The organism is Aeromonas sp. 603607 (assembly GCF_049171595.1).
Classification (GTDB): domain Bacteria; phylum Pseudomonadota; class Gammaproteobacteria; order Enterobacterales; family Aeromonadaceae; genus Aeromonas; species Aeromonas veronii.
This window is the reverse complement of the sequence record NZ_JAAKOV010000001.1, coordinates 115,344-346,029: the sequence shown is the minus strand read 5'-3', so window position 1 is coordinate 346,029 and position 230,686 is coordinate 115,344. Positions and strand designations below refer to the sequence as shown.

At 58.5% G+C, this 230,686-nt stretch carries 197 protein-coding genes, 1 tRNA gene and 6 pseudogenes (2 of these 204 only partly in view); 84 read left to right on the top strand and 120 right to left on the bottom strand.

The features are described 5' to 3' along the window. The 5 genes in view from G5315_RS01530 to G5315_RS01510 are tightly spaced (each overlapping or abutting the next) and all read left to right on the top strand, a layout consistent with a single transcriptional unit that may run on beyond the window. Positions 1-806: the 3' portion of an ABC transporter substrate-binding protein gene (locus G5315_RS01530; RefSeq protein ID WP_421332189.1), read on the top strand. Its footprint begins 805 nt before the window's first position; only the last 806 of its 1,611 coding nucleotides appear in the window; its start codon lies beyond the left edge, outside the window; its stop codon occupies positions 804-806. Beyond that, positions 791-1,795 carry an ABC transporter permease gene (locus G5315_RS01525; RefSeq protein ID WP_421332188.1) on the top strand — a complete coding sequence of 335 codons (1,005 nt, stop codon included), beginning with the start codon at positions 791-793 and terminating at the stop codon, positions 1,793-1,795. Before G5315_RS01530 ends, G5315_RS01525 begins: the two co-directional genes overlap by 16 nt. Next, the gene (locus G5315_RS01520; protein WP_421332187.1) at positions 1,785-2,600 is read left to right on the top strand and encodes an ABC transporter permease; all 816 of its coding nucleotides are present in this window, start codon (positions 1,785-1,787) and stop codon (positions 2,598-2,600) included. The genes G5315_RS01525 and G5315_RS01520 overlap by 11 nt, the downstream gene beginning before the upstream one ends. Next, the gene (locus tag G5315_RS01515) at positions 2,594-3,382 is read left to right on the top strand and encodes an ATP-binding cassette domain-containing protein (RefSeq protein WP_421230785.1); all 789 of its coding nucleotides are present in this window, start codon (positions 2,594-2,596) and stop codon (positions 3,380-3,382) included. Before G5315_RS01520 ends, G5315_RS01515 begins: the two co-directional genes overlap by 7 nt. Further along, positions 3,382-4,023, top strand: coding sequence for an ATP-binding cassette domain-containing protein (locus tag G5315_RS01510; RefSeq protein ID WP_421230786.1), 642 nt, complete (start codon positions 3,382-3,384; stop codon positions 4,021-4,023). Before G5315_RS01515 ends, G5315_RS01510 begins: the two co-directional genes overlap by 1 nt. A gap of 361 nt (positions 4,024-4,384) precedes the next feature. Here the strand turns inward: G5315_RS01510 and hypB are convergent, their stop codons facing one another. Further along, positions 4,385-5,257 (bottom strand): hydrogenase nickel incorporation protein HypB, encoded by an 873-nt coding sequence (hypB, locus tag G5315_RS01505; protein WP_421332378.1) that lies wholly within the window; start codon positions 5,255-5,257, stop codon positions 4,385-4,387. Here hypB and G5315_RS01500 point away from each other — a divergent pair. After that, positions 5,144-5,500 (top strand): hypothetical protein, encoded by a 357-nt coding sequence (locus G5315_RS01500; protein ID WP_421249252.1) that lies wholly within the window; start codon positions 5,144-5,146, stop codon positions 5,498-5,500. The two genes, hypB and G5315_RS01500, sit on opposite strands and share 114 nt — an antisense overlap. Here the strand turns inward: G5315_RS01500 and hypA are convergent. The 19 genes and pseudogenes from hypA to G5315_RS01405 form a co-directional block, all read right to left on the bottom strand. Beyond that, positions 5,478-5,819 (bottom strand): hydrogenase maturation nickel metallochaperone HypA, encoded by a 342-nt coding sequence (gene hypA, locus G5315_RS01495; protein ID WP_005301911.1) that lies wholly within the window; start codon positions 5,817-5,819, stop codon positions 5,478-5,480. The genes G5315_RS01500 and hypA overlap by 23 nt on opposite strands. 69 nt (positions 5,820-5,888) lie before the next feature. After that, complete coding sequence (gene hypE / locus G5315_RS01490; protein WP_421249253.1) at positions 5,889-6,893, bottom strand: hydrogenase expression/formation protein HypE; 1,005 nt, start codon at positions 6,891-6,893, stop codon at positions 5,889-5,891. Next, a complete protein-coding gene (gene hypD, locus G5315_RS01485) occupies positions 6,890-8,002 on the bottom strand; it encodes a hydrogenase formation protein HypD (RefSeq protein ID WP_421249254.1) in 1,113 nt (370 codons plus the stop codon). The genes hypE and hypD overlap by 4 nt, the downstream gene beginning before the upstream one ends. Next, positions 7,996-8,247, bottom strand: a complete 252-nt coding sequence (locus tag G5315_RS01480) for a HypC/HybG/HupF family hydrogenase formation chaperone (protein WP_021230224.1) — start codon at positions 8,245-8,247, stop codon at positions 7,996-7,998. Before G5315_RS01480 ends, hypD begins: the two co-directional genes overlap by 7 nt. Positions 8,248-8,252: 5 nt before the next feature. Further along, positions 8,253-10,709, bottom strand: a complete 2,457-nt coding sequence (hypF, locus tag G5315_RS01475) for a carbamoyltransferase HypF (protein ID WP_421332184.1) — start codon at positions 10,707-10,709, stop codon at positions 8,253-8,255. Further along, the gene (gene selB, locus G5315_RS01470) at positions 10,706-12,589 is read right to left on the bottom strand and encodes a selenocysteine-specific translation elongation factor (RefSeq protein WP_421332182.1); all 1,884 of its coding nucleotides are present in this window, start codon (positions 12,587-12,589) and stop codon (positions 10,706-10,708) included. The genes hypF and selB overlap by 4 nt, the downstream gene beginning before the upstream one ends. 4 nt (positions 12,590-12,593) lie before the next feature. Beyond that, positions 12,594-14,060, bottom strand: a complete 1,467-nt coding sequence (gene selA, locus G5315_RS01465) for an L-seryl-tRNA(Sec) selenium transferase (protein WP_421332181.1) — start codon at positions 14,058-14,060, stop codon at positions 12,594-12,596. Between the two features lie 313 nt (positions 14,061-14,373). Then, positions 14,374-14,465 (bottom strand) — tRNA-Sec (locus G5315_RS01460). A gap of 213 nt (positions 14,466-14,678) precedes the next feature. Continuing rightward, on the bottom strand, positions 14,679-15,170 hold the full coding sequence (hycI, locus tag G5315_RS01455; RefSeq protein ID WP_421332179.1) for a hydrogenase maturation peptidase HycI: 492 nt from the start codon (positions 15,168-15,170) through the stop codon (positions 14,679-14,681). Beyond that, positions 15,170-15,583: a formate hydrogenlyase maturation HycH family protein gene (locus G5315_RS01450; RefSeq protein ID WP_040065718.1), complete on the bottom strand. Its 414-nt coding sequence runs from the start codon at positions 15,581-15,583 to the stop codon at positions 15,170-15,172. The genes hycI and G5315_RS01450 overlap by 1 nt, the downstream gene beginning before the upstream one ends. Beyond that, positions 15,576-16,391: an NADH-quinone oxidoreductase subunit B family protein gene (locus G5315_RS01445; RefSeq protein WP_005301886.1), complete on the bottom strand. Its 816-nt coding sequence runs from the start codon at positions 16,389-16,391 to the stop codon at positions 15,576-15,578. The genes G5315_RS01450 and G5315_RS01445 overlap by 8 nt, the downstream gene beginning before the upstream one ends. Further along, positions 16,391-16,948, bottom strand: coding sequence for a formate hydrogenlyase complex iron-sulfur subunit (locus G5315_RS01440; RefSeq protein ID WP_005345227.1), 558 nt, complete (start codon positions 16,946-16,948; stop codon positions 16,391-16,393). Before G5315_RS01440 ends, G5315_RS01445 begins: the two co-directional genes overlap by 1 nt. 9 nt (positions 16,949-16,957) lie before the next feature. Beyond that, positions 16,958-18,676 (bottom strand): NADH-quinone oxidoreductase subunit C, encoded by a 1,719-nt coding sequence (locus tag G5315_RS01435; protein ID WP_040065714.1) that lies wholly within the window; start codon positions 18,674-18,676, stop codon positions 16,958-16,960. 80 nt (positions 18,677-18,756) lie between these two features. After that, positions 18,757-19,710 carry a respiratory chain complex I subunit 1 family protein gene (locus G5315_RS01430; RefSeq protein ID WP_421332177.1) on the bottom strand — a complete coding sequence of 318 codons (954 nt, stop codon included), beginning with the start codon at positions 19,708-19,710 and terminating at the stop codon, positions 18,757-18,759. A gap of 1 nt (position 19,711) precedes the next feature. After that, positions 19,712-21,583, bottom strand: coding sequence for a hydrogenase 4 subunit B (hyfB, locus tag G5315_RS01425; protein ID WP_421332175.1), 1,872 nt, complete (start codon positions 21,581-21,583; stop codon positions 19,712-19,714). Further along, positions 21,583-22,248: a 4Fe-4S dicluster domain-containing protein gene (locus tag G5315_RS01420; protein ID WP_005333313.1), complete on the bottom strand. Its 666-nt coding sequence runs from the start codon at positions 22,246-22,248 to the stop codon at positions 21,583-21,585. Before G5315_RS01420 ends, hyfB begins: the two co-directional genes overlap by 1 nt. A gap of 441 nt (positions 22,249-22,689) precedes the next feature. Further along, positions 22,690-24,558 carry a low affinity potassium transporter Kup gene (kup, locus tag G5315_RS01415; RefSeq protein ID WP_024944982.1) on the bottom strand — a complete coding sequence of 623 codons (1,869 nt, stop codon included), beginning with the start codon at positions 24,556-24,558 and terminating at the stop codon, positions 22,690-22,692. An 816-nt stretch (positions 24,559-25,374) separates the two neighbouring features. Continuing rightward, on the bottom strand, positions 25,375-25,893 hold the full coding sequence (locus G5315_RS01410) for a hypothetical protein (RefSeq protein WP_421332384.1): 519 nt from the start codon (positions 25,891-25,893) through the stop codon (positions 25,375-25,377). 261 nt (positions 25,894-26,154) lie between these two features. Further along, positions 26,155-26,415, bottom strand: a pseudogene (locus G5315_RS01405) (DUF4062 domain-containing protein); the annotation flags it as partial. A gap of 522 nt (positions 26,416-26,937) precedes the next feature. Here G5315_RS01405 and G5315_RS01400 point away from each other — a divergent pair. The 5 genes from G5315_RS01400 to fdhD all read left to right on the top strand — a co-directional run bounded on the left by G5315_RS01400 (position 26,938) and on the right by fdhD (position 33,684). Continuing rightward, positions 26,938-27,537 carry a 4Fe-4S dicluster domain-containing protein gene (locus G5315_RS01400; RefSeq protein ID WP_058057623.1) on the top strand — a complete coding sequence of 200 codons (600 nt, stop codon included), beginning with the start codon at positions 26,938-26,940 and terminating at the stop codon, positions 27,535-27,537. Between the two features lie 46 nt (positions 27,538-27,583). Beyond that, positions 27,584-29,728 (top strand): formate dehydrogenase subunit alpha, encoded by a 2,145-nt coding sequence (gene fdhF, locus G5315_RS01395; protein WP_247822863.1) that lies wholly within the window; start codon positions 27,584-27,586, stop codon positions 29,726-29,728. Between the two features lie 253 nt (positions 29,729-29,981). Beyond that, the gene (locus G5315_RS01390; RefSeq protein ID WP_236272572.1) at positions 29,982-30,224 is read left to right on the top strand and encodes a hypothetical protein; all 243 of its coding nucleotides are present in this window, start codon (positions 29,982-29,984) and stop codon (positions 30,222-30,224) included. 428 nt (positions 30,225-30,652) lie between these two features. Then, a complete protein-coding gene (locus G5315_RS01385) occupies positions 30,653-32,785 on the top strand; it encodes a sigma 54-interacting transcriptional regulator (protein ID WP_421332174.1) in 2,133 nt (710 codons plus the stop codon). After that, entirely contained in the window at positions 32,782-33,684 is a 903-nt protein-coding gene (gene fdhD, locus G5315_RS01380) for a formate dehydrogenase accessory sulfurtransferase FdhD (protein ID WP_421332172.1), read from the top strand. Before G5315_RS01385 ends, fdhD begins: the two co-directional genes overlap by 4 nt. Positions 33,685-33,789: 105 nt before the next feature. Here fdhD and asd read toward each other — a convergent pair whose 3' ends face one another. The 4 genes from asd to G5315_RS01360 all read right to left on the bottom strand — a co-directional run bounded on the left by asd (position 33,790) and on the right by G5315_RS01360 (position 38,399). Continuing rightward, positions 33,790-34,902, bottom strand: a complete 1,113-nt coding sequence (gene asd, locus G5315_RS01375; protein WP_005345266.1) for an aspartate-semialdehyde dehydrogenase — start codon at positions 34,900-34,902, stop codon at positions 33,790-33,792. A 362-nt stretch (positions 34,903-35,264) separates the two neighbouring features. After that, positions 35,265-36,530, bottom strand: a complete 1,266-nt coding sequence (locus G5315_RS01370) for a D-amino acid dehydrogenase (protein WP_421332171.1) — start codon at positions 36,528-36,530, stop codon at positions 35,265-35,267. Between the two features lie 184 nt (positions 36,531-36,714). Continuing rightward, positions 36,715-38,235, bottom strand: coding sequence for a cryptochrome/photolyase family protein (locus G5315_RS01365; protein ID WP_421332170.1), 1,521 nt, complete (start codon positions 38,233-38,235; stop codon positions 36,715-36,717). Further along, positions 38,235-38,399 carry a DUF2256 domain-containing protein gene (locus tag G5315_RS01360; protein WP_421332168.1) on the bottom strand — a complete coding sequence of 55 codons (165 nt, stop codon included), beginning with the start codon at positions 38,397-38,399 and terminating at the stop codon, positions 38,235-38,237. Before G5315_RS01360 ends, G5315_RS01365 begins: the two co-directional genes overlap by 1 nt. Positions 38,400-38,858: 459 nt before the next feature. On the opposite strand from G5315_RS01360, the gene G5315_RS01355 reads away from it, so the two are divergent. Beyond that, a complete protein-coding gene (locus G5315_RS01355; protein WP_421332166.1) occupies positions 38,859-40,244 on the top strand; it encodes a tryptophanase in 1,386 nt (461 codons plus the stop codon). A 134-nt stretch (positions 40,245-40,378) separates the two neighbouring features. Here the strand turns inward: G5315_RS01355 and cdd are convergent, their stop codons facing one another. From cdd to G5315_RS01340, 3 genes are all read right to left on the bottom strand, one after another. Beyond that, a complete protein-coding gene (gene cdd / locus G5315_RS01350; protein ID WP_075114739.1) occupies positions 40,379-41,263 on the bottom strand; it encodes a cytidine deaminase in 885 nt (294 codons plus the stop codon). A gap of 197 nt (positions 41,264-41,460) precedes the next feature. Further along, on the bottom strand, positions 41,461-42,147 hold the full coding sequence (locus tag G5315_RS01345) for an LrgB family protein (RefSeq protein WP_005333281.1): 687 nt from the start codon (positions 42,145-42,147) through the stop codon (positions 41,461-41,463). Next, positions 42,144-42,500: a CidA/LrgA family protein gene (locus G5315_RS01340; RefSeq protein ID WP_005333279.1), complete on the bottom strand. Its 357-nt coding sequence runs from the start codon at positions 42,498-42,500 to the stop codon at positions 42,144-42,146. The genes G5315_RS01345 and G5315_RS01340 overlap by 4 nt, the downstream gene beginning before the upstream one ends. A 164-nt stretch (positions 42,501-42,664) precedes the next feature. Here G5315_RS01340 and G5315_RS01335 point away from each other — a divergent pair, with 164 nt between their 5' ends. Continuing rightward, positions 42,665-44,374 carry a glycoside hydrolase family 36 protein gene (locus G5315_RS01335; RefSeq protein ID WP_421332164.1) on the top strand — a complete coding sequence of 570 codons (1,710 nt, stop codon included), beginning with the start codon at positions 42,665-42,667 and terminating at the stop codon, positions 44,372-44,374. 66 nt (positions 44,375-44,440) lie between these two features. On the opposite strand, the gene G5315_RS01330 is transcribed toward G5315_RS01335, so the two are convergent. Then, the gene (locus G5315_RS01330) at positions 44,441-44,941 is read right to left on the bottom strand and encodes a hypothetical protein (protein WP_005360277.1); all 501 of its coding nucleotides are present in this window, start codon (positions 44,939-44,941) and stop codon (positions 44,441-44,443) included. A 155-nt stretch (positions 44,942-45,096) separates the two neighbouring features. Continuing rightward, positions 45,097-46,524 (bottom strand): exodeoxyribonuclease I, encoded by a 1,428-nt coding sequence (gene sbcB, locus G5315_RS01325; protein ID WP_421204862.1) that lies wholly within the window; start codon positions 46,522-46,524, stop codon positions 45,097-45,099. A gap of 295 nt (positions 46,525-46,819) precedes the next feature. Between sbcB and G5315_RS01320 the strand changes: the two are divergent. Together G5315_RS01320 and G5315_RS01315 are read left to right on the top strand one after the other, a co-directional pair. Further along, positions 46,820-47,239, top strand: a pseudogene (locus tag G5315_RS01320) (hypothetical protein); the annotation flags it as partial. Then, complete coding sequence (locus tag G5315_RS01315; protein ID WP_421332163.1) at positions 47,236-47,898, top strand: site-specific integrase; 663 nt, start codon at positions 47,236-47,238, stop codon at positions 47,896-47,898. The pseudogene G5315_RS01320 and the gene G5315_RS01315, both read left to right, overlap by 4 nt. A gap of 115 nt (positions 47,899-48,013) precedes the next feature. Here the strand turns inward: G5315_RS01315 and G5315_RS01310 are convergent. Next, a pseudogene (locus G5315_RS01310) lies at positions 48,014-49,053 on the bottom strand (IS481 family transposase). Positions 49,054-49,188: 135 nt separating this feature from the next. After that, positions 49,189-49,333, bottom strand: a pseudogene (locus G5315_RS01305) (IS5/IS1182 family transposase); the annotation flags it as partial. Between the two features lie 220 nt (positions 49,334-49,553). On the opposite strand from G5315_RS01305, the gene G5315_RS01300 reads away from it, so the two are divergent. The 5 genes from G5315_RS01300 to rplY all read left to right on the top strand — a co-directional run bounded on the left by G5315_RS01300 (position 49,554) and on the right by rplY (position 56,821). Further along, positions 49,554-50,831 carry an HD domain-containing phosphohydrolase gene (locus G5315_RS01300; RefSeq protein WP_421332161.1) on the top strand — a complete coding sequence of 426 codons (1,278 nt, stop codon included), beginning with the start codon at positions 49,554-49,556 and terminating at the stop codon, positions 50,829-50,831. Between the two features lie 121 nt (positions 50,832-50,952). After that, the gene (locus tag G5315_RS01295) at positions 50,953-51,372 is read left to right on the top strand and encodes a CBS domain-containing protein (RefSeq protein ID WP_227342797.1); all 420 of its coding nucleotides are present in this window, start codon (positions 50,953-50,955) and stop codon (positions 51,370-51,372) included. A gap of 217 nt (positions 51,373-51,589) precedes the next feature. Further along, a complete protein-coding gene (hrpA, locus tag G5315_RS01290; protein WP_421332159.1) occupies positions 51,590-55,489 on the top strand; it encodes an ATP-dependent RNA helicase HrpA in 3,900 nt (1,299 codons plus the stop codon). A 95-nt stretch (positions 55,490-55,584) separates the two neighbouring features. Further along, on the top strand, positions 55,585-56,418 hold the full coding sequence (locus G5315_RS01285; protein WP_227342801.1) for a hypothetical protein: 834 nt from the start codon (positions 55,585-55,587) through the stop codon (positions 56,416-56,418). Between the two features lie 115 nt (positions 56,419-56,533). Continuing rightward, on the top strand, positions 56,534-56,821 hold the full coding sequence (rplY, locus tag G5315_RS01280; protein ID WP_005345280.1) for a 50S ribosomal protein L25: 288 nt from the start codon (positions 56,534-56,536) through the stop codon (positions 56,819-56,821). 89 nt (positions 56,822-56,910) lie between these two features. On the opposite strand, the gene G5315_RS01275 is transcribed toward rplY, so the two are convergent. Continuing rightward, positions 56,911-57,309: a MerR family transcriptional regulator gene (locus tag G5315_RS01275; RefSeq protein ID WP_216953528.1), complete on the bottom strand. Its 399-nt coding sequence runs from the start codon at positions 57,307-57,309 to the stop codon at positions 56,911-56,913. Between the two features lie 122 nt (positions 57,310-57,431). Between G5315_RS01275 and G5315_RS01270 the strand changes: the two genes are divergently transcribed. Next, on the top strand, positions 57,432-58,595 hold the full coding sequence (locus G5315_RS01270; RefSeq protein WP_421332158.1) for an acetyl-CoA C-acyltransferase: 1,164 nt from the start codon (positions 57,432-57,434) through the stop codon (positions 58,593-58,595). Here the strand turns inward: G5315_RS01270 and G5315_RS01265 are convergent. The 11 genes from G5315_RS01265 to G5315_RS01215 all read right to left on the bottom strand — a co-directional run bounded on the left by G5315_RS01265 (position 58,592) and on the right by G5315_RS01215 (position 70,842). Next, positions 58,592-59,815 carry an EAL and HDOD domain-containing protein gene (locus G5315_RS01265; protein ID WP_216953530.1) on the bottom strand — a complete coding sequence of 408 codons (1,224 nt, stop codon included), beginning with the start codon at positions 59,813-59,815 and terminating at the stop codon, positions 58,592-58,594. The genes G5315_RS01270 and G5315_RS01265 overlap by 4 nt on opposite strands. 116 nt (positions 59,816-59,931) lie before the next feature. Beyond that, positions 59,932-61,188: an OmpP1/FadL family transporter gene (locus G5315_RS01260; RefSeq protein ID WP_421332157.1), complete on the bottom strand. Its 1,257-nt coding sequence runs from the start codon at positions 61,186-61,188 to the stop codon at positions 59,932-59,934. A 252-nt stretch (positions 61,189-61,440) separates the two neighbouring features. Next, positions 61,441-62,724 (bottom strand): outer membrane protein transport protein, encoded by a 1,284-nt coding sequence (locus G5315_RS01255; RefSeq protein WP_227342806.1) that lies wholly within the window; start codon positions 62,722-62,724, stop codon positions 61,441-61,443. 402 nt (positions 62,725-63,126) lie between these two features. After that, positions 63,127-63,906 (bottom strand): DUF3379 domain-containing protein, encoded by a 780-nt coding sequence (locus G5315_RS01250; protein WP_227342808.1) that lies wholly within the window; start codon positions 63,904-63,906, stop codon positions 63,127-63,129. After that, on the bottom strand, positions 63,899-64,498 hold the full coding sequence (locus tag G5315_RS01245) for a sigma-70 family RNA polymerase sigma factor (RefSeq protein ID WP_204479196.1): 600 nt from the start codon (positions 64,496-64,498) through the stop codon (positions 63,899-63,901). Before G5315_RS01245 ends, G5315_RS01250 begins: the two co-directional genes overlap by 8 nt. A 13-nt stretch (positions 64,499-64,511) precedes the next feature. Continuing rightward, entirely contained in the window at positions 64,512-66,023 is a 1,512-nt protein-coding gene (locus tag G5315_RS01240) for a BatD family protein (protein WP_204385366.1), read from the bottom strand. 20 nt (positions 66,024-66,043) lie between these two features. Next, entirely contained in the window at positions 66,044-67,495 is a 1,452-nt protein-coding gene (locus G5315_RS01235) for a VWA domain-containing protein (protein WP_338454794.1), read from the bottom strand. After that, positions 67,486-68,478 carry a VWA domain-containing protein gene (locus tag G5315_RS01230; protein ID WP_421332155.1) on the bottom strand — a complete coding sequence of 331 codons (993 nt, stop codon included), beginning with the start codon at positions 68,476-68,478 and terminating at the stop codon, positions 67,486-67,488. The genes G5315_RS01235 and G5315_RS01230 overlap by 10 nt, the downstream gene beginning before the upstream one ends. Continuing rightward, a complete protein-coding gene (locus G5315_RS01225; protein ID WP_421332154.1) occupies positions 68,475-69,014 on the bottom strand; it encodes a DUF4381 domain-containing protein in 540 nt (179 codons plus the stop codon). Before G5315_RS01225 ends, G5315_RS01230 begins: the two co-directional genes overlap by 4 nt. Beyond that, positions 68,999-69,901 (bottom strand): DUF58 domain-containing protein, encoded by a 903-nt coding sequence (locus tag G5315_RS01220; protein WP_421332153.1) that lies wholly within the window; start codon positions 69,899-69,901, stop codon positions 68,999-69,001. Before G5315_RS01220 ends, G5315_RS01225 begins: the two co-directional genes overlap by 16 nt. Further along, entirely contained in the window at positions 69,892-70,842 is a 951-nt protein-coding gene (locus G5315_RS01215) for an AAA family ATPase (protein WP_421332151.1), read from the bottom strand. Before G5315_RS01215 ends, G5315_RS01220 begins: the two co-directional genes overlap by 10 nt. A gap of 182 nt (positions 70,843-71,024) precedes the next feature. On the opposite strand from G5315_RS01215, the gene fadI reads away from it, so the two are divergent. Then, positions 71,025-72,335, top strand: a complete 1,311-nt coding sequence (gene fadI, locus G5315_RS01210) for an acetyl-CoA C-acyltransferase FadI (RefSeq protein WP_128816624.1) — start codon at positions 71,025-71,027, stop codon at positions 72,333-72,335. Then, positions 72,335-74,482 carry a fatty acid oxidation complex subunit alpha FadJ gene (fadJ, locus tag G5315_RS01205; protein WP_421332377.1) on the top strand — a complete coding sequence of 716 codons (2,148 nt, stop codon included), beginning with the start codon at positions 72,335-72,337 and terminating at the stop codon, positions 74,480-74,482. The genes fadI and fadJ overlap by 1 nt, the downstream gene beginning before the upstream one ends. Positions 74,483-74,650: 168 nt before the next feature. Here fadJ and G5315_RS01200 read toward each other — a convergent pair whose 3' ends face one another. The 4 genes from G5315_RS01200 to G5315_RS01185 form a co-directional block, all read right to left on the bottom strand. Then, positions 74,651-76,171, bottom strand: coding sequence for a SpoVR family protein (locus G5315_RS01200; protein WP_421332149.1), 1,521 nt, complete (start codon positions 76,169-76,171; stop codon positions 74,651-74,653). 9 nt (positions 76,172-76,180) lie between these two features. Further along, positions 76,181-77,452, bottom strand: coding sequence for a YeaH/YhbH family protein (locus tag G5315_RS01195; RefSeq protein ID WP_064337906.1), 1,272 nt, complete (start codon positions 77,450-77,452; stop codon positions 76,181-76,183). 23 nt (positions 77,453-77,475) lie between these two features. Continuing rightward, positions 77,476-79,398: a PrkA family serine protein kinase gene (locus tag G5315_RS01190; RefSeq protein WP_033113275.1), complete on the bottom strand. Its 1,923-nt coding sequence runs from the start codon at positions 79,396-79,398 to the stop codon at positions 77,476-77,478. Positions 79,399-79,989: 591 nt separating this feature from the next. Continuing rightward, complete coding sequence (locus G5315_RS01185) at positions 79,990-81,906, bottom strand: RecQ family ATP-dependent DNA helicase (RefSeq protein WP_421332147.1); 1,917 nt, start codon at positions 81,904-81,906, stop codon at positions 79,990-79,992. Between the two features lie 355 nt (positions 81,907-82,261). On the opposite strand from G5315_RS01185, the gene sstT reads away from it, so the two are divergent. Next, positions 82,262-83,512: a serine/threonine transporter SstT gene (gene sstT / locus G5315_RS01180; protein ID WP_139473892.1), complete on the top strand. Its 1,251-nt coding sequence runs from the start codon at positions 82,262-82,264 to the stop codon at positions 83,510-83,512. A 619-nt stretch (positions 83,513-84,131) separates the two neighbouring features. Here the strand turns inward: sstT and G5315_RS01175 are convergent. The 3 genes from G5315_RS01175 to pabB all read right to left on the bottom strand — a co-directional run bounded on the left by G5315_RS01175 (position 84,132) and on the right by pabB (position 87,539). Further along, positions 84,132-85,430, bottom strand: coding sequence for a serine/threonine transporter (locus G5315_RS01175; RefSeq protein WP_421332146.1), 1,299 nt, complete (start codon positions 85,428-85,430; stop codon positions 84,132-84,134). Between the two features lie 216 nt (positions 85,431-85,646). Further along, positions 85,647-86,213 (bottom strand): CoA pyrophosphatase, encoded by a 567-nt coding sequence (locus tag G5315_RS01170; RefSeq protein ID WP_160881563.1) that lies wholly within the window; start codon positions 86,211-86,213, stop codon positions 85,647-85,649. A gap of 42 nt (positions 86,214-86,255) precedes the next feature. Then, complete coding sequence (gene pabB, locus G5315_RS01165) at positions 86,256-87,539, bottom strand: aminodeoxychorismate synthase component I (RefSeq protein WP_421332145.1); 1,284 nt, start codon at positions 87,537-87,539, stop codon at positions 86,256-86,258. A 294-nt stretch (positions 87,540-87,833) separates the two neighbouring features. Between pabB and G5315_RS01160 the strand changes: the two genes are divergently transcribed. Continuing rightward, positions 87,834-89,360, top strand: a complete 1,527-nt coding sequence (locus G5315_RS01160) for a fumarate hydratase (protein WP_005351759.1) — start codon at positions 87,834-87,836, stop codon at positions 89,358-89,360. Between the two features lie 204 nt (positions 89,361-89,564). Here G5315_RS01160 and G5315_RS01155 read toward each other — a convergent pair whose 3' ends face one another. After that, entirely contained in the window at positions 89,565-90,143 is a 579-nt protein-coding gene (locus tag G5315_RS01155) for a PhnA domain-containing protein (RefSeq protein WP_005333203.1), read from the bottom strand. A gap of 183 nt (positions 90,144-90,326) precedes the next feature. Between G5315_RS01155 and G5315_RS01150 the strand changes: the two genes are divergently transcribed. Then, positions 90,327-91,547, top strand: coding sequence for a methyltransferase (locus G5315_RS01150; protein WP_201988045.1), 1,221 nt, complete (start codon positions 90,327-90,329; stop codon positions 91,545-91,547). A gap of 307 nt (positions 91,548-91,854) precedes the next feature. Next, the gene (locus tag G5315_RS01145) at positions 91,855-93,318 is read left to right on the top strand and encodes a chitinase (protein WP_227342829.1); all 1,464 of its coding nucleotides are present in this window, start codon (positions 91,855-91,857) and stop codon (positions 93,316-93,318) included. 125 nt (positions 93,319-93,443) lie between these two features. On the opposite strand, the gene G5315_RS01140 is transcribed toward G5315_RS01145, so the two are convergent. Next, positions 93,444-93,998 (bottom strand): porin family protein, encoded by a 555-nt coding sequence (locus G5315_RS01140; RefSeq protein WP_337072204.1) that lies wholly within the window; start codon positions 93,996-93,998, stop codon positions 93,444-93,446. A gap of 392 nt (positions 93,999-94,390) precedes the next feature. On the opposite strand from G5315_RS01140, the gene G5315_RS01135 reads away from it, so the two are divergent. Both G5315_RS01135 and G5315_RS01130 read left to right on the top strand, forming a co-directional pair. Continuing rightward, positions 94,391-94,726, top strand: coding sequence for a GFA family protein (locus G5315_RS01135; protein ID WP_421211118.1), 336 nt, complete (start codon positions 94,391-94,393; stop codon positions 94,724-94,726). A 35-nt stretch (positions 94,727-94,761) separates the two neighbouring features. After that, a pseudogene (locus G5315_RS01130) lies at positions 94,762-95,364 on the top strand (histidine phosphatase family protein). Positions 95,365-95,381: 17 nt separating this feature from the next. On the opposite strand, the gene smrB reads toward G5315_RS01130, so the two are convergent. Then, positions 95,382-95,906 carry an endonuclease SmrB gene (smrB, locus tag G5315_RS01125; RefSeq protein WP_005333198.1) on the bottom strand — a complete coding sequence of 175 codons (525 nt, stop codon included), beginning with the start codon at positions 95,904-95,906 and terminating at the stop codon, positions 95,382-95,384. An 82-nt stretch (positions 95,907-95,988) separates the two neighbouring features. Here smrB and prmB point away from each other — a divergent pair, with 82 nt between their 5' ends. Then, on the top strand, positions 95,989-96,924 hold the full coding sequence (prmB, locus tag G5315_RS01120; protein WP_139462539.1) for a 50S ribosomal protein L3 N(5)-glutamine methyltransferase: 936 nt from the start codon (positions 95,989-95,991) through the stop codon (positions 96,922-96,924). A 12-nt stretch (positions 96,925-96,936) separates the two neighbouring features. Beyond that, positions 96,937-98,025: a chorismate synthase gene (gene aroC / locus G5315_RS01115; protein ID WP_421332144.1), complete on the top strand. Its 1,089-nt coding sequence runs from the start codon at positions 96,937-96,939 to the stop codon at positions 98,023-98,025. A 125-nt stretch (positions 98,026-98,150) separates the two neighbouring features. On the opposite strand, the gene G5315_RS01110 is transcribed toward aroC, so the two are convergent. Further along, a complete protein-coding gene (locus G5315_RS01110) occupies positions 98,151-98,960 on the bottom strand; it encodes a substrate-binding periplasmic protein (RefSeq protein ID WP_106843347.1) in 810 nt (269 codons plus the stop codon). A 358-nt stretch (positions 98,961-99,318) separates the two neighbouring features. Here G5315_RS01110 and G5315_RS01105 point away from each other — a divergent pair, with 358 nt between their 5' ends. Next, a complete protein-coding gene (locus tag G5315_RS01105) occupies positions 99,319-100,719 on the top strand; it encodes a DEAD/DEAH box helicase (protein ID WP_421332142.1) in 1,401 nt (466 codons plus the stop codon). Between the two features lie 112 nt (positions 100,720-100,831). Here G5315_RS01105 and G5315_RS01100 read toward each other — a convergent pair whose 3' ends face one another. From G5315_RS01100 to cra, 5 genes are all read right to left on the bottom strand, one after another. After that, positions 100,832-101,218: an MAPEG family protein gene (locus G5315_RS01100; protein ID WP_421332140.1), complete on the bottom strand. Its 387-nt coding sequence runs from the start codon at positions 101,216-101,218 to the stop codon at positions 100,832-100,834. A gap of 192 nt (positions 101,219-101,410) precedes the next feature. Next, positions 101,411-101,968 (bottom strand): hypothetical protein, encoded by a 558-nt coding sequence (locus G5315_RS01095; protein ID WP_421249831.1) that lies wholly within the window; start codon positions 101,966-101,968, stop codon positions 101,411-101,413. Positions 101,969-102,112: 144 nt separating this feature from the next. Beyond that, positions 102,113-102,778 (bottom strand): hypothetical protein, encoded by a 666-nt coding sequence (locus G5315_RS01090; protein ID WP_216953544.1) that lies wholly within the window; start codon positions 102,776-102,778, stop codon positions 102,113-102,115. Between the two features lie 154 nt (positions 102,779-102,932). Then, a complete protein-coding gene (locus G5315_RS01085; RefSeq protein WP_421204884.1) occupies positions 102,933-104,126 on the bottom strand; it encodes an aromatic amino acid transport family protein in 1,194 nt (397 codons plus the stop codon). Positions 104,127-104,684: 558 nt separating this feature from the next. Continuing rightward, on the bottom strand, positions 104,685-105,671 hold the full coding sequence (gene cra / locus G5315_RS01080; RefSeq protein ID WP_421249832.1) for a catabolite repressor/activator: 987 nt from the start codon (positions 105,669-105,671) through the stop codon (positions 104,685-104,687). Between the two features lie 296 nt (positions 105,672-105,967). Between cra and fruB the strand changes: the two genes are divergently transcribed. The 3 genes from fruB to fruA are packed head-to-tail and all read left to right on the top strand — an operon-like array spanning position 105,968 to position 109,778. Further along, entirely contained in the window at positions 105,968-107,068 is a 1,101-nt protein-coding gene (gene fruB, locus G5315_RS01075; protein WP_421332139.1) for a fused PTS fructose transporter subunit IIA/HPr protein, read from the top strand. Then, positions 107,068-108,057 carry a 1-phosphofructokinase gene (gene pfkB / locus G5315_RS01070; protein ID WP_421332138.1) on the top strand — a complete coding sequence of 330 codons (990 nt, stop codon included), beginning with the start codon at positions 107,068-107,070 and terminating at the stop codon, positions 108,055-108,057. The genes fruB and pfkB overlap by 1 nt, the downstream gene beginning before the upstream one ends. After that, positions 108,054-109,778: a PTS fructose transporter subunit IIBC gene (gene fruA / locus G5315_RS01065; RefSeq protein WP_421332137.1), complete on the top strand. Its 1,725-nt coding sequence runs from the start codon at positions 108,054-108,056 to the stop codon at positions 109,776-109,778. The genes pfkB and fruA overlap by 4 nt, the downstream gene beginning before the upstream one ends. 107 nt (positions 109,779-109,885) lie before the next feature. Here fruA and G5315_RS01060 read toward each other — a convergent pair whose 3' ends face one another. Beyond that, the gene (locus G5315_RS01060; RefSeq protein WP_421332135.1) at positions 109,886-110,137 is read right to left on the bottom strand and encodes a DUF1289 domain-containing protein; all 252 of its coding nucleotides are present in this window, start codon (positions 110,135-110,137) and stop codon (positions 109,886-109,888) included. Positions 110,138-110,286: 149 nt separating this feature from the next. On the opposite strand from G5315_RS01060, the gene mltA reads away from it, so the two are divergent. Then, positions 110,287-111,438 (top strand): murein transglycosylase A, encoded by a 1,152-nt coding sequence (gene mltA / locus G5315_RS01055; RefSeq protein ID WP_033112478.1) that lies wholly within the window; start codon positions 110,287-110,289, stop codon positions 111,436-111,438. A 131-nt stretch (positions 111,439-111,569) separates the two neighbouring features. Here the strand turns inward: mltA and yfaE are convergent, their stop codons facing one another. The 5 genes from yfaE to ubiG all read right to left on the bottom strand — a co-directional run bounded on the left by yfaE (position 111,570) and on the right by ubiG (position 117,404). Further along, positions 111,570-111,890: a class I ribonucleotide reductase maintenance protein YfaE gene (gene yfaE / locus G5315_RS01050; RefSeq protein WP_421332133.1), complete on the bottom strand. Its 321-nt coding sequence runs from the start codon at positions 111,888-111,890 to the stop codon at positions 111,570-111,572. Then, positions 111,887-113,020, bottom strand: a complete 1,134-nt coding sequence (gene nrdB, locus G5315_RS01045) for a class Ia ribonucleoside-diphosphate reductase subunit beta (protein WP_019445145.1) — start codon at positions 113,018-113,020, stop codon at positions 111,887-111,889. Before nrdB ends, yfaE begins: the two co-directional genes overlap by 4 nt. 80 nt (positions 113,021-113,100) lie before the next feature. Then, the gene (gene nrdA, locus G5315_RS01040) at positions 113,101-115,368 is read right to left on the bottom strand and encodes a class 1a ribonucleoside-diphosphate reductase subunit alpha (protein WP_041207840.1); all 2,268 of its coding nucleotides are present in this window, start codon (positions 115,366-115,368) and stop codon (positions 113,101-113,103) included. A gap of 624 nt (positions 115,369-115,992) precedes the next feature. Then, complete coding sequence (locus G5315_RS01035; protein ID WP_421332131.1) at positions 115,993-116,688, bottom strand: HAD family hydrolase; 696 nt, start codon at positions 116,686-116,688, stop codon at positions 115,993-115,995. Beyond that, positions 116,688-117,404, bottom strand: a complete 717-nt coding sequence (ubiG, locus tag G5315_RS01030) for a bifunctional 2-polyprenyl-6-hydroxyphenol methylase/3-demethylubiquinol 3-O-methyltransferase UbiG (protein ID WP_040065603.1) — start codon at positions 117,402-117,404, stop codon at positions 116,688-116,690. The genes G5315_RS01035 and ubiG overlap by 1 nt, the downstream gene beginning before the upstream one ends. 198 nt (positions 117,405-117,602) lie before the next feature. Between ubiG and gyrA the strand changes: the two genes are divergently transcribed. Continuing rightward, positions 117,603-120,350 (top strand): DNA topoisomerase (ATP-hydrolyzing) subunit A, encoded by a 2,748-nt coding sequence (gyrA, locus tag G5315_RS01025; RefSeq protein WP_005352118.1) that lies wholly within the window; start codon positions 117,603-117,605, stop codon positions 120,348-120,350. A 107-nt stretch (positions 120,351-120,457) separates the two neighbouring features. On the opposite strand, the gene G5315_RS01020 is transcribed toward gyrA, so the two are convergent. Further along, positions 120,458-121,855 (bottom strand): alpha-amylase family protein, encoded by a 1,398-nt coding sequence (locus G5315_RS01020; protein WP_421332129.1) that lies wholly within the window; start codon positions 121,853-121,855, stop codon positions 120,458-120,460. A gap of 317 nt (positions 121,856-122,172) precedes the next feature. Between G5315_RS01020 and G5315_RS01015 the strand changes: the two genes are divergently transcribed. After that, complete coding sequence (locus G5315_RS01015) at positions 122,173-122,328, top strand: hypothetical protein (protein ID WP_005336695.1); 156 nt, start codon at positions 122,173-122,175, stop codon at positions 122,326-122,328. Positions 122,329-122,486: 158 nt separating this feature from the next. Here G5315_RS01015 and G5315_RS01010 read toward each other — a convergent pair whose 3' ends face one another. Then, positions 122,487-123,542: a PA0069 family radical SAM protein gene (locus G5315_RS01010; RefSeq protein WP_337072215.1), complete on the bottom strand. Its 1,056-nt coding sequence runs from the start codon at positions 123,540-123,542 to the stop codon at positions 122,487-122,489. A 173-nt stretch (positions 123,543-123,715) separates the two neighbouring features. Between G5315_RS01010 and G5315_RS01005 the strand changes: the two genes are divergently transcribed. From G5315_RS01005 to G5315_RS00935, 15 genes are all read left to right on the top strand, one after another. Next, the gene (locus G5315_RS01005) at positions 123,716-124,303 is read left to right on the top strand and encodes a tetratricopeptide repeat protein (RefSeq protein ID WP_421250160.1); all 588 of its coding nucleotides are present in this window, start codon (positions 123,716-123,718) and stop codon (positions 124,301-124,303) included. A gap of 233 nt (positions 124,304-124,536) precedes the next feature. Continuing rightward, entirely contained in the window at positions 124,537-126,465 is a 1,929-nt protein-coding gene (gene thrS / locus G5315_RS01000) for a threonine--tRNA ligase (protein ID WP_005336690.1), read from the top strand. Positions 126,466-126,486: 21 nt separating this feature from the next. After that, complete coding sequence (gene infC, locus G5315_RS00995) at positions 126,487-127,017, top strand: translation initiation factor IF-3 (RefSeq protein WP_234923365.1); 531 nt, start codon at positions 126,487-126,489, stop codon at positions 127,015-127,017. Positions 127,018-127,103: 86 nt separating this feature from the next. Further along, a complete protein-coding gene (gene rpmI / locus G5315_RS00990; RefSeq protein ID WP_005300673.1) occupies positions 127,104-127,301 on the top strand; it encodes a 50S ribosomal protein L35 in 198 nt (65 codons plus the stop codon). Between the two features lie 15 nt (positions 127,302-127,316). Continuing rightward, on the top strand, positions 127,317-127,673 hold the full coding sequence (rplT, locus tag G5315_RS00985) for a 50S ribosomal protein L20 (protein ID WP_005300683.1): 357 nt from the start codon (positions 127,317-127,319) through the stop codon (positions 127,671-127,673). 108 nt (positions 127,674-127,781) lie between these two features. Then, positions 127,782-129,001 (top strand): IS3 family transposase gene (locus tag G5315_RS00980; RefSeq protein ID WP_421332127.1). Its coding sequence is split into 2 segments (ribosomal slippage): positions 127,782-128,130 and positions 128,130-129,001, totalling 1,221 coding nucleotides; the frame shifts between segments, so codons are not numbered across the junction. A gap of 376 nt (positions 129,002-129,377) precedes the next feature. After that, positions 129,378-130,361: a phenylalanine--tRNA ligase subunit alpha gene (gene pheS / locus G5315_RS00975; protein ID WP_042053694.1), complete on the top strand. Its 984-nt coding sequence runs from the start codon at positions 129,378-129,380 to the stop codon at positions 130,359-130,361. A 12-nt stretch (positions 130,362-130,373) separates the two neighbouring features. Further along, on the top strand, positions 130,374-132,761 hold the full coding sequence (gene pheT / locus G5315_RS00970) for a phenylalanine--tRNA ligase subunit beta (RefSeq protein WP_421255116.1): 2,388 nt from the start codon (positions 130,374-130,376) through the stop codon (positions 132,759-132,761). Positions 132,762-132,764: 3 nt separating this feature from the next. Then, complete coding sequence (gene ihfA, locus G5315_RS00965) at positions 132,765-133,061, top strand: integration host factor subunit alpha (protein ID WP_005300715.1); 297 nt, start codon at positions 132,765-132,767, stop codon at positions 133,059-133,061. Positions 133,062-133,076: 15 nt separating this feature from the next. Further along, positions 133,077-137,066: an ATP-binding protein gene (locus G5315_RS00960; RefSeq protein WP_421332125.1), complete on the top strand. Its 3,990-nt coding sequence runs from the start codon at positions 133,077-133,079 to the stop codon at positions 137,064-137,066. After that, complete coding sequence (locus tag G5315_RS00955; protein WP_266134623.1) at positions 137,053-138,297, top strand: response regulator; 1,245 nt, start codon at positions 137,053-137,055, stop codon at positions 138,295-138,297. Before G5315_RS00960 ends, G5315_RS00955 begins: the two co-directional genes overlap by 14 nt. A 3-nt stretch (positions 138,298-138,300) precedes the next feature. Then, entirely contained in the window at positions 138,301-138,942 is a 642-nt protein-coding gene (locus tag G5315_RS00950) for a GNAT family N-acetyltransferase (protein ID WP_216978765.1), read from the top strand. A 59-nt stretch (positions 138,943-139,001) separates the two neighbouring features. Further along, positions 139,002-139,775 carry a Sir2 family NAD+-dependent deacetylase gene (cobB, locus tag G5315_RS00945; RefSeq protein ID WP_216978766.1) on the top strand — a complete coding sequence of 258 codons (774 nt, stop codon included), beginning with the start codon at positions 139,002-139,004 and terminating at the stop codon, positions 139,773-139,775. 91 nt (positions 139,776-139,866) lie between these two features. Then, the gene (locus G5315_RS00940; protein ID WP_158112580.1) at positions 139,867-140,343 is read left to right on the top strand and encodes a hypothetical protein; all 477 of its coding nucleotides are present in this window, start codon (positions 139,867-139,869) and stop codon (positions 140,341-140,343) included. Continuing rightward, positions 140,343-141,992 carry a diguanylate cyclase domain-containing protein gene (locus tag G5315_RS00935; protein ID WP_421332123.1) on the top strand — a complete coding sequence of 550 codons (1,650 nt, stop codon included), beginning with the start codon at positions 140,343-140,345 and terminating at the stop codon, positions 141,990-141,992. Before G5315_RS00940 ends, G5315_RS00935 begins: the two co-directional genes overlap by 1 nt. Positions 141,993-142,079: 87 nt before the next feature. Here the strand turns inward: G5315_RS00935 and G5315_RS00930 are convergent, their stop codons facing one another. From G5315_RS00930 to G5315_RS00900, 7 genes are all read right to left on the bottom strand, one after another. Next, positions 142,080-143,084, bottom strand: a complete 1,005-nt coding sequence (locus tag G5315_RS00930) for a substrate-binding domain-containing protein (protein ID WP_100645833.1) — start codon at positions 143,082-143,084, stop codon at positions 142,080-142,082. Beyond that, entirely contained in the window at positions 143,084-144,016 is a 933-nt protein-coding gene (gene rbsK, locus G5315_RS00925; RefSeq protein ID WP_100645834.1) for a ribokinase, read from the bottom strand. Before rbsK ends, G5315_RS00930 begins: the two co-directional genes overlap by 1 nt. 108 nt (positions 144,017-144,124) lie before the next feature. Further along, positions 144,125-145,000 (bottom strand): ribose ABC transporter substrate-binding protein RbsB, encoded by an 876-nt coding sequence (rbsB, locus tag G5315_RS00920; RefSeq protein WP_005360585.1) that lies wholly within the window; start codon positions 144,998-145,000, stop codon positions 144,125-144,127. Positions 145,001-145,030: 30 nt separating this feature from the next. Beyond that, complete coding sequence (gene rbsC / locus G5315_RS00915) at positions 145,031-145,999, bottom strand: ribose ABC transporter permease (protein ID WP_005351946.1); 969 nt, start codon at positions 145,997-145,999, stop codon at positions 145,031-145,033. Continuing rightward, positions 145,996-147,525 (bottom strand): ribose ABC transporter ATP-binding protein RbsA, encoded by a 1,530-nt coding sequence (gene rbsA, locus G5315_RS00910; protein WP_421332121.1) that lies wholly within the window; start codon positions 147,523-147,525, stop codon positions 145,996-145,998. The genes rbsC and rbsA overlap by 4 nt, the downstream gene beginning before the upstream one ends. A 34-nt stretch (positions 147,526-147,559) precedes the next feature. Next, on the bottom strand, positions 147,560-147,979 hold the full coding sequence (gene rbsD / locus G5315_RS00905) for a D-ribose pyranase (protein WP_421332119.1): 420 nt from the start codon (positions 147,977-147,979) through the stop codon (positions 147,560-147,562). 233 nt (positions 147,980-148,212) lie between these two features. After that, positions 148,213-148,830 carry a glutathione S-transferase family protein gene (locus G5315_RS00900; protein ID WP_421332117.1) on the bottom strand — a complete coding sequence of 206 codons (618 nt, stop codon included), beginning with the start codon at positions 148,828-148,830 and terminating at the stop codon, positions 148,213-148,215. A 654-nt stretch (positions 148,831-149,484) separates the two neighbouring features. Here G5315_RS00900 and G5315_RS00895 point away from each other — a divergent pair. Then, positions 149,485-150,276 (top strand): hypothetical protein, encoded by a 792-nt coding sequence (locus G5315_RS00895; RefSeq protein ID WP_216953561.1) that lies wholly within the window; start codon positions 149,485-149,487, stop codon positions 150,274-150,276. A 395-nt stretch (positions 150,277-150,671) separates the two neighbouring features. Here G5315_RS00895 and G5315_RS00890 read toward each other — a convergent pair whose 3' ends face one another. The 4 genes from G5315_RS00890 to potA all read right to left on the bottom strand — a co-directional run bounded on the left by G5315_RS00890 (position 150,672) and on the right by potA (position 154,565). Further along, positions 150,672-151,739, bottom strand: coding sequence for an extracellular solute-binding protein (locus tag G5315_RS00890; RefSeq protein WP_081250356.1), 1,068 nt, complete (start codon positions 151,737-151,739; stop codon positions 150,672-150,674). Between the two features lie 81 nt (positions 151,740-151,820). Continuing rightward, entirely contained in the window at positions 151,821-152,591 is a 771-nt protein-coding gene (potC, locus tag G5315_RS00885) for a spermidine/putrescine ABC transporter permease PotC (protein ID WP_216953562.1), read from the bottom strand. Beyond that, positions 152,588-153,475, bottom strand: coding sequence for a spermidine/putrescine ABC transporter permease PotB (gene potB, locus G5315_RS00880; protein ID WP_216953563.1), 888 nt, complete (start codon positions 153,473-153,475; stop codon positions 152,588-152,590). The genes potC and potB overlap by 4 nt, the downstream gene beginning before the upstream one ends. Next, the gene (potA, locus tag G5315_RS00875) at positions 153,462-154,565 is read right to left on the bottom strand and encodes a spermidine/putrescine ABC transporter ATP-binding protein PotA (RefSeq protein WP_421332115.1); all 1,104 of its coding nucleotides are present in this window, start codon (positions 154,563-154,565) and stop codon (positions 153,462-153,464) included. The genes potB and potA overlap by 14 nt, the downstream gene beginning before the upstream one ends. Positions 154,566-154,766: 201 nt before the next feature. Here potA and G5315_RS00870 point away from each other — a divergent pair, with 201 nt between their 5' ends. Both G5315_RS00870 and G5315_RS00865 read left to right on the top strand, forming a co-directional pair. After that, positions 154,767-155,504 carry a hypothetical protein gene (locus tag G5315_RS00870; protein ID WP_005351939.1) on the top strand — a complete coding sequence of 246 codons (738 nt, stop codon included), beginning with the start codon at positions 154,767-154,769 and terminating at the stop codon, positions 155,502-155,504. Between the two features lie 16 nt (positions 155,505-155,520). After that, a complete protein-coding gene (locus G5315_RS00865; RefSeq protein WP_421332114.1) occupies positions 155,521-156,207 on the top strand; it encodes a DUF2987 domain-containing protein in 687 nt (228 codons plus the stop codon). A 94-nt stretch (positions 156,208-156,301) separates the two neighbouring features. On the opposite strand, the gene ttcA is transcribed toward G5315_RS00865, so the two are convergent. The 11 genes from ttcA to ccoN form a co-directional block, all read right to left on the bottom strand. Then, entirely contained in the window at positions 156,302-157,210 is a 909-nt protein-coding gene (ttcA, locus tag G5315_RS00860; RefSeq protein WP_005336634.1) for a tRNA 2-thiocytidine(32) synthetase TtcA, read from the bottom strand. A gap of 74 nt (positions 157,211-157,284) precedes the next feature. Then, complete coding sequence (gene uspE, locus G5315_RS00855; protein ID WP_421332112.1) at positions 157,285-158,232, bottom strand: universal stress protein UspE; 948 nt, start codon at positions 158,230-158,232, stop codon at positions 157,285-157,287. Positions 158,233-158,385: 153 nt separating this feature from the next. Then, positions 158,386-159,141 (bottom strand): FNR family transcription factor, encoded by a 756-nt coding sequence (locus G5315_RS00850; RefSeq protein ID WP_005336632.1) that lies wholly within the window; start codon positions 159,139-159,141, stop codon positions 158,386-158,388. Between the two features lie 68 nt (positions 159,142-159,209). Beyond that, positions 159,210-159,896, bottom strand: a complete 687-nt coding sequence (locus G5315_RS00845; protein ID WP_019446375.1) for a sulfite exporter TauE/SafE family protein — start codon at positions 159,894-159,896, stop codon at positions 159,210-159,212. Beyond that, positions 159,880-160,068: a cbb3-type cytochrome oxidase assembly protein CcoS gene (ccoS, locus tag G5315_RS00840; protein ID WP_005336630.1), complete on the bottom strand. Its 189-nt coding sequence runs from the start codon at positions 160,066-160,068 to the stop codon at positions 159,880-159,882. The genes G5315_RS00845 and ccoS overlap by 17 nt, the downstream gene beginning before the upstream one ends. Positions 160,069-160,206: 138 nt before the next feature. Continuing rightward, positions 160,207-162,591 (bottom strand): heavy metal translocating P-type ATPase, encoded by a 2,385-nt coding sequence (locus tag G5315_RS00835; protein ID WP_421332111.1) that lies wholly within the window; start codon positions 162,589-162,591, stop codon positions 160,207-160,209. A gap of 86 nt (positions 162,592-162,677) precedes the next feature. After that, the gene (locus tag G5315_RS00830; protein WP_236317562.1) at positions 162,678-163,178 is read right to left on the bottom strand and encodes a FixH family protein; all 501 of its coding nucleotides are present in this window, start codon (positions 163,176-163,178) and stop codon (positions 162,678-162,680) included. Positions 163,179-163,318: 140 nt separating this feature from the next. Beyond that, positions 163,319-164,302 carry a cytochrome-c oxidase, cbb3-type subunit III gene (gene ccoP / locus G5315_RS00825; protein WP_021230094.1) on the bottom strand — a complete coding sequence of 328 codons (984 nt, stop codon included), beginning with the start codon at positions 164,300-164,302 and terminating at the stop codon, positions 163,319-163,321. Next, a complete protein-coding gene (locus tag G5315_RS00820) occupies positions 164,302-164,481 on the bottom strand; it encodes a CcoQ/FixQ family Cbb3-type cytochrome c oxidase assembly chaperone (protein ID WP_005336620.1) in 180 nt (59 codons plus the stop codon). The genes ccoP and G5315_RS00820 overlap by 1 nt, the downstream gene beginning before the upstream one ends. 10 nt (positions 164,482-164,491) lie before the next feature. Beyond that, on the bottom strand, positions 164,492-165,106 hold the full coding sequence (ccoO, locus tag G5315_RS00815; RefSeq protein ID WP_005336618.1) for a cytochrome-c oxidase, cbb3-type subunit II: 615 nt from the start codon (positions 165,104-165,106) through the stop codon (positions 164,492-164,494). A gap of 16 nt (positions 165,107-165,122) precedes the next feature. Further along, the gene (gene ccoN / locus G5315_RS00810) at positions 165,123-166,547 is read right to left on the bottom strand and encodes a cytochrome-c oxidase, cbb3-type subunit I (RefSeq protein ID WP_005336616.1); all 1,425 of its coding nucleotides are present in this window, start codon (positions 166,545-166,547) and stop codon (positions 165,123-165,125) included. 281 nt (positions 166,548-166,828) lie between these two features. Here ccoN and G5315_RS00805 point away from each other — a divergent pair, with 281 nt between their 5' ends. From G5315_RS00805 to G5315_RS00765, 9 genes are all read left to right on the top strand, one after another. After that, the gene (locus G5315_RS00805; RefSeq protein WP_267529354.1) at positions 166,829-167,290 is read left to right on the top strand and encodes a hypothetical protein; all 462 of its coding nucleotides are present in this window, start codon (positions 166,829-166,831) and stop codon (positions 167,288-167,290) included. Between the two features lie 93 nt (positions 167,291-167,383). Beyond that, positions 167,384-167,842 (top strand): GAF domain-containing protein, encoded by a 459-nt coding sequence (locus tag G5315_RS00800; RefSeq protein ID WP_421332109.1) that lies wholly within the window; start codon positions 167,384-167,386, stop codon positions 167,840-167,842. Between the two features lie 102 nt (positions 167,843-167,944). Further along, complete coding sequence (proQ, locus tag G5315_RS00795; RefSeq protein ID WP_005351923.1) at positions 167,945-168,583, top strand: RNA chaperone ProQ; 639 nt, start codon at positions 167,945-167,947, stop codon at positions 168,581-168,583. Positions 168,584-168,591: 8 nt separating this feature from the next. After that, positions 168,592-170,607 carry a carboxy terminal-processing peptidase gene (prc, locus tag G5315_RS00790; protein ID WP_227342895.1) on the top strand — a complete coding sequence of 672 codons (2,016 nt, stop codon included), beginning with the start codon at positions 168,592-168,594 and terminating at the stop codon, positions 170,605-170,607. A gap of 143 nt (positions 170,608-170,750) precedes the next feature. Continuing rightward, a complete protein-coding gene (gene pepN / locus G5315_RS00785) occupies positions 170,751-173,375 on the top strand; it encodes an aminopeptidase N (protein ID WP_421262627.1) in 2,625 nt (874 codons plus the stop codon). A 70-nt stretch (positions 173,376-173,445) separates the two neighbouring features. Next, positions 173,446-173,667 carry a DUF2835 domain-containing protein gene (locus G5315_RS00780; RefSeq protein WP_033136823.1) on the top strand — a complete coding sequence of 74 codons (222 nt, stop codon included), beginning with the start codon at positions 173,446-173,448 and terminating at the stop codon, positions 173,665-173,667. A gap of 278 nt (positions 173,668-173,945) precedes the next feature. Next, complete coding sequence (locus G5315_RS00775) at positions 173,946-178,784, top strand: NAD-glutamate dehydrogenase (RefSeq protein WP_421332107.1); 4,839 nt, start codon at positions 173,946-173,948, stop codon at positions 178,782-178,784. Positions 178,785-178,861: 77 nt separating this feature from the next. Further along, positions 178,862-179,872 (top strand): quinone-dependent dihydroorotate dehydrogenase, encoded by a 1,011-nt coding sequence (gene pyrD / locus G5315_RS00770; protein ID WP_421258825.1) that lies wholly within the window; start codon positions 178,862-178,864, stop codon positions 179,870-179,872. Positions 179,873-179,962: 90 nt separating this feature from the next. Then, positions 179,963-180,499, top strand: a complete 537-nt coding sequence (locus G5315_RS00765) for a cell division protein ZapC (RefSeq protein WP_216950796.1) — start codon at positions 179,963-179,965, stop codon at positions 180,497-180,499. On the opposite strand, the gene G5315_RS00760 is transcribed toward G5315_RS00765, so the two are convergent. Then, the gene (locus G5315_RS00760) at positions 180,487-180,630 is read right to left on the bottom strand and encodes a hypothetical protein (RefSeq protein WP_254127550.1); all 144 of its coding nucleotides are present in this window, start codon (positions 180,628-180,630) and stop codon (positions 180,487-180,489) included. The genes G5315_RS00765 and G5315_RS00760 overlap by 13 nt on opposite strands. Before the next feature lie 248 nt (positions 180,631-180,878). Between G5315_RS00760 and G5315_RS00755 the strand changes: the two genes are divergently transcribed. From G5315_RS00755 to rmf, 6 genes are all read left to right on the top strand, one after another. After that, positions 180,879-181,142, top strand: coding sequence for a type B 50S ribosomal protein L31 (locus G5315_RS00755; RefSeq protein ID WP_005336598.1), 264 nt, complete (start codon positions 180,879-180,881; stop codon positions 181,140-181,142). Then, on the top strand, positions 181,143-181,268 hold the full coding sequence (gene ykgO / locus G5315_RS00750; protein WP_005336596.1) for a type B 50S ribosomal protein L36: 126 nt from the start codon (positions 181,143-181,145) through the stop codon (positions 181,266-181,268). It begins immediately after the preceding gene. Positions 181,269-181,407: 139 nt separating this feature from the next. Further along, positions 181,408-183,597 (top strand): bifunctional 23S rRNA (guanine(2069)-N(7))-methyltransferase RlmK/23S rRNA (guanine(2445)-N(2))-methyltransferase RlmL, encoded by a 2,190-nt coding sequence (gene rlmKL, locus G5315_RS00745; protein WP_421262625.1) that lies wholly within the window; start codon positions 181,408-181,410, stop codon positions 183,595-183,597. Continuing rightward, entirely contained in the window at positions 183,597-183,827 is a 231-nt protein-coding gene (locus G5315_RS00740; RefSeq protein ID WP_201951089.1) for a glutaredoxin family protein, read from the top strand. Before rlmKL ends, G5315_RS00740 begins: the two co-directional genes overlap by 1 nt. A gap of 73 nt (positions 183,828-183,900) precedes the next feature. Beyond that, positions 183,901-185,811 carry an ABC transporter ATP-binding protein gene (locus tag G5315_RS00735; protein WP_421332106.1) on the top strand — a complete coding sequence of 637 codons (1,911 nt, stop codon included), beginning with the start codon at positions 183,901-183,903 and terminating at the stop codon, positions 185,809-185,811. Positions 185,812-185,969: 158 nt separating this feature from the next. Further along, positions 185,970-186,149, top strand: coding sequence for a ribosome modulation factor (gene rmf, locus G5315_RS00730; RefSeq protein ID WP_005315693.1), 180 nt, complete (start codon positions 185,970-185,972; stop codon positions 186,147-186,149). A gap of 84 nt (positions 186,150-186,233) precedes the next feature. Here the strand turns inward: rmf and fabA are convergent, their stop codons facing one another. Continuing rightward, positions 186,234-186,773, bottom strand: a complete 540-nt coding sequence (gene fabA, locus G5315_RS00725; protein WP_216954370.1) for a 3-hydroxyacyl-[acyl-carrier-protein] dehydratase FabA — start codon at positions 186,771-186,773, stop codon at positions 186,234-186,236. Between the two features lie 97 nt (positions 186,774-186,870). After that, positions 186,871-188,847 (bottom strand): Lon protease family protein, encoded by a 1,977-nt coding sequence (locus G5315_RS00720; RefSeq protein WP_421204908.1) that lies wholly within the window; start codon positions 188,845-188,847, stop codon positions 186,871-186,873. A 140-nt stretch (positions 188,848-188,987) separates the two neighbouring features. Between G5315_RS00720 and G5315_RS00715 the strand changes: the two genes are divergently transcribed. Next, the gene (locus G5315_RS00715) at positions 188,988-189,419 is read left to right on the top strand and encodes a hypothetical protein (protein WP_216953578.1); all 432 of its coding nucleotides are present in this window, start codon (positions 188,988-188,990) and stop codon (positions 189,417-189,419) included. Between the two features lie 24 nt (positions 189,420-189,443). Here the strand turns inward: G5315_RS00715 and G5315_RS00710 are convergent, their stop codons facing one another. From G5315_RS00710 to G5315_RS00695, 4 genes are all read right to left on the bottom strand, one after another. Then, complete coding sequence (locus G5315_RS00710; RefSeq protein WP_216953579.1) at positions 189,444-189,593, bottom strand: hypothetical protein; 150 nt, start codon at positions 189,591-189,593, stop codon at positions 189,444-189,446. Positions 189,594-190,318: 725 nt separating this feature from the next. Next, the gene (locus G5315_RS00705; RefSeq protein ID WP_421332105.1) at positions 190,319-190,783 is read right to left on the bottom strand and encodes a hypothetical protein; all 465 of its coding nucleotides are present in this window, start codon (positions 190,781-190,783) and stop codon (positions 190,319-190,321) included. Between the two features lie 71 nt (positions 190,784-190,854). Further along, the gene (locus G5315_RS00700) at positions 190,855-192,135 is read right to left on the bottom strand and encodes a tyrosine-type recombinase/integrase (RefSeq protein ID WP_421332376.1); all 1,281 of its coding nucleotides are present in this window, start codon (positions 192,133-192,135) and stop codon (positions 190,855-190,857) included. Between the two features lie 380 nt (positions 192,136-192,515). Next, positions 192,516-192,818, bottom strand: a complete 303-nt coding sequence (locus G5315_RS00695) for a YebG family protein (protein ID WP_216953581.1) — start codon at positions 192,816-192,818, stop codon at positions 192,516-192,518. Between the two features lie 170 nt (positions 192,819-192,988). Between G5315_RS00695 and G5315_RS00690 the strand changes: the two genes are divergently transcribed. Then, on the top strand, positions 192,989-193,864 hold the full coding sequence (locus G5315_RS00690) for an esterase/lipase family protein (RefSeq protein ID WP_376901029.1): 876 nt from the start codon (positions 192,989-192,991) through the stop codon (positions 193,862-193,864). Positions 193,865-193,954: 90 nt separating this feature from the next. On the opposite strand, the gene G5315_RS00685 is transcribed toward G5315_RS00690, so the two are convergent. Next, a complete protein-coding gene (locus tag G5315_RS00685; RefSeq protein ID WP_421332104.1) occupies positions 193,955-195,928 on the bottom strand; it encodes an SDR family oxidoreductase in 1,974 nt (657 codons plus the stop codon). Between the two features lie 248 nt (positions 195,929-196,176). Between G5315_RS00685 and G5315_RS00680 the strand changes: the two genes are divergently transcribed. The 4 genes from G5315_RS00680 (at position 196,177) to G5315_RS00665 (ending at position 199,488) form a co-directional block, all read left to right on the top strand. Further along, complete coding sequence (locus G5315_RS00680) at positions 196,177-196,749, top strand: phasin family protein (protein WP_005333118.1); 573 nt, start codon at positions 196,177-196,179, stop codon at positions 196,747-196,749. Between the two features lie 94 nt (positions 196,750-196,843). After that, on the top strand, positions 196,844-198,031 hold the full coding sequence (locus G5315_RS00675; protein WP_421332102.1) for a patatin-like phospholipase family protein: 1,188 nt from the start codon (positions 196,844-196,846) through the stop codon (positions 198,029-198,031). 1 nt (position 198,032) lies between these two features. After that, positions 198,033-198,674 (top strand): TetR/AcrR family transcriptional regulator, encoded by a 642-nt coding sequence (locus G5315_RS00670; protein WP_421332101.1) that lies wholly within the window; start codon positions 198,033-198,035, stop codon positions 198,672-198,674. 25 nt (positions 198,675-198,699) lie between these two features. Beyond that, entirely contained in the window at positions 198,700-199,488 is a 789-nt protein-coding gene (locus G5315_RS00665) for a hypothetical protein (RefSeq protein WP_421332100.1), read from the top strand. A gap of 115 nt (positions 199,489-199,603) precedes the next feature. Here the strand turns inward: G5315_RS00665 and G5315_RS00660 are convergent, their stop codons facing one another. Together G5315_RS00660 and G5315_RS00655 are read right to left on the bottom strand one after the other, a co-directional pair. After that, positions 199,604-201,034: a wax ester/triacylglycerol synthase family O-acyltransferase gene (locus G5315_RS00660; RefSeq protein ID WP_421332098.1), complete on the bottom strand. Its 1,431-nt coding sequence runs from the start codon at positions 201,032-201,034 to the stop codon at positions 199,604-199,606. Positions 201,035-201,289: 255 nt separating this feature from the next. Beyond that, the gene (locus tag G5315_RS00655; RefSeq protein WP_139441359.1) at positions 201,290-201,622 is read right to left on the bottom strand and encodes a polyhydroxyalkanoic acid system family protein; all 333 of its coding nucleotides are present in this window, start codon (positions 201,620-201,622) and stop codon (positions 201,290-201,292) included. Between the two features lie 259 nt (positions 201,623-201,881). On the opposite strand from G5315_RS00655, the gene G5315_RS00650 reads away from it, so the two are divergent. Next, the gene (locus G5315_RS00650) at positions 201,882-202,610 is read left to right on the top strand and encodes an FFLEELY motif protein (protein WP_421332097.1); all 729 of its coding nucleotides are present in this window, start codon (positions 201,882-201,884) and stop codon (positions 202,608-202,610) included. Between the two features lie 86 nt (positions 202,611-202,696). Here the strand turns inward: G5315_RS00650 and G5315_RS00645 are convergent, their stop codons facing one another. From G5315_RS00645 to prpB, 3 genes are read right to left on the bottom strand one after another with little or no spacing between them, the layout of a single operon-like run. Continuing rightward, a complete protein-coding gene (locus G5315_RS00645; RefSeq protein ID WP_019446404.1) occupies positions 202,697-204,142 on the bottom strand; it encodes a bifunctional 2-methylcitrate dehydratase/aconitate hydratase in 1,446 nt (481 codons plus the stop codon). A 10-nt stretch (positions 204,143-204,152) separates the two neighbouring features. Then, positions 204,153-205,280: a bifunctional 2-methylcitrate synthase/citrate synthase gene (prpC, locus tag G5315_RS00640; protein ID WP_019446405.1), complete on the bottom strand. Its 1,128-nt coding sequence runs from the start codon at positions 205,278-205,280 to the stop codon at positions 204,153-204,155. A gap of 10 nt (positions 205,281-205,290) precedes the next feature. Then, positions 205,291-206,178: a methylisocitrate lyase gene (gene prpB, locus G5315_RS00635; protein WP_421251790.1), complete on the bottom strand. Its 888-nt coding sequence runs from the start codon at positions 206,176-206,178 to the stop codon at positions 205,291-205,293. Between the two features lie 147 nt (positions 206,179-206,325). Between prpB and G5315_RS00630 the strand changes: the two genes are divergently transcribed. From G5315_RS00630 to rsmF, 4 genes are all read left to right on the top strand, one after another. Further along, positions 206,326-206,952: a paraquat-inducible protein A gene (locus G5315_RS00630; protein ID WP_005345516.1), complete on the top strand. Its 627-nt coding sequence runs from the start codon at positions 206,326-206,328 to the stop codon at positions 206,950-206,952. After that, entirely contained in the window at positions 206,936-207,538 is a 603-nt protein-coding gene (locus G5315_RS00625; RefSeq protein WP_304520951.1) for a paraquat-inducible protein A, read from the top strand. The genes G5315_RS00630 and G5315_RS00625 overlap by 17 nt, the downstream gene beginning before the upstream one ends. Positions 207,539-207,593: 55 nt before the next feature. Then, complete coding sequence (locus G5315_RS00620) at positions 207,594-210,146, top strand: MlaD family protein (protein WP_421332095.1); 2,553 nt, start codon at positions 207,594-207,596, stop codon at positions 210,144-210,146. 146 nt (positions 210,147-210,292) lie between these two features. Beyond that, positions 210,293-211,723, top strand: a complete 1,431-nt coding sequence (gene rsmF, locus G5315_RS00615) for a 16S rRNA (cytosine(1407)-C(5))-methyltransferase RsmF (protein ID WP_421332093.1) — start codon at positions 210,293-210,295, stop codon at positions 211,721-211,723. A 212-nt stretch (positions 211,724-211,935) separates the two neighbouring features. On the opposite strand, the gene G5315_RS00610 is transcribed toward rsmF, so the two are convergent. The 15 genes from G5315_RS00610 to yceD all read right to left on the bottom strand — a co-directional run bounded on the left by G5315_RS00610 (position 211,936) and on the right by yceD (position 224,115). Further along, positions 211,936-212,208: a RepB family protein gene (locus tag G5315_RS00610; protein WP_421257766.1), complete on the bottom strand. Its 273-nt coding sequence runs from the start codon at positions 212,206-212,208 to the stop codon at positions 211,936-211,938. Positions 212,209-212,380: 172 nt separating this feature from the next. Next, complete coding sequence (locus G5315_RS00605) at positions 212,381-213,322, bottom strand: tyrosine-type recombinase/integrase (RefSeq protein ID WP_421332375.1); 942 nt, start codon at positions 213,320-213,322, stop codon at positions 212,381-212,383. 370 nt (positions 213,323-213,692) lie between these two features. Then, positions 213,693-214,472, bottom strand: coding sequence for a TatD family hydrolase (locus G5315_RS00600; protein ID WP_421332092.1), 780 nt, complete (start codon positions 214,470-214,472; stop codon positions 213,693-213,695). 25 nt (positions 214,473-214,497) lie between these two features. Further along, on the bottom strand, positions 214,498-215,445 hold the full coding sequence (gene holB / locus G5315_RS00595) for a DNA polymerase III subunit delta' (RefSeq protein ID WP_236767506.1): 948 nt from the start codon (positions 215,443-215,445) through the stop codon (positions 214,498-214,500). Continuing rightward, complete coding sequence (gene tmk, locus G5315_RS00590) at positions 215,430-216,071, bottom strand: dTMP kinase (protein WP_421332091.1); 642 nt, start codon at positions 216,069-216,071, stop codon at positions 215,430-215,432. Before tmk ends, holB begins: the two co-directional genes overlap by 16 nt. Continuing rightward, the gene (gene mltG, locus G5315_RS00585; RefSeq protein WP_005333156.1) at positions 216,071-217,072 is read right to left on the bottom strand and encodes an endolytic transglycosylase MltG; all 1,002 of its coding nucleotides are present in this window, start codon (positions 217,070-217,072) and stop codon (positions 216,071-216,073) included. Before mltG ends, tmk begins: the two co-directional genes overlap by 1 nt. Further along, positions 217,062-217,868, bottom strand: a complete 807-nt coding sequence (gene pabC / locus G5315_RS00580) for an aminodeoxychorismate lyase (RefSeq protein WP_421332090.1) — start codon at positions 217,866-217,868, stop codon at positions 217,062-217,064. The genes mltG and pabC overlap by 11 nt, the downstream gene beginning before the upstream one ends. A 68-nt stretch (positions 217,869-217,936) precedes the next feature. Beyond that, positions 217,937-219,178: a beta-ketoacyl-ACP synthase II gene (gene fabF / locus G5315_RS00575; RefSeq protein WP_421332088.1), complete on the bottom strand. Its 1,242-nt coding sequence runs from the start codon at positions 219,176-219,178 to the stop codon at positions 217,937-217,939. A gap of 82 nt (positions 219,179-219,260) precedes the next feature. Beyond that, complete coding sequence (gene acpP, locus G5315_RS00570) at positions 219,261-219,497, bottom strand: acyl carrier protein (RefSeq protein ID WP_005300909.1); 237 nt, start codon at positions 219,495-219,497, stop codon at positions 219,261-219,263. Positions 219,498-219,655: 158 nt separating this feature from the next. Next, the gene (fabG, locus tag G5315_RS00565; RefSeq protein WP_421332086.1) at positions 219,656-220,390 is read right to left on the bottom strand and encodes a 3-oxoacyl-ACP reductase FabG; all 735 of its coding nucleotides are present in this window, start codon (positions 220,388-220,390) and stop codon (positions 219,656-219,658) included. A gap of 13 nt (positions 220,391-220,403) precedes the next feature. After that, positions 220,404-221,339 carry an ACP S-malonyltransferase gene (fabD, locus tag G5315_RS00560; RefSeq protein ID WP_421231043.1) on the bottom strand — a complete coding sequence of 312 codons (936 nt, stop codon included), beginning with the start codon at positions 221,337-221,339 and terminating at the stop codon, positions 220,404-220,406. 71 nt (positions 221,340-221,410) lie between these two features. Continuing rightward, entirely contained in the window at positions 221,411-222,370 is a 960-nt protein-coding gene (locus tag G5315_RS00555) for a beta-ketoacyl-ACP synthase III (RefSeq protein ID WP_040065495.1), read from the bottom strand. Positions 222,371-222,377: 7 nt separating this feature from the next. Continuing rightward, entirely contained in the window at positions 222,378-223,397 is a 1,020-nt protein-coding gene (gene plsX / locus G5315_RS00550) for a phosphate acyltransferase PlsX (protein ID WP_100653778.1), read from the bottom strand. Between the two features lie 9 nt (positions 223,398-223,406). Then, positions 223,407-223,574: a 50S ribosomal protein L32 gene (rpmF, locus tag G5315_RS00545; RefSeq protein WP_005300935.1), complete on the bottom strand. Its 168-nt coding sequence runs from the start codon at positions 223,572-223,574 to the stop codon at positions 223,407-223,409. Between the two features lie 19 nt (positions 223,575-223,593). Next, positions 223,594-224,115 carry a 23S rRNA accumulation protein YceD gene (gene yceD, locus G5315_RS00540; RefSeq protein ID WP_005345553.1) on the bottom strand — a complete coding sequence of 174 codons (522 nt, stop codon included), beginning with the start codon at positions 224,113-224,115 and terminating at the stop codon, positions 223,594-223,596. A 119-nt stretch (positions 224,116-224,234) separates the two neighbouring features. Here yceD and G5315_RS00535 point away from each other — a divergent pair, with 119 nt between their 5' ends. Then, on the top strand, positions 224,235-224,816 hold the full coding sequence (locus G5315_RS00535) for a Maf family protein (protein ID WP_421332084.1): 582 nt from the start codon (positions 224,235-224,237) through the stop codon (positions 224,814-224,816). A 100-nt stretch (positions 224,817-224,916) separates the two neighbouring features. Here G5315_RS00535 and G5315_RS00530 read toward each other — a convergent pair whose 3' ends face one another. Both G5315_RS00530 and rluC read right to left on the bottom strand, forming a co-directional pair. Next, positions 224,917-225,579, bottom strand: a complete 663-nt coding sequence (locus G5315_RS00530; RefSeq protein WP_227343055.1) for an HAD-IA family hydrolase — start codon at positions 225,577-225,579, stop codon at positions 224,917-224,919. Continuing rightward, positions 225,579-226,523 (bottom strand): 23S rRNA pseudouridine(955/2504/2580) synthase RluC, encoded by a 945-nt coding sequence (rluC, locus tag G5315_RS00525; RefSeq protein ID WP_227342952.1) that lies wholly within the window; start codon positions 226,521-226,523, stop codon positions 225,579-225,581. Before rluC ends, G5315_RS00530 begins: the two co-directional genes overlap by 1 nt. A 413-nt stretch (positions 226,524-226,936) precedes the next feature. Here rluC and rne point away from each other — a divergent pair, with 413 nt between their 5' ends. After that, positions 226,937-230,029: a ribonuclease E gene (gene rne / locus G5315_RS00520; protein ID WP_421231006.1), complete on the top strand. Its 3,093-nt coding sequence runs from the start codon at positions 226,937-226,939 to the stop codon at positions 230,027-230,029. A 446-nt stretch (positions 230,030-230,475) separates the two neighbouring features. Here rne and G5315_RS00515 read toward each other — a convergent pair. Next, a pseudogene (locus G5315_RS00515) lies at positions 230,476-230,686 on the bottom strand (IS3 family transposase); its annotated part runs 412 nt beyond the window's last position; the annotation flags it as partial.

Sequence of the window (230,686 nt, the reverse complement as noted above, 5' to 3'; positions counted from 1 at the left end):
TCTTCCCCATTCCTGCTGCTGGTAAAAAAGATGCCAAGGGTTATCCCATCGGCAACGACGTGACCTCGGACGTGGCGGTGCGCCGTGCCATCAACTACGCCATTGACCGCAAGCTGCTGGCCGACCAGCTGCTGGAGGGGCACGCCATCCCCGCTTACAGCGCGGTGGAAGGGTTGCCATGGCTAAACAAAGCCACCGCCTTCAAGGATGGGGATGCGGCCCACGCCAATGCCCTGCTCGATGAGGCGGGTTGGAAGATGGGCAGTGACGGCATTCGCCACAAGGGCGACCTGAGAGCCGCCTTTACCCTCTGGTACACCAGCGGCGACAGCACCCGCCGAGATCTGGCGGAAGCGGTGCGGGCCATGCTCAAACCCATCGGCCTCGAAGTGAGCCTTAAATCCGGCAGCTGGGAGCAGGTGGAGCGCGAGATGCACGCCAATCCGGTGCTGATGGGGTGGGGGAGTCTGGATCCCATGGAGCTCTATCACCACTACCAGAGCGGCTCCGGCGGCGTGGAGTTCTACAACCCGGGCTACTACAGCAACCCTGTGGTGGATGGCCACCTCAAGCAGGCGCTGGATGCCCCGAACTGGCAGGCGGCCGTGCCGTTCTGGCAGCAGGTGGAGTGGGATGGCAAGACTGGTGCCGGAGTACAGGGAGATGCCACCTGGGCCTGGCTGCTCAATGTGCAGCATACCTATCTAGCCAACTACTGCATCGACCTTGGCAAGGGGGCGCCGGAAATCCACGGTAGCTGGTCACTCCTCAACAACCTGCAGGATTGGCGGTGGACGTGCCGCTAAGTTCGTCCACCATGATGACTGCCACACTCAAAGCCCTGCTGCGTCTGGCAGGGCTGCTCTGTCTGGTCTCTGTCGCCACCTTTGTGCTGCTGAGTTACTCCCCCATCGACCCCATCAAGGCCTATATCGGCAACGACCTGCTCCATGTGCCGCCGGAGCAGTACGCCCGCATCGCCGCTCGCTGGGGGTTGGATCAGCCGCTCTGGCTGCGCTACTGGCACTGGTTTAGCCAGGTGCTGCAGGGGGATCTCGGTTACTCCATGCTCTACAACGCGCCTGTAGGTGAAGTCATAGGCCAGCGCTTTGCTGCCTCTTTCCTGCTGCTGGCGGGCGCCTGGCTGCTCTCCGGCTTTTTCGGGGTTTTGCTGGGCCTCTGCGCCGGTCGCTACCTCAATCGCTGGCCCGATCGCCTGATTTGCCGGTTTGCCTATCTGCTCGCCTCCCTGCCCACCTTCTGGGTCGGCCTGTTGCTGCTCGCCCTGTTTGCGGTGCACTGGCCGCTACTGCCGGTCTGCTGCGCCTGGACGCCGGGGCTCGCTGCCGATGAGGCGGATTGGGCCATGCGGTTGCGTCATCTGCTGCTGCCGGTCACCACGCTCGCCCTGCTCGGGCTGGGCAATATTGCACTGCATACCCGGGCGCGGGTGGCCGAGGTGCTGGAGAGCGACTTTATCCGCTACGCCCGCGCTCAGGGGGATGGCGGCTGGCCTATGCTGCGTTTTCATGTGCTGCGCCACGCCCTGACCCCGGCGCTCTGCCTGCAGTTTGCCTCCCTTGGCGAGCTGATTGGCGGATCGCTGTTGGCCGAGAAGGTCTTCTCCTATCCGGGGCTCGGCCAGGCCACTGTGGATGCGGGGCTGCGGGGGGATATCCCCCTGCTGATGGGAATCGTGCTCTTCTGCACCCTGCTGGTCTTTATTGGCAACACGGTGGCCAGTTTGCTGCTGGTCCGCATCAATCGGGGCTGGGAGGGCGAGCATGCTGTTTAACCCGTTTCCCTCCATATTGCGGCTGGTTTTTGCCCTGCTCGGATTGGCGCTGCTGGCCACTTACGGCTGGAGCCTCTCTCATCAGGATGTGCCGATGGATCTGCTGGCCCGTCAGCAGCCTCCCTCGCTGGTGCACTGGTTCGGTACCGATCAGATGGGGCGGGATCTCTGGTTGCGGGCCTTTCAGGGCACCCTCACCAGTCTGGAGCTGGGGATCAGCACGGCCTTGTGCAGCGGCCTGCTGGCCATGGTGGCGGCCAGCCTCTCGCTGGTTCATCCCAGGTGCGATGCGGCGGTGCGGCTGGTGATCGACGCCATGCTGGCGCTGCCCCATATGCTGCTGCTGATCCTGATCTGCTTTACCGCAGGGGGCGGCATGCGCGGGGTGATCCTGGCGGTGGCGCTCACCCACTGGCCCAAGCTGGCGCTCATTCTCTGCGCCGAGGCGCGGCGCATCGCCAGCAGCGACTACGTGGTGCTGGCGCGCTGTCAGGGGATGGGAACGCTGCGCCGCTGGCGCACCCACCTGCTGCCGGGGCTGCTGCCCCAATGGTTTATCGGCACCCTGCTGATGTTCCCCCACGCGGTGCTGCACAGCGCCGCGCTGAGCTTTCTCGGCTTTGGCCTGGCGGCCCACGAGGCCTCGCTGGGCTTGCTGCTGGCCGATGCCCTGCGTTATCTGGCCGGTGGCGGTTGGTGGCTGGCGCTCTTCCCGGGGCTGATGTTGCTGCTGCTGGTTCTGCTATTTGATCAGGCTACCCGCGCCTTGCAACAGCTGTTGTGGCACAGGAGTGAACCATGCTGAGTTTTGATCAGGTGACCATAGAGGCGGCCCACTACTCCTGGCTGGGGCGGCGCAGCTGGCAGCCTTTGCTGACCGATATCAGCCTGCAACTGGCGCCGGGAGAGATAGTGGCGCTGGTGGGGGGGAGCGGCGAGGGCAAGAGCCTGCTGTTGCAAAGCGCCCTGACATTGCTGCCGGACAACCTGAGGATGCGCGGCAGCATCTCCCTCGATGGCTCGCCTCTGTGCGATGCCAGTAGGGCCCGTCTGCGCGGTCACACCCTCTGCTATGTGCCACAGGGGGTAAGCGCCCTCAATCCATTGCTGACGGTGGAGCGTCAGCTGGGACGGGCGGCACGCCTCTGCGGCCAGAGCGGTTCTCGCGAGCGGCTCGGCGAGCAGCTGCTGCGCTACCAGCTGCCCGCCACCACCCTGGACAGCTATCCGCGCCAGCTCTCCGGCGGCATGGCCAAGCGCATTCTGGCCTGCACAGCGGCCCTTGGCGGCGCCCGCTACATTCTGGCGGACGAGATCACCGCTTGGCTCGACGAGGGGCTGGCCTGCCAACTGCTCACCCAGTTGCGTGAATTGGCCAATCAGGGCAGCGGCATCCTCTGGGTGACCCACGATCTGGCGCTGGCGGCCCGCTTTGCCGATCGCATCGTGGCCCTGCATCAGGGCCAGGTGAGCGATACCTTGAGTTGTCACCATCTGCGCCAGGGGCAGGGGAGCGAGATGCTCCGCGCCCACTGGCAGGCGCTGCCGGAGTTCAATGCACTCTTCTCTGTGCCGGAGGTTTCCTGATGTTTGAAGTACGGGATTTCACCATCGCCCAGGGGGGACGCCCCCTCTGGCAGGGGTTGTCGCTGACGGTGAAAGCGGGCGAGCGGCTAGGGATATCTGCGCCAAGCGGCCATGGCAAGACCACCTTAGGGCGGGTATTGGCCGGTTGGCAACCGGTTCGGGCGGGCGGGCAGATCCTGCTGGATGGGCAGCCTGTGCCTGAACGGGTAAAAGGCTACAACCCCATCCAGCTGGTGCCCCAGCACCCCGAACTCACCTTCAATCCCTATCGCACCACCGGGCAGGCGCTGTGGGATGTATGGCGTCCCGATGACGCCATGCTGGCTCGCTTTATGGTCAAGCCTGCGTGGCTCAGTCGTAAACCCGGCCAGCTCTCCGGTGGCGAGCTGGCCCGCATCGCGCTGCTGCGTGCCCTAGATCCTCGCACTCGTCTGCTGATTGCCGATGAGGTGACTGCCCAGCTGGACCCGCAAGTTCAGCGCCAGCTCTGGCTGGAGTTGATGGTTGAATGCGAGCAGCGCGGGCTTGGTATGCTTGTCTTCAGCCACCAGCAGGCACTGCTGCGCCAGATCTGCCATCGGGTGCTGCGCTTTGGTGAGATGCAGCCCGTGACTGGTGTATTGGCTGAAAATGCGGCTTGAGGGTTAGTTCCCCCTCATCCCCAGCCCTTCTCCCGCAAGGGGAGAAGGGGGCAGACGGTGCCATCTCGCTAGGCTCGGGGTTTAGGGTTTGGAGAACCTTGGGGTTTGAAAATATGGCTGGTTGTTATGCTCGAAGCCGCCCCCTGAGGCGTTTGAGGGCGTCGTATAGTTGCAGCATGCTGTCGGCATTCACAAACCGATTCCCTCTCCCTGGGGAGAGGGTCAGGGTGAGGGGACGCGAGTATGAGGCGCGGGCCATTCGGTATAGAGAGAGAACGCCTGATAAGGTTTGTAGATAAAGAGAGGGAGGTATCAGCCTCCCTCTCTTGTTTTCTACCGTTATCAGCGGCGTTTAACCGGTTCAGGCACTGGCCAGCCAGTTAAGCCAGGCATCCATCCCTTCGCCCGTGGTGGCGCTGACCTGGATCACCTGGATATAGGGGTTGACCCGTTTGGCGTTCTCGATGCAGCGGGCCACGTCAAAGCTGACGTAGGGCAGCAGATCGATCTTGTTGATCACCATCAGCTGGGCGGCGGCGAACATGTCCGGGTACTTGAGGGGCTTCTCTTCCCCCTCGGTGACGGAGAGGATCGCCACCTTGTACTTCTCGCCGAGATCGAAGCTGGCGGGGCAGACCAGATTGCCGACGTTCTCGATAAAGAGGATGCCCCCTTCATTGGCGGGCAGCTGGTGGCAGGCGTCGTGGACCATTTTGGCATCCAGATGGCAGCCCTTGCCGGTGTTGATCTGCACGGCAGGGACGCCGGTGGCGCGGATACGGTCCGCATCGGCGCTGGTTTGCTGATCCCCTTCGATCACCGCGCAGGGGCGCTTGTCTGCCAGCTGGCGCAGGGTTTCGCACAGCAAAGTGGTTTTGCCTGAACCTGGGCTAGAGACCAGGTTGAGCACCAGCTGGGCCGCCTCGTCGAAGTGTTCGCGGTTGTGGGCCGCCAGCGCGTTGTTCTTGGCCAGCACATCCATCTCGATGGCGATCAGCTGGCGCTGCCCCATACCTGGGACCGACAATCCCGCTTCCCCTTTGCCATAGTGCAGATCACCCTGCTGATGGTCATGGTCATGGTCATGGTCATGGTCATGGTCATGGTCATGGCTGTGATCATGGGGATGCGCGCGGGAATGGCCGTGGTCATGAGAGTGGGCATGATCATGATGATGGTCGTGGGGGTGATCATGGTGGTGCTCATGGGGCTGATCATTCCCCTCATGGCTTATGGGTGCCCGCACCCCGTGGTAGTGGTGATGGACATCCCCCTGATGGTGATAGTGGTGGTGAATGATCAGTGTGCGCGGCGCACCCTGCTCTTGGTCATGATGGTGACGGGCATCATGAGCATGATGATGGTCGTGCTTATGATCATGTTCGTGATGATGCTCATGATCGTGCTCATGGCCGGCGATCCGCGCCTGGCCGCATCCGCATACGCTACACATATCAACTTACCTCGATGTCGGTGATGCGCAGGCTATCACCCTGCGCGACTCGTAATTTGTATCCGCCACACTCGGGGCAGGCCTGCCCGCGCTCGGTGAGGGTGACCGTCTGATTGCAGTCGTAACACCAGGCCTCTGCCGCCTGGTGTTGAAAGTGAAGCTGGGCCCCTTCGACGGCGGTGCCCTTGGCGGCAGCCTCGAAACAGAAGGCGATGGTGTCCGGGTCGACGCAGGAGAAGCTGCCGACCTCGAGCCAGAGGGCGGTCACCTTGTTAAAGCCCCGCTGGGTGGCCTGCTCGGCGGCCAGATCGATGGCGGCCATGGCCAGAGACATTTCGTGCATGGTGGCTCCTTAACCGATATGGGGAGGAGCAGTGACTCCTCCCTGTAATTGACGGAACGGCATGGCTGCTCAACAGATCCGCGGCAGCAGCTCCCCCTGCGGCAGCTCCAGATAACGGCGGCTGCCCCAAGGGTTGCTCAGGATCACCTTGTGGCGCTCGCTTGCCTGCACCACACCGATCTGGCTGGCGGCGGGGTTGAACTGCTGCAAGATGCCCAGCGCGTCCTGCGCCTGCTCGGCAGGCAGGGCCAGCACCATGGTCCCCTCGTTGGCGAGATCATGGGGCTCGAAACCGTAGAGCTCGCACAGGCCCCGCACCGGATCGCACACCGGAATGGCAGACTCCTCCAACTCGATGGCAACGCCGGAGGCGCTGCTCCACTCGTTGAGCACGGCGGCAAGGCCACCGCGGGTGGCATCGCGCAGGGCGTGAGGGGTAATGCCTGCCTGCAGCAGCGCTTCTACCTGCGGCCAGAGGGTGGTGCAGTCGCTTTTGAGATCAGATCCCAACTGCAGGGCGTCGCGGGCCATCAGGATGCAGGCGCCGTGGCTGCCGATATCCCGCGACACCAGAATGGCGTCACCGGCCTTGAGGTTGCGTACCGAGATGCTCCGGCTCTGCTCAGGCAGCGGGAAGGTGCCGACCCCGCTGGTGTTGATGAAGAGCTTGTCTGCCGCCCCCTTGGGCACCACCTTGGTGTCGCCGCAGACAATGTGGGCACCGCTGTTGGCAAGCTCCGCGGCCATCGACTCGACGATGCGAGCCAGATCGGCGTAGGGGAAGCCCTCCTCGATGATAAAGCTGCAGCTCAGATACTCTGGCTTGGCCCCCATCATGGCGAGATCATTAACCGTGCCGGCGATGGCCAGCTTGCCGATATCGCCCCCCTCGAAGAAGAGCGGCGAGACGGTAAAGCTGTCGGTGGTGAAGGCGACTGGGCCGTTTACCGGCAGCAGGGCGGCATCTTCACCGCGCAGCAGGATTTCGTTGCCAAAGTGGCGAAAGAAGAGCTGGTTGATCAGCTGGTTCATCTCCACGCCGCCGCCGCCGTGGCTTAACTGAATTTCTCTCATTGGATCCCCATATATCGGTAGTAGGCATTGCAGGCCCCTTCGGAGCTGACCATGCAGCTGCCCATGGGTTGGGTCGGGGTGCAGCCCCGGCCAAAGACTTTGCACTGGTTCGGTTTGGCCAGGCCGCGCAGGATATCGGCGCACTGGCACGCCTTGTGGTCATCGATGGGGGTCTGATTGAGCGCAAAGTGGCGCTCCGCATCGCGCTTGGCAAAGGCATCCCGCAGGCGCAGGGCAGAGGCGTTGATATCCCCCAGACCCCGCCAGCGAAAGTGCTCGCGGGTCTCGAAAAAGCGCTCGACCAGCCGCTGGGCGGCTTTATTGCCACTGGCAGTGACGGCGCGGCTGTACTGCACCTCCAGCGCGTAGCGACCCTCCACCTTCTGGCGCACCATCATCAAGAGTGCCTCCATCACATCCACCGGTTCGAAGCCACTCACCACCACCGGCACCTGATAGCGATCGACGATGGGCAGGTAGATATCGGCGCCTGTGATGACGCTGACGTGGGAGGGGCCGATAAAGGCATTCACCTTGGCCACTCCGTCGGCCATCACCGCATGAATGGCGGGGGGCACCAGCACATGGTTGATATGAAACAGCAGGTTCTCGATCCCTTGATCTTCCGCGGCAGCCAAGAGCGCCGCAGTCATCGGGGTGGATGTCTCGAAACCGATGGCGAAGAAGACCACGGTTTTCTCCGGATTCTCTTTGGCGATACGCAGGGCGTCGAGGGGGTCATAGACCGGACGGATATCGCTCCCCTTGGCGCGCTGCTGGGCCAGCGTGCCTTTGGAGCCCGGCACCCGGATCATGTCCCCCAACGTCACCAGAATGACGTTGGGCTGGCGGGCGAGCTCGATGGCCTGATCGATGCGCTCTTTGGGCATGATGCAGACCGGGCAGCCGGGGCCGTGGACAAACTCGATGCTGGCGGGCAGCAGCTGGTGCAGGCCGTACTTCATGATGGTGTGGGTATGGCCGCCACACACCTCCATCACCCGCAGCGGTTCGGGGAGTAATTTGGCCAGTTCGGTGATCTGGGTTGCGAGGGCGCGGATCACCTCGGGCTGACGAAAGCCCTGAAAGAGATCATTGAGTGTCAGCATGGCAAGATATCCTGCTCTGGCATCAGGGCCACCATCTGGCGGAAGCTCTCGAGGCTGGCCTGCGCCTCCTCTTCATCAATCTTGCTCATCACAAAGCCGATGTGGAGCAGAACATAATCGCCAATGTTGAGAGGCTCTTCGAGCAGCATGCAGCTGACGCGCCGCTGCACCCCCAGGGTGTCGACGGTGACGCAGTTATCTTCGGGGTGCAGCTGCACCACCTGAGAGGGAATGGATAGACACATGGATTTCAGGACTCCGACAAAGTGGCGCCACTTTTTATGGCAGCAAGAGAGGAGATGGAGGGCTGGTGCGCCGCAAGATGGTGGATGGCAAACCAGAGCTGACCGGCGGCGATGCCACCGTCATTGAGCGGCAGGGTTTCGCTGGTCAATACCTGCCGACCGGCTGCTTCGAGAGCGGGCACCAGCTGGTCCATCAGCACCCGGTTTTGAAAGACGCCGCCCCCCAGCGCCACCGGATAGCCGGGGAAGCGCTCGGCCAGAGCGATAACCAGATTACTGATGGCGCGGATAAAACCGGCGGCCAGGCTGGCGGTGGAGGTGCCTTTGCGCCGCTCGCTGACAAGGGTATTGATGAGCTCGGCCCACTCGATCTGCAGCGGCCCTTCCGCTGATTGGTTGAGATCAAAGGTAAGGGGGAAGGGCTGTTCATCGGGAGCCAGCTGCAAGGCGGCCGCCTCCAGCAGGAGCCCTGCTTCGCCCTCGTAATCGGGGGTGTCGATCACCCCCAAGAGCGCCGCCACCGCATCGAACAGACGGCCGATGGAGCTGGTGTAAGGGGCGTTGCGGCCCAGCTGCCAGAGCTGGTGCAGGTTGCTGATCCGCTCAAGGGGCAGTTTGTTGATCAACGGAATATCGAGGGCGCTGATCTGCTCAGGGCTGTGCGATTCAAACAGCAGCCCCAGCAGCTGGCGCACCGGCTCGCGGATGGCCGCTTCGCCGCCGATCAGCTTGAAGGGTGCAAGGTGGGCAACCCGCTCAAATCCCTGAACGTCTGCCAGCAGCAGCTCGCCACCCCAGAGGGTGCCGTCATCGCCAAGGCCGGTGCCATCGAAGGCAACCCCCAGCACCGGGCCCGTGATGTTGTGCTCGGCCATCACCCCCAGCAGGTGGGCGTGATGGTGCTGCACCTCGAGGTGGGTCACCCCCTGATTGCGGCAATAGCCCTTGGCCCACTGATGGCTGAGGTAGCCCGGGTGGCGATCCGACACCAGCAGTTCTGGCTTGAGATCGTAGAGGTCGCGAAAGGTCGCCAGGGTCTGCTCAAAGTGCTCCTGCATCGGCAGGCTATGCAGATCGCCGATATAGGGGCTGTAGATGCGCTGGCGGCTGAAGGCAAGCGCCAGCTGGTTCTTCTGCTGCGCCCCGACCGCCAAGAGCGGTACCTTGACCGCCTCTTGCAGGCTGGGGGTGCAGGGGGCATAGCCCCGGGCGAGGCGCAACGTCTGGCGTCGCCCGCCTGCCCACTGCACCAGACTGTCGTCGCAGGGGTGCAGGATGGGGCGATTGTGATCCAGGATGCCGTCAATCTCGCTGCCGAGTTCCCTGACCACCGCCTCGCACTCGATGAGGATCGGGCTGCCGCGACCATTGGCGCTGGTGGCCACCAGCGGCATGGCGCACGCGTCCAGCAGCAGCTGATGGAGCGGGGTATAGGGGAGCATGACCCCAAGGTAGGGGATGCCGGGGGCGATCCCCTCGGCCAGCGGCGCGGTTGTCAGTAGGGATTCTGAGTGCCGATCATCGTTAATGCGCTTGCGCAGCAAGGTGATGGGTCTGGCCTGAGAGGTGAGCAGCTTCCACTCGGCCTCGCAGCCGGTGACATGCAGTTTGGCCTCGGCAAGGGAGCCCATCATCACCGCCAGCGGCTTGCGCGCGCGCCGTTTGAGCGTTCGCAATCTGGCCACACTCCGTTCATTGCGGGCATCGCATATCAGGTGATAACCCCCCATCCCCTTGACCGCAATCAGGGCTCCCGCTTGCAGGGCGCGGGCGGCTTCGAGCAGGGCATCCTCGCGCTCGGCCAGGGCATCGCCGCGACCGCTGCGCCAGGTCAGATGCGGCCCGCACTCGGGGCAGCTCACCGGCTGGGCGTGGTAGCGTCTGTCCAGCGGGTTTTCATAGGCCGCCGCACAGCGCGGGCACATGACAAAGCCTGCCATGGCGGTGTGGGGGCGGTCGTAGGGGAGGCTGCGGATGATGGTGTAGCGTGGGCCGCAGTGGGTGCAGTTGGTAAAGGGGTAGTGGTGGTGGCGATCCGCGGGGTTGGCAACGTCCGTGGCGCACGCCTCGCACATTCCCTGATCCGGCGAGATGGCGACCGTGGCGGCGCTCTGCTGCTGGCTGGCTTTAATTCGAAACTGGCCATGAAATTGGCCATCGAAGTCGGGATCATGAGCAAGGGGCAGTTCCCGCTCGCTGAAATGATCGATACGGCTTAAGGGCGGCGCCAGTTCCCGCATTTCGCGGGCAAAGCTGGCCAGCTGCTCGGGCGATCCTTCGGCGCCGATAGTGACGCCGTTGGCATCGTTCAACACATAACCGGCAAGGCCGTGGCGCAATGCCAGCCCATAGACGAAGGGGCGAAAGCCGACCCCCTGTACGATGCCGTCGATATGAAATTCGCGGCGCAGCCGGTTGGCCACATGACTCGGAGAGATAGAGGGGGCAATGGTGGCGCTCATGCCGGCTCCATCTCATCTTGAGTCTGCGGCAAACGCAGCACCCGGCGCTCGTTCTCCTCGCGTCGTACCCAGCCATCCATCTCCATGCGCAGGCAGAACGGAATGGCGTATTTGCGCGACAAGCCGGTGATCTCCTTGAGGGATGCCATGTCGATCAGATCTCCCACCTGCTGGCCCGCCAGCACGGCGGCAACCATCTGGTTGTAAAGCTCGGCGTCGTAGTAGATGGGGCCATCGAGTTGCACCAGATACTTGAGTCGCGCCAGATTGCGCAGCTGCTTTTGCAACGCGCCTTTTTGTAGCAAGCCCTGCTGCAGGGCGGCGGGCAGCTTGCGGGTGATAAAGGGATCCAGCTCCACGCCGCCGGGGCCCAGTTTACCGGGCTCGTAACCTTCCTTGCCTTGATCTCGCACCACCTTGAGCACCAGCTGCGCCTCTTCCCCCAAATCATCTTCCGACTCGCCACTGCCCGGTTGCCACTTGTCATGGTGCAGGCGAATGTGTTGCTCACTCTTGAGCTGCTGGAGCAGGGCCTGAGTGACCGGCAGGGCGATGCCAAAGCGGGTTGCAAGCTCTGCGGCGCTCAGCGGTTCGTTTGCCAAGTTAGCGAGCAGCTGGTCGCGGCTTTGAGCCAGCCAGCAGTTATCCAGCAGCCACTCACCGAGGGGGGTGACCAGCTCGGGCCGCTGGTCAAAGCGGCTGGCCAGCACATAGCCGTTGAGCCCCAGCTGCAGGGTGGCTGGGTTGTAGCGCTCGAGCTCATCTGGCAGCTCGCCCAGTAGGGTGTGCAGCGCCTTGCGTCTGGCAGGATGAATGTCGCCGCACCAGACGATGCGGGCGCCGTGCAGCAGTTCGCTGCTGCCGTGGCGAATGATGGCGAGCGGCTGGCCAAAGAAGCAGGGAATGGGGCTGGCAAAGATCAGTCGTGCCAGCCGGGTGTCTTTTATTGGTACAAAGCGCGCCCGGCCGTGCCAGCTGCCGAGGGCCACTTCCACCTCCTGCGTGCGTAGCGCCTTGCCACTCAGGCTCTCGGCGTTGAGTCGTACGATAAGGTGGGTTGCCGCCTCGCACTGGCCAGCAGTGCTGGTGAGGCAGTGGCCGCGGGCCACCTCCTTGTGGGGCACCTTTTTAAGGCCCACCGCCACCCGACAGACGGCGCCGATCTCATCAAGGCTCTGGTGATAGGCCTGCAGGGAGCGCACCTGCACCTCGCGACCGGCAGGTTGGAGCAGGAGTTTGTCCCCCACCTTGAGGCTGCCCTGCTGCAAGGTGCCGGTGAGCACGGTGCCGGTACCATTGGCGGTAAAGACCCGGTCTACATACAGTCGCGGGGCACCCTGTTCGCGGGCAGCGTGCGATTCTGGCAGATCGGCAAGCTGGCGCACAATGGCGGCGTGCAGGGCGGCCATATTGGCGCCGGTTTTAGCGCTGACGCTGAAGATATCGGGCACCATGCCGCTCTCGTCCATCACCCGCTCCAGCAGGCTCTCTTCAAGGAGTGCCAGCTCGTCGGGGGCGACCAGATCGCACTTGTTGATGCAGACCAGCAGGCGCGGCACCCCCATCGCCTTGAGCAGGCGCAGGTGATCGCCGGTCATCGGCATCCACCCCTCATCGGCGGCAATGACCAGCAGCACCAGATCCAGACTCCAGAGCCCCGCCACCATATTGCGGATATAGCGCTCGTGGCCGGGCACGTCGATGACGCCTATGGTGTTGCCCTGACCGTCGTCGAAGTGGGCAAAGCCGAGATCCTGGGTCATGCCGATGGCCTGCTCGTGGGCACGGGCGGTGGTGATGCCGGTGAGGGCCTTGATAAGCAGGGTCTTGCCGTGATCCACATGGCCGGCAAGACCGATAACGGCGCGATAGGGGGTCATGGGATCAGGGCTCCTCGGTCGCATTTGTTGCATTGAACGGGGCGGGCAGCAGCAACTCCTTGAGTTGGGCGATCAGCAGTTCCATCTCGGTCGGCAGCAGGGTGGCCATATTGAGCAGCACCTTCTGCTGGCGCACGGTGGCGATGACCGGCACCGGCAGTTCGCGCAAATCATCGAGCAGCTGCTGGGCCGGACGCGGGTCGGTGCACTCCAGCGCAGGGGCCGGGTAAAACTCGTCCGGCAAGGTGCCACCGCCCACCACCAGCTGGGCGGGGACCGGCGCAAAACAGCCGGGCAGGGCGGCCATCAGCTGGTCGGCTCTCGCCTGCATGGCGGCCGGATTGCTCAGGGTGCGCTGGGCGATACCCTCGCCGACGGGAGATTTGTTGAGCTTGTGGATGAGCAGGCGTTCGAGCAGGGAGTAGACGATGCGGCTTGGGCGGAAGGTGCGCATCATGGGGTGTTTTTCCAGCCGCTTGATAAGGTCGCTGCGGCCACTGATGATGCCCGATTGCGGGCCACCAAGCAGCTTGTCGCCGGAGTAGCAGACCAGATCTGCCCCCGCCTTGATGTACTGGCGCACCGAGGTTTCATCCGGCGCAAACTCTTCGCTGGTCAAGCCGGAGCCCTGATCCACCGCCAGCACTACATGTTCGGGCAGGGCGCGGGCCACCTCGCCGATATCGGGGGATTCGGTAAAGCCGCGAATGGCGAAATTGGATCTGTGCACCATCAGCACCAGCGCGGTCTGATCGGTGATGGCATCGAGGTAATCTTTGGCGGTAGTGATATTGGTAGTGCCCACCTCCACCAGTTTGGCACCGGAGAGGGCCAGAATATCGGGAATGCGAAAGCCGCCGCCAATCTGGATCTGCTCGCCACGCGAGACGAGTACCTCGCGCCCCTTGGCCACCTCCTGCAGCAGCAAAAAGAGCGAGGCTGCGTTGTTGTTGACCACCAGCGAATCCTCGGCCTGGGTGAGGCAACGGAGCAGGGGGGCGATCAGCCCCTTGCGCCCGCCGCGTTTGCCGGTGGCGAGATCCAGCTCCAGATTGTTGTAGCCGGTGTTGAGGTCACGCACCTCGTCCCACAGATCGGCACTTAACGGCGAACGCCCCAAATTGGTGTGCACCAGGGTGCCGGTGGCGTTGATCACCCGGGTTTGACGCTGGCGCAACAGCTGTTGGCAGCGTTTGGCAATCAGCGTCTCGAGCTGCTCGGGGGCAACGCCATGCTGGCGAAAATCTTCGCTCTGGCGCAGTTCGCTCAGGGTGTCGCGCACCGCCTGAGTCACCAGTGGGCGGCTCAGCGCCTCGATAAACCCGGCGAGAAAGGGTTGCTGCAGCAGCTGCTCCACTTGCGGCAGACGGCGGGTTTGTTGCTGGCCGGGCTGTTGCTGTGAATCGTCGGCAGCCGTACCTGATGCTGGCTGGCGGTGGGGGATGGCTGGCGCGTGAGACGAGTTCGGCATGGGATTACCAGTGCAGTGCGTGGGTTCGGGATGCGCACCGGTTTGCCGATAGAGAGGCCGAGCTGACGGGTTATGGCACTGCTGGCGATTTGCGGATAACTGCAAACTGGGTGCATCAATGAGCGGGTATAAATTAATGCTGCATCGATGCTGATAAATTAATTTTTGGCCAGCGAGATAACCTGAGTTCGGATTATATTGGCAAGCGGCAAGCACCTTTTTAAGGTATTACTTCAAACGTATTGAACAAACAATGGAAATAACATCCAGGCCGAAAAATTCAGCGAGAGAGTATTTGTTCAATAGATAAATTTGGCGGAAGAGGCAGGAATCGAACCTGCCAAAGCCTTCTCGGCTCACATCGGTTTTGAAGACCGAGGAGGCCACCAGACCCCATCAACTTCCGTAACGGTCGCCATTTTGTGGCAAATTTATGTGACTGGCAACGCTTTTTTTGTCATAAAAAAGCGAGAGTTAGCGATTTTTTGAAAAAATCAAAGAACCTTGTTTTATATCAAGTTCAGCACAATTAGCCCGATATTTTTAATTTAACATCGGGCCTCGATCACATTGCCTGAACCGTCGGTCAATAACGGTCGTTAACAACTCGATAAATAATCACCGCTTGGCATTGTCAATATTCCACTGCTCCAGTTTCTCTATTAACAAGTCGGTATCCTTGGTGGCATCAAGATGCTGATAAAGATAATCCATCGCCTCGCTCACCATCTCGGTCATCGGGAAAGAGAACGCCACCATGGCCGGTTGTACCCCGACAAAGATCACCTCGGGGACAAAGGTCTTGAGCTCGTCGATCAGGAAATTGAGCGGCATATTGTGGGTCGAGAAGATAAACATCTCGGCGATAGTTTCGGGGGGGATCACCTGCAGGGTACCCGCCTTCTCGCCGATCTCGGCGGCATCCACCAGCACCACCCGCTCCGGTTGCAGCTCCCGCACCTTGTAGACCACATTTTCCGGCGCGATGCCGCCGTCGATATGGATCCAGCCGGGCAGGGGGGCGGCCTGCAGCTTGTCGGCAAGATAGGGGCCGGCACCGTCGTCCCCCATCATGGCATTGCCCACGGTCAACACGAGATTACAGCCCATCAGCGGCTCCTTACCATCAGGTACATATGGGGGTCGTTAAAGAGGGCGGTGAGCTGATCCATAAAGGTGTTGGTCCAGCCCAGCTCCTGCTCATCGAGTAGATTGTCGGCTTTGCGCAGTCGGTCGAAGGCGCAGGCCAGCATATGGCAGTGCTCGCGATAGATGGTGATCTCGCCAAAGGTGAGAAATCCCTCCATCTTGCGGCGCGCTTCACTTCCCTCTGGCAGCTTGGCTACCCAGTCGCGATAACCGATCAGCGAGCAGACCAGGTCTGCTCGCAGGCAATCGACGATGCCGAGGTGATGGCCGATGGCGAGGCTGTAGTACATCACCTCTTTGGCCTCTTCCGGCACGTCGAACTGCTCGTCGACGAACTTGCGCGAGAGTCGATAGAAGAAAACCTCGTCAGCCATGCACCGCCTCTCCCTTGCCGGCCGCCCGGTTGAGGCAGGCGTTTGCGAGGTTGTTGACGATCTCCGCCAGACGCGGATCGTCGTGCTGATCGAGGTAGCTCTGGATGCGCAGATCCACATCCTGTTGGGTCGCCCCTTCGAGCAGGGCCATAAACTCGTCGGCGATGATCCGCCCCTGACGATAACCGGCCATGCGGCGCGCCTCGCGTTCGATCATCACCCGAATTTCGTTGGGGATGCCGGTGTGGCGCAGCTCGACCCGCTCACCCGGTTGCACCTCGTGACTGGTGGCTTTGAGTTTCTGTTCCAGCAGACCGAGCGCCACCGCAAAGCCGTAGATGGTGGCCGCCGGTGTCGGAGGGCAGCCGGGAATATAGACATCCACCGGCACGATCTTGTCGGTGCCGCCCCAGACGCAGTAGAGGTCGTGGAAGATGCCGCCGTCACAGCCGCAGGCGCCGTAGGCGATGCAGATCTTGGGATCGGGCGCCGCCTCGTAGGCGCGCAGGGCCGGCACCCGCATCGCCCGGGTTACCGCGCCGGTAAAGAGCAGGATGTCGGCGTGGCGGGGGGAGGCGACCACCTTGATGCCGAAACGCTCGGCATCAAACAGCGGGGTGATGGTGGCGAAGATCTCGATCTCGCAGGCGTTGCAGCCGCCGCAATCGACCCGGTAGACATAGGCCGAGCGGCGAATGTCCTTGAGCAGGGTCTTCTTGAGCTTGGTGATCTCGGGATCCTGTGCCAGCGGCACGGCACGGGTATGGGCATGGCCGACAACCGGTTCTATGCCTTTGATCTTGCTCATCACATCCACTCCTTTTGTGCGGCCATCGGTGTGGCTATCGGTGTGATCAGGGCCGAGTCAGGCTGGCTCAGCATGCTCTGTTTGCGTTTGCAGTCGGGGCAGTGGTGCAGTCGCTCCGGGGTGGCCAGCGGCGTGCCTGCCTGCTTGAGGGTGTCCTCCACCAGCGCCACCAGCTTGCTCGGGGCAAAGTAGGTGCCGCACAGGGTGCAGGGGGCCAGCGCGAAGCGGGCCTCCTCATAGAGATCCGCCTTGTTGGTCACCGCCAGCTCGAACTCGGGGGAGAGGGCGATGGCGCGGGTCGGGCAGACCTCCTCGCAGCGGCCGCAGAAGATGCAGCGCGCCATGGAGATCTCCCAGCGCCGTTCGCCGGTCTCCATGTCCACTTCCATCACCAGCGCGTTGGCCGGGCAGGCCTTGGTGCAGGCGGCGCAGGCGATGCACTGATCCGCCTGATATTTGGGTTTGCCGCGAAAATCCCGGTTCACCTCGTAAGGGGCGAAGGGGTACTTGGCGGTCGGGGTGCCAGCCTTGAGGATGGTCTTGAACAGCTTGATCATGATGACCCCTTATTTCAGCGGAGAGTTTTTGCGATCGATACCGTAGCGCTCGATCTCCTTGTAGGAGACCACGGTGGATTTGCCCTTCTTGGGGTCGACCAGGGTGACCCGGTCGGTACAGGAGTAGCAGGGATCCAGACTGCCGATGATGAGCGGTGCATCCGCCACGGTATTGCCGCGCAGCATGTAGCGCAGAGCGGGCCAGTTGGCGTAGGTGGCGGCGCGGCAGCGCCAGCGGAACAGCTTCTGGTTGTCCCCGGTCATGCTCCAGTGGACGTTCTCGCCGCGGGGCGCCTCGGTAAAGCCCAGCGCAAATTTGCCCGGCTGGTAGGTGAACCCTTCGGTGAGCAGTGGCCCCTCCGGCAGGTGCTCAAGACCAAACTCAATCATGTCGAGGGAGTCGTAGAGCTCGTGGATGCGCACCAGCACCCGGGATTGCACATCGCAACCCGCCTTGGTCTGGATCTCCATCGGCAGCTCGCGGTAACCGGCAAAATCGTGAACCCGGCGCACGTCGCGCTTGAAGCCGCTCGCCCGCACCATGGGGCCGACGCAGCTGAAATCGCGGGCAATTTGCGGCTCGAGCTTGCCGATACCGATGAGACGGGAGGATATGTTGGCGGTATCCAGCAGCATGGCCACCAGGGGTTTGAGCTCATCACGGAGCTCGCGCACCAGCTGGGCACCCTTGATGCGATCTTCCTTGAAGATGTCGCGGCGCACCCCGCCAATCAGGTTGAGGCCGTAGGTCTTGCGGGCACCGGTCAGCAGCTCGGCCAGGGTCATGGATTTCTCCCGCACCCGGAAGAACTGCATGAAGCCGGTGTCGAAACCGGTGAAGTGGCTCGACAGGCCGATGTTGAGGATATGGCTGTGCAGGCGCTCTACTTCCAGCAGCACGGCGCGGATCATCTTCGCCCGCTCCGGTACCGGAATACCCATGGCGTTCTCTACCGAGGTGGTGTAGGCGACACTGTGGGTAAAGCCGCAGATGCCGCAGACCCGATCGGTCAGAAACGCCACTTCGTTGTAGCCCATACGGGTTTCCGCCAGCTTCTCCATGCCGCGATGGACATAGAAGAGGCGGTAGTCGGCATCGATGATGTCTTCGCCATCGACGAACAGACGAAAGTGGCCCGGTTCATCCGAGGTGATGTGCAGCGGGCCGACCGGCACGATGCGGTTGGCATCACTGCCGAGCTCGTTGACGAAGGGGTAGGTCTCGGTGTCGGTGGTGGGCATCGGGCGCTGGCGATAATCCATGGCGTCCTTGCGCAGCGGGTGGATATCCTCCGGCCAGTCATCCGGCAGTACCAGACGGCGTTCGTCCGGCAGGCCGATGGCGCGCAGGCCGTACATGTCGCGGATCTCCCGCTCGCCCCACACCGCCGCCGGAATTGTCGGGGTGATGGAGGGGTACTCCTGGGTATCGGCATCCACCAGCACCTTGACGGTGATCCAGCACTTGGTGTCGCCCTCCATGGAGAAGACGTGGTAGACCGCGAAGTGGCCGTTGAGGCTGCGCTCGTCATTGGCAAAGGAGAGCGGAAGCCAGCCCCCCAGCTGATGGAAGATCAGGCTGGCCGTCTCGACCAGACTGGTGGGCTTGACGGTGATGGTGGCCTGATCGGCGGTTTGCCACTCCTCGTCGACGATGGCGTGGGGCAGTTGTGCTCGCACCTGCTGGATGTAGTCGCAGCCGATGCGATCCGAAATGGCGATGGTCATGCAGTTCTCACTTTAATGTTCGGGAATGAGCATTCACAAATGATGAAATCGGAAAAAGTTGCTGTGCTGGCGGGCATGGTTCAGATCCCGACCAGATAGGCGAGCAGCGCCAGCAGGGCCAGCCCCAAGCCGTAGCGGGTGAGCTTGTGGGTGCGCACGAACTGGGTACGGGCCATGGCGTTTTCGATGATGCCGGCCAGCAAAAAGGCCACCAGCAGCTTGCAGGCGAGGATCAGCGCTGCGCCGATGAGCGCAGGCAGACTCCAGTTGGCCGCCTTGCCGAAGGGCAGGAAAACCACCAGAAAGAGCTGCACCACCACCAGCTGCTTGAGGCCGATGGAGAGCTTGAGCAGGGCCAGGCCCGCACCGGAGTACTCGGTGAGCGGTCCCTCCTGCAGCTCCTGCTCGGCTTCGGCGCAGTCAAAGGGCAGCTTGCCCATCTCGACAAACACCGCGAAGGCGCAGGCGGCGCCGGCCAGCAGGGTGGCAACTGGCGCGGCCAGCGGCTGGGTCGCCACATAGTTGCTGATATTGCCCAGATCCGAGCTGCCCACCATCATCGCCATGATGAAGCAGGCGAGCACCAGAATGGGCTCCACCAGAATGCCGAGGGTCAGTTCGCGGCGGGCGCCGATCCCTGCAAACATGCTGCCGCTGTCGAGCCCGGAGAGGGAGAAGAAGAAGCGGAAGATGGCGAACAGATAGATATCGGTGATGAGATCCCCGGCGATGGGGAAGGGAGACTCGTGAGTCAGGGTCGGCAGCGCCATCCCCACCAGCAAGAGGGCGGCGATGAGCAGCGCAGGCATCAGGTTGAAGATGATGCCGGCAGGCTCGGGGGTCACCTCCTGACGGCGCAGGAGCTTGGCGATATCCCGGTAATCCTGCAGCAGGCCCGGCCCCTGACGGGAGTGCATCTTGGCCCGCAGCACCCGGTTGAAACCGGTGGCGAGCGGCGCCAGCGCCAGCATGGCGATGGCCTGGGTCAGGGCGAGGGCAACCATGCCCCAGCTCGGCATTTCAAGAACAGGCATATCAGACTCCTACAGCCATCAGGATAAAGAGCGCCAGCACAACACCGTGCAGCAACCAGCCGGTTGTCCCGCTGGTATCGCTCACCCCGTGCAGGGCGCTGGCCAGATCGAGCTGCGGCTGCTTGCGATAGAGTGGCGCGCAGAGTTGGCGCAAGGTGTGGGTGACACCGCCAGAGGTGAGGCTCATGCGTTCCTCGTAGGCGTAACCACAAGCCCACGGGGTGCCGGCGTGACGACGACCCAGCTTGGGCCCCTTGAAGATGGCCAGTACCAGCAACGGTATGAGGAACAGACCCAGCAAGGTGATGGCGATAACGGGCGGGGAGAGGATCGCTTGGCTACTATCGAGTGGCAGCAGGGTGGCGCCGGTGGCGACACTCATCTGGCTGGCAACGAGTGCCTGACCATAGCTGGCGATATGGGGGGCAATCCAAGGGGCGCCCAGACCCAGCACCAGACAGACCGCGGCCAGCAGCAGGGTGCCTGCCACCATGGCCCCCGGTACTTCGCGGGCGTGGCTCGCGTGTTCGCTGCGCGGGGCGCCGCAGAAGCAGATGCCATACACCTTGACGAAACACATCACCGCCATGGCGCCGGTTACCGCCAGCATCACTACCGCGAGCGGCGCGACGACAGAGGTGCCGAGTTTGGTCATGGAGAGCAGGGATTGGTAGATAAACCACTCGCTGACAAAGCCGTTCAGCGGCGGCAGCGCCGAGATGGCCATGGCACCGATGAGAAACGCCAGCGCGGTCCAGGGCATCAGCTTGGCGAGGCCCCCCATCTTGTCCATGTCGCGAGTGTGCAGGCGGAACATCACCGAGCCGGTGCCCATAAAGAGCAGGCTTTTGAAGATGGCGTGGTTGAGCAGGTGATAGAGGGCGCCGAGCAGCCCCAGCACCACCAGTGCCGGCTGCTGGTTGGCGATGCCGATCATGCCGATCCCCATCCCCATCAGGATGATGCCGATGTTCTCCACCGTGTGGTAGGCGAGCAGCCGCTTGAGGTCATGCTCGGCCAGCGCAAACAGCACCCCGAGCACTGCCGAGCAAGCACCGAAGATCAGTACCACATAGCCCCACCAGAGCTGGCTGGCGCCGAGAAAATCGATGCTGACCCGCAAGATGCCAAAGAGACCCAGCTTGACCATCACGCCAGACATCAGCGCCGAGATATGGGACGGCGCAACGGGCTCGGCCACCGGCAGCCAGCCGTGCAGCGGCACGAAACCGGCGCGCAGGCCAAAGCCGCAGAAGCTGAGCAGAAACACCAGAGAGGCCAATGCGCCCGCCAGATGGTGCTCGCGCAGCGCGGCGAACTCCAGCGAACCGCTTTCACGGCAGAGCAGCCAGAAGGCGATCAGCACCAGCGCCATGCCGATATGGTTCATTACCAGATAGAGACGGCTCTGTTTGGCGGCCTCGGGGTTGGTCTTGACCAGCCAGTAGGTGGTGAGGGTCACCAGCTCGTAGCAGAGCAAGAAACCGAGTGCGTTGTCGGCCAGTACCATGCCCACCATGGCAAAGAGGAAGAGGTTCATCAGCGCGCCGATGGCCACATCCCCCTTGCCCTGATATTCGCGGATATAGGCAAAGGAGTAGAGGGCGACGGCGACGCCGACGGTGCTAATCACCAGCAGCATCAGCGCGGCCAGCATGTCGAGGTGCACCGAGCCCAGCAGCCAGAGCTGGCCGTCGATGGGGGCGCCTTGGGCAAAGATCTGGATGGCGGCGACCAGACCCGCGAGCGAGCCCAGCAGGGCAAAACCGCTATTGAGACGGTTGGCCAGTGCGGGCAGCTTTTGCAGGAGCAAACCGGCGGCAGCGCCCAGCAAAAAGAGCAGGAGCGTGGCCATAACAAGGGGGGACAACATCAGCGAACTCCCTCTGTGGTAGATAAATCGGATGCAGGGATCGCCGTGGCAGGCGCCGAGAAGGCAGAGGCCCCTTGCGGGTTGGTGTCGGCCGCTTGCTGGCGACGGATACGGGCGGCGCGTTCGGTGTCGCCGTCATTGACCAGCTTCAGCGCCTGGGAGGGACAGGCACCGACACAGGCCGGGCCATCGGCGCGAAACTCGCACAGATCGCACTTGACCGCGATGCTGCGCACCCCCGGCTCCCAGCTCAGCAGATCCTCGCCAAAGCAGCGCAGGCCGGCGGAGGTGGAGGGGTTGCTGGAGCGGATGGAGCAGGGGATATAGGTGTCGTAACTGGTGGCCACGGCCACCGGACGGCTGCCGCCGCTCTGGATAGCGCCAAAGGGGCAGGCCACGGCGCAGAGATTGCAGCCGATGCAGAGCGACTCGTTGAGTTGCACGCAATCGCCGGTCTGGCGAATTGCCTCGACCGGGCACACCTTGATGCAGGGGGCATCGTCACAGTGACGGCACTGAACCGGCATGGTCGCCTGCTCGTGTCGCATAACGGTTAAACGGGGGGCTTGCTGCAAACCTTGCGCCTTGTGTACCTCGCTGCAGGCCGCCATACAGGTGCCACAGCCGATACAAAGCTTGGGGTCAGCGATAACGAAGCGGTTCATAGCCTACCTTGTCGTGTCGCGAACGGAGAAAGTAGGGGCAGGTTGGCAAGATACGGGCCAGAATGGTTTTTGCAGCCAAATTGGTTTTAAGTTTCTGTTTCTAAATGAATAAAAATTTTCGTGTGGTTGGATGAACGAGCTGATGTGGCTGTCGAACTGTGACGTTCGTCACTTGTGACGAAGCAGCCAAGAGGGTTCGTCACCTTGGAAAATGCAGTATGAGTAGGGTGCAAAGAACGAAGTGAATTGCACCGTTTGCAGCAAGTGAATTGCACCGTTTGCAGCATATGGTCGCCGTGGTTTGCTCCCTTCTCCCCTTGCGGGAGAAGGGCTGGGGATGAGGGGGAGGTAATTGGGGTTAACGGAAAAGAAGAGGGAGGCCAATGCCTCCCTCTCTCTTGCTGACGTTTTCTATGCCATCAAAAGGCCATCAACCCGCCATCAGATATCCACCTGCGAACCCAGCTCGATGACCCGGTTGGGCGGGATCTCGAACTGATCCGGGGCACGCAGGGCGTTGCGCTGCAGCAGCATAAAGAGCTTGCCGCGCAGATAGAGATACCAAGGGCGGTCTTTCATGATCAGCGACTCGTGGGCCATAAAGAACGAGGTCTCCATCATCCGGCAACTGAGCCCCTCGGCGTTGCAGCGGTGGAAGATCTCCTCCACGTTCGGGGTTTCGCGCCAGCCGTAGCTTGCTACCACCCGCCAGAAGGTGGGGGAGAGCTGCTCGATGCAGACCCGGCGCACATTGTGGACGTAGGGCACATCCTCCACCCGCAGGGTGAGCAGGATGATCCGCTCGTGCAGCACCTTGTTGTGCTTGAGGTTATGCAAGAGCGCATGGGGGATCACATTGACCACCCGCGACATATAGACCGCAGTGCCGGCCACCCGGGTCGGCGGGGATTTTTCCAGCGAGGCGATCATCGGCTCAAGGGAGTTGCCGTGCTCGTTCAGGCGACGAATAAGCTGAAAGCGCTCGCTCTTCCAGCTGGTCATCACGGTGAACATCACCGCGCCCAGGGTGAGCGGCAGCCAGCCGCCGGAGAAGATCTTGGCGAGGTTGGCGGCAAACAGCGGCACGTCGATACAGAGCAGCGCGGCAAACAGGATGGCCACCAGATACTTGTTCCAGTGCCAGCTGTTCTTGGCCACCGAGCAGGAGAGGATGGAGGTGAGCACCATGGTGCCGGTCACCGCGATGCCGTAGGCCGCCGCCAGATTGCTGGAGTGCTCGAAGCTCATGATGACGATCACCACCGAGATATAGAGCATCCAGTTGATGACCGGAATATAGATCTGGCCGGACTCCTGCTCGGAGGTATGAACGATGCGAATGGGGGAGAGATAACCGAGCCGCACCGCTTGCCGAGTCAGCGAAAAGACCCCGGAGATCACCGCCTGCGAGGCGATCACCGTCGCCATGGTTGCCAGCAGCAGCAGCGGCACCAGCGCCCATTTCGGCGCGAGCAGGAAGAAGGGGTTGGCAATAGCCGCCGGGTTGCTCAGCAGCAGCGCCCCCTGACCGAAGTAGTTGAGCACCAGAGAGGGCAACACCACGATAAACCAGGCGAGGCGAATGGGATTTTTGCCAAAGTGGCCCATATCCGCGTAGAGCGCCTCCACCCCTGTGATCGCCAGCACCACGGCGCCGAGGGCAAAGAAGGAGGTGGTCTGGTACTGGATAAAGAAGCGCACCGCCCAGATGGGGTTGAGCGCACCCAGCACCTCGGGGTTGTGGATGATGCCGCGCAGCCCCAGCACCGCCAGCGTCATAAACCAGATCAGCATGATGGGGGCAAACAGCTTGCCCACCATGGCGGTGCCATGTTTCTGGATGGCAAAGAGCAGGGTCAGCACCAGCACCGAGAGAGTGACGATATAGGGGTCGAGGGCGGGGGTGAGAATGCTCAGACCCTCGATGGCCGACATCACCGACATCGCCGGGGTGATCACCACCTCGCCATAGAAGAAGCTGCCGCCAATCAGGCCGAGGATGATCAGCAGCGGCGTCCAGCGGGTGGAGGCGTTGCGGGTCGCCAGCGACATCAGGGTGAGAATGCCGCCCTCGCCGGCGTTGTCGGCCCGCATGACAAAGGAGAGGTACTTGACCGACACCACCAGGATCAGCAGCCAGAAGATCAGCGAGAGAAAGCCGAGAATGGAGGCCGGCTCGACGCCGAACCCGAATTGACCTGACAGGCACTCGCGCAAGGTATAGAGCGGGCTGGTGCCGATATCGCCATAGACTACGCCAATCGCCGCCAGCATGACGCCGGACATGGCTTGTTGTTTATCACAGTTCATGAGTTCATCTTGTCAGTTTGATGTTTACACGTTTGCCACAGCAGATCGCCCCGAACACATCAGGTATGTGTGGATACAACATCGGGGGGAAATCAAAGGATTGCGATGGGAAGGGAGCTAATCGGATATAAAGATGCGTTTCATGGGACACAGTCTGTTCATCTGTCGTTAAGCTTATAATGACACACACTCTGCGGGTTCATGCTCAGGTATAAATAATCAAAACGTCATTTTGAGTAAGGTTATTAATTGGCCGTTGATTGAAATATTCACGAGCTCTGTGGGCAACCGTTTGTTTTATCTGGGGAAGCGCTTTGGCCACTATTTTTTACCGAAGCGAGTGAAAAATAGACGATAAAATAGTGACTAATTAATTGCAGGCAGGATAGCAAAGAGGAGGGGCTTGGGTAGCAATGGAGTCTTTATTTGGAGGGGGAAAGTGTAGGGTGCAATGAACGAAGTGAATTGCACCAAGTATTAAAATAGGCAAGAGGTGCAATGCGCTGCGCTTATTGCACCCTACGGCAATTGACCAATTTTTTCGAGGAGAGAAGAGGTAAGCAACATGACGCCAAATAGTTATTAACTCATCAATATTTTCTGTTTTATTCAGCCAGATAATACGTAACGCTATATATTTTACAATGATAATTTTAGTTTTGTATATAGTGAATGCTGATGTAGGGTGACCAAGGTCAGACTTGGCTATGTCCCTAAAGGATACTTTCATATTTCATTACACGTTAAGTTGTATGAAATAGATAGTTATAGGGTGCTGTTGACTGTAACTGTGCACCCTTTGGATTTGGTATTAAATTATTTTTTTGTTGAGACTAGATTTCGTAGAATATTGGCTCGTTGTTCTTCATTTGTATTCAATATACCATGTTCGTAAAGTTTAACTTTATCATGATGGTGTTCTCCTCTTAGAATAAAACCGTACCCTACACCGATTCTTTCGATTACCGTATAATCACCTTCTTCATCGGTATATGTATCGTATTTAAACAACCCTAGATCAGCAAGATATTGATGCCAAGTTTTCCCGTTAGGTGAAACATGGGCAAGCACTTTAATATTGGCTTCTTTTCCTAAAAATTCATTTTCAGTAAAATCCATGTCGAAAAATATAGTTTCATCATAAAAATCTCTGGCTGCATTTTCTACTTCAATTGATAATATGTTGCTATCTGCATTTTCTTTGTCGAGGGAACGATATAAACTTTTAACTAAGAGTTCTAGTTTTGCACTGGATGAGTTTAATATGGATAGGGAGTGGTTTGTTGCATCAATTTGTGATTTGACTTCTCTCGTTTTGAGAAAATCAAAGAACATCCCAGCCCATTGCTTTCTAAGGCTTATCTCAATGTCTGAAAAATTATCAAAACCCTCTAAGGCATTGTTTAGTGCTGACTTTCTTACTTGATCGACAAAGTTAAATATATCTATGGCATATTTTTGCTGTTCAATAGCTGGATATTCTATTTCGGTAACAAATTGTTTGTTTTTGTTTTGTTGAAAAATGTGGTGATTGTTTAATACTGAGTTTCTTACATAGGTAAATATTGGTATGTTATTCTTTTTTGCAGCATCATATTCTGCATTGGTTATTGATTTGGATTTGTCGCTAATATATTGCCCGCCAAATCTTCCTCCTATAATAAGAATAAAAAGTTGGCAGTTTGAAATCTCATTGACGCAAGCTTAGTGCGTATGTAAATCCGGGTGATAGAAGACATCACCATGTTCACTTAAAACGGACTCGAAACCATAATTTGAAATAAAGCGACTCAATTGCTCACGAATTTCGGAGAGATCAAAACATGTTGAGCTTACAAAAACTTTTGGAACAGCCATGCTCGGTCCTTTAATTATTTAAAAAACTATTACTTATATAAAATCTGACTACCCCCCTAAGATGCAGCCCTAGTTTGCAGATATTAACCTGTGGAACCTAGTTATTATTCTGCATGTAGGCGCCCTCAACGGAGCTGGTTGCCAACTGAAGCATGCTATCCAATCGGGTAGGGGGTAAAAAGGGCAATCGGCGCATAATCTGTCCGAGATCAATAAATTAGTCATTGATTGGCTGTTATTTGTGCGTGCAGGCTGAAAGGGTAGGGTGATATGCCTTTGTTAGCCTGTGTCGAGCTCGTCACTTTTGTCGTGTCGATCACACTTCCCACCCCGTCGTCACCCTCGTCAGTTGTGGCATTCAGCACGCGTCTCTTTCTGATTACTCCTTTATTTTCAGTTGCTTGTGAATTTTTATCGCGCCATTTGCCCGTTTTGGTCTGATAAATGCTTTGTGGGGGGCTGGCCGCCTCTTTGCCTGTCGGCGGGCGGCCCGGTGTAACGAACCATTTAGGATCCCTCTCTATGAACAGCTTCGTGATTGCAGATCCCAGTCTCTGTATTGGGTGTCGTACCTGTGAGGTGGCCTGCGCCGTTTCACACCAGTCAGGGTCTTGCAGCGGGACCCTTGAGCGGGAGGGCGGCCTGCATCTTGCCATCGAGGATGGACATCTGGTCTCCAGGGACAGCTACTTTCAGCCGCGCCTGAAGGTGATCGTGGGCAGCAAGGTGACCACGCCGGTGCTCTGCCGCCAGTGTGAAGACAAGCCGTGCGCCATGGCCTGCCCGAACAATGCCATCGTCAGCGAGGATGGTTGCGTCAAGGTGTTGCAGGAGCGCTGCATCGGCTGCAAGTCCTGCGTGGTGGCCTGTCCTTACGGCGCCATGGCGGTGGTGCTCAAAGAGGTGCCCCCGGCTGCAGATTCGCTCTTCAAGCGTCCGCAGACCAAGGCGCAGGCGCTCAAGTGCGACCTCTGCCGTCACCGCGAGGCGGGCCCGGCCTGTGTCGAGGTGTGTCCGACCCAGGCGCTGCGGCTGGTCACGCCGGAGCATCTTGAAACCCTGAACCGGCAGAAGCAGCTGGCCAGTGCCGAGGCACTGCTGGCGATGCCGGCGCGGGTGTGAGCGGGCTTGCCGAGCCGTTTTTCGTTAACAAACAAGAGTGTGAGTCATGAAAAAAGTCATTACCGTGTGCCCCTATTGCGGCACCGGTTGCAAAATCAACCTGCTGGTTGAAAACGACAAGGTGGTGGGGGCCGAAGGCGCCAACGGCCGGACCAATGAGGGGCAACTCTGCCTCAAGGGCTATTACGGTTGGGATTTTTTGAACGACACCAACCTGCTGACCCCCCGTCTCAAGAGCCCGATGATCCGCCGCGAGCGCGGTGGCAAGTTCGAGGCCGTCTCCTGGGACGAGGCCATCGCGTTCGCCAGCAGCCGTCTCTCTGCCATCAAGGCAAAATATGGCCCGGACGCCATCATGACCACCGGCTCTGCCCGTGGCCCCGGCAATGAAGCCAACTATGTGATGCAGAAATTTGCCCGTGCGGTGATTGGGACGAACAACGTCGACCACTGCGCGAGGGTGTGACACGCACCCTCAGTCTCCGGTCTGGAGACAACTGTAGGCAACGGCGCCATGAGCAACGCCATTCCCGAAATTCAAGAGACCAAGTGCCTGCTGGTGTTTGGTTACAACGCTGCTGACTCTCACCCCATCGTCGCCCGCCATATCCTCAAGGCGAAGGCAAACGGGGCCAAGGTGATTGTGTGTGATCCCCGTATGGTGGAGACCGCCCGTATTGCCGATCAGTGGCTGCCGCTCAAAAACGGTTCCAACATGGCGCTGGTTAACGCCTTCGCCAACGTGTTGATCAATGAAGGGCTCTACAACAAGGCATTTGTCGCCAACTACACCGAAGGGTTCGAGACCTTCAAGGCGACGGTGGCCAAGTACACACCGGAATATGTCGAGGGGATCACTGGCCTCAAAGCCGCCGATATCCGCGCCGCCATTCGCACCTATGCCGAGTCGCCTGCTTCCATGATCCTGTGGGGCATGGGGGTGACCCAGTACGGTCAGGCGGTGGACGTGGTCAAGGGGCTCGCGGGTCTGGCGCTGCTGACCGGCAACTTCGGTCGCCGCGGTACCGGTTGTGGGCCGGTGCGTGGTCAGAACAACGTGCAGGGCACCTGCGATATGGGGATGCTGCCGCACCAGTTCCCGGGTTATCAGTCGGTGGCCGATCCCGAGATCAGCGCCAAGTTCGCCAAGGCGTGGGGCGTGGAGTCACTCTCCCAAAAGCCCGGCTATCGGTTGACGGAGCTTGGCCACAAGGTGGAGGAGGGCAAGTGCAAGGCCTTCTACATCTTCGGTGAAGATCCGGCCCAGACCGAAGCTGACTTGGGTCAGTTCCGCCGCACTCTTGCGGGGATGGAGCTGGTGATCGTGCAGGATATCTTCATGACCCAGACCGCCGAGATGGCCGACGTCATTCTGCCCGCCACCAGCTGGGGCGAGCACGAAGGGGTCTACAGCTCGGCGGATCGCGGCTTCCAGCGCTTCTACAAGGCGGTGACGCCCCCCGAGAACGTGAAGCCGGACTGGGCCATCTTCTCGTTGATGGCGACCGCCATGGGTTATCCCATGGAGTACCACAACACCGAAGAGATCTGGGACGAGATGCGTGCGCTCTGCCCGCTCTATGCCGGGGTCAGCTACGACAAGATGGCCGATCTCAAGAGCGTGCAGTGGCCCTGTCCGACCGAGGATCACCCGGGCACCAGCACTCTGTTCGAGGGGAATGTGTTCACTACCCCGAGTGGCAAGGGTCAGCTGATTGCCTCCGAGTGGCGGCCGCCGCTGGAGCAGCCCTGTGCCGAGTACCCGCTGGTGCTCTCCACCGTGCGCGAGGTGGGTCACTACTCCTGCCGCTCCATGACCGGCAACTGCTCGGCGCTGCAAACCCTGGCCGATGAGCCGGGCTATGTGCAGATCCACCCGAGCGATGCCAAAAAGCTCGGGGTGAAGGATCAGGCGCTGGTCTGGATCTCGTCGCGCCGTGGCAAGGTGATCACCCGGGCCAACTACAACGACCGGGTCAACGCCGGGGTGGTCTACATGACCTACCAGTGGTGGATCGGGGCCTGCAACGAGCTCACCATCGAGCACGTCGATCCGGTCTCCCACACGCCGGAGTACAAGTACTGTGCGGTGAAGATCGAGCGCATCGACAATCAGCCTGAGGCGGAAGTGTACGTCCAGACTGAATACAGCGCGCTCAAGGCGAAATTGCGCAGCGCAGCCAAAGGCTGACCCGCCCTAAAAAAGGACGTTCTGCACAAATAAGGGAACCCGACTCGGATTTATCGAGTCGGGCACCCTTTTATTACCCAAAAACAGGGGATAAATGATGCAACATGAAATTGGTCGCTTATTCGGAATTTTCTATATTGGTACCTATCTGGCGGCGATATTGCTGGGAATAGGTTGCTATATTTGGCGCGACGAGATGATATTTCTGCTCGGCTTCGGTTTTTTCGGCTGTTTTATGGCAGCAAGGCTCGCCATGAGCAGCGTATTTTCCGCCTTGAGTATTTCCAGTGCCTGGCTGATCGGGTTTATCTCCACCACCTTGATCAACAGCCTGCTGCTGGGGGTGATCACCCTGCTGGTCTACCTCACGCACCAGAGCGTCACCGCCGAGCTTGCCGACAACGCCAGCTGGCTGCTGATGGCCTTCCAGAGCCTGTCGGCCCTCTTTATCTTCGGTGGCCTGAAGTGCTGCCATAGCCGGATCATCACCTCATAAACTGCCGATGAATGGGCAGCAAACGCCATCTTGAAACCCGCAGCCAGTGAAGCAGCCAGCGAAGAGGAGAGGTAGATCTGACAGTTGACGGCGGCCCACTTTTCGGGCGCCTTAATTGAGATCAAGAACTGATGAAATAACCGGTTAAATATGGCCATCAGATATATTAAATCGGATTGTAATGAAATTTGAGCTCATCTATGATGAGTCGCCATTCCAATATATCCCCCGATAACGATGTTACTTTTTGTTGTCGTTCGTTAATAACAACTCTGGAATTGCAACATGCGACAATTTTCGTCACCGCTTTTCTTATTGGCAGCCGTTTTTACGGGCTGTGGCTATTTATTTTGGTGACGGGTGCTTGTCGTGATGCGATGGCATGGACAGCCTGACTGGTGACTAAATCGATATAACGTGAGGCCGCAATGCTAAATGTGAGTGCCATCCCCCTGGACGAGATCTCTCCCATCTGGGACGACGGTTTCCTCCTGCTCTCCAAATCCCTCCTGTCGGCCGTGACGCTCGATGACTTTATCCACAAACTCAACAAGATAGATGCCAGCTTCGGCGGCGTGACCCGGGTCAATCTGATCCTCAACATGGGTGCAGACGAGGAGGCCATCTTCTACTTCATGGGACATTCCGGCCCAAAGCATCTGGTCTGCCCCAAGGCAGAGCTGCACCTCTCCCCCCGTCCTACCAAAGAGACCCCGGAACAGGCCATCATTCTCGCTGCCGCCCGCTTTGAGAATCGCTGCCCGGCGCTGGATCGCGAAGGGGTCTACGGGGGGCTGCGCTCCTACTGCCAGCTCCCCATCACCACCGCCCGAAGCCACTTGGGCGGGGTCGAGTTTATCAACACCCAGCTCGACAGCTTCACCATGGAGACCCTTGCCAAACTGACCCAGCTTGCGGCCATTATCGCCATTGCGCTGGAGAACGTGCTCGACAAGGAGCGCACTCTGGAGCAGGCCAACTCCCTGCGTCTTGAGCGCGACAGCTGCAAAATTCTGGTGGATGTGACCAACGCGGTAATCAAACTGGTGCGCATCGCCGAGCTGCCCAAGAGCCTGTTTACCATCCTGCACCACCACTTTGGCATCAGCAGCTTGTGTCTGGCGGAGTACAACGCCACCTCCGACAGCTTCAAGAGCTATCTGGTCAATCAGCACCAGAGCGATCAGCCGGGCATCATCGATCACTCCTGTTTTGAAAAGAAGTGTCTGCAGGGGGCCCTTGGCCACAGCGAGCCGTTTTTTGTCTATCGCGAACACGGCCACGGTTGCAGCAATCGCTGCCGCTTTACCTCCCAGATCCTGCCGCCCGAGGCCGACAGCTCCTGCATTTTGCCGCTGCGCTATCGGGGCAACCTGCTGGGGGTGTTGATCCTCTCGCACCCCAACGCCGACTTCTTTGCCGATATCGATATCTCCTTGCTGGAGCAGGTGGCGGCGCGCACCGCCATAGCCATGAATAACGTGCAGGCGCAGCAGGAGATCTCCAACACCAACGGCGCAAAAGAGAAGACCATTCGCATCAACGAGCCGCAGATGCAGGGGGAGTTTCCCCACATCATCTACCAGAGCACGGTGATGGAGAGCGTGCTGGAGAAGGTGCGGCTGGTGGCCGAGAGCGACAGTACCGTGCTGATCCTCGGCGAGACCGGCACCGGCAAGGAGCTGATCGCCCAGGCCATTCACGCCCTGAGTGCCCGCCACGACCACGAGATGGTGAAGGTGAACTGCGCCGCCATTCCCACCGGCCTTATCGAGAGCGATCTCTTTGGCCACGAGAAGGGGGCCTTTACCGGCGCTCTGACCCAGCGCATCGGCCGCTTCGAGCGGGCCCACAAAGGCACCCTGTTCCTCGACGAAGTGGGGGATATGCCGCTGGACTTGCAGCCCAAACTCTTGCGGGTATTGCAGGAACACGAGCTGGAGCGGGTAGGCAACAGCAACCCCATCGCGGTGGATGTGCGGCTGGTGGCCGCCACCAACTGCGATCTGCTCTCAATGGTCAAGAACAAGCGTTTCAGAAGCGATCTCTACTACCGCCTCAATGTCTTTCCCATCGAGCTGCCGCCCCTGCGGGAGCGGCGCGAGGACATTCCGCTCTTGGTCAATTTCTTTATCAAGAAGATCGCCAAGCGGATGCGCCGCACCATCACCTCGATCCCCGCCGATGCCATGAAGATGCTGGTGTCGCTGCCCTGGTACGGCAATATCCGCGAGCTGGAGAACGTTATCGAGCGCGCCGTGGTGATGACCCGCGGCCATGTGCTCAACCTCTCGCCCGATGAGCTGATGCCCCTCAAGGGCTACCACAAGATTGAGACTCTGGTTTATGACGAGCCCGCCACGCCGCTCTTTGCCGAGGAGGGGCCGATTGATGAGCGCGAGGCGATCATCGCTGCCCTGCGTGACTGCAACGGCATCGTCGCTGGCGAGCGGGGGGCGGCCAACCGTCTCGGCATGAAGCGCACCACCTTGCTCTCAAAAATGAAGCGGCTCGGCATTTCGGCCAGAGATCCCGAGATCATTGACGGGGTCGCACCATGAGAGAGCTACTTGAGCTTGAGGCGCGTGATGAGCTTAGCGAGCTGAGAAAACAGAGCGAACAGTGCGAGCAGAGAGAACAAAGAGAGCAGAGCGAACAGAACGAACTGGCCCGCTGCGCCATCCACCGCGAGGTGGTGCACTACCGCGCCGATGCACTGACCTGCGACAGCGAAATGGAGCTCCCCTCCGAGACGCCGGTGGCGCTGGTCTACAACGGCATTGCTCACAGCGTGATGATGTGCTCTGCCTCCGATCTGGAGGATTTTGCCATCGGCTTTTCGCTATCCGAGGGGATCATCGACAGCCTGCTCGATATCCACGACATCGAGCAGATTGAGGGCTGTCAGGGGATTGAGCTGCATATCACCCTGGCCAACCGCTGCGTTTATCGCCTTAAAGAGAAGCGGCGCACGCTGGCGGGCCGTACCGGTTGCGGCATCTGCGGCAGCGAGAGTCTGGAGCTGGTGATCCGCACCCAGCCAAGGCTGCCCGACAGTCAGCGTCTGGCGGTGGGCCATATCGACAAGGTATTGACCGCGCTGCGCCCGCTCCAGCTGCTGGGCCAGCGCACCGGCGCCACCCATGCGGCGGTGCATCTGGATGGGGAAGGCAACATTCTCGCCATCCGCGAGGATGTGGGGCGCCATATTGCGCTGGATAAGCTGGTGGGCCATCTGAGCCGCACGGGTCGCCGTGATGGTGCCATTCTGGTAACCAGCCGCGCCAGCTTCGAGATGGTGCAAAAGTGCGCCAGCGCCGGGGTCGAGATCTTGCTCGCCATCTCGGCCGCTACCGAGCTTGCGGTCGAGCGGGCCGAGCAGACCGGGCTCACCCTGGTGGGTTTTTGCCGCCCCGGGCGGGCCGAGATCTACAGCGGCTGTCAGCGCATTCTGCTTTAAGTGACAGCAAGAGTGAGAACCTGCTAAAGGGCTTATAAAAACTGGCAATGAAAAAGGGCGGGGAGTGTGACTCCCCGCCCTTGTTGTATCTGCTGCTGTGGCGGATTAGCGCGCCAGCAGGATACGCAGCATGCGGCGCAGCGGCTCGGCGGCGCCCCACAGCAGCTGGTCACCCACGGTGAAGGCGGCCAGATACTCAGGGCCCATATTGAGCTTGCGCAGACGACCCACCGGAATGCTGAGGGTGCCGGTGACGGCAGCCGGAGTCAGCTCGCGGGCTGTGATGTCGCGATCGTTGGGGATCACTTTCACCCAGTCGTTGTGGGCGGCCAGCAGCGCTTCGATCTCCGCCAGCGGCACATCCTTTTTCAGCTTGATGGTAAAGGCCTGACTGTGGCAGCGCAGGGCGCCGATCCGCACACAGAGACCATCCACCGGAATGACGGCGTTCTCGATACCCAAAATCTTGTTGGTCTCAGCCTGACCCTTCCACTCTTCACGGCTCTGGCCGTTGTCGAGCTTGGTGTCAATCCAGGGAATGAGGCCACCGGCCAGCGGTACGCCGAAGTTGTCCACCGGCAGGGTGCCGGAGCGGGTCTTCTCGGTGATCTTGCGCTCGATGTCGAGGATGGCGGAGGCAGGATCGGCCAGCTCAACCGCCACTTCGTCGCGCAGCATCCCCATCTGGGTGACCAGCTCGCGCATATGGCGGGCACCGCCACCGGAGGCAGCCTGATAGGTCGCCACGCTCACCCACTCCACCAGATCGGCCTTGAACAGGCCGCCGAGGGCCAGCAGCATCAGGCTGACGGTGCAGTTGCCGCCGACGAAGGTCTTGATGCCATCGTTCAGGGCCTGCTCGATGACGTCGCCGTTGACCGGATCCAGAATGATGACGGCGTCTTTCTCCATCCGCAGGGAGGAGGCGGCGTCAATCCAGTAACCCTGCCAGCCAGCGGCTTTCAGGCGCGGATAGACATCCTTGGTGTAGTCGCCGCCCTGGGCGGTGATGATGATATCCTGCTTGGCCAGCGCCTCGATATCGAAGGCGTCCTGCAGAGTACCGGCATCGACGCCGAAGTTGGGAGCGGCCTCACCGGCCTGGGAGGTGGTGAAGAATGTGGGTTGAATATGGGCGAAATCCTGCTCTTCCTGCATCCGGCTCATCAGAACCGATCCCACCATGCCACGCCAACCGACCAAACCTACTTTTTTCATATTGTCCTACCCTGGATTGCTGCTAAAGAAACTTGCGATGACACCCGTAACCGCTTCTCTGGCGACGCCTGTTTACAAGCGGTTTACAGGCCATTTAAAAAATATGCGCTGCGAAAAATGCGTCTATCCACATTACGGATTGTGGCGGCTGGCGCAAGTCGAATTGCGCAATATTCTGTGCCGTTTGCTGCATTAACCGGCAGCCAGAGCACCGCTCAGGTAGGCGGGGAGGGAGAAGGTCAACATCAGACGAAAAGGCCACCGTTTTTGGCGGTGGCCTGTCAATAAAGCGGTTGAGAACGTCCTCTGCTGTTGTCTGGGGGGCGCAGTTGGCGTGTGAAACAGCCCGATAGCTTAGGTGCTTAGCCGTAACGGGCCAGGGTGAGCCCCTCATCGCTGATGGCGGGCTCGCTGCCGCTGATGAGATCGCACAGAAGCCGACCCGAACCGGCCGCCATGGTCCAGCCCAGGGTGCCGTGGCCGGTATTGAGCCAGAGGCCGGGAATGGGGCTCGGCCCCACCAGCGGGGTGCCGTCCGGCGTCATGGGGCGTAGGCCGGTCCAGAATTCAGCCTTGCTGATATCGCCCCCTTCGGGAAAGAGATCCCCCACCACCATCGCCAGAGTGTCGTGGCGTCTGGGGTTGAGAGCGAGGTTGTAGCCCGACAGCTCCGCCATGCCGCCGACCCGGATCCGCTCGTCAAAGCGGGTGATGGCCACCTTGTAGGTCTCGTCGAGTACGGTACTGCGCGGCGCGGCGTCTGCGTTGATCATCGGCAGGGTGAGGGAGTAGCCCTTGACCGGATAGACAGGCAGCTCCAGCCCGAGCGGGCGCAGCAGCGGCCGCAAAAAACCGGTGGCATAACTGCCGAGCGCACAGACGATGGCATCGGCGCGATAGCGCTGCTCGCCCGCCCGCACCGCCACGGCTCGGCCACGGGCTTGCTCAATCTCGTCGATGTCGCAGCTGAAGACAAACTTGACCCCGAGCTTCTCGGCTTCAAGGGCAAGGGCCTTGGTGAAGCGGAAGCAGTCGCCGGTCTCGTCGCCGGGCAGACGCAAGCCGCCGACGATTTTGCCGCGCACCCGCGCCAGCGCAGGCTCTGCCGCTTCGCAGCCGCTGGCATCCAGCGACTGGTAGGGGACGCCATACTCCTCCAGCACCTCGATATCGCGCTGACTGGCATCGAGCTGGGATTGGCTGCGAAACAGCTGCAGGGTGCCGAGCTGGCGCCCTTCGTAATCGATGTTGAGCTCGTCGCGCAGCAGCTTCATGCAGTCGCGGCTGTATTCGGCCAGACGCACCATGCGCCCCTTGTTGGTGGCATAGGCGGTCGGAGTACAGTTGGCGAGCATTCTGAGCATCCAGCGCAGCTGGAAGGGGTCGGCGGTGGGGCGCACGGTGAAGGGGGCATGCTTTTGCAGCATCCACTTGGCGGCCTTGAGCGGGATGCCGGGGGCCGCCCAGGGGGCCGCATAACCCGGGGATATCTGCCCGGCGTTGGCATGGCTGGTTTCAAGGGCGACGCCCCCCTGTCGCTCCAGCAGGGTCACCTTGTGACCCGCTTTGGCCAGATACCAGGCGCTGGTTACCCCAATTACGCCGCCACCGAGAACCACTATCTCCATATCATCTTTCCTTGACTGATCTCCAGATATGGCCACCACCATAATCAGCCGCCACAGGATATTCAACCGCTCTGCGCAGGATTGGGATCTCCGTCTGCTTGCCTGTCACAAGCTGGTGTTTGGTGCGATGGTGAGCCTGATTGCCAGCGTAAAGCGCTGTGATGTTGTGAGGGACATGGCCCGCTTACAACTGCTCCAGCTTGATCAGGTAGTGCTCCGCCGTTGCCAGAATGGCCTGCTGTTGTTCTGCGGCTTGGCCATCCCAGTTGGCATAGGGGAGGGCGAGGCGGGGATTGCCGCCAAGTTTGTACCGATTGCGCCAGAGAAAGTGCCAGTAGAGGCTGTTGAAGGGGCAACTTCCGTCGCCGTGGCGGGCTTTGACCTGATAGTGGCACCCCTTGCAGTAGTGGCCCATCCGCTCGAGATAGGCGCCGCTGCTGGCGTAGGGCTTGCTGCCCATCAGGCCGCCATCGGCAAACTGGCTCATGCCGCGGGTGTTGGGCAACTCCACCCACTCGATGGCATCCACATAGATGCCGAGATACCACTGATCCACCTCGTCAGGATCGAGCCCCGCCAGCAGGGCAAAGTTGCCGGTCACCATCAGCCGCTGGATATGGTGGGCGTAACCGTGTTCCAGAGACTGATGAATGGCGTGGCGCACGCAGGCCATCTTGGTTTCTCCATTCCAGAAAAAGCCGGGCAGCGGCCGGTCGGCCCCGAGAAAATTGGTCTGTTTGTAGTCAGGCATCTTCTCCCAATAGAGGGCGCGGACAAACTCGCGCCAGCCGAGGATCTGGCGGATAAAACCCTCCACTTGCGCCAACGTGATGGTGCCCTGATTGGCCTGCCAGTGGGATTCGGCGGCCCGGATCACCTCAAGCGGATGAAGCATCTTGCTGTTTAGGGAAAACGACAGGCGGCTGTGAAACAGGCTCCAGCCCCGCTCGCTCAGGGCATCCTGATAGCGGCCAAAATGAGGCAGGCAATGGGCCAGAAAATGGGCCAGCAGCTCGCGACTCTGGCGCCTTGTGATGGGCCACGGCAGTTGGCTGGCATCCGCCTCGCCGATGGTGTTGACCCCCTGGCGGGTCAGCATGGCGTCAATCTCGCTCACCTCGTTGACAAAGGTGAGAGGGGCCGGGAGCGGCTGGCTCGCCGGCAGTTTGGCGCGGTTCTCGTCATCAAAATTCCAGCGCCCGCCAAGGGGTTGGCCGCGCTCATCAAGCAGCACCCGGTATTGCTTTCGCAGGGCGCGGTAGAAGAACTCCATCCGGCTGTGGGGGTAGCGCTGCCAGCCATCGCGGGGGGTGAGAAAATGCTCGCTCTCCACCTCGGTGGCAGTGATGACAAGACCCGCCGCCCAGCTTTTCAACTGGCTGGCGAGGCGCCACTCGTCCGGGCTCTGCCAGGCAAAGCTGTCGGCCTGATGTGCTACGAGCTGAGCCTCCAGCAAGCCGGGCAAGTCGGGCCAGCGGGCGCTCTCATCCAGGGTCAGGTAACAGACGCGGTGGCCCGCTTGGGTGAGTGCTGCTGCGAAGGCGCGCATGGCGGCAAAGAAGGCCAGCACCTTCTGGCGATGGTGGCGGCAGTAGTCGGTCTCCTGGCGCAGCTCCGCCATCAGGTAGCAGATTGCCGGATCCGGGGTGCGAAACCAGCTGTGAGCGGCGTTCAGCTGATCGCCGAGAACAAGGCGCAGCTCCATCAGGCTGGCTCCTCATTATGTTGATGGCTACGGAGACGAGCGTGGCGACAGCGTTCGCTGCAGTAGCGAACCTCCTCCCAACTGCGCGCCCACTTGCGCCGCCAACAGAAGGGGCGCTGGCAGACGGGGCAGATCTTCTCGGGCAGATGGGGTTTGCGATGCATGATGGCTTCCGGCCTTGGCTGATGGGGTATGTGGCGTGTGGCTAGGGAGAATAACGAACCGGGGGGGCGGGCGGATCAACCTCACTGCCTGTTTGCCGCGCAGATGCGCACTTTGTGAGCGGGCGCACAGCCTGTCAGTGCATCTCTTGTTTGCAAATTAACCAGCCGTTAACGTGGCGAGGCTGCCCGTTGGCAGCATTCATCAATGGATCTTGTTGGCCACCGACTGTCTACAACGATATGGAGGGGAGTGATGCCAATCATGACAGCTACGCCCCGGGCAGCTTGCCTGCTTGCCCACTGGTATACCCGGGATCCCATTCTCACCTTCGACTTTCCTCACCGCTGATTGGCGGCACCCGCCGTTTGAATTTGTCAGCCGGACGACCCTGATCGCCCCGGCCTCTTTGCCTATCCCGATTTCAAACACACTGGCCTTGCGCCGGTGAGGAGTCTTTTATGCGTCGTATACCCGAGCCGTTTCGTATCAAGATGGTCGAGCCCATCAAACAGACCACTGGCGTCGAGCGCCGTGCCGCCCTCGAGGCCGCTGGCTGGAACCCCTTCCTGCTGCTGGCCGAGGATGTCTATATCGATCTGCTGACCGACAGCGGTACCGGTGCCATGTCCGACCGTCAGTGGGCTGGCATCATGATGGGGGATGAGGCCTATGCGGGCAGCCGCAACTTCGTCGAGCTGGAGCGCACGGTGCGCGAGATCTTTGGCTATCAGCATGTGATGCCCACCCACCAGGGGCGCGGGGCCGAGCAGATCCTCTTCCCCGAGCTGGTCAAGCGCTGCATGGGCAAGGCGCCGGTGTTTATCTCCAACTACCACTTCGACACCACCAAGGCCCATGTGGAGTTGGCTGGCGCGCGGGCCATCAACCTGCTCACCCCGAGAGCGCTCGACACCACTGCCCCCTACGCCTGGAAGGGGGATTTTGATCTCCCTCGTCTGACCGACACCATCGAGACCCTGGGGGCCGCCAATGTAGCCGGCATCATCATCACGGTGACCTGCAACAGCGCCGGCGGCCAGCCGGTCTCCATGGCCAATATGGAGGCGGTCTCGGCGCTGGCTCGTCGCCACCAGATTCCGGTGGTGATCGACGCCGCACGCTTCGCCGAGAACGCCTGGTTTATCAAGGAGCGGGATCCGGCCTATGCCAAGTGCAGCATCAAGGAGATAGTGCGCCAGATGTTCGCGCTGGGAGACATCTTCACCATGTCGGCCAAAAAGGACGGGTTGGTCAATATCGGCGGGTTGTGTTGCTTCAAAGAAGATCTCGACCTGTTTCGCGCGGTGCAGGTGCGCTGCGTGGCGATGGAGGGGTTCGTCACCTACGGCGGCCTTGCGGGGCGTGACATGGCGGCGCTCGCCATCGGCCTGCGGGAGGGGATGGATGAGGAGTATCTCACCTACCGCATCAGTCAGGTGGCCTATCTCGGCGAGCGGCTGGCCGAGGCGGGCATCCCGATCCAGACCCCCACCGGCGGTCATGCGGTGTTTGTGGATGCCAAGAAGCTGCTGCCCCATATTCCGGCCGAGCAGTTCCCTGCCCATGCGCTCGCCTGCGAGCTCTATCTGGAAGGGGGCGTGCGCGGGGTGGAGATTGGCTCCCTATTGCTGGGGCGTGATCCCGCCACAGGCAAGCAGGAGGCGGCGGACTTCGAGTTGTTGCGTCTGACCATTCCGCGCCGGGTCTATACCCGGGATCACATGGACTATGTGGCCGACTGCCTGATCGCGGTGAAAGCGCGGGCCAGCCACATTCGCGGGCTCACCTTTGACTACGAACCGCCGCTGCTGCGCCACTTCACCGCGCGGCTGAAACCTGTCTGATCAGCAACTGGTCAGACTGGGTGATCAACCGCGCCAAGCCGTGAGGATCACCGGCTGCTCCCGGTTAAACGGCACAGTAAAAAAGCCCCCGCACCAAGGTGCGGGGGCTTTCGTTTATCGAAGCGACGCGGGGGTCAGACCGCCTGATACTCCAGCTCGATGGAGCCCAGCGCCTTGAGAGTGGACTGGGCAGAGTCACGCTGGCTGATCTGGCCGTTTTTGTTCTCCAGCAGTACGGCGCGGCGGATGGTGGCGAGATCTTCGCCATTAAGCACCGCATGGGCGCAGGCCATCTGCATCGGCGGCAGGCTGGGGTTGAAGGCGGCGTTCTCGGCGTAGCGGCCAGAGAAGATGCGGCCATCGGCAAACTGCAGCGCCACCGCGGCATAGCCCTGACTGTAGGGGGCGTAGCTTTGACGGGCGGCGGCCAGCGCGGCTTGCCACAGCGGGTCTTCGCTTTGAAGCTCGAGCTCGGCGTGATCCTGCGGGCTCATCAGCGCATCAGTGATGTCGAGATCCGCCGGGCCAAACGAGTGGGGCAGGAAGGATTGCAGGGCGCTCAGGTCATCGGGCAGAGAGACTTTCAGGATCTTGGCGGTGCTCAGCTCGTTCATAAACTGACGGCAGTGGCCGCAGGGGGTGTAGTTGACGGTGATTTCAGAGATCCCGGTCTCGCCACCCAGCCAGGCGTTGGAGATGGCGGACTGCTCGGCGTGGACCGAGTGGAACAGACCTTGCCCCGCAAACTCCATGTTGGCACCGAAGTACCAGCTGCCGCTCAGGCCGCAGGCGATGGCACCGACGTAAAACTTGGAGATGGGTGCCACCGAACAGGCGGCGGCCAGCGGCAACAGGGCGAGGCGCAGGGCGCGATCATCGAGACCTGTGGCGGCTTTCAGGGTGGCGACTTGCTCCGGTGTGAAGCGGGCGTTGAAGTCGGCACTATCCAGCATGGGCTGCACGGCTGCTTTGAGCGGGGCAGAGAGGGTATCGAATGGCTTGGCAAAACGGGGATGCATAGTGTGTCCTCAAAGGCCAATTGGGCGGCCATTGTAGGGAGCAAGCTCGGGTAAATGTGTGAGCAGGCTCACGCCCTGACGGGCAAACGGAGGGGGATGGTAATGGAAACGTTTGTCTTGTGCAAATTGTGCGGCAGGTCGCACCCCGAGAGGCCAGCAGGCCCCCCGGAATGGTCAACAGGTGGTCAATGGGATGATCAGATCAGCCAGTGATAGATGGCAAACAGCAGCGGGGCGACGGCCGCGGTGAGGATGCCGCACACCACCATGGCGAGCGATGCAAAGGCCCCCTGGGTGATCCCTTTCTCGGCGGAAGTAGCCGTGCCGATGGCGTGGGCACAGGCCCCCATGGCGAGCCCTTGGGCTTCCGGGTCGGTCACTTTCAGCAGTTTGAGCAGTGGATAGCCGATCAGGGCACCGACAATCCCCACCACCACCACCACGGCGGCCGCGATGGCGGGAATGCCGCCGATGGACTGGCTGACGCTCATGGCGAGCGGGGTGGTGATGGATTTGGTCGCCAATGAGGCGAGCAGCGCAGGATCTGTGCCCATAAAATGACCGATCAGCAAGGTTGTACACACCGAGATCAAGACGGAGGCGAGGGTACAGATTAGGATGGGCTTGAGCTTGGCCTGGATCTGGCGCGCCTGCTGATAGAGCGGCAGCGCCAGCGCCACTACGGCGGGTTCCAGCAGCATGGTAATGGGGCTGCTGCCGCGCTCGTACTGCTCAAGTGGCAGATCAAACCAGAGCAGCAGGCCGATGATCACCGCGGTCGGCACCAGCACCGGATTGATGATGGGCCAGGGCAGGCGGCGATAGAGGGCGCGGGTGGCGAAATAGAGCGCCAGGGTCAGGGGAATGGCGAGCCAGAAGATCATTTGTTCATCCTCTGGTAGAGCCGACCGACGGTGGCGAGGATCAGCACGATCCCGAGCACGATGCAGAGCATGATGACGCCGAAGGATTGGCGCAGGGGCTCAAGCCAGGCCACCAGCCCGACCGCAACCGGCACGAACAGCACGCCCATGTGGCGCAGCAGCAAGCCTGCGCCCAGCTCGACCCAGTGCAGCTTTATCAGTTGCAGGGAGAGCAGCACGAAGAGCAGCAGCATGCCGATGATGCTGCCGGGAAAGGCGAACGGCAGGATGGCTGCCACGGATTTGCCTGCCAGCAGGCAGGCGACGATGACCATAAAGTCACGAAAGTACAGCAAGGCGCGTTGCGCGATCACGTGAACCTCATCGACTGGGAAGAAAAATCGCAGTTTACCAGAGAGGCCGGGTCGCGGCATTAAAACAATAACAACTGAAATCAGTTCGTTTGAAGCTGATTTGTATGCAGATTATCTGTTGAACATCGTCTGATAGAACCCTTTTCGAACTACAAGGAGTAGTGATGACATCCCTCTTGTCCCGAGTTCGCCAGCTGGCGAACGATACTGCGTTGCCACCCCATCTGCTGCAAACCCGTGAGTGGGAAGGGCCCCTGTGTCGGGTGCGACTCGACAACACCGGCGCTGATGCCACCCCGGTTGACCGCTGGGTGCTGTTTGACGGCAAGCTTGGCCTGCCGGTGGAGAGTGCCATCTATGGCGAAGGATTCCAGATGCTGGCCCAGACCATGGGTAGCTGGCAATCACCGCAACATGTCGGCCGTTGCCCCGATGCCAGCGTCTATCGCATCACCGATGACAATGGCTATCACACCATTCACAACCTGTTGCTGGTGGAGCATGGCAAGGGGTGGCTGCTGCTCGCCTTTGCCAGCTGCCACCGTTTTGGCGGGGAGTTTCGCCTCTACCCCGATGGTCGCTTGCAGATCCTGATGAACTGCGAAGGGCGGGAACTCGCGGCCGGTGAGCACTGGCAGAGCGAGGCGCTGATCTGCCTCGAAGGGGCGGAGCGCGAGGATCTGCTGGCTGAGTTGGCACGGTTGATCGAGGCCGAGCACGGCTCGCTGATCGGTAAGGTGAGCGAGCGCCCGAGCGGCTGGTGCTCCTGGTACCACTACTATGCCGATGTGAGCGCTGCCGACATTCGCGAAAACCTGCAGGTGCGCGCCGAACATTTCCCGGCCCTGCGCTATGTGCAGATCGACGACGGCTATCAGGCCAAAATGGGCGACTGGCTCACCCCTTCGCCTAAGTTTGAGCAGGGGGTGGCCTCATTGGCTGCGGAGATTAAACAGGCTGGCTGCGAGCCTGCCCTCTGGGTCGCTCCCTTTATTGCCGAGCCCGGTTCGCAGCTGTTTCAGGATCATCCGGACTGGTTCGTGAAGGGGGATGACGGCCTGCCGCTCCCTTCCGAACGAGTGACTTATGGCGGTTGGCGTTGCACTCCCTGGTATGTGCTGGACGGTACCCACCCCGAGGTACAGGCGCACCTTGAGCGGGTGTTCCGTACCCTGCGTGAGCAGTGGGGCATCCACTATTTCAAGCTCGATGCCAACTTCTGGGGCGCCATCCACGGTGGCCGTTTCCACGATTCGGCCGCCACCCGGGTTGAAGCCTATCGGCGCGGCATGGCCGCCATCCTGCGTGGTGCAGGTGAAGGCGCTTTCCTGCTCGGTTGCAACGCCCCTATCTGGCCAAGCCTTGGGCTGGTGCACGGCATGCGGGTGAGTGATGACGTGGAGCGCAATGGCCATCGCTATCGCCAGATCGCTCGCGAAGCCTTCTGCCGCGCCTGGCAGAATGACAAGCTCTGGGCCCTCGATCCCGACTGCATCTGCTTGCGGGATCTACCGAGCCAGCAGGCCAGCAAGGCGGATTACAGCTTCCATCTGGCAGCGCTGGTGGCGAGCGGTGGCATGATGCTGGCCGGTGATCGGCTGCAAGATCTCGATGAGGAGCAGGCTGTGCAACTGTGCAAGTTGCTGGCGCTCTGCGCCGCCCGGGCACCCTCTGCCCGTTTCGAGTCGATGGACTTTGCCTGCGGTGAAGTGGGGCTGCCCGAGGGGGGGACTCTGCTCTGCTTGTTCAACTGGGAGGGGCAACCGCAGGAGTTTCTGCTGCCGGAAGGGGGAACCGATTTTTGGCAGGAGCAGGCTGTCGGTACGGCTGTCACCCTGCAAGGGGGCGAAGGGCGGGTGATCCGCTACGCCTGATCACAACATCACCACATACAATTCAGGCTCCATTACGGAGCCTGAATTGTTTCAATCAGCGGCTATTCAGTAACGCCACTCAAAACCAACGGCGTATTTGGCAGAGCCATAGCCCGGGATATCACTGCCGGAGGCGATCGCCTTGAGGGTTAGCAACGGGGTGATGGGTACCCCCAGACCAAAACCGATGGCCAACTGATCATTGGGGTTCCCCATCAGATCGACCCGCATCACCCGATAGAGGGACATATCCTCGCTCAGGTGCATATAGGCTTGCGAAGCGCGGTTATAGACCTGACCAAACACCTCCAGCTGGAAACCTGACTGGGCGCTGATGGCCAGCGGTACCCCGACAAACTTGTAGAGATGGGAACCGTTGAAGTAGCTGTTGGTGATCAGGGGAGTGAAATCAGTCTGCTGATAAAGGGTGTTGAAGTTCTGTTCTACGATGCGATAGGTCTGCTCGGGCAGGCGAGCAAGATAATCCGGTACATCGAACCGGTATGCGGCGTTGGCTGCCAGCGGCAGCAGGGCCAGTAATCCGAGCAGTGCGTGGTGACGAGGCATCAGCAAATGGCTTCCGTTCGGCCAAAGAGATCTCTTGCTTGGGAGACATCCGCTCAGGATGTTGCAAGATATTGGTTTTTGGGGAAATCCCCTTCGTCATTATGACCTGAAGAAGGGGATGGGCGGGAAGGATTTATTGTGAAACTACTCACAACTCATAAATCTTCCAGATAGTGATAAAGACTCTTTAGAATCGCAAAGTTCCGTTCGTTACTCTGGTTCTGCTCGGCCAGCGCCTCGAGACGGGGCACATAGTCCGGCAGACGGCGGCTGAAGTAGTCGCTGCAGTGCAGGCGCCAGCGTTTCTGCTCTGCTTCGCTCAAGGTGTGTGGCCAGTTGCGGGCGCGGTAGCGGAACAGCATCTCCGGCAGCCGGGAGTCGGTAAAGGCGAACTCCCGCTCACCCAGCAGATCCGCGGGGGTGGTACGCACCAGATCCATGGTGGACTTGTCGCCATGGCCAAAGAATCCGGCGTAGAGCTGGGTATCGGGGTCGCTCTCATTGCTGCCGGCGAACTCCTGATTGAATACTTCCACCAGTTTTTCCCGCACCTCGGGGTGGGCGCGCAGCAGATCCAGGCTCTTGCGGCACTGCTCCCGATCGATGCCGAGCTCGTCGGCGCGCTCCGCCGTCAGGGTGGCGGCCGGCGCCAGCACCGGGCACTTGTTGATGTGCACCAGTTTCACCGGAATGCCCGCCAGATCCCCCAGCTCCTCTTTTTTGGTATAGAGGCGCTCGCGGATCTCCTCGCTCGTGAGCTCGATAAGCGGGGTGGGGTCACGGGTCAGATCCACCATGATCACCGCGTTCTGGTTGGTGGGGTGCCAGGCAAGTGGCGAGACCCAGCTTGCACAACCCTGCCAGGGGGAGAACATGCCGGAGACGTGCACCAGCGGCTTCATGGTCACCACGTCAATCAGCGCCTTCACCTTGTTTTTGTTACGCAGATCAAAGAGATAACCAAACAGCTTGGGTTGGGCTTTTTTCACCAGCTTGGCCATCTCGATGGTGGCCAGCACGTCCGAGAGTGCATCGTGAGCATTGGCGTGGGCGACGCCGTTGGCGACCGTCAGCTTCTCCAGCCGGAAACTCGGCTTGCCCTCATCGTCAAAGGCCCACTCGATCCCCTCCGGGCGCAGGGCATAGCAGGCTCGCAGCATGTCGAGAATATCCCAGCGGGAGTTGCCGTTCTGCCAGCTGTAGGCATAGGGGTCATAGAAGTTGCGATAGAGGGTATAACGAGTCACTTCATCATCGAAGCGGATGCTGTTGTAGCCAAGCACACAGGTATTCGGCGTGGCGAACTGCTCGTGGATCTGGCGAATGAAATCCGCCTCGCACAGCCCATCCTTCATCGCCTTTTGCGGCGTGATACCGGTAATCAGGCACGCCTCCGGATCCGGCAGATAGTCCGCCGGCGGCTTGCAGTAGATGACCAGCGGCTCGCCAATGAGGTTGAAATCCGCATCGGTACGAATACCGGCAAACTGCGACGGCCTGTCCTTGGCGGGGCTGATGCCGAAGGTCTCGTAGTCGTGGAAGTAGTAAGTGGGCTGGGTGGTCTGCTTCGCTGATGTGCTCATGTGTTCTTGTGTGTTCGCGCTTCTGATTGATTTTTCAGGGTTTAGTGCCGTTCTGGTGAGGTGAAAATTCCGAAGACACTTTCATCGTTCACCCAAACCTGACGTTGTTCAATGGCCTGCTGGTACATTATCTGGTACAAAATACCCCCATGAGAGTGGTACAAAATTTTAATGGGGTAGCAATGGCGTTATCAGATAGCTGGCTTCGAGGGGTGAATGGTAAACCATATGCTGGCCCGAGCGAAGTGAGCGACGGTGATGGGTTGAGTGTCCAGGTCTCACCGAAGGGGTAGTTGCGTTCCAAGTTCGGCATGTGGTCGACGGGAAGCGGGTTCGGACCTCTCTTGGTCGGTACCCGGTTCTGACCTTGCGAGAGGCCCGGATAAAGGCCGATAAGCTCAAAAGCGGTGTTGCGCGGATCAGTGCCTCGGGCGACGAGCCTACGCCTGCAGCCTTGTTTGATGAGTGGTTCGAGAAGTACGTGATGCGGGAGTGCCGAGAAGGCACCCAGAAATACTATCGCTATACCTTCTCGTCAGTGAAGAACCGCTTGCCTGACCGGCCAATCAACCAGATCACCATGGACATGTGGTTGAGCTATTTCGATACCATCAGTGAGCGGGCACCAGGGGTAACCCGGGCTGTGATCACGGCATTGAAGGCGTGCTTCAACTGGCAGGCTCGCCGCGGCACGATCTACATGCCCAACAGATGAGTCTGCGGGCCAGGGATGTTGGCGCTCCCGCTAAGACCGGTCACCGGGTGTTGACGGTACCAGAGGTTGCGAAGATCTGGCGGGCCATTGAGGCCAGTCGGACTGGCACCGGCAACAAGGTGATGCATCTGCTCTGCCTGGTCTATGGGGGCAGGCTTTCCGAGGCTAGAACGCTCAGGCGTCAGGACCTGGATTACGAGTCTATGGTCTGGACCGTGCCGGCGGAGATCAGCAAGACCGGCAGGCCTATCCGCCGCCCCATCACATCGGTGGGCAAGCAATTGTTCGAACGAGCCGCCATGGCGTCGGTGGACCCGGTCTATCTGTTCCCAGGTCAGGGGGAGGGGAATGGTCCGCTAGAGATCCACTCATGTAATCGGTTGGTGAGCCGCTTGCGCAGCAGCCTAGGGATCCCCCATTGGCGGATTCATGATGCTCGTCGAACGCTGTCGACCAGGCTATCGGAATTGGGGGTGTCGCCCCATATCACCGAAGTGATGCTGGGGCACACCCTGACTGGCGTGATGGCTGTTTACAACAAACATGACTGGCTTGAGGATCAAGCGGCTGCCTATGAGCGCTGGTGGACAGTGATCCAGCGGGAGCTAGGCGTTGCCACTGATCCGGTTGTGGCTGTCAATCCAGGCCATGATGTGTGACTTTATCCAGCGCAGTGGCTGGTGGTCGATGGGTTTGGGAAAGGTGGTATCCCTCATGCGCAAGTGTGTACAGATCTAGTTATCACCTGACACCGGCCTCAAGCCGGTGTCTTGTTTACGCTACTTTAGAGCGCACTTCCTTCGGTATCAATTTCAGACCCTTCTTGAACATGCTGTAGGGCGTCAGTCCCTCCATCATCCTGCCCTGATGCGGCCGCTGGGTGTTGCAGTGCGCCAGGTAGCTACCCAGGTCTGTCTGCATCTGCTCTACCGACTCATACCAGGTCGTCCTCCCCTTGATACGGAAGTGTTCATCCAGCAGTGTGCGATGCAGCCGTTCGATAAAGCCGTTGCTCTGCGGCCTGCGTACCTTGGTTGTCCGGTGCTCAATCCCCTCCAGTTGCAGGAACAGCTCGTAGGGATGATGGTCTGGGCGCCCACAGAACTCGCGCCCGTTATCCGACAGAATGGTATAGACCCGTGCCTCGTGGGCCTCGGAAAACGGCAGTACCGTTTCATTGAGCACATAGACCGAGGTCACCGGCAGCTTGCTGATGTAGAGCCGTCCCCAGGCGTGGCGGCTGTAGCAGTCCAGCACGGTTTGCAGATACACCTGCCAATCCCTTGGATCGCGCCGACGAAGAAGGTGTCGACAGCCACCAGTTCTCCGGTGTAGTGGACCTCAATCTGATGTTCTCGAAACTCTGGGCTGAGACGCTCGAACAGGCGAATTTACTCGTCATTGAGCTCAATGGTCAGCTCCCGGTGCGTTTTCTCAAGGCGCAGCAAGCGGTCGTGTTTGGAGAGCAAGTCGTGCCGTTGCCACACGCCACGCATACCGCCCGCACTGACGTTGATGCCTTGCAGAGCCAGTTCTTGTGCGACCCGCTGCGGGCCATGAGTTAGTCTGGTGAGGGAGTAATCGAGGATGGCCTGTTCAATCTCGGGCGCAACCCGGTTGGGATGAGCCCCTTTACAGCCGGGCAATTTGTCGAGCAATCCCTCGGCGCCATAGGTCTGGTAATTACGGCGAATTTCGTAGAACTGCTGACGGCTGTAGCCGATGAGCTTGCAGGCTTTGCTGACATTATTGAGCTCTTTGGCAAGCTCTAGCAGGCTGAGTTTACGACGTGCTACTTTCTCGTTGGTGGTCATATGGTGACTCAAGATAACACGGTAGGGGTACCGTTTTGTTATCCGGTTTGAAGCCGTATGACCACTCCCTTTTGTGGGCAACTGTCAGGTGAATACCATTTCCATACAGCATAACCTCTCGCCTGTTTTTCATATCTGAAACCTCTTCAGCCATCCGAAGCACCGCGCGACTGCATTTAGCTGCAATAACGAGCTTTGTTTAACACCAGTGTGCGGAACCTTATGGTGTCGCGACTGCTCGCACATGCTGTGCGATGATCGCTTTTATCCTTCTACGCCGGTTGGGTGTATCCCGGCAATGCCATCGAGCAGCAGGTCTTGTTCGCGTGAAAGAGGCCCGGTTGAGCGGTAGTAGGGATACAAGGGCTCTATAAGCCTCTTTGCACTGCTTTTTGCAAAACCGTGATGAGGTAAACCATGGGATTAATGACTAGATTTATCAGTAGCAAGGAGTAAAACGACACCCTTGCATAATCACAAAAAAGCATGGGACAGGGATCATGAACAGAGCGCAGGAAGCCGGTTCGTGCTCGCTTCAGGTGGATCTCAGACAGGTCGTTTATGCCTTGTCTGCGTCACTGGATCTGGTAGGAATTGGCGATGTGGCCCATGGTAAACGGGTCGGGATCATGGCGGCCGAGTGTGGTCGGGTATTGGGGCTGGATACAGCTGAATGTTGTTTGTTGTTTGAGCTCGGCGTGCTGCACGATATTGGTGTCTCCTCGACCATCACCCATCACCATCTGGTTAGTGAGTTCGATTGGGAGTCCTCCCAGCGTCACTGCGAGGTAGGATATCAGCTGCTCAAGGATTTCCGCTTGCTGGCCCCGTTGGCACTGCCTATCCGTTATCATCATACCCACTGGCATCTCTTGCGCGAGATGGCCGATGTGGACCCCCAGGTTGCTCGTCAGGCCAACCTTATCTTTCTGGTGGATCGTTGCGATGCGCTGACTGCCCCATTCTATGGCGATGGCTCATTGTTAATGCATACACACGAGATCCGTGCTCGCCTGCAGGATTGCCGTGACGAATTCTTTGCCACCGATCTGTTGGATGGTTTTCTCCAAGCCTCTCGCTCGGAGGCGTTCTGGTTGCAACTGGAGGCGCGAGCCATCAATGATTACATGCACGAGATGCTGAGGCAGCGGGAGTCCTGCATCACCGATAATGGTGAGCTAAAAGCGTTGGCCAGGATCTTCTCGGGTATCGTTGATGCCAAAAGTCCATTCACTATGACGCACTCCCTCGGAGTGAGCCGTCTTTCGCGTGCCCTGGCCGAGCGGCTGGGGGTTAGTAGTGTCCATTGTGACATGCTCGAAATTGCAGGGCTGTTGCATGATCTCGGCAAGTTGAGGGTTCCTGATGAAATATTGGACAAACCTGCCGGCTTGACGCCGGAGGAGCGGGCAATCATCAATACCCACAGTTTCGAAACCTACCAGATCCTGCGTCATATCGAAGGGTTTGAGGAGATAGCCTGCTGGGCGGCCTATCACCATGAGGAGCCTGACGGGGAGGGCTATCCGTTCCATCTGCCGGCATCCGCCATGGCGCTCGAAGCGCGCATCCTGCGGGTGGCCGATATTTTCCAGGCCATGGTGCAGGACAGACCTTATCGACGTGGGCTGCCTGCTCGTGATGCTCTGGCTTTTATGCATCAACTGGCGGCTCAGGGTCGGGTAGATCCTGTCGTGGTGGCGACGTTGGCGGATTATCTGCCACAGATGATGGCTGCGGCCATGCCGGCCAATGAAAACAGATATGCAATCGGTTGATGGGGGAGGAGAGGCTGACCCATCCGGCAGTGAGCCAGCTATGCTTGGAGCAAGCCGTGCGTGGTGCCGGTACTGACGCGCAAGACGCCAGCCTGATTGGACTATGGATAGGGGAATTGATATGGAATCGCTAAAAGCCAGGGATTATATGCAGAGCAGACCTATAACCTTCACTGCAGACATGATGGTGCAGGCTGCGGTCGAGAAATTTTTGAACAGTCACCAGTTGGGAGGGCCAGTGGTGGATGGGCAGGGACACTTGATCGGCTGGATCTCCGAGCAGGATTGCATTGCAGTGATGCTCAAGGAAGCTTATCACTGTGAGCAGGTCGCTCAGGTCAAGGATGTGATGCGCAAGGAGGTACTGACTGTTGAGCCAGATACCAGCATCCTCACCCTGGCGGAGATGATGATGGGACAGAAACCCAAGATCTATCCGGTGGTGGAGGAGGGCAGGCTGCTCGGGGTAATCAATCGCCATAATGTGATGCAGGCTATCCATGCCCAGTTGACCACCTGTTTTGTACACAATCACGGCTAAGGGCTGACCGGATGCAACATGCAACAGAAGCAGGCCAATGGCCTGCTTCATTGTTTTGGGAGATGGTGCGTTCACCCATCCGTAGCCTGGTATGGAGGCTAATTTGCCTCTCCAGTGTCTCATGTTAAGGCTTGCACCTGCTGTCTGTGCTCTTTAGGATCTCCCCCAGCTATCGATATGGCCCCCTTGTCGGGCACTCTTTTAAGGAATTCGTACCTTGTCTCTCTCTATCGAGGCGCTGCGCCGCCGTCTCTCTGCCTGCATGAACCTCGACGCCCGCCGTCTCTCCAGCCGTCTGCACGGTGCCAAGAAGTTGCCCGAGGGCAAACAGGCTGCGGTACTCGAGACCATTGCCGCCGATCTGGATGCGGCGCAGGCGCGTTACCAGTCCCGTTTGGCGGGCGTACCCAAGGTCACCTATCCGGACAACTTGCCGGTCAGTCAGAAGCAGGCGGAGATCGCCAAAGCCATTGAAGAGCATCAAGTGGTGATCATCGCCGGCGAAACCGGCTCGGGCAAAACCACCCAGATCCCCAAGATCTGTCTGGCGCTGGGGCGCGGGGTGAAGGGCTTCATCGGCCACACCCAGCCGCGTCGTCTGGCGGCCCGCACTGTGGCGGCCCGTATTGCCGAGGAGATGGAGTCCGAACTCGGTCACTACGTGGGTTACAAGGTGCGCTTTACCGATCAGGTTAGCGAGCAGACCCATATCAAGCTGATGACCGACGGTATCCTGCTGGCCGAGATCCAGAACGACCGGATGCTCACCCAGTACGACACCATCATCATCGATGAGGCCCACGAGCGCAGCCTCAATATCGACTTCATCCTGGGCTATCTCAAGCAACTGCTGCCCAAGCGCCCGGATCTCAAGGTGATCATTACCTCGGCCACTATCGACCCGCAACGCTTCTCCCGCCATTTCAACAAGGCGCCGGTGATAGAGGTCTCTGGCCGCACCTATCCGGTAGAGGTGCGCTACCGCCCGCTCACCAGTGATAAAAGTGAAGGGCTGGAAGAGCGCGATGAGCTGCAGGGGATTTTCGATGCGGTGGAAGAGCTGGCTAGAGAAGGTTTAGGAGACATCCTTATCTTCATGAACGGCGAGCGTGAGATCCGCGATACCGCCGATGCCCTGCGCAAGCTCAATCTGCGCGATACCGAGGTGCTGCCGCTCTACGCCCGCCTCTCCAACGCCGAGCAGAACAAGGTGTTCCAGCAACATGCCGGACGGCGCATCGTGCTCGCCACCAACGTTGCGGAGACCTCGCTGACGGTGCCTGGCATTCGTTACGTCATCGATCCGGGCACCGCCCGCATCAGCCGCTACTCCTGGCGCACCAAGGTGCAGCGCCTGCCCATCGAGCCGGTCTCCCAGGCCAGTGCCAACCAGCGTAAAGGTCGTTGCGGCCGGGTGGCGGACGGTATCTGTATCCGTCTCTACTCGGAGGAGGATTTCAACAGCCGTCCCGCCTTTACCGACCCCGAGATCCTGCGCACCAACCTGGCCTCCGTCATCCTGCAGATGCTGGCGCTCGGCCTTGGCAACATGGAGGCGTTTCCCTTCGTCGAGCCACCAGAGTCCCGCCATATCAAGGATGGCCTGACTCTCTTGAAAGAGCTGGAGGCGGTGCGCGAGCTGCCCGCCACCGGCGAGCGCGAAGCCAAGTTGCAGCTGACCGAGACCGGTCGCCAGCTCTCGCGCATCCCCCTTGATCCGCGTCTGGCGAAGATGGTGATCAGCGCGGCGCAGACCGGCTGCCTGAGCGAGGTGATGGTGATCACCGCGGCCCTCAGCATTCAGGATCCCCGCGAGCGGCCCATGGAGAAGAAGCAGGCCGCCGACGAGCAGCACAGACGCTTTGAGGACAAGGATTCCGACTTCCTTGCCTTCGTCAATCTGTGGAATTACCTGAAAGAGCAGCAGGATGCCCTTGGCAGCAACCCGTTCCGCCGCATGTGCCAGAAGGAGTTTCTCTCCTACCTGCGGGTGCGTGAATGGCAGGACATCCACTTCCAGCTGCGTCAGACGGTCAAGGAGCTGGGTTTTAAAGCCAACCATGAACCGGCAGACTTCAAGACGGTGCATTGCGCGCTGCTGACCGGCCTCTTGAGCCATATCGGCAACAAGGATCTGGAAAAACTGGAGTTTCTCGGCGCCCGCAATGGTCGCTTCCACCTGTTCCCGGCCTCGGGTCTGTTCAAGAAGCCGCCCAAGTGGGTGATGGCCGCCGAGCTGGTGGAGACCTCGCGTCTCTACGCCCGCATCAACGCCAAGATTGAACCCGAGTGGGTGGAGCCGCTGGCAGGCCACCTCATCAAGCTGCACCACAGCGACCCTCACTGGTCGAAGAAAAACGGCGCCGTAATGGCCAAGGAGAAGGTGACCCTCTATGGTCTGACCCTGGTCAACGAGCGCACCATCAACTTCAGCCGTATCGATCCGGCGCTGTGCCGCGAGCTGTTTATACGCCGCGCGCTGGTGGAGGGGGATTTCGAGACCCGTCACCGTTTCTTCAGCGACAATCGCAAGCTCTTGGCCGAGGTGGAGGCGCTGGAGCACAAGTCCCGTCGGCGCGACATCCTGGTGGATGACGAGGACTTGTTCCGCTTCTACGATGCTCGTTTGCCGGAGGAGGTGATCTCCTCCCGCCACTTCGACAAGTGGTGGAAAGAGGCGCAAAAGCGGGATCCCGAACTGCTCAACTTCGAGAAAGAGATGCTGATGAAGGGGGATGCGGCCCACATCAGCGATCTCGACTACCCCAACTTCTGGCAGCAGGGGCGTCTCAAGCTCAAGCTGACCTATCAGTTCGAGCCGGGGGAGGCCGCCGATGGCGTGACCCTGCATATCCCGCTGCCGCTCCTGAATCAGGTGGAGGTGAAGGGGTTCGAGTGGCTGATCCCCGGGCTGCGTCACGAGCTGTTGGTAGCCCTCATCAAGTCGATGCCAAAACCGATGCGCAAGAACTTCGTACCGGCCCCCAACTATGCCGATGCGCTGCTAGCCAGCATCAACCCCGAACAGGGGCCGCTACTGGACGAGATGGAGCGTCAGCTGCGCCGGATGACAGGCGTCACCGTGCCCCGCGAATCCTGGGACTGGTCTGCGGTGCCCGATCACCTGAAACTCACCTTCCGGGTGGTGGATGACAAGCACAAGAAGGTGGCGGAAGGCAAAGATCTGGAGGCATTGAAAGAGTCGCTGCGCGGCAAGGTGCAGGAGACCCTGTCGCAAGTGGCGGACGATGACATCGAACAATCCGGCCTCACCCTGTGGAGCTTTGGCGAGTTGCCCCAGGAGTACAGCCAGAAGCGCGGCGGGTTCGAAGTGAAAGCCTATCCGGCGTTGGTAGACGAGAAGGATTCGGTCGCCATCCAGCTGGTGGAGAGCCCGGTGGTGCAGCAGCAGCTGATGTGGGACGGTCAGCGTCGGCTGGTACTGCTCAACGTACCATCGCCCATCAAGTATCTGCAGGAGAAGCTGCCCAACAAGGCCAAGCTGGGGCTCTATTTCAACCCGTTTGGCAAGGTGGCGGAGCTGATTGATGACTGTATCGCCTGTGGCTGCGACAAGCTGATCGAGCAACATGGCGGGCTGGCCTGGGACGAGGCCGGTTTCGAGGCGCTCAAGGAGTTTGTCCGTGCCGAGCTCAACGATGCGGTGGTGGAGGTGGCCAAGCAGGTGGAAGCCGTGCTGACCCTCTCCCACGAGATCAAAAAGCGGCTCAAGGGCAAGATGCAGCTCGATACCGCCTTTGCCATGTCGGATATCCAGCAGCAGCTCGGCAACCTCATCCACAAGGGTTTTGTCACCGAGACCGGCTGGCAGCGGTTGCCTGATTTGCTGCGCTATCTGCGCGCCATCGAGCGTCGCCTGGAGAAGCTCGCCATCGATCCCAACCGGGATCGGGTCTACATGCTCAAAGTGCACAGCGTGGAGTCGGAGTACAAGGCGCTGCTGGCCAAGATCCCCAAATCCCAGCTTATTCCCACCGAGGTGGCCAATATCCGCTGGATGATCGAGGAGCTGCGGGTGTCGTTCTTTGCCCAGAATCTGGGGACCCCTTATCCGGTCTCAGATAAACGTGTGCTTAACGCCATCGCTCAGTGCTAAGCTGCTATCTAACTGTTTTAACAGCATGATAGCGCGTGATAAGAAGGGGTTGCCGGTCAGGTAGCCCCTTCAAACCGCAAGTCAGGGAGGCAAGGATGCTGGGGATCTGGTTGAGTGTGGCGCAGGTGGTGATCAGCGGTTATCAACCCATCGCGGAACAAACCTGGGTGCAGTTGAACCCGGAATATTACCCGCTGGCGCGCACGCCGCCTGCGATGTTTGTGGCTTGGCGTGGCAATCAGTTTCCGCCGCTGGCCCAAAAGCAGAAGCACGGTCGCTGGCAGATCCTCTTTCCCGCCCGATTGGTGCCCCCCTTCGATCTGTTCGAGGGGGAGGCGCAGCTCTCCAAAACCTATCTGGCAAGACTGCGGCGCATCGACGAGATGGCTTACGGGGTCGCCCCCGGCCAGGTCGCTGCAACCGTGCAGCATGGCAGTGTTTCACCTTTTGAGCCATCGCAACCCATAGCGCCCTTTATCGCCGAGTTCAACGTTCCTCGTGCCATGCCGGTTCAGTTGGCGGTCGCCCCCCGCTACGAAGCAGAGCCATTGCTGGCGTTGCTTGGTGCCGCAGTTGGCGAGAGGGGGAGTCGCAGTGATGGTCTGCTGGCGGCCAGCGTGTCATCTGATAGCACCACACTGACACTCTCTGCGCCGGCGGTTGGCGAGGGGCGCTCAGTGTGCCATCGGGTCGCGGCGGGTGAGACGCTGTGGCGCATCGCCAATCAGCTATCCAGCAGGGTGGGGGCAGATACTTACAGCTATCTGCTGGCCTTGGCCGCAGAAAACAGGGCGGGCCTCGGTAACAGTATCCGGGTCAAAACCGGGGAGGGGCTCTACTGTCCTCGCGCCGAGACGCTTGCGCAGTTTGATGCGTTGAGTCCGGCCCAGCGGCAACAGCAATTTGCTCGTCTTGAGCAGGGGCGTTAAAGCGCGGGATGAGCCTTGTATCCGCTATTGGCCCATGGTAGTATTCGCGCTCGTTTTGCGAGGTGCTGACCGGTCGCAGTCTGCACCATACATTCCTTTAAAAGAGATACACACTATGTCTTTCGTATTCCAAGCTGAAGTCCGTTCTGACCTGGGGAAAGGTGCGAGCCGCCGCCTGCGTCAAGCTGACCAAGTTCCTGCCATCGTTTACGGTGCAGGCAAAGAAGCCCAGTCCATCACTGTTGACCACAAGAAATTCATCCTGGCCCAAGAAAAGCCGGAATTCTATGAGTCCGTACTGACTCTGGTTATCAACGGCGAAGAAGTTAACGTGAAAGTGAAAGCTATCCAGCGTCACCCGGTACGTTACAAGCTGGTTCACCTGGACTTCGTTCGCGTTTAATCACGAACCGTCAGGTAGCAGAAAAGCCACTCTCAGGAGTGGCTTTTTGTTATCTGAAGCATGAGAAGGGGATCTCACTGCCCCCTTCTTTAACGACCCAGTTGCTGCAATGCCTGTTGACAGCGCCGCTCCGCGGCATCCAGCTCCAGCAGCACCATCCTGATATCTTCCATCTGCTGCTGCAGCGTCTCCCGCTTCTCGGTAACCAGCCCGAGCATGGTTTGCAGCTGGGTGCGGCTGCTCTTGTCGGCATCATACAGATCAAACAACTCCCGGATCTCGGCCAGACTGAAACCGAGCCGCTTACCACGCAGGGTCAACTTGAGACGAACCCGATCCTGCTTGCTGTAGATGCGGGTCTGCCCTTCTCTGGCGGGATTGAGTAACCCTTGATCCTCATAGAAACGGATGCTACGCGTCGTAATATCAAATTCCCGAGCCAGTTCACTGATGCTGTAGCTCCGGGCTTCATCCTTGTTTTTGTTCATATAAACTTCTTGGCGAGCTAAATCCTGCTGGCACCTTACCTAAACGTAAACTGCACTGCAACTCTTGTTCCCATGGCATAGAAAACCTATGTTATGACCATGTAACTAAAAGAGGCGGGCAAATGGATATTGCAATTGTGGCGGCAAAACGTACGCCAATGGGGGCGTTTCAAGGGGCACTGGCAGAGGTGGCGGCCCCGGAGCTGGGGGCCTGTGCCATTGCCGCTGTGTTGGCACAGGGCGGGCTTGTTCCCGAGCAGATCGATGAAGTGTTTATGGGCAATGTGCTCTCGGCAGGTGTGGGACAAGCGCCGGCAAGGCAGGCGATGTTAAAAGCGGGATTGCCAGAGAGTGTGCCTGCTACCACGGTCAACAAGGTGTGTGGCTCCGGCATGAAGGCGGTGATGCTGGCGGCAGATTCCCTTCGTCTGGGCGATAACAAGGTTGTGGTGGCTGGGGGGATGGAGAGCATGAGCAGGGCCCCCTATCTGCTGGATAATGCCCGCAATGGTTTTCGGATGGGCCATCAACAGCTTTTTGATCACCTTTTCCTCGACGGATTGCAGGATGCCTATGATGGCCAGTTGATGGGAATACACGCCCAGCGCAGCGCCGATCATGCCGGTTTGACCCGCAGTGCCATGGATGAGTTTGCCCTTGCGTCGTTGCAGCGTGCCCGCGCTGCGCAGCAAGCCGGCGCGTTTGCATCCGAGCTGGCAAGTGTCTATCGCGGTGATCGCTTGTTGCTGGCCGAAGACGAACAACCGGGCAAAGGGAGGCCGGAGAAGATCCCGACCCTGAAGCCTGCATTTGGTAAAGATGGCACCATTACGGCGGCCAATTCGAGCTCCATCTCGGACGGCGCGGCGGCGCTGATATTGATGGATGGTGCCACTGCGCAAGCTTGGCAGGTACCTGTACTGGCGCGGATCGTCGGTTATCAGAGTCATGCGGCATTGCCGGCCGAGTTCACTTCCGCTCCCGTTGGCGCAATATCCAGACTGCTGGCTCGTCTCGACTGGTCAGTGGATGAGGTTGACCTGTTCGAAGTCAACGAAGCCTTTGCCATGGTCACCATGCTGGCCATGAGCGGGTGCGGGATCCCCCATCACAAGGTGAATGTTCATGGTGGCGCCTGCGCATTGGGTCACCCGCTTGGCGCGAGTGGAGCACGTATTCTGGTGACGCTGATCTCGGCATTGAGGTTGCGGAGAGGGAGACGAGGCATTGCGTCTCTTTGTATCGGTGGCGGAGAGGCGACCGCTATTGCGGTAGAGATCCCTTAATCGCCGGTATCCATCGCTTGCAGTTGCTCGTTCACCCAGGTCGTTGCCGCGAGATAAAGGTGGCTTACCTTATCTTCATTCAACCCCAGGCGGGCTGTTCGGGCCGTGACTTTGGGCCAGTTGGCATTCTCGTAGTCTTCACAAAATGCGAGATAGAAACCGAGAGTGCCTTTGCGCTCGAGCAGCGCCAGCCGGATATCCTCGATCAGGGGGATAGTCCCCAGCAGCTTGTCCATCGGCTGCTCCATAAGCACATCCAGTAGCGAAAAGAGACCGGTGATAAACGCTTGCTGAGCCTGCAGGGTCGGCGCATGGGTATGCGCAAGCAACTCGCAGAAACGGGCACGGATCATCGACATCTGGTAGAGCTCGGCACTTTTCCCCTTGCCTGCACTGGTCGCAGCCACCAGTGAAACAAAACGCTTTAGCTGGGTATTGCCCAAGTATATCGCAGCCTGGCGAAACGAGGAGATGGGGTTTGCATGGCCTTTGAGATGATTGACATAGCGCAGCAACTTGAGTGACAGAGAGATATCCTGGCTGAGCAGTTGCTCGATCTTGTTGATATCGGGTTCTGTCTCGTTGACCACATTGAGCAACTGCATGACCACGACCTGGGCGGGCTCCATAGTGGCTTGTTTGACCATCTCGGGGCGGCTGAAGAAAAAGCCCTGAAACAGCTGGATCCCCAGCTTTTTGGCTCGTTCGAACTCAGCCTTGTCCTCAACTTTTTCTGCCAGATAGGTGAGTCCCAGCGCCTGATGGCGCTTGATGAACACCCTGATCTGCAACAGGGGCGTGTCACGCAGATCAAACTTGATGATGTGGATAAACGGGAGGAAGCGCTCCCAATCCGGCGACATGGTGAAGTCATCGAGTGCCAGCTGATAGCCCAGTTTGTGCAACTGCTTCACCTTTTCCAGCAGGGCATCATCCGGAGGGGCATCCTCCAGAATTTCGATCACCACCTTTTCGGGTGGCAGGCACTCGGCCAGTCCTTCCAGTAACAGTGAGTGGGGAAAATTGATAAAGCAGGGGCGGCCACCCAACAGCTGATCGATATTCTGTTGCAGAAACTGCTCGACCACCAACCGGGAGGTGGCTTGTTGTGAGGAGATGCTCGGGAAGACATTATTCAGGCTATCGCGAAAGAGCAGCTCATAGGCATGGGTATTGAGGTCTCTGTCGAGGATCGGCTGTCTGGCTACGTAGGAATACATGCCTTGCTCCAGTATGGGTACTGGGTTGATTTTATGGTGTTGCAGAACACTATGCCAGTTTTGACCCTGTTCGGTAAGGCAATAATTGGCATAGTGTTTTTCTGCAGGGAGGGAACTTAGAAGAGATAACTCATTTGGGCGCCAGCCAGCCAGGCATCTCCCTCGGAGGTGCCCTGGAAGGTGGAGGTGCTCTGCGGGTTGCCCGGTTGCAACTCCATTTTTTCAGTAACATCAACCTTCTTGCCATCGATCAGGGTTAACCCCAGATCCATGGTCAGGTTGGGGGTGAACTGATAACCCATCCCCAGGCTGTACCAGATCCGGTCGGCATCAGGAATGGAGATAGTACGGCGATCCGCTGGTACCGGGCTCGCATCGTAAGCAACTCCCGAGCGCAGCTGCCACTGGGAAGTCAGTTGATAGGTCATCCCGATCGCATAGCGCCAGCTATCTTCCCAGTGTTCATCCTTGATATGCATGTTGGGCAGTGTATCCAGATCGGCTTCCAGCTGGACAAATTTGCTCCAGTTGGTCCAGTTCAGGCTGCCATGGATCGCCAGTTTTTCGGTCAGCTGGTGAAATGCAGCAAGCTCTGCCGTTGCGGGTAGCGGAAGATCCAGAGAACCTGTGTCTTTTAGCTCCTTGCCGTTGGGCAGGCCAAGAATGGCATCACCCGAGAGTGTCAAATTGACATCGTGGCGGTATGAGAGCCCAATCCGGGTTTGCTCCGACAACTCCAGCAAGGTGCCGACATTCCAGCCCCATGCCCAGCCATCCCCTTGCAGATGTTTTGCTATCAGATTGCGAGAGGGGAAGGTGCCACCGACTTCGCCCTCGCCCTGAATAGCAGAGATCCCTGCGCCAATTGACCACATCTCATTGATGCGATAGGCAAGAGAGGTTCCCAAATCCATGGTCTTGATATCGGAAACATTGCCAAAGTGGCCGGCACTGTAGTTATCCGGCATCTTGATGCCAAGACCATAGTAAGAGGTGGCCGAGAAGCCGAGGCGCCACTGCTCATTCAGCGGGATGATGAGATAGGCGTTGGGCACCCAGGCCGAGGCCGCGATATCGTGTGCACTCGCATCGGAGGTGACGATGCCGGCTTGCGTCGGCAAACGTGTGTGGCCTTCGATATTGACGTCAGGGCTGACATAGATAGCTCCGCCAGACAGCGCCATCTGATCGAAACGGGTCATGGCTGCGGCATTGCGGGAGAGTACGCTGGCGTTATCCGCAATGGCGGCTTCACCGGCAAAAGCGCGTCCCAGGCCCGTGGCGGATTGTTCAGCCAGCTGGAACCCGGCGGCATGGGTTTGACCCGCGATCACCAGCAGGGCGATGGCGGACGGTTTGATGATGGAATGCATGGGAAAATCCTTGCTGTTACCCGAGGTTTCAATAGGTCATATGGATGGAGGCAGGATTTTATATGGTATGACCAGTAAGGCAACGCTCATGGTGGTTATCCGGAGAAAACAAGATTTAATGCTGGGATGATGTAGTCTAATAGCTTGATTGAAAAAGAAAAATAAACACGTGTGTGCTACAGCTGTGCGCTGAAACTGTTTTTTCGGATAAAAAAAGAGCGCCTGTCGGCGCTCTTTTCGGTGGCGTTCTAATCAGAACTTCATATTGAACTGGGCAGAGGCCAGGAAGGCATTGCCGTGGGAGGAGCCTTTCCAACGCAGAGGGTCTGAGTGGTTACGCAGACCTTCGTTGACATCAACCTCTTTACCGTCCAGATAGGCCATACCAAAGTCAATGCTCATATCAGTATTGATATGGTAGGTCGCGCCAGCGCTATACCAGACACGGTCAGAATCCGGGATGCTCAGGCTGCGGTATTCGGGCTCGATTGGGCTGTTGTCATAAGCAAAGCCAATACGCGCTTCCCAAGCCGGGTTGATATACCAGGTACCGCCGATTGAGTAACGAGTAGAGTCTTTAAACTTCTCATCCTTTTGCAGACATACGCCGCCAGCGCATTGGCCGCTGGTTGCTTTCAGCTCCTGGAAGGCACTCCAGTCAGTCCAGTTGACAGAGTAGTGAACGGCGAATTGCTGATTCAAACGGTGATAACCGGCAAACTCGGCCTGAGCAGGGAGATCCAGTTTCAGATTGCCATCAACAGTGCGGTTCCCTGAAGTGAGCCCCTGGAAGTCACCATCAAAGCTCATATCGACCTGTGAACGGTAGGTCAGAGCAAAGCGATGGTTCTCATTGACTTCGTACAGAGTGCCAACGTTCCAGCCAAAGCCCCAGGTATCGCCTTTCAGGTGAGCCAAGCGAGTATCTGTTGCCAGCGGGCCACCCTGGCTCGGTGGGTTCAGCGGACCCAGCAGACCAGCATAGCGGTTGAGTTCGGCAGCACCGTAAACGGCGTTGATACCGGCACCCACACTGAAGTGCTCATTGATGCGATAGGCGATGTTCGGGTTGATATTGAGAGTCATCAGTTCAGTATCACCGGCACCGGCACCAGCCGGGAAGGTTTTGGAGTACTCGGTAGATAGCCCGTAATTTGAGAAGAGGCCGATACCCCAAGCCCACTGGTCATTCAGCGGCTGAATAAAATAAGCGGCAGGAACGAATGCTGACGGAGCAATACCTGATTCGCTGGCAGGAACTGTACCCAGAGGCGTAGCAACGCTGCCATTCACATCGACATCCGGCTTGATGTAGGTGCCGGAGACAGAAACCGCCATCTTGTCGAAGGTGGTCATGGCAGCCGGGTTACGGGCCAGCACGGAGGCGTTGTCGGCGATAGCCGCTTCACCGGCATAGGCGCGACCCAGACCGGAGGCCGAGTGCTCGTTCAACTGGAATGCCGCGGCATGGACTTGACCGGTGGCCAGCGCGATGGTGGCGGCAATCAGGCTCTTCTTGAAAATAGTTGTCGTCATGGTGTTCTCTCTTGTAGGCAGATTTTTTTGCCGATATTGGCTGCACGTTCAATGCAAACCTCGACAAAATCCGTTTTTATTTCAGCTTCTTCCCAATCAATTCTGGCGTGATTCTATGGATCTGGTAGGAGGTAAGAAATCAGACCAGTGACAGCAGAATACATAAAAGTGATTGATGTGTTAATCATTTGTTTTAACTTGCTGTTTAATTCATCATTTTCAGGGTCTAAAGGCGGAATATTGACCTGGATTGCCGATCTCCGTCACAAAAATAATTTTGTCAATTTTTCGAAATCTTGAGGCAAATGAGTGACAAAGGGGAGTAAACAGGGAGGGAACAGGCAGCGTCTCGTGACCGCCGCCTGCTATTGAGGATGGCTCTGAGGTTGTTAACCAGCGATGTTAAATGTCCCACTGCAGACGTGACTGCAGGGCGTTGGCAACAGGGGCAAGTGGCTCTTTCATCTCGCCAATCAGTACCATATTGGCGCCTTTGAGCTGGACTATCTCCCCTTTGAGGGTGCCATCATCAAAGGTGTCCTGTTGCAGGGTTAATGGCACATGTTTGGGCACTAAAAAGAGAGTGACTGGCCCCATCTTTCCCTGGATCACCATGTGCAAGGCCGGTCCCTGATAAAACGAGCAGTGATTGACATAGGTCACCTTAAGCCCATCCATCCCGCTTAAGGTGGCGCCATACTTCTCCATCTTGGCATTGATGCTATGCAGATTGACCTGCTCATCGACACCTTCAATAAAGGGTTCTTCACCATAGACATGAGCCATCGCCACCTGTGCGAGGGAGAGGGCCGCAGGAGCCGTTTCTGGCAGCGTGATCCAGCGGGTGCTCATTCCCAGCAGGAAGGCGACCGATGCAGCCAGGGCGATCTGGCGCCAGGATGTCGATGTCCGGATCTTGACCGGTGCCGTGCCAAGGGGGCGGGATGGCGGCATATCATCTGGCGCGTCACTGTCTTGCAGCATGGCTTGCCTGAGCAGGATCCGCTCGGCCAGTCCGGCGGGAACCTCTACCTGCATGGTGCGCTTGAGGCTTCTGTCGAACTGCTTCATCTCGTCGAGGTAGTTCCGATTGGCCTGGCTTGCTTCAGCAGTTTTGAGAAAGTCCGGTTGTTGATCGTTGGGCTGGATCATGGCGTTGCGGCGAAATTCGAGTTCATCCATGTCCGTGTCCTCTTGCTTGGTTCTTCTGCTCCATCGCCTCCTTGATCTGGTTGCGGGCGCGAAACAGTCGGGTCATAACGGTGTTCTTGTTGAGGCCGAGCATCTCGGCAATCTCCTCACCACTGAATCCTCCCACGACTTGCAGCAGCAGTGGCTCCTGATACTCCTCGGGCAACCGGGCGATGTGACGGTGCAACCACTCGTTCTCCATCTCCTGTTCGCTGTGCAGCGCATCGTGCTGGGGTTGAGGGTGATCGTCGAGATCAATCAGTTCCAGCTGTTTGCGTTCAAAGCGGCGGGCGTTTTCCCGTCTGAGGATGGTGATCAGCCACCCTTTGGCTGCCTTGTCATCCTGCAGGGTGTCGATAGCCTTCCATGCTCGCAGAAAGGTCTCTTGCACCAGATCTTCCGCTACGTTGGGATCCCGGGTCAGCCAGTAGGCATACCGGTATAGATCGCCGTGCAGCGCATGAACCAGTGCTTCAAATTTGGTTTGTTTGTCAGCCATGGGATCAGAGACCGGCGAAATGGCCGGATCATTTCCACCAATATGCTGCTGAGCACGTTTTTTTCTAAAAAACAGCAGTGCCATAGAGCAATCCTTGTCAGGGGGCGTGGCGGCGGAAGCGGTAACTCCCGTGCGCCAGCAGGTAAATCAGGTGCGCAATACCGGCAGCTTCATCTGCCCTGAGGGTACGCGCCAGAGCGCGCCACTCGATGGGGGGGCCAGAAGAGGGTCGTGAAAAACAGGCTCGCTCGAGTGCGGCTAGCGCGTTGCCGAGCCGATTATGCCCAGCGTCAGGCAACTGGCCTAATTGATAATAGGAGACCTGCCATCGCAAGGTCGCCCACCGGATCAGCGTCTTGCGACTGGCATCCGGCTGGTGTCGGGCAAGGGCTCGTTGCAGTTGATAGAAGGCGCGCCAGCGGGGCCCGTTGCGCCATAGCGTACGCAGCGTTATGGCCAGCACGACCCACCAAAGGCTCTCTCGCAGTGCCACCTGCGATGTCTGCTGATCAGGTTGCCGATTTGTCGTTGCCTGAAACGTCAGCGTGATGGCGGGCAGGCTGGCCTGCTCAATCCGGCCACTTTGGGTATTAAACCAGGGCAGATCAATGGGGGGCAGCTGGTAGTCGCCGCTCTGCTCCGCGACCAGAGTCTGGCGCCACTGTCGCTCAAACAGCAGCTTGCCATCTCGGTAACGCTCCTGCTGTTGCTCGCCATCGGGATGTGCCTGTATGCCGCTTGGCAGTTGATGGGCCATCAGGGGGGCAAGCTGGATCTGGCCGCTGTCACCATTTTCCATGGTCAGGGTGAGGATCCGGATCAGCGGTTCACCCACTTCCCCCTTGGAGGCCGGTTCAAGCCGTTGACTCAGGGTCAGCCGGGTGGCCACCGGCGTGGCGGGGGCCTTGTCGACCCTCACCTCGAGCGGTGCCGCGCGGGCCGAGAGTTTTTGCGGCTTGCTCCCCTGCTGCGTGAGCTGCCCCTGCAAGCGGGGTGAGTCGAGGAGCCATAGCCCAGGCGCTTTTGCCTGAACGAGCCAGCTGCGGGTGAGCCTGCCGGGCAGACCAGCCTGAGCGGGGGCGATCCACTCGTCGCTACCGAGGCGACGGATAGTGAAGTGGGCAGAGCTAAGCTCGCTCAGGGCCGGGTTTTGCATACTGGTGGGCAGCCACAGTGTCAGCCGGTAGATCACCGGCTGGCCGGGATAGAGCGGGCCCTGATGCTCAAGGCTGGCCTGCATCTCGAGGGGCGAGGGGGCTGCGGGTTGCGGCAGCGAGGCAGTTTTCGCCTCTCTCAATGGCAGGGTGAGCGAGGGGGTAAACTCATTTCCCAGCTTGAGCGGGGCAATCACCACCTCGGTATTTGCAGGTGAACCGCTCTGGTGCAGCGGGATCTGCCAGCGAGTCAGTTGTTGTACCGGGGTGGTGACCCGGCTCATGGTCACTCTGCCCACTGCAAACTGGCGCAGTAGGGGGGTGATCTCCAGTTCGCTGCTCTGGCGCTCGCCATCCGCTTCGATGATCAGCAGCCAATCGCTGGGGTCAGCCCCCGGCAGCAGCTCTGCCCGGGGGGGTAAGGCCCAGCAAAGTGGACTCACCAGTGCGAGCAACAACCCCCATCCTGCCCGCGTCACCAGGGCTCCTCCACCTTGATAAGATCCCGGCGCAGCGCCTCTTTACGCAGTCGCTGCTCCAGCAGCAACACCGGGGGAGAGGAGGGCAAGGGCATTGCCGTCGCCTGCTGAGCTGCCGATGGTTCGGGCTGCTTACTGTTGCTGGTATCGGGAGCGGCCGCCGCAGCGCCCTGTAACAGAGAGAGATTATAGAGCGCATCTTCATGCCCGGGTTCGAGCGCCAGAGCGGCCAGATAGGCCTCTTTGGCTGCGGCAAACTCCCCCAGTTGCAGCAGGGCATTGCCGCGGTTGTAGTGGGCAGTGGCGCTCGCCGCTTCCTGATAGGCTGAGATGGCTTGCCGGTAGGCACCAGCTCGATACCAGGCGTTGCCGCGCCAGACTGGATCGTTGAAGGTGCGGGCTGCCCGCTGAAAATCCCCCTCTTGATAAGCCTGCATCGCTTGCAGGTCTCCCCTCTCTGCCGCTTGCAGGTCTTGTGGCGCAAGCAGCTGAGCACCCACCATCAGCGCCATCATCAACCGGGCGCCGACTCTGGCCAGCAAGGCCAGTGGTAACAAGGGGATCAGCAGCCAGGGGCCAAGATCCAGTGGTGCCGGGGTGAGGGCCGAGGTCGTGGCGGGGAGAGGGGCAAATCGGGGTACATCGCTACCAAGCCATTGCAGCTCACCGCCGAGGCGATTGGCCAGTGCGGCAATGGCCTGACTATCGGGGGCGGGCAACTGCGCGGGCATGCGGGCGGCAAACCCCAACTCATTGGCCGGAATGGCGGGCATGGGGGCCGGTTGACCACTGCTGGCAAGCAGAATATCGAGGCGTGCCGACTGGGTGTCGCGGCAAAGAAGGCGTTGCTGGCAGGGCCACAGGGCGGCGATTTGGGTCATCTGATTCCGGGTGAGGTCGTCGGTGATCAGCAGCAGACGCGCTTGTTCTCCAGGGGCCAGCTGCTTCATGGCAAGTTCCACCGCCCGTGCCGGGTTGCTGCCCTGCAGCGGCATGATATCGGGGCGCAAGTCGGGCAGCAGCAGCGAAAGGGCTTGATGATCCCGGGTGGGCGGCATGGCGAGGTAGGCATCGCCTGCGTAGAGGATCAGCGCGATGCGCTCGCCCTGAGCACGGCTCAGCAGTTGCTGCAACTGCCACCTGACCCGGGTCGCCCGATCCGGTTTGAGATCGGTGGCGGTCATCGAGCGTGACAAGTCCAGTAGCCAGATATCTAGCGGTGCCGCAGGTTGCTGTTGCAGCTCACCGCGCAGTGCCGGTCCACTCAGGGCCAAAATGACGGGCAGGGTTGCCAGCCAGAGCCAGGGACGTTGAGGACGGGATGCTGGCAGCAGATAAGCCTGCATCGCAGGTGCGAGCAGCGGGGGCTGGCGACGACGGTGCCACCCTTGCCAGAGCCAGGGGATGAGTGCGATCAGCCACAGAGGGCGGAGCAAGATCAGCTCCATCTGCGCGCGCCTCGTGCCAGCCAGTTACGCACCATGCGAAACTCCAGTCTGCCGTGCCCTGATGGCAGAAGCAGCAAGCCACAAAGCAGTGCCAACGGCCAGGGGTAGAGCTCGATCACCGGCTGGTACTGGGCAATCGGCATGGGGGCAGGTTCAAGGGCATTGAGGGTCGCGTTGATGGCATCGAGATCGCTTTGGGTGCGTGCCCGAAAGTAACGCCCCTGGCCTGTCTGTGCCAGCTCTTTCAGGAGCGGCTCGTCCAGTTCGCTGCTGGGATCGGCCTGACCGCTGCCCGCCTCATCGTAGGGTTGAATAAAGGTATCGGGATCGGCCCCGACCCCCAGCGTGTAGATCCGTATTCCCTGCGCTGCGGCGAGTTTTGCCTCCTGCAGCGGGTCGGCATTGCCTGCGGTATTGCGGCCATCAGTGACCAGCAGCAGGGCGGTGGGGCGACCCGGATCTCCATGCTGACGTGCCAGCTGGATGGCTTCGCCAAGGGCGGTGGTTCGGCCGACCAGATCAAAATCGAGCTCGTCGCTCAAGGTCAACAGCGCCGGGATCTCCTGAGTGAGGGGAGAGAGCAGGTAGGCGTGATCGGCAAAGACAATGAGGCCCACCCTGTCTCCGGCCCGTTTGGCGATCAGCGTCTTGATCTGCTGGCGCACCGCCGTTAGCCGTGCTTGCTGCTCGCCGTTATCGAGCATATCAGGGGTGCGCATGCTGTCTGACAGATCCACCGTCAGCAGCAGATCCCGACTCCCTTCATATTGAATAACCGGTTCTCCCCACCACTGGGGGCGGCAGAGGGCGAGGATAAGGGCGCACCAGAGCAGCATGGCGCGCCAGAGCGGTAATCCGGCCTGAGGACGCAGCAGCGCAAACCCGGGGTGAGCCAGATAGCCGCGGCGCAGGGGCGGCAAGCCGAAGCGCACCAGCAAGGGCAGTACCAGCGCCAGCGCAAACCAGGGCCAGGCCAGGATCATGAATGCCTCCGTGCGGTTTTACGCCCCGAGCGGGGAGAGCGTTGCAAGAAGAGGGTCTGACCCCAGCGCCGATAATCTTGCCGCAACTGTTCGCACTGCTCGCTGCTCGGGTTCTGGCTGCCATAGAGCCAACCGCTCCAGTGAGGGGCGAACTGGCTGAAATCGCTGCCCCCGTGGCGATCGACGAAGGCGAGCCACGCCTCTCCCTGCAATTGGCGCGCCTCGGGCCAGCGTTGCAGTGCTTCATGACGCAGGGCCTCCTGTATGCGTGCCACCAGCAGCGCCGGATCTCCCTCCAGCTGATGACACCAGCGGCGGTAACGTATCACTCTCCGGGCAATCAGGACGATCAGTAGCAGCAATAAGCCGGTGATCAATAGCCACAATAGCGCCAGCACTCTGGGATCAAGACTCTGTTCAATCAGACCCGGCCCCGGGTGGATGTCTCGCATCAGGGCGGCCAGCGGCGGAGTGATGGCGTCGGAGGCTGGACTGGCGCTGTCGAGTTCGGCGGGCGAGATCATCCCTGATGACATAACCCCTCCTGCCACTGCTGTTGCAGCGTCTGGCTGTTATCGAGCAGATAGAGACGCTGCACCAATGGCAACAGCAACTGCTTGCCGTGGGCTAGTTGCTTCTCGGCGACATGCCGGTAGCGCTGGGAGAAGCCGGCATGGCCCCCATCCAGCCAGCCCTGATAGTGTTGCCCTGGCCGATCGATAGCCACTGGCAGCTGGCCGTCAGGGGGAAGGGCTGCCTCAAGGGGATCGCGGATCTGCCAATAGTGAATATCGTGGCGCCGGGAGAGCAGTTGCAATTGCTGACAGAGCACCGACTCGCAGGGTCTGTGATCGGTGATGATCGTCAGCTTGGCACCGTGAGGCAGCTTCACGCCGGACAAGGTGTCGGCCAGCGAGTGAGAAAGCGCCCGGCGGGCCAGCCCTTGCTGATAGTGATGGCAGAGGGATTCGAGCAGGGGCAGCACGCTGCCGCGCTGGCTCTGGTGATGGGGGATAAGCCCGTGGCAGATCAGGGTGTTGTGCTGCTTCTCCCCTTGCCAGAGCAGGGCTGCTGCCAGCTCGCACCCCAGGCGCGCCTTGAGCTGCAGCGTGGAGCCGAAATACATGGCAGGAGAGAGATCGAGCAGCAGCCAGTGCGCCTGATCGAGCTCCTCGCTATAGAGGCGGGTATAGGGACGGCCGAGGCGTGCCGTCACTCGCCAGTCGATATGGCGTACCTCGTCACCAGCCTGATAGGCGCGCAGCTCGCGAAAGGTGAGTCCGGGAGAGCGGCTCGGTTTGCCGCGTTCGCTGCTGCTTCTGCCTGCGTGAGGTGGCTTCTTGGCCTTGGCCCAGAGCCGGATATTGAGCAGCCGTGGCAGCGACAGGGCGATATCGGGATGGAGATCCGGCGTTAGGGACATGGCACCTGATCCAGCAGTTGGGCGATCAGGATATCGTTATCCAGATTGTCGGCCAGTGCCTGATAGCTGGGGATAAGGCGATGGCGCAGCACCGGATAGGCTTGCAGCTGAATATCTTCCGGCAGCACATAATCACGTCCGGCGAGCCAGGCGCGGGCGCGGGCGGAGCGAGCCAGCCCCAGCGTAGCCCGAGGGCTGGCCCCCACGGCAATCAATGGCTCGAGGGCAGGGCAAAGGCCGCTGCCCGGGCGGGTGGCACAGACCAGCTCCACCAGATAGTGTTCAAGCCTGCTCTGCATGCTGATCGCCAGCACTTCGCTGCGAGCACCTTGCAAGGCGGCCTGGCTCAGGGTCACTGGCGCTGCGCCAAGCTGTTCGCCGCTGGCGTTGAGCTGCAAGATGGCGAGCTCCATCGTAGGGCTCGGGTAATCCACCATCAGCTTGAGCAGAAAGCGGTCGAGCTGCGCCTCCGGCAGGGGATAGGTTCCCTCCTGCTCGATGGGGTTCTGGGTGGCGGCGACCATAAAGAGAGGCGGCAGTCGCCAGCTCTTTTTGCCCACGGTGATCTGGTGTTCAGCCATGGCTTCCAGCAGCGCTGATTGCACCTTGGCCGGTGCCCGGTTGATCTCGTCCGCCAGCACCAGATGGTTGAAGAGGGGGCCTGGTTGGAATACAAAACTGGCATCCTGCGGGTGAAACACCTCGCTGCCGGTGAGATCGGCGGGAAGCAGGTCAGGGGTGAACTGGATACGAGCGAAACGTCCCTCGACAGCGCCAGCAAGCGCCTTGACGGCGCGGGTTTTGGCCAGCCCGGGGGCCCCTTCGATTAACACATGTCCTTCACATAACAGGGCAATCAGGAGCCCTTCTATTAGCTCCTCCTGCCCCAGGATCTGACTGCCAAGATAATCCCTAAGTGCTCTGAACTCGGCCGCTGCCATGCGATAAACCCGTTGTTTTTATGGAAGTTGATCTTTTTATACTCCAGTTGCTCCCCAAGGGCGAGCAAAGGGGCCTTGCCGTGCTTAATTTAGTTTCAATCAGCTGTATGAAACTTGTGATTGGATTGTTAAGATGTGGCGCAATGAGGTCAGACCTCTGCCTTTTAAACCAAGGAGCCAGGATGAAACAGCCATTGAAACTGACGACTCGCCAGGGCGAACGGATTGCCGTCGTGGCGGGGCTGCGTACCCCTTTTGCCAAGCAGGCCACCGCCTTTCATGGCGTGCCTGCAGTCGATCTCGGCAAACTGGTAGTGAGCGAGATGCTTGCCCGTACCGATCTCGATCCCAAGCTTATCGACCAGCTGGTGTTTGGCCAGGTGGTTCAGATGCCGGAAGCCCCCAACATTGCCCGCGAGATCGTGCTCGGTACTGGCATGAGCGTCAATACCGATGCCTATAGCGTCTCCCGCGCTTGCGCCACCAGTTTTCAGGCGGTGGCCAACGTCACCGAATCCATCATGGCCGGTACCGTAGACATCGCCATCGCCGGTGGTGCTGACTCCTCCTCCGTGCTGCCCATCGGAGTGAGCAAGAAGCTGGCCCGTGCCCTGGTGGATCTCAACAAGGCGCGCAATCTGCAGCAGCGCTTCAATATTCTGCGGACATTGAGGGTCAAGGATCTGCTGCCGGTGCCGCCCGCTGTGGCGGAATACTCTACTGGCCTCTCCATGGGGCAGACCGCCGAGCAGATGGCCAAGAGCCACCAGATCAGCCGCGAGGCGCAAGATGCGCTGGCTCACCGCTCCCACACTCTGGCCGCGCAGGCTTGGGCTGATGGCAAGCTCAGCGGTGAGGTGTTTACCGCCCATGTACCGCCCTACAAATCACCGCTCGAGCGGGACAACAATATCCGTGAAAGCTCGGATCTCGCGAGCTACGCCAAGCTCAAGCCGGTTTTTGACCGGGTCCATGGCACAGTGACTGCGGCCAACGCCACGCCGCTGACCGATGGCGCCGCCGCCGTGCTGCTGATGCGCGAAGGTCGCGCGAAAGAGCTTGGCCTCGAACCGCTTGGCTATATCCGCAGCTTCGCCTTCTCGGCCATCGATGTCTGGCAAGACATGCTGATGGGCCCCTCCTATGCCACGCCGCTGGCGCTGGACAGAGCCGGTATCACGCTCAGCGATCTGACCCTGATCGACATGCACGAAGCCTTTGCCGCCCAGACTCTGGCCAACCTCAAGATGTTTGCCAGCCACGAGTTTGCCCGTGACAAGCTGGGCCGCGAACAGGCTATCGGCGAGGTGGACATGGAGAAGTTCAACGTCCTCGGTGGTTCGCTGGCCTATGGCCACCCCTTTGCCGCGACCGGTGCGCGGATGATCACCCAGACCCTGCACGAGCTGCGTCGTCGTGGCGGGGGATTGGGGCTCAACACCGCTTGTGCGGCGGGTGGATTGGGCGTGGCTATGGTGTTGGAGGTTGAATGATGAGCGCTAAGACTTTTTCCCTGGATGTTCGCAAAGATGGCATCGGCATCCTCACCATGGATGTGCCGGGCGAGAGCATGAATACCCTGAAAGCCGCCTTTGTCGAGGAGATCCGCTCCGTACTGGACGAGGTAAAACGCAACAAGGATTTGATCGGGCTGGTGATCACCTCCGGCAAGAAGGACTCCTTCATCGCCGGCGCTGACATTACCATGCTGGCCGCCTGCACCAGTGCCAAGGATGCCGAGATCCTGTCACGAGAAGGGCAGGAGATCTTTGCCGAGATCGAGGGGCTGACCATTCCGGTGATCGCCGCCATTCATGGCCCCTGCCTCGGTGGCGGGTTGGAGCTGGCGCTGGCCTGCCATGGTCGGGTGGTGACCGAGCACGGTAAAACCGTGCTGGGATTGCCGGAAGTGCAGCTCGGTCTGCTGCCGGGCTCTGGCGGTACCCAGCGTCTGCCGCGCCTTATCGGGGTGGCCAAGGCGCTGGATCTGATGCTGACCGGCAAGCAGGTTCGTGCTAAACAAGCCAAGAAATTGGGGCTGGTGGACGATGTGGTGCCGCCGTCAATCTTGCTGGATGCTGCCATCAAGCTGGCCAAGAAGGGCAAACCGCGCCATCAGTTGAAACGGGATCTGCAGGGCAAGGTGCTGGAGACCAACAAGCTGGGCCGTAAGGTGCTGTTCGATCAGGCCAGCAAGGGGGTGAAAGCCAAGACCCGCGGCAACTATCCGGCGCCGGAGCGGATCCTGGATGTTGTGCGCATCGGCGTGGAGGAGGGGATGAAGGCCGGTCTGGCCGCTGAATCCCGCCACTTTGGCGAGCTGGTGATGACTGCTGAGTCTGCCGCCCTGCGTTCCATCTTCTTTGCCACCACCGAGATGAAGAAAGAGGTCACCTATCAGGGAGCCGAGCCGCGCAAGGTGGCCCATGCCGCCGTGCTGGGCGGTGGTCTGATGGGGGGCGGCATTGCGTTCGTCACCGCTACCAAGGCGGGCGTGCCGGTGCGGATCAAGGATGTGGCAAGCGCCGGGATCGGCAATGCCATGCGCTACAGCTATGACATTCTGGCCAAGAAGCTCAAGCGCCGTCATATCCTGCGCAGCGAGCTGGAAAAGCAGATGAGCCTGTTGACCGGTACCCTCGACTACTCCGGTTTCCACCGGGTGGACATGGTGGTGGAGGCGGTGTTTGAAGATCTCAATCTCAAACACCAGATGGTGAAGGACGTGGAGCGTGAGTGCGGTGAGCACACAGTGTTTGCCTCCAACACCTCTTCCTTGCCCATCAACCAGATTGCGGCAGAGGCGGCGCACCCAGAGCGAGTCGTGGGGCTGCACTACTTCAGCCCGGTGGACAAGATGCCGCTGGCGGAGATCATCCCCCACGCTGGCACCAGTGCCGAGACGGTCGCTACCACCCTGGCTTTTGCCCGCGCCCAGGGCAAAACGCCCATCGTGGTGAAGGACGAAGCCGGTTTCTACGTCAACCGCATCTTGGCGCCCTACATGAATGAGGCGGCAAGACTGGTGCTGGAAGGGGAGCCGGTAGAGGTGCTGGATAGCGCGCTGCTGGACTTTGGCTTCCCGGTTGGCCCCATCACCTTGCTCGATGAGGTGGGGATCGATGTGGGCGCCAAGATCTCCCCTATTCTTGAAAAAGAGCTGGGCGGCGAGCAGTTCCAGGCGCCCAAGGCGTTCGACAAGCTGCTGCAAAATGATCGCAAGGGACGCAAGAACGGCAAGGGCTTCTATCTCTATGGCAAGGCGGCACCGCGCAACAAGCTGACTGGCAAAGAGGGCAAGAAGACGGTGGACGAGAGCGTCTATGGCGTGCTCGGCATCAAGCCGTCTGCCAAGCTGGCCCGTCAGGAGATCGCCGAGCGCTGCGTGTTGCTGATGCTCAACGAAGCGGCCATGGCGTTGGATAGTGGTGTGGTGGCGTCGGCCCGTGATGGCGATATCGGCGCCATCTTCGGCATCGGTTTCCCGCCTTTCCTTGGCGGCCCGTTCCGTTATATGGATACGCTCGGGATCGATCATCTGGTTGGCCGTCTGGAGTATTACCAGAAGCGCCACGGCGACCGGTTCGCCCCCTGTGCCCGTCTCAAGGCGATGGCCGCAGAGCAGCAGACCTTCTACTGATAATCGCTGCCGAGTGACAGCAAGGCAAAGAGGCCCGCACACCATGCGGGCCTCCTTCTATGTTGTGGTTTGTTCGGGTTGTACGGCTTGGGCAGCGCTCATGCTGGCAGAAGCAACCGATTAAAAAACGGCCCACCGAAGTGGGCCGTCGAGATATCACGTCACGGGTCAGATCCCCGGTTTGCGCTCCGGGCTGCGGCCGATGATATCGGGCGGCAGCTCGCCGTTATCCTGCTCCAGCACCACGTCGAATCCCCACAGTTGATGCAGGTGTTTGAGCACCTCATGGCGTGAGTCGCCAAGGGGTATGCGGTTGTGGGGCACATAGCGCAGGGTGAGGGAGCGATCCCCCTTCACGGCAACGTTGTAGACCTGAATATTGGGTTCCAGATTGCTGAGGTTGTATTGGGCCGACAGAGTATTGCGCACCTGACGGTACCCCTCGTCATTGTGGATGGCGGAGACCTTCAGATAGTTCTTCAGATCGTCGTCATCAATGGCGAACAACTTCATATCCCGCATCACTTTGGGACTGAGGAACTGGCTGATAAAGCTCTCATCCTTGAAGTTCTGCATGGCAAAGTGGAGGGTTTCGACCCAGTTGCTGCCGGCATAGTCGGGGAACCAGTATCTATCTTCCTCGGTCGGGTTCTCGCAGATGCGGCGCAGGTCAGTAAACATGGCAAACCCCAGCGCATAGGGGTTGATCCCCGAGTAGTAGCGGCTGTTGTAGGCCGGTTGATAGACCACGTTGGTGTGGCTGTGCAGCACCTCCATCATGAAGCGATCGCTCAGCTTGCCCTCGTCATAGAGGTGGTTGAGGATGGTGTAGTGCCAGAAGGTGGCCCACCCCTCGTTCATCACCTGAGTCTGCTTTTGCGGATAGAAATACTGGCTTATCTTGCGCACTATGCGCACCACTTCCCGCTGCCAGGGCTCCAGCAAGGGGGCATTCTTCTCGATAAAGTAGAGAATGTTCTCCTGGGGTTCGGCGGGGTAGCGCCTGTCCTCCACACCCGCGGCTTTATGCTGCTTGGGTAGGGTACGCCACAGCTCGTTGACCTGAGTCTGCAGATAATCTTCCCGCGCCTTCTGACGCCGCTTCTCCTCTGCCATCGAGATCTTCTGGGGACGCTTGTAGCGATCCACCCCGAAGTTCATCAGGGCATGGCAGGAGTCGAGCAGCTGCTCCACCGCCTCGATGCCATGCTTCTCTTCACACTGGGTGATGTAGTTCTTGGCGAACAGCAGGTAGTCGATGATGGAGGAGGCATCGGTCCAGGCCTTGAACAGGTAGTTGTTTTTGAAGAAGGAGTTGTGGCCGTAGCAGGCGTGTGCCATCACCAGCGCCTGCATCGGCATGGTGTTCTCCTCCATCAGGTAGGCGATGCAGGGATCCGAGTTGATGACGATCTCGTAGGCCAGCCCCATCTGGCCGCGCTTGTAGTTGCGCTCGGTATGGATAAAGCGCTTGCCGAACGACCAGTGCTGATAGCCGATGGGCATGCCGACGCTGGAGTAGGCATCCATCATCTGCTCGGCGGTGATCACCTCGATTTGGTTGGGGTAGGTGTCGAGCTTGTAGAAACGGGCGACCCGGGCGATCTCCTGGTGATAGGTCTCCAGCAGATCGAAGTTCCAGTCTGGTCCGTCATCCAGTGGCGCTACACGTTTTTCTGTTTCGATCATGTGACCTCCTCACGCCGCTTGTTTCTTGAACAGCTCGCGGAACACCGGATAGATATCCTCGACCTTGCGAATGTGCTCCATCGCAAAGTGGGGGAACTGGCTGGCTACCGACTCATATTCGTGCCACAGGGTCTGGTGGGCACGGGTAGTGATCTCGATGTAGGAGTAGTACCGCACCCTTGGCATGATGTCCCGCACCAGGATCTCCCTGCATTGCGGTGAATCATCTGCCCAGTTGTCACCATCCGACGCCTGCGCCGCATAGATGTTCCACTGGTTGGCGGGGTAACGCTCATTGATGATGTCATTCATCATCTTGAGGGCGCTGGAGACGATGGTACCGCCGGTCTCCTGGGAGTAGAAGAACTCGTGTTCGTCCACCTCCTTGGCCTGGGTGTGGTGGCGGATATAGACCACTTCTACGTTCTTGTAGGTCCGGCTCAGGAACAGATAGAGCAGGATATAGAAACGCTTGGCCATCTCCTTGGTGGCCTGATCCATGGAGCCCGAGACGTCCATCAGACAGAACATCACCGCCTGGCTGGAGGGGACGGGCCGTTTGACGAAGTTGTTGAATTTGAGATCGAAGGTGTCAATAAACGGCACCGCATCGATCCGTCGTTTCAGCTCCCTGATCTCCTTCTCGAGCAGGGCTATTTCGGCAAAGTGCTCGTTGGGATCGGCGGCCAGCAGGGCCAGCCGATCTTCCAGTTCATGCAATTGGCGTTTCTTGCCTGCTTGCAGCGCCATGCGACGTGCCAGCGAATTTTGCAGGGAACGCACCACGTTGATGTTGGCGGGCACCCCGTTTGAGGTGTAGCCCGCTCGGTAGGTTTTCACCTCCATCAACTGGTTGAGCTGGGTTTTCTGCAGCCTGGGCAGCTCCAGATCTTCAAACAGCAGATCGAGATACTCATCCTTGGAGATCTGGAACACGAAATCATCGGCCCCTTCCCCCTGATTGGATGCCTGTCCCTCGCCGGAACCCTGTCCGCCGCCTCCTCCTTTGGGACGGTCAATCTTGTCGCCGGAGACGAACTGGTCATTGCCGGGATGCACCATCTCCCGTTTACCACCGTGCCCCTGATGAAAATGGGGCTCGCCGATATCCTTGGTCGGGATGCTGATGCTCTCGCCCTTGTCTACGTCCTGAATGCTGCGCTTGGAGACAGCATCCGAGACCGCTTGTTTTATCTGCTTCTTGTAGCGGCGGATGAAGCGCTGCCGATTGACAGCGCTTTTGTTTTTGCCGTTGAGCCTGCGGTCGATAAAATGCGCCATAACTCCCCCTTGAACAGTCAGGGTCAGGATGACTTGCGTACCCTGAGATACCATTCGGAGAGCAGTCGCACCTGTTTACGGGTGTAGCCTTTCTCCATCATCCGTTCGACAAAGTTATCGTGCTTCTTCTGCTCCTCGGCCGAGGTTTTGCTGTTGAAGGAGATAACCGGCAGCAGCTCTTCCGTGTTGGAGAACATCTTCTTCTCGATCACGGTGCGCAGCTTCTCGTAACTGGTCCAGTTGGGGTTACGGCCTGCATTGTTGGCCCGGGCACGCAGCACGAAGTTGACGATTTCGTTGCGGAAATCTTTCGGGTTGCTGATCCCGGCGGGTTTTTCTATCTTCTCCAACTCGCTGTTGAGGGACGCTCTGTCAAACAGCTGGCCGGTTTCGGGGTCACGGTACTCCTGATCCTGGATCCAGAAGTCGGCGTAGGTGACGTAGCGATCGAAGATGTTCTGACCGTACTCGGAGTAGGACTCGAGATAGGCGGTCTGGATCTCTTTGCCGATGAACTCCACATAACGCGGGGTCAGATAGCCCTTGATGAACTCAAGGTAGCGATCGTGCAGCTCTTGCGGGAACTGTTCGCGCTCAATTTGCTGCTCCAGCACATAGAAGAGGTGTACCGGGTTGGCGGCCACTTCAGCGTGGTCGAAGTTGAAGACGCGGGAGAGGATCTTGAACGCAAAGCGGGTAGAGAGACCATTCATCCCCTCATCCACACCGGCGTAGTCGCGATACTCCTGATAGCTCTTCGCCTTGGGATCGGTGTCTTTCAGGCTCTCGCCATCATAGACCCGCATCTTGGAGTAGATGCTGGAGTTTTCCGGCTCTTTCAGCCGTGACAACACCGAGAATTGGCCCAGCAGTTCGAGGGTACCCGGGGCGCACTTGGCCTCGGTCAGTTCGCTGTTGACCAACAGTTTTTCGTAGATCTTCACCTCTTCCGAGACGCGCAGGCAGTAAGGCACCTTGACGATGTAGACCCGGTCGAGGAAGGCCTCGTTGTTCTTGTTGTTGCGGAACTGCTGCCACTCGGATTCGTTGGAGTGGGCCAGCAGAATGCCGTCAAAGGGGAGGGCAGAGAGACCTTCGGTACCGTTGTAGTTACCCTCCTGGGTTGCTGTCAGCAGCGGGTGCAGTACCTTGATAGGGGCTTTGAACATCTCCACAAACTCCATCACCCCCTGGTTCGCTTTACACAGCGCACCTGAGTAGGAGTAAGCATCGGCGTCATCCTGGGCGAAGTGCTCCAGCATGCGGATGTCGACCTTGCCGACCAGTGAGGAGATATCCTGGTTGTTGTCATCACCCGGTTCCGTTTTGGCGATGGCAATCTGATCGAGGATGGAGGGGTTGACCTTCTCCACCTTGAACTTGGTGATGTCGCCGCCAAACTCGTGCAGGCGTTTGGCCACCCAGGGTGACATGATGGGACGCAGGTAACGGCGCGGGATGCCGTACTCTTTTTCCAGGATCTCCCCATCCTCTTCGATATCGAACAGGCAGAAGGGGTGATCGTTGACCGGTGAGCCCTTGATGCGATAGATGGGCACCTTCTGCATCAGGGATTTGAGTTTCTCTGCCAGCGAGGATTTACCGCCGCCAACGGGGCCCAGCAGATAGAGGATCTGTTTCTTCTCCTCCAGCCCCTGGGCGGAGTGTTTGAGGTAGGAGACGATCTGTTCGATGGCCTCTTCCATCCCGTAGAAATCCTTGAAGGCGGGATAGCGTGCCACGACGCGGTTGGAGAAGAGTCGGCTCAGTCTGGGGTTGGCTGAGGTGTCTACCATCTCCGGCTCACCAATGGCGGTCAGCAGACGTTCGGCTGCGGAGGCGTAGCAGGCTTTGTCCTGCTTACACATATCCAGGAACTCCTGGATGGTATATTCCTCTTCTCTCGCTTTTTCATATCGCTGTTGGTAATGCTCGAATATGCCCATAACTTTGCCCTCGTTATAGTCGCTTACCCTGAAAAAAGTGGATGACTGCTTTTGTGTTGTGCGCTTTTAAAGCCTAGTCAACAGACTCCAGTAATCCATCACGGTTGATAGGTTAAATTCTGAAGAAACCTGCCCGATCCTTTTGCGGGGAGGGTCAGTCAACAACACCGCTATGTTACTGACTGTTAAATTATTTTTGCCACGATAGTGAGGTAAATGTCAAAGACATAAAAAATAAATGTTTATGGGAAACAGGGAACTTATTGCGAAAAGATTAAGGGGTTTGACGAAAGGCAATGGGGCTGCGGGTTGGCGGGGTTATGGATGAGAATGTCATTACGTGAACGTCAACGTAAATCACTTTGTTTGGAGTTTTGGCTCTAATTTTTACATTGACGCTACATTTTGAGTGCCCTAGATTGGCGATGTGTGAGCAGCAAGACGCTTTAGCAAGAGAGTTGACTGTTGCCTCACCAAGCTCTGTTTAAGCACGTTTCCGTTGGCTTGACCCTCGCAACCGCGAGGGTCTTCTTTTTCTGCGTCTTTAAACGCTTGTTTCTGCTGGTGGCTATTGAAGCCACCAGCACTCATCTAGCAAGGGTAGGCTTGTTGCACTGCCGCCAGGACGCGGGCAAACGGGTGCGCGGCCAACTGGCCTGCACCCGCCAGCGATTTGGCCTTGACCCGGCTGGTCAGCGGTGTGGCGATACCGCACAGGAAACGGGCCAGAACACGCGCATCCACGGAACCGGTCTTGGCAATCAGCGGATCGCACCAGGCGCGGATCCCCGCCTCGTTTGGCATGGTCAGTGAGGGCAGGGGCGGGAGATGCGCCACCTCGCCGCGACAAACCGAACAGTAGCCACAATGAACCGGCGCCACCTCATCGGCAAAATAGCGGGCGAGGCGGTGGCTCAGGCACTCATCCGAGGTGAAAAAGTCGAGCATGGCTTGCAGTCTGGCCAACTCACTCTGCTCTTTTTGCAAGAAGAGCGCATGGAGCGCGTTAGCCTCCTGCTCGTTGTCCCACCCCTGACGGGTGATCCGGTAGACCTCGGTCATCTGTTTGCTTTCAAGCTCGATCCAGCCTTGCTGCTGCAGGTAGTCGAGCGCCGCAACCGCCCGCTGTCGCTCCCCCTGATAGCCCTGCCAGAGGGCGTCAAAGTCCATGGTGCACCAACTGCGGGCTTGCGGGGCGCAGGCGAACAGTTGCTCCAGAAACTGGCGACGATCCGGATTGAAGCGGCTCACTATCTCGCCTTTATCCAGCACAAACTTGAAGCGGTAGTCGGCGTAGTAGCTGTAGGCCGGTGTGATGATGCCTGCCATCTCCAGATAGACCAGCAGGGTTTTAAGGGGCAACTGGCGGATATTGGTGTCGTTGGAGAGACGCAGCAGGGTGAATTCCCACTCGCTCCCGCTCTGCTTGAGGATGGCAAGGAGCTGGAGGATGGCACTCAAATCCGGCGTATCGCCGTAGACGAAGTTCTCCAGCACCGGCAGCTGGCTCTGGTTGGCCAGCACGATACAGCGCGATGGTTGGCCATCCCTTCCGGCGCGGCCAATCTCCTGGCTGTAGTTTTCGATGGATTTGGGCAGATCGTAGTGAATGACCCGCCGGATATCCGCTTTGTCGATCCCCATCCCAAAGGCGATGGTGGCGACGATGCAATCCACCTTGCCCGCCATGAAGTCGTGCTGGATCTGACTGCGCAGCACCGAGTCGAGTCCGGCATGATAGGCGCGGGCGTTGATCCCTTCTCTAATGAGTTGCTCGGCACAGGCTTCTGCGGTGTGTTGCAAAGTGACGTAGACGATGGTGGGGGCCGCCGGATCGTTGGCCAACTCCTGCGCGAGCCAGCTATCCCGCGCGTCGGGCGACAGGGGAATGACCGCCAGATCAAGATTGGGGCGGTAGAAACCGGTGACCACGACCCCCTCCGGCGCGATGCCGAATTTGGTCTGCATATCCTGAATCACCGCCGGTGTGGCGGTGGCGGTGAGCAGCAATACCTGCGGGATCTTCAGATCATGGCGATAGCTCGGCAGCTTGAGGTAGTCGGGGCGAAAGTTGTGGCCCCACTCCGAGATACAGTGCGCCTCATCGACGACCAGCAGCGAGAGCGGCACTTGCTGGATAAAGCGGCGAAAGCGCTCGTTCTTGAGTCGCTCCACCGAGATCATCAGGATCTTGAGCTGGCCATCCAGCGCCTGCTGCATCACTCGTCGGCTCTCCTCTGGGCTCTGGCTTGAGTCGAGGGTAGCGGCGCTTATTCCCTTGCTTTTAAGGAAGGCGAGCTGATCGTGCATCAGCGCCAGTAGCGGCGAGATAACCAGGGTCAGGTGAGGCAGGGCGAGGGCCGGCAGTTGATAACAGAGGGACTTGCCGGAGCCGGTGGGAAAGATGGCGGCGGCACTCTGACCTGCCAGCACCCGGCTGATCACCGCTTCCTGACCTGGCCTGAGTGCGGAGAAACCAAAATATTGGTTGAGCAGGGATGGGATCATGGTAAGGCTCCGCGGCAAATGGGGGATGATAGCACAGCGATGCCGGTCACGGGTGACACAGGAATGGTCGTGAGGGTAAGGGCAGAGAGTGTCGATAAAACGTACAAAAATGGGTGGTTGCGCCGTGGTTAAGGTTTTGTTGCGGTTTTTTGTGATGGAAACGGGATATTTTTTGGTGAGTCTCTGGAAAAAAAAGATGGCGAATGGGATATTCCGTCATGCAATCCGGTGACTGGCGGATCGGCCCGGCAGAAGGCTGGCCACAGACACCACATTCGGGCGACAGGGGTCTCCCGATGAGTGGTTGCAGACAGGACTCATGATTCATGCACTACGGTGCTTAGGGACTTTTTTGATGACACAACAACACCCCCTCCTTCGGCTGGTCAATAGCACCAGCCTGGTCAGCCAGATCCTGGTTGGTCTGGTATTCGGTATCTTGCTGGCACTGTTTGCGCCCGAGTGGGCGAAAACGGCAGGTCTGCTTGGCAGTCTGTTCGTTGGTGCACTGAAAGCGGTAGCTCCGCTGCTGGTATTCGTACTGGTGATGGCGGCCATCATTGGTCACAAGCAGGGTCAGAAGACCAATATTCGCCCGCTGCTGGCGCTCTACCTGTTTGGTACCTTCTCTGCGGCCGTGGTCGCGGTGATTGCCAGCTTCCTGTTCCCCTCCAACCTCCATCTGGTGGCCAATACTGCCGAGATCACCCCGCCCGGCGGGATCACCGAGGTACTGCAGACCCTGCTGTTCAACGTGGTGACCAACCCGGTCAAGGCGTTGATGGATGCCAACTATATCGGGATCCTGGCGTGGGCCATCGGTCTGGGTATCGCCATGCGCCATGCCAACGAGAGCACCAAGGCGCTGATCACTGACCTGTCTCACGGTGTATCCGCCATCGTGAAAGCGGTGATCCGCTGTGCTCCGCTCGGGATCCTGGGTCTGGTTGCCTCCACGCTGGCAGAGACCGGCTTTGACGCCCTGTTTGGCTATGCCCAACTGCTGGTGGTGCTGATCGGCTGCATGCTGTTTATCGCCTTTGTGGTCAACCCGTTGATCGTCTTCTGGAAGATCAAGCGCAACCCCTATCCGCTGGTGCTGACTTGCCTCAAAGAGAGCGGCGTGACCGCCTTCTTTACCCGCAGCTCTGCCGCCAACATTCCGGTCAACATGGCGCTGTGTGAAAAACTGCGCCTGCCCAAAGATACCTACGCGGTCTCCATCCCGCTGGGTGCCACCATCAACATGGCAGGTGCGGCCATCACCATCACTGTGCTCGCCATGGCGGCGGTACATACCCTGGGGATGGAAGTGGACATGGCAACGGCCGTGCTTCTCTCTGTGGTAGCCACCATCAGTGCCTGTGGCGCGTCCGGTGTCGCGGGCGGCTCCTTGCTGCTGATCCCGCTGGCGTGCAGTCTGTTTGGCATCAGTAACGACATCGCCATGCAGGTGGTTGCTGTCGGCTTTATCATCGGTGTGTTGCAGGATTCTGCCGAGACAGCGCTGAACAGCTCCACCGACGTGCTGTTCACCGCCGCAGCGTGCATGGCCGAAGATGAAACCTTGCTGGATGTGGCTCCGGTACCGAGCCGCGAAGCCTGATCTCGCAACGGTCAGTTTCGCAACACACTTGCGCCCTCTTCGGAGGGCGCTTTTTATTGCCGGATTTGCTCTCTTTTCCTCTTTAAGCAGGCTCTTTGGCTGATGTGCCAGACATTCTGTCGCCCTTGTCCAGGGCGCTGCCTTATCTTTATCCCTTGGAGTTGTGCTTCCTCCTTCTGTTGTGCGTTACACATTTTTGTCTGTTCTGCTAACAGCCGATTGCTATGGCTTACCCCAGATCTTCAAGACAATCACATCATCACATCATCACATCATCACATCATCACATCATCACATCATCACATCATCACATCATCACATCATCACAGAAGAATGGAGGTGGCTGGCTGCGGCAGATGAACCCAACCCGTCCTATCAGACACGCCATCATGGTTTGGTGAGGGGGAGTAAACGTGTTGGCGATATTGAGCTGCGGGCAGGGGGGCGTCATGTTGATATCCGAAGTGCTCTGCCATGGCGCTGGTGAGCATGCAGATATCCAACAAGGTGAGGAGAGTAATAAGGAGAGAGCAGGGGAATCGCGGAGGCACAGAGTGCAGAGATAAAAAAGCCAGCAGAGTGTTCGGCTGGCTTTTTGCTATCAGTGGCAGGTAGGGGATTAACCGACCAGCTGATAGAGGATGGCGGAGATGGCGATCATCCCCATGGTTGCAACGAATACGTTGCTGATATGGCCCTGATATTTCGCCATGGCCGGTACGCGCTTGATGGCGTACATCGGCATGATGAACAGGATGGTGGCGATGATCGGGCCGCCAAGAGATTCAATCATGCCCAGGATGGAAGGGTTGGCAATGGCAGTGCCCCACAGGGTCAGGATGAAGAAGACGATGATGAACATCTCGACTTTCTTGGCGTTCGGCTCTTTGCCGGACTTGCGCATGTTCTGCACGATCATCCCCTTCAGACCTTCACGGGCACCCAGATAGTGGCCGAAGAAGGAGGATACGATGGCCACGAACGCAACCAGCGGACCGAAGTAGGAGATGATGGGGCTGGCATGCTGGTTGGCCAGATAGGAGAGCACGGCGATGTTCTGGGCCTTGGCTTCTGCCAGCTGGGCCGGTGTCAGGCTCATGACGCAGGAGAAGACGAAGAACATCACGAAGCCCAGCAGCACCATGGCGGTACGCTTGAGGATGGCATCGGCTTTCTCGACAGCCTGATCACCGTGGTCGCGGCGCTGGGCCAGAGAGAAGCTGGAGATAGCCGGGCTGTGGTTGAAGGAGAAGACCAGTACCGGGATGGTCAGCCACAGGGTAGTGGCGAAATCCTTGGCAGAGGGCACTTGCTCCAGCGCCGCGCCGGTCCAGTCCGGAATGAGGTACAAAGAGATACCGGCCAGAATGGCGATCAGCGGATAAACCAGCAGCTCGGTCACTTTCAGCATCAGCTTTTCACCGGCCAGCATCACCGACATCATGCCCATGATCAGCACGATGGAGAGGATCCAGCGCGGCGGGGCACTCATCTGCAGCTGGTTGACCATGAAGCTTTCCACGGTGTTGGTGATACCCACGCCGTAGATCAGCACGATGGGGTAGATGGCGAAGAAGTAGAGCAGGGTGATTAATTTACCGGCACCCACGCCAAAGTGTTCTTCCACCACTTCGGTGATGTCTGCATTTGGCTTTTTGGAGGAGAGGACGAAGCGGGCCAGACCACGGTGGGCCAGATAGGTCATGGGACCTACCAGCAGCGCCATGACGACCAGTGGCCAGAAACCGCCCATACCCGCGTTGATCGGCAGGAACAGGATACCCGCGCCAACCGCGGTCCCGAACAGACTGATGACCCAGGTAGAGTCGCGTTTTTCCCAACGAGTGGTTTGAGTAGAGCTGATCCCTTGCTCTGTTGACGCCGCAACTCCCTGCGTGCCAGTGACTGTGTTTGACATCTATCTCACCCCGAATGTGTGGTTCTTATTAAGTCGGCGCAAGGATACGGTTTTTCTAATCAAAAATGTTGATCAAATTCATCTTTACGGCATGAAAAACCGCACTTTCTTATGGAAATGTGATCAAAACAAGAAAAATTCAATTATTGTTTATCAATTGGCACGTTATTTTAGTGTTAATGATTAAATCTCGCTCAGCCAAATGTAGGTAAATTGTTATTTTGCGAGATGCTGGGCTAGCTGGTTGATCATGCTGGCGGTAGCCCCCCAGATAAAGTGCTGTTGCCAGGGGATCCAGTAGATGGTGTGCTGTTTCCCTCCTCTGGAAAGGGTTAGGGGGATGTGGTTGCGCCGATCCAGCAGATGGGTCAGCGGCACTTCGAAGGCGTGATCCACCTCATCCGGACTCAGGATGAGGGGATAGTTGCCATCGAGCAGCCCCAGCACCGGCAGCACCTCGAATCGTGACACTGTATTGAGCGGGTTGAGGGTGCCGATCACTTCAATCAGCCGGGCCGGAATGCCGAGCTCCTCTTCGGTCTCCCGCAGCGCCGTGGCAATCAGGTTCTCGTCGCCGGGATCCTGTCGCCCGCCGGGGAAGCTGATCTGCCCTCCATGATGACGCAGCCGGGGGCTGCGCCGGGTCAATAACACGCTGAGCCCCTCATCGCGCATCACCACCGGGATCAACACCGCCGCCGGGCTGAGCCCGCCAATGGCGAGACGATGGGCCGGGGCGGGTCGCTGCAACTGGAAGCGGGTCAGTAGTTCGTGGCGATCCATGGCGGGGAGCTCTCCTGTATGTTGCCTTGACGGTGGGGAGGGTTACAGCGCCGACAGCGGTGGCAGGATGCGGGCGACCTTGTCATAGGTCTCCTGATACTCGCTGTCGGCGTCGGAGTCGGCGATGATGCCGCCACCGGCCCAGCAGTGCAGGCGCCCCGTTTCGGCGATCAAAGTGCGAATGCAGATGCTGGTATCCATCCGGCCATGCTGGCTGAGATAGCCGATGCTGCCGCAATAGGCATTGCGGCGCTGGGGCTCCAGCTCTTCGATGATCTCCATGGCGCGGATCTTGGGGGCGCCGGTGATGGAGCCACCCGGGAAACAGGCGCGCAGCAGATCGACTCCTTGCCAGCGTGCATCCAGCTCACCATGGATGGTGGAGACCAGATGATGCACCGCCGGAAACGACTCCACCGCAAAGAGATGAGGCACGCTGACCGAGCCCGGCCGGCTGACCCGACCTATATCGTTGCGCAGCAGATCAACGATCATCAGATTCTCTGATCTGTCCTTGTCCGCCTGCGCCAGCTCCCGCGCGACTTGCCGATCGGTGGCCGGATCAGGGTGGCGAGGGCGAGTGCCTTTGATGGGTTTGGTTTCGATATGGCGACCATCAAGCAGCAGGAACCGCTCGGGGGAGAGGCTCAGCAGCGTGCTCTCCGGCAGGCGGATAAAGGCTGAGAAGGGGGCCTTGTTGGCGGTAGCCAGCAGGCAGTAGGCCTGCCACTCATCCCCCTGATAGGGGGCGCTGAAACGCTGGGTCAGGTTGATCTGGTAGCAATCCCCCGCGGCGAGATATTCCTGAATGCGGGCAAACTTCTCGCCATACTCGGCGCGGCTCATATTGCTCTGCCACGCCCCCAACAAGGCAAAAGCAGGGGCCGGTTTGGCCTGCTGCTGTTCAAACCAGGCCAGCCGGTTGGCAAGGCCTGCTTCATCCCCCCAGTGCACCAGCTGCCAGTCGCCGGTCGCCACATTGCGCAGCAGCGCCCAGTCGTAGATGCCTACCGCCATGTCCGGCACCGCGATATCGGCGGCGGCCTGCACCGGCAGTCGTTCGAAGCGGCGGCCGAGATCATAGCCAAACAAGCCGAGGGCGCCACCAATAAAGGGCAGGTGAGTGGCGCACAGTTCCAGCTCCCCCAGCAACTGTTGCTGGGTATGGGCCAGCAGGGCGAGGGGATCTTCGTGGTGTTTGCTGATATTCGCCCCGACACGCAGAGTGGTCACTTCGCCGCGGGTTTCGAGGGTCGCCAGCGGGTCGGCAGTGATGATATCAAAGCCGTTATCGGCGCCGAGTGGCCCCGCCGATTCCAGCAACATGGCCCACGGCTGATGTTGCAGGCGGGCAAAAAGCTGATGGAGCTCAGCACTATGGTCTAGATGATGGATATGAAGTGTTGGCGTCATTTTATGTTACACAGGCAACAGTTTGGTTCCCGAACCCTAGTCGGTGCTGGTGGGCAAGCGTATCATAGGTGTCGGTGACTTAAGAAAAAACTGCCGTGTCGTTCGTTTTTTGCTGGTTGATAGTTTTTAGCCAGCACGTCAGCACGGCCCATCATATGGAAGCCCTTGCCCTGCTCCGTGGCAGCGACAAGGACCAGTGAGGATGATATGAGCATTATAAAAAAACAGGATTTCATCGATTCTATCGCAGATGCCCTCCAGTACATCTCCTATTACCACCCGTTGGATTTTGTTCAGGCTGCCAAAGCGGCGTATGACCGTGAGGCCAACCCGGCCGCCAAAGATGCGCTGGCCCAGATCCTGATCAACTCCCGCATGTCCGCCGAAGGTCATCGCCCGCTCTGCCAGGACACCGGCATCGTGACCTGTTTCGTCAAGATTGGCATGCAAGTCCAGTGGGACAGCGACATGACGGTGCAGGAGATGGTGGACGAAGGGACCCGTCGTGCCTACACCAATCCTGACAACCCGCTGCGCGCCTCCGTGCTGGCCGATCCGGCCGGCAGTCGCAAAAACACCAAAGACAACGCCCCTGCCGTGGTGCATATCGACATGATCCCCGGCAACAAGGTGGAAGTGAGCATCGCGGCCAAAGGTGGCGGCTCCGAGAACAAATCCAAGATGGTGATGCTCAACCCCTCTGACGATATCGTCGAGTGGGTGCTGAAAACCGTGCCGACCATGGGCGCAGGCTGGTGCCCGCCCGGCATGCTGGGCATCGGCATCGGCGGTACCGCCGAGAAAGCGGCGGTGCTGGCCAAAGAGGCCCTGATGGAGCACATCGACATTCAGGAGCTGATCGCCCGTGGCCCGCAAACCACCGAAGAGAAGCTGCGGGTCGAGCTCTACGACAAGGTCAACAAGCTGGGGATCGGTGCCCAGGGTCTGGGCGGCCTCACTACCGTGCTGGATGTGAAGGTGAAATCTGCGCCGACGCATGCCGCTTCCAAGCCGGTGGTGATGATCCCCAACTGCGCCGCCACCCGCCACGTTCACTTCGAGCTGGATGGTTCAGGCCCTGCCGAACTGACTCCGCCGAAACTGAGTGACTGGCCGGAGATCACCCGTGAAGCGGGTGGCAATGTGCGCCGCGTCAACGTCGATGGCATCACCAAGGCCGAGCTGGCCAGCTGGAAGAGCGGTGATACCGTGCTGCTCTCCGGCAAGATCCTCACCGGTCGCGATGCCGCCCACAAGCGTATCGCCGACATGCTGAAAAATGGCGAAGGGCTGCCGGAAGGGGTCGATTTCACCAACCGCTTCATCTATTACGTTGGCCCGGTCGATGCGGTGCGTGACGAAGTAGTTGGCCCGGCTGGCCCCACCACCTCCACCCGGATGGACAAGTTCACCGACATGATGCTGGGTGAAACCGGCCTTATCGGCATGATCGGCAAATCCGAGCGAGGCCCGAAAACCGTCGAGAGCATCAAACAGCACAAGGCCGTCTATCTGATGGCCGTCGGTGGCGCAGCCTATCTGGTGGCCAAGGCTATCAAGAAGGCGCGCGTGGTGGCCTTTGCCGATCTCGGCATGGAAGCGATCTACGAGTTTGAAGTGGAAGATATGCCGGTGACCGTTGCCGTCGATTCCGAAGGCAACAATATCCACGAAACCGGCCCGGCCTACTGGTCGGCCAAGATTGCTGAGCTGGACGGCAAACTCTCCTCCTGAGTGACCGTTTCCGCTGCCGGTTAACGGTATCGGCCCTGTAAAGAAGGCGCGTCCATCCGGATGCGCCTTTTTGCTTTGGCTGGCCTGTTATGGGCTCAAGTTGGCCGTTTGCGGCAAGCGGGTATAAAAAAGGATGGCGTGACGCCATCCTTTTTCGTTGTGCTTGTGCTCTGGCAGCAGACAGCAGAGCAATCGCCCTTGGCTTTAGGCCTTTTTCAGGTAGGCAGCAACCAGTACGATCTGCACGCCGTTGACCTTGCCTTCGATATGGAGCGGGTTGTTGGTCAGACGGATGCCCTTGACCAGGGTGCCGCGCTTGGCGGTGAAACCGGCGCCTTTCACGTCCAGATCCTTGATCAGGGTAACGGAGTCGCCCTCTTGCAGCACGGCGCCGTTGGAGTCAACGGTCGGTACGCTGTCGTCATCTTCGTCAGCAATACCAGCTTCAGCCCAGGCCTTGGCTTCGTCTTCCATGTACATCATATCCAGCAGATCCTGAGCCCACACTTCACCCTTGCCGGAGAGTGCTTTCAGCTGGCGCCATGCCATCACCTGCACCGCAGGCACCTGGCTCCACATGCTGTCGCTCAGGCAACGCCAGTGGTTGACCACCAGGGTATCCGGTTGTTCCAGCTGACCACGGCAGGTGTCACAGATAGCAACGCTGTGATCATCGTCACTGGCGGGGGAGTGAGGCACCACGAAGGCGGTCAGCGCCTGCTCGGCGCTGCACAGTTCACACTTGGCGCCCGCGCGCGCTTGCAGAATGGCGTTGATGGTCATGTTGTTGGTCCCATAGCTAGTGATAAAGCGTCCCGCGTTGGCGGGGCGCGTGAAAGAGGGGGCGGAATATAGCATAAAACCCCGTACTTTGTCAGGTCTGCCCTGGCTCACAAGGTTGGCTGTGCTGTTGCGCGGCGCTGATCGTTTGGTATTGAGAGTGCAATTTGAAGCGGGATCGCTAGAATGAGCCTCCTTTATGACTGCAAGGCAGGGGCATTCGTGCTGGCTCAACGTTTTCAACACCTGGATCGACTGCTCACCCGCTACCGACGCTGGTGGCAGTATCAGCCATATCATCATCTGACCATGGCCTTTGCCGATGAGGCGCCCGAGCTGGCGGTACTGCTCAATGGGCTGACGCTCGTCCAGTTGGCAGAGCTCGATGCGGATATGGATGCCCTCAGCAGTCTGCTTGCCCCCTGGATTGCCGAGGGAGCCGAGCTGCAGCAACTCAGTCAGCTTGCCCCGTTTACCCCTGAGCCAATCACTTGCAGCAAGGAGATGGCGCTGCATATGCCGGGGCGCAAGCAGGCCCAGATCGAGTCGTTCACCGCCTGTCTGCCTGCCCATCAGGGCCCCTATCTGGAGTGGTGTGCTGGCAAGGGACATCTTGGGCGGCTGGTGTCACTTCATCGACAGGCTCCTATCCTCAGTCTGGAGCTGCAAGGACAGCTTTGTGACGAAGGTCGGCTGCTGGCCGAGCGGGATGGCGCCAATATGACCTTTACCTGCGCCGATGCCTTTGCCCCTGAATCGGCGGCGCTGATCGCCCCCGAACATCACGCCATGGCACTCCATGCCTGCGGCGAGCTCCACACCCATCTGCTGGAGCGGGTGGCCGAGCGCGGTGCCCGCGGAGTGACCATCTCTCCCTGTTGTTACCACCTGATCCGTACCAGCCACTATCGCCCGCTGTCGGCCGCGGCCAGCGCCAGCGAGCTGGTGTTGAGCAAAGCGGATCTCAAGTTGCCGCTACAGGAGACGGTCACCGGCGGTGCGCGGATCGCCCGCCTGCGCGAGCAGGAAGTGGTGTGGCGGCTCGGGTTTGACTGCCTGCAGCGTCAGGTGCGCGGGGTGGATGAGTATCTGCCGGTGCCCAATATGCAAAAGAGCCTGCTGACCGGCACCTTCGAGGCATTCTGCGTTTGGGCTGCTGAACGCAAAGGGATTGTGCTGCCCGCCGGGCTCGACTATCCCGCCTGGTTGGAGCACGGGGAGCGTCGCTTTGGTGATGTCGCCCGCATGGAGCTGGTGCGTCATCTGTTTCGCCGTCCTCTCGAGATCTGGCTGGCGCTGGATCGCGCGCTCTTTTTGCAAGAGCAGGGTTATCGGGTCGAAGTGGGGGAGTTCTGTGCCAAACCCATGACCCCGCGCAATATCCTGATCCGTGCCGTGCGCGCCTGACAGCGAGCTCTTTGTGAGCGTTATTTGAACATTGTTGATGGCTGACTGGTGAAGCGGGTCAGCCATTTTTTTTTGCCACGAATAATTAATTGGTGACAGATCATCTGATCGTCTTTCGCCTCCCCATACGGGTGGCAAAACAGGCCAAAATGGTCATCGTTTGAGTTCTTTTATGTCGTTTTAGCTGCGTTGAGTAGCACAAGGTGAAATGGTTCACAAATTACGCGCATTTCTTAATTTTCATCGTGAATTTAGTTGTTGGAACACCTACTCTTGGAGCGCATTAATTCAAACAAGGACGATAAACATGTTCAAACCCAAGCGTTGTGCCTGGCTGATCGCTGCCGCTTGCGTATTGCCCAGCTATGCCGTAATAAGTGCAACCATGAATATTCAACCCGATCCACAAAATGCGGGAGGATATGTGATTGCGGCCCCGGATCTGGCCGCGGTGGAAAAGGCCAAGACGGCCAACCCCATGTATACAATATGGGCCAAGGCACTGGCCACACGGTCAAATAAAATAGTCGATGCCATTGAACCGGGTCTGGCAAGCAATCCTGACAACGTAAAACGGGTTGAACGGGTATTTCCCCAATCTGAATGGGAATATTTAACCCAGATGGCCGCGCCGGAATATACCTATGTCCGCTTCTTGCGGGCCATCGGTAAATTTCCTGCGTTCTGCGGCGAATATAACGACGGGCGCGATTCTGATGCGATCTGTAAAAAATCCATTGTGACGGCCTTTGCCCACTTCTCTCAGGAGACCGGCGGCCATATTGCCAAGGAGAACGTCTCCGATAACCCGCTGGGGCTGGAGGAGTGGCAACAGGCGCTGGTGCATGTGCGGGAGATGGGCTGGTCAGAGGGACAGACCGGTTATACCACCGGCTGTGGCCAGAACGACTGGCAGAACAAGAAGTGGCCCTGCAGTACCGGACAAGGTTACTTTGGCCGCGGCGCCAAGCAGCTTTCTTACCACTTCAACTACGGGGCCTTCTCCGAGGCGATGTTTGATGGCGATGCCTCAGTGCTGCTCAACAACCCGGGGCTGGTGGCGGACTCCTGGCTCAACCTCGCTTCTGCCATCTGGTTCTTCCTCACCCCGCAGGCCCCGAAACCGGCCATGCTGCACGTGATTGATCGCACCTGGGTACCCTCCAAACGGGAAGCTGACGCCGGTATCGGCTATGGCTTCGGTACCACCATCAACGTCATCAACGGCGGTATCGAGTGTGGTGAACAGAACAAGGACAAAGGGCAGCCGGTCAATCGCATCCGCTACTGGGAAGGGCTGGCCAACCACTACCAGATCCCAGTCAAGGCGGATGAGAAGAACACCTGCTGGCAGCAGACTCCCTATGGCAGCCTCAATCTCAACGGCGCTACCGACGTGCTCTACACCAACTGGGATGGCAACTGGAAGTACTATCCTGATCGCCCGGGCGGTTACTCCTTCGAGTGTGAGCTGGTGGGCTTCCAGACCGCTTATTCTGCGCTGGTGCCGGGTGATTACGAGAAGTGCGTGACCAACTTCTACGGTTCCCACGCCAACTGGCCGAAAGTGCGGATCGTCGCCAAGCTCGATCCTGCCCCGGTCGATCCGGTTGACCCGCCCATTGATGGCCAGCCTGCCTGGGAGGCCAGCAAGGTCTATACCGCGGGCAACAAGGTGAGCTACAAGGGCGCCGTCTATCAGGCCAAATGGTGGACGCAAGGGGATGATCCCGCCAAAGGTGGCCCCTGGGCTGTGGTGGTGACCAAATAAGGTTGCCGTTGGGATCATGGTCAATCACCATGATCTATCGGTAGTGGAAACAAGCAGGCAGCAGGGAGGAGATATCTCCCTGCTTTTTACCCGTTATCGGCCTGTTGTCGCCCCATCAGGCGGGATCAGAAACGGTAGTTGAGACCGACACTGACCCCTTTGACATCGAGTCGAGGCATGGGGATATATTGGTACTCTGCATTGAGTCCGATACCCGAATCAAAGCGATATTGCCAACCCGCAGCGCCATACAAACCGACCCCGGAGTTGCTCTGATCTTCCTTGTTGATGGTGTATTCGACTCTGTGGGCGTTGGCACCCAGTTTGGCATAAAAGCTGTTGCCGGAAGAGACCGGGAATTGTGCATACAAGGCAGAGCGGATCCCTTTGTAATGGATATCTTTTACGTCATTGAGGGTTGCATCGAAGAGGGCGCTGACTACGCCACCGGTACCAAACAATATTCCTGAATCGATACCGATATAATCGTTGAACATATAACGGTAATAGAGATCGGCAGTCATATTGTCACCGCCATCGGCCTGATCCCCATTTTGTGCTTTGAATGACTGGGTGCCATAGCCAAGGGTGGCGCCGACGATATGGGGAGAGGGGGTTGCTATCGCCACGGAAGAGAAGATCGCCGTGGCAACCACCAGGGGAGTGAATAACTTCATCATGCAGGTTCCAATTAAATAGCGTGGAATATGGCTGCGACGAACAGATTTATATGGGCTCGGGTGAGCTTGTCTTATATTCGCAGGCCAGTAGTGAGTGGCAATATCTCATATTGTCAGGGGGATGAATAATCAGAGCCCCCATAGTTGTTATGATGGGAGGTGAGAGTGGTTATCTTCTGTCTGAACAATGGTGAAATGTGTCAATCCTATCTGAAATGAGCGCTGATAAATCGCAAATTTCATTGGTTTTCTGCACTAATCAACTTAGTGTAACGGGATGTTAGGCTGGCAATATATGCCTTCAAACGTGGACTGGATGGTAAACAAGATGGTGATTTCTCGTGACGGTATATTAGAGGGGGGGTTGCCATTGTGGTGCAATCCGCTACAAGGTGCTAGCTGCTCCCTTTGCTACCGATTTTTGCCACTGCCGGGATTGTCAGCGCACGACCGGCGCCTGGATGGATTTTCGGGTGAAACAGGTGCAATGGCTATGCGGCGTATTGACTGAGTACGCCTCGTCGGAGGCGATTCGACGCGGCTTTTGTGCAACCTGTGGCGCCACCCTCAGCTATCGCAGCATTCAATACCCCGAGTACCTGACGCTGGCTATTGTCTCACTTGATAACCCCGAAACGGTCGCACCAACCTATCACATCCATACCGTCAGCCAGCTCTCCTGGTTGCCGATCCAGGACGATCATCCCCGTTATCCGAAAGGGAAGTAGTTTTGCGATATTCCACGTAGAAAGAGGAGTACACCATGGAGCTGATAGTGATCCGCCATGGAGAGACCCAAGCCAACGCCGAGGGGCGCTATCAAGGGGCGTTGGATATCGGGCTCAACCAAGATGGCGCGCGGCATATATGCTGGCTGGCCAATGAGATAGCGACCACACTGGCCCCGTTCGATCGGTTGCTGGCGTCGCCCCTGCTGCGAACAAGAGAGAGCGCCGCGCTCTTCTCACGCCAGTTGGGGTTGCCTGTGGAGCTTGCTCCGGCCTTTCGTGAGCGGCATGTCGGTCTGTTTGAGGGACTGACGCAGGCAAAGGCCAAGGCGCGTTATCCCGAGTTGTGGGTGCGCAACATCACCCGGCGCTGGGCGGAGGCTCTGCTTGGCGGTGAGAGGCTGGATGAGGTGATTGCCTGAGTCTCGCAGGGACTAACGGCACTGGCCTCGACCATGCAGGGGGAGCGGGTATTGCTGGTGGCGCACGGTGTGGTCGCCAAGGTGACCCGCGCCCTAACGACCGCCGGATTTGATGACTTCTTCGCGTGGCAGTTGCCCAACGGCGGCATGCTGGTGGTCAATCTTGACTCCTCTATATCACCATTGCGATTCAATCGACCGGTTGGGCAGAGTTAGTTTGTGCGCTGCTTTTTCTACTCTTCGATATCCAGCAACACCAGAATGGCGCTGTCGCCGCCCCATTCGCGGGGAGCCTGATGGAAGGCGCGAACATTGGGGTGCTGGGCCAGCCAGCTGGGAATGCGCTGCTTGAGAATATGTTTGCCGATGCCGTGCATCACCGAGGCGACGTGAATGTTCTCTTTCTGGCAGAGGGTGAGCAGGGCGGCCAGCTCCTGTTTTGCCTGCTGCTGGTTCATGCCGTGCAGATCCAGGTAGATCTCCGGCGGATAAATGCCCCGCTTGAGCTTTTTCAGCTCAAATTTTGACACATCTTCCCGCACGTAACGGGTCGGCCCATCATCGTCGAGATGGGGCTGATACTCATCGCTGAAATAGTGGTCAACCCCAAGCTTTTCGCGGGTTTCGCGCAATTCGCGTTTCTGCTTGACCGGGCGTAACTCGGCCCTTATGGTATCTTGCTTGATTTTCCGGGTACCTTTTATCGCATCGCGGAACAGCAGGGTTTCCTCGTCTGTCGGTGAGGGCGTTTTTTTCATCAGATGCTCATGTATTAGGTATGCGTCTTGCCCGCAACGTAAACGGGGCTCGGGCCGGATATTACTCGACTTGGAGGTGGATTTGGACAAGATATTTATCGATGAGGTGGTTGCCGAGATGCACACCATCCAGGACATGTTGCGTTGGGCCATGAGTCGTTTCAACGACGCCGGGATTTTTTACGGTCATGGAACCGACAACGCCTGGGATGAAGCTGTGCAGCTGGTACTGCCCGCGTTACATCTGCCACCGGATGTAGACCCGGCCATGCGCCACTCCCGTCTCACCAGCAGCGAGCGTCACCGTATCGCCGAACTGATTATCCGCCGCGTACAGGAGCGGGTACCCGCCGCCTACCTGACCAACAAGGCCTGGTATGCCGGTTGGGAGTTCTACGTGGACGAGCGGGTGCTCATTCCCCGTTCCCCCATTGCCGAGATGGTCGCCAACCGTTTCGCGCCCTTCCTCAAACATGAACCGACCCGGATCATGGACTTGTGCACCGGCTCCGGCTGTATCGCCATCATCATGGCCCACGAGTTCCCGGAAGCGGAAGTGGATGCCATCGACATCAGCATCGATGCACTGAACGTGGCCGAGCGCAACATCAACGATCACGGGCTGGAGCAGCAGGTCATACCGATCCGCTCCGATCTGTTCCGCGATCTGCCGGCGGGCGACAAATACGATCTCATCGTCTCCAACCCGCCCTATGTGGACTCCGAAGACATGTCGGATCTGCCGGAAGAGTTCCGTCACGAGCCCGAGCTGGCGCTGGCGTCCGGCTCCGATGGTCTCAAGCTGACCAAGCGTCTGCTGGCCCATGCCGCCGATTTCCTCAAGGATAACGGTGTGCTGGTGGTTGAAGTAGGCAACAGCATGATCCATCTGGAAGCCCAGTTCCCCGAGATCCCCTTTACCTGGGTTGAATTCGAAAACGGCGGTCACGGCGTCTTTGTGATGACCCGTGAAGAGCTGGTGCAGTATCAGGATCATTTCGCCATCTACAAGAACTAAGCAGGAGCGCGCATGGCAGGGAACAGTTTTGGTCAACTCTTTCGGGTCACCACCTTTGGCGAGAGCCACGGCCTGGCGCTGGGCGCCGTGGTCGATGGTTGCCCGCCTGGGCTGGAGATCAGCGAAGCGGATCTGCAGGGGGATCTGGATCGGCGCAAGCCCGGCACTTCCCGCTACACCACGCCGCGCCGCGAGCCGGACGAGGTGAAGATCCTCTCCGGGGTGTTCGAGGGCAAGACCACCGGCACCTCCATCGGGCTGCTCATCGAGAATACCGATCAGCGCTCCAAGGATTACTCCGATATCAAGGATCTGTTCCGGCCGGGTCATGCTGACTACACCTACCACCAGAAGTATGGTCAGCGGGACTATCGTGGCGGTGGTCGCTCATCTGCCCGCGAGACCGCGATGCGAGTGGCGGCGGGGGCGATTGCCAAGAAGTACCTGAAACAGGTACATGGCATCGAGATCACTGGTTTTCTCTCCCAGCTCGGCCCCATCAAGGCTGAGGCGTTTGACGCGGCGCAGATTGAGCAGAATCCCTTCTTCTTCCCCGATGCGGGCAAGCTGGAAGCGCTCGATCAATATATGCGCGACCTGAAAAAAGAGGGCAACAGTATCGGTGCCAAGGTGCAGGTCATTGCGCGCAATGTGCCGGTGGGCCTGGGTGAGCCGGTGTTTGATCGTCTCGACGCCGACATTGCCCATGCCATGATGGGCATCAATGCGGTGAAAGGGGTGGAGATCGGTGATGGCTTTGCGGTGGTGGAGCAAAAAGGCTCCGAGCATCGCGACGAGATGACCCCGGCGGGCTTTGCCAGCAACCATGCGGGCGGCATTCTGGGCGGCATCTCGTCGGGTCAGGATATTGTGGTGAGCATGGCGCTCAAACCGACTTCCAGCATCACTGTGCCGGGCAAGACCATCAATACCGAAGGCGAGGTAATCGAGATGATCACCAAGGGGCGTCACGATCCCTGTGTCGGCATTCGCGCCGTGCCCATCGCCGAAGCCATGCTGGCGCTGGTGTTGATGGATCACCTGCTGCGCCATCGTGCCCAGAATCAGGGGGTGTTGACCCATACCCCACAGCTGCGTTGATCGCTCTTGCTGCACATCGACTGATCGCACCCTGTTCAGGGTGCTGGTTCGTCAACCAAATCAAAGGCGACCTTCGGGTCGCCTTTGTTCTTATGCTCTGCGGTACTTCTATCACTCGTCGGTTATCAAGAGTGATCAGCGTCCTGCGGATCGGCATCGAGACGGCAGTTGGGGGGAGAGAACTTCCCATGGTGTTTGGGCATAGCGTGAATGGCCTCGTTGACCTTGAGGAGCTGCTCTTCGCTCATGCTGTTTTTGGCAAACATCAGGCTGACCGGCTGATGGTGCAGCAACAGCTGACAACTGATAAACCCCTCGGCGCCCAATTGGGAGAGCCGATAGCGTGCATATTGCCACTCCATAATGATGCCATCGAGACGGCGGGCCAGCAGCAGTTCGATTAGTCGATCATCGGCATTGTACTCGGTCGCCCCCTTGAGGGCAGGACACTCGTCCATTTGATGAATGGGGCGAGTACCGCGCAGTTTGCCAATTTTGAGATCCTTGTTGTGGCACAGTTTGGACAAGGTATCGAGCTTTCCCCAGCGATCCTGATGGCCTGGAATCGGGTTATTACTCAACAGCACATAGGCGCTCTGGCGATAGGGTGCAGAGAAGCGGGCATACTTCTGCCGCTCCGGTAGTGGTAGTGCGGCCATCGCCACATCCAGCTGATCGTGCTCCACCAGATGGAGTGCCCGCGCCCAGGGGATCTCACGAAATTTGGGGGCAAAGCCCGCCTGGGTGAGGATCTGGCGAGTCAGGCTGACATCCAGCCCGTCCAGCTCACCCCTGTTGTTGATTTGACTGAAGGGGGGCCAGTGGCTCCAGGCCACGGTCAGGGTCTGACTGGCCTGCAGGGAAGGGGTCAGCAAAAGCAGCAGCAGGCAGAGCTTGGCCTGCCAGTTGCCGTGGGGACGATATTGCGTGCTCATAGCTTAACCTCGTTATTCTGCTTTTTGTTCTCTGCTATCCCGTGCGCCTGCGACCCGCGCATCACGATGGCGGGACAGGTAATAAGTTGTCAGTTAATAGTGTGGTGCGTGCTTCACTGGTCAACGGGATTATTCGGTGGAGAGCAGAGGGCTTTTCTGTGCGTGCTGGGAGGAGCATCACATTTTTCTCGTTTATCCCGGGTAACTCCGTTAGACTGCGCCTCTATTCTTTCCCCTTTGCTCTGCTCCCCGGGGAAATCGTTGTTTTCTCAATAGGCCCAGATCTTGTGAGATGGCATCGGCTCAGCAGAGGAGCCCCACCACAAATCCCCGGCGCCCCTATCTCTAGCAGGTAATTATGAGTTTTACTTCCCTCGGTCTGGCCGAACCCTTGTTGCGTGCCGTTGCCGAACAAGGCTACGACACCCCGTCTCCCATTCAGCAGCAAGCGATCCCCGCCGTTCTGGCTGGCCGCGATCTGATGGCGGCGGCCCAAACAGGGACCGGCAAGACCGCAGGCTTTACCCTGCCGATGCTGCAACGTCTGATGGAGAGCAAGCGCAAGGTGTCTCCGAACCGCATTCGTGCGCTGGTGCTGACCCCGACTCGCGAGCTGGCCGCCCAGGTGGGCGAGAGCGTGCGTAACTACGGCAAGCATCTGCCCCTGCGCAGCCACGTGGTATTTGGTGGCGTAAGCATCAACCCGCAGATGATGGCGACCCGCCGTGGTCTGGACGTGCTGGTGGCCTGTCCGGGCCGTCTGATCGATCTCTACAACCAGAATGCCGTCAAATTTGACGAGGTGGAGATCCTGGTACTGGATGAAGCAGATCGCATGCTCGACATGGGCTTTATCCGCGACATCCGCCGCATCCTGACCCTGCTGCCGAAGAAGCGTCAGAACCTGCTCTTCTCCGCCACCTTCGCCGATGAAATTCGCGAGCTGGCCACTGGCCTGCTGGACAACCCGGCTGTCATTGAAGTCGCCCCGCGCAACAGCACCGCCGAGCGTATCGAACAGCTGGTGCACCCGTGCGACAAGGCCAACAAGATTGCCCTGCTGAGCCACCTGATCTCCAGCAACAACTGGCAGCAGGTGCTGGTCTTTACCCGTACCAAGCACATCGCCAACCGGGTTGCCGAGAAGCTTGAAAAAGACGGCATCAGTGCCGCCGCCATCCACGGCAACAAGAGCCAGGGTGCCCGTACCCGCGCGCTGGCCGGCTTCAAGGATGGCAGCGTGCGCGTGATGGTGGCGACCGACATCGCCGCCCGTGGTCTGGACATCGACAAGTTGCCGCAAGTGGTCAACTTCGAGTTGCCCAACGTGGCGGAAGATTACGTTCACCGCATCGGTCGTACCGGCCGTGCTGGCGCTGCCGGTCATGCCATCTCCCTGGTTGCTGCCGATGAAGGCAAGCTTATCAAGGCGATCGAGCGTCTGACCAAGCAGAACATCCCGTGCGAGCAGGTGGCCGGTTTTGAAGCCTCCCGCGAGACCCTCGACAACATCGCCCGTGGTATCGGTGCGCCGCTTCGCAAAGAGCCCCGCGATCCGAGCGAGCAGCGCCGTGCGCCGCGTCCGCAAGGTCAAGGCCAGCGTCAAGGGGCCGGTCGTTCCGCCTCCAATGGCAATGCGGGTGGTGCCCGTACCGGTAACGGTGGCAAGCCCAAGCCGCAAGGTGGTCAGCGTCCGGCTGATGGTGCCGGCAAACCGGCTCAGGCCCGTCGTCCCCGTCGCGCCAGCCATAACCAGTAAGGGCAAGGAGAGCCACTCTCCACCCTGATCGGTTAAACGAAAAGCCCTGCCATATCGGCAGGGCTTTTCTATTTCTGCTTCTGCAGATCCGCGTTTGGCTGACCTGCTCTGGTCAGGAGAGCAGGGCGGTGATCAGGAGACAGGCCGCACTCAGCAAAATGACGGTGAAAGTCAGCCCCATTCCCACCACCCGATAGCGGAAATGCTCCGGTGTGCGGCTCATGCCGAAGGCGTGACAGAGGCGACCAAGCAGCAGGGCACTCCCTAGCAGATGAACCAGCCAGGGGGCATGGCTGCCGGTTTCGACGAAATAGATGAGCAGCAGGGCGAGGGGGACATACTCGGCAAAGTTGGCGTGCACCCGCATGGCCCGCAGCATGGCGGGATCATCGCCATGGCCGAGCGCCACTTTCTGGCGGTGACGGGTGCGAATGGTGCGTACGCTGAGCAGGTCAAAGAGCAGGGCAAGCAGGGCTGCATAGATGGGCAGTATGGTCATGGCGTAGGGCTCCCGAGGTGATGGATAAGCATGGATCTGTTGCGCGCTCAATGGCTTGCCCTTGAGGGTAGCAGTAAAGGGGGCTCGGCCATGGCGCCCAAAGCACCCTTGCCGGATAAAAAAGCCCCGCCAGTCTGGCAGGGCTTGTTGTCTGGTTTTAGGTGGCGTGCTCTGTCAGCTGCACTTCGCCAGTCAGGCGCCGTAGGGGAGAGAGGAGTGGTGCAGCACGATGCGCACCTTGCCATCATCCCCCTTCTTGAAACCCCAGCTCTTGTCAACCGTGGTCTCCTTGTTGTCGCGATCCACCAGATGCACCTTGCCCATGGTCAGCGCCATGTTGCCGTTGATATAGACGGCGGCATTGTCATAGCGGTAGCTCTGCCAGTTTTTCAGGGCAAAGCCGCTATCTGCCGGATAGGCGCTGTTGTTGCCGACAAAATAGGCCAGCGCCCCCTCGCGGGTGGTGCGAAAGGTCTGCTCACCACCGGCGAGGGTGGGTTTGAACAGTACCGGCCCCTGCTGGTAGCCATAAGCGCTGTCGAGTACCGCCTCGGCGGTGGCTTTGGCGCGCTCAATGCCGCCGGCCCGATAGTCATCGCTGATCTTGATGAGCGCCGCGCCCCAGGCATCCTGCGCCGCCTTGATGTCGGCCTCGGTGATATTGTTGTTGGTGATTTCGGCCGCGCTGAGGGCGCCGCTGGCTGCCAGCAGAGCAAGGGCAAGGGAACTCTTCGTGAGATGCAACATCATTGTTTTCAGGCTCCTGAAAGCGATAAACGAGGGGGCAGTGTAGCGAGCGGGCATGAACGGGTTTTGAACTGTCCGTTCAGGCTTCGGTGGCAAAAAAGATTGTATAAAACACGGTTCTTGGCGGTTTGTTCTGTGGTGCCCCGATCAGCGGATGGGGGTCAGCAGGGCCGAGAAGTAGCGCTCCTGCATCTGCTGCCAGCGGCCGCTCGCTATCAGCTGCTGCTGGGATTGGACAAGGGCGGCGATATCGGCCTGGCGGCTCTTGTTGAGGTAGAGATAAACCTCGATATCGGAGACCCGTTTCCATGGTGCGGCAAGGGGGGATTGATTGGTGGGCAGTAGCCGGATCACCCAGTCGGTTCTGCCGCGCTGGAGCAGGGCGAGACCCTGCTTCTCATCGTTGAACCAGACGATGCGTCGACTGTCGAGATAGCGGCTGCACCACTGAATGCCGCGCAGGCAGCCAACCCGCTCCTGACTGGCGGGTGGCCAGCTGGCGTCCTGCTTGCTCTGGGCATAGATGGTCACTTCGCCAATCGCCGTGCCGACCGGGATCATATGCGGATGGGTCTGCTCAAAGCCCTTGATCCGGGCGATATCGCCAGCGATGGTGCTATCGGAATCAAGCAGCTTTTTGCAGCGGGCGCTGGTACAGGGGATAAAGGTAAAATCGACCCTGGCCTTGCCAAACCACTCCTCATAGAAGGGGCGCAGCAGGGGGATATATTCCACGGGCGCCGCCAGCGTCAGGGGCGCGCCCTGGGCAATCGAGTTCAGGCAAAACAGCAGCCACCAGCCAGCCCACTTCATACCTTGCTCCCCACTCCATTGCATATGGAAAAAGCGTAGCTGAAACGTCCTTTATCCCTCTTGTGCGAGGAGGGAATGGGCAGAATCATGGCAGCGTTGATAGCACAAAGCCCCGCCAAGTTAATTGGCGGGGCTTTGCTTTCAGTATCGGGGATTACAGCGCGGGCAGCAGCCCCATGCTGACGCTGATCTGGACGCCAACAATCAGCACGCCCATGGCGGCGGCCACTCCCAGCGCCACTACGCCACCCGGGGCGCGGTAGTGATGGGCAGGCGCCTGCTTGCGGCTCTGCCATACCAGAGCCACCGGCAGCAGTACCGCGAGGATCGCCAGCGCAATGGCAGCGTAGCCGAGGGCCATGATAAAGCCCTGCGGGAAGTAGAGGGCAAACAGCAATGGCGGCACAAAGGTGATAAGGCCAGTCTGGGTGCGGCCCTGCCAGTTGTCCTTGCGGCGGGTCACCTTGGCCATAAAGTCAAACAGTCCCAGCGTTACCCCGAGGAAGGAGGTGGCGAGCGCCAGGTCGGCAAACAAGTGCATCGCCTGATTAAACACAGGCCAGCTCACCAGTTTGCCGACGTTTGCCAGCAGGCTGTCCAGCGCACCACCGGTTTGCAGCAGGGCTTGTTGGCCGAGCAAACCAAGGATCGCTACCTGCCACAGCACGTAGAGGATCAGTGGCAGGGCTGAGCCCCAGACAAAGACCCGACGCAGCTGTTTTGGGCAGTCACCGAGGTAGAGCATCACGCTCGGAATGGAGCCGTGAAAGCCAAACGAGGTGAAGATGACCGGCAGGCCCGCCAGCAACAGGCCCTGACCCAGCGGCATCGAGAGCAGATGCTGCCCTTCGGTGCGGGGCAGCAGCAACGCCAGCACCACCACCATGATCACCAGTTTGACGGTGAACATCAGTCGGTTGAGGTAATCCACCGAGCGGGTGCCGACACAGACCATGCCACCAAACAGCAGGGTAAAGGCCCAAGCGGCCTGCTCCTGGCTCAGGGTGATGCCGGCATCGGCCAGCGCCTGTGCCAGCAGGCTGCTGCCGCCGCTGATGTAGGCGGAGGCCAGCGAGTAGAACAGCATCAGGATACAGAAGGAGGCGATACGCTTGCCCCAGGGGCCGAGCAGATGGTCCGCCAGCTGGTGCAGGTACCATTTGCCGGTGTTGAGGCTTGCCTCTACTTGCAGCATGGCGGTAAAGGCCATCAGGGCCCAGAGGCCGACCATCAACATCAGGGTGGCGGGGCCGCCGAGGGAGGAGGAGGCCAGCGGCAGGGCCAGCATGCCGGCACCTATGGTGGTGCCGGCAATCAACAGGGTACAACCCAGAGTTTTGGTATTCATGTTATCCATCCGAACATAGCGGTATCAGTGCAAACAGGCGATGTCAGCAGTGACGTCAACAAGAGGGGGCCGATTGGCGTTATCAGAAGGTGCCTCCGGTGATAGGGCCGGAGGCTAGCAATATCGGAACGGGAACATCTGTACCTAAAACCTGTCAGTTGTAAAAGATGGTTGCCACGTTAGCGGATCAAAATAGCGGAAACAACCCCCTTTATACGGATCTTGTGCTGGCTTGTAGCAATAAGTGGAAATAAATGATGACAGTGATGGCTAATTGCAGAAAAAAGCACCGAGAAAATGACTGGCAGGGGCTCATTGATACAGGTCAGCCAAGTGGTTGCAGCACGGATGGGGGAGTGCCTTGTCGTGGCGTTGGCGTTTAGTTGCGGGGTGAAAGGAGTGTGGAGGCCGGTTGTTTAGTCGGCCAGACGGTAGAGAAAGCAAAGCGGGCGGGTAGGGTTGTGGGGGAAAACAATAAGGCTGCCGATGCCGGCAGCCTTATTGTCATCTGTTCGCTTTACCACCCATTGACAGCAAATCGGGTCTGCTGCGGTCAGGTTAGCGACGGCGCTTGAGGGTGCGGCTCACATAGTGCAGCCCGTTCTGGTAGTCGCCGTTCACCGCCTTGAGTGCCAGCTCCAGCGCCTGGCTCGCCAGCGCGTCGTGCTGCTGGGGCAGGGAGTTGATGCCAAAGGGGAGGAAGTCGAGCAGGCGATCGTCCCCGAAGGTGGCCATGGCAAGCTTGCTCATATCGATCTCTTGCTCCAATAGATAGTCCAGCACCCCCTCCATCAGGATATAGGAAGTAGTGATCAGCGCTTCGGGCAGCTGACCCAGCTGCTGATGCAGATCCTTGATCAGGCGATACCCCTCAAGGCGGGAGAAGTGATCCCCCTCGCACAGGTGGCGAGTCGCGCTATGACTGGCGACCGCCTGCTCGAAACCGGCTTTTCGCTCCTGACTGATCGTGAGTGCTGGCAGCGCGGTGATCAAGGCGATATGGCGTAAGTTCGGGGTGAGCAGGGAGCTGGTGAGATCAAAGCTTGCCTTCTCGTTTTCACTGGCGACGGTGACAAACTTGTCGGCTGCCATCGCCCGGTCGATGGCGAGGATTTGGCTGCCTTGCGCCTGCAATTTACCGTAGAAGGGGTCGTCCGGCGGCAGGCAGCTGGCCACCAGCAGGGCATCCACATGACGGCTCACCAGCATCTGGGCCAGCTCTTTTTCGGTAGCGGGTTCATCTTCAGAGCAGACGATGAGCAGCTGATAGCCCTGCGCCCGCGCTCCCTGCTCCAGCCGCTTGGCCAGCTTGGCGTAACTGGCGTTCTCAAGGTCGGGCAGGATAAAGCCGAGGGTCTTGGTCTGGCCGCCACGCAGGGAGGCGGCGCGGCTGTCCGGCTGATAGTTATGGGCGGTGACAACGGCCATCACCTTGTCGCGGGTGGCCTGACTGATGCGGTATTGGTCGGCCTTGCCATTGATCACATAGCTTGCCGTGGTGCGCGAGACACCGGCGAGGGCGGCGATTTCATCCAGTTTCATCATATTGGCTCTGTTTGAGTTGCAAGGCCCACGGTCACTGCCGGGTGAGGGCACCGAAAAGTGTGCGCGGGATCATATCATTGAAAAGCACTCTTTGTGGGTACTTGATCAATTCGCTGAAACGATTCAGTCTGAGTGTAAGTGAAACGATTCAGCCTGTCAGCAACGAAGAGACCCAGTGGCCTGAAAATCAGGCCCCGATCACAGTGAACCGTGTTCAGGTCTATTGTCAGCTGGCGAGTTATCCGAATGTTCAATTGTGACGTACCGGCGTGGCCGGAACCTGATGGAGAGTCTCTATGTTGAAGTTGGCGCGAGAGCAGATCTTGCTGGGGCAGTCGGTGGCGACCAAGTCGGACGCCATTGCCCTGCTGGCAGGCAAACTGACCGAAGCCGGTCTGGTGGAAGCGGGCTATGTGGATGGGATGCTGGCCCGTGAAGCGCAGCATGCCACCTATCTTGGCAGTGGCATCGCCATTCCCCACGGCACCACCGATACCCGTCATCTGGTGAAGAGCACAGGCGTCATGGTGGCCCAGTTCCCCAATGGTATCGAGTGGGATGAGGGGCAGATCGCCTATGTCGCCATCGGCATCGCCGCCAAGTCCGACGAGCATCTGGGCATTTTGCGCCAGCTCACCCATGTGCTGGGTGACGAGCAGGCGGCAGCTCAGCTCAAAGAGGCCACCGATGCCGACACCATCATCAACATCCTGACTGGCGCCACTGCCGCCAAAGAGGTGCAATACCTGACCCTGGCTGACTTCCCGGCCGATGATCGCGATCAACTGCTGCTGGGAGCAGCCGCCCGCGCCAAATCGGCGGGCTGGGGCGATGCCGCCATGGTGAGCGCGCTGCTGGCAAGCGATCCCGCCTATCTGGGCGAGGGCATCTGGCTGGCCCGGGCGCAAGCGGCCCAGACTGGCTGGGTGTTGGCAACGCCCAGCAGCGAACTTCGCGCAGGGGAGCTGCCGGTCAGCGCCATGCTACTGCTGTGCGCCGCAGATAGCAGCCATCTGCCGCAACTGGAGAATCTGGCCAAACTGGCGGCTGCCGGCCAACTCGCTACGCTGGCGGGCGGCGAGGGACTGGCCATGCTGCAAGCAGGCCCCGCGAGCGGTCTTTCCGAAACCTTCACCATCATCAATCCCCACGGCTTGCACGCTCGTCCCGGCGCCATGCTGGTCAAGGTGGCCAAAGAGTTTGAATCCGACATCCGGGTGGCCAATCTGGATGGCAGCGGCGAAGCGGTTTCCGCCAAGAGCCTGATGAAAGTGATCGGTCTTGGGGTCAAATGCGGGCACCGTCTGGCGTTTCGCGCCGAAGGGGCTGATGCCGAAGCGGCTCTCAAGGGGATCGGTGAGGCCATCGCCGCTGGTCTCGGCGAGGGGGCGCATTAATGAAGATTGTTACCATCACCCTCAATCCGGCCCTTGATCTCACTACTCGCCTCGAGGCGATGAGCCTCGGTGAGGTCAATCTGGTGAGCGAGGCCAACCTGCGTGCCGCAGGCAAGGGGATCAACGTCGCCATGGTGCTCAAGGACTTGGGCCGCGAGGTGGGCGTCACCGGCTGGCTGGGCGCAGACAATGAGCAGAGCTTTGTCTCCCTGTTTGCAGAGCGTGCGCTGGATGATCACTTTGTCCGTGTCGCGGGCAGCACCCGCATCAACGTCAAGATTTCCGAGCAGTCCGGTCGGGTCACCGATCTCAACTTGCCGGGGCTCACCATCCAGCAAGGGGAAGTGTGCGCGCTGGAGCAGGCCATCGACAAATTGGCACCTCACGCCGAGTGGTTCGTGCTGGCGGGCAGCCTGCCCAAAGGGGTGGCCCCCGATTACTGCGCCCATCTGATCCGCCTGCTCAAGGCCAAGGGCAAGCAGGTGATCTTCGATTGCAGCGGTGCGGCGTTAAGCGAAGGGATCAAGGCGGCGCCGACCCTGGTCAAACCCAATCTGGAGGAGCTGAGCCAATGGGCTGGTCGCCCCATCAAGACCCTGAGCGAGCAGGCCGAGTGTGCCCGCGTGCTGCAGGCGAGCGGGATCCCCAACGTGGTGATCTCCAACGGCGCCGATGGCCTCATCTGGTTTGCCCCGGATGCCGTTTGGCAAGCCATTCCACCGCGGATGCAGGTGGTCAGCACGGTTGGTGCTGGCGATTCTCTGGTGGCAGGTCTCGCCCATGGTCTGAGCCTTGGCTGGGCGCCGGAGCAGACCCTGCGGCTGGCCACCGCCGTCTCGGCACTGGCGGTCAGTCAGGTGGCGGTCGGCTTTGACGATATCAATGTGCTCAACCCTTTACTTGAACAGGTGCGCGTAGAGCGTCTGGATGCGCTGGCACCGGTTCCGTGCAATACCCCCTCAATGGAAAACTCAGGAGATGCCCAATGAAAGCAATCTTGGTTACGGCTTGCCCGGCGGGCATTGCCACCAGCTTTCTCGCTGCAAAACGGATAGAACAGCAGGCCAAACTGGCTGGCTGGGAACTCACCCTCGACGTCGGCTCCAGCGTGCAGCCCCGCCAAGTACCGAGCAAGGAGCAGATTGCCGCCGCCGATCTGGTGCTGGTTGTCGCCAGTGCCCCGGTGGATCTCGCCGCCTATGATGGCAAGCGAGTCTATCAGGGCAGCATGGATCTCGCCCTGCAGGATCCGGCCGCCTTGCTGGAAGCAGCCACCAGCGGTGCCAGCGTCTATCGTCATCAAGCCGCTCCCGCAGCAGCTAAACCCGCCGCCGCTGGCAAGCGCATCGTGGCAGTGACAGCGTGCCCGACTGGCGTTGCCCACACCTTTATGTCGGCAGAAGCGCTGGAGACCATGGCCAAACAGCTGGGTTATCAGATCCGCGTCGAGACTCAAGGCTCGGTCGGTGCCCAGAATGCCCTGACTGCCGAGGAGATTGCATCTGCCGATCTGGTATTCCTCGCCACCGATATCGAAGTGGACATGGCGCGCTTTGACGGTAAGCCGGTCTATCGTACCAGCACGGGCGCGGCATTGAAGAAAACCCGCGCCGAACTCGACAAGGCGTGGAACGAGGCGACACTCTATCGCCACAGCGGTGCCAGCCAGCCCAAGAAAGAGGAAAAAGCCGGCCCCTACAAGCACCTGCTGACCGGTGTCTCCTTCATGCTGCCGATGGTGGTGGCGGGTGGCCTTATCATTGCGCTCTCGTTTGTGTTCGGTATCGAAGCGTTCAAGGTGGAAGGCACCCTGGCTGCTGCCCTGATGAAGATCGGTGGCGGCTCTGCCTTTGCCCTGATGATCCCGGTGCTGGCCGGTTACATTGCCTACTCCATCTCTGACCGTCCGGGTCTCGCACCCGGCATGATCGGCGGCATGCTGGCAAGCTCGCTGGGCGCCGGTTTCCTTGGTGGCATCGTGGCTGGTTTCCTGGCCGGTTACAGCGCCAAGTACCTGAGTGACAAGGTGCGCCTGCCGGTGACTCTGGAAGCGCTCAAGCCGATCCTGATCATTCCGCTGTTTGCCAGCCTCTTTACCGGTCTGGTGATGATCTACGTGGTGGGTGGCCCGGTGGCCGGCATCATGAATGCCATGACAACCTTCCTCAACAACATGGGCTCTGCCAACGCCGTGCTGCTGGGTGTCATCATCGGCGCCATGATGTGCTTCGACATGGGCGGCCCGGTCAACAAGGCAGCCTACGCCTTCGGTGTCGGCCTGCTGGCCTCCAAAACCTACGCCCCGATGGCTGCGGTGATGGCCGCCGGCATGGTGCCGGCGCTGGGGATGGGGATCGCCACCTTCCTGGCCCGCACCAAGTTCATCAAGGCGGAGCAGGAAGCGGGCAAGGCCTCCTTCGTGCTGGGTCTGTGTTTTATCTCCGAGGGGGCCATCCCGTTTGCCGCCAAGGATCCGATGCGGGTCATCCCGGCCTGCATGGTCGGCGGCGCCCTGACCGGTGCGCTCTCCATGCTGTTCGGCTGCGAACTGATGGCGCCCCACGGCGGTCTGTTCGTGCTGTTCATCCCGCACGCCATTAGCAACGTCATGATGTATATCGTGGCGATTGCGGCAGGTTCGCTGCTGACCGGTGTTTCCTACGCCATGCTCAAGCGCGGTGAAGAGCAGGCCAAACTGGCCACGGCATAAGCCTCGCCACCCGGCAACACGTCATAACCAAGAGCGGCCTGCGGGCCGCTTTTTGTTTTGCTGGGGAATTGATGAGCTATGAGGAGGATTACTCTGGTAGGCAGAGGTTAAAAATCCCAGCCCGTTTGCTCTGGCTGCTCGGGTTGAGCGCCTTCCTGTGCTTTGCGGCGGGCGGCTTCAACCCGCGCCTTGCGGGCGCGGCATAGACGCATTACATCCTGCTGCTGGGCGGGGGTCATGGCGAGCCAGTTGAAACGCTCTTCGCGGCTGCGCAAACACCCTTTGCAGTAGCCCTTGTTGTTCACTTCGCAGACCCCGATGCAGGGGCTCTGCAGCGGGAAGATCTCGAGCTGTTCCATCCATCACCTCGCACATCCTGTCACCTTGTTATAACCCAGCTGTCACCTTTGGCGAAATCCCTCTTCAAGTGATTGATGTCGTTTGCTTTCCCCCTGCAAATTTGGCATCTTCCCCGCCGAGCATGGCTATTGGCGTTATATGAGGACATATGAATAAACACGCGTACTGGCTGACCGCCGTGGTGCTGGGTCTGGCCGGGTGTGCAGGCAACTCTGAGCAAAATCAGGTGCCCAAAAAACAGACCGACAACAGATGCTTCCTTAACTGCGAGGTGCCGGTAAATCTGGGCAAGCAGTATCTGGACGGCACCTTGCCGGGGGAACTGGTCAGGGTTGAGCGGGTCAATAGCCGTGCGCGAGCCGATTACAGCAAGTTTGGCCCGCAGAGCCGGCTGGTGCTGGAGCGCTCCGGCAAGATGAATCGCCGTTATGGTGAGCTCTACCACAAGCTCTCCCGCTGGGTGGCCAATGGTGGCAACCCTGCCGACATCACCCGTTACGGTATCAGTCTGGCCCAGCTGGGCGGGGCGGATCGGATGGGTAACGTGCTCTTCACCGGCTACTACTCGCCGGTGCTGGAGGTGCGTCGTCGCCCCGATGCCAAGTACAAATATCCTATCTATGCCATGCCCAACTGTGGCAGCCGTTGTCCGACCCGGGCCCAGATCCATCAGGGGGCGCTGGCCAACCGCGGGCTGGAGCTGGGTTACAGCAAATCCCTTATCGACAACTTCCTGATGGATGTGCAGGGTTCCGGCTTTGTGCACTATGGCGATGAGGATCGGCTGCAATATCTGGGCTACAGCGGCAAGAACGGCCACGGTTACGTGAGTATCGGCCGGGTGCTGATCGACCGCGGTGAAGTGCCCAAGGAGCAGATGTCGATGAAGGCCATCAAGGATTGGGCGAGCCGCCAGCCGGAGGAGAGCGTCAAGGAGCTGGTGGAGCAGAACCCCTCCTATGTCTTCTTTGAGCGTCGCCCGACCAACGACGTGATTGGCGCGGCCGGTATTCCGCTGCTGCCGATGGCGGCCGTTGCTGCCGACAAGACCCTGTTGCCGATGGGCACCCCGATCCTCGCGGAAGTGCCGTTGCTCGACAAAGAGGGCAACTGGACCGGCAAACATCAGCTGCGGCTGTTGATTGCGCTGGATGTGGGCGGCGCGGTGAAGAAGGGCCACCTCGACCTCTACCACGGCATGGGCGAGAAGGCCGGTGTCGCAGCGGGTCACTACAAGCACTTCGGCCGGGTCTGGAAGCTGGGTCTGCACCACGGGCCGACTGCCGCGCCCTGGTTGTAATGTCAGTGCTGGCAGGTTGTTCAGCCAGCAGCCCACTTAGGTATCGAGATGGATCTAAAAAAGCCGCCGGAGCAATCCGGCGGCTTTTTGTTTTGTTCTCTTTGGCTGCGCACGAGGTGTGGCAAACGGGATCAGCGTTTCTGGATATCCAGCTTGATGGCGCCGACCGGCTTGCAGCAGCAGGGGAGACACTCCCCCTGGGAGACAAAGGCGAGCGGCACATTGGGGTAGTGCACCTTGCCCGCGATGAGCGGGGTGCGGCAGGCCCCGCAATAGCCGCTGCGGCACTGGAACTCGACCCGATGGCCATGGCGCTCCAGGGTTTCCAGCACGCTCTCGCCGGGATGGGCGTGCAGCACGTCATCCCGGGTATGTACCCGTGGTGCCTGCACCGCCTGCTGTTCGGCAGGCGAGTGCGTGGCAGGGGTCAGCGTGCGGATGGCGTCACTCACAGCTCGAAATCACCCAGATCGTCGGCATTCACTTCGCTATCGATCTGACCCACCAGATAGGAGCTTACCTCCACCTCTTGCGGGGCAACCTGCACGTTGTCGGAGGAGAGCCAGGTGTTGATCCAGGGGATCGGGTTCTGCTTGGTGCCGGCAAAGGCTGGCTGCAGACCGACGGCGGCCATCCGCAGGTTGGTGATGTACTCCACGTACTGGCAGAGGATGTCCTTGTTCAGGCCGATCATGGAGCCGCCCTGGAACAGGTACTCGGCCCACTCTTTCTCCTGAATGGCCGCCTCTTTGAACAGCTCGAAGCAGGCCTGTTCGCACTCGGCTGCGATCTCGGCCATCTCGGGGTCGTCCTGACCGCTGCGCATCAGGTTCAGCATGTGCTGGGTACCGGTCAGGTGCAGTGCCTCATCGCGGGCGATCATTTTGATGATCTTGGCGTTGCCCTCCATCAGCTCGCGCTCGGCGAAGGCAAAGGAGCAGGCGAAGCTGACGTAGAAGCGGATCGCTTCCAGCGCGTTGACGCTCATCAGGCAGAGATAGAGCTTCTTCTTGAGCTCGCGCAATGTAATGGTCACTTCGCGGCCAGCGACGGTGTGGGTCCCTTCACCATGCAGGTTGTAGAGGGCGGTCGCCTCGATCAGGTCGTCGTAGAAGTGGCTGATGGAGCCGGCGCGCTTCAAGATCTGCTCGTTGGTCACGATGTCGTCGAACACCTGGGCGGGGGTGTTGACGATATTGCGGATGATATGGGTGTAGGAGCGAGAGTGGATGGTCTCCGAGAAGGCCCAGGTCTCAATCCAGGTTTCCAGCTCCGGAATGGAGACCAGCGGCAGCAGGGCCACGTTGGGGCTGCGACCCTGAATGGAGTCCAGCAGGGTCTGGTACTTCAGGTTGGAGATGAAGATGTGCTGCTCGTGCGGTGGCAGGGCCTGATAGTCGATGCGATCACGGGAGACATCCACCTCTTCCGGGCGCCAGAAGAAGGAGAGTTGTTTTTCGATCAGCCGCTCGAACACTTCGTGCTTTTGCTGGTCATAACGGGCTACGTTGACCGATTGGCCAAAAAACATCGGCTCTTTGAGCTGGTCGTTTTGGGTTTGGCAGAAAGTTGAATAGGCCATGGTTACCAGAATGTCTGTATGGAGAAAACAGGAGAGCGGGAGCTTGTCGCTCCCGCCCGGTTATCAGTTCTTGCCGTGACTTAGATTTTGCAAGCCCCGCCAGCGCAACCGTCATCTTGCAGATCGGTCTGGGCATCGTCCGCACCATCACGGGTGTTGTGATAGTAGAGGGTCTTGAGGCCGTATTTGTAGGCGGTCAGCAAATCCTTCAGCAGCTGCTTCATCGGCACCTTGTTGCCTTCGAAACGGGCCGGGTCGTAGTTGGTGTTGGCGGAGATAGCCTGATCCACAAACTTCTGCATGATACCGACCAGCTGCAGGTAGCCGTCAACGCTCGGTTGCTTCCAGAGCAGCTCATATTGATCTTTCAGGCGATCATACTCGGGCACCACCTGTTTGAGAATGCCGTCTTTGGAGGCCTTGACCGACACCAGACCACGCGGCGGCTCGATGCCGTTGGTGGCGTTGGAGATCTGGCTGGAGGTCTCGCTCGGCATCAGGGCGGTCAGGGTGGAGTTGCGCAGACCCACGGATTTGATCTCTTCGCGCAGACTTTCCCAATCCAGATGCAGCGGCTCGTTGCACAGCGCATCCAGATCCTTCTTGTAGGTATCGATCGGCAGGATGCCCTGGGCATAGGTGGTCTCGCCAAACAGCGGGCAGGGGCCGAATTCGCGGGCCAGCTGCACGGAGGCTTTCAGCAGGTAGTACTGGATCGCCTCGAAGGTGCGGTGAGTCAGCGCCAGACCGGAGCCATCAGAGTAGCGGGCACCGTTCTTGGCCAGGTAGTAGGCGTAGTTGATGACGCCGATACCCAGAGTACGGCGACCCATGCTGCCACGCTTGGCGGCGGCAATCGGGTAGTCCTGATAGTCGAGCAGGGCATCGAGGGCGCGCACGGCCAGATCCGCCATCTCTTCCAGATCTTCCAGTTTGTCGATGGCACCCAGGTTGAAGGCAGAGAGGGTGCACAGAGCGATCTCGCCGTTCTCGTCGTCGATGTTGTTGAGCGGCTTGGTCGGCAGCGCAATCTCGAGGCAGAGGTTGGACTGGCGTACCGGCGCCACGCTCGGGTCGAACGGGCTGTGGGTGTTGCAGTGATCCACGTTCTGGATGTAGATGCGACCGGTACCGGCACGCTCTTGCATCATCAAGGAGAAGAGGTCTACCGCTTTCAGGGTCTTCTTGCGAATGGCCGGATCCTGCTCGTACTTGACGTAGAGCTCTTCGAACTTGTCCTGATCGGCGAAGAAGGCGTCGTACAGACCCGGCGCATCGGACGGGGAGAACAGTGTGATGTCACCGCCCTTGATGAGGCGCTGGTACATCAGCTTGTTGATCTGCACGCCGTAGTCCATGTGACGAACACGGTTCTCTTCCACGCCGCGGTTGTTCTTCAGCACCAGCAGGCTTTCCACTTCGGTGTGCCACAGCGGGTAGAACAGGGTGGCCGCACCGCCGCGCACGCCGCCCTGGGAGCAGCACTTCACGGCAGTCTGGAAGTATTTGTAGAAGGGGATGCAACCGGTGTGGAACGCTTCGCCACCACGGATGGGGCTGCCAAGACCGCGGATGCGACCGGCGTTGATGCCGATACCGGCGCGCTGGGAAACGTAACGCACGATGGAGCTGGCGGTGGCGTTGATGGAGTCCAGGCTGTCGTCGCACTCGATCAGTACGCAGGAGCTGAACTGACGGGTCGGGGTGCGCACGCCGCTCATGATCGGGGTCGGCAGCGAGATCTTGAAGGTCGAGACCGCATCATAGAAGCGCTTGATGTAGTCCAGACGGGTATCCTTCGGATACTTGGAGAAGAGGCAGGCCGCTACCAGAATGTAGAGGAACTGCGGGCTCTCGTAGATCTCGCCGGTGACGCGGTTTTGTACCAGATACTTGCCTTCCAGCTGCTTGACCGCCGCGTAGGAGAAGTTCATGTCGCGCCAGTGATCCATGTGCGCGTTCAGCTCTTCGAATTCAGCCTGGGTGTAGTCTTCCAGCAGGTGTTTGTCGTACTTGCCCATGTCGACCAGACGAGCCACGTGCTGGTAGAGGTGGGGCGGTTCGAACTGGCCGTAGGCCTTCTTGCGCAGGTGGAAGATGGCCAGACGGGCGGCCATGTACTGGTAGTCAGGGGTCTGCTCGGAGATGAGGTCAGCCGTCGCCTTGATGATGGTTTCGTGAATGTCGGCGGTACGGATACCGTCATAGAACTGGATGTGGGACTTGAGCTCTACCTGGGAGACCGACACGTTGTCGAGCCCTTCGGCGGCCCAGTCCAGCACGCGGTGAATTTTATCCAGATCGATGGGTTCTTTGTGTCCGTTACGCTTCGTCACAAACAAGTTCATTGGCTGATGACCTTCAGTTGATTCCCGAAAAACCATCGCACAATGACACCACCCCTGGCCCCAGCGATGTGCAGGTATTGGGTAGAGATTGTGCGATGAATCACAAGATGTAGTGTTATTTTAAGTTCGAGCTACAAGATAGTGAGGTCAGCCCGCCATTGCAATGTGTGGATAAGTGACGAGCTGTGGATAAATTGTGAGTCTTGCCCCATCAGTTAGTGACCGCTCACAGTGAGCGGGTTTTCATTCGTCCGCTCCGCTAAAAGCAAGTCTCCCGATCGAAGATGGAAAATTTAAATAACTTTTTTTGCTTGCGAAACGGGGGGCTTTTTACTAGCAAACGGCGGCTGATTATCCCTTATGCAACAAGGGTCAAAAGCTGTCCAGTTGTCGCAGCCGCGGGCTCAGCGTGGCAAGGGCTTTGCATCAGATGACGGTGGTTTGTGGCCGCTTTGTGACGGTTGTGCGCGTGTCAAATGGGTATCAAATAGACTGTAAGCTGCCTTTATTATCCATGAATAGACGAGTGATGGTGGCGCAGGACGCAGGAGCGTAAAGGAAGAGATGCAAGAGGCGGAGAGTCTCTTCGCCCCGTTATCGCATATCAGCCGGTAAGGCTGTGCGTTACACCTTGGCCGTCAACTCATAGCGCAGCCAGTGGTGCAGGGCTTGCACGGTATCAAAGTGCAGATCGGCGTCCCACTGGGCGGGATCTTCCTCATCATTGAGATAGCCCCAGCCAGCGACAGCCGTACGCATGCCAGCATTGCGGCCCGCTTCGATATCCCGCACATGATCCCCCACATAGAGGCAGTGAGCCGCCTCGACCCCCAGCTTCTCACAGGCAAAGAACATGGGGGCGGGGTCGGGCTTGCGTACCGGCAGGGTATCGGCACTGACAGTGACGCCGCAGCTGGCGAGCTGTGGCAGGGCCGCCAGCAGCGGCTCGGTGAGAAAGCCCGGCTTGTTGGTGACGATGCCCCAGGGGAGCTGTTTCTCGTCGAGCCACTCGATAAGATCCACCATTCCCTCATAGGGACGGGTACCGACGCAGAGATTGGCCGCGTAGTAGTCGAGCAGGGCATTGCGCAGGCGGGTGGCCCCCAGCTCTTCAAGCAGTTCGTCGCCGAGGCCCGCTTTCAGCAGTCCGAGCGCCCCGTGGGAGGTGGTCTGACGAATAACGTCGTCAGAGAGCGGCGCAAAACCTTCGTTGATCAGCACGTGGTTGACTGCGGCCCCCAGATCCGGGGCTGTGTCGAGCAGGGTACCATCCAGATCGAACAGCACACCGCGCAGGGGCAGAGGGTGAGAGGCGCTCATCAACCGTGCTCCGGGCGGACAAACTCCACCATATAGTTGACGTCGACATTCTTGCCGAGCTTGAACTGGTTGGTGAGGGGGGCGTAGTGGACGCCGCTCATGTCCCGAACCAGCAGGCCAGCCGCTTCACCCATGCGACACAGTTCGGCCGGGGTGATGAATTTTTTGTGATCGTGGGTACCCTTGGGCACCATCTTCATCAGGTATTCGGCCCCGATGATCATCATCAGATAGGATTTGGGGTTGCGGTTGATGGTGGAGACGAACACCCGGCCGCCCGGGCGCACCAAGGTGGCGATGGCGCGCAACACGGAGGCGGGGTCCGGCACATGCTCCAGCATCTCCATGCAGGTGACCACGTCATACTGGCCCGGTACTTCGGCGGCATGGGCTTCGGCGGTGATCTGGCGGTACTCGAGCTCGACACCCTGCTCCAGGGCGTGCAAGCGGGCGACGCCGAGGGGCTCCTTGCCCATATCGATGCCGGTGACCTTGGCACCACGGCGGGCCATGCTCTCGGAGAGAATGCCGCCACCACATCCGATATCGAGCATGCGTTTGCCAAACAGACCGCCACTTTTGTCGGTGATCCAGTCAAGGCGTACCGGATTGATTTGATGCAGGGGTTTGAATTCACCTTCCATGTCCCACCAGCGGGAGGCGATAGCTTCAAACTTGGCGATTTCTGTCAGATCGACATTGGCATCACTGTTCATTTTTCGAAGATCCTGTGGCAGGGCGCCCGCTTCTGAGTCATGGGCGCAATCTATTGTCCTGGCGGGCATTATAACGGACGGACTTTGTCACACCAGCCCGATCTGATACCCGATTTGTGGCTTAAGGTATTTGGCTCAGTGTGTTACCATGTCGCGCTGTTTAAGCCAAAGAACAACTAATTAGGGATAAGGCTTTCTATGAGCGATCTGGCCAGAGAGATCACGCCGGTCAACATCGAAGAAGAGCTCAAGAGTTCCTATCTTGATTACGCCATGAGCGTGATCGTAGGACGAGCTCTGCCGGATGTGCGTGATGGCTTGAAACCGGTTCACCGCCGCGTTCTGTTTGCTATGAACGAGTTGGGGAACGACTGGAACAAGCCCTATAAAAAATCGGCCCGTGTGGTCGGTGACGTAATCGGTAAATATCACCCGCACGGCGATAGCGCTGTGTATGACACCATTGTCCGGATGGCGCAGGATTTCTCCATGCGTTACATGCTGGTCGATGGTCAGGGCAACTTCGGTTCAGTCGACGGCGACAGCGCCGCGGCGATGCGTTATACCGAAGTGCGGATGGCCCGCATCTCCCACGAGCTGCTGGCTGATCTCGACAAAGAGACCGTGGACTGGGTGCCGAACTATGACGGCACCGAGATGATCCCGGCGGTCATGCCTACCAAGGTTCCCAACCTGCTGGTCAACGGCTCCTCCGGTATCGCGGTGGGCATGGCGACCAACATTCCGCCTCACAACCTCACCGAGATTGTCAATGGCTGTCTGGCGCTGATCGAAAACGGCGACCTCACCATTGACGAGCTGATGACCTACATCACCGGCCCGGATTTTCCCACCGGCGGCATTATCAACGGTCGTTCCGGCATCGTGCAGGCGTACCGTACCGGTCGTGGCTCCATCTATGTGCGGGCCAAAGCTGAAGTGGAAGTGGACGAGAAGACCAGTCGCGAGACCATCATCGTTCACGAGATCCCCTATCAGGTGAACAAGGCTCGACTGATCGAGAAGATCGCCGAGCTGGTCAAAGAGAAGAAAATCGAGGGCATCAGTGCCCTGCGCGATGAGTCTGACAAAGACGGCATGCGCATCGTCATCGAGATCAAGCGCGGCGAGTCCGGCGAGATTGTGCTGAACAATCTCTACAAGCACACCCAGATGCAGACCACGTTCGGCATCAACATGGTGGCGCTCGATAACAACCAGCCCAAGGTGATGAACCTTAAAGAGATCCTGGATGCGTTCCTGCTGCACCGCCGTGAAGTGGTGACTCGCCGGACCGTGTTCGAACTGCGCAAGGCGCGGGATCGGGCACACATTTTGGAAGGTCTGGCGGTTGCGCTGGCCAACATTGATCCCATCATCGAGCTGATCCGCCACAGCGCGACCCCGGCCGACGCGAAAGCGGGTCTGGTTGCCAAGGGCTGGGAACTCGGCAACGTGGCCGCCATGCTGGAAAAAGCGGGCGACGACGCGGCACGGCCAGAGTGGCTGGAGCCTGAGTTTGGTATCCGTGAAGGTCAATACTTCCTGACCGAACAGCAAGCCCAGGCCATCCTTGACCTGCGTCTGCACAAGCTGACCGGCCTCGAGCACGAGAAGATCCTGGAAGAGTACCAATCTCTGCTGGATCTGATCGCCGAGCTGCTGCACATCCTGGCGAGCCCGGCTCGTCTGATGGAAGTGATCCGCGATGAACTGCTGGCCGTGCGTGAGCAGTATGGTGACGAGCGTCGCACCGAGATCAGCATGTCCAGTGCCGAGATCAACATCGAAGATCTGATCACCCCGGAAGATGTGGTGGTTACTCTGTCTCACCAGGGCTATGTGAAGTATCAGCCGCTCTCCGACTATGAGGCCCAGCGCCGCGGTGGTCGTGGCAAGTCGGCCACCCGGATCAAGGAGGAGGACTTTGTGGAGCGTCTGCTGGTGGCCAACACCCACGACACCATTTTGTGCTTCTCCACCCGTGGCAAGGTCTACTGGCTCAAGGTTTACCAGCTACCGGAAGCGTCCCGTGGCGCCCGTGGTCGTCCGATCATCAACCTGCTGCCGCTGGAAGAGGGTGAGCGTATCACCGCTATCCTGCCGGTGAAGGAATATGACGCCGAGAAGTATGTCTTCTTCGCCACCGCCAACGGTACCGTGAAGAAGACCAGTCTCTCTGACTTCAGCCGTCCGCTCTCCTCCGGTATCCGCGCCATCAACCTCAAAGAGGGCGATGAGCTGATCGGGGTGGATATCACCGACGGCAGCAACGAGATCATGCTCTTCTCCGACGCGGGCAAAGTCGTTCGCTTCGCGGAAGGCAGCGGTCGCGCTGATGCCGATGTCAGCGATGACGTTGAAACCGACGACGATGCCGGCAATGACGATGATGGCAGCGACAACGGCGAAGGCACCGAAAGCAAGGGCACCTTCAAGGGCGTGCGTCCGATGGGTCGTACCGCGGCCGGTGTGCGCGGCATCAAGCTGGGCGCCGGTGACAAGGTGGTTTCCCTCATCGTTCCGCGCGGCGAAGGTGCCATCCTCACCGCCACCGAGAACGGTTACGGCAAGCGGACTGCGTTGGCCGAGTACCCGACCAAGAGCCGTGGTACCCAGGGCGTTATCTCCATCAAGGTGGATGAGCGTAATGGCAAGGTGATCGATGCGATCCAGGTCGAAGATACCGACCAGATCATGCTGATCACCAACGGCGGCACCCTGGTGCGTACCCGTGTTGCCGAGGTGAGCGTCATTGGCCGTAACACCGGCGGTGTCCGTCTGATCCGTACCGGTGAAGACGAGACCGTGGTGGGCCTGCAGCGCATCGCCGAGAGCGACGAAGACGAGAACGACGCGCTGGCCGTTGACGGTGAGGTATCTGAAGGTACCGATACCGCGACCGGCACTGATGCAGTCGATGCAGGGGAAGCGGGCGACGAGTAATCGTCATCTGTTACCCGAGCAACGTCTCTGATCAAAAAGAGCGACCTTGGTGGTCGCTCTTTTTATTTGTCTGCTTTTTATGACTCTCCGCTGCTCTTACGGCTGGATCACTCCTGCAGCCACATTCTGGCGCTGCGGGCGGGAATGGCGACCCGTACCCACTGGCTCTGCACGTTGACTACGGCCCCTTGGTCGAGCACGTCCCGATAGTTGCGATACCAGTTCATCTCGAACCTGGCGGTATCGAGCCAATACTCCTGCTCGTAGTCGCACTTGTTGATGCCGACCAGCCCCTGTTTGCCCCGTTTGAACAGCACGAAGCAGTCACCGCTGCCGATCAACTGCATGGGTTGACCCTGCACCGCATTGTGGAAGCGGATCATTCCCTTGAGATCGGCGCGCTGGTAGTAATCCTGCCAGCGCAGTCCATCCTTGGCCTGGGTCTCGCCGTGATCCGAATAGACCAGTGGAGAGCCACCATCGCGGCCGAGCAGATAGGCATAGGCCAGCTTCTCATCAGTCTGGCTTAAGATCTGATAGCGGAAGCCGTCGTTGGTGGGAATGTCGTGGGTCACGGCAAAGGTGACGGCGCGACTGCCCGGTAGTGCCTGACCGTAGGCGCCCGGATCCGCCAGCAGGTTCATGCTGCCGCCATACCCCAGCGCGCCACGCAGGGAGGCAAAGAGCGGAAAGTCATAGGCTCCCTGACCGCTACTGTCGAGGTAGGGTTGGAGAAAGCGCTCGTAATCGGTGCTGCCTGCGCCCCCAGTGGTGATCACCTCGCCAAACACGTGCATCCCCTGTTTGATTTCGGGGGTGAACACGGCATTGATCTGGTAATCGCTCATGTGTTTGACCGCATCGACCCGAAAACCCTTGATCCCCATCCCCTTGAGCGCCTTGAGATAAGCCTGTTGCTGGCTGACTACCCAGTTGTTGGGATCCAAGTCCGGCAGCCCCTTGTCACCGGCACCGCCACAGAGTCGCCAATACTGGACATGACCAGGATCGCTCCAGTCGCTGATGCACCCTTCGGGATGAAAATCCTGACCGGAGAGGAAGTTTTGCCCGAGATCGCCAAACAGTTTCTGGCGCTCGAAATAGGCCGGGTTGCTGGCGTAGCTTTGCAGCAGGTCGTTGCCGGGATAGTTGAGATCGCTGCGTTTCCAGCTTTCGTTGGCCATGTGGTTGAGCACCACATCGGCATAGACGGCGATGCCCCGCGCTTTCATGGCGGCGATCAGCTGCTCGAGATCCTGTTTGTTGCCAAGGGGTGAGTCGACAAGACGCAGATCCTGCGGCTGGTAACGGGCCCACCATTCGTTGCCGGAGGACTTGAGAGGTGGCGAGATGAGTACCTGTTTGTAACCGGCTGACTTGATAAGGTCGGCTTTGGCGGTCACTTCACTGTACTTCCAGTTGAAGGCGTGCAGTATGACGTCGGCGTGCGCCAAGGGGGCGATCAGCATGCCTGTGATCGCCCATATTCCCGCTGTGTGTTTCATTATTGTGTCCCTGTTTTTATAGATGCCTGAATGGGCAACCCAGCTTTGGCGGGAACAGGATGTGCTGCAATTCACAACCTGCAGATTTGTGACCGCTTTCAGGATGATTTCGCCGAATATGTGAACTGTTTCGGCTTTTCCTCGCCACCGCCAGTTGCCTTTTTACAAGTGATTTTTTTGTCATTTCCCTGTCATTCCCCTGTCATTCCCCTGTCATTCCCCTGTCATTCCCCTGTCATTCCCCTGTCATTCCCAGTCGCTATCCTGCCGGGCGAGTGGTGCGTTGTTGCCATCACCTTCACCCTCAGGAGCTGCATATGACCAGTTGGATCACGTGGGAAATTTGGTGGAGCCGGGTATGGGGCGAGTCAGAGGTGCCGCAATATGAAGAGGATGAGCACGAAGTGGCTCATGAACCCTCGCGACTACCGGTTGAAATGGTGCAACAGGGGCGGGATCAGCGCGCAGGTTAAGGCGTTAGCCCTCTCTTTACCGGATAGCGCTTTCTTGTCGTGACATGGCTACTTCGTTGGAAAATTCTGAAAAGCGGGATTTCCACGGGATGTGTTGCGCCATATCTTCCTCTCAAGCTCTTGGCACGCCTGATGTGTGAAGGGCGTGAGCAGGGGGATTAGAAGAGCGACAGCTGCTCCCCGGGGCGGATAAACCCATCCAGCCTGAGCTGAATATGACGTTTGCCCAGATCGAGGCGCTTGCTGATGAGGCGAAAGCGCTGGGCCAGCAGATCGGCAAAATGCCCCTCACCGCGCATGCGGGTACCGAAGGCGGTACTGTTGAGCCCGCCACCGCGGCTGGCTCGCAACTGATTCAAAATAGCCTCCTTCTGGCCCGGATAGTGGGTATCGAGCCAGTCCCCAAATAGCGGCGCCAACTCGTGGGGCAGCCGCAGCAGGATGTAATCGGCGCAGCTGGCGCCCGCCTCGGCCGCCGATTTGATGATCTGCTCCAGCTCCGGCTCATTGAGCCGCGGGATCATGGGGGCGGCCAATACCCCCACCTGTACGCCAGCGTTGGCCAGCTTCTCGATCACTTTCAAGCGGCCGGCGCCCGTGCTGGCGCGGGGCTCCAGCTGTCGGCGCAGGGTTTCGTTCAAGGTCGTCACCGACACCATCACCTGACACAGTCCCTCTCTGGCCAGCTCGGTCAACAGATCGAGGTCGCGCAAGATCATGGCGCTCTTGGTAATGAGCCCGACCGGGTGGCGGTGGGCCAGCATCACTTCCAGCAACTGCCGGGTCAGGCGATAGCGCTGTTCGATGGGTTGATAGGGATCGGTATTGGCGCCAATGACGATGGTCTGTGGCTGATAGGCAGGTTTGGCAAACTCCCGGCGCAGCAGGTCGGCTGCATTGCGTTTGGCAAACAGCTTGCTCTCGAAATCGAGGCCGGGGGAGAGCTCCAGATAGGCATGGCTGGGTCTGGCATAGCAGTAGATGCAGCCGTGTTCGCATCCCTGATAGGGGTTGATGGAGCGACCAAAGGGGACATCCGGTGAGCTGTTGTAGCTGATGATGCTGCGTGCACCGATCTCCCGCACCTCGGTGCCAGGCACAGAGGGGGTGAAGGCGGCATCCCAATCGGACGATTGCCAGCCGTCATCGACCGCCTCGACAAGGGGACCGCTAAAACGGTGATCGATATTGTAGGGGCTGCCTCGTCCTGCCATGGTGTGCACCGACACTGTTCATACATACAGTTATTTTGCCGGTGCCCCGGATAAATGACAACAACTGCTGATCGACCGGGTGCAAAAAGGGTTGTCGCTGGGATCTCTTGCTTGATCGCGGCGCTACATTTCGTTTACATAGACGAAATGAGAATTGGATCACGGAAATCATCATGAGCCCCACCACTTCCCGTTGGCTGTTTATCTGTCTGCTTGCGCTGGTTATCTGGCGTCTGCTTCCGCTCTCCACCGAGCAGGAGATGGCTGCCGCCAACCGTGCCTGGCGCACCGGTCACTTCGATGAGGCGACCCGGATCTGGTCGCCACTGGCGGCGCAAGGGCAACCTAGGGCGCAAGCCTTGATGGGCTGGAGCCATGAGGTAGGGCAGGGGAGCGAGCAGGATATCCATCAGGCCATCAGCCTCTATCGCCAGTCGGCGCAGGCAGGTGATCCCTTCGGCCAATACCGGCTGGCAGAGCTCTATCTGCGCGGTGTCGGGGTCAAGCGTGATCTGCGCCAAGCCTTTCACTGGATGGATCAGGCTGCCCGTAATGGTGATGTCCCGGCCATGCTGAAAGTCGGCGTCCTTCATCTGACGGGGGTCAGCGGCAGGGTCGATTTGCCTCAGGCGAAACAGTGGCTCTATCAGGCGGCACAAAAGGGTAACAAGCTGGCGCTTCAGGTGCTGCAAGAGCTGGCGCTGGCCGAGGAGGGGAGCAGTGACTTTGACTTCAACTGGCAATCCCTGCTTGGTGAATAGTCGGTAGGCGACTCATTTGACTGTAGAAAATATCTGCAAATCCGATACAGCACGCCCGACTTCTGGTAGCATGGGGCCGTTTTGGCTTGGTTTGTCACGTTAGACATGTGGTTTACGTGTCAGGCCGTCTTCGCAAAGTGCTGTGGAGAACCAGAACATCACCTTATTTGAATCTCTTTTCCATCCCGCATGTGACCTTTGGTAGGGGTCACCACTGTATAAGGAAACACATAATGCCAATCATTACTCTGCCTGACGGCAGCCAACGTCAATTTGCCCACTCTGTTTCCGTCATGGATGTGGCTGCGGACATCGGTCCCGGTCTCGCCAAGGCGTGCATTGCCGGTCGGGTAAACGGTGAACTGGTGGATGCTTGCGAGCTGATCGAAGCCGATGCTGCGCTGGCCATCATCACCGCCAAAGACGAAGAAGGTCTGGACATCCTGCGCCACTCCTGCGCCCACTTGCTGGGTCATGCTATCAAGCAACTCTGGCCCCAGACCAAGATGGCCATCGGTCCTGTCATCGACAACGGCTTCTACTATGACGTTGATCTTGACCGTACCCTGACCGATGAAGATCTGGCTGCCCTGGAAGAGCGCATGCTGGCGCTGGTAGCCAAGGATTACGACGTCATCAAGAAGAAAGTCTCCTGGCAAGAAGCGCGCGATGTATTCGAGGCGCGCGGCGAGTCTTACAAAGTCGAAATCCTGGATCAGAACATTGCCCGTGATGACCAGCCAGGTCTCTATCATCACGAAGAGTACATCGACATGTGTCGCGGCCCGCACGTGCCCAACATGCGTCACTGCCACCACTTCAAGTTGCTGAAGATGTCCGGCGCCTACTGGCGTGGCGACTCCAACAACAAGATGCTGCAGCGTATCTACGGTACCGCCTGGGCTGACAAGAAGCAACTCAAGGCCTATCTGCAGCGTCTGGAAGAGGCCGCCAAGCGCGACCACCGCAAGATCGGCAAGCAGCTCGACCTGTATCACATGCAGGAAGAAGCACCCGGTATGGTGTTCTGGCACAACGATGGCTGGACCATCTTCCGTGAGCTGGAAACCTTTATCCGCGGCAAGCTCAAAGAGTACGACTATCAGGAAGTGAAAGGTCCGTTCATGATGGACCGCGTCCTGTGGGAGCGTTCAGGTCACTGGGAGAAGTATGCCCAGGCCATGTTCACCACCCAGTCCGAAAACCGCGAGTACGCCATCAAGCCGATGAACTGCCCGGGTCACGTCCAGATTTTCAACCAGGGTCTGAAGTCCTACCGTGATTTGCCGCTGCGTATGGCCGAGTTTGGTTCCTGCCACCGCAACGAGCCGTCCGGTTCCCTGCACGGTCTGATGCGGGTGCGCGGTTTCACTCAGGATGACGCTCACATCTTCTGTACCGAAGAGCAGATCATGGAAGAGGTCTCCGGCTGTATTCGTATGGTCTATGACGTCTACGGTACCTTTGGCTTCGAGAACATCGTGGTCAAGCTCTCCACTCGTCCCGAGCAGCGTATCGGCTCTGACGAGATGTGGGATCGCGCCGAGAAAGCGCTGGCCGAAGCGCTGGAGCTCAACGGTCTGAAGTACGATTTGCAGCCGGGTGAAGGGGCGTTCTACGGTCCAAAAATTGAATTTACCCTGCACGATTGCCTTGATCGTGCGTGGCAATGTGGTACCGTGCAGCTCGACTTTGCCCTGCCTGGTCGTCTGGGTGCCACTTATGTGGGCGAAAACAACGATCGCCATGTACCTGTGATGATCCACCGGGCCATCTTGGGTTCTATAGAGCGCTTCATCGGTATTCTGACTGAAGAGTACGCCGGTCTGTTCCCGACCTGGTTGGCTCCGACTCAGGCTGTGGTCATGAATATCACGGACAATCAGGCCGATTATGCGGTGAAAGTAGCCAAAGCATTGAATGATGCGGGCCTTCGCGCAAAAGCGGACTTGAGAAATGAGAAGATTGGCTTTAAAATCCGCGAGCATACTTTGAAGCGAGTACCTTTCATGCTGGTCTGCGGCGATAAAGAAGTTGAAGCCGGTAAGATTGCTGTACGGACTCGTAAAGGGGCTGACCTGGGCACTTATCCTGTTGAAGAGTTCATCGCTCTGCTGACCCAGGAAGTTCAGACCCGCGGACAAAAGAAAGTGGAGGAATAAGCTATAAAAGGCGGAAAAAAACTGGGCAAGCAACCGCAAGCCCGCGCTCACCGGATCAATGAAGAGATCCGTCTGAAAGAAGTTCGTTTGGCTGGTCTGGATGGCGAAGCTCTTGGCATCGTATCTATCCAGGAAGCACTGAACTTGGCCGCAGAGGCCGAAGTGGATCTGGTCGAGATCAGTCCGAACGCCGAGCCGCCCGTTTGCCGGATCATGGATTACGGCAAATTCCTCTACGAAAAGAGCAAAACCACCAAAGAACAGAAGAAAAAGCAGAAAGTCGTCCAGGTCAAGGAGATCAAATTCCGTCCTGGCACTGACGAAGGCGACTATCAGGTAAAACTACGCAACCTGGTTCGCTTTCTGGAAGACGGGGACAAGGCTAAGGTCACCCTGCGCTTCCGTGGTCGTGAAATGGCACACCAGGATCTTGGTATCAAGGTTCTTGAGCGCGTCAAGAACGATCTGGAAGAGTTAGCCGTAGTCGAATCGTTCCCGAAAGTCGAAGGCCGTCAAGCTGTGATGGTCCTCGCACCTAAGAAGAAATCTTAAGGCCCACAAGAAATTGACTCATGGGGCTCGCTCCATGAGTCGGTTCGCCTTGCGATTTTGTTGTCACTCACAATGCGGAGTATGAAATGCCGAAGATGAAAACCAACCGGGGCGCCGCAAAGCGCTTCAAGAAGACTGGCTCAGGTCGCTTCAAGTGCAAGCACAACCACCTGCGTCACATCCTGACCAAGAAGAGCAGTAAGCGTAAGCGTCAGCTGGGACCGAAGTTCTTTGTTTCCGCTGCCGACCACAAACGTGTTGTCGCTTGTCTGCCGTACGCATAAGGGGGGATGTGAAAAATGCCAAGAGTTAAACGTGGTGTGACTGCTCGTGCTCGTCACAAGAAAGTAATGAAAGCCGCCAAGGGTTACTACGGCGCCCGTTCCCGTGTTTACCGCGTAGCGGTACAAGCGGTAACCAAAGCTGGTCAGTATGCCTACCGTGACCGTCGCCAGAAAAAGCGTCAATTCCGTCAGCTGTGGATTGCGCGTATCAACGCTGCTGCCCGTCAGAACGGTCTGTCCTACAGCCGTCTGATCAACGGTCTGAAGAAGGCTTCTATCGAGATCGATCGCAAGATCCTGTCCGATATTGCCGTTCACGACAAGCTGGCTTTCACCGCCCTGGTTGAAAAAGCTAAAGCAGCTCTGGTCTAATTCCAGCACTGTTATAAAAAATAAAGGAGGCTTAGGCCTCCTTTTTTGTATCTGTTGTCCCGTCCTGAATATGGTTTACACCTTTCCCCCCAATACATGGAGAACCCGATGGGACAAGGTGTGAAACGAACACAGCGCGATTACTCACTGACTTTTAAACTGGCACTGGTCGAGCAGATTGAAAAAGGCGAGCTCACCTACAAACAGGCTCAGGTGCGTTATGGCATTCAGGGCCGCTCCACCGTTCTGGTATGGTTGCGTAAACATGGTCGGCAAGATTGGAGCCAGGGGGCTTCTGTGCGCGCCGGCAGGAGCATCACCATGCCTGACCCCGACAACCAGACGCCCGAACAGCGTATCAAGGAACTTGAGCAACAGCTGGCGCTGATGAGTCAGAAGGCCCAGTTCTTTGAGGCCGTTGTCGATGTACTGAAGAATGACTACGGCGTCTCTATCGTAAAAAAGCGACCCGGCAAGTCCTCTCGCAGCGGCAAGTCGAGAGGCTGAGCATTGTCAGGGCTTGCCTGTTTCTGGGGATAAGCCGGCAGGCTTACTACAAGCGCAATCGGGTCGCCGACGAGCGCCATGCACAAGGGCTGCAGGTGGTGCGCTTCGTGCGTCAGGTTCGACTGCGACAACCTCGGGTGGGCACTCGCAAGCTGCATTATCTGCTCCAGGGTCAGGATGATGGCGGGCTCAAGGTCGGGCGGGACAGGTTGTTTCGGATATTGGCCGAGCACCGCCTGCTGGTGCCACCCAGACGGGCTTATCACAAGACCACCCACAGTTTTCACCGTTTCTACCGTCATCCCAACTTGCTCAAGGCGGGGCCAGAGCAGGTCACACCGGTGGCCCCGGAGCAGGTCTGGGTCGCTGATATCACCTATCTGCCAGCCAGGAGCGGGCCACTGTACCTGAGCCTGGTGACGGATGCGTACTCACGCAAGATAGTGGGCCATCACGTGCACGAAGGGATGCACGCCGAGTCGGTGGCGATGGCGTTCAGGAAAGCACTGAAGCAACGGCGTGGCGGCGGTGAACTTATCCATCACTCGGACCGCGGCGTGCAGTATTGCTCGGGGCTGTATCAGTCATTACATGAACGGTACGGGGTGAAATGCTCGATGACGGATGGGTATGACTGTTACCAGAATGCGTTGGCGGAGCGGGTGAACGGGATTTTGAAAGGAGAGTTATTGTTGCAAAGCCCGCAGGATTTGACGCAAGCGCGGGAAATGGTGCGTGAAGCTGTGGATATTTACAACGTGGAGCGGCCGCATCATGCGTTGAAATACAGAACCCCCGATGCGGTACATAGAGGGTTCTGAGTAGAAAAATGCTAGTTGAAAATGTGTAAACCTATTTCAGGACTAGACATGTCATTCACGGTTTTACATCACGTTTTTCTTTCTCCCGTCCACGTTTTGTCCACTGTTTTACACGCGCTACAGTTTTCTCCATACAAAGTGACATGTGGGAGATCACTAGTTCTATAAATGGATTGTATGCCAACAAACTATGTCTTTATTCTACTATTTAAAGAGTGACGGTAAATCGATGAGACTCGCTTGATATAACAAAATGATTTGTAGGGAGAAAAGCCCACCTTAACTATGGTCAGCGAAGGGGCTTTTTTTGTATTATTCCCCTCTTGACCTTATTTAGCCTAAAGGCTCCTGTATCGGGAGTGGTGACGAGGAAGACATGCAACAGCTTGAAGAAGTAGTCGGCCAAGCCAGAGCCGAAATTGAGGGCGTGAGCGATATCGCGACCCTCGACGAAATCCGGGTCAAATATCTGGGTAAAAAGGGCTTTTTTACCGAGCAGATGAAGGGCCTGGGTGCCTTGTCTGCCGAAGAGCGTCCCGCCGCGGGCGCCGTGATCAACCAGGCCAAACAGCAGGTTCAGGATGTGCTGAACGAGCGTCGTGAAGCGCTCGAAGTCGCCGTGCTGAACCAGAAGCTGGCTGCCGAGACTATCGACGTCAGCCTGCCGGGTCGCCGCATCGAGAATGGCGGTCTGCACCCGGTAACCCGCACCATAGAGCGCATCGAGCGCCTGTTTGGCGAGATGGGCTTCAAGGTTGCCCGTGGTCCCGAGATTGAAGATGGCTTCCACAACTTCGATGCGCTGAATATTCCGGCTCATCACCCGGCGCGTACCGATCACGATACCTTCTACTTCAATCCTGATCTGATGCTGCGTACCCACACCTCCGGTGTGCAGATCCGCACCATGGAGCATCAGCAGCCGCCGATCCGCATCATTGCGCCGGGTCGCGTCTATCGTAACGACTACGACATGACCCACACCCCGATGTTCCATCAGGTTGAAGGTCTGCTGGTTGACGAGCATGCCAGCTTTACCGAGCTGAAGGGCATTCTGCACGACTTCCTGCGCAACTACTTCGAGGAAGACCTGACCATTCGCTTCCGTCCTTCCTATTTCCCGTTCACCGAGCCAAGCGCCGAAGTCGACGTGATGGGCAAGAACGGCAAGTGGCTGGAAGTGCTAGGCTGCGGCATGGTGCACCCGAACGTACTGCGTTCGGTCGGCATCGATCCGGAAAAATACTCCGGCTTTGCCTTCGGCATGGGCGTTGAGCGCCTGACCATGCTGCGTTACGGGGTCAACGACCTGCGTGCCTTCTTCGAAAACGACCTGCGCTTCCTCAAGCAGTTCAAGTAAGGGCGAGAGAACATGAAATTCAGTAAATCCTGGGTGATGGAGTGGGTCCGCACCGAGTTGAGTGACAATGCACTGGCCGAGCAGATCACCATGGCCGGTCTGGAAGTGGACGCCGTGGAAGCGGTGGCTGGCCAGTTCAACAATGTGGTCGTGGGTGAAGTGGTCGAGTGCGCCCAGCATCCTGACGCCGACAAGCTGCGGGTGACCAAGGTCAACGTGGGTGAAGCCGAGCTGCTGGACATCGTCTGCGGCGCGCCGAACTGCCGCCAGGGCCTCAAAGTGTGCGTGGCCAAAGTAGGGGCGACCCTGCCGGGTGATTTCACCATCAAGAAAGCCAAGCTGCGTGGCCAGCCGTCCCATGGCATGCTCTGCTCTTTCAGTGAGCTGGGTATCGACGTTGAAGCCGATGGCATCATCGAGCTGCCGGCCGATGCCCCCATCGGTACCGATATTCGTGACTACCTCAATCTGAACGACGTCTCCATCGACGTGGATCTGACTCCGAACCGTGCCGATTGCCTCGGTATCGCCGGTCTGGCCCGCGAAATCGGCGTGCTCAACAGCGTGGACGTGGTCGAGCCGACCTGGACGCCGGCTGTTGCCACCATTGATGCAACTTTCCCGATCCGGGTTGAAGCACCAGCTGATTGCCCCCGTTATCTGGGTCGCGTCATCAAGGGGCTGAACTTGCAGGCCCAGAGCCCGCTCTGGATGCAAGAGAAGCTGCGCCGTGGTGGTATCCGCTCCATCGACGCCATTGTCGACATCACCAACTACCTGCTGTTGGAATACGGTCAGCCGATGCATGCCTTCGATCTGGCTACCCTGGAAGGGGAACTGGTGGTGCGTCGTGCCCACACCGATGAGCCGATGACCCTGCTCGACGGCAACGAAGTGAAGCTCAAAGAGACCACTTTGGTGATTGCCGATGCCAAAGGTCCTGCCTGCATGGCCGGTATCTTCGGCGGCAACCGCACCGGTGTATCCGAGACCACCACCGACATCCTGCTGGAGTGCGCCTTCTTCGCGCCGCTCTCCATCACCGGTCGTGCCCGTGCTTACGGTCTGCACACCGACTCCTCCCATCGCTTCGAGCGTGGGGTTGATCCGGAGCTGCAAGCCAAGGTGATGGACAGAGCCACCCGTCTGCTGCTGGATATCTGCGGCGGTGAAGCGGGTCCGGTCATCGAGGTCAAATCCGATGCCCATCTGCCGAAAGCGGCACCCATCAAACTGCGTCGCAGCAAGCTCGACAAGGTGATCGGTATCAGCGTGGCGGATGCTCAGGTGGTCGAGATCCTGACTCGCCTCGGCATGCAAGTCACTGTGGATGCTGACGGTTGGACTGCGCTGGCACCCTCCTGGCGTTTCGATATCGCCATCGAGGAAGACCTCATCGAGGAAGTGGCTCGCATCTACGGCTACAACAACATCCCGAACCTGAAACCCGCTGCCTCCTTGGCGATGGTGGAGCAGGCAGAAGGGCAGGTGACCCTGAAGCGTGTGCGCGACCTGCTGGTTGACCGCGGCTTCCAGGAAGCGATCACCTACAGCTTCGTCGATCCCAAGACCCAGCAAACCCTGTTCCCGCAGAGCGATGCCATCGTGCTGCCGAACCCGATCTCGGTCGAGATGTCCGCCATGCGTGTCTCTCTGTTCCCGGGTCTGGTGCAGGCCGTTGTTTACAACCAGAACCGTCAGCAGCCGCGGGTGCGTCTGTTTGAACAGGGTCTGCGTTTCATCAAGGATGAAAGCGCCGAGAACGGCATCCGTCAGGAGCCGATGCTGGCCGGTATCATTACTGGCAACCAGAGCGACGAGCACTGGGATATCAAAACCCGCGCAGCCGACTTCTTTGATTTGAAAGGGGATCTGGAAGCGGTGCTGGATTTGACCGCCGAAGGGGCCACCTTTACCTTCGAGCGCACCGAGCACAGCGCCCTGCACCCGGGCCAGAGCGCAGCCATTCTGCGTAATGGCGAGATCATCGGCTACATCGGCGTGATCCACCCGAGCCTCGAGAAGAAGCTGGGCCTCAAGAGCCGCGCGGTGATGTTTGAGCTGGAGCTGGACAAGCTGACCCCGGCCAAGGTGCCTGTGGCTGCCGAAGTTTCCAAGTTCCCGGCGAACCGTCGCGACATTGCCGTGGTGGTCGATCGTCAGGTTCTGGCAGGTGATGTGCTTGCGGTAATTAAAAAAGTTGGCGGAAATCAGGTAGTTGGAATAAACTTGTTTGACGTATACCAGGGTGCTGGTATGGCAGAGGACAAGAAGAGCCTGGCCATCAGTCTTGTATTGCAAGACACCCAGCGCACCCTGGAGGAGAAAGAGATTGCCGAGACCGTAGACAATGTCGTGCGGGCCCTTGGTGAAGAGTTGAATGCATCCTTGAGGGATTGATCTATGGCGCTTACCAAAGCCGACATTGCAGAGCACCTGTTCACCCAGCTCGGGATGAGCAAGCGTGAAGCCAAAGATATGGTGGAAGCCTTCTTTGAGGAAATCCGACAGGCGCTTGAGCGTGGTGAACAAGTCAAGATTTCAGGCTTCGGTAACTTTGACCTTCGTGAGAAGAATCAGCGTCCCGGACGCAACCCCAAGACGGGCGAGGATATTCCTATCAGCGCCCGCCGCGTGGTGACCTTCCGGCCTGGCCAGAAGCTCAAGGCCAGGGTAGAAAATGTTGAACCCAACGAGTGATAAAAAGCCAGGCAGATGCCTGGCTTTTGTTTTCAGATGACCAAATTCCCCGTTTTTCTTCTGGGTGCCGTACTGGCACTGCCGTTGCACGCCAAGCCTTTGCAGACAACAGTGCTGCCGTTGGCGCCGGCGACCCAAGCCTATGTAAATTCACTTAGCCAGCTTTCGCTCTGCTATCCTGCGACGCTTCCTCCACCATACCTGATGGCCGAGGGGGGACTGCTCAAGGATCGTCTTGCCCGGTTGCAGGAGCTGTTCCCGGTTCCCCTCGTGCTCAAAGAGTTGCCCGATTGGCAGATATTGCGCAACGGGCTCGCAGAGGGTGACTGCGACATCATTCCCTATGTCGGAACCCGCAAGAAGGCCGTGGAGGGCATGCGGTTAAGTCGTCCGATGATGGAGACCGATGCCGCCATCCTCTACAAGGGTGAAAATCTCAAACAGGCCCGCTTTCTGGTCTACTCGCTGGCAGACTCTGCCCGCCTGCTGCACGAGCTCTATCCACAGGCACGCATTATTTCCCTAAAAAGCGGAGAGAAGGTCTACGACGCGCTGCAGAGTGGCAAGGGTGATGCCTATCTGGGGGACTATCTGCAACTGCGCTATCTGATGCGCGAGTTTCCTGCCGATGGTTTGCGCCTGCGCCGCCTGTTTGGTGAGGATCGGATCATCAGCTATCGCTTGATGATGCGTGATCAGCCTGAGTTGGCCAATCTGGTGGACACCCTGATCCGTCATATGCCCGCCGGTACTATCTATACCGATCTGGCCCGTTATCTCGATCAGGGGTCGCTCTACGTCAACCAACCCCACTTCAGCGATACCGAGCAGGCCTGGTTATCCGGCCGCGGGCGCACCATTCGTCTTGTGGTCAATCCCGAGTTGATGCCCTATAGCGGTGTCAATGATCTGGGGGAGCCGAAAGGGTGGAGCGCGGATGTGCTGCGCTGGGTCACCCAGGAGACCGGCCTGAAATACAAGCTGGTACCTGCAGCCAGCAAGGCGGAGGCCGTAGAAAAGCTGCGCCTTGGTGAGGCGGATATGATGGCCGGCTTGCCGGAATCCCCGGCATTGACGGATCAGTTCATTTTCAGTCGGACGATCTCCACCAATCGGTTTGCCTTGATCAGCAAGCGCAAGTTGGCTGCCGATCGCATCACCCAGCTCAAGCGGCTGCGTATTCTGGTACCTGAATCCCTCTACGATCCCTCCTTGCTCGCCCTGCTTGGTGATCAGGAGTGGCTTCGCACCGACGGCCTCGAGCAGGGGTTAGCAGCGATCAAGCAAGGCAAGGCTGACGCCATGCTGAGCGAGCTATATCAGCTGCAATATCCCCAGCGTACCAACTTGCTGGAAGGGCTCGATATCGAGGAGCTGGAAGATCGTTTCGGCCTAGGCTTTGCCATCAACAAGAGTCAGACCGAGCTAGCCGGTGTGATGGACCGCAACCTGATGGCGCTGACCAGCACCCAGATCGACGAACTTAACCAGCGCTGGCGCCGCTTGCTCGTCGTGCAGCAACCCGGTGTGAGCTACGCCGCCTGGTTTGGCTCCATCGCCATGGCACTGCTGATCAGCGGTATTGTCATCGGCGGGATCTGGCGTTCCCGCCAGCAACTGGCAAGGGAAGTGGCCCAGCGTCACGCCGCCGAGAAGGCGCTGGCCATCGAGAGCGAGCTGCGGGAAACCATGTTTCAGGCGTTGCCGGTGCCCGTCTATCTGCGCAACAGCCAGGGCAAGGTGATCAAATCCAATAAACAGGGGCGACGTCTGGCCCTGCGCTACTCTCAGCAGTTGATGCTGCCGCCGGTTCAGCCGCAAAAGAGCGAAGGGGAGCTGGTGCTGGGGGAGCAGGTCTTCGCCTATGCCCAGCATCCGCTGCGGCTGGACAAGCAAGCACCTGCCACCGATCTCATCGCCCTGTCGGATATCAGTGTGCTGCGTGAGCAGGCCCGTTTTCTACGTCAGGCAGAGCGCCGCCTGCGTGCCCTGACCAATACAGTCCCCGGCGTGGTGCTGCAGTTTATGTTCGAGCGGGGACGGGTAGGGGCCATCGAGTTTATCAGCCGAGGCTGTTACGAGCTGCTGGGGCTGGCGAGCCAGCAGATCCGCCGTGAGCCCAAACGGGTGCTCATTATGCTTGAGCGCGAGGATCGCCGCCGGGTAAGCCGTGAGATGTTCGCCATGTTGCAGGCTGGCAAACCCTTCGCATTCACCCTGCGCTATCACCATCCGACCAAGGGTCTGCGCTGGTTGCAGCTCTATGGCCGTGGCCGCAGTCAACCGCATGGTTGGCGAATTTATGCGGTGATGCAGGATGCCACTGCCCGGGTCGAGCAGGATCAAGCATTGCAGCACTCCCATGAACAGGCGCAGCAGGCGGTGCAGGCCAAGGGCCGTTTCCTGGCGGCGATTAGCCACGAGATCCGTACACCGATGAACGCCATGCTCGGCTTGCTTGAGTGGCTGGCCAGCACCCCTTTGTCGAGAGAACAGGATTCGGCGCTGGCGCGGGTGCGTCAGGCGGGGGATGAGCTGCTCGGCCTGCTCAACGATGTACTCGACTTTAGTCGCAACGAAAACAGCAAACTCTCCCTCTCGCCCCAGCCCACCGATTTCGCCGAGCTGTGCGAGCACGTGGCGGCGGTGCACTGGAGCAAGGCCAGATCCAAACGGCTGCAATTACGATTGCGGCTTGACCCCGCCTTGCCAGCCTTGCTGACTCTCGATCCCCATCGGGTACGGCAAGTGCTCCACAATCTGCTCTCCAATGCCATCAAGTTCAGCCTGCGTGGGGAAGTGGTGCTGTGGGTCGAGGTAGTCGCATCGACCTTGCGCTTCGGGGTCGATGATGAAGGGCCGGGGATCACCGCCAAGATGCGTCCTACTCTCTTTATGCCATTCGAACAGTTTGCTGTTGAAGGGCAGTTGCGGGCGCCGGGCACCGGCCTTGGTCTGGCGATCTGCAAGCAGCTGCTCGAGCAGATGGGCGGGTTGATCGATGTCGAGGGACGCCCGGGCGGTGGTAGCCGCTTCTTCTGCGAGTTGCCGTTGCAACAGGTTCAGCAAGATATCGATTGGCAGCCAAGAGTACGCCAGTTATCCCTCTCACTGCCTCACGATGAGGTTTTGGGGGTCACGCCCTGGTTGTCCAGGCTCGGTATTCATGTTGCCAGTCGTGCGGTTGATCTGCTGCAGGCCGAGAGAGACGAGGATAGTCTGTATCACTGGTCATGGCAGGGGGAGTCCTGGGTGCCGGGCACCATGATCAGCCTGTTCCAGCCACGGATGACATCAGAGCAACCTGTGGGTGAGATGCAGCCCGGGCTTGGTATGCGGGTACTGCTTGTTGAGGATCACGATGTCAACCGGGAGCTGATCTGTATGCAACTGGGGCAACTCGGTGCAAGCGTAGTCAGTGCCGCCAACGGGCAGCTGGCGCTGGAGATGCTGGTGAAGCATCAGGTGGATCTTGTGCTGACAGACCTGCAGATGCCGGTGATGAACGGGGCCGAACTGTGCAGGCAATTGCGCCAATCCGCGCGTTGGGCCCGTCTTCCGGTCTATGTGATCACCGCAGATCTCAGTGAGCAAGCGGCAAGGGAGCTGCAATCCTGCGGTTGCGATGGCCATCTGGACAAGCCGGTCGCCCTCAAGGTGCTGGCGACCTTGCTGCGCCATATTGCCAAAGAGGGGAGCAATGCTGTCGCCCCGACACCGGTTGCCTCGTTGCTGACCGATGAACTGGCCGCCCTTTATCTGAAGGCTACCCGTGATGATTTGGCCGAACTTGAACGCTGCTGCACAGAAGAAGATGAAGTTGGCGTGAATGCTGCTTTACACAAGCTGAAGGGGGCCGCCAGAATGGTAGGAGCCACGGCGCTGGTGACGGTGATTGACGAGTGGCAACAAGCCCCCCATCCAGCTCTCCAGAGCAGTTTGAACCGGGCGTTGGATGAGTTCAGCCAGCATTTCTCGAAAAGGACCCAAGATGATCATTACTGATGAAGAACTGCTGGCGTTGCTCGACTCGGAAGAGCACGAGGCGGCAGATTTTTGCCCTGTCTTGCTGTATGCGCTTGATCGGGCCTCCCATGAGCTGGCAAAGAGCACGACACTCCCCTCCTATGTCACTTTGCAGCGCACCCAACCGGACGCCTGCTGGCAGTGGGAAGGGTTGTTTGCGGCAGGAGCCATTGCCCTTTACGATCCTGCCGCTCACCAGCAGGCGGACTATTTCCCCGAGTTGCAGCATCATCAGGGAATTTATGCCATTGGTGAAGATTGGCTGGGAGGACTTGCCGCCAGTTACCGTGACTGGAACAACTGGCTGGCGGCCAAGCGGGTACTGCTGCTAGAAGATCACCCGTTTCAGGGGATGCAGTTACAGCAGGCTATCGCCGAACTGGGGCTCTCCTGCCAGTGGGTGCAGGATGAAACTGCCTGTCTTGCTGCGTTGGAGGCTGGCGACATCAGTCTGCTGGTGTGTGATCTCAGTCTGGTGGAGCAGGATGCCATCAGCCTGCTGATGAGCCAGCCGCAAATTCAGCGCAGCGGGTTGCCGATCATTCTCTTGTCGGCGCACGAGCAGACATTGATCGACGGTGCCCGCCGTCTGCTGCACGATGCCGGTTTCAATGTGCTGGCTGCACTGGCCAAGCCACTCGATGGCAACGAGTTGCTCAGGTTGCTGCGCGGACTCTATCTGGGGCCTCTGCGTCAGCGTCGGCTGAGTGGCCAACGTCGAACAATTCGTCGTTGGCAGGGGGAAGTGCAGGGGCAACTTGGGCTGCTCTCCAGCCCCGCGACTCCTCATCCGGTCTGGCTGGCGGTAACGGGTTTACCCAGCCGCTGGGAGGCACTTAAAGAGTGGTTGACGGATCAGTCACGTAGCCCCACAGAGCTGACATTATTGATCCATCGTCGGGATCACCTGTTGAGCAATGGAGAGCGGTTTGCGCTGGTACTGCAAGCGAGTCTGGCGGGGAGCAAGCTGGCGTTGCTGCTCGATAACAGCCAGCATTTGCCATTCGATCTGCTGGAGCGTTTGCCGTTGAGCGCTTTGCTGCTGGGGCAGGCGCTTTTACCCGAAATAGAGTCATTGGCCATGGACTCCCTGCTGGGACGCTTTATGGCCCGAGTCAGAGAGCTGGGGATCGCCGTCTATCTCGATGATCCTTACAATCTGCTCGACGCCGAGGTGTGGCGGGAGCAGGGTATTGCGGGGCGCTGGTAACCCGTGCCCCGTTATCTCTGCTGGCCCATCCATCGGGAGCGTCTCTGCAAGGGGCTGGCAGGCTGGCCCCATCCGGCTTCGCGGTCGGTACTGCCACTGACGATGCAGGTCGCCGACCAACCTTGTCTGCTACGAGAGCTGCAGGGGGTGGATCCTGACCGTATGCTGGCCGCCTATGATGCGCTCAGTGAGGAGAGCATCTACTTGCGTTTTATGCGCCCCAAACGGAGGCCACCGCCGGAGCAGGTGGCCCAGTTTCTCAATTACCATCCCGAACACCAGATCTCGCTGTTGCTGACCGATCTTGCCGGTGAGCCGCTGGCTCAGGCTCAGTCCATCCGGCGTCGACTCCATCCGGAGCGTGCCGAATTTTCCTGCATCGTGGCAGATCATTTCCAGCACAAGGGAGCGGGACGGCGCATTCTGCTGGCGCTGGCACTGCTGGCCCGAGCTGAGGGGATCTGTGAGTGGACCGCGGAGGTGCTGGCCCAGAATCGTCCCATGCTCACTTTGCTCAAGCGCCTTGGTCTGCCGCTGACCCTGGTAACCGGGCGGGAGATGGTTTTTGTCAGGCTCGATCTGACCGTGCTGGATGAGTGGTTGCCCGCACAGCCACGCCAAGCTTTTAAGACCAAGGGCGAATAGTGGCGCTTTTTTCCCTGTGCTAAGGTCACACTATTATGCGGGGATAGACGGAGCAGCTTATGGCGCAGTCATACAAACATATCGTGATCCTGACCGGAGCGGGGATCTCTGCCGAATCCGGCATCAAGACTTTTCGTGCCTGCGACGGTTTGTGGGAAGAGCACAAGGTCGAGGACGTGGCGACCCCCGAGGGGTATGCCCGTGATCCCGATCTGGTGCTGCGCTTTTACAACTCCCGCCGCAAACAGCTGCAGCAGCCCCAGGTTCACCCCAATCCGGCCCACTATGCGTTGGCTCGTCTCGAGCGGCTGCTGCCCGGCACGGTCACCCTGGTCACCCAGAACATCGACAATCTGCACGAGAGCGCGGGCAGCAAGAACCTTATCCATATGCACGGGGAGCTGCTCAAGGCCCGTTGCCCCGAGTCCGGTCAGGTGATCGAGTGGCGCGGCGATCTCCATCAGGACGAGCTCTGCTCCTGCTGCCAGTTCCCTCAGCCGATGCGTCCCCATGTGGTCTGGTTTGGTGAAATGCCGCTCGGGCTGGATCGCATCTACAGCGCGCTGGCCCAGTGCGATCTCTTTATCTCCATCGGCACCTCTGGCGCCGTCTATCCGGCCGCCGGGTTTGTCCATGAGGCGGGATTGAACGGGGCGCACACCATCGAGCTCAATCTCGAACCGAGCGAGGTAGGTAGCCAGTTTGACGAGAAACGTTATGGCCCAGCCTCCCTGCTGGTGCCCGCCTATGTCGATGAGTTGCTGGAGGCGTGCGGCATTCATCAACCGAGGCAAGTCGAGGGGCACAACTGGATGGAGATGCGCGGTCCCTGAGCTAGTGTGCGACGGGACAGTTGCAATGGTTCGGTGAAATCGCCACACTGGCAACCATTTAAAAAATGGGACGCAGTTGGCGCAAATTACCATGACCGCAGTAAAGCAATGGATCGCTTTTTTTCTCCTGATGCTGGCCAGTGCCAGCGCATCGGCCTCCATCCCCCTGATGACCCTGGTACTGCCAGATGGCCAGCAGGTGACCCTCGATGAGGCGGCCCTCTCCGCCTTGCCACAGACCGAATTCACCACCACTACCCCCTGGACTCAGGGCGCCCACCACTATCGCGGGCCGACCCTGTCAGCCGTGCTGGCGGCGCAAGGGATCCCGGGTGCCCGCAAGATTTCCGTCTCGGCCCTCAACGGTTATCAGCAGGTGGTGGATCTGGCCCTGTTCGACGGTGTGCCGCTAACTCTGGTGCGTCAGGAGGACGGCAAACCGCTGACCCGGCGCAACAAGGGGCCGCTCTGGCTGCTCATCCCGTTCACCACCTATCCCAAGCTGGACGTGCCTGCCATTCACAACTGCATGGTGTGGCAGGTGACCCGTATCGAGATCGTCGATTGATGGGGCTATCCCGCCAAAATCTGCTGTTGGTTGCGGTGTCGCTGCTGTTTCTGCTCTCGTCCGGCAGCAGTCTCTATCTGCAGTATCGGCAGGAGCAGCTGGTCGATACCTTCTACCGCAATGTCCACTGGAACATCAGCCAGGTAATGCTCGAATCCCAGCGTTTCCTCTACGATCTGCAGCTCTATCGGGCTGGCAGACTGTCGATGGAGACCCTGAGCCTCGATTACGATCTGCTGTGGAACCGGCTCGACATCTTCCTCATCAGCAGTGAAACCGCCGAGATGCGCCAGCGGCACGGGCTCGGCAAAGTGCTGGCCACCCTGTTCGAGCAGATCAAGCAGCTCGAACCTCAGATGGAGGCCGGTGCGCTGCGCGAGGGGGCTGAGCTTGCCCGCTTGCAGGAGGCGATCGCCAGCCAGACCCGTCTCGTCGAACAGATAGGGGATCAGATCCTCTCCGGCCAGGAGCGGGAGCATTCGGTCAGCCAGATCCGCAACAGCCTGTTCTGGCTGCAGATCTGGCAACTGATCCTGTTGCTGACCGGTGGCGCTCTGGTCGCTGCCCTCATTCGCGCCAATCTGGCGAACCGTCGGCTGGCCCTGCTCGATCCCCTGACCCAGCTGGGCAACCGCCGTGCCCTGCAGGAACAGCTCTCTCGCGCTCTGCATGCTGGCGAGGTGAGCGCTTTGGTGGTGCTCGATCTCAAGCGCTTCAAGCAGGTCAATGATCTGCTGGGTTATCAGGTCGGTGATCGGCTGTTGCAGATGGTGGCCAACAAGCTGCTGCAGGCCCATGGCAGCCACGCTTACCGCCTCGGCGGAGATGAATTTGCCGTGGTGCTGACCAAGGCGAATGATGCGCTGGAAACCGCCGTTCATGAGCTGGTGGATCTGCTCCATTTCGAGTTCGTGACCCGGGAGTGCAGCTTCGATCTGGCCTGTCGGCTCGGGGTTGCCAAGGCGCAGCAACAGGATGCCGCCCGGCTGCTGGATCAGGCCATCCTGGCCCTCAACCAGGCCAAGCGTAGCCAGGAGGGGGCGATCAGCTGGTTTGAGCCTGCCATGCTGCAGCAGTTGCAGTTGAGTCAGCAGCAGCTTCATCAGCTGCGAGAGTGGCTGGCGGGGCGCGAGCCTGCACCGCTGCGAGTGGCATTGCAGGCGCTGACGGACGGGCAGGGCAACGAGATGTGGCAATTGGCGCTTGAGTGGCGTGAGCAGGGAGTGCCCTGTCAGATGCGCTGGCTGCAGGAGTGCGGTGTGCTGGGGCCCGTGCTGGCCCGTGTGCTGCAGGCGCACGAGGCGCAGTATGCCGATGGTCGGGCACTGCTGGTCCCGCTCGACAACCAGGCCCAGCTTACTCATCTACTGGCCTATCTGCCGGAGGCTTCCCGTACGCCGCTGGTGTTGCTGGTGCCGATGCTGCAGCCGGATAGTGCCTTGCTGGCGGGATTGCGCCAACAGGGTTGCACTCTGGCGCTCAGAGAGATTGGCAGTACCACCGCGGCGCAGCTGGCAGCCGGCTGGCCTGTCCGCTACTGGCTGCCGCAGGGTGATGAAGATGGCGAGTTGTTGCAGCCTCTGGCCCGACGATTGGGGTTGGTGCCACTGCAAGTGCTGGCGGCCAGGGAGACCCGGTCGCTGGCCTGAGGGCAAAAAGCGGTATTGCACCGGCAAGAGACAAAATGAAACAAGGCGACCTTGGGGTCGCCTTGTTTCGTTTATTGCCCCTGAACGTCAGGTGCGAGGGGCACAGGATTGCCTGATCACCAGGTCCGGGTCGACGGTGATCAGGTGGTTCTCCACCGCTTCACCGTTGATGCGGGCCAGCAGGCGGGTGACGGCGAGACGCCCCAGCTCCTCTTTGGGCTGGTTGACGGTGGTGAGCGGCGGCGACATAAATTCAGCCAGCGCCACATTGTCATAGCCAACGATGGAGATATCCCGCGGGATCACCAGCCCCGCCTGATGGGCGGCACTGATGGCTCCCATCGCCATCATGTCGTTGCAGACAAAGAGGGCGGTGGGGCGCTCGGGCAATGCCAGCAGACGAGTCATCGCCTGATGGCCGCTGGCGCAGTCAAAATCACCCTCCTGGATCCACTCCTGATTGACGATGAGACCTGCCTCCTGCAACGCCTGCTCGAAGCCAGCTTGGCGCTGGTTGGCGGGGGCGCGGCTGTGGGGGCCTGTGATACAGCCGATGGCGGTATGGCCCAGCTCAATCAGATGGCGGGTCGCGAGATAACCACCGTGGAAGGAGTTGTCAGCTATAAGGTCAACATCCTCACTGACCAGCCCCCAATCCATCACCACCACCGGCAGGCTCTTGAGCCAGTCGAGCTGATTGAACACCTCTTGCTGTCCTTCGCTACACATGATCAGCAGGCCATCGACCCGCTTGCGCAGCATCATCTTGAGGTAGGAGAGGGCCGTCTCGGCTTGCCCCTCGGTGTTGCCCAGCATCAGGTTGTAGCCCTGCTCGAAGCAGTAACGTTCCACCCCGCGCACCACCTCGGCAAAGAAGGGGTTGCTGGAGGTAGTGACCAGCATGCCGATACTGTTGGTCTCCTTCACCTTAAGGCTGCGGGCCACCAGACTCGGGGCATAGTTGAGATCGCGCATGGCGGCGAAGACCCGTTCGCGGGTCTCCTCGGCGACGAAGCGGGTCTCGTTGATGACGTGGGAGACGGTGGTGGTCGACACCCCCGCCAGCGCCGCCACCTCCTTGATATTGGCCATCAGTGCCCCTGCGCAGTCTGCTCAAGCAGGAAGGCGTCAACTTCTTGCTTGCTCGGGATGGAGCTCTGGGCACCGAATCGGGTGACGGAGAGCGCCGCCGCCCCGTGGGCAAAGCGAACCGCGCTGTGGAAATCGGCACCGGCCAGTTCCGCCGCCAGCAGGGCGCCGTTGAAGGTATCGCCCGCGGCTGTGGTATCCACCGCCTTGACCCGAAAGCCCGGGATCAGCTGTTGCTGCTGTGCGTTGCTGCAATAGACCCCCTGCGACCCCAGGGTGATCATCACATCCGCAATGCCCATCTGGTGGAAGCGGGCGGCCGCCTCGCGGGCACTTGCTTCGTCGGTGACTTTGACGCCGGTCAACAGCTCGGCTTCAGTCTGGTTGGGGGTGATAAGGTCGACCAGCGCCAACAGCTCAGCGGAGAGCGGGCGGGCGGGGGCGGGGTTGAGCACCACCCGGGTGCCGTGGGCGCGGGCCAGCCGTGCAGCTTCATGAACGCTCTCGAGCGGCACTTCCAGCTGCAACAGCAGTGTGTGGGCGTCGGCGATCATCGCTTCGTGGTTTTTCACCACGGCAGGGGTGATGGCACCGTTCGCTTCGGCTGAGATGCCGATGCTGTTCTCCCCCTCATCGCTCACATAGATGATGGCGATACCGGTCGGGAGCTTGGGATCGAGTTCGACGGCGCTGACGTCGATGCCATCTTTGGCAAAGCCGCTCTTCATCTGGTGGCCGATGGCGTCATCACCGATGCGGGCGATAAAGGAGACGGGGGCGCCAAGGCGGGCGGCAGCGACTGCCTGATTAGCCCCCTTGCCACCCGGCACCACCTGATAGCTGTGGCCGGTCAGGGTTTCACCCGGGCGAGGAAAGTGGGGAACGCGCAGCACATGGTCTGCATTGACACTGCCCAGAACGACGAGACGATTCATGTTGACTACTCCTGATGCATCTTGGCTTGAACACAATAACTGAGTGAGCTCAAGCCGGGAGGCACCGCAATTGAGGGGAAAAGGGGAGGCGAACCTCCCCTCGAGAACTTACTTGCTGACCACTTGCAGCGGTACCGGAATGGATTTCTCGACCGGCTGACCTTTCAGCACCTTGTCGGCAGTCTCGACGCCGATGGCACCGATCAGCGCAGGCTGCTGGGCCACGGTGGCGGCCAGTTTACCCTTGGCAACGGCGGCTTTGCCATCGTCAGTGCCGTCGAAGCCGACGATCATCACTTCTTTACCGGCAGCCTGCACGGCGCGGATGGCACCCAGCGCCATCTCGTCGTTCTGGGCAAAGACGGCTTGAACGGTCGGGTGGGCAGCCAGCAGGTTTTCCATGACGTTCAGACCCTTGGTGCGGTCAAAGTCGGCAGGCTGGGAAGCCAGGACCTGCAGCTTGTTGGCTGCCACGGCCAAGGCAAAGCCTTCACCACGGTCGCGGGCGGCGGAGGTACCGGCGATCCCTTCCAGCTGGATCACCTTGGCACCGGTACCCAGTTTCTCGGTGATAAAGTCACCGGCCAGCTTGCCGCCCGCCACGTTGTCGGAGGCAATGTGAGCCTTGACCTCACCCTGCGCGGCGCCGCGGTCCAGAGTCAGCACCGGAATGCTGGCGCGGTTGGCCAGACGAATGGCGTTGCCGACCGCTTCGGAATCGGTGGGGTTGATCAGGATGGCGCCGACCTTGCGTACGGTGAGATCTTCCATGTTGGAGAGCTCTTTGGCCGGGTCATTCTGGGAGTCCAGTACCACCAGCTCGTAGCCAAGCTCTTTGGCTTTGGCTTCGGCACCCTCTTTCATGGTGACGAAGAAGGGGTTGTTGAGGGTGGAGACCACCATGGCCAGGGTTTGATCGGCGGCCTGGGCGGTGCCCAGCACGGACATGATGGCGGCAGCGAGCAGGGTATTGAGCTTTTTCATCATTTCATTCCTTGTGTGTGGCTTGTCTTATCAACGATTGCTTTTGTTATCGATCATCACGGCAAGCAAGATCACGCTGGCCTTGGCGATCATCTGGTAATAGGAGGATACGTCGAGCAGGTTGAGGGCGTTGTTCAGGAAGCCGATGATCAAGGCACCGATCAGGGTCCCCATGATGCGGCCCTTGCCGCCCATCAGGCTGGTACCACCAAGCACCACGGCGGCGATGGCATCCAGCTCGTAACCCATGCCCGCTGTCGGCTGGGCAGAGGAGAGACGAGAGGTAACGATAAGCCCTGCCAGTGCCGAGAGCGCGCCGCACAGACCATACACCGCCAGCTTCACCCGATCCACATTGATACCGGAGAGGCGGGTAGCCGATTCGTTGCCACCCAGCGCGTAGATGTAGCGACCGAGACGGGTGTGGTTGAGCATGAACCAGGCGAGCAGGAAGACGATGGCCATCAGCCAGATGGGCACCGGCAGACCGAACAGGTAACCGGTACCAAGCCAGGCGAAGTGATCGGCGCCGTCACTGAAACCGGTGGAGATGGGACGACCCTCGGTATAGACCATGGTGATACCGCGCAGAGCGGTCATGGTGACCAGGGTGGCGATAAATGCCTGCACCTTGCCCTTGGCAATGATGAGGCCGCTGACGCCGCCAAGCAGAGCACCGGCACCCAGAGTGAGGGGCACCACCAGCCAGATCGGCAGCTCCATGGCGACCATGGTGGCAGCCAGCGCGCCGCACAGGGCCAGTACCGAGCCGACCGACAGATCGATACCGGCGGTAAGGATAACCAGCGTCATGCCGACCGCCATGATGGCGTTGACCGAGGTCTGGCGCAGGATGTTGAGGAGGTTGTCGGCGGTGAAGAAGTTGGGGCTTAAGGCCGAGACCACACCAATCAGGACCAGCAGCGCGACCAGGGATTTGTTTTCGATCCACCACGCCTTGCTCATGACGCCACGGCGGGAAAGGGTTTGGGTTGTCATTGGAATGCCTCTTGCTCTGCTTGCCACTGTTTACCGACTGCCGCCGCCATCAGCTTCTCCTGATTGGCATCGCGGGTGTTGAACTCTGCGCTGATGCGCCCTTCGTGCATCACCATGATGCGATCACTCATACCGAGCACTTCCGGCATCTCGGAGGAGACCAGAATGATGCTCATCCCCTCCTTCTTGAACTGGTTGATCAGCTGATAGATCTCCTTCTTCGCCCCCACGTCGACGCCGCGGGTCGGCTCGTCGAGGATCAGTACCTTGGGCCGGGTCAGCAGCCCCTTGGCGATGGCCACCTTCTGCTGGTTGCCGCCGGAAAGCAGCTTTATCAGCTGATCCTGACTCGGGGTCTTGATGTTGAACAGGCGCACATAGTCGCTCACCGCCTGCCGTTCGGCCTTGCCGTCAATCTTGCCGTTGCTGATGAACTCGTCGAGGGCGCACAGACTCATGTTTTCGCGCACCGACAGCTCCAGCACCAGCCCATCGCCTTTGCGATCTTCGGAGATATAGGCGATGCCTGCGGCCAGACCATCGGCCGGGCTTTTGGGCACCAGCGCATGACCGTCCACTGCCACTTCACCGGCGCTGATGGGGCTGGCGCCATAGATAAGCTTCATCAGCTCGGTGCGGCCGGAGCCCATCAGGCCGCTGAAGCCCAGAATTTCCCCCTGACGCAGGGAAAAACGGACCCCGCGCACGCCGGGACCGGCCAGATCTTTCACCTGCAGGCTGACGGGGCCGAGCTCGCGTTCAAGGCGCGGATACTGCTCTTCCAGTCGGCGACCCACCATCATCTCGATGATCCTGTCTTCATCGAGATCGCTCACCGCCTTCTCGCCGATCCATTTGCCATCGCGCAGCACAGTGACCCGATCGCAGATCTCGAAGATCTCCTTGAGGCGATGGGAGATATAGACGATGCCGCAACCCTGCTCACGCAGCTCGCGGATAACCTTGAACAGCTGATCGGTCTCGGTATCGGTCAGCGCATCGGTGGGTTCATCCATGATGATGATGCTGGCATCGAACGACAGCGCCTTGGCGATCTCCACCATCTGCTGTTCGCCGATGGAGAGATCCCCGAGTCGGGTATCCGGCCCGTGTTTGACGCCAAGTCGTGCCAGCAGGCCGCTTGCCCGCTCGCGCAGTTGTTTGTGGTCGATACTGCCAAAACGGGTGCGCGGTTCGCGACCGAGGAAGATGTTGGCGGCAATCGACAACTCCGGCAGCAGGTTCAGCTCCTGGTGGATGATGCTGATCCCCTGATCCTGAGAGTCGCGGGGGCCCTTGAAGTGGACCGGTTGGCCGCGGTAACTGACGCTGCCCGCATCGGCCTGATAGATACCGGTCAGCACCTTCATCAGGGTGGATTTGCCGGCGCCATTTTCACCGAGCAGGGCCATCACCTGGCCCGGATAGACCCGCAGACCCGCTTCGTCGAGGGCGCGCACACCGGGGAAGGTCTTGACGATCCCGGTCAGCTCCAGAATGGGGGAGAGGGGGGAGGTTGTGCTCATTTGCAGCTTCCTTGAAGAGGCCTTCTTTAAGAATTCAGAACGCCACACCGGCGCAGAGGATCAGGTTGACGTAGGGAGTCACCTCGCCGCTGCGCACGATCGCCTTGCTCTGGCGGGAGCGGGTTTTGAACTCCTCGTGCAGGCAGTATTCGATGGCGATGGGCTTGCCCTGGGCGGCTGCGTGGGCCTCAAGCTGATCGACCAGCGCCTGATGGGCGGCGGGGCTGATCTGCTTGATCTCGCTTGCCATGATCACCTTCTCCACCACCAGATCGGTGAGCAGGGCGGTCAGTACGGTTGCAAGGCTGGGCGTCCCCGCCATCAACGCCAGATCGATCCGCTCCGGACCTGCCGGAATGGGCAAGCCTGCATCGCAGACGGTGATCTCGTCGGTGTGGCCCATCTGTGCCACCAGAGCACTCAGGGGAGCATTGAGCAGTACGCCTCGTTTCATACAGCACCTCATCAGGCCTTGGCCCGTCAATCTGTGAACCGCTAGGCAACCGGTTACGCAACCGGTTGCGTCATGGCGCAAAGATAGGCTTTTTACTAAGGAAGGGCCACGGCAAAACCACGGAAATGTGAAAACGATCTCAAAGGCGGGAGAAGAAGTACAGGGGAGGAGGCAGGAAGGGTGTCAGCAGAGCCCTGACACCCTTGTTATTTATCGAGCTATTGATTTTATGGTTAGTTGGCCAGTGCCTTGGCGACCGCCGGACGGCTCAGCATGCGTTGATAATGATCGGCCACTTTGGGGAATTCACTGATCTCGACCCCATCGCTTTTCAGCCAGCCCGCGACCACGAACAGATAGATGTCCGCCACGCTGAACTGCTCGCCGAGTACCCAGGGACCGGCGAGATAGTGCTGCTCAATCTGGGCAAAGCCATCGCGCATATTGCTGGCGACTTTCTGCTGCATGGCGGCAATGGCTTGCTCGTCATCGGCCCAGCGGCTGCCACGGCGACCGTGGGCATGGGAGACATGCACAGTGGAGGCGAGGAAGCTGTTGACCTCCTGCATGCGGGCCAGCAGGAACGGGTTGTCCAGCGGCGCCAGTTTGGCATCGGGGAAGCGCTGTGCCACATAGTACAGCAGGGCCGGGGTCTCGGTCAGGGTGCCCTGCTCGGTGACAAGGGCAGGCACCCGCCCTTTGGGGTTGATGGCAAGATACGAAGGATCACGCTGCTCCCCTGCGGCGAGGTTGACGAGACGGGGTTGGAACGGGGCATTTGCTTCCAGCAGGGCAATCTGCACGGCCATGGCACAGGTGCCGGGAGCGAAATAGAGGGTCAGATCGGACATGAATACTCCTGATTGGCTCAGGCCACCCGCGATATCGGCGAAAAATGTGTTTTCGTGATACCTCGAGGGGTCATGAAAAAAGAGAGGGGGCAACGTTTGCCCCCTCAACCAATCTACACCCCTTAGAGGTGATGAAAAAGCGCAGAATTAATCGGTTTGTTTGCCCATTTCATAAATTCCTCGGCTAAGGGCGCAAATCAGATGGTGTTGAACTTGATGGGATAGTTGATACCTGAGGATGGGCGGTTGGTACTGAAAGGACTGGGGCACAATAGCGTCCTTGGTTGTTCTCCCGCTCTTGCACGATATGATCGTCATCAGATATTCTAATTTTTGGGGCGTTACAATGAATCCTATCTAACAAGACTGATCTTCATTTAGATCATCAAACAGAAAACGGCCTTTTTAGATAACTTTTTGATGACTGCAATCGTTTGTGTTTGATACCATGTTCTTCTACAAACTTTCCACGGCTTTCATGGTGGCTGTAATGTTTTATCATGCTTTAATCCGGTTATAAAACAGCATGTAGGTAGTTGGAAATATATATGCAGTAGCCATGTTGTTTACTAAGAGAAGGGGAGTGAAACTCAGCGAAATTGAGAGTCTTAAGGAAAGGTAGGAAGTAGGTTAAGGAAAATAAAGAGGTGATCAATGGATGATGAAAAGGGAAACTCAAGCAATATCAAAAATAAAACCAAACTGATATCGGGTTTTGTAGCTTTGGCCGTGATAGGCGGAGGGTGGTACTGGTGGCTTAAAGAGCCCTATATTGAGCCAGAGATTAATCCCACCCCAACAGAATTGTTTACTATTCAGGGCGAGTTTCCTTTTGATAAGGGCTATCAATTAGCTGTTCATAGTACTTTCATTGCATCTAATAAAACTGACTCTACTTGCAGCAAAACTTTTTATGCGTTCGGTGTTATACCTGCAAATACTAGACTCAGGGGATGGCAAATAGATAACCCCATTAAGAAATATCAATCAAACAGATTCAGTGTAAAAGTGTCAAAAGACTATTTATTGCCTGACCGATGTAATTGGGTGTTAGATTCTGTTGGCTATTTTATAGTGAAGGCAGGTTCCGAGTTGGAGGCTAATTTGAAAGCTAACCCTTCAGATCAACATAATCGTCAAGGGTATTTTTTATCTTCAGCATACAGCAATTGGAGTGAGTTAAAACTGGGGAGTGTAAATATTTCATGCCGACCAGATGTTGGTCTTAACAAATTAAAAGGTGGTGTTGTTTGTAAGCGACTGAATCAAAGAGAAGTAAACACATATAGACGTAACTATAAAGTTCATAATAAACCGCTACCATCGATAGTTAATTTTAAATTCGTTATGGAGGACAAAATGTCAAGCACTGAACAAAATACTGTTTTAGAGAGTGCATATGGCGATCCACTAAATAATAATTTGTCCTATGAAAAGGGGGTATAAAGACTGTTAGTTAGATTAGCGAATCGTAATCGGACGTTAGCTGTTTCGATAAAATTGCACAGTTATTCCCCATAAACACATCCGTTTTGCCTATATCTCCACAGTGGGGTCGCTATGAGTTCCTCCCTTCTAAATGGAGAAATACATCGCCCCCCCCTCATATTTCCCTACAAATTTGCTCTGAAGCCGGCTGCAGTGGAGCACTTACAAAAATTGTGGTCTGTCTGGCTTAAAGATGACTATCTATATATTTTGCTGTTAATCGATGCGCGCCTGTGCCTCTCAGTGTCTATGACTGTTGTGCTTAAAAATTGCGCTGGTGGTTAAAAAGAGAAGGGGGCAAATATTGCCCCCTTTATCCATTAAGCCCGTCAGAGGGTCGATTAACCGCCGACTTAACCGGCCTTGGCCACCATGGCTTTAAGCTGCAGGAAGTACTGCTCGTAGAGGCGGGAGGCATCACCCACATCAGACTGGAACTCGCCCTTGCGCTTGATCTCGTCGCTCGGGAAGACCATGGGGTTGTTGCGAAACGCCGGGGTGAGCAGGGGAATGGCATCCTTGACCGGGGTGGGGTAGCCAATCGCCTCGGCCACCTTGGCGGCCACATCGGGGCGCATCAGGAAGTTGATCAGGGCGTGGGCCTCTTTCACATGCTTGGCCTTGGCCGGGATGGCGAGGTTGTCCATCCACAGTACCGCCCCCTCATCGGGATAGGTCATCTGGATGGAGGGGTATTCGCGCTGGGCGCCGTAAGCCGAGCCGTTCCACAGCATGCCGATATTGACCTCACCGGCGATAAAGGGGTCGGCCGGGTTGTCGGAGTTGAACGCCTTGACGTTGGGCATCAGCTTTTTCAGGTATTCGAAGGCTTCGGCAATTTGCGCCTTGTCCTGGGTGTTGGGGCTGTAGCCCAGTTGCACCAGCGCGATATGGAACACCTCGCGGGCATCGTCCATCAGCAGCAGGCTCTCTTTCCACTCCGGTGCCCAGAGCTGCTTCCAGCTGGTCACCGGCTGCTCGATGATGTCGGTGTTGGTGCCGATCCCGGTTGCGCCCCAGATATAGGGGATGGAGTAGCGGTTGTCCGGGTCGTACTCGTGGTTGAGCAGGGTAGGGTCGAGGTGCTTGAAGTTGGGCAGCTGGGCGCGATCCAGCGGCTGCAGCATTCCCTCTTTGGCCATTTTCGAGATGAAATAGGTGCTGGGCACCACCACGTCATAGCCGTCGCCATGGGTTTTCAGCTTGGCGTAGAGGGTCTCGTTGGATTCGTAGGTGGAGTAGATCACCTTGATGCCGGTCTCTTGCTGGAACTGCTCCAGCAGGCCGTCCGGCACATATTCCGACCAGTTGTAGAAGTAGACCACCTTGTCATCGGCCGCGTGAGCGCTCTGGCTCAGCAGCGGGGTGGTGAGGGTGAGGGCGGCTGCCAGCAGGGCGCCAGCCTTGTGTTGGATTGTCATCAACAACTCCTTGGGGTTATGGGGCCTTGCGGCCCACCGTGACAGAGTTCGCCAAAGGTGGCGGGGACGAAACGGGCAGGGTCAACCCTGCCGTTTACGCAGTAACAGTTGCGCCAGCAGCACCATCCCGAGGGAGGCGACCAGCATCAGGGTGGCCAGGGCATTGACCTCGGGGGAGACCCCTACCTTGACCATGGAGTAGATCTTGAGCGGCAGGATCTCGTAGGCCGGGCCGGTAACAAAGGAGCTCACCACCACGTCGTCCAGCGACAGGGTAAAGGAGAGCAGCCAGCCCGCCATCACCGCCGGCAGGGCCAGCGGCAGTATGATGCGGCGCAGGATAATCCACTCGCCAGCCCCCAGATCGCGCGCAGCTTCCAGCATCCGCACATCAAAACCGCACAGCCGCGAGTAGACGGTGATCACCACGAACGGCAGGCAGAAGGTGATGTGGGCGATCAGCAGCGACCAGAAGCCGAGCGCAATGCCGGTCACTACAAACAGGGTCAGCAGCGAAATGGCCATCACGATATCGGGGGACATCATCACCACAAACAGCATGCCGCTCACGTATTGCTTGCCGCGAAAGCGATAGCGAAAGAGCGCCACGGCGGTGAGAGTGCCGATCAGGGTGGCTGCGGTGGCGGTGAGGGCGGCGATGGTCAGGGAGTGCTGGGCCGCCTGCATCAGGCTGGCGCTGGCAAACAGCTTCTCATACCAGCCCAGGGTAAAGCCGCGCCAGTCGATACCATATTTCGACAGGTTGAAGGAGTTGGCGATCAACACCCAGATGGGCACATAGAGATAGCCAAACACCAGCAGCAGAAACAGAGCCTTCAGTGCGCGCATCATGTCAGTTCCCCCTTCTTGCTGAGCAGCTTGCCCGCCCGCCAGTAGCAGTAGACCAACAGCGCCATCAGCACCGTCAGCATCACGCTGATGGCCGCGCCAAAGGGCCAGTCACGGCTGTTGAGGAACTGGGTCTTGATCAGGTTGCCGATCAGCAGGTGCTTGGCGCCCCCCAGCAGATCGGAGACATAAAACATCCCCATGGCGGGCAGGAACACCAGCAGACAACCGGCGATGATGCCGGGCAGGGTGAGGGGCAGGATGATCCGCACCAGCCGCTGCCAGCCGTTGGCGCCAAGATCTCGCGCCGCCTCCAGCAAACGGCCATCCAGCTTCTCGATGCTGGAGTAGAGCGGCAGCACCATAAAGGGGAGCAGCACATAGACCAGCCCGATGATGACGGCCACCTCGGTGTACATCATCTGCAGCGGCCGCTCGATAAGCCCCAGATCCAGCAGCCAGCCATTGATCAGCCCCCGGGTGCCGAGCAGCACTTTCAGGGCATAGGTGCGGATCAGGGAGTTGGTCCAGAACGGCACCACCACCAGAAACAGCAACAGCGGGCGGATACGTGCTGGCAGATGGGCCAGCAGCCAGGCAAAGGGGTAGCCCACCAGCAAGCAGATGCTTGTAGCGAGCAGCGCCAGCCAGAGGGAGTGGAGCAGCACCTCGAAATAGAGCGGGTCCAGCAGGCGGCCATAGTTGCTCAGGGTAAAGAGCGGCGCGATAAGCTCGGACTCGTCACGGGTCAGGAAGCTGACGCCGATGATCATCAGGTTGGGCAGGAAGACAAACAGCGTCAGCCAGCCGAGGATCAGCGCGATAGCCGTATTGCGAAAGCCGTTGTGGGCAAAGCTGTGCGCTACCCGCAGATTAGTGAGGCTCATAGGGCAGCACCACCTCCCAGCTGTCGACCCAGTGGATCGCCACCTCCTGACCAAGGCGATAGTCAAAATCGGGGTCATCCTCGTCGAAGAACTCTGAGATAAGCAGCTGTTTGCCACTTTCGAGCTCGATCACCGAATCCAGCGTCGCCCCCTTGTAGTTGCGCTCGCGGATATTGCCCCGCAGCGTACTGCTCTGATCGTCATCCTGATCGAGAATGCGCAGATCTTCCGGGCGCAGCAGCACCAGTACCTTGTCGTCTGGCTGGAACGGCAAGGTGGTATGGAGCAGGCACTCGCGCCCCTCTACCTCGGCCTGCCAGATACCGGGTTCACGCTGATTGATCAGCTTGCCATCCATCACGTTGATCTCGCCGATAAAGCGGGCCACGAACAGGTTGGCTGGCGATTCGTAGATATCGCGCGGTGTGCCGCGCTGGATGATCTTGCCGCCCTCCATCACCAGGATGCGATCAGACATGGTGAGCGCCTCTTCCTGATCATGGGTAACGAAGACAAAGGTGATGCCAAGGCGACGTTGCAGCGCCTTGAGCTCGCTCTGCATCTGTTTGCGCAGCTTGTAGTCGAGCGCCGAGAGGGATTCGTCGAGCAGCAGCAGGCGCGGCTTGTTGACCACGGAGCGTGCAATGGCGACCCGTTGTTGCTGACCGCCGGAGAGCTGATCCGGGCGGCGGTTGGCCAGCTCGGTGAGCTGCACCATGGCGAGGGTCTCCTCGACCCGCTGGCGGATCTCGCTGGCAGGCACTTTCTGCATCTCGAGGCCAAAGGCGACATTTTCAAACACCGTCATATGGGGGAAGAGCGCATAGCTCTGGAACACGGTGTTGATGTGCCTGTGTTCGGCGGGGATATGGGTGATCTCGTCACCGGCCAGATGGATGGTGCCACCGTCGACCGATTCGAGCCCGGCCAGCAGGCGCAGCAGGGTGGTCTTGCCACAGCCGGAAGGGCCCAGCAGGGTAAGAAATTCACCGTCATAGATTTCAAGGTCAAGGTCACTCAGGATCACCTTGCCATCGTATTTTTTGCTGATCTTGTTCAGCGCGACAATTACCTGTGGATTGTTCATCATCCGCCAGTCTCACCCCAGCCAGTGGCCATCGTGTTGAAAGAGGGCCGCATTCTATGCAGCCGACACATGAAATTAAAGGCTTTTTGGCCCGAATTAGCCGCAAGTGTGCAGGAAAAACGGCTACGAATAGCAGACCAAATCGCTATAATGTGCCACCTGATTTGGTCGTTTTCGATATTGGATAGTCAATTGAGTAATAAAATGCGTATTGGCGGCTCCCTTGAGCAGTCTCTGAACCAGGGCTACCGCCTTGATCTGAAAGGGGTCATCCAGGAGGGATGGCAACAGACCCGCCGTACCGGATTTGGCCTGCTGCTGGCGATTGTCGGGGTGACGGCGATCTGGATCCTGCTCAGCAATGTGCTGCTGTTGCCCTATCTGGGGGATGACAGCCAGATGAATGTGGCCATGGTGCTGAGCCTGCTGATGACGGTGGTAATGGCCCCCATGACCAGCTCCCTCGATATGCTGGGGTTGCAGCAGTCGGTCGGGGTGCGCGCCCGCGCCAACCAGGTGTTCGACTTCTTCCGCCACTTTGTACGCCTCGGCATGTTGAGCCTGCTTGGCAGTCTGCTCACCAGCCTGTTTGGCCCGCTATTCGATCTGCTGGGATTGCCCGCCGTACTCTCATTCATTCCCTCGGCCCTGATCGGCATGGGGCTGCTCTTTACCGTCCCGTTGGTGCTGGAGCGTGGCCTGACGCCGCCCCAGGCCATTCTGGTTTCTCTCAAACTCTTTGCTCGCGGCTGGCCCAGCATTGTGCTGTTCCACGGCGTGATGACCGCGCTCTTCTTCCTGGCTCTGATCCCCATGGGGTTGGGGCTTATCTGGGTGGCACCGCTCTATTTCAACTGCAAGGGGATCCTCTATCGGGATCTCTGCGGGGTGGGGGTAGAGGTTAACGAGGTGACAGAAGGCCCCAACCATTTCAATGCATGATGCAAAAGGATGTTGAATGACCCGTCGATATGGAGTGACCAAGGCTGTGCGCCAGAGTCTGCTGGCCACGCTCTTGCTGCCTGGGCTGGCGCTGGCTGAGCCGATGCTGGATCTGCAATACAGCACCTTCTACAGCCAGATGAAGACCTTTGCCAAAGGGGAGTTTGGTCACGCCAGACTGGGGTTTTATCTGACCGATCCGCAAAATGGTCAGCGCTGCGGCCTCACCTTTGCCCGGGTTGCAACCGACAGCAAGGAAGTGGCGGGCGAGGTAACGGTCGATAGCGAACTGCGCCTGCCTTTTGATGAGGATCTCAACCTCGACAAGGGGATCGTGACCGTCGGCCTGAAAGAAGAGCACGCCACTTGCGATATGACGGTACAGGTGATGGCCGATGCGCCGAACGGTCCCGAGCTGCCGCTGGCCGAGCTGGCGGCCCGTCAGCAGCAGATGCAGTCGCTACTCGACAAGATGGCGGGCATGGTCGGCAAGCACTTCCTGCCGAAGATGGAAGGGGTGCGCATTACCCTGGTGCAGCAGAGCGGCACTGCTTATCTGATTGATGGCGCCCGTCAGGAGGCGCTGCCCTGGCAGGAAGGACACCTGCTGCTGAGCAATAAGCAACTGGCCGCGTTCGCTGCCGGGCAACTGCGCCTGCAGGGGGACGTGCTGCGACTGACCCCCTGGTTGCACAAGGGCTGATGCCGATGGGTTGGTAACAGGCAGATAAAGAAAGCAAAAAAGGAGCGATCATCGCTCCTTTTTTATTGCGTGGTGTTTGCCCTGTGACGGCGGCTTAGCGCACTTCAATCACATCCAGCATGTCCATCTCGTCGATATCCAGCAGCGGCGCCTTTGGCATCTCGGGCGGATCAAACGCCTTGTCGCCGCCATCGATGATGCCGGAGTCGCGGTTGATGCTCTTGAAGTCAAACAGCTTGTGGTCGAGCAGGTGGCTCGGGATCACGTCCTGAATTGCTGTGAACATGGTCTCGATACGACCGGGGAAGCGGCGATCCCAATCCTGCATCATCTGTTTGATGGCTTGACGCTGCAGGTTCTCCTGCGAGCCGCACAGGTTGCACGGAATGATGGGGAAGGCTTTGACGTCTGCGTAGCGGATCAGATCCTTCTCTTTGCAGTAGGCCAGCGGGCGGATCACCACGTTCTTGCCATCGTCGCTCACCAGCTTGGGCGGCATGGACTTGAGCTTGCCACCGTAGAACATGTTGAGGAACAGGGTCTCGAGGATGTCGTCGCGGTGGTGGCCAAGGGCAATCTTGGTACAACCCAGCTCCTGGGCGGTGCGGTAGAGAATACCGCGGCGCAGCCGTGAGCAGAGTGAGCAGGTGGTTTTGCCTTCCGGTACCTTCTCTTTGACGATGGAGTAGGTATCTTCCTCGACGATCTTGTACTCGATACCGAGGGAATCCAGATACTCGGGCAGCACATGCTCGGGGAAGCCGGGCTGCTTCTGATCCAGGTTGACGGCAACCAGATCGAAATGGATGGGGGCGCTGGCTTTGAGGCTCATCAGTATGTCGAGCATACCGAAGCTGTCCTTGCCGCCGGAGAGGCAGACCATGACCTTGTCGCCCTCTTCAATCATGTTGAAGTCGGCAATGGCCTGACCCACGTTGCGCCGCAGGCGCTTCTGCAGTTTGTTAAAACTGTATTTTTCTTTGGCGTTCAGCTCTTCTAGCATGCTCGTAAAACCCGGGACACAAATAAGCGCGTTATTATAGCCATGTCCCAGGGGAGGGCAAGGTGCCAGGTACCTTATGATTGATTGCGACGACTGTCGACCGGGCAGCTGTAGTCCGCCGGTTTGAGGATCAGGATGTCGCAGGAGAGGCGGTCAATCACATGTTCGGCGGTATTGCCGAGCAGAGCAGCAGAAAGCCCGGTACGGCCGACGCAGCCCATGATCATCAGGGTCGCCTTGAGCTCTTCGGCCATATCCGGCAACACCTCTTCCGGTAGCCCCTCTGCTACCCGGGTCCAGAGATGACCGATCCCGAACTTGTCGGCATGGCTGAGCAGCAGGCTTTCGTGGTGTTTGCGGATAGCTTCGTTGTAGGCGTTGGGGTCAAACTCCGGCAGCTCGATGGCCACGTTGACCGGGGTGCCCGGGTAGGTGTTGACCAGATAGAGATTGGAGCCCAGCAGCTCGGCGATGTCGCTTCCCTCCTGGGTGATCCGTTCGTTGAGCAATTTCTGATCCGGATCGTCGCTTGAGCAGTTGATGGCGGCGATGATGTTGCCGCCCCGTTGCCAGTGACCCTCCTTGACCAGCAGCACCGGACAGGGGCATTTGCGCAGCAGGTGCCAGTCGGTGGGGGTAAAGATGAAGGTTTGCAGGAAGCTGTGATGGTGAGTGGCTTTGACCACCAGATCGTGTCGCTGCTCCAGCACTTCCTGAATGACGCACTCGAAAGGACGATTGTGCCAGACCACTTTCACTTCGCATTCGATCCCCTGTGCCCGATAGGGGGTCAGGATTTCGTCCAGCCACTCACGTCGCTGTGAAATGACGCCATCACGCATCTCTTGCCGCTCGTCCACCGAGAGCATGGCGGTCATTTCATACGAGAAGTCATAGATGGTGAGCAGCAGGGTCAGATGGGCGTTTTCGTCCAGCTCGGCGACTTTGACTGCCCGTTCGAGGGCGATTTGACACTCCTCTTCTGGATTGATAACCACCAGAATATTCTGATATTTGACCATCTTCTCCTCCTTGGAAAAGTCCAATGACAGCAGAATCTTAGCCATTACAGCTTAGCGCAGGAGGAGGGTATGGGGAACGTACCGGATCACATTCCAGAGGAAAGGATCCGGCAGGGAAAGCAGGAGACAAGCGAGAGGGTAAGCGGAAAAATATCAGCCGCAGGGCGGGCGAGTTGCACCGGCCATCATGCCCAGCGCGACCTGATCCAGTACGGTAATGTATTTGCCTTTGACGCTGATGAGACCGGACTTCTGGAAACGGCCGAGCAGACGACTGATAGTCTCGACGGTCAGCCCCAGATAGTTGCCAATGTCACCACGGGTCATGGATAGACGGAACTCCTTGGCGGAGAAGCCGCGTTCGGAGAAGCGTACCGACAGATTGTGCAGGAAGGCGGCGAGGCGCTCTTCGGCATTCTTCTTGGAGAGCAGCAGGATCATCTCCTGATCGCCCATGATTTCGTTGCTCATCAGACGCATGATCTGCTGGCGCAGCTTGGGCATCTTGCCGGAGAGATCATCCAGCACTTCAAACGGGATCTCGCACACCATGGCCGTTTCCAGCGCCTGGGCGAAGGAGGGGTGGGCCTGTTTGTGGATGGCGTCAAAACCGACCAGATCGCCAGCGAGGTGGAACGCGGTGATCTGCTCATCCCCTTGCTCGGTGATGGTGTAAGACTTGATGGTCCCGGAACGGATGGCATAGAGCGATTTGAACTCATCGCCAGCCTTGAACAGCTCTTCACCCTTCTGGATCGGCTTCTTGCGCTCGATGATGCTGTCCAGCTGATCAAGCTCGTTGTCGTTCAGAGTGAAGGGAATACAGAGCTGACTGATGCTGCAATCCTGGCAATGAATTGCACAGCCACCGCTCTGGATACGTCTGCCAGGTTTCTTTTCCGGGATCATAGGCTCATACGAATAATTGATTTATATCAAACAAGTTTACCATCAACTCATCCGTTTTGGATAGGGTTTCAAAAGGAAGCAATGCCAATCCAGAAGGTATGCACCCCGAACAAAATGAGCAGCAGGGCACCGCCAAGGCGCAAACTGCGCAGGGTGAGCCAGTATCTCAGGCGATCGGCAAGCCCGCCCAACGCGAACAGGGTGGGCAGGGTGCCGAGACCAAAAAAGAGCATGATCAGCGCCCCGCCACTGGCCGAACCGGCCGCTGCGCTCCAGGTCAGCATGGAGTAGACCAGCCCGCAGGGCAGCCAACCCCACACCATGCCAAAGGGCAGTGCCTGCACAGGTGAGGTGAAGGGGAGAAACTTGCCCGCCAGCGGTTTGATACGGGGCCAAAGTCTTGCGCCGAGCCGCTCCAGCAGCAAGATCCCTTGCCACCAGCCCGCCAGATAGAGACCAAGCGCAATCATCAATAACGCCGCCACCAGGCGTAAGCCGGCAATAGCGTGTTTGCCTGCGCCCAGCTCGCTGGTGGTGGCGAGCAGGCCGCCCACCAGTGCACCTGCAATCACATAGCTCAGGATCCGGCCGAGGTTGTAGTTGAGCAGATAGGCAAGCCGCCCCCAGAAGTGCTGCTTGTTGGCGGGGATCGCCATGGAGAGCGCGGCGGAGACGCCACCGCACATGCCGATACAGTGGGCAGAGCCTGCCAGTCCGACCAGCAGGGCGCCGGCCAGATCAAGGTTGTGGGTCATGGTCAGCAGGCTTTACGGGTTTGTGGGCAGGTTGCTCTTCGTCAAACAGGATGTTGGAACCCTGCCGGTCGAGATCTTCAAACTGTTCGGAGCGAATGGCCCAGAAGAAGACGACCCCGGCGATGATCACAAACAGGATGGCGATGGGGATCAGGACAAAAATTATATTCATGAGAGGTACCTTGGCGTTCATCCTTGGCAAGTGTCCCCTATGGTAACCCTGTTTGGGCAGGGGGCCAGCCGCTATCAGTGAGAAATGTGGCCTGCATTGGAGGCAGGCCACATTTTCAGCTATTTTCCGCCACCGGTCTCATCGGTTGAGGCGCATCGAGTTGGTTACCACGATGAGTGAACTGAGCGACATGCCCGCCGCCGCCAGATAGGGGGGCAGCCAGCCGCAGGCCGCCAGCGGCAGCACCAGCAGGTTGTAACCGATGGACCAGGCGAAGTTCTCGATGATGATCTTGCGGGTACGCATTGCCAGCACTCTGGCCTCGAGCAGTCGGCTCAGGTCATCGGCCAGCAGGATGGCATCGGCGCTGTTTTTCGCCAGATCGGTGCCACCAGCCATGGCAAACGAGGCGTGAGCGCCAGCCAGTACCGGGGCGTCGTTGATGCCATCGCCCACCATGATGCTGATATCCCCTTGGGCTTCCCGGGCCTTGAGGTAGGCCAGCTTGCCATCGGGCGAGACCCCCTTGACCAGCTCATCCACTCCCAGCTCGCGGGCAATCTCGTCTGCTTGCAGAGAGCTGTCGCCAGTCAGTACGGTAGTTTGCAGACCGGCTGCCTTGAATGCCGCGATCAGCGCCCTGGCATCGGGGCGCAGGGTATCTTCCAGATTGAAGCGGGCCAAGACCTGCTGCTCGTCGGCCAGATAGATAGCCAGACCGCGGCCGCGTTCTTGCGCCGGATCCAGCCCAAGCCAGCGAGCACTGCCGATGCGATAACGTACGCCATCCACCAGCGCCGTGATGCCGTGACCGATGACCGGGGTGATCTCGCGGGCGGATGGCAGCACGGCGATGCTGTCGGCTGGCAGCCGGAAGGCGCGGGCAATGGGGTGTTCGGATTGCACCTCCATGGCCTGGGCGATGGCGAGGCAGTGAGCCTCATCAAGGTCGGCCAACGCCTGGGTGTGCGTCAGACTGATCTCCCCTGTGGTCAGGGTGCCAGTCTTGTCCATCACGATCCGGTTGGCCTTGGTCAGCACGTCAAGCACATGACCGCGGCGCAGCAGAATGCCGTTACGGGTCAGATTGGCGGTGGCCGAGGTCAGTGCCGTCGGGGTCGCGAGTGACAGGGCACAGGGGCAGGTGGCCACCAGCACGGCGAGGGTGATCCAGAACGCCTGATCCGGTTGATGGAAGTGCCAGAAGGTCCAGACCGCGGCGGCAATGATCAGCAGCACCAGAATAAAGTGGCGCGACAGTTGATCCGCCATCTGGGCGATGGCCGGTTTGTCGTCGAGGGCGTGATCCTGCAGCCGCATGATCTGGGCGATCCGAGACTCTTCGATACGGTGGCTGACCCGGATCAGCAGCGGAGCATCCGTGTTGATAGTGCCGGCATAGACCTGATCGCCGGGCTGTTTGAGCAGGGGCAGCTGTTCACCGGTCAGCATGGATTCGTTGAGGCTGGCTTGCCCTTCGACAATGATGCCGTCCGCCGGCAAGGTGGCGCCAGCAAGCACCCGTATCCGATCGCCGACCTGCAAGGTCTTGGCCGCTACCTCATGCTCTCCTTCATCATCGATGCGGGTCGCCATGATGGGCACCAGTCTGGCCAGGTTGGAGCTCGATTCCGACGCCTTGCGCCGGGCCCGCAACTCGAGAAAGCGCCCCAGCAGCAGGAAGAAGACGAACATGGTGATGGAGTCGTAATAGACCTCACCGGTATTGAACACAGTGGCCCACATGGAGGCGATAAAGGCACCGATCAGCGCAAGTGACACCGACACATCCATCGACAGATGGCCCTGTTTCAGGCTGCGCCAGGCCCCCACGTAAAAGGGCTGGGCTGAATAGATCATGATGGGGGTGGAGAGCAGCAGGCTTATCCACTTGAAGTAGACCATGAACTCATCTTCAACACTGATGAAGAGATCCATGTAGAGGGCCACGGCGCACATCATCACCTGCATCGAGCCCAGCCCTGCCAGTGCCAGCCGGAACATATAGCTGCGTATCTCTTTGGCGTAGAGCGCCTCCTGTTGATGGGTCTGGAACGGGTAGGCGCGATAGCCGATCTGGGCAAATCCCTTGAGAATGTCACTCAGGGAGAGCTGGTCCGGATCCCACTTGATGCGAGCCCGGTGGGTGGTGGTGTTGACGTTGATGTAGCGCAGTCCCGTCAGTGTCATCAGGTGGCGTTCGATAAGCCAGGCACAGGCGGCGCAGGTCAAGCCCTCAACCGTCAGCTGGATTTCGCGAAGGGTACCGCTGTCGGTGACAAAATCCTGTTGCACTTCTGCCAGATCGTAGTGGGTGAGGACGGCCAGCTCCTCGGGCACCAGATCGCCCTTGGTGCCGGGAGCGGTGCGGTGATCGTAGTAACTGGCGAGGCCGCACTCCATGATGGTCTCTGCCACCGCCTGACAACCGGGGCAGCACATGGGGCGAACAATCCCCTTTATCTCGAGGGAATAACCACTATTAGCGGGTACCGGCTCACCACAGTGAAAACAGGGGGTCATGCTTTATGTCCCCCTGAATGCAGAATGCAAGCTGCAGGGGCGGTGGCGAGAACCGGCTCGCCACAGTGAGAACAGCCGGTCATGGCTTAGCGTCCTTTCGGGTCGAGTTCGACAGGGGCCAGGGTGGGCAGCTGGACGGTCTCTTGCAATCGCCACTCGTGGTCAAAGGCATCGACCCGAATGTGCCACTTGCCGACCAGCGGCTTGTCAAAATGGAGGCGATAGGTGCCGCTCGCATCGGCGGTGATCATGTGTTCGCTGTCCTGACCGGCCAAGGTCGGGTGGAACAATGAGAGATAGAGAGCTTGCCCGGCAGGAATGTCACCGCTGATGGGTCTGAGGGTCAGCTCGTTGCCGTCAACCTCCAGCCCAAAGCGGATATTGAGCGCTTCGGAGCGGTCAAACTTGCTCAAGTCCTGATTGATCTCTTTCCCTTGTTTGTAATAGTCCTCGGCCACCAGATTGACCCCATCCTTGCTGGCGATGATGGCGGTGGCGATGCTGCCGACAACGGCGGCAGTGGGGAGGGCGATGATAAACCAGGGCCAGAATTGGCGATACCACGGTTTGGATAGAGGTTGGGTCATGATTGCTACTGCCATGAAACGAATGATTAACGTGGAAGATGGTTTTTACGCAACACAAGATAACAAAAAGCCTCGAGGAGTCGAGGCTTTTTGCTGTGTAATCACGTGTTTATCACATGTTACAACGTTACGGGCGAACCTTATTTGGCAGACTGTTGATGAGACAGGCTGTAAACGTAGGAGGCCAGCAGGTGAACCTTGTCCTCACCCAGAATATCTTTCCAGGCTGGCATCACGCCGTGACGACCGTGGGTGATGGTTTGTACCACCACTTCGCGGGAGCCACCGTAGAGCCAGGTGTTGTTGGTCAGATCTGGCGCACCGACGGCAACACCGCCCTTGGCATCGGCCCCGTGGCAGGCAGCGCAGATGGCAAAGCGTGCTTCACCTTTCTTCGCTTCCACCAGGTCAACCTTGCGACCGGAGAGGCTCAGCACATAGGAGGCCACTTCCTGAACGCCATCTTTGCCGAGGATTTCACCCCAGGCCGCCATGATCCCCTGACGACCGCCCATGATGGTGGTCTTGATTTGATCAGGCTGGCCGCCCCATTGCCATTCGCTGTCGGTCAGGTTCGGGAAGCCGCGGCCACCACGGGCATCGGAGCCGTGACACTGGGAGCAGTTCTGCAGGAACAGACGCTGACCCACTTTCAGGGCTTCCGGATCCTTGGCGATCTCGGTGATGGCACGATAGGTTTTGCCATCCGCTTCATAGGTGAGTTCACGGAACTTGGCGCCGTAGATCTCGTCAGCCTTGGCGACCTCACGGTCATACTCCACCGCGCGACCTTCAGCCTTGGCCGATTCGGTTGCAGCCTTGGACTCGGCCAGCGAGCGCACGTCCTGGTTGGAACTTTGCCAGCCCAGCAGGCCTTTGAAGTTGCCAAGCCCCGGGAAGGCGACCAGATAGACCAGACCGGTGACGATGAAGAAGAGGAACATGTAGGTCCACCACTTCGGCAGCGGGTTGTTGATCTCCTCGATGCCATCGAAGGAGTGACCCATCGATTTGCCTTCTTCCACACCCATCTTGTCCTTGCGGCACCACATCAGCAGCAAGAAGCAGCCGAGGATGGTTCCCAGACTGATGACAGTCACAAAAATGCTAAACAGAGTGCTCATTATTGTTTCGCTCCTGCGTTCTTTTTATCAGCACCGGGTTGCTCATCATCGGCAAAAACCAGATTGGCAGCCTCGTCGAAAGAGGTCTTGCGGCGTTTGCTGTAGGCCCAGACGATGATGCCAATCATGATGGCCATCAACAGCAGGGTATACAGACCGCGAAATGTGCCGTAGTCCATTTTCGCCTCCTTATTTCAGGGCATGACCCAGTGATTGCAGATAGGCCACCAGCGCATCCAGCTCGGTTTTGCCCTTGACGGCTTCGCCAGCACCCTGAATATCGGCGTCGGTATAGGGCACACCGAAGTGATCGCGGAACAGCGCCAGCTTCTTGGCCGTCATCTCACCAGTCAGCACATTGGTATCAAGCCAGGGGTAGGCGGGCATGTTGGATTCCGGTACCACATCGCGCGGGTTGATCAGGTGAACCTTGTGCCACTCGTCGGAGTAGCGGCCACCGACACGGGCCAGATCCGGACCAGTACGCTTGGAGCCCCACAGGAAAGGGTGCTCCCAGACGCTCTCACCGGCGACCGAGTAGTGACCGTAACGCTCGGTTTCGGCACGGAACGGACGGATCATCTGGCTGTGGCAGTTGGTGCAGCCTTCGCGAATAAAGATGTCGCGTCCTTCCATCTGCAGAGCGGTGTAGGGCTTGAGGCCCTCCACCGGCTCGGTGGTTTGCTTTTGGAAGAACAGCGGAGTGATTTCAACCAGGCCCCCCAGACTGATGGCGAAGATGATGCCGACCACCAGCATGGGAACGCTTTTTTCAAATATTTCGTGACGGTTATTGTTGCTCATGGGTTGACCTCTTCAATCATGCTGGCTGGGCGACAGGTTCCAGAGAACCTTTGGGCGCAGTGATGGTGCGATAGGCGTTGTAAGCCATCAGCAACATGCCGGTGACGAAGAAGCAGCCACCCAGGAAGCGCACGAAATAGAAGGGATAGGATGCCTGCAACGCTTCAACGAAGCTGTAGGTCAGGGTGCCGTCTTCGTTGACTGCACGCCACATCAGGCCCTGCATCACGCCGGAAATCCACATGGCAACGATGTAGAGCACGGTGCCCACGGTCGCCAGCCAGAAGTGAACGTTGATCAGCTTGACGCTGTACATCCGGCCCTGGCCGAACAGGTTCGGGATCAGGTGATAGACGGCACCGATGGAGACCATGGCAACCCAGCCCAGCGCACCGGAGTGCACGTGACCGACGGTCCAGTCGGTGTAGTGGGAGAGGGCGTTGACAGTTTTGATCGCCATCATCGGGCCTTCGAAGGTCGACATGCCGTAGAAAGAGAGGGAGACGATCAGGAAGCGCAGGATGGGGTCATAACGCAGTTTGTGCCAGGCACCGGAGAGGGTCATGATGCCGTTGATCATGCCGCCCCAGGAAGGTACGAACAGGATCAGGGACATCACCATGCCCAGTGACTGGGCCCAGTCAGGCAGTGCGGTGTAGTGCAGGTGGTGCGGACCGGCCCAGATATAGAGGGAGATCAACGCCCAGAAGTGCACGATGGAGAGGCGATAGGAGTAAACCGGACGACCCGCCTGCTTGGGCACGAAGTAGTACATCATCCCCAGGAAGCCGGCGGTCAGCAGGAAGCCCACCGCGTTGTGGCCATACCACCACTGCACCATGGCGTCCATGGCGCCGGAGTACATGGAGTAGGACTTCATGCCGGAGAGCGGCACTTCCATGTTGTTGACAATGTGCAGCACCGCAACGGTGATGATGAAGGCGCCGAAGAACCAGTTCGCCACATAGATGTGGGAGGTGGTGCGCTTCATCAGGGTGCCGAAGAAGACGATGGCATAGGCGACCCATACCACAGTGATGGCGATATCAATCGGCCACTCCAGCTCGGCATACTCTTTGGCGGAGGTGTAACCCAGCGGCAGAGAGATGGCGGCAGAGAGGATGATCGCTTGCCAGCCCCAGAACACGAAGGTTGCCAGCGGGCCACCAAACAGTCTGGTTTGACAGGTGCGCTGAACCACGTAGAAGGAGGTGGCCATCAGTGCACTGACGCCGAAGGCGAAGATCACTGCGTTGGTATGGAGGGGCCGCAGACGACTGTAAGTTAGCCACGGGGTCTCGAAGTTGAGGGCAGGCCAGATCAACTGGGCTGCGATCAGTACGCCAACCGACATGCCGACAATTCCCCAGACAATCGTCATGACGGTAAACTGGCGAACAACGGTGTAGTTGTACTCAGGATGGTTAGTTGTATGGCTCATCGTTATATTCCGCTTCCGATGCTGCTGTTGTTTGGTTTTGTATCCGGAGGACCGGACTGGCTTCATCAGCCACCGCCGACCAGTTGTTAACATCTGTTAACGAAAGGAAAAGCAAAAGATGGCTAAATGAAAACTGCATGGGAATGATACTGAACTGACAGGTAAAATAACAGTATAAACAGTGATATATTTGGCTCCGTCCGGTCTCGATATGGCAGTTTTTTACCTTGTTCGAGATCACAAAAAACCATTTTAATTGCATCTTAATCGGGCTGTTTTTGATGAAAGAGAGACTTACCGCACGTAAAGTTTTGCACCTCGTACTGGTATTGGCGCTGTTATTGGCGCTGATGGCTTATCGCACCTGGTTTTCGGCCGATAACAGCGTCTCTGCTGACCAGAAAAAAGATCAGATTTGTGATCTTTCCCACACCCCTTGCAGCGCGCTGATTGGTGACAAGCCGCTGACGGTCGCCATCAAGGAATTACCGCTGCGCGCTGAACATGACTTTGCCATCGCTATTACCGGCGGCGATCCGGCCATCAAACCGGTGAAAGCGACACTCGAAGGCAAAGATATGTTTATGGGCACCATCCCGGTGAGTTTTGAACAAATAGACGGACAGTGGCAGGGGGTAACCCAGGTGGGGAGCTGTACATCACCCGTCATGATCTGGTTGTTAAATATCGAGTGGAGTAATGGCCAACGCCAGCAATTGGCGCTTTCCGTTGCCCGGGAATAACGGCACAAGAGATGGGGAGTGGAAAAAATATTTGAAATTTCCCGGCCAGGCGTTACCTTCCCCAAACCATCAGGGAGTGAAGTTCATTTAATCATGATTGAAAAACAACCGTTTTATCGCACCCTCAACCAGCAGGCCAAGGCGCTGCTGGAGGGGGAAACCGATCTTATTGCCAATCTGGCCAACCTCTCCGCGCTGCTGAATCAGGAGCTGGAGCAGATCAACTGGGTCGGTTTTTATCTGTTGCAGGGCGAGACCCTGGTATTGGGGCCATTTCAGGGCAAACCAGCCTGCGTGCGGATCCCGGTCGGCCGTGGGGTGTGTGGTACGGCAGTGGCAGAGGGGAAAACCCAGCTCATTGACGATGTCCACCAGTTCGATGGTCACATCGCTTGTGATGGCGCGAGCAACTCGGAAATCGTGATCCCGGTGCGCCGTGGTGGCGAGATCATCGGGGTACTCGATATCGACAGTCCGATTTTTAACCGTTTCGACCAGGAAGACCGGATTGGCCTCGAAGAAACGGTGCAAATTTTGGAAAGCATGCTCTAAGTCATTGCTAGATGGTTCGCAAAAGGCCCCAAGCTCTCTATAATGGGGCCTTTGTTGTGCTCGGGACGTGCCCGTGCGTTTATATGAAAGCCAAGGTTATACATGGAAAACACTGAGAAGCTGAAGAACAGTAAAGAGATCGTTGCCTACCTGGTCGAGAAATTCCCGGCCTGCTTCGTTGCTGAAGGAGAGGCCAAGCCGCTCAAGATTGGCATCTTCCAGGATTTGGCCGAGCGTCTTGCTGACGATGCCAGAGTCTCCAAGACCATGCTGCGTTCCGCACTGCGTCAATACACCTCCAGCTGGCGCTACCTGCACGGTCTCAAAGCTGGCCAGGCTCGCGTTGATCTGGATGGCAACCCGGGCGAGCTGCTGACCGAAGAGCACATCGAGCACGCCAAGCAAGCTCTTAAAGAGAGCAAAGAGCGCGTATTCGCCAGCCGTCGTACCAATACCAAAGAGAAGGATGAGAAGGCCAAGAAGCCCCGTCGTCCTGCTGTGCGCAAAACCGAGAAAGCTGATGTAGCTGCCAAGCCGAAAGCTGCCGCCAAGGCACCGGTCGCTGACGCTCCGCTGGTTAAAGTGGATGCCGCTACGCTGAAAGTGGGCCAGGATGTGCGCGTCGTTATGGGTAAATTCCCGGTTCCGGCAACCATCAAGGAAGTAACCAAGGACGATGTACAGGTCCAACTGCAGACCGGCATGATGGTGCGGGTCAAATCAGAGCACTTGGTTCTCTAAGGAGACAAATGTTGAAGCATGGCGTAATTCGTTTTTCCCTCGTTGCCTGTAGCCTGGCGCTTGCCGGGCTTGCACAGGCCATCGAGCCGGTGCTCAAGGAGAGTGATTTGCCTGTGTTGGCTCAAGAGAGCCAACATGCTACGGCCAGCAAGCGAATTACCAATCTGTTTACCCGCTCGCACTACAAACAGTTCAAGCTGGACGATGCCTTTTCCTCCGTGATTTTTGATAAATATCTGGAGAATCTGGACTACAGCCGCAACCTGTTTTTGGCCTCTGATATCAGCCGTTTTGAAAAGTACCGTAACGGTTTTGACACCGACCTCGAAAGAGGCCGTCTGGCTCCCGCCTACGAGATGTTCAACCTGAGTCAGCAGCGGCGTTATGAGCGGTTCGAATACGCCCTCAAACTGCTTGATACTCCTTTCGATTTTACCCAGACCGACAACTATGTGTTTGATCGGGAAGGGGCGGCTTGGCCCAAAGATGAAGCAGAGCTCAACGAGCTGTGGCGTCAGCGGGTCAAGTTCGATGCCCTGAGCCTCAAGCTCAGTGGCAAGGAGTGGCCCGAGATCAAGGAGCTGCTTGGCAAGCGTTACAACAATGCCATCAAGCGGATGTCCCAGACCGAGAGTGAGGATGTCTTCCAGCTCTTCATGAACTCCTTCGCTCGCGCCATCGAACCGCACACCAGTTACCTCTCACCGCGCAGTGCCGATCGTTTCAACACCGAGATGAACCTTTCGCTGGAGGGGATCGGTGCCGTGTTGCAGGCGGAAGATGACTTTACCGTCATCCGTTCTTTGGTGCCCGGTGGCCCGGCTGCCAAATCCAACCACCTCAAACCCGATGACAAGATCACCGGGGTAGGGCAGGAAGATGGCAAGATTGTCGATGTGATCGGCTGGCGTCTCGATGACGTGGTCGAGCTCATCAAGGGGCCCAAGGGGAGCAAGGTCAAGCTTGAAATTCAGCGCGGCAAGGGCGCAACCGCCAAGACCGAGCAGATCGAGCTGACCCGCGACAAGGTGCGCCTTGAAGACAGAGCCGCCAAGTCCAAGGTGATTAACGCCGAAGGCAAGAAGATTGGTGTCATCGAGATCCCGAGTTTCTACGTCAATCTGCATGACGACGTGATCAAGGAGCTCTCCAGCCTCAACAAGCAGAAGATCGATGGTCTTATCATCGATTTGCGCGGTAACGGCGGTGGCGCCCTGACTGAAGCCTCTGCCCTGAGTGGTCTCTTCTTTGGCAGCGGTCCTGTGGTTCAGATCCGTGATCATATGGGCCGTATCACGGTCAACGGTGACGACGATGGCAACGTCTATTACGGCGGTCCCATGTCGGTGCTGATCGACAGATACAGTGCCTCGGCCTCCGAGATCTTTGCTGCCGCCATGCAGGATTATGGGCGAGCCCTGATCCTTGGGGAAAACTCCTTCGGCAAGGGGACAGTGCAGCAGCATCGCAGCCTCGCCAAGGTCTATGACTTCTACGAGCAGCCGCTGGGTCACGTGCAGTACACCATCGCCAAGTTCTACCGGATCAACGGTGGCAGTACCCAGAACAAGGGCGTTGCGCCGGATATCAGCTTCCCGACACCGGTTGCGCCGGAAGAGACGGGTGAAAGCCGTGAGTTCAATGCGCTGCCGTGGGACAAGATAGCCTCTGCCAACTATCAGACTCTGGGCAATTTCACTACTCTGCTGCCCAAGCTGCAGGCGGCTCATGATGCCCGCATCGCCAAGGATCCCGAGTTCGCCTACGTGATGCAAGATATTGCCGACTACAAGGTGGAGAAGGAGAAGAAGTCGGTCTCCCTCAACGAGGCGGAGCGTGTTGCCGAGCAGGCGAAACAGGATGAGCAAGCGCTCAAACGCACCAACGAGCGGCTGGCTCGCCTTGGCAAACCGGCGGTGAAGAGTCTGGACGAACTGCCTGCGGATTTTGAGGCGCCCGATGAGTATCTCATCGAAGCAGCTAATATCACGGCGGATCTGGCCAAGATCAGCAAACCCAGCTGACAAGGCGACTCTAATACACAAGGGCGACTGCGGTCGCCCTTTCTTTTTGTCTGGCACATCTGACGTCATGCAAATTGTTTGACCCCGCCAGTTGGTTGTGACAGCCTCTTTCTCGCCTTTAACAAGCGTGGAAGCAGACAATAATGACCGATCACTCCCAGGCCATGACGGCCAAATATCGCCAGGATTATCAGGCGCCGCTCTACTGGATCGACACTATCGACCTCGATTTCCAACTGCAGGAGCCGCTGACCCAGGTCACTGCCATCACCCGCATTCGCCGCAACGGCGAGCACAATGCGCCGCTGGTCCTCGATGGCGAGCAGCTGACCCTCAAGAGCATTGCCATCGATGGCATTCCCTGTGACCACTACGAGCAAGGCGAGAGCAGTCTGACCCTGTTCAACCTGCCGGCCGAATGTGTGCTGACCATTGTCACCCTGCTGGATCCGGCCGCCAACACCGCACTCGAAGGGCTTTACAAGTCTGGCGATGCCTACTGCACCCAGTGTGAAGCTGAGGGCTTTCGTCGCATTACCTATTATCTGGATCGCCCCGACATTCTGGCGCGCTACAGCACCCGCATTACCGCCGACAAAGCCAAATATCCCTTCCTGCTATCCAATGGCAACAAGGTCGACAGCGGTGATCTGGATGGCAGCCGTCACTTCGTGCAGTGGCAGGATCCTTTCCCCAAACCGAGCTACCTGTTTGCGCTGGTGGCCGGTGATTTCGATGTGGAGCGCAGCCACTACACCACCAAGAGCGGCCGCAAAGTGGCCCTCGAGATCTTCGTCGACAAGGGCAACCTCGATCGCGCCGGTTTTGCCATGGAGAGCCTCATCAACTCCATGCGCTGGGACGAGCAGCGTTTCGGCCTCGAGTACGATCTCGACATCTACATGATCGTCGCGGTGGACTTCTTCAACATGGGCGCCATGGAGAACAAGGGGCTAAACATCTTCAACTCCAAATTCGTGCTGGCCAATCCTGCCACCGCTACCGACAGCGACTACCACGGTATCGAACGGGTGATCGGTCACGAATATTTCCACAACTGGACCGGCAACCGCGTCACCTGCCGCGACTGGTTCCAGCTCAGCCTGAAAGAGGGGCTGACGGTATTCCGGGATCAGGAGTTCTCCTCCGATCTGGGCTCCCGCGGCGTCAACCGCATTAACAACGTGCGTACCGTGCGCGGCCCGCAGTTTGCCGAAGATGCCGGCCCCATGGCGCATCCGATCCGCCCGGATGTGGTGATCGAGATGAACAACTTCTACACCCTGACCGTCTATGAGAAGGGGTCGGAAGTGATCCGCATGATGCACACCCTGCTAGGTGAAGAGGCCTTCCAGGCCGGTATGCGCCTCTACTTCGAGCGTCACGACGGCTCGGCCGCCACCTGCGATGATTTCGTGCAAGCGATGGAGGATGCGTCCGGTGTGGATCTCGGTCGTTTCCGCCGCTGGTACAGCCAGTCCGGCACGCCCGAGCTGACTGTGACCGACGAGTACGATGCCGCCAGTGGTATCTATCGCCTCCATGTGAGCCAGCACACCCCGCCGACTCAGGATCAGCCGCAGAAGCTGCCGCTGCATATCCCCCTCGACATCGAGCTCTATGACGAGCAAGGTGCCGTCATTGCACTGCAATATCAGGGCAAGGCCATCGGCAACGTGCTCGATGTGCTGGAAGCGAAGCAGACCTTCGAATTCGATCAGGTGCCGGTCAAGCCGGTGCCCTCCCTGCTGCGGGACTTCTCCGCACCTGTCAAACTGCACTATGACTACAGCGATGAAGCGCTCGCCTTCCTGATGCGCTTTGCTCGCAACGAGTTTGCCCGCTGGGATGCGGCCCAGATGCTGATCAACAAGGCGGTCATCGACGGGGTGGCACGGGTCCAGCACGGGCAGGGGGTTGAGCTATCCCAAACCCTGCTTGCTGCCTTCGTCGCCATTCTGGACGACAGCGATCTCGATTTGGCCCTCAAGGCGGAGATCCTGGCGCTGCCGGGTGAAGCGACCCTGGCCGAGTTGTTCGAGGTGGCCGATATCGATGCCATCCATCAGGTGCGCGACGCGATCCACACCCGTCTTGCCGAGGCCTTTGGCGCGCGCCTGGCGACTTCCTATCAGAGCCTGCGTCTGAACGGTTATCATGTGGTGCACGCCGACATGGCCAAACGGGCCCTCAAAGGGGTGGTGCTCGGCTATTTGGCGGCGCTGGATGCGGAGCATGCCGATGCGCTGGCGCGCGAGCAGTACGCAACCGCCGACAACATGACCGACACCCTGGCGGCGCTACAGGTGGCCAACGGCTATCTGCTGCCATGCCGTGCCGCGCTGCTGGCCGATTTTGAAGGCAAGTGGGCCAAGGATGGACTGGTGCTGGACAACTGGCTGCGGCTGATTGGCAGCAAGCCGGCTGCCGATGTGCTGAGCGAAGTGAAGCAGGCGATGAGTCACCCCACTTTCAGCATTCGCAATCCGAACCGGCTGCGGGCGCTGATCGGCAGCTTCGCCATGAGCAATCAGGTGCAGTTCCATGCGGTGGATGGCAGCGGTTACCGCTTCCTGACCGATCTGCTGATCGATCTCAACGAGGTGAATCCGCAGGTGGCCTCCCGTCTCATCACTCCGCTTATCCAGTTCAAGCGACTGGATGAGGCGCGCAAGGCCCTGATCCGCGCCGAGCTGACCCGTCTTGCCAACCTTGAGGGGCTGGCACGGGATCTGTTCGAGAAGGTCAGCAAGGCGCTGCAGCAGTAAGTGTTGACGGGGCAGGGGCGTGAATGCGCCTGCCCCTATTGTGTGATTTGTCGTGTGATCAGGAGCAAGCGTGAAGCAGTTTACTTTTCGGCTCTCATTGAGCAGTGACGAGGTGATGCTGATGTATCAGGGCCATGCCAGACGGCTGGTGGTGCGCAGCGAACAGGGATTGACCCTGGAGCTTGGCATAGAAAAAATACGGCCCTTTGTCGCCATCAATGGTGTGCATGGCTATTTTCGGCTGAAAACCCAGGACGATTACCGCTTTATCAGCCTCGAACGCATAAATTAACAAAAATCGAACAGATTACCGACTGTTTATCTGCTTTGCGTCACTATCTATCCGGTAAACTGGCACAAAGGTAGTGGGAATTTCTGTATTTTTGGTTATTTGCAAAATTTCTCACAGTTTAAGCCGTGATCTGCACCTTGTTTTTAACATCTCGTTAGCACCTTTCCTCGCCTTCCCTTATCCAAGCCATTACACTTCGCAACAACTCTGCACCAGCGGGTAACCAGGGTGGTTGCCTCTGCGTCGGTGGTTAATGTCGTCCGATAAGGAATATAAAAATGGCATTGAAAGACGCCCCTACCTCAGTTCTGCTCGAAAACGTTCTCAGTCTGATCCATCAGAAGTTGCCCAAAAACAGTGCCTCTTTGGTCGAGCGCTTCGTTGCCAAGTTCTACGGCAACATGGCGAGCTCCGACCTGCACGATCGCAATGACAGCGATCTCTATGGCGCGGCCCTGAGCCTGTGGAATGCCCTCAATCAGCGCAGCGGTACCGATCCCTACATCCGGGTCTACAATCCCGAGCTGACCCGTCACGGCTGGCAATCGCCCCATACCATCGTCGAGGTGATCCTGCAGGACTCGCCCTTCCTGGTGGACTCCATCCGGATGGCGCTTAAACGGCTCAATATCACCGCCCACATGATGCTGCACCAACCGCTGCACCTCATTCGCGGTGCGGATGGCAAGATTGACGCCATTCTGGAACTCGACAACACCGACGGGCAGACCTCGGTTGAAACGGCATTCCTTATCGAGATCGATCACCTCACCAGCGAGGAGCAGATGGCCGCGCTGGCTACCGAGCTCAACTCGGTGGCCGGTGAAGTGGCGCTTGCCGTGGGCGACTGGCAGCCCATGCTGGCCAAGCTCAATGAGATCATCGACGAACTGCCCAAGCGCAAGCACCCGGTCAGCAAGGAGGAGGTGGCCTCCTGCGTTGCCTTCCTCAAATGGGTAGCTGCCCACAACTTTACCCTGATGGGCTATCGCCGCTACGACGTCAAGGCGGTGGAGGGGGATCACGAGATCCTGCCGCAGGCGAGCTCCAGCCTGGGGCTGATGAAGAACTCCATCAAGGAGGTAGGCCAGCGCCTTGGCAACATGCCTGCCAGCGCCCGTCACGCCGCCCTGAGCTCTGACCTGCTGATCCTCACCAAATCCAACAGCAAGTCCCGGGTACACCGTCCGGCTTATGTGGATTACATCGGCATCAAGCGCTTTGACGAGCATGGCAAGGTGATCGGGGAAGATCGCTTCATCGGCCTCTACGCCTCTTCCATCTACAACACCAGCGCGACCCAGATCCCGCTCATCAGCCATCGCCTCGAACGCATCATGGCGGCCTCCGGTCATGAGAAGGGCTCCCACGCCTACAAGGCGCTGCTGAACGTGCTGGAAACCTATCCCCGTGACGAGCTGATCCAGGCCCGTGAAGAGGAACTGCTGGCTACCGGCCTTGGCGTGCTGGAGATGCAGGAGCGGGACATGCTGCGGCTGTTCGTGCGCCGCGATGTGTACGGTCGTTTCTTCTCCTGCATGGTCTATGTCACCAAGGAGCGCTACAACACGGCGCTGCGGATCAAGACCCAGCATATTTTGCAGAAATATTTTGGCAGCAATGAAGAGGTGGAGTTCAACGTCTACTTCACCGAAGGCGTGCTGGCGCGGACCCACTACATAGTGCGGGTCAACAACAACAACGTGGATGTGGATGTGAACGAAGTACAGAACAACCTGATTGAAGCGGCCCGCAGCTGGGACGACAGACTCGACTCCGTGCTGCTTTCCCACTATGGCGAGGCCCGTGGCAACGAGCTGCGTCGCCGTTTCAGTACCGCCTTCCCCCGTGCTTACAAGGAAGATGTGCTGCCTGGCTCTGCCGTGGCCGACATCATGGCGCTCGATAACCTGAGCGAAGCCGAGCCGCTGGGCATGCTGTTCTACCGCGCGCAGGAGGAGGAGAACGATCGTCGGGTACGGCTCAAGCTGTTCCACCGCTCCGAGCCCATTCACCTCTCCGACGTGCTGCCGATGCTGGAGAACATGGGACTGCGGGTGATCGGCGAGACTCCGTATCAGGTTCGCACTCCGGGCGGCGATCTGTTCTGGATCCTCGACTTCTCCATGCTGCTGCATGGCGAGCAGCCCTTTGATCTGGCCCAGAGCCAGCAGCGCTTCCAGCAGGCGTTTGCCGCCATCTGGAACAAGCAGCTGGAAGATGATGGCTTCAACCGGCTGGTATTGGGGGCGGGTCTCACCGGCCGTCAGGTCTCTGTGCTGCGAGCCTATGCCAAATACATGCGCCAGACCGGCGTCTCCTTCAGCCAGTCCTATATCGAAGAGACCCTGACCCGCTACCCCGATATCACCCAACTGCTGTTTACCCTGTTCGAACAGCGCCTAGATCCTGCCGGCAAGCAGGACGCAAAGGTACAGGCCAAGCTGCACGAGGAGCTTGCCGCCAAGCTGGATCAGGTTGCTAACCTCGATGACGATCGCATCATTCGCCGCTATGTGGAGATGATTGACGCTACCCTGCGCACCAACTACTACCAGCTGGACAAGGCGGGCAACATCAAGCCCTACATCTCCTTCAAGTTGGCGCCGTCCAGCATCACCGACATGCCGCTGCCGCTACCCAAGTTCGAGATCTTTGTCTACTCGCCACGAGTGGAAGGGGTACACCTGCGCTGGGGCAAGGTGGCTCGTGGCGGTCTGCGCTGGTCCGATCGCAAAGAAGACTTCCGCACTGAAGTACTGGGTCTGGTCAAAGCCCAGCAGGTGAAGAACACCGTCATCGTGCCGGTGGGGGCCAAGGGTGGTTTCTACTGCAAGCAGATGCCGGCGGGGGCCCCTCGCGCCGTTATTCAGGAAGAGGGCAAGGCCTGCTATCGCCTGTTTATCCGTGGTCTGCTCGATGTGACCGACAACATCATCGCAGGCGAGGTGATCCCGCCCAAATCCGTGGTGCGCCACGATGAGGATGACTACTACCTGGTGGTTGCCGCCGACAAGGGCACTGCGACCTTCTCCGACATCGCCAACGAAATAAGCCTCGAATACGGCCACTGGCTCGGCGATGCGTTCGCCTCCGGCGGCTCGGTCGGTTACGACCACAAGAAGATGGGCATCACCGCCCGTGGTGCCTGGGAGTCGGTCAAGCGCCACTTCCGCGAGATCGGCGTCAACTGCCAGACCACAGATTTTACCTGCGTCGGGATCGGCGACATGGCCGGCGACGTGTTCGGCAACGGCATGCTGCTCTCCGAGCACACCCGGCTGGTGGGCGCGTTCAACCACATGCATATCTTCGTCGACCCCACTCCGGATGCGGCCAAGAGTTTTGTCGAGCGCCAGCGCCTGTTCGATCTGCCGGGTTCCAGCTGGGATGACTACAACCGCGAGCAGATATCACAAGGGGGCGGCATCTTCCTGCGCTCGGCCAAGTCCATCAAGCTGAGCCCAGAAATGCAGACACTGCTCGGCACCGACAAGGCCAGCATGGCGCCAAACGAGCTGATCAAGGCGCTGCTTTGCCTCAATGTCGATCTGCTGTGGAACGGCGGCATCGGCACCTATGTGAAGAGCGCTCGGGAGAGCGATGGGGAAGTTGGGGATCGCAGCAACGACGCATTGCGGGTCAATGGTCGCGATTTGCGGGCCCGTATCGTGGGTGAGGGGGGCAACCTCGGCTTTACCCAGCTTGGTCGGGTGGAGTACGCCAGTCAGGGCGGTCGCATCAATACCGATTTTACCGACAACGTGGGGGGGGTGGATTGCTCCGATAACGAGGTGAACATCAAGATCCTGCTGAACCAGTTGGTGGCGGCAGGGGATCTGACCCTCAAGCAACGTAACCAGATACTGTATGAGATGACCGACGACGTGGCGCAGATCGTGATCACCAACGCCTATCGCCAGTCCCAGTCCATCTCGGTCACCAGCTTCCGCGGCTCTGAACAACTGAAAGAGCAACAGCGCTTTATTCAGGGGTTGGAGCGGGAAGGCAAGCTCGATCGTGCGCTGGAGTTCCTGCCATCTGATGAGGAGCTTTCCGAGCGGATGGCGGCAGGGCAGGGGCTGACCCGCCCCGAACTGGCGGTGCTGGTGGCCTACGGCAAGATGGTACTGAAAGAGCAACTCAATTGCCCGGAAGTGACCGACGAACCGTTCCTGGCCAACATGCTTGTCACCAGCTTCCCGGCCAAGGTGCAGCAGCAGTTTGGTGCCCAGCTGGCCGATCACCCGCTACGCGGCGAGATCATCGCTACCCGGGTGGCCAACATGCTGGTTAACGACATGGGGCTCAACTTCGCCAGCCGGATGAAGGACGAAACCGGTGCCTCGGTCGCCGAAGTGGCTTGCTGCTTTGCCATGGCCCGCGAAGTGTTTGGCATGAACCGGCTGTGGCGCGATATCGAAGGGTGCGACAACCTGGTGGATGCCCAGACTCAGCTCGAGCTGATGTTCTACAGCCGCCGCATTGTGCGCCGTGCCACCCGCTGGTTCCTGCGTGCCCGCAATCGCAGCTGGAGCATCAGCGAGAACATCGCCTTCTTCCGTCCTGCGTTCGAGACCTTAGGGAAGCACCTCTACGAGGTGATGGATGAGAGCGAAGTGGCCGAGCATCGTCAGGCTGTTGCCAAGTGGATGGATAAACAGGTGCCGGAGGCCATTGCCCGTCAGGTCGCCCATATGAGCAGCCTCTTCTCCAGCCTAGATCTGGCGCAGATTGCCGCGGAGCACAAGACCGATATTCTGCGCGCCGCCAATGTTTACTATCGCCTCGGGGCCAAACTGGATCTTCACTGGTTCCTCGACCAGATCAACCATCAGCCGGTCGGCAACCACTGGCAGGCGATGGCGCGAGCCTCCTTCCGCGAAGATCTGGACTGGCAGCAACGCAGTCTCACTTCTGTGGTACTGGAAGGGTGCAAAGATCAGGGAGAATGCGCTACCATACTGGCCGACTGGATTTCGGAGCATGAGCAACTCTTGTCCCGTTGGACCCACATGTTGGCCGACTTCAAGACCACCAGCACCCACGAGTTCGCCAAGTTCTCGGTGGCCTTGCGAGAGTTGAACCTGCTCCAGTTGAATTGTCGGGCACTTTAATTGCCAGATTAAGGCATGACACCGACATTACACCCAAAGCCCCGGCCAGTCGCCGGGGCTTTCTTTAAGGAGCAAAGATGTTGTACCCCATCGCCAGGCATTTCCTGTTCAAGCTCAATCCGGAACAGGCTCACGATCTCTCCATGAAATATTTGCCCCGCCTTCTCGGTACGCCACTCGATTGTTTCTTCCGCCAGAATTTGCCGAAACGCCCCGTCACTGTCATGGGGCTTTCTTTTGCCAATCCGGTGGGATTGGCGGCCGGTCTGGATAAAGATGGTGAGTGCATTGACGCGCTGGGCGCCATGGGATTTGGCTTTATCGAGGTAGGAACCGTCACCCCCAGACCCCAGAGCGGCAATGACAAGCCGCGCCTGTTCCGGGTTATTCCGGCAGAGGGGATCATCAACCGGATGGGATTCAACAACAAGGGGGTGGATCATCTGGTGGCCAAGGTAAAAGAGGCCAAATATCAGGGAGTCATCGGCATTAATATCGGCAAAAACAAAGACACTCCCATCGAACAGGGCAAGGATGATTACCTGATCTGCATGGATAAGGTTTATGATCATGCCGGTTATATTGCCGTCAATATCTCTTCCCCCAACACCCCGGGTTTGCGTTCGCTGCAATATGGCGAGGCGCTGGATGAATTGCTGGCAGCCCTCAAGGTACGTCAGCAAGAGCTGGCAGCCCAATATAAAAAGTATGTGCCGCTGGCGGTTAAAATTGCCCCGGATTTAAGCCTTGAAGAAATAGATCAGGTGGCCGCGTCGCTGGTACGGAATGGTATTGATGGGGTTATCGCCACCAATACCACCCTCGAGCGCGAGATGATTTATGACATGCCCCACGCCGGTGAAGCGGGTGGCCTGAGTGGTCGTCCGCTGCAGCACAAGAGTACCGAGGTGATCCGTCATCTGGCCAAGGCGCTCAATGGTGCTCTGCCAATTATCGGTGTGGGTGGTATTGATAGTGCCATGGCCGCCCGTGAAAAATTGGCCGCCGGTGCCAGTCTGGTACAAATTTATAGCGGCTTTATTTATAATGGGCCGGGGTTGGTCAAAGAGATTGTGACCAATATTTAAGAAATAGATGGCGGGGCCCTTTATTTGACGTTGCTGATTTCCTGCATATGGAATAAAGTCAACTGGTAATTATCAAGTAAGGGCTCCAACATGTTTATCCAACCGACCGATAGCTGGCAATGGCACTATGATGCCCAGAGTGACCGTCTGATGTTGGACCTGTCTGATAACATGTTATTTGCGACCGAGTATAAAGGGCGGCAATTGGTGCCCAGCTCGTTTACGACCCAACCTTTTTGTGTCGATGATGCAGCCCTCTATTATCAGTTGATGGATAAAGCAGTCGAACTTGAGTGGAGTATTCCCCATCAGGTTCAGTTGGTGCTTAATGCCATCGCGGTCAGTCGTTTTTATAAACCCCTGATGCCGCAAAGCTGGTTTTTTAGTGAACAGCATCCGCAAGTGATCCCGCAAAACGGTGATCTGGTCTTGATGAATACACCTCATGGCAACGGCGAATTTATGGTCATTGAGACAGGGGAGCAGGCCAGCGTCTGTTTGAACCTCACAGCCGATCTGGTATTGACCACCAGTAAAACTCTGCCGCGTTTCGGGGTGATCAAGGTGATGAATAACCGGATGAAGCCGCGTATTACCGTGACCGAGCAATATCGTCAGGTCAGTTGATATATATTCATCAATCTTTTTATCTCTGTGATTACACCGCTGCCTGTTTTAACTGTGGACACCTCAATCGCGCCTCGTTTCTGATCCTTCATTGATCCGCGAACATCTTGCCCATTCTCATTGATCTTCATGGTTGTGATCCAGCCTCTCTGAGGCTTATTACATCCACTTGTACCTTGTGTTCTGACCCACGCAGTATCTTGGTCTTCCGTGCTGCAAGCATGGTGTCTCATTCTTGTTTCGTTCTGCTTGCCTAGTGCCTCCACCTCGCTATCAACACATCACTCACTGCTGCGATTTTCTACATACGACATTTTATGCTTGAAACGAGAGCTATTCTCACTTACATTTTGTTACAACATAACAAAATGGAGTTGCCATGAAGCCTCATATTCATCCTGATTATCGTTTGGTGCTGTTCCATGACACGGCAGCAGATGCCTTTTTCCTGGTCGGGTCAACCATCAAGAGCGATCGCCGCTATACGTGGCAAGACGGGAAGGAGTATCCCTACGTATCGCTCGATGTTTCCAGCCAGTCGCACTCGTTCTATACCGGCAAGCAGAAGCAGGTATCGAGTGAGGGGAGTGTGGCCCGTTTCAACAAGCGCTTTGGCGCATTTTCAAGCAAGAAGGAGTCCTGAATGCAGGTCGTCTGTTCACTCAAATCCGCAAGGGCGCGTCATCCCGATTGTCAGTTGGTGCGTCGTCGGGGCAAATTGTTCGTGATTTGCAAAAGCAATCCCCGCTTCAAGGCTCGTATGAAGTGATCCGCTAAATGATGTCTGGCCCCATGATCTCGCCATCGGGTAGTCATGGGGCCTTTTACCTTTTCGCCACCTATCAATCTGTTTCCATCCTGCTGTTTGCGCCGACTTTTGCATGCTCCAGCCCGCCTGATGAGGTATAATGCGGCACTATTTTTATGGGTTCCCCGTGAGCGTGATGAAAGAATTTTTTGCAACCTGCCCCAAGGGGCTGGAAAACCTGTTGGCCGATGAGCTGACCAATCTTGGCGCAGAGCAGGTCCGTGAGACCGTGGCTGGCGTCCATTTCAAAGGCGAACTGGCGATTGGCTACAAGGCCTGTCTGTGGAGCCGTTTTGCCTCCCGCATCGTGCTGGTGCTCTCCGAATTCCAGATGAACGACGATCTGGATCTCTATCTGGGCGCCCACACCATCCCCTGGGAAGAGCACTTCTCCGGTACCTCTACCATCGCGGTGGACTTTACCGGTACCAACCCTGCCATTCGCAATACCCAATATGGCGCGCTGAAAATCAAGGATGCCATCGTCGACCGCTTCACCAAGCGCGGTCACGTGCGTCCGGACGTGGACAAAAAGGCGCCGGATATTCGCATCATGGCGCACCTGGGCAAAGGCAAGGCCAATATCACGCTGGACTTGTCAGGCCCGGCGCTGCACCAGCGTTTCTATCGTCAGGGCACGGGTGAAGCACCACTCAAAGAGAACCTGGCCTGCGCCATGATTGCCCGTAGCGGCTGGGCCGGTGAGCCCATGATGGACCCCATGTGCGGTTCCGGTACCTTGCTGATTGAAGCGGCCTTTATCGCCGCCGACATGGCGCCTGCGCTGCGCCGCGAGCGCTTCGGTTTCGATCGCTGGCTGCAGCACGATAGCGAGCTGTGGCAGAGCCTGATGATGGAAGCGCAAGTGCGTGCCAAACGCGGCATGCAACGTTGCGAAGTGAAGCTGTTTGGCTGTGATGCCGACCAGCGCGTGCTGCTCAAAGCTCGCGACAATGCCAAAGCGGCCGGTGTGGCCCATCTCATCACCTTCAAGCAGGCCGATGTCACCAAGCTGGAAAACCCGCTGCCGATGCCTGCCCCTGTTGAAGGGGAAGAAGGTCAAGGGGAGGCCCGCCAGGTCGGTATGCTGATCTCCAACCCGCCTTATGGCGAGCGTCTTGGCGAGTTCCCGGCCCTGCTGGAAGTGCATCAGGCCCTCGGCGATGCCCTGCGTCGCAGCTTCCAGGGTTGGAAAGTCTCCATTCTTTCTGCATCGCCCGAGCTGCTCAGCTGTCTGCGCCTGCGCGCCGACAAACAATATCGCCTGTTCAACGGCGCCCTCGAGTGTCAGCTGCGCAATTATCAAATCGCACTGGACTCCGTGGCCTCGCAAAAAGAGGTGGCACAGGACTTTGCCAACCGTCTGCGCAAGAATCTGAAGGCGCTCGAGAAGTGGGCCAAGAAAGAGAATCTCGACTGCTACCGTCTCTACGACGCCGACCTGCCTGAGTACAACGCCGCCATCGACCGTTATCAGGACTATCTGGTGGTGCAGGAGTACGCGGCGCCCAAGGATATTCCTGCCCAGAAGACCCGTCAGCGTCTGCTCGACATGGTGCAAGCCGCCATCAAGGTGACCGGGATGGACGGCGAGAAGGTGATCCTGAAAGTACGCGAGCGTCAGGAGGGCAAGCAGCAGTACCAGAAGCTATCCGAAGAGCAGCACCGGATGGAAGTGCAGGAGTATGGTGCCCGTCTGTGGGTCAACCTCTACGACTACCTCGATACCGGTCTGTTCCTCGACCATCGTCAGACCCGCCGCATGCTGGGTCAGATGGCCAAGGGCAAGCGCTTCCTGAACCTCTTTGCCTACACCGGCAGTGCCACCGTGCACGCGGGTCTTGGCGGTGCCAGCGAGACCACCACAGTGGATATGTCGCGCACTTACCTCAACTGGGCACAGGACAACATGCGCCTCAACTCGCTGGTGGGCCGTCAGCACAAGTTCGTGCAGGCTGACTGCCTGAAGTGGCTGTCTGAAGCGGACGAGCAGTACGACCTCATCTTCATCGATCCGCCCACCTTCTCCAACTCCAAGCGGATGGATGAGAGCTTCGATGTGCAGCGCGATCACCTGCTGCTCATGCAGCACCTGAAGCGTTTGCTGGCTGCTGGTGGCACCTTGGTGTTCTCCAACAACAAGCGCCACTTCAAGATGGATCTGGCCGGTCTCGAGGCCATCGGTCTCAAAGCGCAGAACATCACCGGCAAGACCCGGCCCAAGGATTTCGAGCGCAACCAGCACATCCACAACTGCTGGATCATCACCCATGCGGAGGCTGAGGCTTGATGCTGACCCTGTTTCACACCGACGGTTGCCACCTGTGTGAGCAAGCTTGGGCGCTGGTGGAGGAGGCGGGGGCAAGCGATGTGACCCGCCGCTGCGACATCATGGACGATGCCAGCTGGCTTGAGGCCTATCGGGTGCGTATTCCGGTGCTGCGGGACGAGGCTGGCCGCGAGCTGGGCTGGCCCTTCACGCTGGTGGAGCTCAAAGGCTGGCTCGCTCGTCAGGGTTGATTTGTGATTTGACGATGAAACGGGAGCAGACCCAGTCTGTTGCCCGTTTTTTCATATGAGATAAGGAACGAACATGGCTCTTTTAACATTGCACGGCGCGTGTCTGTCGTTCAGTGATTTTCCGTTGCTCGACAAGGCCGAGCTGACCATAGAGCGAGGCGAGCGCCTCTGTCTGGTGGGCCGCAACGGGGCGGGCAAGTCCACCCTGATGAAGGTAATTGCCGGTGAATTGCCCCTCGATGATGGCCGTCTGGTGTTGCAGCAGGACTTGAAAGTGACTCGTCTTGAGCAGGATCCGCCCACCTCGAGCGAGCTCACCGTGTTTGATTACGCCGCCGAAGGGCTGGCCGGAGTCGGTGAGCTGCTCAAGCAGTATCACCACGTCTCCATGGCGCTGGCGAGTGACCCGTCCGATGCCAACATTCGCAAGATGAGCCAGCTGCAGGAGCAGCTCGATTATCAGAATGGCTGGCAGTACGAGACCCGCATCAATCAGGTGCTGACCCTGCTTGGTCTTGATCCTGACGTGACCCTCGACAGTCTCTCCGGTGGCTGGCTGCGCAAGGTAGCGCTGGCCCGTGCACTGGCATGCGATCCCGATCTGCTGCTGCTCGATGAGCCGACCAACCACCTGGATATCGAGGCCATCAACTGGCTGGAAGAGTTCCTCAAGGATTTCCGTGGCGCCATCGTTTTCATCTCCCACGACCGTGAGTTCATCCACAAGCTGGCGACCCGGATCATCGATCTGGATCGCGGCGTGATCACCTCCTGGCCCGGCAACTATGACGAGTACCAGCAGGGCAAAGAGGAGTGGCTGCGGGTCGAAGAGCTGAAAAATGCTGAGTTCGATCGCAAGCTGGCGCAGGAGGAGTTGTGGGTACGCCAGGGGATCAAGGCGCGCCGTACCCGTAACGAGGGGCGAGTGCGCGCCCTCAAGGCGATGCGCATGGAGCGTACCCAGCGTCGCGAACTGCAGGGCAAAGCCAAGCTGCAACTCGACGAGGCGAGCCGCTCCGGCAAGCTGGTATTTGAAGCTGAAGGGTTGGGACTCGACTTTGGTGATCGCACCCTGTTCGAGGGGCTGGATCTGCAGGTGCTGCGTGGGGACAAGATTGCGCTGGTCGGCCCCAACGGTTGCGGCAAGTCGACCCTGATCAAGCTGCTGCTGGGTCAGCTAGATGCCACTCGTGGTTCGGTGCGTCAGGGTACCAATCTGGAAGTGGCCTACTTCGATCAGTACCGCGAACAGCTCGATCCCGAGCAGACGGTGGTGGACAACGTCGGGGAGGGCAAGCAGGAAGTGATGGTGCGCGGTCGCTCCCGCCATATCCTCGGCTATCTGCAGGACTTCCTGTTTGAACCCAAGAGGGCCAGAACGCCGGTCAAGGCGCTTTCTGGCGGTGAGAAAAACCGTTTGCTGCTGGCCAAGCTGTTCCTTAAACCCAGCAACCTGCTGATCCTCGACGAACCGACCAACGACCTCGACGTCGAGACTCTGGAGCTGCTGGAAGAGCTGCTGGCGGACTATCCAGGCACTCTGCTGCTGGTCAGTCACGATCGTCGCTTCATCGACAATACGGTAACCGGTTGCTGGCTGTTTGAGGGGGATGGCCGCATCAGCGACTACGTGGGCGGCTATGCCGACATGATTGCGACCCGCGAGCAGCAGCGTGCTCAGCAACAGGCCAAGAGCACGCCTGTGAAGGCTCCCGAGCCGGTAGCCACAGTGAGCGAAGCGCCGAAGAAAGGCAAAAAACTCTCCTACAAGCTACAGCTTGAACTGGATGGTCTGCCGGCGCGTCTTGAGCAGCTGGAAGCCGAACTCGATGCGCTGCAAAGCGAGATCAACCAGCCCGGTTTCTTCTCCCTGCCAAGCGAGCAGACCCAGCCCAAACTGGCCGAATTGAGTGCAGCCGAGACGGCGCTGGAGGAGGCATTTGCTCGTTGGGAAGAGCTGGAAGGACTCAAAAATCAGGAGTAAGTTCCCTGTAATTAAAACTTAATCCAGTTCAGTGCCTTGTGTCACATAGCCCGGTTAGGGTGGAAGTTTTTGTTTGACCGAGTGCGCTCGCAGGAGTAAAGATGAAAGCGACCGATGAGAATTTGGTCGCTTTTTTTGTTCCACGAAGAGGGTCGTAGATGATGAAGAGACAGAAGCGGGACCGTCTGGAAAGAGCTCGTGCTCGTGGTTATCAGGCTGGCGTGGTCGGCAAACAGAAAGAAGCGTGTCCGTATCAATGCCTGGATGCCCGTGGGCATTGGCTGGGTGGTTGGCGTGACGCCATGGAAGGGCGGGGCTCAGGCCTCTTCATGAAGTAGCAGGTACTTCATCACTCATTACAAAAGGAAAGGGGCCGTTGTGGCCCCTTTGCGTTAATGCTGTTTTACCACCAATCAGAGAGATCAGAATGCGGTGGTATCTTTGAAGAGGCCCACTTTCAGGTCGGTGGCGCTGTAGATCGGACGGCCGTCGACTTCGACCACACCATCAGCAATTCCCATCACCAGCTTGCGGTTGATGACCCGCTTGAAGGTGATCTTGTAGGTCACTTTCTTGGCGGTCGGCAGGATCTGGCCGGTGAATTTCACTTCACCCACGCCCAGAGCACGACCCTTGCCAGGACCGCCTTTCCAGCCTAGGAAGAAGCCAACCAGCTGCCACATGGCGTCCAGACCGAGACAGCCAGGCATCACGGGATCGCCGGGGAAGTGACAATCGAAGAACCAGAGATCAGGGGTAATGTCGAGCTCTGCGAGGATCTCTCCCTTGCCGTGCTCGCCGCCGTGGTCGTTAATCTTGACGATGCGATCCATCATCAACATGTTGGGGGCGGGCAGCTGACTGTTACCCTCACCAAACAGTTCGCCACGGCTGCAAGCCAGCAGCTCCTCACGGGTAAAAGAGTTCTTGCCCTGTTCGCACAGGGAAAGGCGGGCTTCCATGGTTGGATTGTCTACGGTCACACTGAGTTTCCTTCAAATGAATAAAGCTGCGTCAATCTAGCGTACAGTTGTTAGCTAAACAACTCCGATCACTTCATTAACGGCCCAACCAGCGCTCCAGCAGCGAGCGTAGTAGCCCGGCTTTTGCTGTGGTGCCGTTCAGTTCATCCAGACGCTCCTGAATACGGCCAAACAAGGTGTCAGGCATATCAGGCTCACCGGCCACACAACCGGTCAGTAGCTCGATGGCCTCTTCAACATGGTCCACCGGATGGATGTGGAACTGGCCTGCTTCGACCGCTGCGATCACTTCATCAGAAAGGTTTAACTGCTGCACATTGGTGCCTGGCAGAATAATCCCTTGTTTGCCGGTAAGTCCGTGGATCTTGCATACCCGGAAGAAGCCTTCAATCTTCTCGTTTACACCACCAACGGCCTGCACATTGCCAAACTGATCGACCGCGCCGGTCACGGCAAAGTGCTGATAGATAGGCTGGCGGGCGAGGGCAGAGAGCAGGGCACACAAGCCGGTCAGTGAGGCACTGTCGCCATCAATTTCGTGGTAAGACTGCTCAAACACCAGATTGGCCGACAGGGGGGAGGGGTTCTCTGCGCCAAATTTGTTGGAGAGATAGCCGTGGATAATCATCATCGCCTTGGCGTGGATATGACCGGCCAGCTCAGCTTTGCGCTCGATATCCGCCACATCGCCATCACCAAGGTGTACGGTAGCAGTGAGGCGCACCGGCTCGCCGAAGTCATAAGGGTGACCGGAGACCTGAATGACAGACAGGCCGTTGATCTGGCCAATCTCTTCGCCATCGGTTTGCAGCAGGATCTGGCCGTCGATAACCCCCTGATCGGACTGCTCAACCAGATAGTTGAGGCGGTAATCCTGCTCTTCCAGTGCGCCGCGAATATGCTCGTCGGTGACCACATCAGATTCCAGCTCCCGGGCCAGACTGTCAGCCATCCGCATGATGGCGGAGAGTTGCACTTCGGAGAGCGACAACCACTCCTGATGGTCACAGAGGCGGCTGGCATGACGACAAAGGGCGGCGAGGGCGGCTGGCGTGAAGTCCAGCAGGTTCCAGCGCTGGCGCAGCCAGGCCAGGTACTGCAGAAATTCCTGCAGATCCTCTTCAATATTCACCTCTGAAACCAGATCCGCGCGCAGGAAGATGCGCTCGGACATATCGCGATCCAGCATCTGGAACTCAGCCACGTCGAGTCGGTCACCCACCAGGATCAGCTTGAGCTTGATGGGGGTCGCTTCAGGTGCAAAGAAGGGGGTTAGTGTCTTGCCTTCCTGATAGGCGTTCCAGTCCAGCTCGCCTTTTTGCATGGCATTTTTGAGCTTAAACCAAAGATGAGGCTGGTCGAGCAGCTCATCCAGTTGAAGAATAAGGTAGCCACCATTGGCCTGACGTAGCAAACCTGGTTCCAGCAAGTGCTGATTCGCGTAGACAGAACCCTGTTCTGTCTGATAGTTGATGGAACCAAACAGGGTATCCCAGTTGAGATCACGACCGTAAATTACCGGTGCTTCCTGCTCTTCGTGATGAATAAGCAGGTTGATCAGCACCGGATGCTGAAACTCCAGTCCCAATGCCACATGGGCCGCCAGATCCGAGAGAAAGTCATCGATCTTTGGATCGTTGTTTTGCTTGCGCATGATGCGGGTTACGATTCGCTCGGCATCGAGATGGTGGCTAAGCAACTTGAGTAGCTCGCCAACCATTTCGCAAAACTCAACGCCAGTACCGGGTTGCAGTCGCAGCCAGATAGGTTTGAACGGGTTGTTGAGATTCTCGGTATAGCAGAGGTCGAACAGATCGCCATCCTTACCATTGGAGTCGGCAATCAGAGTGCGGCACACATCTTCATAATCGGCACCGGGGAAACCGTTGAGCAGCATAACCGGGCAATCACCATCAAAACTGGCCAGACGTTTGATACCGGAGATTGCTCTGGGTTGCAGAGCGGCAAAGGGGATGGGCTCAAGCTCACAAAGCCTGGGGAACTGTTCAATCGCAAAAGCGGGTTTTAATTGTTCTGATGTTAATTCAGCCACTTAAGACATCCGGTCGAAGATAGGATCAATTGTTGCCATTATACACAGTTCAATAAGCGGTGACAGGAAACAAGATACTGTATTTAACATAATATGCATTATGCGCAGTGATGGGTTTCTACGTTTTGGAGTTATTTCCGATGAAACACAGCCGTCGCCCACAGGATCGACTCTTGCTGGATGCATTAACCGCCGGTGTCGATCTGTTGACACCACTGCGGCGCCATCGGTTTCGGCAGCTAGATATCAGTGTGCCCGATGACCACCAGTTGCTGTGGTTCGACGTGTTCCCGTTGGCCGGTGCGTTGGTGTTGATTCATAAGGACACCCCGTTGTGGATCTGCCGCTGGCAGTTGGTCAACCGTGTGGCGGTTATCCACGACTGGCGGGCCTTTTGGTACACCCATCAACAGGATTTTGCCCATCTGCCGCTGGAGGCGATTTGTTGGCTATCCAGTCGTTACCAGGTTAAATGGGATTCGCCCAGTGGCAGGTACTTTTGGCAGCGCTGCCTGCGGGAGGCCCGCGCCCGTGGCCTGTCGGTGAACGCTAGTGCTATAGGCCAGCCCTAAACATTGCTCACCGGGTTGGATGGCTCAGGCATGATCGATTGGCGCGACCTCGCGGCGTGCAGCATGGAGCTCGTCGGACATTTCCCCTGGGCTGATGCGCCGCACCACATCCACAGGCCAGGCGCTGCCGGTTTGCAGGACGCTGATGATCTCGGTCATTTCTGGGTGAGACATGTTGAAGGTCAAAAATAACAGAGTCTTTACAAATTATGCCGATAACCCCATTTATCGGCATCTCTGTGAGAGATAACATTGAGTGAATTTAACCACTACGGCGACACAACTCCGGTCAATGCGATCCATGATGAAGAACCATCTTGATACCTTGCAGCCAAATGCAGAAGAACCTCACCTAAAGCAGGCAATGCATCGTGCTTGGTGCCATAGCGTTGGCAATAGAATTGGCTAGTTCACCAACTGCTCATTTAGCTGTACCCGAACATGTCTTGGGACCATGTCCCCTCCCCTTAGTCGATATTCTGAAACCACAAATGTCCCATCTTGAGACAAGAGTCCACTATTAGAGGCTGTCTTGACCTGGTTAAAGTAGTCGCCTTAATGGGTGGACAGATCCCCTGCCCTTACTCAAAATGCTAAAAATGCAAATTTCCCGTATTGAATAGTTCACACTTACAACAGTGCCGGATCATCAATGCCCTTGATGCAATAAGCGCTCCCTTCCCTCTTGGTTTCCGTGAATTTTATAATGGTGAATTTAACGTAACCATTCATATATTTACGTTAGGTGGCGTCTGGCTCCTGAGAGTTTTCGGTAGCCCACGACGATGACCATTCGTATAAGTCATCAAATCACCTTTTTAGACCTCAATGCACTCCACAGAGAGAATGAAAAAGACCCGCCTTTTGCGAGACGGGTTTTGTTCTTTCATTCCGGCTGATCAGGCTATTAGCCAATGTTTGCGTTTGGGTATGGGCGTTCGCGGATGGGATATGTGGACATTGCTGCACATATCCATGATTAACCTCTTCAGTTCATTCATATCGACAGAGTGAAGTGTTAACGACCAGAATGCTCTCGCCTGGCTGTAGTGCATGCCGTTGGTATAGAGCAGGGTGTCATTTTCAAAACGAAGTTGGCTACAGGGTGTCTCCATCTGCAATCCTGTTTCGGGAAACCAGATATTCAACGTGCCTGAGGGGATAAGGGTAAATTGCGCCATCAGATCGCCTTGTCCGACAATCTTGTAGGTCTTCTTGATAATGTCTATCGGCATAGGGGGTTGTCTCGATGTTTGAGCAAGCGATTTGGTTATTTTTCTCTCTGATACGGAATAAATATTGATCCCGCGGATGGCTACCTGCTCGTTCTTAACAGCCCTGCTGTTCCCTGAACCGGTTGCCATCCAGAGAAGTACAAAATAACGGCACCAGCTTGAATGAGACCTTAATGAATCACTTTTTTAGGTCACGATGCTCACCCGCCCTTTGAACGATTATCTCTCGTTTGTTGGCTCAATCTGTCTAGCGGTTTTTGTTGCGCGCTCTCATGTCGTTCGCTGTTGCTGGTGTGCAGGTATTTCGAAGTGGTGTCGATGCTGTCATGTCCTGCATCGGCTTGTACGTGGGAAAGCGGTCTCCCATGCAGGTTGATGTCATGGGTGATCCCGGTGTGGCGGATCGCATGGGGAGATAGTTGCCGCATTTCGGCCGCATCCTGGACAAATCCATCCTGCTCTGCCAATTCTGCCCCTTTACCGATGATCACCATGATCAAATCCCGTAGCTGGCGAATTCCAAGGTTGGCGTTGAGTTCCCCTTGCTCGCGACCGTGGGCTGCCGCTTTATGGCGAACGAACAGTGGCGTCTGTTCATCCGGTGTTGGCAAGGGAGAGAGACCGAGGAAACGGCGGTAGCGTTCGAGTGCCGCCAACAGCGCTTGGGATACCGCTACGGTACGCCGTTTGCCCCCTTTGCTTTGCGGAATAAAGTAGCCCCAGACGCCGGTTTTGCGATCCCGTCTGAACTGCCCCATCACAGGGGTAAAGCCCGGCCGGGCCGCCACCTCAGAGATCCGCAGATAGCAGGCATACATCAGAATGATGAGAAAACGGCTGCGCTCGTGCTGCTCCGGATGGTCGTTGGCAAGGGTATCGGCGGCCTGCATCACGTATGACCACTGCAACTCGCTGAAGACCTGCACCTGATCATTGGCCTCCAGCTGTTGCGGCCGTTTGACTCGCTGCAGTAGCAGAGCTGGATTCCTGTCCATGTACTCCTCCTGGATCAGGAACTGGAAGAAGGCGGACAAGATGGCGAGCTTGGTCTTCATCGCCTGCTCGCTTAGGCGATAGGGCAAGGTGCGGCCCAGCTCCCGCTTGCCGAGAAACGGTCGCCATTGCGGGTTGGGCAACCGCTCTCCCCACTCTTTGTCGAGGACAAACTGCGCCACGTTGCGATAGGCGATCAACTCTTCAGGGGGGGACTGACAGTAGTCGAGATAGCGGATCATGATGCGGCGAGTGAGATCTTTCGGGCTGATGGCTGCCTCGCGAAAGCACCAGTGTAAAAAAGTGGTCAGTTCGCTGCGATAGGTTTTGTAGTTGTTTTCGCTGTTGCGCTGCTCCAGCAGCCAATCAACCGCCAGTTCGTAAACCAGCCCGGCATCGGGCACATCATTGAGGCTGAGGTTGGCAAGGTACTGATTGACCTGCGGATTACCAGCTTCCAGATAGATAAGGCTGTCAAACAGCGGCATGGCTGGCGGCAAGGATAATGGTTGTTGAGTCATGGTGTTGCTTGTTGATGATGAGATGAGTCGATATGAGCCTGTGAGCCGAGTTGCTAGAAAAGGGCTCGTGATAGATGAATGCGGCTTCAATTGGGATTGGTACTGCCTCTTGTTGTTGCTGATTAAGGTAACCGGGAGCGATCTGGATAACGTTCTCTCCACTGTTTGCTCATTATTTCCTCATAGACCTGGCTGGTGTCGCTCAGTGGTGCACGCTATTCAGTTATGCATTGGATATGCACCTTTGTTAGAAAATTCTCGGGGTAAATAGCCGTAAATATGGTTTTAAATGCAAATAAAATGAATGCGGCGAGCTGTTTATCCCGAGAAATAGCAGGTCTGTGCAATCAGGCCACCTGTTTGAGTGGCTTATCCTTGCGCTTGGCTGCTGGGGCCTCTTCCTCTTTCGTGCCTGCCTGAACCTTGCCGCCGCGCAGCAGGGTTTGCAGCACATCGCGCTGTTCTGCCAGGTAGAATGCCAGACTCTCTTGCTGCTCTGGTGCCAGCTCGATCGGGGCGCCAGCCAACAGGGTCATCAACTCATCGGCCGTATCCAGCAGCTTGTCATAGGCATCGGCCTCTTTTTTGCTGGCAAAGGTCATTTTTTCCACTCCCCCACGAACAACCACATATTTGATCTCGACAGCCATGATGGCCTCCTCTTGGTGATGATGGATAGAGTATATGTATGGATATACAGTATTGCAAATAACCTCACCGGAAAAGAGTTCGCTGGGGTTTAGCGACAAAAGCCGCGCTGGATCAAGCTGTCTCAAAGTGTCATTTGACTTCCACGCCAGACTGGTCGGATCATGGCCTTATGACGATCGTACGACACCTGTTTATTCTGCTGATGGTAGAGGCGCTGCTCCTCGGGAGTATCGCCCATTTGGTCGTGGGACTCCCCTGGTTGCTGACCCTGCTGTTTGTGGTGTTTGCCCTGCTTGGGTTGCGTTGTCTGGTGGTGCTCGGCAGCTGGCTGTTTACCCGCTTCTACCCCTCCCCGGCTATCGGCCCTTGGCGCAGGGTGAAGATGATGGCGCAGGAGATGCTGGCCTACCTCTATACCTTCACCTTGTTGCTACCGTTCGAGCCTTTGCTGATGGCACCCGATCGGCTGCGTCCATGCCAGCGCCCCGTATTGTTGGTGCATGGTTACGGTTGCAGTCGCGGGATCTGGCGCACCCAGCGCGCCCGATTGGAAGCCTCAGGCCATGTGGTCGCCACCATTACCCTGATGCCACCATTTGGTCATATCGATGAGATGGTGCCGCTGCTGGCCACCCGGATTGACGATGTGCTGGCGCAGACCGGGGCTGACAAGCTGGTGTTGGTCAGTCACAGCATGGGGGGGCTGGTCTGCCGCGACTATCTGGCTATTCATGGTGGTGACAAGGTCGCGCGCCTGATCACGCTGGCTACGCCTCATCAGGGCAGTCAGCTGGCCGCCCTTGGGCTTGGGGCCAATGCCCGTGAGATGGAGCCCGGTTCCGGCTGGTTGCAGCGTTTTGCCTCTGTGCCGCTTTGCGTGCCCGGCATCTCGGTGCGCACCAGTCACGACAATGTGGTGATGCCGCAAGAGCGGCAACGATTGGTGGGAATGGAAGATATCGAGTTGCCTGCCATTGGCCATCTCTCTCTGCTCTACTCCCGTCGCACGACTGATCTGCTGCTTGATCTGTTGTCCCGAGTCTGACCCTCCTTATTCGTCCTTCAACTGTTATTCCAAATAAAACAGGGGCCTGATTGCTCAGGCCCCTGTTGATCTCTTTATCCCATCACCCGGTTAGAAGTGTATCCCCTTGATCAGGGTCGAGACGGCAACCTGATCGGCGGTCGCCTTGGACTTGTCGCCATCCTTGGGATCGGCAAAGGTGCGGAAGCTGGTGTTCATGATCACCTGGGCGACACGCGGAGCCAGAGCGTGAACCACCTGACCAAATACCCCGAGGCGAGTAGCCAGACGAACGTGCTTGTTGATGATGGTATCGCATACCAGATCGGCCGCCTCTTCTGGCGTCATCATCGGTACCTGCTCATAGACCTTGGTCGGTGCGACCATCGGCGTTTTCACCAGCGGCATATTGATGATGGAGAAGCTCACCCCCTTGTCGGCAAACTCGGAGGCGGCAGTCCGCACCCAGGCATCGAGGGCCGACTTGGAGGCAACATAGGCGGAGAAGCGCGGCGCATTGGTCAACACCCCGATGGAGGAGATGTTGATGATGTGCCCTTTTTTCTTCTCAATCATGGTGGGCAGCACCCCCATGATCACCTTGAGCGCGCCAAAGTAGTTGAGCTGCATGGTGCGCTCCAGATCGTGGAAGCGATCGAAGGAGTCCTCGATGGAGCGGCGGATGGAGCGGCCGGCATTGTTGACCAGAATATCGACGCCACCGTGATCGGCCACGATGCGAGCGGTGATCTCCTCGGCCTGCGCCAGATTGGAGAGATCCCCCTGATAGATCTCGATGGTCAGCCCCAGCTCGGCAAACTCGGCTTTAGTCTCGGCAATTTTCTGCTCGTCGCGAGCGATGGTAACGACGTTGGCCCCCGCTCCCGCCAGCTTGCGCGCGGTTGCTCGGCCAATGCCGGAGGTGGCCCCGGTCACCAGCACCACCTTGCCTTCTACCCGACCACGCAGGGAGCGATCGATGAAGAGCTCCGGGTCGAGGTGACGCTCCCAGTAATCCCACAACCGCCAGGCGTAGCTGTTCAGCGGCGGCACTTCGATGCCTGTCCCTTTCAGTACCCGCTGGGTTTCGCGACTGTCGAAACGGGTGGGATAGCTGATAAGGCGGAACACATCCTTGGGCAGACCCAGATCGGCGATGGCGGCATCGCGGATGCGGCGCACTGGCGCCATGGTCATCAGCATGGCGGTCAGGTGGCGGGGAATGAAATTAAAGAGAGAGGCGTTGATGCGGATCGCAGGCTCCGGCGCATGGGCGGCGCGGGAGAAGGTGCTCAGCATGTCGCCAACCCGCATCGGGTTGGGGTCGGTCAGGTGGAAGGTTTTGTTCTCCTCGCCCTCTTGATGGGCGATATGCACCATGGCATCGACCACAAAGTTGACCGGCACGATATTGATACGGCCCCCTTCCACCCCGATGGCTGGCATCCAGGGCGGCAGCAGACGGCGCAGCTTCTGGATGGTCTTGAAGAAGTAGTAAGGGCCGTCGATCTTGTCCATCTCGCCGGTGTTGGAGTCACCGACGACGATGCCAGGACGGTAGACGCGCCACGGAACTGTGCACTCATTGCGCACAATCCCTTCTGCTTCGTGCTTGGTCTGGAAGTAAGGCATGTCGAGGTGTTCGGCCTCATCGAACATGTCCTCGCGAAACAGACCGTCGAACAGGCCCGCTGCAGCGATGGAGCTGCAGTGGTGGAACTGCCCTGCCCCTAGCCGCTCGGCAAGTTGCACAGCCTGACGGGTCCCTTCGGTGTTGACCTGCTGCTGGATCCCGGCCTTGGCGTTGAGATCATAGATGGCAGCCAGATGGAAGAAGTGGTCGATCTTGCCGATCAACGGCTCCTGCATCTCGACCGATACCCCCAGCAGCGGTTGCGTCATGTCCCCAAAAACCGGGACTGCGCGCGATTCATCCACATTCCAGAATGAGAACAGCTCTGGCAATTTTTCCTGATGAGAGGCGCGCATCAGAAAATAGACGATACAGTCGGGATGCTGTTGGAATAACTTTTTGATCAATCGACGCCCGATAAAACCACTACCGCCAGTAATGAAATAGTTCATAAAGAGAATCCTGCTACTGATTAGGGTGTTACTAGGTTGTTAGATATATCACGATTCATATGGGAATCCGCAATTTGATTGTCGGTTCGTGAGCAAACCCTAATTTCGGTGGTGTGCCAGTTCCGTTATTAGGTAGAACCCTCTATTTTTTGTCCCTAGACTGAAGTTGAAAAATCAGTAATGCCACAACCCGATTGCAGTTTCGTTGTCGCCATTACATTTATCTGTCGTTATTCAAGGAGAAGATCATGGCTAAGAAATTGAAAGCGCTGGCAGGGTCAGTGACCGACAACCAACTCACCTCCACCATCAAGGAGTCGACCCAGCAGATCTGGTTGGCGGGTCTGGGTGCCTATGCCAAGGCACAGGAAGAGGGTGGCAAGATCTTTGAAGCGCTGGTGCAGGAAGGGGAAGCATTGCAGGCCAAAACCCGTCAGAGCGCAGATGAGAAGATTGCCGCTGTGACCGACAAGACCGCCAATACCTGGGGTCGTCTGGAGCAGGTGTTTGAAGATCGCGTGGCCCGCGCTGTGGCCAGCCTCGGCATTCCGACCCGCAAGGATATCGACAAGCTCTCCAAGCGCATGGCTGAGCTGACCGATGTGGTCCAGCAACTGCTGGATGCACAGGAAGAGGAGGCCCCTGCCGCTGAAGCCAAACCGGCTGCCGCCAAAAAGCCCGCGGCCCGCAAGCCTCCGGTAAAGAAGGCACCGGTAGCCAAGGCTAAAGAGGCCGTGGTTGAGCAGGCCGCCGATCTCCTCTCCGCCGCTGAAGATGCGGTGAAAGAGGTGAAAGCCAAAGCAGAGAGCGTCCTGCCCTGATCCCTCGCGGTGACGGAAGGTGATTGATACCGGCCCATGCCCTGCGCTGGGCCGGTCTTGTCATGGTGAATGTCATGGATAGAGAGGCGACGCTATGAGTACCATCGCAATTGCCCTTGCTGGCGGCGGGCCGCTCGGCGGCATCTACGAGATCGGTGCCTGCGCAGCCCTCTCTGACAGCATCAACGGCTTGCGCCTTGATCATGCCGATATCTATGTTGGCGTCAGTTCGGGGGCCGTGGTGGCATCGGCGCTGGCCAACGGCATTTCGCCGGCGAAGCTGGTGCGGATCCTGCTCAGTGATGATTCGGGGGAGATGTTTGACCCGGCCACCTTGCTGCGCCCCGCCTTTCGTGAATATGCCGACCGCCTGACCTCGATCCCGCCACTGGCGTGGCAGAGCCTGACCTACTATCTGGCGGCGCCCTGGAAGCGCAGCCTGTTTGAATCGCTGCAGGGGCTCTCCAAGGCCATTCCGACCGGACTGTTCGACAACCGCGGGGTGGATCGCACCCTGACCCAGTTTTTCTCTCGTCCCGGCCGCAGCAACGATTTTCGCCAGCTAAACCGCCGTCTGTTCGTGGTGGCGACCGAGCTGGATACCGGCCATCCGGTCGCCTTTGGCGGGCCGGGGCTCGATGATGTGCCCATCTCGGCGGCGGTACAGGCGTCAGCCGCCCTGCCCGGTCTCTTTCCGCCCTCCTTGATCAACGGTCGTTACTATGTGGACGGGGCGCTGATCAAGACTCTGCACGCTTCGGTAGCGCTGGAAGAGGGGGCGGATCTGGTGTTCTGCATCAATCCGCTGGTGCCCTATGATGCGGACATGGCCGCCGGTGCGCCGACCAATCTGGTGGACAGCGGTCTGCCGGTGGTGCTGGCCCAGACTTTTCGCGCCATCATCCACTCCCGCATGCATGTGGGGATGGATCGCTACAGACACCAATATCCCGACGCCGATGCCCTGCTGTTTGAGCCCTCTTCTGCCGATGGCGAGATGTTCTTCACCAATGTGTTCAGTTACCGGGATCGCCGCCGTCTCTGCGAGCACGCTTACCAGCATACCCGCCGCGATCTCTGGCAGCGTCGTGACGAGCTGGCGCCAGTGCTGGCCAAGCATGGCCTCGAGCTCAATCTGGCTGCGCTGGCCGATGAAGATCGCACCCTGCTGGCCCCCGGCATTGGCTCGGTTGCCGCCCTCGACAAGTCGCTGGAGCAGTTGCAGCACTGGCTTGCCAAACGCTATCGCCACGGCGTGCGCCGTTCATCACCAAAGGAGTAGCATGGATCGCAAACCCAAACGTCGTACCCGGGAGCGGATCCTGACCACTGCCCTCGCCTGCTTCAATCGACAAGGGGAACCCAGCGTCACCACCTCGGCCATTGCGGCCGAGATGGAGATCAGCCAGGGCAATCTGTACTACCACTTCCACAACAAGGAGGAGATCGTCAACGCCCTGTTCTGCGAATTTGAACAGCAGATGGATCGCCTGCTGGGGGCGGTCAGCACCCCGTCCGATGAGCCAGAAGATATCTGGCTCTTTCTCCACCTGATGTTTGAAGCCATCTGGCAGTACCGTTTCCTCTACTACGATATCGCGACCCTGATGAGTGGTTATCATCAGGTAGAGCACCGCTTTTCCGCCCTGCTGCGCCGCAAGGAGCAGACTGCCATCGCCATTTGCAACCATCTGCAAACGGTCGGGCTGATGGAGGGCACGGCGCAACAGATGCGCACGCTGGCGGCCAATGTGGCGCTGGTGGGCACATTCTGGATCTCTTATCAGCGGGCACTGCACCCCAAGGCGGACGCCGATATTGCCCTCGGCGTCTTTCAGGTGATGCAGCTGGTCGCACCCTATTTGCGGGCCGATGCTCGCGCTCATTTGGGCGCCCTCGCCCACCACTACACCGACAAGGTTTGATTCACATGCTACAGGGAGAACAAGCATGACCACTTCACAACTCGAATTTGTCCCCTTCCCCTACGCGGATGCGGCCTATGACTATGCTGGCCAGAAGCTGGCCGATAACTGGGAACGTCTCCATCAGGGGGATGCCGAGCCATGGCCGGAAGATGAGCAGGTACAGGATGCCTGGCGGGCCTACCACGCAGGGGATTTTGCCCAGGCCGTCGCCCTTGGCGAAGCGGCCGGTGAGGCAGGTCTCAATGTGGCGAACAAGGCGCTGGTGATCCACGCCAGCTACCTGCTGGAGGACAAGTATGCCAAGCGTGCTGCCTTCGAGCGGGCGGCCAGCCATGCCGAGAAGCTGCAAAAACGCCAGCCTGACAATGCCAACGCCTGGTACTTCCACGCTCTGGCCCTTGGCCGTTACAGCCAGGTGATCTCCATCTCCAAGGCCCTCTCGCAAGGAATTGGCGACAAGATCAAGGCAAGCCTTGAGAAGGCGCTGGAGCTGGCGCCAGATCACGCCGAGGCCCATATTGCCTTTGGCGCCTGGCACGCGGAGATCGTCGACAAGTTGGGGGCCATGATCGGCGACCTCACCTATGGCGCCAAGAAGGAGGAGTCCGAGCGTCACTTCAAGGAGGCGCTGGCGCTGATCCCCGAATCGGCTATCGCCCGCATGGAGTACGCCAACGCTCAGGTGATGCTGCACGGCAAGAGCCGCCTGAAAGCGGCCGAAGCCCTCTATGCCGAAGCGGCCGAGTGCGAACCCATGGATGCCATGGAGCGCCTCGATGTGGAGGCGGCGCGCGAGGAGCTGGAGGATTAACCGCCACTCCTGCCACTAAGAGGTAGTAAAACAAGAGGCCAACCCGCGGGTTGGCCTCTTTTATGATGGATGCTGACCGGTTGGCTACGCCGTCACCGGTCGCTTAAGTGCACGCTCAACCGAGCAGCGCATCCAGCCCGTTGGGGTCAAACAACAGCTCCGGCTCCATCAGCACCAGCAACAGCAGTTGCTCGAATTCCACTGCAAACCGCTCGACCACCCGATCCGGATCCGGAACCAGCTTCTTGTCGGTGATAAGGCCAAGCTGCACCTTGTGATCGTAAGAGAGGATGGAGACGCCGACGCCGATATCCCCCGATTGCGGCACCCAGAACAGCGGCTGACGCAATTTTGCTCCAGCCAGATAGAGGGTCTGCTGCGGGCCGGGCACATTGGTGATCACCGCGCTGGCCTTGGCCGTGAGCAGCTCGACGGCCTGCTGCTGCACCGCATTGGGTGCCATGCCAAGGGCATGTAACAGGTTGAGCACCACCACGGGTTGTAGCGAGGTGCGCAGCGCCTGCATCCGGTCACGCACGGTATAGAGCCGTTGCAACGGGAGTTCAACATCCAGTGGCAAGTCCAGGGCCACCAGCCCGAAGCGGTTGCCAAGCGCACCCTCATCGTCCGGCGCACGCATATTGACTGGCACCAGGGCGCGGATCTTGACCTTGTTGGCATCATCCCCCTTCTCCTGCAGGTAGTGGCGAAACGCCCCTGCGGTGGCGGCGATCAGCAGATCGTTGACCGAGCAGCCCAGAACCTTGCCCACTGCCTTGATATCCGGTAGATCAATTTGCTCCGACCAGGCCACCCGCTTGGTGCTGGTGGTCTTGCCACGCAGGCGGCAGGGTGAATCATCACCGAGGGTGGCGATATTGCACAGCTCGCTCGCCACATCCCGCCCGGTCTTGAGGTAATCCACCGCCTTGGTGGGATGGGTGACCACTTCGACATATTTGGACCAGAGGCTACCGGTCAGTTTGAGACCAGCCCGCACCAGACGGCTGCCCTGGTGGCAATCCTCCTCATCCTCGTCATCGCTGTCATCCAGTGGCTCCGGTGACGGTGGTCGCGGCGCCCCTTCCTGGGTGTTATCCATCATGGTCAGCATGGCCCGCACCAGCGAGAAGCCGTCGCCCATGGCGTGGTGAATGCGCACCACCAACGCTTGCCCACCCAGCGACGTGTCGGTCAGGTGCATATCCCACAGGGGGCGCTGGTGGTTGAGCGGCGTCGAGGCGAGATCGGCCACCAGCTTCTCCAGCTCCAGCTTGCCTGCTTCACCCGGCAGGATCACTCGCTTGAGGTGCTGATCGAGATCGAAATCGGGATCATGACGCCAGTAGTAGGAGCCCCCCTCCAGCACGGCCCGCTGGTGAAAGCGGGGTTGCACCGAAATGGTATGGCGCAATCCGGCCCGCAGACGCGCTTCATCAAGCTCTCCTTCAAACATCAGGACACCGATGATCTGCATCAGGTTGTTGGGTCTGTCCATGCGTAACCAGGCGGTATCGACGCAGGAGATAAATTCACTCAGTGGCATGGTTGTTTCCCTACAAAATGAATTTACCGAGGCGGCAAATTGCTCCTTCCCTCATATCCGGATGAAGGCTTGATGCAATCAGAATGACTTTAATGAGTGCCGGCTCGAAATATGAAATAAAGATGAAAGATTACTTAAAAAATAGAATCGAGACCTCGCTGGATAATAAATCTGACAAACCATATGGCTTGCCAACTTATTTCAAACAGCCATCGTTTACAGCTGGTTTATTTAAAACCAGTGCAACGAAGAGTTTCAAACACGTTTGGGGCAAGGTAAGCGATTGTCGACATAATCGAGGATCTCTTGCTCCAGCACGCTGCGTACTGGCAACAGCATCAAACCAAGATGCACTTCCAGTTCCAGGGTATCTTCGTCCAGGGTGAGAGTGCCATGTACCCCTGAGCCGCGAAAGTGTAGCTCGGTCTCCTCTTCATCCGCCCATTCGCAATCGAGTTGATAGCTCTCGCTCATGTCCGCAGCGATGGCTTCGGCCGCGATCCGGGCGGCGGCCAGTCCCAGCGGATGCTGACGGCTGATCTGGATGGTAGAGAGTGCGCTGCTGCCAGCGAGCGAGTTGAAGAACATGGTCGTTACTCTGGGTCATAAGTTAGTTATTGATATTAAACACATGTTCACAACAAATGAAAGGATGGTTCACATAAATGGGACTCACTTAACAGAGTCGAGAGGGATGCAGGCCATCAACGGGGCATGGCATTTATTCCCTCCCCCGTGCGCGCTACACTTGTCACGGAACGGTCAGCAAAAGCTGCTTGTTTTTCATTCACTTGTATCTTCGTATCACCGAATTCCCATCAATGGGCCCAATGCCAGAGAGCTGTAGATGACGCATCAAGAACATGCCCACGACGACGATAGCACCCTGGGTCGGCTCTACCGCCAGCTCAAGCGGGTTGCAGCCTTGCGCGAGCAGATGCGTGCCCACCCGGAAGATCAGCAGGATCGGGATCGGCTACGCCAGTGGCAGGCCGACCGGTTGGGGCGAACCCATCGTGATCTGCTGGAGAGTGACCGCTACGGCCCTGCCGCCGAGTTCTTCCTGACCGACCTCTATGGCCCGGGGGATTGCGCCCGCCGCGATGCAGATGTGATGCGAGTGATGCCGACCGCCGAACGGCTGTTGCCGGAGTCCGGCCTCAAGGTGCTGGCGCAGGCGATCGAGCTCGACGCTCTCTCCGAAGAGCTGGACTACCTGATGGTGGTGGCGCTACGGCGCATTGATGGCATAGCTCCCATCACGCCGGACCATTACACCATCGCCTATCGTGCCGTGGGTGAACAGGCGCGCCGGGAACATCAGATTGCGTTGGTGAGCGAGCTTGGGATGACGCTGGACAGGCTGGCGAGAAAACCGCTGCTGGGGGCGACCCTCAAGCTGGTGTCAGGGCCCGCCCATTTGGCGGGGCTTGGCGAGCTTTTCTCCTTTGTCGAGCGTGGTTATCAGGTGTGTCATCAGATGGGGCGTGCCAAAGAGTTCCTCGAGACCATCGCCAGTCGCGAGACGGCCATCATGACGGCGCTCTTTAACGGCGACAGCAGTGCGCTGGGGTAAGGCTTATCGAGGGATAAGCCGCCGGAATAACAAAGCGGGCCGATGAGCCCGCTTTTCGTTTATCACTGTTCGCCGATAGATATCGGTCAGATCACCAGCAGATCCATAAAGGCGTGTACCGGGGTGGCGGCAAGGCGCGGCCCATCCTGACAGAGGGCCAGAATGTCGTTGACCCGTTTGGCCGGGAAGCGGGTGGCCAGATTGTGCTGGAATTTCTCCACCAGCAGCGGGATCCCCTCCTCCCGACGGCGACGATGGCCGACCGGGTACTCCACCTCCACCTTGGCGGTGTGAGTGCCGTCCTTGAAGAAGATCTGGATGGCGTTGGCAATGGATCGCTTGTCTGCCTCCAGATATTCGCGGCTGTAGCGCTTGTCCTCCTGCACCACCATCTTGCCGCGTAGCGCGTCGATGCGGGGATCGGCGGCAACATCGTCCTCGTAATCCTCGGCGATCAGGCGACCGAAGATGAGCGGCACCGCCACCATGTACTGCAGGCAGTGATCCCGATCGGCCGGGTTATTGAGGGCGCCGACCTTGCTGATGATGCGAATGGCCGACTCATGGGTGGTGAGTTCGATACGGTCGATCTCGTCGAGCCGCCCCTTCACCTGAGCGTGCAGCTTCATGGCGCACTCCACAGCAGTCTGGGCGTGGAACTCGGCGGGATAGGAGATCTTGAACAGCACGTTCTCCATCACATAGCTACCGTACCCCTGATGCAGGGCGAACTGGTTGCCTTTGAACAGCACGTCGTAGAAACCCCACTTGGGGGCGCTCAGCACGCCGGGATAGCCCATCTCGCCGCTCATGGTGATAAGGGCGAGGCGCACTGCGCGAGAGGTGGCATCCCCCGCTGCCCAGCTCTTGCGCGACCCCGCATTGGGGGCATGGCGGTAGGTACGCAGGCTCTGGCCATCGACCCAGGCCTGGGAGACCGCATCGATCACCTGATCGCGGGTGCCACCCAGCATATGAGTCACCACGGCGGTGCTGGCGACCTTGACCAGCACCACGTGATCGAGACCAACCCGGTTGAAGGAGTTCTCCAGCGCCAGCACCCCCTGAATTTCGTGGGCTTTGACCATGGCCACCAGCACATCAGCCATGGTGAGCGGTGCCTTGCCCTCTGCCACGCGAGTACGGGAGAGCCAATCGGCAGTGGCGAGAATGCCCCCCAGATTATCGGAGGGGTGACCCCACTCGGCGGCCAGCCAGGTGTCGTTGTAATCGAGCCAGCGGATGATGGCACCGATGTCCCAGGCTGCCTTGACCGGATCGAGGCAGAGCTGGGTACCGGGCACCCGGGCACCGTGGGGTACCAGAGTCCCGGGGACGATGGGGCCAAGGTGTTTGGTGCACTCGGGGAAGCGCAGGGCCAGCAAGCCACAGCCAAGGGTGTCCATCAGGCAGTAGCGGGCGGTGTCGAGAGCCGCCTCGCAGGTTACGGGGTGGTTGCAGACATAATCAGCAATATCGACCAGCACCTGATCAGGGTCTGGTCTGTGGTTGACGTCGACGTTGGCGGACATCGTGACTTCCTTATCGTTGTTGTAGAGAGACAAAGTGACGGGGGGCCGGGCCGACATAATCGGCGCTCGGGCGGATGATCCGGTTGTGCTCGCGCTGCTCCATCACGTGGGCGCACCAGCCGGTGACCCGCGAGCAGACGAAGATGGGGGTGAACAGCTTGGTCGGGATCCCCATGTAGTGATAGGCGCTGGCGTGGAAGAAGTCGGCGTTGGGAAAGAGCTCTTTCTCCTCCCACATCACCTTCTCCGCCTCGCAGGAGACGCGATAGAGGCGATCATCCCCCACCGCCTCGGCGAGCTTGGCCGACCACTCCTTGATGATGACGTTGCGCGGATCCGAGGTGCGATAGATGGCGTGGCCAAAGCCCATGATCTTCTCCTTGGCCGCCAGCTTGGCCAGCAGTTCGCGCCTTGCCTGCGTTTCATCCTGCCAGTGTTCGATCATCGCCATGGCTGCCTCGTTGGCGCCACCGTGGAGCGGGCCGCGCAAGGTGCCGATGGCGGCAGTGATACAGGAGAACATGTCGGAAAGGGTTGAGGCGCAAACCCGCGCCGCAAAGGTAGAGGCGTTGAACTCATGCTCGGCGTAGAGGATGAGGGAGACATGCATCACCCGCCGCTCCAGCTCGCTCGGCGCTTTCTGGTGCAGCAGCGCGAGGAAATGGCCACCGATACACTCTTCATCGGTATCGAGGGCGATGCGAACTCCCTCGTGACTGAACTTGTACCAGTAGATCAGAATGCCCGGAAAGGCGGCCAGCAGCCGATCCGCCACTTCATGCTCATGCTCGAAACCATCTTCCGGCTCCAGATCGCCGAGCATGGAGCAGCCGGTGCGCAGCACATCCATGGGGTGAGCATCGGCGGGAATGCGCTCCAGCACTTCCAACAGCGGCTGGGGCAAAGTGCGCAGGCGACACAGTTCGCGCTTGTAGGCGTCAAGCTGCTGCTCATCGGGCAACTCCCCCTTGAGCAGCAAATAGGCGACCTCCTCGAACTGGGCGCTGTCGGCCAGCTCCTTGATGTCATAGCCGCGATAGGTAAGACCGGTACCACTCTTGCCTACTGTGCAGATACTGGTCTCCCCCGCACTCTGCCCGCGCAGACCTGCCCCACCCAACGGTTTTTGCTGTCCCATAAGCTGCCTCCTATTCCTTGGCTGTAAACAGACGATCCAGTGTCTGCTCGTAGTGGTGATATCCGAGGAAGTCGTAGAGCGACTCCCGGGTCTGCATGGTCTCCACGACAGCCCTTTGATGGCCATCCTGGCGAATATGTTGATAGACGTTGAGAGCGGCCTGATTGGCGGCTCGGTTGGCACTCAAGGGGTAGAGCACCATGTCGACTCCGTGCGCAGCCAGTTGCTCTTTGTCAAACAGCTCGGTTTTGCCGAACTCGGTCATGTTGGCGAGGATCGACACGTTGGCCGCTTGCTTGAACTGGTCGTACTGGGCCAGCTCGGTCACCGCCTCGGCGAAGATCATGTCGGCCCCGGCGGCCACATAGGCGGCAGTGCGTTCAAGAGCCGACTCCATCCCCTCCACCGCCAATGCATCGGTGCGGGCCATGATGACGAACTCGCTATTCTCGCGGGCATCCACCGCTGCCTTGATGCGATCGCACATCTCCTCAAGCGACACCACCGCCTTGTTGGGACGGTGGCCGCAACGCTTTTGGGCCACCTGATCTTCCATATGGACGGCGGCAACTCCGGCCCGCTCGAACGCGCGGATGGTGCGGGCGATATTGAATGCCCCGCCCCAGCCGGTATCGATATCGACCAACAGCGGCACACGGGTCGCTGCGGTGATCCGCTCGGCATCGATCAGCACGTCGTTGAGGGAGGTCATACCGAGATCCGGCAAGCCGTAGGAGGCATTGGCTACTCCGGCGCCGGAGAGATAGAGGGCTTGAAAACCGCTGCGCTCGGCCATCAGCGCCATATAGGCATTGATGGTGCCGACGATCTGTAGTGGCTTTTCGTTGGCAAGGGCGGTGCGAAAGCGCAGGCCTGCCGAGGGGGACAAACTGGACATCATGACTCCTTTCACCTGTCTAGTCTGGCTATCTAATATCACGTTTACGTTAACGTCAATTATGCTTTCGTAACATTCCGGCCGCAGGCAAGACAGGAAACCGGTTTTAGGGTAAATTTCACCAATTCCTTCAACAGGTTGAATTGTATGATGGAGCCCGGTTCCGTAATTGTCTGTCCGGCGTGCGACTTGCTGATCCAGCGCAAAGCACTGCCGCTGCGTCGTCATGCCCACTGCCCGCGTTGTCACCAGCATCTCTATGGCCGTTATGCCTTTCGTCCCTCCCAGTTGATGGCCCTGACCATCACCGGATTTCTGCTACTGCCCTCTGCATTTTTTGAGCCGTTGATCTATCTGCGGCTGGCTGGGGTCAACACCGATGCCGACCTGCTGCGCGGTATTCTGGTGCTGTTTGGCGAGGGCGAATGGTGGGTGGCCAGCCTGGTGCTCTGGTGCGCCGTGTTGGCGCCGGTGGGATTATTGGCGGGGATCTTTGTGCTGGCTTCGGGTCTGGCCAAACGTTGGCACATTCTTCCCGTCACCTTGAAGCTGGTCGAGGTGTTTCGCCACTGGGCCATGCTGGAGGTCTATATCGTCAGCCTGCTGGTTGCCCTGTTCAAACTGATCGACATCGCCGATGTGCGCCTCGGTGGCGGCTTGCTCAGCCTCGGTATTCTGATGCTGCTCAACATGACCCTGCTGATCCTGTTTGACCCCGCCCCCTACTGGGCGCGGATCCCGTTAAAGGAGCCGGAACATGACCAGCGCCCGTGAGATGGGGCTCTGCCGCTGCCATACCTGTGGTTTGCTGGTGCGCTATCAAGCCGGGGCAGTCTGCCCCCGTTGCAGCAGCAAATTGCAGGTGCGCATCCCCCGTTCCCTCGCCTGGTCGTGGGGCTTGCTGGCGCTCGCCACCTTCATGTTGCTGCCTGCCAATCTGTTGCCCATTACCCATTTCTACAACAAGGGGTTGCTGCAGTCAGATACCATCTTCAGCGGTATCATGATGCTCTATCGCAGCAAAATGAGCGGGATTGCCACCATAGTCCTCACCGCCAGCATACTGGTGCCGGTGGGAAAAATATTGGGGCTGGCCTGGATCTGCTGGCAGTTGCAGCGGGCCAAACCGGTGCGGCGCAAGCGCCAGCTGGTGATGTATCGGGTGATCGATTTTATCGGTCGCTGGTCAATGCTGGACCTGTTCGTGATTTCTCTGATGGTGGCGCTGGTCGATCGGGGGGTGCTGCTGAGTGTCCGCGCAGGCCCGGGGGCCACCGCCTTTGCCGGTGTGGTAGTGCTGACCATGATGTCGGCCCGCATGCTCGATACCCGTTTACTGTGGGACAAGGCGGCCCGTTGATGATTTCTCTGTTTTTGTCTGATGTGCTGTTTAATCCAGCCAATAAGGAGTCACTATGATCGGGGCTGAACCCGTCATCGAAAAGCGTCGCTGGTTATCGCCGGTCTGGCTGTTACCCCTGATAGCCCTGCTGCTGGCAGGTGGCTTTCTCTATCAGCAGGTATTGAGCCGTGGCCAGCTTATCCAGATCAACTTCGCCCAGGGCAACGGCATCTTGCCGGGTAAAACCCAGGTTCGTTATCAGGGGGTGGCCATCGGCGTGGTGCAAGAGCTGGAGCTGGCTGAAGATGGCCGCAAGATTGCGGTGATGGCCAAGATTGACAGCCGTGCCAGACCGCTGATCCGCAAGGGATCCGACTTCTGGCTGGTGAGCCCCAAGGCGTCGCTCACCGAGATCTCCGGCCTCGATACCCTAGTCTCCGGCAACTACATCAACCTGCAACCGGGGCGTGAAAGCAATCCGCTGGAGGAGACCTTCGATGCACTGGAGGGCCCTCCTCCCGGCTATCAGGCTCAGGGGCGCATGCTGCACCTGACTGCCGATTCGCTGGGTTCTGTGGGGATTGGCGCCAAGCTCTATTTCCGCGGCATCGAGGTGGGCAGCGTCATCAATACCCGTCTGGGTCAGGACAATCAGAACGTCATTCTGGATCTGGTGATCGAGCCGCGTTTCGAGCATCTGGTCAAAGCTGATACCCGCTTCTGGAATATCAGTGGTATCAAGGGCTCCTTCAGTCTGGCTGGCGTCAGCGTGGAAGCTGGCAGCCTCACTTCCATTCTGAGCGGCGGCATTGCCTTTGACTCGCCCAAAGATTCACCGGAGCCGGAGAAGGGACAGACTTTCGTCCTCTATAAAGGGCTGGCTGAAGCGGCGCGCGGTGCGCGTATCGACATTGCGGCTGGCGATCTTCCGGTCAAGGAGGGGATGCCCATCCTCTATGAAGGGATCGAGATTGGTCGTATCGACCCCATTCGCCTCACCGACAAAGGCCGGGTGGTAACGGCGCTGATCAACCCGGAGCAGGCTTATCGCATTACCGACAAGAGTCAACTGGTGTGGGAGAGTGTCTCCCTCTCCGCGACCGGCGTGCAGCATGCAGATCGCCTGCTCTCCGGCCCGGCCATTCGCCTCGACTATGTAGCGGGCAAACCGGTACAGAAGATGACCCTGACCGATCGCGCGCCCCAGAGCGGCACCAAGGTGACGCTGCAGGCTGACGATCTGGCGGGGCTCAATCAGGATGCACCTGTCTGGTACAAGGGGTTGCAGGTGGGCCGTATCAGCCAGCTCACCCTGGATGCGCGCGGCAATGCCAGCGTCGAGCTGGTGATGGCGCCGAACTATGGTCACCTGCTCAACCGTGCCCGCTTCTATCGCGCCGCCCCGTTGCAGATCGATGCCGATCTGAGCGGTATCAAGGTAGAAACCAGTCCGGCCAGTGCCTGGTTGGGAGGCGGGATCAAGCTGGTACAAGCCAGCAGTGGCGAGCGGATTAACCGTCTCTACCCCAGTCAGGAGCTGGCACTGCTCGGTACCCGTGATGCCAAGCCCCAGCGCTGGTTGCTCAAGGCAGATCAGGCCGATGGCATTGGCATTGGCTCGCCTGTGCTCTATCTGGGGCTGGAAGCGGGCATGGTCAAACAGCTGCGCGCCGCCAAAGAGGGGGTCGAGATCGAACTCGAGATTGATGGAGTCTATGCTCCCCTCCTCGCCCAACAACCCCAATTCTGGAAAAAACCGGCCATCGACACCAAGGTGCGGGTCGATGGGGTGCAAGTCAAGGTGGGTAACCTCGCTACCCTGCTGCGCGGTGCCATCGAGTTCGATCGGTTGGCCAATGGCCGCAGTAGCCATCAACTGTTCGATTCCAGGGAGCAAGCCAAGGCCAAGGTGCGCCAGCTGTCACTGGTGGCAGAGAGCAATCCGGGGCTCGGGATTGGCAGCCCGATCCGCTATCGCGGGGTCGATATCGGCAAAATTGAAGAGATCGAGCTGGAGCCGTCTCTGGGTCAGGTGATCTTCAAGGCCGAACTTGATGGCCACTACGCCGAGCGTTTCCTGCAGTCCGGTGCCCGCTTTACTCTGGTACAGGCCAGGCTGGGATTAGGCGGAGTTGCGCACCTCGATACCCTGATCAAGGGGGCGTTTGTAGAGGCACAACCGGGTAAAGGCGCAGGCAAAGATCGCTTCCCCTTGAGTCAGGTCGGCCCGGTGGGTCTGGCCCTGACCCTCAAGAGCCCCTCCGTCAATGGCCTGAGCGTCGGCAGTCCGCTACTGTTTCGCAAGATGGTGGTGGGCAGCGTTACCAAGGTGGCGCTGGCTCGGGATGGTAGCGAGGTGGTGATCGACGTTAACGTGGAACAGGAGTATGCACATTTGGTGCGGGCCAACTCCCGTTTCTGGAATGTCTCCGGGGTCAAGGCGGATATCGGCCTGACTGGCGGCACCATCGAAGTGGAGACGGTGCAGAGCCTGCTGGCTGGCGGCATTGCTTTCAATACGCCGGAGAAAGAGATGGGTCCAACCGTCAAGGCAGGACACAGCTATCCGCTCTACGGCAAGGCCGAGAAAGAGTGGCTGGAGTGGAGCCCTCGTATCCAGCCCTGATCCCAACCCTTTTCGTATCTCATCCAAGCCCGGCACAATGCCGGGCTTTTTTATATTCCGGTGCCTGTTGATAGGGTTCAGATTCAGAATATTCTTAGCCTTGTGGTAGGATATCGCCCCTCTTTTTCGGTCAACGAGACGGCACAGTGCACGACAACACCTTCCTTCCCGATTACTTTTTACGCCACATTGCGGCCATCATGCCGGCTCATCTTTCGATGGATGACTTTGTGGCCAGTTGTCGACGTCCGCTGCGCCGCAGCATTCGGGTCAACACCTTGAAGATCGCCGTCTCGGATTTCGTCGCCCTGATGGAGCCGCTGGGTTGGCAGCTCGACCCTGTGCCCTGGTGTGATACCGGCTTCTGGCTGACACGCAGCGATGAAACCGTCCCCCTTGGCAACACCGCCGAGCACTTGAGCGGGCTCTTCTACATTCAGGAAGCGAGCTCCATGCTGCCGGTGACGGCGCTCTTTGCCAGCGACAAGATCAAAGCGGATGGTATGTTGCTGGATGCGGCGGCGGCCCCCGGCTCCAAGACCACCCAGATCGCCGCCTTGATGAACAATCAGGGGATGTTGGTTGCCAACGAGTTTTCCAGCAGCCGGTTGAAAGTGCTCAGCGCCAATATCCAGCGCTGCGGCGTGACCAATGTGGGTATGACCCATTTTGATGCCAAGGTGTTTGGCCAGTGGTTGCCGGAGACCTTCGACGCCATCCTGCTAGACGCGCCCTGCTCCGGTGAAGGGACGGTGCGAAAAGATGAAGATGCATTGCGCAACTGGAGTATCGAGAGCATCGACGAGATTGCTGCGGTGCAGCAAGGGTTGCTGGAGAGCGCCTTCCATGCCCTGAAACCGGGTGGCGTGCTGGTCTACTCCACCTGCACGCTCAGTTTGCAGGAGAATCAGGAGGTCTGCCAATCCCTGCTGGACAAGTTTGGCGATGCCTTGAGTTTTGACTCGCTGGCTGACCTGTTCCCCCATGCAGAGCAAGCCTGCACACCTGAAGGATACCTGCACGTTTGGCCCCAGATCTTCGATAGTGAAGGCTTTTTCGTCGCCAGATTGCGCAAGTTTCACTCGGTGCCCAACACCATGTTCAAGCCGGGCAAGCTGGGTAAATTCCCCTTCCTGCCACTGGCAGCAAAAGAGTCAGAGCCCATGCTGCGCGAGATTGAAGCAAACTTCGGAGTGGCACCGCAGGGTCAGCTGTTTGGCCGCAATGACGAAATCTGGCTCTTTCCCCAGCAGTTTGATCAGGTGCAGGGCAAGCTGCGCTTCGATCGCATCGGCATCAAGTTGGCAGAAACCTTCAAGAAAGGCTATCGCCTCACTCATGAGTGGGCACTGGCCTATGGCGATAAAGCGAGCAAGGGTGTTGTCGAGCTGGATAGCGCCAATGCGCGGGAATTCATGATGGGACGGGACGTCTGGCCAGAACAGGATGCGGGCGCTGGCGAGGTGATCGTCCGCTATCAGGGGCATACCCTGGGCATGGGGAAATGGGTGGGGAGTCGGGTCAAGAATGCCCTCCCCCGCGAGCTGGTGCGTGACAACAATCTGTTCAATGCGTAGTGGGCCGCTCGGTGCATAAGCACTTGAACGAGTCTGAAATACCCACACTCTGATTGAACTTTTCTTCGGATCTTGAAAAGCCTTGAGCCTTGTCTAAGCTTAAGGCAATCCGAACACCAGTTAGCGCACGGCTCTGCAAAGAGCCAATTCCCCTATGCCAGGTACAAGGAATTCGTACCTGGCTTTTTTTATCTCTTACTTCACTCTTGGCTCTATTCAACAGTCTCTTCGAGCTGTGTGGAGACTCTGTTTTCAAACGGAGGTTCTCTACCCAGCTCATGTTGGTAGAGCATATCGATCGCCTGCTCGATGAGTGATGCCTGACTGTCTTCTAAATGAAGACCCAGAGCGGCCAATCGCTCGGCGTGGCGATTGCTGATCCAGCATTGCAGTCGGGTATGGGTCTCCTGCTTGCGTTTTACATGTTGGCGCTGCCGCTCGGCATTGTTTTGGGGCCCCGCCTCTTGCACTTCACGCCCTGTCATTTCTTGGCTCATATGTCCTTGCGATGTTTAATTTCCAGATTTGTTATCTCTCATCACATGCCATTATCCATAGGAAGATGCCCTTCCCCTTTGGGCTGCTGGCTGCACAGCAAATATATCATCAGATCAACAAGATATCATTTAACATAAAAAACGAAGTGACGCAGTTGTGTCAAAGCAAGCCATCAAGGGCATGATCGGAGAATTTGTGGGCGTCATCGAAGTACTCCTGCAGGGTTCGCATATCCTTGTGGCGCGTCACCTCGATGATCTTGTTCATCGGTTTGCCGGCAGTCACTGCAGAGGTGATAAATCCACGGCGCAGGCTATGGCCACTGACGTAGAGATCGTCGATGGTTTGGCCAGTTCGCCGCTTGATCATCAGATTGATGCCCTGGGGGCCGAGTGGTTCGGCCATCAATTGGCCCCAGCGGTTCATGCGCCGAAACAGCGGCCCCTCGCTGATCCGGCTTTTGCTCAGCCAGTTTTGCAGTGCCGACACAGGACAATAGTGCTTGCCCGGGATCAAGGCTATCTCGGTTTCATGCAGCTGATGCTTGCTCGGTTTGAGGCGAAGGCGGATCCCCTGCCCCACAAAATCGAGATCGCTCACCTCAATTCGGGCTGCTTCCGAGCGGCGCAAAGCGCCACTGAACATCAAGAGCAGCAGGGTGTGATCACGCAAACCCGCGAGGTCATTGGTGTCGATGCCATCCAGCACCTGGGTCAAAGGTTGCAGCGTCAGGGCACCGGTTTTGCGCTTGCGGTTATCCCCCAACCTGACAATACCGCGCATCATCTCCTTGATTTCGGGATGTTCGGTGGGCATGGGGTGAATGCCTTTCTGCTTGAAGGCATAACGGATCCCGGCAAGCCGTCTCACCAAGGTTGCCGGTTTACGAGGTTCACCATTGCGCAGCTCCCCTTTTCCCTCCTCTTTATCCAGCCATACCCAGTCGGCCAATACGCCGTCAGCCTGATCAGCGAGAAAGTTCATGATGTCGTGATGGGTGGTTTGCAGTGGATCCAGCCCGTGCAATTGACACCAGAAGACAAAAATACGGGTATCCGCCTGATAGGCATTGAGGGTGGAATCCGCTTTTGCACTGCGCAAAAAGCGGCGTGCCCGACTATTTAGCTGTGTATCGAAAACAGCCTGCAGTGACTGATGAGCCGGATTGGACAAGGATAGATATGCCACGGAACTCTATGATTCATATGAAGTTTGAGAGGATCTTACAGGATCCTTCCCATACATCAAGTATCGATAATGAATATTATCGATACTTATAGTCTGATGTTTTAATACCCTTTGACCACGGTGAAAAAACGAAACATCGGAATATCATTCACCCAGTTTTGTATGGATGAACGAGTTGAATTGACTGGGTGGGTGAGAGATAACGTTGTGCTAGGTTGATTTTCAGGTGGGTAATCAGCTTGGTATTTGAAATATAAAAGCCCCGAGCAACGGGGCTTCTGTGTTATTTTTTCGCCAGCTTGAACAGTTCAAAGAAATTCCGGCTGGTGGCTTCTGCCAATTCATTAAGCGGAATATGACGCAGATCGGCAATAAACTGCGCAACGTCTCGCACAAAGGCAGGTTCGTTCTCCCTCCCCCGATGCGGAACAGGTGCAAGATAGGGCGAGTCGGTCTCGACCAGCAATCTGTCGAGGGGCAGAGCCTTGACCACTTCTTGCAGTGCAGACGCATTTTTGAAGGTGGCGATCCCGGAGATGGAGATATAGAACCCCATCGCCATCGCGGCTTGCGCCATCTCGAGAGACTCGGTGAAACAGTGCAGCACACCGCCCACCTGATCAGCTCCCTCTTCACGCATGATCTGCAAGGTATCTTGCTGGGCATCGCGAGTGTGGATGATCAGCGGCTTGTTCAACGCGCGGGCAACCCGGATATGTTCGCGGAAAGAAGCTTGCTGCACCTCTTTGTTTTCAGGGGAATAAAAGTAGTCAAGCCCAGTTTCGCCGATGGCGATCACTCTTTCGTCCGCAGCCTGTGTCAGCAACAAGGCTGCATCCACCCCGGGTTCCTGATTGAGCGGGTGTACACCGCAAGAGGCAAACACCTGGGGATAGGGAGCGATCGCCTCGAGCATGGTCGGGAACTGTGCCTGAGTCACACTGACACAGAGAAAATATCTCACGTCCAGTTTCGCGGCCTTGGCAAGTACATCAGACATGCTGGTCTGCTTGCTGCCATAGCTGAGGCGATCGAGATGACAGTGGGAATCAACGAGTAACATATAAAACCTTTCTGCTTGTCGGTACTTATAACCAGCGACTGAGCCAGTTCATCAGATGGATGGTGGGATTGGAGAGCTGGCCCGGCTGGCATGCCGCTTTCAGGGCTACCAGATCTTGTTCTGCCTCCAGCAGTTTTTCGCTGGAGTGCTGCTCCGCCAACCGCTGGCTCAAGATTGCCAGGTCCGGCATCGCCAGCTGATGGTGACCGCATCCAGCCTGGGTTTTCAGGGCATCACACAAGAAGAGCTGCAACCAGTGCAACCTGACCTGCGTCTCCTGACCAAGCTGGCTGCACAGTGCCGTCGCCTTGACCGGACTTTGACTCAGGGCGACAAACTGTTCCAGCAATTCGCGGCGAGTCCCGTCCTGTTGCTGCTCGATATAGTCGAGTACCCGCAGCGGGGCCCCTTGACAGATCCGCACCTGAGCCAACGTGGCCTGATGACCCTGCTCGGCCAACCAGCGTACTGTTTCCCCTTCCGCAGGCAACTGACAGACATGTTTGTGACAGCGACTAAGAATGGTAGGAAGCAACCGGGAAACCTGGGAAGCGATCAGCAACAGCAAGCTGTCGCCGGCCGGCTCTTCCAGGGTTTTCAGCAGAGCATTTGCCGCCGATTCGGTCATCCGCTCCGCATCTGGAATTATCACCACCTTGCCACGGCCGAGCTGGGCAGAGCCCTGCAGCCGGGTGCAGATCTCGCGAATGGCCTCGACCCCGATGGTCTTACTGTCGCGCGTTATGGTGCCGAGATCCGGGTGGTTGCCCTTGTCAAACAACTGGCAGGAGTGGCAGTGGCCGCACGGCTCTCCGCGATCCGGTTGCTGGCAAAGGTGCAAACGTGCCAGCCGCTCGGCCAGTTGCTCCTTGCCAAGACCGGGATCGCCGAGCAACAACCAGGCGTGGCCGAGACGACCGGACTGGACAGTCTGGCTCAGGGCATGCCAGTCGGGGGTCAGCCAGGGATACATAGGCGCTCGTTTGACAGATAGTGATCCAATGCACGCTCGATGGCCGCTTTGACCTGTTCCGGCGTTTGTGCCGCATCGATCACCACAATGGAATCATCCTTGGCGGCCAGTTCGAGATAACGAGTTCGGGTGCGCTCGAAGAAGCTCAGTTGCTCCAGTTCGATGCGATCCAGCTCGCCACGATGGCGCGCGCGCTGCAAGCCAAGGGCAGGATCGATATCGAGATAGAGGGTGAGATCCGGCTTGAAATTGCCAAGCACCGCCTGCTTGATGGCACCGATAAGCTGGGCATCGATACAACGGCCGCCACCCTGATAGGCCTGGGAGGAGAGATCGTGGCGATCCCCCACCACCCAGACACCATCGGCCAGTGCCGGCTTGATGCGGGTCTCCACCAGTTGTACCCGGGATGCATACATCAGCAGCAATTCCGCCTCGATGGTGAGGCGCTCGTCGTGCACCTCTTTGACGATGGCCCGCATCCGCTCGGCCAGCGGCGTACCACCCGGCTCGCGGGTGCACTCGATCCGGTTGATGCCGTGGCGCTGCAGATAGTCGGTCACATAACGCACGGCCGAGCTCTTCCCTGCCCCTTCCAATCCTTCGATCACAATAAATTTAGACATTAGGGTTTCTTCAATATGTATTCGCGAACCGCCCGATTGTGTTCATCGAGGGTCTTGGAGAAATAGTGGGCACCGCCCCCCTTGGCGACAAAGTAGAGATAGTCGGTCGACTTGGGGTTAAGCGCAGCTTCGATGGAGGCCTTACCCGGCATGGCAATAGGCGTGGGCGGCAGACCATCGATCACATAGGTGTTGTAGGGATTCTTGTCGGTCAGATCGCTGCGGCGAATGTTGCCATCGTAGCGATCCTTCACCCCGTAAATGACTGTGGGATCGGTTTGCAACTTCATGCCCAGACGCAGACGATTGACAAACACCGAGGCGATCTGCGCCCGCTCGTCCGGCTGGCCGGTCTCCTTCTCGATGATGGAGGCCATGATCAGCGCCTCATAGGGCGTTTTGTAAGGCAGGTTGGCCTGACGCTTCTCCCAGCTCTGCTGCAGGAAAGTCTCCATATCCTGATGGGCACGACGCAGGATCGAGAGATCGCTGGCATGGGTGGTATAGGCGTAGGTTTCCGGCAGGAACCACCCCTCCAGCTTGCCATTCTCGATGCCGAGCTCCTGCGCCAAGTCGGCTTCGGATTGCTCGACGGTCAATCGCTCAAGGTATGGGGCACTGGAGAGCTGCTTCTGCCAATCCTCGAAACGGGAACCTTCGACGAAGGTGAGGCTGAAGTGAAACTCCTTGCCCGATGCGAACAGAGAAAGGGTCTCCTTGAGAGGGGCCCCTTCCTTGATTTCATAGGTGCCAGATTTGATGGCCACCAGTTCGGGATGGCTACGCAGCCAGAGCCGTACCGCCCAGGGGCTGGTTTCCCCCTCACCCAGTTCGGCGATCAGGCGCGCCGCATGGGCGCCCTTCTCCACTGTAAAGAGCCGGGTCGGCCCCTTGTTGGTGAGCGTCTCTACCTGTTGCCATTTGTAATGTACATAGCCCCCGGCAGCGGCAACCGTCAGTGCCGCCCCCGCGAGCAGGGTGTAAAGCCGATTAAACTTCAATGACCAAACGCTCCTGTAAACGGCGGCTCAATACCGGGGCTGGATACTGTTTATCCTCGATGCCGTTGACCGGCACCACACCCATCAGGGTATTGGTGAGCCACACCTCTTCCGCCTGCCATAGTGACTCCAACGGAGCCTCTACCACACGCAACTCAATACTCATCTGTTTCAGCATCGCCACGACCTGACGGCGCGTGATGCCGTCAACCCCACAACGGGCCAGATCGGGCGTAAACACCGTCTTGCCCCGACGCCAAAACAGATTGGCACTGACCCCTTCGACCAGTACGCCACGACTGCTGAGCACTACTCCTTCGACTGCACCACGGCTGACAAGTTCGCTCTTGAGCAGCACCTGCTCCAACCGGTTGAGGGTCTTGAGCCCGGCCAGCATGGGGGCATCACCAATTCGCTGGCGGCACACCAGCAAGTTGATCCCCTCACGTTGCCACTGGGCATACTGTGCAGGAAAAGGTGCCAGCGAAAGAATACGGGTCGTCTGCTGGCACCCACTGCCATCATAACCGCGGCCCCCCTCCCCCCGGGTCAGCATCACCTTGGCAACACACTGTTGTTCACCGGCAACCAGGGTCTCGAGTTCCCGAGCCAACAATTCCCAGTCCGGTTCAACCATTCCCAGCCGGCTATTGGTCTGTTGCAGTCGAGCCAGATGCGCTGGCCACTGCAATACCTTTCCTTCTCTTACCACCATGGTGGTGAAATGGCCATCGCCATAGGCCAGACCACGGTCGCGGGCCGAGATGGTATCGAGCTTCAATCCATTGATCAGCAAAGAGATCCCTCCGATAAAAAAGGCCCGATACCGGCAGTATCGGGCCTCTGTCTTTGCCCTGCGGCAAATTATACGCGTTTGAAGATCAGTGAGCCATTGGTGCCGCCGAAACCAAACGAGTTGGAAAGAGCGTACTCGAAGCTGCCTGACTTGGCCACATGGGGCACCAGATCCAGGTCGCACTCATCATCTGGGTTGTCCAGGTTGATGGTGGGCGGTGCAATCTGATCACGCAGGGCCAGCACAGTGATGATCGCCTCGATGGCACCGGCAGCACCCAGCAGGTGACCAGTCATCGACTTGGTAGAGCTGACCATCAGTGACTTGGCGTGCTCGCCAAAGACGGCTTTCATGCCGCGCAGTTCGGCCACATCACCCAGCGGGGTGGAGGTACCGTGCGCGTTGATGTAACCAATCTGCTCGGGGGCAATGCCGGCATCCTTGATGGCATTTTTCATGGCGCGAGCGCCACCGTTGCCATCTGCAGGAGGCGCAGTCATGTGGTACGCGTCACCACTCATGCCAAAACCGACCAGCTCGGCGTAGATCTTGGCGCCACGGGCCTTGGCGTGTTCGTACTCTTCCAGCACCAGTACCCCAGCACCGTCACCCAGCACGAAACCATCGCGATCTTTATCCCACGGACGGCTCGCTTTTTGCGGCTCGTCGTTGCGGTTGGAGAGTGCCTTGGCGGCAGCAAAACCACCCATCCCCATCGCGGTGGAGGCTTTCTCGGCACCGCCGGCGACCATCACGTCGGCATCACCGTAAGCGATCATCCGGCCAGCCATACCGATGGCATGGGTACCAGTGGTACAGGCGGTCGTCACGGCGATGTTCGGCCCTTGCAGACCTTTCATGATGGAAAGATGACCGGACACCATATTGATGATGGTGGACGGAACGAAGAAGGGACTGATCTTGCGCGGGCCGCCGTTGACCAAACTTTCGTGGTTCTGTTCAATCAGACCCAGACCGCCGATACCGGAGCCAATCGCCACGCCGACACGTTCGGCATTCTCTTCATTGATGGTCAGGCCGGAATCATCCAGCGCCTGCATACCGGCCGCGATGCCGTATTGAATGAAGAGATCCATCTTGCGAGCGTCTTTACGGTTGATACCGTACTGCTCGGGATCGAAATCCTTGACCAGACCTGCAAAACGGGTTGCAAACTCGCTGGCATCGAAATGGTCGATAAGGGAAATGCCGCTCTGCCCGTTGAGCAGTGCTTGCCAGCTGGATTCGGCTGTGTTGCCTACCGGGGAAAGCATCCCCAAGCCGGTCACCACGACTCTGCGTTTTGACACTGAGGTAGTCTCCGAGAGGTGATTTGAAAGGAAACAAATACAAAAGAAGCGGCCCTTGGGCCGCTTCTTTCAGAACAGGAACTTATTCCTGATTAGCGGTGATGTAGTCGATAGCCGCTTGAACAGTGGTGATCTTCTCGGCTTCTTCATCAGGAATTTCGGTATCGAATTCTTCTTCCAGCGCCATTACCAGTTCAACGGTATCCAAAGAGTCAGCGCCCAGGTCGTCGACGAATGAGGCAGCGTTCTTAACGTCTTCCTCTTTAACACCCAGTTGTTCGATGATGATTTTCTTTACGCGTTCTTCGATGTTGCTCATGACCTGAATTTTCCTTTAAAAATACGCTATTTGCGTCTGGTTGGGGTAGTTTATTCAATTGACGTGAGTTTGCAAGTAGCTTGCCGCTGGTCAAACCACGAAATGTGCCAAACTTCGGCGTACTATCGCAAATTTGAACAGATCTTACGACAAATTGATTACACCATGTACATCCCGCCATTAACATGCAGGGTTTCGCCGGTGATATAGGCTGCTTCATCGGAAGCCAAGAATACCACAGCTGCGGCAATTTCTTTTGGATCACCCAAACGGGCGGCAGGCACCTGACTCATGATGCCAGCACGTTGATCGTCATTCAGGGCACGGGTCATGTCGGTTTCGATGAAACCGGGAGCAACCGCGTTCACTGTGATACCACGGGATGCCACTTCCCGCGCCAACGATTTGGTAAAACCAACCAGACCGGCCTTGGCGGCAGCATAGTTGACCTGACCGGCATTGCCCATGATTCCCACCACGGAGCCAATGCTGATGATGCGACCATGACGTTTCTTCATCATGGCACGCAACACCGGTTTGCTCAGACGGTAAAGCGAGGTCAGATTGGTATCGATGATCTCGTTCCACTCGTCATCTTTCATCCGCATCAACAGGTTGTCACGGGTGATACCCGCGTTGTTGATCAGGATGTCGATGTCGCCAAAGCGCGCCTTGATGGCGGCGAAGACAGCTTCGATGGATTCCTGGCTGGTCACGTTCAGTGCCATACCGCAACCATTGTCGCCCAGATAGGCGCTGATTGCCTCGGCACCGCTCTCGCTGGTCGCCGTACCGACCACTTTCGCGCCACGGGCCACGAATGTTTCGGCAATCGCACGGCCGATGCCACGACTGGCACCGGTCACCAACACAACCTTATCGGTAAAACTCATCACTTGCTCCTGTTTACTTGATCTGGGCCAGCGCCTGCTCGAAAGAGGCGGCATCGTTGGCGTGAATACCTTCCACGCGCTTGTCGATGCGCTTGGCGAGCCCGGTCAACACTTTGCCCGGTCCCATCTCGATCTCGAGGGTAACCCCATCATTGGCCATCCGCTCGACAGTCTCGGTCCAACGAACCGGGCTGAACAGTTGACGTACCAGCGCTTGCTTGATGGCGGCCGGATCCTGTTCACAGGATACGTCGACATTATTGATGACCGCGATGGTTGGAACCTTGATCTCGATCCCGTCCAGCGCAGCTGCCAGTTTTTCTGCGGCAGGTTTCATCAGCGCGCAGTGAGACGGCACGGAGACCGGCAGCGGCAGCGCACGCTTGGCGCCCGACTCTTTCATCAGCACGTTGGCGCGCTCAACGGCTTCTTTGTGACCGGCGATAACCACCTGGCCCGGGGAGTTGAAGTTGACCGGAGAGACGACCTGCCCTTGTGCCGCTTTTTCGCAGTTGGCTGCGATGGATTCGTTATCCAGACCGATGATAGCAGCCATGGCGCCGGTGCCTTCCGGTACCGCTTCCTGCATGGCCAGACCACGCAACTCGACCAGTTTGACCGCATCGGCAAAATCGAGTGCGCCGCTGCAAACCAGCGCGGAGTACTCACCCAGGCTGTGACCCGCCATCATGGCAGGAGTTGCCCCACCCAGCTGTTGCCACAGGCGCCACAGAGCGACAGAGGCAGTCAGCAGTGCAGGCTGGGTGCGCCAGGTTTTGTTCAGATCTTCAACCGGACCATCCATCACCATGGCAAACAGGTCATAACCCAGCACCTGACTCGCCTCGGCGAAGGTCTCCTTGATCACGGCATGTTGTTCGGCCAGCTCGGCCAGCATGCCTACGGACTGGGAACCTTGTCCCGGGAAGGCAATGGCAAATTGGGTCATCATTGATTCCTTTTAGATAAGACAAAAATGAAATCGGTGACGGGATGATAGGCGCACCATCCCGCCGAAGATCAGAGGCGAACCAGCGCCGAGCCCCAGGCGAAACCGCCACCAAAGGCTTCCAGCAGTACCAGCTGACCCGGTTTGATCCGGCCATCCCGCACCCCTTCGTCGAAGGCGACCGGAACGGAAGCAGCAGAGGTATTGCCGTGCTTGTCGAGGGTCAGCACCACTTTATCGAGGCTCATACCCAGCTTCTTGGCGGTGGCACTGATGATGCGGAAGTTGGCTTGATGCGGTACCAGCCAGTCCAGCTCGCTCGGCTCGATGCCAGCTGCGGCCAGCGTTTCGGTGACGATCTCGCTCAAACGGGTGACCGCGACCTTGAAGACATCGTTGCCCTTCATATACATGTAGGCTTCGAGCTCAGCACCCGGCATGCCGCGACGGGGATGAGGCAGCTTGAGCAGCTCACCATAACGGCCATCGGCATGGAGATGGGTAGAGAGAATGCCCGGCGTCTCGCTGGCACCGACAATCACAGCCCCTGCCCCATCACCAAACAGGATGATGGTGCCGCGATCTTGCGGATCGCACATGCGGGAGAGCACATCGGCCCCGACGACCAGCACATGGCGGGCGGCGCCGGATTTGACGAACTGATCGGCAATGGAGAGTGCGTAGGTGAAACCGGCACAGGCCGCTGCCACGTCAAAGGCAGGAATGCCCGGTACGCCGAGCAGCCCCTGCAGCTCGCAGGCGGCAGCCGGGAAGGCATTTTCAGCACTGGTGGTGGCCAGCACTATCATATCGAGATCGGCAGCGGTCAAACCGGCTGCATCCAGGGCGCGCAGAGCGGCCTGGTAAGAGAGGGTGGCAACGGTCTCGTCAGCCCCGGCAATACGGCGCTCACGGATACCGGTACGTTCCACGATCCACTCATCACTGGTCTCAACCATCTGCTCGAGATCGGCGTTGGTACGCACTGAACTCGGCAGGTAGCTGCCAGTACCCAGAATTTTGCTATGCATAGAGTTCTTATAGATCCCTGTCAGAGAAGACAGCTTCAAGGCGATCTGCTATTTGCAGTGGAAGTTGATGTTTGGCCTCTTGTGCGGCCAGCAGGATCGCATTACACAGAGCGCGCCGTTCGGCCCGCCCATGACTTTTTACCACAATGCCGCGCAATCCTAACAGACTTGCTCCGTTATACTGGTCGGGGTTCAGGTAAGAAAAACGCCGTTTGAACATAAATCCGGCGATCCGGCCAAGAAAAGTGCGTTTCTTGCGGGGATATCCGGCCAGCTGGGCCATCATCCGCACCACCCCTTCTGCCGTCTTGAGGGCGACATTGCCGACAAAACCGTCGCAGACGATCACATCGCTGTCGCCGCTGAAGATGCGATCCCCTTCGACGAACCCGACATAATTGAGCGCTTGGCACTGACGCAACAATTCGGCGCTGTGGCGCACCAGATCGTTGCCCTTGATCTCCTCCTCGCCGATGTTGAGCAAGGCAACACGGGGGGATGCAATGCCTTCTACCTTTTCGGCCACGACGGAGCCCATCACCGCAAACTGCAGCAAGGTATCCGCATCGCAACTGACGTTGGCGCCTAGATCCAGCATCACGGTGCGTTTGCCGCTCAATGTCGGCAGCGCCTTGATAAGTGCCGGCCGATCGACCCCGGGCAGGGATTTGAGCACGCACTTGGCCATCGCCATCAACGCACCGGTATTGCCGGCACTGACGCAGGCATCGGCCTCACCGGCTTTCACCAGATTGAGTACCACCCGCATGGAGGAGTCTTTCAGAGTACGCAGCGCCACGATCGGTTTATCGCCCATGCCAACCACTTGGGATGCATGTACGAAACGGACTCGGGGATGATTCAGCAAACCATGTTGCTGCAGCAGAGAGGAGGTCTGGTGCTGGTCGCCGACCAGGATCAGTTTTAACTGGGGTAAAAGAGACAGTGCCTGCACGGCGGCAGGCACTGTTTCCGAGGGGCCAATATCTCCCCCCATGATGTCTAGCGCGACAGTTTGCGTAGACAAAGGCAATCCTTAAGCGATTACCTTTTTACCGCGGTAGAAACCATCGGCAGTCACGTGGTGACGACGATGAATTTCGCCACTGGTCTGATCAACAGTCAGGGCAGCGGTGGTCAGCGCATCGTGGGAACGACGCATGCCACGCTTGGCACGGGTTTTACGGTTCTGTTGTACGGCCATTGTAGGCTAACTCCTAAATTCACTTACGTTTAAGCTCTTCAAGAACTGCAAAGGGATTCGGCCGCTCATCAGCAGGTTCGATTTCACCCCAAGTCATCTCCATGTTTCCTCTCGGGCATGCATCCAGAGAATGCATAGCGACTTGAGGCAACGAGAGGATGAGTTCATCCTCCAGGATTTGATGAAGATCTATCTCGCCGTTTTCGTCCAACTCAATGGGCTCATAAGCTTCCGGCAGTTCTTCCTCGTTTGTTCTTTCGAACAGCGGAGTGTAGATAAATTCAGCTTCACAGAGGTGTTCGAATGTCTCTCCGCAACGTTGGCAAACCAGGTCAACCTTGGCATGGGCAGTGCCTTTCATAACGGTCAACTTCTGGACATCTTTGCCAAAGTGCAGTGATACCTCGATATCACTCTGCAAGCCAGCGGTTGATTCCTCCAGCCTGGGCATCTGCGACTTTTCCACTATCCCGATGTAATCGAGCAGCTTCAAGGCACTACGGACTGGATCAACCTTAACGGGCAACTTCACCTTTTGCATAGGGCGCGAATAATATAGGTCCAACAACTGATAGTCAAAGGAAAAAGTCCTTACCGCCGATGATTTTAACGTCACAAGTCCCTAGAATGCCGGTACTCGCTTTCATCGGTAACTCGATTATGCCACAGAATCTGATCATCGCCTCAACTTCTCGCTATCGCAAAGCCCTGCTGGAGAAGCTCGGACTCCCCTTTGAATGTGCCGCGCCCGATGTGGATGAGCAACCACTGGCTGGCGAATCCGCCGAGGCGCTGGTGGCCAGACTGGCTCGTGCCAAGGCTGATGCCATCGCCGGGCAACGTGATCACGGCTTGATCATCGGATCTGATCAGGTGTGTGTCTGCGATAATCACATCCTCGGCAAACCGGGCACCATAGACAATGCCATCGCCCAGCTGATGGCGGCCCAGGGGCGCTGCGTCACCTTTTACACTGGGCTGTGCGTACTTAACGCTGCAACCGGGGAGGCTCATCAGTTGGTGGAACCTTTCACCGTCCATTTTCGCAACCTCGATGAAGCCGCCATTCGCCGCTATGTAGAGGCAGAATTGCCCCTAGATTGTGCGGGCAGCTTCAAATGTGAAGGGATGGGGATCGTGCTGTTCAAGGGGCTGGAGGGGCGCGATCCTAACGCCTTGATCGGTCTACCACTGATCGGCCTGATCGAGCTGCTGGAGCGCCACGGTATTGCCCTGCCCTGATCGCGGACGAATAGATAAGCTAGATCGAGCATATAAAAAGCCCGGTCAATAGACCGGGCTTCTGTTATCAATCAGATCGACGTCTCTTAAAGAGAGGCGTCTATAACAGCCCGCGAAGAGCCGCCATAGAATCCACCACCGCCACTGGCCCGTGACGACTGAGGGCATCGCGGCTATCCACCCCCCAGGTGACACCAATACGCAGCATGGCGATCGCCTCGGCCATCGCCATATCGTGAACAGAGTCGCCGATCATTACCGCCTGCCGGGGTGACAGCCCCAGCTCGTCCAGGATCTGCTCAAGCATCAGCGGATCAGGCTTGGAGCGGGCCTCATCGGCCCCTCGGCTAGCCACAAACAACGGGCGTAGCCCGGTTTCATCCAATACCCGATCCAGCCCGCGGCGTGATTTCCCGGTCGCGACGGCCAGTTGCAGCCCTCGTGACCGCCAGTCATGCAGCAACTCCCCTGCCCCGGCAAACAACGGGCTGGGGGTGGCATCGTGCAGATAGTGATGACGATAGCGATCGATGAGTGCGGCAATCTGGCGCTCACCGCTGGTGGCGCCACTGCCACTGCATAAGGGGAACAGACGGGACATGGCGACATCGAGGCTCAATCCGATGATCTGCCGGATCTGGGCTGGTGCAGGTACCGCCAGCTCACAATCTCTGGCGGCCCCTTGCACACAGGCAACAATCCGGCCTACCGAATCCATCAGGGTGCCGTCCCAATCGAAAATGGCGAGCCGGATATCCTGCATCAACGTGGCAAGCCGTTGAGGAAGTTGTCGAGCTCAGGTGCCAGCGGCGCTTCTACCTGCATTTCGCGACCATCGGCCGGATGGGTGAAGCTGAGCTTCCAGGCATGCAAAAAGAGCCGTTTCAGACCTTGGCTGCGCATTTTATCGTCAAACGCCGCTTCACCGTACTTATCGTCACAGGCGATCGGGTGACCGGCATGCAGGGTGTGCACGCGGATCTGGTGGGTACGGCCAGTGATGGGGCTGCACTCGACCAGAGTCGCTTCGGCAAATTGACGCACGATACGGAACCGGGTTTCGGAGGGCTTGCCATCGGCACTGACCCGCACTACCCGTTCACCGGATTGCAGATCGTTTTTGCGCAGCGGCGCATTGACCACCTTGACGTGAGCCTGCCACTTGCCGCGTACCAGTGCCAGATACTGCTTGCGCATGGTCTTGACCCGCAACTGTTCATGCAGGCTGCGCAGGGCGCTGCGCTTCTTGGCAACCAGCAATACCCCAGAGGTGTCACGATCCAGTCGATGAACCAGTTCGAGGAAGCGGGCTTCCGGACGCAGTGCGCGTAGCCCTTCAATCACACCAAAGCTGAGGCCGCTGCCACCGTGTACGGCCATGCCGGAGGGCTTGTTCAACACGATCATGGCATCGTCTTCGAACAGGATCTGGCTCTCCAGACGCTGGATAACCCCGAGGTTGGCTGAAGGCAGCTCATTCTTCTCGGCAACGCGCACGGGGGGTACCCGCACCTCGTCACCTGCGCAGAGTTTGTACTCCGGTTTGATGCGCTTTTTGTTTACTCGCACTTCGCCTTTACGAAGGATGCGATAGATCAGGCTCTTGGGGACGCCCTTTAGCTGAGTCTTGAGAAAATTGTCGATGCGCTGCCCGTCATGCTCAGCTTCGATGGTGAGCAGCTGCACTTGTTGTTGTATCTGTGTCATGGCGCGGATTTTAACACTGCCCGCGCCCCTTGGCTGCATGGTTTGTTGAAAAATGGCGCCTTGCTATAAAAGAGGTTTAAATGGGATAATAAACAAGGTTTTGTCATTGTGTTCAAGCCTTGTACTAAGTGGCCAAAAAGTATGCCACCCAATCCCGAAACACCGTGTATACAAGAACATGACGGTTCCCGGGTGCGAGGTACAACGCATGGAGAACACAAACATCACCGTTTATTTGTCTCCATTTCGGCATCCTTATTCATTCCTTCTCGAGAAGTGATGACCAGAACGCCCTTAGTTTGCGCCTCATGCATACCCCAACCGGGAGGTTGCCCCAGTATGCTGAAGACCCGAGGCCGGCGCTGGCAGGACCCAGATGGAGGAAATCAAAATGACACAATAATGAGAACTCAATGAAAAGAATGCTTATCAACGCAACTCAAGAAGAGGAGTTGCGCGTAGCGCTGGTTGACGGACAACAGCTCTACGATTTGGATATTGAAAGTCCGGGACACGAGCAGAAGAAAGCGAACATTTACAAGGGTAAGATCACCCGCGTAGAACCCAGCCTTGAAGCTGCTTTTGTCGACTACGGCGCCGAGCGCCACGGTTTCCTGCCGTTGAAGGAGATCGCCCGCAATTACTTCCCCTCCGGTTACTCCTATCAGGGTCGTCCCAACATCAAAGAAGTGGTCCGCGAAGGTCAGGAAGTTATCGTCCAGATCGACAAGGAAGAGCGAGGCACCAAGGGTGCAGCCCTCACCACCTTTATCAGCCTGGCAGGTAGCTACCTGGTACTGATGCCCAACAACCCCCGTGCCGGTGGTATCTCCCGCCGCATCGAGGGTGATGAGCGGACTGAACTGAAAGAAGCCCTGAGTGGATTGACCGTGCCGGAAGGCATGGGGCTAATCGTGCGTACCGCTGGTGTGGGCAAGTCTCCGGAAGAGTTGGAATGGGATTTGAACGTTCTGCTCAACCACTGGGACTCCATCCACAAGGCCTCTCAGGAGCGCGCTGCGCCGGTGCTGATCCACCAGGAAAGCAACGTCATCGTGCGTGCCATCCGTGACTACCTGCGTCGCGATGTGGGCGAGATTTTGATCGACAATCCGGTGATTTTCGAACGCGCCAAGGCCCATATCGAGCTGGTACGTCCCGATTTCCTCAACCGCGTGAAGCTGTACAAGGGTGAAGTTGCCCTGTTCAACCACTTCCAGATTGAGAGCCAGATCGAATCAGCCTTCCAGCGTGAAGTGCGCCTCCCTTCCGGTGGCAGCATCGTTATCGATCCGACCGAAGCGCTGACCTCCATCGATATCAACTCCTCCCGCGCCACCAAGGGCGGCGATATCGAAGAGACTGCGCTGCAAACCAACCTGGAAGCGGCCGACGAAATTGCCCGTCAATTGCGTCTGCGCGACCTGGGTGGCCTGATCGTAATCGACTTCATCGACATGACCCCGGTTCGCCATCAGCGCGAAGTAGAAAACCGTCTGCGTGAAGCGGTTCATCAGGATCGCGCCCGCATCCAGCTGGGCCGGATCTCCCGTTTCGGTCTGCTGGAGATGTCTCGCCAGCGTCTGCGCCCTTCCCTCAACGAGTCCAGCAGCCACATCTGCCCCCGTTGCCAGGGTCAGGGCGTGATCCGTGACAACGAATCCCTCGCCCTGTCCATCCTGCGTCTCATCGAAGAAGAGGCCATGAAGGACAATACCGAGCAGGTTCACGGCCAGGTGCCGGTGGATGTTGCCGCCTATCTGCTTAACGAGAAGCGTGCCGCCATCGCCAGTCTGGAACAGCGCAATGATGTGCGTGTTTACATCATTCCGAACCAGCATCTGGAAACCCCGCACTACGAAGTGACTCGCATTCGTCAGAACGAGATCCCGGAAGCGGCCAGCTACGAGCTGAAAACCGAGATTGCCAAGCCGGTCTACCAACCGAAGCAAGCTCAGGTGATCGAGCGTGAGCAACCGCTACTGCAAGGCTTTGCCCAACCGGCACAACCGGCCCCTGTTGCACCGCAACAGCCGGCGGCTCCCGTTGCTGCGGCCCCTGCCGAAGCCGGCTTCTTCAGCAAGCTGATCAAAGGCATTACCGGCCTGTTCAGCAGCGATGCTGCCCCTGCCGACGTGAAAGCGCCCGCCGAGAAACCTGCTGCTCGTGAAGCACGCAAAGAAGAGGGTCAACGTCACCAGCGCGAAGAAGGCCGTGGCCGTGGTCAGCGTCCTCGTCGTGATGACAATCGTGGCAACCGCAACAATGCGGAAGCTGGCGAGAAGCGTGAAGGTGGCAACCGCGAAGCCGGTGAAAACCGCAATCGCCGTCCCCGCAAAGAGCGCGAGCCTCGTCAGGAGCGTGAAGCCCGTGGTGAGGTGCGTAGCGAACAGCGCATGGAACGTGAACCCCGTCAGGAGCGCGAACCTCGCGAGCCGCGCCAGGAACGTGCGCCACGTCCAGCCCGTGAACCTCGTGCTCCCCGTGAGCCGCGCGCCGAAGTCGTTGTTGAAGCGGTAGACGGCGTTGATGCAACTGCCGTCCAGCCACGTCAGGAGAAAGAGCAGAAAGTGGCCGAGCGCCGCGAACGTCGCCAACTGCGCAAGCAGATCCGCGTCGATGTCGCCGCTGCTGACACCCCTGCCCTGCCGATTGACGAAGTACCAGCGCAAGCTGAAGTGATCGATGCCACCGTGGGTAACGAGCAGGAAGAGCAGAGTGAAGGCCAGCGCCGTTCACGCCGCACTCCGCGCAGCCAGCGTATCGAAGGTCAGCGCCGCAAGCGCATCAACGAAGATGTCCGCAGCCAGCGTGACGAAGAACAGCAAGATACCACCACTCTGACCACCGCAGCCCAGGCAGATATTGCCAAAGCGCAGGTTGAAGAGCCGGTAGTGCCTGTTGTTACCATCCCGAGCGCTGAAGCCGTCGCTGCTGCTCTGCAAGCCTCTGCGGCACTGACCGAGCATGTGGTTGTCGAAGCCGTTGCTGAAGAAGCGGCCGAGCAGGCTGCTGCCCAGGTCGAAGCAACTCAAGCCGATGTGGCTGCCAGCCCGGTTGTTGCAGCTGTCGCTGAGGTCGTGGTTGCAGCAGAGCCGGAAGTTGCCGTTGTCGACGCTCCGGCTGTCGACGTGGCTGCCGCAACCGTGGTTGAAACCGCTCCGGTTGTTGAAGAAGCCCCTGCAGTCAACACTCCTGTCGTGGAAGCTGTACCTGTTGCAGTCGAAATGCCAGCTGCTGTTGTCGAAGCCCTGACTCCTGTCGCTGCCGTTGCGGTGGAAGAGACTCCGGCCGTCACCAAACAGGTAGCTCACGGAGCTGGCCTGCTGGCTCGTGCCCGCAAAGCATCCGCGCCGATGGCAACCCCCGCCGAAGCCCCTGCCCTGCCTGCTCGTGAGCCGGTTAACTACCCGCCGCTGGTACGCAACGAAGTGAGCACATCAGGTCGTCACGGTGGCAGCACTGCCGCCGTCAACGTGGCCACCTGCCCGGCCGGCCGCCCCTGATATCCACCGGTAACGACTAAATCGAGAGCCACACCATTGTGTGGCTCTTTTTTTATCTTCATGACATAGATTGCTCGAGCTTCATCGATAAGGAGTTTGGATGAGGAACCTAATGCAAATATCCTCTTGAACACCCGACTCCGGTCAGTAATACCTCGGATATGGACAAACAAATCCGCTACCGATACGCCGCATGGCATTGACCAAGCCACAGACTGGCTCATGACTCCCTCCTCTGTTTGAACTGGGAGCTTGGCGACAGCAAACTGTGTCTGTGTCGTAAAGGTTTGCTAAACCGGCTCAAGATTTTCATTCTATCTTCCGACTCGTTAAAAATGATATTCGATTTCTAGTCTGTTGGCATATAACAGCAAAGCATCGCTCAGTGCATACACAATACAAACAGGGATTAATCGGCATTACTGCGCGACGAGGAAACCCTAGACTGGGCTGCACCAGTAGCGGTACTCGGCCAATATCCGAAACAGCCTGTCCCGCCCGACCTTGAACTAGGCATCATCCTGACCCTGAAGCAGATAATGCAGCTTGCTAGTGCCGACCTGCAGTTGTCGCAGCCGAACCTGACGCACAAATCGCACCACCTGCAGCCCCTGAGCTTAGATGTCCGTCCGCAACCCGATTGCGCTTGTAGAAAGC

Bases quoted from the DNA above. Each gene is read 5' to 3' on its own strand.
- G5315_RS01345 (WP_005333281.1), bottom strand. From the start codon at position 42,147: ATGATCTTCTGGCTCGCCATTCCCCTGACCCTGGCGCTCTATTTCGCC.
- G5315_RS01515 (WP_421230785.1), top strand. From the start codon at position 2,594: ATGCTGAGTTTTGATCAGGTGACCATAGAGGCGGCCCACTACTCCTGG.
- mltA (WP_033112478.1), top strand. From the start codon at position 110,287: ATGAATAAACACGCGTACTGGCTGACCGCCGTGGTGCTGGGTCTGGCC.
- asd (WP_005345266.1), bottom strand. From the start codon at position 34,902: ATGAAAAAAGTAGGTTTGGTCGGTTGGCGTGGCATGGTGGGATCGGTT.
- G5315_RS00700 (WP_421332376.1), bottom strand. From the start codon at position 192,135: ATGCCGCTGTTTGACAGCCTTATCTATCTGGAAGCTGGTAATCCGCAG.
- smrB (WP_005333198.1), bottom strand. From the start codon at position 95,906: ATGAAAAAAACGCCCTCACCGACAGACGAGGAAACCCTGCTGTTCCGC.
- sstT (WP_139473892.1), top strand. From the start codon at position 82,262: ATGACACAACAACACCCCCTCCTTCGGCTGGTCAATAGCACCAGCCTG.
- rbsA (WP_421332121.1), bottom strand. From the start codon at position 147,525: ATGAGCACAACCTCCCCCCTCTCCCCCATTCTGGAGCTGACCGGGATC.
- fabA (WP_216954370.1), bottom strand. From the start codon at position 186,773: ATGGAAGCCCGCCTTTCCCTGTGCGAACAGGGCAAGAACTCTTTTACC.
- holB (WP_236767506.1), bottom strand. From the start codon at position 215,445: ATGTATCCCTGGCTGACCCCCGACTGGCATGCCCTGAGCCAGACTGTC.
- fruB (WP_421332139.1), top strand. From the start codon at position 105,968: ATGTTGAAGTTGGCGCGAGAGCAGATCTTGCTGGGGCAGTCGGTGGCG.
- G5315_RS00630 (WP_005345516.1), top strand. From the start codon at position 206,326: ATGATGGAGCCCGGTTCCGTAATTGTCTGTCCGGCGTGCGACTTGCTG.
- G5315_RS01185 (WP_421332147.1), bottom strand. From the start codon at position 81,906: ATGATCCCATCCCTGCTCAACCAATATTTTGGTTTCTCCGCACTCAGG.
- G5315_RS00625 (WP_304520951.1), top strand. From the start codon at position 206,936: ATGACCAGCGCCCGTGAGATGGGGCTCTGCCGCTGCCATACCTGTGGT.
- G5315_RS00940 (WP_158112580.1), top strand. From the start codon at position 139,867: ATGACCGCAGTAAAGCAATGGATCGCTTTTTTTCTCCTGATGCTGGCC.
- G5315_RS01500 (WP_421249252.1), top strand. From the start codon at position 5,144: ATGGGGATGCGCGCGGGAATGGCCGTGGTCATGAGAGTGGGCATGATC.
- G5315_RS00675 (WP_421332102.1), top strand. From the start codon at position 196,844: ATGAGTACCATCGCAATTGCCCTTGCTGGCGGCGGGCCGCTCGGCGGC.
- G5315_RS01370 (WP_421332171.1), bottom strand. From the start codon at position 36,530: ATGGAGATAGTGGTTCTCGGTGGCGGCGTAATTGGGGTAACCAGCGCC.
- prc (WP_227342895.1), top strand. From the start codon at position 168,592: ATGTTGAAGCATGGCGTAATTCGTTTTTCCCTCGTTGCCTGTAGCCTG.
- G5315_RS01010 (WP_337072215.1), bottom strand. From the start codon at position 123,542: ATGGCAGGACGAGGCAGCCCCTACAATATCGATCACCGTTTTAGCGGT.
- kup (WP_024944982.1), bottom strand. From the start codon at position 24,558: ATGAACTGTGATAAACAACAAGCCATGTCCGGCGTCATGCTGGCGGCG.
- cra (WP_421249832.1), bottom strand. From the start codon at position 105,671: ATGATGAAACTGGATGAAATCGCCGCCCTCGCCGGTGTCTCGCGCACC.
- rlmKL (WP_421262625.1), top strand. From the start codon at position 181,408: ATGCGGCACTATTTTTATGGGTTCCCCGTGAGCGTGATGAAAGAATTT.
- fabD (WP_421231043.1), bottom strand. From the start codon at position 221,339: ATGACCCAATTTGCCATTGCCTTCCCGGGACAAGGTTCCCAGTCCGTA.
- ubiG (WP_040065603.1), bottom strand. From the start codon at position 117,404: ATGAACAGTGATGCCAATGTCGATCTGACAGAAATCGCCAAGTTTGAA.
- ykgO (WP_005336596.1), top strand. From the start codon at position 181,143: ATGCAGGTCGTCTGTTCACTCAAATCCGCAAGGGCGCGTCATCCCGAT.
- uspE (WP_421332112.1), bottom strand. From the start codon at position 158,232: ATGGTCAAATATCAGAATATTCTGGTGGTTATCAATCCAGAAGAGGAG.
- fadJ (WP_421332377.1), top strand. From the start codon at position 72,335: ATGAGCGCTAAGACTTTTTCCCTGGATGTTCGCAAAGATGGCATCGGC.
- fdhD (WP_421332172.1), top strand. From the start codon at position 32,782: ATGAGAGAGCTACTTGAGCTTGAGGCGCGTGATGAGCTTAGCGAGCTG.
- fabG (WP_421332086.1), bottom strand. From the start codon at position 220,390: ATGAGTTTTACCGATAAGGTTGTGTTGGTGACCGGTGCCAGTCGTGGC.
- G5315_RS01170 (WP_160881563.1), bottom strand. From the start codon at position 86,213: ATGGATCGCCACGAACTACTGACCCGCTTCCAGTTGCAGCGACCCGCC.
- G5315_RS01270 (WP_421332158.1), top strand. From the start codon at position 57,432: ATGGATATTGCAATTGTGGCGGCAAAACGTACGCCAATGGGGGCGTTT.
- G5315_RS01015 (WP_005336695.1), top strand. From the start codon at position 122,173: ATGACCAGTTGGATCACGTGGGAAATTTGGTGGAGCCGGGTATGGGGC.
- G5315_RS01140 (WP_337072204.1), bottom strand. From the start codon at position 93,998: ATGATGAAGTTATTCACTCCCCTGGTGGTTGCCACGGCGATCTTCTCT.
- G5315_RS00845 (WP_019446375.1), bottom strand. From the start codon at position 159,896: ATGACCCACAACCTTGATCTGGCCGGCGCCCTGCTGGTCGGACTGGCA.
- G5315_RS00655 (WP_139441359.1), bottom strand. From the start codon at position 201,622: ATGTTCTTCAACTCGCTCGCTGGCAGCAGCGCACTCTCTACCATCCAG.
- G5315_RS01155 (WP_005333203.1), bottom strand. From the start codon at position 90,143: ATGACCATCAACGCCATTCTGCAAGCGCGCGCGGGCGCCAAGTGTGAA.
- G5315_RS01110 (WP_106843347.1), bottom strand. From the start codon at position 98,960: ATGAGCACGCAATATCGTCCCCACGGCAACTGGCAGGCCAAGCTCTGC.
- hypE (WP_421249253.1), bottom strand. From the start codon at position 6,893: ATGAGAGAAATTCAGTTAAGCCACGGCGGCGGCGGCGTGGAGATGAAC.
- G5315_RS00535 (WP_421332084.1), top strand. From the start codon at position 224,235: ATGCCACAGAATCTGATCATCGCCTCAACTTCTCGCTATCGCAAAGCC.
- rbsC (WP_005351946.1), bottom strand. From the start codon at position 145,999: ATGACAACCCAAACCCTTTCCCGCCGTGGCGTCATGAGCAAGGCGTGG.
- G5315_RS01520 (WP_421332187.1), top strand. From the start codon at position 1,785: ATGCTGTTTAACCCGTTTCCCTCCATATTGCGGCTGGTTTTTGCCCTG.
- G5315_RS00715 (WP_216953578.1), top strand. From the start codon at position 188,988: ATGAAACACAGCCGTCGCCCACAGGATCGACTCTTGCTGGATGCATTA.
- G5315_RS01410 (WP_421332384.1), bottom strand. From the start codon at position 25,893: ATGTTCTTTGATTTTCTCAAAACGAGAGAAGTCAAATCACAAATTGAT.
- G5315_RS00690 (WP_376901029.1), top strand. From the start codon at position 192,989: ATGACGATCGTACGACACCTGTTTATTCTGCTGATGGTAGAGGCGCTG.
- G5315_RS00555 (WP_040065495.1), bottom strand. From the start codon at position 222,370: ATGCATAGCAAAATTCTGGGTACTGGCAGCTACCTGCCGAGTTCAGTG.
- G5315_RS00610 (WP_421257766.1), bottom strand. From the start codon at position 212,208: ATGACAGGGCGTGAAGTGCAAGAGGCGGGGCCCCAAAACAATGCCGAG.
- G5315_RS01435 (WP_040065714.1), bottom strand. From the start codon at position 18,676: ATGACCATCGCCATTTCGGATCGCATCGGCTGCGACTACATCCAGCAG.
- ttcA (WP_005336634.1), bottom strand. From the start codon at position 157,210: ATGCTAGAAGAGCTGAACGCCAAAGAAAAATACAGTTTTAACAAACTG.
- tmk (WP_421332091.1), bottom strand. From the start codon at position 216,071: ATGTCTAAATTTATTGTGATCGAAGGATTGGAAGGGGCAGGGAAGAGC.
- ccoS (WP_005336630.1), bottom strand. From the start codon at position 160,068: ATGAATATAATTTTTGTCCTGATCCCCATCGCCATCCTGTTTGTGATC.
- hyfB (WP_421332175.1), bottom strand. From the start codon at position 21,583: ATGTTGTCCCCCCTTGTTATGGCCACGCTCCTGCTCTTTTTGCTGGGC.
- pepN (WP_421262627.1), top strand. From the start codon at position 170,751: ATGACCGATCACTCCCAGGCCATGACGGCCAAATATCGCCAGGATTAT.
- G5315_RS00955 (WP_266134623.1), top strand. From the start codon at position 137,053: ATGATCATTACTGATGAAGAACTGCTGGCGTTGCTCGACTCGGAAGAG.
- G5315_RS01220 (WP_421332153.1), bottom strand. From the start codon at position 69,901: ATGTCCCTAACGCCGGATCTCCATCCCGATATCGCCCTGTCGCTGCCA.
- ihfA (WP_005300715.1), top strand. From the start codon at position 132,765: ATGGCGCTTACCAAAGCCGACATTGCAGAGCACCTGTTCACCCAGCTC.
- G5315_RS01445 (WP_005301886.1), bottom strand. From the start codon at position 16,391: ATGAGCAAGATCAAAGGCATAGAACCGGTTGTCGGCCATGCCCATACC.
- G5315_RS01365 (WP_421332170.1), bottom strand. From the start codon at position 38,235: ATGGAGCTGCGCCTTGTTCTCGGCGATCAGCTGAACGCCGCTCACAGC.
- G5315_RS00765 (WP_216950796.1), top strand. From the start codon at position 179,963: ATGTTTATCCAACCGACCGATAGCTGGCAATGGCACTATGATGCCCAG.
- G5315_RS00850 (WP_005336632.1), bottom strand. From the start codon at position 159,141: ATGATCCCGGAAAAGAAACCTGGCAGACGTATCCAGAGCGGTGGCTGT.
- G5315_RS01390 (WP_236272572.1), top strand. From the start codon at position 29,982: ATGAGCAGCGTATTTTCCGCCTTGAGTATTTCCAGTGCCTGGCTGATC.
- G5315_RS00805 (WP_267529354.1), top strand. From the start codon at position 166,829: ATGAAAGAGAGACTTACCGCACGTAAAGTTTTGCACCTCGTACTGGTA.
- G5315_RS00665 (WP_421332100.1), top strand. From the start codon at position 198,700: ATGACCACTTCACAACTCGAATTTGTCCCCTTCCCCTACGCGGATGCG.
- selA (WP_421332181.1), bottom strand. From the start codon at position 14,060: ATGCCGAACTCGTCTCACGCGCCAGCCATCCCCCACCGCCAGCCAGCA.
- rmf (WP_005315693.1), top strand. From the start codon at position 185,970: ATGATGAAGAGACAGAAGCGGGACCGTCTGGAAAGAGCTCGTGCTCGT.
- G5315_RS01160 (WP_005351759.1), top strand. From the start codon at position 87,834: ATGAGCATTATAAAAAAACAGGATTTCATCGATTCTATCGCAGATGCC.
- G5315_RS01005 (WP_421250160.1), top strand. From the start codon at position 123,716: ATGAGCCCCACCACTTCCCGTTGGCTGTTTATCTGTCTGCTTGCGCTG.
- G5315_RS00900 (WP_421332117.1), bottom strand. From the start codon at position 148,830: ATGTCCGATCTGACCCTCTATTTCGCTCCCGGCACCTGTGCCATGGCC.
- proQ (WP_005351923.1), top strand. From the start codon at position 167,945: ATGGAAAACACTGAGAAGCTGAAGAACAGTAAAGAGATCGTTGCCTAC.
- G5315_RS00890 (WP_081250356.1), bottom strand. From the start codon at position 151,739: ATGACAATCCAACACAAGGCTGGCGCCCTGCTGGCAGCCGCCCTCACC.
- prpB (WP_421251790.1), bottom strand. From the start codon at position 206,178: ATGTCCAGTTTGTCCCCCTCGGCAGGCCTGCGCTTTCGCACCGCCCTT.
- yceD (WP_005345553.1), bottom strand. From the start codon at position 224,115: ATGCAAAAGGTGAAGTTGCCCGTTAAGGTTGATCCAGTCCGTAGTGCC.
- G5315_RS01060 (WP_421332135.1), bottom strand. From the start codon at position 110,137: ATGGAACAGCTCGAGATCTTCCCGCTGCAGAGCCCCTGCATCGGGGTC.
- G5315_RS01090 (WP_216953544.1), bottom strand. From the start codon at position 102,778: ATGAAGTGGGCTGGCTGGTGGCTGCTGTTTTGCCTGAACTCGATTGCC.
- pyrD (WP_421258825.1), top strand. From the start codon at position 178,862: ATGTTGTACCCCATCGCCAGGCATTTCCTGTTCAAGCTCAATCCGGAA.
- G5315_RS00600 (WP_421332092.1), bottom strand. From the start codon at position 214,472: ATGTTACTCGTTGATTCCCACTGTCATCTCGATCGCCTCAGCTATGGC.
- G5315_RS01295 (WP_227342797.1), top strand. From the start codon at position 50,953: ATGGAATCGCTAAAAGCCAGGGATTATATGCAGAGCAGACCTATAACC.
- G5315_RS01245 (WP_204479196.1), bottom strand. From the start codon at position 64,498: ATGGCACTGCTGTTTTTTAGAAAAAAACGTGCTCAGCAGCATATTGGT.
- G5315_RS01335 (WP_421332164.1), top strand. From the start codon at position 42,665: ATGACATCCCTCTTGTCCCGAGTTCGCCAGCTGGCGAACGATACTGCG.
- G5315_RS00835 (WP_421332111.1), bottom strand. From the start codon at position 162,591: ATGACCCCCTGTTTTCACTGTGGTGAGCCGGTACCCGCTAATAGTGGT.
- nrdA (WP_041207840.1), bottom strand. From the start codon at position 115,368: ATGAACTTGTTTGTGACGAAGCGTAACGGACACAAAGAACCCATCGAT.
- potC (WP_216953562.1), bottom strand. From the start codon at position 152,591: ATGATGCGCGCACTGAAGGCTCTGTTTCTGCTGCTGGTGTTTGGCTAT.
- G5315_RS00695 (WP_216953581.1), bottom strand. From the start codon at position 192,818: ATGGCTGTCGAGATCAAATATGTGGTTGTTCGTGGGGGAGTGGAAAAA.
- G5315_RS00680 (WP_005333118.1), top strand. From the start codon at position 196,177: ATGGCTAAGAAATTGAAAGCGCTGGCAGGGTCAGTGACCGACAACCAA.
- G5315_RS01020 (WP_421332129.1), bottom strand. From the start codon at position 121,855: ATGAAACACACAGCGGGAATATGGGCGATCACAGGCATGCTGATCGCC.
- G5315_RS00705 (WP_421332105.1), bottom strand. From the start codon at position 190,783: ATGGCAACCGGTTCAGGGAACAGCAGGGCTGTTAAGAACGAGCAGGTA.
- G5315_RS01260 (WP_421332157.1), bottom strand. From the start codon at position 61,188: ATGCATTCCATCATCAAACCGTCCGCCATCGCCCTGCTGGTGATCGCG.
- G5315_RS00820 (WP_005336620.1), bottom strand. From the start codon at position 164,481: ATGGACTACGGCACATTTCGCGGTCTGTATACCCTGCTGTTGATGGCC.
- G5315_RS01100 (WP_421332140.1), bottom strand. From the start codon at position 101,218: ATGACCATACTGCCCATCTATGCAGCCCTGCTTGCCCTGCTCTTTGAC.
- rne (WP_421231006.1), top strand. From the start codon at position 226,937: ATGAAAAGAATGCTTATCAACGCAACTCAAGAAGAGGAGTTGCGCGTA.
- rbsB (WP_005360585.1), bottom strand. From the start codon at position 145,000: ATGAAAAAGCTCAATACCCTGCTCGCTGCCGCCATCATGTCCGTGCTG.
- G5315_RS01450 (WP_040065718.1), bottom strand. From the start codon at position 15,583: ATGGCTGACGAGGTTTTCTTCTATCGACTCTCGCGCAAGTTCGTCGAC.
- G5315_RS01150 (WP_201988045.1), top strand. From the start codon at position 90,327: ATGAGCCTCCTTTATGACTGCAAGGCAGGGGCATTCGTGCTGGCTCAA.
- G5315_RS01095 (WP_421249831.1), bottom strand. From the start codon at position 101,968: ATGATGTTGCATCTCACGAAGAGTTCCCTTGCCCTTGCTCTGCTGGCA.
- rplT (WP_005300683.1), top strand. From the start codon at position 127,317: ATGCCAAGAGTTAAACGTGGTGTGACTGCTCGTGCTCGTCACAAGAAA.
- G5315_RS01255 (WP_227342806.1), bottom strand. From the start codon at position 62,724: ATGACGACAACTATTTTCAAGAAGAGCCTGATTGCCGCCACCATCGCG.
- G5315_RS01315 (WP_421332163.1), top strand. From the start codon at position 47,236: ATGAGTCTGCGGGCCAGGGATGTTGGCGCTCCCGCTAAGACCGGTCAC.
- cobB (WP_216978766.1), top strand. From the start codon at position 139,002: ATGGCGCAGTCATACAAACATATCGTGATCCTGACCGGAGCGGGGATC.
- G5315_RS01300 (WP_421332161.1), top strand. From the start codon at position 49,554: ATGAACAGAGCGCAGGAAGCCGGTTCGTGCTCGCTTCAGGTGGATCTC.
- ccoP (WP_021230094.1), bottom strand. From the start codon at position 164,302: ATGAGCACTCTGTTTAGCATTTTTGTGACTGTCATCAGTCTGGGAACC.
- fadI (WP_128816624.1), top strand. From the start codon at position 71,025: ATGAAACAGCCATTGAAACTGACGACTCGCCAGGGCGAACGGATTGCC.
- rplY (WP_005345280.1), top strand. From the start codon at position 56,534: ATGTCTTTCGTATTCCAAGCTGAAGTCCGTTCTGACCTGGGGAAAGGT.
- G5315_RS00755 (WP_005336598.1), top strand. From the start codon at position 180,879: ATGAAGCCTCATATTCATCCTGATTATCGTTTGGTGCTGTTCCATGAC.
- ccoN (WP_005336616.1), bottom strand. From the start codon at position 166,547: ATGAGCCATACAACTAACCATCCTGAGTACAACTACACCGTTGTTCGC.
- G5315_RS00670 (WP_421332101.1), top strand. From the start codon at position 198,033: ATGGATCGCAAACCCAAACGTCGTACCCGGGAGCGGATCCTGACCACT.
- G5315_RS00660 (WP_421332098.1), bottom strand. From the start codon at position 201,034: ATGCCACTGAGTGAATTTATCTCCTGCGTCGATACCGCCTGGTTACGC.
- hypF (WP_421332184.1), bottom strand. From the start codon at position 10,709: ATGAGCGCCACCATTGCCCCCTCTATCTCTCCGAGTCATGTGGCCAAC.
- rpmI (WP_005300673.1), top strand. From the start codon at position 127,104: ATGCCGAAGATGAAAACCAACCGGGGCGCCGCAAAGCGCTTCAAGAAG.
- nrdB (WP_019445145.1), bottom strand. From the start codon at position 113,020: ATGGCCTATTCAACTTTCTGCCAAACCCAAAACGACCAGCTCAAAGAG.
- G5315_RS01400 (WP_058057623.1), top strand. From the start codon at position 26,938: ATGAACAGCTTCGTGATTGCAGATCCCAGTCTCTGTATTGGGTGTCGT.
- G5315_RS01330 (WP_005360277.1), bottom strand. From the start codon at position 44,941: ATGCCTCGTCACCACGCACTGCTCGGATTACTGGCCCTGCTGCCGCTG.
- G5315_RS01480 (WP_021230224.1), bottom strand. From the start codon at position 8,247: ATGTGTCTATCCATTCCCTCTCAGGTGGTGCAGCTGCACCCCGAAGAT.
- pabB (WP_421332145.1), bottom strand. From the start codon at position 87,539: ATGTTGCTGGAATCGGCGGGGCCACTCGGCGCCGATAACGGCTTTGAT.
- gyrA (WP_005352118.1), top strand. From the start codon at position 117,603: ATGAGCGATCTGGCCAGAGAGATCACGCCGGTCAACATCGAAGAAGAG.
- G5315_RS01215 (WP_421332151.1), bottom strand. From the start codon at position 70,842: ATGGCAGCGGCCGAGTTCAGAGCACTTAGGGATTATCTTGGCAGTCAG.
- G5315_RS00685 (WP_421332104.1), bottom strand. From the start codon at position 195,928: ATGAACTATTTCATTACTGGCGGTAGTGGTTTTATCGGGCGTCGATTG.
- G5315_RS00645 (WP_019446404.1), bottom strand. From the start codon at position 204,142: ATGTCCGCCAACGTCGACGTCAACCACAGACCAGACCCTGATCAGGTG.
- G5315_RS01360 (WP_421332168.1), bottom strand. From the start codon at position 38,399: ATGCATCGCAAACCCCATCTGCCCGAGAAGATCTGCCCCGTCTGCCAG.
- cdd (WP_075114739.1), bottom strand. From the start codon at position 41,263: ATGCATCCCCGTTTTGCCAAGCCATTCGATACCCTCTCTGCCCCGCTC.
- G5315_RS00775 (WP_421332107.1), top strand. From the start codon at position 173,946: ATGGCATTGAAAGACGCCCCTACCTCAGTTCTGCTCGAAAACGTTCTC.
- G5315_RS00620 (WP_421332095.1), top strand. From the start codon at position 207,594: ATGATCGGGGCTGAACCCGTCATCGAAAAGCGTCGCTGGTTATCGCCG.
- hypA (WP_005301911.1), bottom strand. From the start codon at position 5,819: ATGCACGAAATGTCTCTGGCCATGGCCGCCATCGATCTGGCCGCCGAG.
- hycI (WP_421332179.1), bottom strand. From the start codon at position 15,170: ATGGGCTGTAATCTCGTGTTGACCGTGGGCAATGCCATGATGGGGGAC.
- G5315_RS01440 (WP_005345227.1), bottom strand. From the start codon at position 16,948: ATGATCAAGCTGTTCAAGACCATCCTCAAGGCTGGCACCCCGACCGCC.
- G5315_RS01085 (WP_421204884.1), bottom strand. From the start codon at position 104,126: ATGAATACCAAAACTCTGGGTTGTACCCTGTTGATTGCCGGCACCACC.
- G5315_RS01230 (WP_421332155.1), bottom strand. From the start codon at position 68,478: ATGATCCTGGCCTGGCCCTGGTTTGCGCTGGCGCTGGTACTGCCCTTG.
- G5315_RS01145 (WP_227342829.1), top strand. From the start codon at position 91,855: ATGTTCAAACCCAAGCGTTGTGCCTGGCTGATCGCTGCCGCTTGCGTA.
- G5315_RS01225 (WP_421332154.1), bottom strand. From the start codon at position 69,014: ATGTCATCAGGGATGATCTCGCCCGCCGAACTCGACAGCGCCAGTCCA.
- G5315_RS01285 (WP_227342801.1), top strand. From the start codon at position 55,585: ATGCTGGGGATCTGGTTGAGTGTGGCGCAGGTGGTGATCAGCGGTTAT.
- sbcB (WP_421204862.1), bottom strand. From the start codon at position 46,524: ATGAGCACATCAGCGAAGCAGACCACCCAGCCCACTTACTACTTCCAC.
- G5315_RS01105 (WP_421332142.1), top strand. From the start codon at position 99,319: ATGAGTTTTACTTCCCTCGGTCTGGCCGAACCCTTGTTGCGTGCCGTT.
- G5315_RS01200 (WP_421332149.1), bottom strand. From the start codon at position 76,171: ATGATCGAAACAGAAAAACGTGTAGCGCCACTGGATGACGGACCAGAC.
- G5315_RS01355 (WP_421332166.1), top strand. From the start codon at position 38,859: ATGCGTCGTATACCCGAGCCGTTTCGTATCAAGATGGTCGAGCCCATC.
- rbsK (WP_100645834.1), bottom strand. From the start codon at position 144,016: ATGAATCGTCTCGTCGTTCTGGGCAGTGTCAATGCAGACCATGTGCTG.
- potA (WP_421332115.1), bottom strand. From the start codon at position 154,565: ATGATGAACAATCCACAGGTAATTGTCGCGCTGAACAAGATCAGCAAA.
- G5315_RS00935 (WP_421332123.1), top strand. From the start codon at position 140,343: ATGGGGCTATCCCGCCAAAATCTGCTGTTGGTTGCGGTGTCGCTGCTG.
- selB (WP_421332182.1), bottom strand. From the start codon at position 12,589: ATGACCCCCTATCGCGCCGTTATCGGTCTTGCCGGCCATGTGGATCAC.
- G5315_RS01175 (WP_421332146.1), bottom strand. From the start codon at position 85,430: ATGTCAAACACAGTCACTGGCACGCAGGGAGTTGCGGCGTCAACAGAG.
- G5315_RS00960 (WP_421332125.1), top strand. From the start codon at position 133,077: ATGCCTGGCTTTTGTTTTCAGATGACCAAATTCCCCGTTTTTCTTCTG.
- pheT (WP_421255116.1), top strand. From the start codon at position 130,374: ATGAAATTCAGTAAATCCTGGGTGATGGAGTGGGTCCGCACCGAGTTG.
- aroC (WP_421332144.1), top strand. From the start codon at position 96,937: ATGGCAGGGAACAGTTTTGGTCAACTCTTTCGGGTCACCACCTTTGGC.
- G5315_RS01430 (WP_421332177.1), bottom strand. From the start codon at position 19,710: ATGCCTGTTCTTGAAATGCCGAGCTGGGGCATGGTTGCCCTCGCCCTG.
- G5315_RS01035 (WP_421332131.1), bottom strand. From the start codon at position 116,688: ATGAGCGCCTCTCACCCTCTGCCCCTGCGCGGTGTGCTGTTCGATCTG.
- G5315_RS00740 (WP_201951089.1), top strand. From the start codon at position 183,597: ATGCTGACCCTGTTTCACACCGACGGTTGCCACCTGTGTGAGCAAGCT.
- potB (WP_216953563.1), bottom strand. From the start codon at position 153,475: ATGAGCCTCACTAATCTGCGGGTAGCGCACAGCTTTGCCCACAACGGC.
- fruA (WP_421332137.1), top strand. From the start codon at position 108,054: ATGAAAGCAATCTTGGTTACGGCTTGCCCGGCGGGCATTGCCACCAGC.
- G5315_RS00710 (WP_216953579.1), bottom strand. From the start codon at position 189,593: ATGTCTCACCCAGAAATGACCGAGATCATCAGCGTCCTGCAAACCGGC.
- G5315_RS01235 (WP_338454794.1), bottom strand. From the start codon at position 67,495: ATGGAGCTGATCTTGCTCCGCCCTCTGTGGCTGATCGCACTCATCCCC.
- G5315_RS00830 (WP_236317562.1), bottom strand. From the start codon at position 163,178: ATGACCCAACCTCTATCCAAACCGTGGTATCGCCAATTCTGGCCCTGG.
- rpmF (WP_005300935.1), bottom strand. From the start codon at position 223,574: ATGGCCGTACAACAGAACCGTAAAACCCGTGCCAAGCGTGGCATGCGT.
- G5315_RS00650 (WP_421332097.1), top strand. From the start codon at position 201,882: ATGACGCATCAAGAACATGCCCACGACGACGATAGCACCCTGGGTCGG.
- G5315_RS01265 (WP_216953530.1), bottom strand. From the start codon at position 59,815: ATGTATTCCTACGTAGCCAGACAGCCGATCCTCGACAGAGACCTCAAT.
- rbsD (WP_421332119.1), bottom strand. From the start codon at position 147,979: ATGAAACGAGGCGTACTGCTCAATGCTCCCCTGAGTGCTCTGGTGGCA.
- G5315_RS01275 (WP_216953528.1), bottom strand. From the start codon at position 57,309: ATGAACAAAAACAAGGATGAAGCCCGGAGCTACAGCATCAGTGAACTG.
- G5315_RS00870 (WP_005351939.1), top strand. From the start codon at position 154,767: ATGCGTATTGGCGGCTCCCTTGAGCAGTCTCTGAACCAGGGCTACCGC.
- thrS (WP_005336690.1), top strand. From the start codon at position 124,537: ATGCCAATCATTACTCTGCCTGACGGCAGCCAACGTCAATTTGCCCAC.
- G5315_RS00735 (WP_421332106.1), top strand. From the start codon at position 183,901: ATGGCTCTTTTAACATTGCACGGCGCGTGTCTGTCGTTCAGTGATTTT.
- G5315_RS00530 (WP_227343055.1), bottom strand. From the start codon at position 225,579: ATGCAGGATATCCGGCTCGCCATTTTCGATTGGGACGGCACCCTGATG.
- G5315_RS00760 (WP_254127550.1), bottom strand. From the start codon at position 180,630: ATGAAGATCAATGAGAATGGGCAAGATGTTCGCGGATCAATGAAGGAT.
- acpP (WP_005300909.1), bottom strand. From the start codon at position 219,497: ATGAGCAACATCGAAGAACGCGTAAAGAAAATCATCATCGAACAACTG.
- G5315_RS00800 (WP_421332109.1), top strand. From the start codon at position 167,384: ATGATTGAAAAACAACCGTTTTATCGCACCCTCAACCAGCAGGCCAAG.
- G5315_RS01195 (WP_064337906.1), bottom strand. From the start codon at position 77,452: ATGGCGCATTTTATCGACCGCAGGCTCAACGGCAAAAACAAAAGCGCT.
- G5315_RS01420 (WP_005333313.1), bottom strand. From the start codon at position 22,248: ATGAACCGCTTCGTTATCGCTGACCCCAAGCTTTGTATCGGCTGTGGC.
- pheS (WP_042053694.1), top strand. From the start codon at position 129,378: ATGCAACAGCTTGAAGAAGTAGTCGGCCAAGCCAGAGCCGAAATTGAG.
- G5315_RS01510 (WP_421230786.1), top strand. From the start codon at position 3,382: ATGTTTGAAGTACGGGATTTCACCATCGCCCAGGGGGGACGCCCCCTC.
- pfkB (WP_421332138.1), top strand. From the start codon at position 107,068: ATGAAGATTGTTACCATCACCCTCAATCCGGCCCTTGATCTCACTACT.
- G5315_RS00895 (WP_216953561.1), top strand. From the start codon at position 149,485: ATGGATGATGAAAAGGGAAACTCAAGCAATATCAAAAATAAAACCAAA.
- hypD (WP_421249254.1), bottom strand. From the start codon at position 8,002: ATGCTGACACTCAATGATCTCTTTCAGGGCTTTCGTCAGCCCGAGGTG.
- G5315_RS00930 (WP_100645833.1), bottom strand. From the start codon at position 143,084: ATGGCCAATATCAAGGAGGTGGCGGCGCTGGCGGGGGTGTCGACCACC.
- G5315_RS01190 (WP_033113275.1), bottom strand. From the start codon at position 79,398: ATGGGCATATTCGAGCATTACCAACAGCGATATGAAAAAGCGAGAGAA.
- G5315_RS01385 (WP_421332174.1), top strand. From the start codon at position 30,653: ATGCTAAATGTGAGTGCCATCCCCCTGGACGAGATCTCTCCCATCTGG.
- ccoO (WP_005336618.1), bottom strand. From the start codon at position 165,106: ATGAGCAACAATAACCGTCACGAAATATTTGAAAAAAGCGTTCCCATG.
- rluC (WP_227342952.1), bottom strand. From the start codon at position 226,523: ATGACACAGATACAACAACAAGTGCAGCTGCTCACCATCGAAGCTGAG.
- G5315_RS01250 (WP_227342808.1), bottom strand. From the start codon at position 63,906: ATGGATGAACTCGAATTTCGCCGCAACGCCATGATCCAGCCCAACGAT.
- G5315_RS00865 (WP_421332114.1), top strand. From the start codon at position 155,521: ATGACCCGTCGATATGGAGTGACCAAGGCTGTGCGCCAGAGTCTGCTG.
- prpC (WP_019446405.1), bottom strand. From the start codon at position 205,280: ATGGGACAGCAAAAACCGTTGGGTGGGGCAGGTCTGCGCGGGCAGAGT.